This window comes from Eubacterium sp. Marseille-QA0814, from assembly GCF_965119675.1.
Classification (GTDB): domain Bacteria; phylum Bacillota; class Clostridia; order Lachnospirales; family Lachnospiraceae; genus Eubacterium_G.
Genome location: NZ_CBCPMG010000001.1, coordinates 2,471,714 through 2,640,550, shown reverse-complemented (window position 1 = coordinate 2,640,550; position 168,837 = coordinate 2,471,714). Strand labels below are relative to the sequence as shown.

The window sequence follows — 168,837 nt, the reverse complement described above, 5'->3', positions numbered from 1 at the left end:
CAAAAATATTATTATTTTCTATTATTCATTATTACTCTATTTTTAAATTAAATGTAATTCAATAGTTTTATTTCCCTTATTTATTCTCCTGTAATTATAATTAGAAATTATTTAATAAATTTGTTTAGGTTTTTACGGGTATTTTCTTATTTTATTAAGTTCTTTTAGTTATGTTAAAACTTTGTTAAATTTTTAACCAATTCTCTTTATCATTCACTTTTAATATGTTATAATTTAGGTAAATTAGGCTTTGCCTACTATTATCATACAGAATGGAGAAATTTATGAGAGGTATTTATTCAAATAAAACTGAAATTCGTCATAAGGTTTTTACTGAAATAGCCAGAATGGCTTACGAAGATTATCCTTTATCACATATAGAGGATCTTCCTTTTGAAATTATTCCCGGCGAAATTGGAAAATATTATGACAATATTTTTCTTGAACGTGCTATTATTGGGGAACGATTAAGAGCAACTCTTGGTTTGCCTGTAAGAAATATGTCTGAGCATGCACCATTATCTGATGGAATTGATGCCAGTGCCATAGACGAAAAATATTATGATCCTCCCCTTATTAATATAATAAAGTTTGCGTGCCATGCCTGCCCTGAGAAACGTGTTTTAATTACTAACGGCTGTCAGGGTTGTATTGAACATCCTTGTATTGAGGTTTGTCCAAAGAACGCAATTCATATGGAAAATGGTCGTTCTGTTATTGACCAGGAAAAATGTATTAAATGTGGTAAGTGTGTAAATGCATGTCCTTACAACGCAATTATTAAACAGGAACGTCCTTGTGCTGCTGCCTGTGGTATGAATGCCATTAAGTCAGACGAATATGGACGAGCTGATATTGATTATGATCAGTGTGTATCCTGCGGTATGTGTTTGGTAAGCTGTCCATTTAGTGCCATTGTTGATAAAAGTCAGATTTTCCAGACGGTGCTTGCATTAAAAAGCGATACACCTATATACGCTGCCATTGCCCCTTCATTTGTTAAACAGTTTGGTGATAAGGTTACACCTGAACAGGTTAGAGCCGCACTTAAGGCTGTTGGTTTTGAAGATATGGTTGAGGTTGCCATTGGTGCCGATTTATGTGCGGTGCAGGAAGCTGCCGACTTTATGAAGGAAGTTCCTAATGAACATCCTTGGCTTGGTACTTCATGTTGTCCTGCCTGGTCAGTTATGGCTAAGAAAACTTATCCTGAATACGCTGACTGCATTTCAATGGCACTTACACCTATGGTTTTAACAGGTCGTATGACAAAGAAACAACATCCTGACTGCAAGGTTGTATTTATCGGACCTTGTGCTGCTAAGAAATTAGAAGCTAGTAGAAAATCAGTTAGAAGTGATATTGACTTTGTTTTAACTTTTGAAGAAATGATGGGTATTTTTGATGCTAAAAACATTGAATTTGATAAATTAGAAGTTGAAGAGCCATTAAATACATCAAGCTCTCTTGGTAAAGGTTTCGCTGCCAGTGGTGGTGTTGCCGCAGCCGTTGTTAATGCAATTAACTGTCTTGAACCAGAAAGAGAAGTTAAGACTGTTAAAGCTGAAGGTTTAAAAGAATGTAAGACAATGCTTGCTAAGGCAAAAGCCGGTATGTATGATGGCTATCTTTTAGAAGGTATGGCATGTCCCGGTGGATGCATGGGTGGTGCCGGAGTTCTTGCTGATGTTAGAAAAGCCACAATGGGACTTGAGCAACAGAAGAAAACTTCAACTTTTGAAAAGCCTTCACGTTCAGATTACCTTAAATATCTTCACCTGATTACTAAGGAGGATTTCTACAACAATGAAAATGAAAACTAAAACAATAACTGTAACAGCCATAATGATTGCTCTTTGTGTTGTTGTACAGTTATTAAAAACCCCCGGTACTTTACCTATTACCGGAGGCTTAATTAACCTGATTTTAATTATTGATACACTTTATTGTGGATTACTTAGCGGTGTAATAGTTTCAGTTGTAGCACCTGTTACTTCTTTCATTATTACACAGTCTGCAATAATTTCCACTGTACCAATGATATTACCATTTATTATGCTTGGTAATATTGTAATCGTCCTTTTTGCCTGGTTTGTTCGTGGCAAGAAGTTGGAACTTAATTTACTTCCACTTAGCCTTGTTGCCGGTTCTTTTGCAAAATGGGCTGTTATGAACCTTTTAATTGTAAAATGGGTTATTCCTACATTCGGAAGTCACTTGTCACCTAAAATGACAAGAATTGCAGGTGTAACATATTCTACAACTCAACTTTATGCTGCTTTGCTGGGAACAGCAGCAGCCTGCATTATCTGGCCGGTAGTCAGAATTGCAGTAAAGAGATTGCATTAAAAAGCACTAGAGTTGTCACTTTAACGTTTTGTAATCGTCAAAGTGACAGCTCTTTCTTACATTCTAAACGTAGATAACGTTCAAAATATTCCATCTAAAAAAAAGTGCTAAAAAAATCTTTTTAGATTTTTTAAAAGAAAAATCCGGTACTCTTGCTCCATTTTGTATAAACCTTCTTTTTGTTTTTATACTTATAAGCTCTGATTTTTACAAATATTTCGTAATCTGCCTGTTTAAGTTTCTTTCCTAATTTACTAAATCTGCCAATATAGTCTGCTTTCTGGGTGCAAACAATGGTTTTATTTTTCTTTTTGACCTTGTATGTTAATTTAAGTTGATACCCTTTTGCACCGATAACTTTATTCCAACATTTACCATCACCTATATATGGTTTAATTTTCGAAAATGGCACACTATATTTGATTTTAGTTCTTGGATCTAACGATTGTTCAGCAAGTTTAACTCCCGGCTTTAATGTAAACTGTTTAATTCCCGTATACATAAAAGCCTCTTCACCAAACTCTTTAACTTTTGATAAATTAACTTTCTTTAAACTTGTGCACCCATTAAAAGCTTCGCTTTCAATTTTTGTAACTTTGCCTAATTGAATCGTCTTTAACTTTACATTCTGATAAAATGCATCAATGCCTATTTTTTTTATTTTGTTACCTTTTATCGTCTTTAAACTCTTGCACCGAGAAAAGGCAGCCTCCCCAATATTTGTTACATTGTTTAAGTTTACCTTTTGTAAATTTGTACATTCATAGAAAGCATCTTCGCTTACCTTCTTGATTTTAGACGGCATACTCACTTCCTTTAGTTCACTTAATGAAAATGCCCATTCATCAATTTTTTCGATATTGTTATTTAGTTTAATTTCTGTTATTTTTTGCCTGATAAAAAGCTCTACTTGCTATTGTTTTCACACTATTGGGTACTGTATAACTTTTCCCTTCATTCTTTGTTGGAGGATACCATATTAATTTCTTTCCATCTTTTGAAAATAACACTCCATCAATTGATTTATACACCGGATTATCTGGCGACACATTTATGTTTTCTAAATACTCAAACTGTCTCTCATATGAAGACAAGCCACCTAGACCTTCAACATCCACTGTATAATCTTTATCAAAGTATATTTTTGAGTATAATGTTTCGTGCTCCTCACTAGATCTTATTATTCTAATATTTGTTTCTTTTCCCACATAAGGATCAGCCTTTACAATCTGTGGAAATGCAAGTAACACTAATAACATAGTTAATAATATTTTTCTTTTTAAATTTTTTCTCATAATCTTACCTCCCTAGTCTAAATAAATTGTTCTTTTTCTAACATCACTCCATTTTGTATAAACTTTCTTTTTGTTCTTGTATCTGTATGCTCTAATTTTTACGCCTAATGATGACATTTCACCATTTAATTTTTCATTCATTCTTGCAATTTTCTTACGAAATTTCTTTGAAAGTTTTGGTTTCTTTACTGTAGTTTTTAAATAAACTTTATCTTTTACATTATCAAGATTATATACCCTTACTACAACTTCATAGCCCTTGGCTCCTTTAACTTCATTCCATCTTTTGTAGCTTAGAAGATATGGTTTAATATCTTTAAACTTCTTTCCGTAATTAATTTTTATCTTCGTATCAAATGCAGCCACACCTAAATTGTATTTTTTGTTTAGCGTAATGTTTTTTACTCCTATTCCCCAGAAAGCTTCTTCTCCTATGTTTTTAACTTTGCCAAGATTTAACTGAGTCAAGTTAGAACATGAACTAAATGCCAAAATGTCTACAGTTTTTACGTTCTTTAAATCTACGCCTATTAGATTCTTACAGTAATAAAATGCAGATACTCCAATCTTTCTAAGTTTTTCATTAAAACTAATTTTTTTTACTTTGCTTTTGTAAAAAGCATTGTTGCAAATAATTTTCACTGTTTTAGGGAATATATATTCTTCACATTCCTTTTGTGGTGGAAATGCATATACTTTTGAGCCATCTTTAGAAAGTAAGGCGCCATCTACAATTTTGTATTTAGTGTTTTTTTCTGAAACTTCTATATTATTTAGATTTTCAAATTCCCACATATCCGGAACCGGACCTAAATAATTTTCATCCAAATAAATTTGTGTATATTTCTCAGGATCCTTAATTTCCTCTATATTTGTTAATTTTTCAATTAGTGTATTAGTGTTTTCTACTCCACTTACCCAGGTTGTACCACCACACGAACCTGTCACTAATAATACAGATGCCATCAGCATTGTACACATGTTTCTTAATAATTTTCTCATATCCATCGCCTCCTATTTGATTTAATACTGTTATAACAATGTAACGTTAAAAATTTCATTTTTATTGCATGATGTTCACAACACTTGTTACTAATTTGACCTTTTTTAATATTTTGTTTCGTTTAACCATTTTCAATTACCCCTCTTTCCTTTTGTTAATCTATTTCTTTGGTTTATTAGATAATAACATATATGTATCTTTTTTCAATGCAAATGTAACACTTTACAGTGTTATTGTAACTTTTAATGTTTTTTTCTATTGATTTTTTAATTTTTAATATTTTAAAAATAATTTTTCCAATTCTATATTCTAATTTATGGTTTGATGTTTTTTAACATAACTAATAAGAGCCACATTGCCTATGCAATGCAGCTCTTGTTAAACAAAATATTTTTATATAACTTTTTATATTATTTTCTTACTTTCTATAATCCTAATACGTTAATCAATAGTAACCATGCTAAGCCATAATAAGTTACTGCGGCTACCAAGTCGTTTATTGTTGAGATAAGTGGTCCTGACGCTACGGCAGGATCAAATCCAATTTTGTCTAAGATAATAGGAATAATTGTTCCTACAAAACTTGAGATTAACATGGCTAGTGCCAATGCACCACCTATACAACCTGAAATTGCAAATGCACTTCCAATTGCCTGACCTCTTGCAATCCAAATAAACATACCTGTAAATACAACTGCAATAGCGCCTACAATTAATCCGTTACACAAACCAACTCTGATTTCCTTAAACACAAAACCTACCATTTCTTTGAAAGATAGCTCTTCGTCCATTAAAACTCGAATTGTAACGGCTAGTGACTGTGTTCCAACATTACCTGACATACCAAGGATAACTGACTGGAAAGTTACAATAATCGGTAGTCCTACAATTACCGTTTCAAACATATTGATAACTGATGAAACAATCATACCAAGCATTAATAAAATTAAAAGCCATGGAACTCTCTTCTTCAGACTTTGTCCTAAAGGCTCCTCCAGTTCTTCTTCTGCAGACAAACCGGCTAACTTAGCATAATCTTCACCCATCTCTTCATCGACTACTTCTACCAAATCCTGAGAAGTGATTACACCTAAAATATGCATGTCTTTATCTAAAACCGGTATTGAATCTTCTGAGTAATCTTTCAATTCTTCAATACAGTCATCTACTGTTTCGTGGTCATGTACATACGGATACGATGTAGTTACCAAAGACTCTAACTCTACATACTCTCTGGCAACAATTAAGTCTGTTAAATCGATGGCACCATAAAATGTTCCATCCTCTTTTTTTACATAAAGAGTTGTAATATTATCATTTTCAGCAGCCTGTTCAACCAATCTTTTCATTGCCTGCTTAATAGTCAGGTCTAATGTAAGAGTTACATAATTAGTAGTCATTTTGCTACCAATCTCGTCTTCATCATAAGACTGAATCAAGTCAATGTCTTTCTTTGCATCTTCATCGATTAATTCTATAAGTTCATTACTTGTGTCATCTTCCAATTCATCCAAAATATCAACAGCATCATCAGCCTCCATGTTACCAAGGATTCTAGCTGCAACCTTTGGATCTAATTCCTCTATGAATTCTGCTGGATCATCTATATATGAGAATATATCAGATACTCTGTCTACTCCCAAAATAGAATATAATTTCTTTCTTTCTTCGCTGTCTAAATATTCCAGCGCTGAAGCTATATCGTTTTCGTGATAATCGTCTAACTTGTCAAGCTTAACAGGTGTTGGATCGTCACTTCTAATAATTTCAATAAGTTCTTCTTCGTAGTTTGCTTTTTCAGGAATTTCATACTCTTCCTGATCTAATTTTTCATTAGATTCTTCGTTATTTTCTAATTCTTCTTCGAATTTTTCTTCCACCTTCATATACCTCCATTTAATTAAATTCTAGGACTCTCACCTATTTTTAATAAATACAATTGCGTATATGAGGGAAGTTATCTATAAACACTAAGAACGAAACGGATGATATGCATCAGTATCGTCTATATTGTATTTATCAGTAAAACTTCGCCCACTACTGTCACAATTATCCATTCTGTTCTCCTTCCTTAAAAAATATCAAATCTCTAAACACTATATATTGTAAATAATTTCTTTAAAACAATACTATTTTTTGTGTTAAAAATCCCTTAAATTACAAAGTGAAAAAACCTTCACTCGCAAAAGTAAAGGCTTATGGCAGAACCACAAGCCCTCAATAATTACTCTATCATTTGTTGCAACAAAATGTCAACCGATTTTACCCCAATTTAACAATTTCATTGCATATTAATCAACTGTGTGAACCTTAATCATATTAGTTGTACCTGATTTTCCAAGGGGTACACCAGATGTAATTACTACTACATCATCTTTCTTAACTAAGCCTTTTTTCTTTGCAACTTCCACTGCGTAATCAAAAAGCTCAAGAACGTGTTCCTTCTCCTTAATTAAAACAGGAGTAACTCCCCATGACATATTAAGCTGTCTTACAACTTTTTCTTCAGTGCTGCCTGCAACTATCATACAGTCAGGTCTGAATCTTGAAATCATTCTTGCAGAACGTCCTGATTTAGTAACTGTTAGAATACAATTTGATTCCAAATCGTACGCTGTCATACATGTAGCATGACAAACAGCTTCTGTAATATCTGTTCTGCTCTTTCTATGATGATCTAAAAATCTTCTCTTATAGTTAATATCCATTTCTGTTCTCTCAGCAATTCTTGACATTGTCTGAACTGCTTCAATTGGATATTTACCTGCTGCTGTTTCTCCTGATAACATAATGGCACTTGTACCATCATAAATAGCATTGGCAACGTCTGTTGTTTCTGCTCTTGTTGGTCTTGGGTTGTTCATCATTGAATCAAGCATCTGTGTTGCTGTAATAACCTGCTTACCTGCTTCATAAACTTTCTTAATAATCATCTTCTGAATAATTGGAACTTCTTCCTCAGGTAATTCAACACCCATGTCACCACGTGCTACCATAATAGCATCAGCTTCATCTATAATTGAGTCAATATTAATAATTCCTTCACTGTTTTCTATTTTTGCAATGATGTTGACTTTTTCTCCACCGTTGTCGTCAAGAACTTTTCTAACTTCCTTAACATCATCAGCTGTTCTTACAAATGATGCTGCAACAAAGTCAATATCCTGACTAATACCAAAAATAATATCGCTCTTATCCTGCTCACTCATATATTCCATGTTAATGTGTACATCAGGAACATTTACACCTTTGTGGTTAGCAATTTTTCCGTCGTTCTTTACTTCGCAGACAATGTCTGTTCCGTCAATCTTTACAACTTCCATTTTTACTAAACCATCATCAATTAAGATAACTGTTCCTTCTTTAACATCCTTATATAAATCAGGATAAGTAATACCTACTCTTTCGTTATTTCCTAAAATATTTTTATCTGCAACTAATGTAAAAGTCTGTCCTGTTACAACGTTTACAACGTCGTTTTCAAAATTGCCTGTTCTAATTTCAGGACCTTTTGTGTCTAAAAGAATTGCAATTGGTCTGTCGCACTTCTCTCTTAGTCTCTTAATTCTGTCCATTCTTCCTTTGTGCTCTTCATGTGAACCATGTGAAAAATTGCATCTTGCAACATTCATTCCACTTTTGATTAACCCTTCCAAAATTTCATCACTGTCTGTTGATGGTCCCATTGTACATACAATTTTAGTCTTTCTCATGTTCTGTCATGTAAATATATTGAATATATTTACCTCTCCTTTCCCATTACTGTTAGTATAACTTACTTCTCAGTCGTAAATTAAATAGAAATTCCAAATTTCTACACTAAAATATATTTTTCATCTCTCCTAATATAACAATGAAGACAGAATATTACAAGTTAAAATAATGTTAAGTACTATAATTTTATGCAACATGTTATTTATTATTTTTATTACATATAACTTTATATGCAAATCCACCTATGGCACTTATTCCTAAAATTACCAATAATACAATAATCGCCACAATGTACTGTCCCTTACCTAACGCCTGACCACCCATTGCTGATACAATAATTGCCGGAATTCTTGCTATTGTGGAAATAACAAGCCATCTTGAGAGTTTAATATCAGTTAGTCCCATAAAATAAGATATTAAATCCTTTGGCATTCCGGGAATCAGAAAAATGATAAATGATAATATATCTCTTTTCCTTTCGTCATGTAAAAATTTTAAATTCTGAATCTTTTCAATTGGAAAAAATGCTTCTACGAATTTAACACCAAACTTTCTTGCAAGCCAGAATACAATTGCACAACCAATAATTGAACCTATTGTACAAAGTATTGTTGCCTCAACTACGCCAAAGGCGTATCCTGCTCCGATTTCCATTGCACCGCCGGGGATAATTGCAACAATAATCTGAAGTGCCATTGCCCCAATGCACACAAGCCAGCTCCACATACCAAAACTCTTAATCCATTCTCTAAAAAATTCTGCTTCACTAAAGAATTTAATAAATGGTATTGCTATTGCTGCTGACAAAGCAAGGAAAATTAACAAGCCAATAATACTTACTGCTCTTCGTTTTCTTTTTGCTCTTTCGTCATCCTTCTTGGTTCTTGTTTGCTCAAGTTCTTTAACATTTGGGTTGCTAATCTTGTTTTCCATATCTGCTGTTTCTTTCTTTTTGTTACTAGCCATACACGCCTCTTTCCTAATATTGTCTCCTATTTTTCTAAAATAATCTTACGTGACACAATATTATTTTTCTTTTGCAAACTTATTAATTTTATTTTTGTAATTCTTTTCCTTCTTTTATTTTACACTTATTATACTTTTAAGCTTATTTCTACATGGCTACAGTATATCATAATAAAACCCGAATTATTCACTAAGCCATAAATATTAAGAAAATTTTTAACAAATCTTAACATTTTTTCCTGTTTATTAACATAAAGAGACCTTTTAAAGCTGTCTTCTTAATTCTTCCCCTTATTAATTCTTATGTTTGGAGAATTTTTAATTTAACAGACTTTAAAAGGTCTTTAAATTACTTCTTAAATATTTTTTTAATTGTTTCTTAAATGTTTCTTTAAATTATTTTATAATTTTGATTTTACTCCATTTACCGTAAGTCTTTTTACCTTTCACAATTTTAATTGCTCTTGCTTTTATGTAAAGCTTCTTATGCTTCCATATTTTCTTTTTAGAGATAATGAATTTGTATGTCTTACGGCTTACTTTAACCATTTTGGTAGTTGTATTTTTTTTGCTGAAGGCTCTCTTGTAAGAAACTTTTATTTGGCAAGTTGTACCCTTACTTATTTTCTTAAATGTAAGCTTTATCTTCTTCTTAGAGATTTTCTTTGCCTTCTTAATTGATACTTTTCCAACTTTTACTTTCTTTGTAACAACAGGCCTTTTTGATGTCTGTTTATTTTTAGTTGTTGTAGGTTTAGCTGTTGTTACATTCTTTGTTGTCTGTGTAGTTTCAGTTGTTGCTAACGGAGTTGTAGATTCCTGAGAATCTTTCTTGGTTGTTGTCTGTGATGTAGTTGTTGTAGCGTCGGATTTTGTTGTGCTATCATTTTTTGTTGTACTTTCCTTCTCGCCTGTAACTTTTACTGTCATGGATATTCCCTTTGACTCTTTTCCATTAAGTATACCTTTAACCTCTACTGTATGTTTTCCTGCAACTATGGATTCTATTGTATAAGTTCCTGCAACTACAGATGATAACTTCAAATTTCCATCCACATATACGTTGTACAACTGACCTTTTTCATTCTGTTCTTCTGTAGCTCTAAATGTAACCAAAATTGTATTGTCTTTTGGATTGCCGGCTACAAATCCTAAAGCATCTGTTGGTGCATTAGCATCAACTGTTGTTGCTTCCTGACCGCTGTCATAATCTGATAAGTCAGGGGCAGCTGTTGGATTGCCATATTTTACAAGCACGTATACCTGTTTACTTCCGCTAACAAGTTTGATTGTATTATAAGTGTCTGCTGTAAGTGTGTTCTTTACAGAATACTTAAATACGCCTGTTAATGCCTGTGTTGTGTTCTTATTAAGATATGCTGTTGTGTTATCTGATGTATATATGCCTTCATATTCCATGTAGAATGTATCATTGGCATCTAACAATTTAACACTCGCATTAAAATCATTTCTTAAAATACGATAAGAAATATCCACACCATTTGATTTTCCAAGGGATGTGTAATTACTGTTGTCCTCGTATTCATTTGTAGTTACAACTTTTGAAAGATCATAGTACAATCTAAGAACAAGTGAACCGTCATCTTTGATTACGCCGTCTTTCACTGTATCTTTTGCATCTAAATTTACAATATAACCTGTATAATTATTAGGTGTTGCAGAAACTTCATTTCCTATTTTTCCTGATTTTTTCTCAGTATCAACAAGGTTATAGTTTCCATTACCATCTGATAAATAATGCTCTACTTTGTAAGTTGATTTTGTTGAAACTTCTCCGTCACTGGTTTCAGTCATAGCATGGGCTTTTGCAGTTATTTCCGTACCATCAGAGAAAGTTACTGTTTCGTCATTATCTGAAGCATTGTATGCAACGTATGTAATATCCCCATCTTCATTTTTGAAGGCACATGCAAGTGGACTGTCACTTGTAATTGTCAAATCAGGTGTTCCATTTTTTTCCATTGACATAATCCAGTTGTAAGCATGAGCTTTTGATTCACCTGCTTCCGGATCACACTGGTCATCAAAATAATCCATTGCCTTTTCAGGATCAGCCATTGCAAGATATTCACTCCAGATTTCATTCCAGCGCTTCTCCTGCTTTTCATTTACACCTGCATAACTGTTTTCATTTCTTACAGCTGTCTTCCAGTTTGTTAAAATGAAATCTTTATTGGCTGCTGCGTAAAATGAAGCTGCAGTCATTGGTAAAATATTAATACCCTGAATCTGTAATGGTTCGTCAGTCCACCAGGCGGCATAAGTGTATTTTCCGCCCCATACCATTGACGCCTGACTGTATTTTGCATTCTCGCCTTTGCCTTCTGTAAACTGTTCATCTAAAATATCCCCATCAGTATCAAACCAATAACAATTTACAGATGATACTTCTGTAGAATATAAGTACATTCCAAGTGATGTTAAGTCTTCATTGCCTGTAGCCTGTCCATATAAAATAAGTCCTGCCCAGGCATTAACTGCTTCTGAACTTGATTCCTGATTGTTACCGTCACCAAAGTTTGCATGACCTGAAGCCCAGGAATGACCTTCATACGTTGAGAAATATCTTAAGAACGGATATCTTGAGTCTGAACAGTTTTCTTTATAAGTTGCGAAATCTCCGATTATTTCTTCTATAACATTGTCATATTTTTTAATAAATTCAGGATCTCTCATTGCTACCTGAGCTGCTGCATTTACAAAATAACCATAGTGGAAATGATGGTCTGTCATTCCATCAACTGTATAGTATGCCTGTGGAAAACCAAACAATGAACCTACTTCCTTATCATAATAGAAATATTTTTCATCATTTTCTCCGTCTGCTGTAAACCAATCCGCTAATTCGTTTTCAATAGCTTTTAATATTTTGTCTGCATCTGCACTGTCACCACAAGCCTCTGCAGCTTCCATAACCTGAATTGCTCTATTTAATTTCTTACCTGCGTCATAAGTATTAACACCGTAAGATTCTTTTGTAAGCTGACCGTCGTCTGTTGGACCATATTTGTCCATAAAGTCATCTATATAACCCTGCAAAGTATCCTTGTCACCGTTATCAACACTAGGAAGAGTTGGAAGTATACCTGTAAATGTTAATTTTGTTTCATAAGAATCACCTACTAAATATTTCATTGTGCCACGAATTGTTCTGGCTGTATAATCCATATATTTGTAGCCACTCATATTCTTATACTGATGTGGTAAAATTCCCATTATTGTTCCATCTGCTGTACTTTCAGCCTTCTTATCAATTGTGTATTTGAAAGTAGTTGTAATTTCTGAACCATTTCTAACAAATGAAGACTTTGTATCTGTTATGAAATTGTATGCGTATGGAGCAAATGCATCTTTTACTTCCTTGGCATCCGCATCTTTCTTGCCTGTTGACTCCATTAACCATGCCATTGACATATATGGTCTGTCCGCAGGTAATGTAAATGTTAAATCACCCATTTTGTTGTCTGCGTATTTTGCAGTTGCATCTGCCTGGAAAACCTTTGTTCCTTCAGGCAAATATACAGCATAGTAATCATAGTCTCCATATCCTGATATTAAATCAGCATTGTCATACACTCTGATAATCAACTGTGTTGAATCTTCCAAAGATGTACCGTTGTAAGCTACAATTTCACTAGGTAAAGTTCTAGGTCTTTGCAATGTGATTGTATTACCACCTGCCACTTGGAAATAAGCAAATGGGCTACCCTGTACCATTGTAGTTTTTAAGTATTGAGATGAATCTGCTGTATTCTCCATAACTACATCTGTAAGCCATTCATCTGACTTGTCCACTTTTGTACTTGAAAAACTATAACCTGTACCAACTATAAAATCAGACATTGTTCCCTGATTATTCATTGCCATTGTAAATGTCTGTGTGCATGTGTCCTTTATAATTAAAGTTGATGGTTTTGACACATACATACCATTTGCATTTCCACAGTACGCTAAAGGTATTGCATAAGTACAGTCGCCAAAAGCTGTTGTTGAATAATTCCACAACATTGATGATGAGAAACCACCTACATCAATTGCATTTGTGTTCTTATCATAATTGTCCGTTGTAAAACGATATGTACCCTGGTTAGCCTTTGTTGGTAGTTTGTCAAACAACATTTTATTTGTTTGAACCACATCCTGCTTACCGTCCCAATAAGACCATGTTCCTGTTACTTCCTTAGCCAGACTACCTAACTGTTCTGCCTGAACTTTTTTCGAACCTTCAGGCATTGAAATAGGTGTCACAGCCATTGCTGCCGTAAGCAAAACTGCTACGGACTTTTTAAAAATTCCTTTCACTTTTGCCTCCTTTTTGTTACCTTCGTAACAGCTAACAAGCTTGTATTCAGTTTTAAATTTTCTGTACTCTTCTTCTTTCCTAAATCTATCACACTTATACTATGATGTAAACAAATTAAGTTCAATGAAAAATTTTATTCCCAAACAAAGAATCTCGCTTGCGACGTTCTACGCAATCAGCGCGTGTTGCTTTAGCAACATTTTTCCATTCATGCGAGTGCGCATCCATAGTAGAACGTTTTTTATGTAATAAAAAAATCTAAAGGAATTTCTTATTACATAAAAATAATCAGTAGCTTAATACGCTCTTAAAACCATGTAATTACATATTAATCTACCGATTATTTTTATATTATCTATTTGGGGTTATTAAAAACCTAATTATTTATCAAACATATTGCTTTGTTTAGATTAAAAAAAATATAATAAAACTAAAATACCAAGTATAATTCTATACCAGCCAAATACCTGGAAGTCATGTTTCTTAATATAGCCCATTAAGAATTTTATAACAAGAAGTGATACTACAAAAGCTACCACCATACCCAAGATTAAAACAAATGCCTCATAGCCTGACATTGCAAAACCTAATTTTATCATTTTTAAGGCACTCATTCCAAACATTACAGGCACCGCCAGGAAGAATGTAAATTCTGCCGCAGCCACTCTTGATACACCAATTAATAAAGCACCTATGATTGTGGAGCCTGATCTTGATGTACCCGGTATAATTGATAAAATCTGGAATAAACCAATAATGAATGCTGTCTTGTATGTAATATCTGACAAGCTTCTAATCTTCGGTCTTCTTGTTTTGTTCCATCTTTCAATAATAATAAATGCCACACCATAGAAAATTAATGTAATTGCAATTACAATAGGTGTGTGAAGATGTGCTTCAATAAAATCGTCAAAAGCAATTGTCACAACTGCCCCTGGTATACAGGCAACTACTACCTTAAACCACATTGACCAGACATCTTTTCTAAGGATTGAACCTTTTGGGTTAATTCCGTCACTTCTGTTAGCACTCTTAAACGGCCACATTTTGTTCCAAAATAAAACAACTACAGCAAGAATTGCTCCAAGCTGAATTACAAACATAAACATTTCTTTGAAATTATCGCTTACATTTAACTTGATGAATTCATCAACTAATAGCATATGACCTGTGCTACTAATTGGAAGCCATTCCGTAATACCCTCAACAATTCCAAGGAAAATTACCTTTAATATTTCAATAAAATAAAACATGTCTCTATCCTTTCTGTTTTACACTCAAGGTTTATTGTATAACAATATATGCATTTTTTCTACTGTTTATTTGCCACTATGCAATAATGTTTTCTTAAACTTTCAATTTTTCCATGAAAGGATTTTTTGAGCGTGTCTTCATTTACCAAGTTCCTATGCAAATACATTTTGTCTAAAGTATCCTTGATTATGGCTCCTATGATTTCCATTACATATTCAAATTCTTCATCACTTTCAACTAGAAGTTTTGTTTTGTCAATTCTTGAAATCATGTCCCCATGAAGGTCTTCCTGGCCACCTTTGCATTTCTCAAGTGACCTTGTCCAGACCGCCTCGAACACCCAGCTTTCAGAAAAAATCATTTTGATTTCCTTTGCTTTTTTCGTTGTTTCATCAAGAAGCTCACTAATAAAATTATCTACGCATAGAAAAATATCTCCCTCAGAGTGTTCAAGTTTATTTCCAAAATTAGAAATTACACTTTTTATATTTTCTTCAATAACGTACAAATATAAATCTTTCTTGTCTTCGAAATACTGATAAAAACTGCCTCGTGGTATTTCTGCGTCCTTGATAATTCTATTAATTGATGCTTCGCTAAAAGTACAATTATAAAATTCTTTCTTTGCTCCCTTTAATATACGATTCCTCTTATCATCAGGAAGCCTAAAAAATGTATCTTTAGGCATTTACTCTTCCTCCTGTGATTTATCTGCATTATTATTATAGGCTACACCATCTGACTGCTGCGTCATTTTCTCAATTAACTCCGCTGCCTCATCAGGTACATCGTCCAGATTTTCATCTCCTAAATCAACTGTTTTAGGCTGTTTTCTATACAACAAGTCATATAAAATCGGAACAATAAACAATGTCATAATTGTTGCATAAAGCAAACCAAAACTTACAACAATTGCCATACTCTTTTGCATTGCATTACCAGCATCCTGTGAAAATACCATAACACTCATTGAAAGAATTGTTGTAATTGCAGTCATAAGAATTGGGCGCATACGTGTTTTGCCTGTTGCAATTAACGCTGTTCTCTTGTCTACTCCCTGTATTCTTAACTGATTTGCGTAATCAACAAACACAATACCGTTGTTTACAACTGTACCCATTAATATCATAAAGCCCATTAATGCCATTGCGGAAATCTGTTTTCCGAAAATCATTAAACCAATCATACCTCCTGTAAATGCTAATGGCACTGTAAATATAATAATGAATGGTGAAAGCAGGCTTTGGAACTGGGCAACCATTACAAGGTATACTAAAATGAATCCTAATAAAATAGCTAACAATAACTGTTTAACCATTTCCATTACCTGTTCTGACTCACCCTGAATTTCCACTGTATAACCGGTTGGTGCCTTGTAATTATCAAGTTTGCTTTGTATCTTTCTTGAAAGTAATGTGGCATTATAGCCGTCTTTTACATCAGCAGTTACTGAAATATAAGTTCTCTGGTTTTCACGTTTTATTGTGTTTAATGCCTCCTGTTCAACTACTGTTGCGTAACGTGAAAGTTTATATTTGTTAATAACATCATTGCCTTCACTGTCTTTTGTTGTTGACTTAATTATTGTTTTTAAAATATTTTCGTAGTTAGGTTTATTGTTTTCATTTACAACATTTACTTCATAATCTTTTCCCCCCTGGGTAATTGTAATTGAAGTTTTTTCTGTTGTGATTTTTTCTGCCAGCTGCTGATAAATCTGAGCTACTGTCAAGCCGTCATCTGCTGCCTTGTTTTTATTTATTTTCAAATGTAACTGCTTATCCTGAGCTGTTACACCGTTATCAACATTTTCAGTTCCTTTTACAGATGTTATTAACTTCATTATCTGATTACTTGTCTTTAATAACTTCTGCTGGTCATCACCATAAATACGAACTTCAATTCCCTGATTCATCATCTGTGACATACTTCCCATGGCTGATGAAGAAACAGTTAAATTCTCACATTTTATGTTCTTTGTGTTATTTTCTATTTTCTTGATTATTTTTCTAAACTGACTGGTTGATGTTATGTCATCGTCAGTAATAATCTGGAATGTAAAATTACTGTAGTTGTCAGTGCTACCACCTGTTAAGCCTGAAGTTGCAGTGGCATTTCCATCCATTGCCCCAACTTTATTAATTCCCTTAACTTTAAGAATTGCGTTGGTTACTTCATTAGCTGTCTTGTATGCAGTGTTCTTGTCTACATCTTTGTCTAAAGATAAACTTACGGAAATCTGATTGCTTTCCATATCATCCATCATTACAAGCCCTGTGTTAAATACTTGGGCAACACAGATTGCTAATAAAATAATTGCTAATGCTAAAGGTATTAACTTGTGGTTTAAACACTTATCCAAAAGTCTACCATAAGCATCCTGGAATTTATCAAACCACTTGTGGTTTTGTTTTTTGGTTTTCTTTAAAACTGTGGCACTAATTGTTGGAACTACAGTTAAAGCTACAATTAATGAGGCTACTAATGCGTATGTCATTGTAAATGCAAAAGGCATTAATAACTGACCCACAGTTCCTTTTACATAAATCATTGGCAAGAATACACAAATTGTTGTAAGTGTAGAAGATACAATTGGGGCTGCAACCTGCTTTGCTCCCTGAACTGCCGCTCTTGGGGCTGACAGACCTCTGTTTCTTAATCGGTAAACATTTTCCATTACAACAATGGAGTTATCTACCAACATACCAATACCTATGCAAAGTCCTGCCAGTGACATTACGTTCAATGTTATTCCTGTAAAATACATTACAATAATTGCGCAGACAACACTAAACGGAATACTAAAGGCAACTATTACCGTTGGCTTAACATCTTTTAAGAATAAAGCAAGGACTATAATTGCAAGGATTGCTCCTAATAACATACTTTGTAAAACTGTGTTTACGATAACGCTTATATACTCACTTTGGTCCATTAAAGATGTACATGATAAGCCTTTGTATTTGCCTTCCATTGTCTTAAAAGCTGATTTAATATTTCCTGCCACTTCACTTGTGTTAGCTGTACTTGACTTATAAATTGCAAGAAGAACTGCTGCTCTACCGTTGATTTTTGAATAACTCTCGCCTGAATTGTCAACAACAGTTATGTCTGCAACATCAGATAATTTAATTTCTCCAATGCCTGCAACTTTTGTAAGAACCATTGATTTTAACTGTTTTTTGTTCTCATAGTTATCACCAACATCTACAAGCCACTGGTTGTCTGATTTGTCGTCAATGTAACCTGCAGGCATTGAGAAGTTTTGCGCAGTGATTAACTGTGATAATGTGTCAATGCTAAGTAAGGCATCAATGTTTGAATTCTCAATAGCAGCTTCTCTGGAATCATTTAACTTATCTTTTGATTCCTGTAATTTTTCCTTTGCGTTTTTTAATTCAGTTTCTGCTGAGGAAATCTTTGCCTGACCGGCGCCAAATCCTGCTGCTGCAGAATAGCCACCTGAAATAGCTGTGGACTGGTTCTTATCCATGCCCTGCATTTGCTTATCTATTTGCTTAATTGCCATTTTCATGGCTGTTATTTCAGTTTTTAAATTAGCAAGTTCTGTGTCTATTTGAGGAAGTCTGAATTTTACTACATTGTAAACCTGTTTTATCTGCTTATATGAAAGGTCTTTAACCTGATCCTTGTAGCCTAAATTTGTAAGCCATTTTATAAACTTATTAAATTCTGACTTGTTGTTTACAGCATCTTCAAGATTTTTCGGAATAGTGATACCTGCCATTTTTGCCGGCTGTTCTAATTGAGTATTAAAAGTTGCAAACATTGTATCTATCTTAGTGTAGGCATCCTCTAGTTTTGCGTCAGTGTATGCTTTCTTTTCAGCTTCTAAGGCACTTTTACTTGCTTTTAAACTGTTAAGATTTGCCTGATATGCAACTTTGGTAGCCTGTGCCTGTGACAGTTTAACCTGTGCATCAGCCAGCTGTTTGTTTGTACTTTTCTGTGTGCTGTTTAACTTACTCTTCTGAGTAGCTAACTGACTTTCTCCATCTTTGATTTGCTTTTCTGCTTTTTCAATTTCTTTGCTGGCATCAGTTAGTTTGTCATTTGTTTTTCCAAGAATCTTGTGGTTAATCTTGTCAATTTTATCCTGATTTAATTTTACCTCTATGGAATCTGTTGTAAGTCCCATTGGAGTTATACTTGCAACACCCTCCTGTCTTTCAAGGTAAGGTTTTAAAGTATTGGTTGTAAAATCTGACAACTCTTTGATGTCTTTTCCTTTGTAATCAATGCCGGCATACATTGTTGCCATCATGTCCATGCTTACTTCCATTAAGTTAGGTTTGCCACAGCCATCCGGCAAATCGATTGTCTCGATTTTCTGGGAAACTCTTACTAATGTTGAGTCCATGTTGGTTCCATCTGCAAACTGAAGCATAATCATACTGTAGTTGTTTGCTGAGTTGCTGATTACTTTTTCAACGCCACTAACAGTTCCCAATGTACTTTCCATTGGTTCTGTTATGTCCCTTTCTACTTTGTTTGGTGATGCACCGGGTTCTGTGGTAATGACCATTAAATATGGCACCTCCATGTTGGGCATCAAGTCTGTGCTCATGTTGCCGAGGCTTACGCCACCTATGATTAGGATTATGATTACGGCCACTAGAACGAAGTATGGTTTTTTTACAAAAAACTTAGTCATGTGTTTTCCTTTCTGCTCCACATAAAATTGGGTTACTCCCAGTGGGGAAATATGCATTAAAAGTACGCATCCACTTATGAATTAGCCGTTCCCCAGTGAGAAAATATATGTATTACGAAAGCACGCTCCCGCTGCCTTCAGCTCGTAGCGGTTATATAAAGCCGACTTCGCTGCCTTTATTAACCGACGGCTTCAGAGCACTTTCTTTAATACATATATTTTCTCACTGGGATATACAAATTCGTGTGGGGAGTATAATGTCTTAATATGTATATGTTCGCCTTGGAATTGCATATTCGTATGGGGAGTATAATGTTTGTTGTATGACATGTTGTCATATGGTATTGTATATGACAGGGTGTCATAAGTCAACTTGTTTTTCAACTATTTTCTTCTTGCACCATAGTGCATCCATAGTGAAACGTTTCTTATTAAATAAAAGAAAACAAGGCGGGGCAATGTTTTTTGCTCTGTCTTGTTTCCTGATTTTATCTTATTTATTTTTTTGATTATTACTATGTATAATTTGTTTATTTAGCTTCTCTTGTTTATGCATAGTTTGTTCATCTCTTCTGTTACTGTGTTTACTTGCCTGTATTCTGTCTGTTTTATCTTTCTTTTTATTTTAATTTAAAGCTCATAAATACGGGCTGGTGGTCTGAGTATTTGAAGCCGTTGTCTTTGATTGTGTAATCTGTCATTTGAACGTTGTCGGATATGATGAACCCGTCTAATATACATGTGAAAGTCTTTCCTTTGATGTATTCCATATCTGTATTTCTGTTGGATGGTGCAAGGCTATCGTATTTGCCTTTTGACAGTTGGTCCATTGCAAAGCTTAATTCCTTTGGCATTTTACTTCGTGGAAATGGATATGCCCAGCCTTCGTGTTCTGCATTATCGTTTTCGTCCAGTTTTAAGTTGTGATTAAAATCGCCACCGCATATAACGTAATTGCCTTTTTGGCGTTCTTCCTTCATATCGTTAAAAAGCATTGAAGTCTGACCTTCTCGTATTTCGTCGCTATTTCCGTAAGCAGACATATGAACGCTGTACACTACAAGTTCCTTTCCACCGTCTACAGGAATACGGCTTACACTATAGCATCTGTCCAAATCCAATATTTTTGAAAAAGAAGTTGAAATTGGAAAGCTTCTTCTTACTGCTGATGTAATCAAATATTTTGAGTAAAAGGCAATTCCTGAATATGACTTTCCGATAGGTTCATTAAATGGATAAAATAAATATGCTGAATCGTAATTTACGGCAAAGTCTTCGTAATAATTTGCGAATTTTTCTGTTATTAAATTTTCCTGATTAACGTGATAGCTTCTGGTAGATTTTCTGTCTACTTCCTGAAAAATCATAAAATCAGGCTTTTCTTCCATAGCATAATCTGCCGCACCGTTAATGGCGTCAATGCCTGACTGTTTGCTAAAACATCTTGAATATTTTCCGCCATCCATAAAGAAACTGTAAGTTGGAGTATAAGCTCCAAATCCAACATTATATGTTCCTATTTTGTATTCTTTATTTTTTGTCAGTTTGCTTGTATCTAACGTTTTGACATTTTTGCTTTCACCGGTCTCACTACTATTTGCATTCTGAGATGACGCAGGTTTGTTAATTGATAATTTCTGCTTGTCCGGTATTCTGTGGTAAGTTCCGAAAACATATGCCACGTAGCCTAAAACAATTATCAGAAAAAGCGCCACTATGCTTACAAGGGTTGCAACCACTTTCTTTTTGGTAGACCATTTTTTCTTTTCTCTTTTGTTACTCATTTCTTCTCCTTTTGTCACGTCTTTATTTTTTATGATACTAAACTCCATAAACTTTTTCTACTAGTTAATTTTTTAATCTTACATTTAATTTTTGTATTAGCGAATCTTTAATAAATTTTGCATTTAGTTTTTTGTATTTACTTTATTTTGTTTTTTTAAGTAGACTTTCTTCCCTATCTATAAACATAACAAGAAATGCTAAAATTAATAATATGGCACTTACAAGGATTGCCCTCTTGCCAAGAATCTCAATAAAGCCGTTACTAATTATTGCGCCTACTATAAAGCAGCCTATAATTCCAAAATATAAAATTCCATTTAGCAATTTTTGTCTGTCTTTTGACTTGGTGAAGTCGCACATATTCTGGGTAGCGCTTCTTAAATTACCGATACACATTGTTGTGGCGATGCCTTTACCATGAATTTTTCTGAAGCTTTCAACCTGTATTCCGCAGGCAAGGGATGTTAAACTGTTTGCTAAAAGATTTAATGATAATGGTACAAATGATACCCCTATTAAAATTATTGCCTCATACAATACCGACCACTGTCTCCAATGAAGTTTCCTTGTTGTTTTCATTCTTACAACGTCAGCCAACATTATGCCTATTGTAAAAGCTAAAATTGGGCAGAAATAATATATTGCCTTATGAAAATTTCCCACAGAAAGGTTTACACCAAACAGAAGCATATTTCCTGTTTGGGCATTTGCAAAGACTTCTCCTCTTTCAATATATGAGTAAGCATCCATCATACCACCTGAAATTGCGAGCAATGCTCCTAACTCAATGGATTCTGATATTTGTTTTGCCTTTATCATTTTGTAATCACCTCAGTTTTAATATTTTTATACCTTGTTTTTATACTTTATTTTTATGCTTTGTTTTTATTTGTTTTTGTACTTTGTTTTTATGCTTTAAATATCATACTTTCTTTTTTATAAAAGTGTAATTTTATATTTTGCTTTTTTATAATTTATTTATATCTTTTACTTTTTTATAATTTCCTTCATCTATTATATACTTTAAGAAGATAATTTCAAGAAATAGTATGTACTCAGATAATTCTTCAATAACCTTCATTTAGTAATTGAACTTTATAAATTTCTTTTGTGCGAAAGTTCATTGTTGTGGAACATTTTTATATAATAAACAATTTTCCATTACACAAAAAACTCTACAGGAAATTTTTTCAAATCTCCCGTAGAGTTTTTATTTAACTTTTTATCAACTTAAGTTTTTATTCTTTTAAGTTCTTATTTAACTTTTTACTTTAGCTGAATATGAGCCGTACACTTTTGCTCCAGTTACTTTCTTAAACTTAATAGAAATTTTCTTCTTACCAGCTTTGTTTGAAATAATCTTGGACTTGCCTGATTTGTATATTTTTACCAATCAATTTCCGCCATGGCATCATCTACACCTTCAGCATAATCCTCATCATTGTCATATCGGTCGTAATCATAGTCTCCATCATCATAAATATCATCATAGCCATCATCATAGGCATCTTCACTTGAATCATATTGTATACGTTTATGGTATTTGTAAACCTTGTTGTCGCTGGTAGTTTCCTGAGTATAGTCCGAATCATCGTCATAATCATTGTCATCACTAATCAAATGCCATCTGCAATAATTTGTTCCTTCAACTACCTTTTCGGTACATCCTTCTTCAATACATTTTGGTTCAAAATATCCTATAATTTTATCTCTTTGAGCAATAGTGAATAATGCAAGGATAATAACAGTTATTATAGTTGTTTTCATATACTTGTTCATTTTCTTCATAACGGTACCTCCTGAAATTGAGTTTTTCATAAGTAGCTAATTGGCTTCTATGCTGAAATTTTCATTGTTTCAGTTAAATCTATTTTTTCCATTTCTTCTAAATTTTCCTTACAAATATCTGCCATGTTCTGACAATCAATGTACATTGTCATATTGTAAAGTAAATCCAGCTCGTGTTCTTTCTGCTTCTGCAGCTGCTTAAGATTTCTTAAATCCTTGTATACTTTATAGCCCTCTGTCACGTTATATTTACTATCCTCTATGTAATCTGTTTCATCTGCTATCTGGTCTGCAGATTCATGTAAGAGAGTTGGTTCTGCTGTATCTTCCGCTGAATTCATTTGTTCATTGGGAGTTACATCTGTTATCTCTTCTACTGAATTCATTTGTTCATTTGAGGTTGCTTCTTCTGTCTCTTCTACCGGTGAAATTAAATAAAAATGAGATTTCTTTCCTACTGAGGTTCTTGAATTAGCATCTTTCAAAGTAAATATCTCTGCCTCTTCCCGTCCTGATGCAACGACAAGCTGGTCAGATTTATTTGTTCGATAATAATTACCACTGTAGTCCATTATGTAAAAAAACTGTTTGTTCCAATCATAATAAAACCTCCTAACTCAATGTAGTTTAGAATGTAAAAGTTAAGATGTGCCGCTAGAAATGTGTGAATTTACATTCTTGCTGGGGAATTTTCCCTGTTTTGTGTAGTTGTTTTTACCTTGTTATTCAATCTAGGACAAAGTTAATTCTAGTCAAAATCATAATCGTCTGCTTCTAACCCGGCTTCTTCCAATGCCTCTGCTCTTTCATCAGAATCCATAAACTCTAACTCATCAGCATCAAGTCCTGCCAGCATGGCATCAGTCTCAAAATCATCATTTGCGTCTTCTTCAAAGTCTCCAGCATCTCCAAATAATGCCTCATGCTCTTCCCTGCTGGAACAAATCATCTCTTGTGCAAACATCATTTCTGTACCATCTATTTCACCATCACCATTTAAATCCATCCAATTTCTCATCACTATACCTCCTCGTTTCTATTATTCTCTTTAAGATATGTTTATTTATTTTTATCTGTTTTTTCTTCTATCCAATGCTCTTATTGTTCCTTCTAACTTTATAGAATCTTCCACTGTCCATTTCTTTCCCGAGCCAATACATGCTCCCATTGCACTTCCGTATATTGCTGCTCTGTTTGTTTTCTTATTTTTGTTAAAAGCATTGCCTGCTCCTAAAGCTGCTCCAACAATTGCATCTTTGTCTCCGAATAATCCCATAAGTACCACCTTTCCGTTCCTTAAGAACTAAATCTTATTTTTTTACTCTGGTTTATTTACTCTCATTCTAGCAAATAGGTTGTCCTATAAATGGGACTTATGGCAGAAAAGTATTGAAATTTAATTGCAATTTAAACTGCTAGTTTTTCCATGCTACTACTTTTGCAAACTAGCAGTTACCTTTGCAAAAGTGTATATTTTAAGTAGTCTTTGTTTGATCAGAAAGGAGGCTTTTATGCCAAAACAATTATCCTTATCTGAACGAATAATTATTGAACGTATGATTAGTAAAGACTACTCTTTTGCCTCTATTGGTAGAAATCTTGAACGTTCAGCTTCTACCATTTCCAGAGAAGTAATTAAATATCGATGCTTTGTTGATAGAATTCCTCTCCCTGGCGAGAATGATTGTACTCACAAAAACTCTTGCCTAAAGAATTCTATCTGCGATGATGTTGGAGTACATGGATGTTATGGATATCGTTGTAAGCGATGTCCTGAAGATCGTATATGCACAAATATTTGCGCTTCTTATGAATCTTCTCAATGTCCTCTTTTAGATAAACCTCCTTATGTCTGCACTAATTGTTCTATGCTTAAACAATGTAAACGTAACAAGGCTTACTATACAGCTCACAGAGCTGATGCTGCTCATCACAAAAGCATTCGCAATGCTCATTCCGGTGTCAGAAAAACTCCATCTGAATTAAGAGCAATTGCTGATATAATTGAACCTCTTATTGCTAAAGGTCAATCTCTAAATCACATTTGTGCTACGCACTTAGATGAATTAGGTATATCAGAGAGAACTCTCTATAATTACATTGACCAGGGTGTTTTTAAGGTTCGTAATATTGACCTTCCTAAAAAGGTTGTTTACAGGCAACGTAGGCCTAAAAAGGTTCTTACCAAGCTTGAATACCAATATAGACAAGGTCGCACCTATGAAGATTTCAAATCCTTCATGGAAGCAAACCCAGATCTACCTGTTGTAGAAATGGATACTGTAAAGGGTGGTCGTAATAAGGGAAAAGTATTTCTTACTATGATTTTTAGAAGGACAAGTTTTATGCTTATCTTTCTAATGAACGATGGAACTCAGGATAGTGTAATTCAGATTTTTGATTCCTTAACTGAGATTCTTGGAGTCTCTCTATTCAAGAGATTATTTCCTGTTATCTTGACCGATAACGGCGTTGAATTCAAAAATCCTCAAGCACTTGAACACACAAGAACAGGGCTTTCCAGAACTCGTGTATTCTTTTGTGATCCTCAAGCTTCGTGGCAAAAACCACAGGTCGAAAACAACCATCGTTTAATACGAAGAATACTTCCTAAGGGTGTTAGTTTTTCACCCCTCACTGTTGCTGACGTAACGTTAATCTGTTGTCATATAAACAGTGTTCTTCGTGAAAATTTAGATAACAAAACACCTTTTGATTTAATGGACTCCAAAGACGGGAAAAAGTTATTGTCTTTGCTACAACTTTCACCTATTCCACCCGATGAAGTTACTTTGAGTCCAAAGCTACTTAAGCGTTAATTAACATTTTAATTGATCAAACAAAGACTCCCATATCTTTTAAAGAAGCGGGGTTGCAGTTATTTTTTCAAAACTAATGTTATGCCGCTTATTAACTATGCACGAAAATATAGCAAAACAATAACTTTTTTATTATTATACACCATTTAAAGCTCAATTTTCACCCCATTTAAGGTTTAAAAAATTTGGTGTCAATATGTTCGTGCAGTTACTTTTTCATTTAAAGTTGAAAATTTATTTTTTTATTATTTTTTCTCTTCCGTACACAAATATAGGAGTATTCTATCACAAATCATATCATATTAATATATAATGTTTATTTTTTCAACGTTTATATGTTTCTATAGATTTATTTATTTTATATATTATAATTAATATATGATTATTTTCATTTAATAAAGTATTAGGAGGTGTATGATTATGAAGTTTATGAAAAAAACAGCAGTTATTACTCTAGCTATTGCACTTGTTATTAGTATGAACACAAGTGTTTTTGCTAAGGCCGGGTGACAAGATTATATTGGTTTCGACGGTAAGCCCGGACATACCTGGTATGAAACTACCAATGGAAAAGTTGTTGGTGTTACCAAATCCAAATGGACTGCCAAGTTGAAATCTATCGGTTGGGGTGGTGTTTGGGGTGCACAAATATATAGAAACGTAAATATTAAGAAAGGGCAAAAATGCAGAATTAAATTTAAAATTAAATCAACTAAGATTAACAAATGGATTGTTGTGAAAATTTGCAATAAAAACAAAATAGCTTATGTTAAATGGATTCATTTAAAGAAAGGCAAATACACAAAAATAAACGAAACTTTTGTTGCCAAAAAGAACGCATCTAAGATTATCTTTGGCATTGGTGGCGAGTTTGGTAATCGTGATGACGAAAAAGATATCTACGACTACCTAAAGAAAAGACCTAGCGACGGCAAAAGTAATGTTGCGGAGAAATCCACTAAAATACTTCTTCGAAAGTATTCGCTTAAACCTGCAACAAAAGTAAAATAAAGAAAAACCCCGAAAGCATAGGCTTTTCGGGGTATTCTTGCATATTTGATTTTTTCCACAAATTATCTCTTTGAAAACTGTGGTGCTCTTCTGGCTGCTTTGAGACCGTATTTCTTTCTTTCTTTCATTCTTGAATCTCTTGTTAAGAATCCAGCCTTCTTTAATGCAGGTCTGTTTTCAGCATCAGCCTGTACTAATGCTCTAGCGATACCATGTCTGATAGCACCAGCCTGTCCTGTGTATCCACCGCCATGAACACTAACTTTGATATCGAACTTGTCTGTTGCACCGATTGTTTCAAGTGGCTGACGAACGATAACCTTTAAAGTTTCAAGACCAAAATATTCATCAATATCTCTTTTATTAATTGTTATATTTCCATTTCCAGGCATTACATATACTCTAGCAACACTGCTTTTTCTTCTACCTGTTCCATAATACTTTTCTGTAGCCATGTTATTTTCTCCTTTCAGTTAACTAAAATGTTAATTCTTCTGGTTTCTGAGCTGCATGTGGATGCTCTGCTCCAGCATAAACAAAAAGTTTCTTAATCATGCTTCTTCCTAAAGGTCCCTTTGGAAGCATTCCCTTAACTGCAAGTTCAATAACGCTTTCAGGTTTCTTAGCAAGTTTTTCTTTAAGAGTAACTTCTTTCATACCACCAACGTATTCTGAATGATGATAGTAAATCTTCTGTTCTAATTTCTTTCCTGTTACCTTAATCTTGTCTGCGTTTGTAATAATTACGTAGTCACCTGTGTCGATATGAGGTGTGAACTGTGGTTTGTTCTTTCCTCTTAAAATCTTAGCAACTTCTGATGACAAACGTCCTAATGTATATCCTGTAGCATCAACTACATACCATTTTCTCTCAATATCTGCTGGACTAGCCATATATGTTTTCATTGGTTTACCTCCTGAAATTTTGCTTATCTAAATTCTTTAATTCATTTCATGTCCGTACCGGGGCTTTGGCTAAGACACAAAAAACTAACGTGCATAACACGTCACAATACTGATGTATTATACAATAACTAAATTTACGTGTCAACACGATTTTTTCAATTTTTATACAATTTTTTTTGTCCCTGAAGTGAAAAGTTTATTTCCATTTTGAGTATGCTTTATCATTGGCGTAAAAAATATCCTGAATATTACGATGTTCCAAATCAAAAACATTGGAGACAAGCTCCAACTGAATTGAAACATAATGTAATTAAACGTTGCCTTATTAAAGGCGAGCCTGTAAAATTAGTGGCAGAAGAAATCGGATACACACCTTCCTTGGTATATAAATGGATTAGGGAGTATCGGGAGAAGGGATGTTTTCAACCCATGAAAAAAACTACTGCCAACATTAATGTAAGTCCAAACCTGCAGAAGATATCAATGAGCTCAAAGCTCAGATGCTCGATATGCAGATGGAAATAGATATTCTTAAAGAAACAATCAATGTATTAAAAAAAGACCCCGGCATCGATCAGACAGCTCTCACAAATCGGGAGAAGGCAGTGATAATCGATGCCTTGAAAAATAAGTATTCACTGCTGAATCTTCTTAAAAAACTTAAACTTGCAAAAAGCAGCTATTATTATCAAGAAAAAACCATTTATGCAGAAGATAAATACTCTGATCTTCGCAAAAGAATCATACAACTGTTTCATGAAAATCGAGATATATTTGGTTATCGAAGAATTCATATGCTGCTTCATCGTGAAGGTATAAAAGTTTCTGAAAAAGTGGTTCGCCGTATTATGAAGCAGGAAAAACTAATTATCAGACGAAAACGCAGACAGAAATATAACTCCTATAAAGGTGAAATAACACCTGCGGTGGAGAATGTTATAGATAGAGATTTCCATGCTACAAAACCGAATCAGAAATGGCTTACTGATATCACAGAGTTTTCTATCAAAGCAGGGAAAGTATATCTTTCTCCGATAATTGACTGCCTCGATGGTATGCCGGTGAGTTGGACTATAGGCACTTCTCCAAACGCAGAACTTGCCAACACTATGTTAAGGAATGCTATTGCTACTCTTAAAACAAACGAAAAACCTATCGTACATTCTGACAGAGGATGCCATTATCGTTAATGTCCGCATGCCCTATCTTGAAGTGGATTTTAGTCTTTCACTTATTTCCAAATATTTCATTCCACTATTCCTCATACTCAATTCCTATTAATGTTAAACCTCTTGCGGGAGCTTTGGGTCCTGCCATGTATCTGTCTTTCGAATCAAGTATTTCTTTTACATGTTCAGGCGGATAGACTGACAATCCTACCTTTAGCATGGTTCCTACTATTATCCTTACCATATTGTAAAGGAATCCATTTCCACTTATTTTTATACTTATAATATCATTTTCTTTTGACACATCCAAAGTGTACACTGTTCTTACTGTGGTTTTTACCTGACTTCCTGCTGAACAAAAGCTTGCAAAATCATGTTCGCCTACAATGTATTCTGCTGCTTTTTTCATTTTATCCACGTCCAATGGTAGATATACAAAATGAGTGTACAATCTGTTTAACGGATCAGGAAATCTTCTATTTAAAATTTTGTATTCGTATGTTTTAGTGCTATTGCAATATCTTGGATGGAAATCCTGTGGCACTTCCTCGGACTTCTGAATTCTTATGTCATCAGGTAGTCTTTGGTTAAGTGCAAAAGAAATTTTCTCTGCCGGTATTTTTGTGTCGGTATCAAAAACTGCCACATTAGCAACCGCATGAACTCCTGAATCAGTTCTACTTGCTCCAATTACCGCAATATCCTCTTTTAAAAGAGAGGATAATTCTCTATTTATAATTTCTTCAACGGTTATTCCGTTTTTTTGAATTTGCCAACCACAATAGTTGGTTCCATCGTAGGAAATAATTAATCTGACTCTCTTCATTTTTCTATCTTTCTATCATTAACTATACAATTCTCATTGAATATACAAATCTTATTTGTCAGCATACTTGCTATTCAACATCAAAGTTCTATATATCGATATACCTGCTATTCAATATAAAAGTTCTATATATCAACTTACTTGTTGTTCAACACTAAAATTCTATATACTAATTTACTTTCTATTTAATGCCCAAACTATATACCCATCTATTTTTAATACTATTTTATTAAATCACATAAGTAACAACGCATAGACTTGCTACAATTAACACGTAACTGCCATACGCCATGTAATCACGCTTAGCGTATTTTAATGGTTTCATCTTTGTTCTATCGCCACTGTGATAACATCTGGCTTCCATTGCTGTTGCCAGGTCAATGGCTCTTCTAATTGACGAAATAAACAAAGGTATAAGAATTGGAATAAGGCTTTTTGCCTTCTGCAGTATGTTTCCTGTGTCAAACTGTGCACCTCTTGCTTTTTGTGCCTTTGTTATTTTTTCTGTTTCTTCCATTAATGTTGGTATGAATCTTAATGCCAGTGACATAATCATTGCAATTTCATGTACCGGAAATCTTATAACTTTTAGAAAACCAAATGATTTTTCCAAGCCGTCAGCTAAGTCATTTGGTGTTGTTGTAAGTGTCATTACCGAAGTACAAATTACCAGATAAACCAGTCTTATTGCTATAAAACCGGCTTTTATCAAGCCTTCTTTTGTTACTGTTAATGCCCATATTGAAAATAATTCTTCTCCCGGTGTCATAAACACGTTCAATACGGCACTAAAAAGTAGAATAAAAAGAATTGCTCTTACTCCTTTTAATAATTTTCCAAAGGGTACTTTTGATGCCTTGATTATCGCTGCCATAAATACCGTAAATAATATATAGCCTGGAACACTATCAAGTAAAAAAAGCATAACGATAAAAACCATTGTGCCAAATAATTTTACTCGTGGGTCTAATTTGTGTATTATTGAATTTTCCGGATAATATTGTCCTATTGTTATATTTGCCATTTCTTCTTCCTAAATTAATTGTAATATCCTTATATTTACTAACCTATAATTTGTAATATGCTTATACTTACTAACTTATAATTTCAAAAATCTAAAACTTATTATCATTTGCTTTAAGATTATTAACATCTTTATCTGACTGGCTATTCGCCTGATACATTCACGTATACTACTTAATCTATCTGGTCATTTATTGCTTTATTTTCCAAGTGCCTTTAAAATATTTTCTTTAGCTTCTTCTACATTAATTATGTTTTCGTCCACATCCAGCCCGTTTTCTTTTAGCTGATGCATAATATAAGTTATCTGTGGAGCTGCCAAACCGATTTTTTCCAGTTCCTTATAATGTTTAAATACTTTTTTCGGTGTATCATCAAACATTACGCTTCCGTTATTCATTACAATGATTCTTTCAGCGTAATTTGCCACGTCTTCCATGCTATGAGAAACGAGAACAACTGCCATGCCTTTTTTCTTATGAAGATTTTCGATGCAGTTAAGAATCTTATCTCGTCCTGCCGGATCAAGACCTGCTGTTGGCTCATCCAAAATCAAAATATCAGGCTCCATTGCCAAAACACCGGCAATAGCCACTCTTCTTTTCTGCCCGCCTGACAGCTCAAATGGCGATTTATCAAAAAGTTCTTCCTTGACACCTACAAGGCTCAAAGCTTCTTTTGCCTTATTGATTGCCTCTTCTGTTGACAAGCCCTGGTTGTTTGGTCCGAAGCATACATCTTTAATTACTGATTCTTCAAACAACTGATGCTCAGGGTACTGAAATACCAGCCCTACTTTGCATCTTAGCTGTCTTAAATCAAAATCTTTGTCATATATATTTTTCCCGTCAAAGTAAACATTACCTTCAGTTGCTTTTTCCAAGCCATTAAAATGCTGTATTAATGTTGATTTGCCAGAACCGGTGTGCCCGATTATCGCAATAAATTCACCTTTTTCAATTTCTAAATTAACATTCTTTATTGCTGCTGTTTCTGAAGTTGTTCCTTTTTCATAAATATAACTTACATTTTCTAATTTTAAAGACATTCTATTTCTCACTTTGCTTTTTTTATTTCATTAACAAGTTCGTCTATGCTTAATATACCTTCATTTATATTTAAACCGCTTGTTCGTAACAAATGACCTAACTCTGTAACCTGTGGCACTTCCAAACCGATTTTTTTGATTTCATCTACTTTACTGAAAATCTCTCTTGGAGTTCCTTCCATAATTAACTTTCCGTCATCCATTACAAAAACTTTATCTGCTCCAATTACTTCGTTCATGTGGTGGGTAATTAAAATAATTGTTATATTCTTTTCCTTATTCAATGCATGAAGTGTTTCAATAACTTCTTTTCTGCCTACAGGGTCGAGCATGGCTGTGGGTTCATCTAAGACTATACACTGTGGTTCCATGGCAATTATTCCGGCAATTGCTACTCTCTGCTTCTGACCTCCTGAAAGTTTAAGAGGTGACTTGTGTCTGTACTTCGTCATACCTACAGCCCCCAACGCCTTCTCTACTCTTTTCCAAATTTCGGCTGTTGGGACTTTCAGGTTTTCAGGGCCAAATGCCACATCCTCTTCAACCATTGTTGCAACAATCTGATTGTCAGGATTCTGAAACACCATTCCCGCGTTCTGTCTTATGTCCCAAAGAAGTTTTTGATCCTTTGTGTCCATACCATCTAAAAATACTGTTCCCTCAGTTGGAGCAAGTAGTGCATTAATATGTTTTGCCAAAGATGATTTTCCTGAGCCGTTATGACCTAATACTGCAATAAACTGTCCTTTTTCCACATCTAAAGACACATTATCAACAGCTCTCAATGTGGTTCCCTCTTCTTCGTCAACGAAGTCATGTGTTAAGTTTTTTATCTTTAACATTTCCATAAAAGTCATCTGTTCCTTTCATATATAAGTAATGCTTTTTGATGGTCCGAACCTATTTTATTCTATTTATACATATTTTGCAACTTGGATAATTTAAAAGTTTGTGTCAAGTAATCGTTGGCAACTTTCCTTTTCTCTTTTTCTATACGATTATTATCTACTTTTTTGTATGCCAAATAAACCCTGTCGGGTTTCTCTTTATGTTTTTTAACAGAATACTTTCTTAAATATTTTTCTTGATTCAGTCTGCACTGCATCCCTTATCGGTACATTTCCATTCATTAAGTCAATGTATCTGTTTCCCTTTCCGTCTTTTTTCGGAGCCTTTGCTGCACTTATGGTTTCTATTATTTCCTGCATCTGCATCGTGAATACCAGTCCGTCTGTATATCTGTCTATAGTTTCTATCAATTCCCTGTTTTCCCTTCGATACAATGCCTTTGCCAGGTTATTTGCTCCTGATTTTGACCATCTCATTCTACGATGTTTCATTCTTAATGTTATTACCGTACAGTTCTGGTTTTCCTGAACTCCCAACCCCTTATATACCATTCCTTTTGGTGGGGCAGATATTTCTATTCCCCTTTTGTCATAAGGTAACAGTCCTTCTTTGTTATTGGCAAGATATTTATATAACTTCATTGCTTTATTACTTCGGTTGTCTTTTTCATCCGGACTTTCAACACTTGTTGCGTATATCTGGATGTATTTAAGCATTTCTTCCATTTTCTCTTCCTCAAACAGTTGCCTTATGTCTGTCTGTGCCTTCTTATCCGTTATTTTTCTCAGTATTTCCTGATATATGTGATAACGGTCAAGCTGAAAAATTACATCAGGATCGTATTCGTCTTTTATCCAACTCCCTCCATCTCCGTTAAGTATTCGCTGTCCGATTTCATCAGCATTGTATTTCTTTCTGATGCATGCCTCACGTTTTTGGTGAAACTCACTGCTTTCTTCCATTCCCGCAAGCATGTGTTTTCCCACAAGAGTGCTTCGTTTCTGTTTTTCCTTTTCCTCATCCCAACCTTCATACATCGTGAAAACTTTCATTTCCTGCTTCTTTGTCTTTTTATGCTTTTTGTCCTGCATGTTCAGCCACACACCGTCCATTTCCTCAAACAGCACTGGTATCTCCCTTTTCCCTTCCGACTGATCCGCATTCATCTGTTTTACCGCATGTTTTTCTTCCTCACTTATTTTTTCTCCAAGACGCTGTATCACGTTCCACACACCTGCGGCACTTATGCTCTGACCGCACGTACTGCTTATTGTTTCCGCAGTTACACGATATGGTGTCTCCGTTACCGCCATTACAATCTTTTCCGCAAGATTTTTGGAAATCATACCTATCTTATCCATCTGCATTGCCTCATCCAACAGATATACATATGCCTTTTCTCCATCCGGTGTGATTGTTCCGTATATTCTCCGACTGTATTCAACAGTACCGTAAACTGTCTTTATGTTGGTTTTTCTTTTTCCCTTATCCCTGTAAGATTTTCTTTCTCTTTGTTTTGCAAGCTCGTCATCATATGTTTCCAGAATCATCTTTGTAATTTCACAACCAAGTTCACATACATGTTTAAACACTTTTTTCTCTAACTCCTTGAAAGAAATCTCTTTTTCAGCTAAACTATTAAACATCATACAGTCTCCTTTACGTATTTTTCTGAGCAGTTAATATCATAAAGAAAAACTGTATGATTGGGAAGTGGTTTTTTCTACTTCCCATTTTTTTATTTATTTTTTGCCAACTAAAATTTTACACTAACAATTTAAAACTAATTTATTTATACTACTTTTTTTCTTTTTAACACTATTTCTTTTTCTTCTCCACAATGGTTAAAAAAAATTTTATATTTTACAACTTCAATACCTTAAAAACATTTCACTTTTTTTCTTATTTGTGCTATCTTAATATTTGTTCTATTTCACATTTGGGAGGATTATTATGAACGCGAAAATCAAAGATTTATTTTTGAAAATAAGAAGATACATATCTGTTCACAGATATACCTTATATTTAATTATTCCATTTCTTTTAATGGACATTTTTACAAGGGCGTTTGGTTATGCCATAGGGTATTTTCCAACCTTTTATCCTGCACCTAATATTTTTACTTTGGTTTGGATTTTCCTATTTATTGGAATCATAACCTGTCTTAAAGGAAAAGGTTGCAGCATTGCTTACTGGGTGCTTTTTATTTTGGCATACGCATTGTTTTTAACTAACACCGTTTACTACTCATTAACAGGTTTTTACTTTAGTTTCAATCTGATGCTTATGGCAAGTGAAGGTAGCTCTTATATTGTTGATACAATTATTCACGCAAATCCTATAATTTATGCTGTGGCAGTTATTATTCTTATAATAGCAATAATTGTTTTCAGAAAGTTTTCTCCAAAGAGAGATTTCAGACCTAAAAGACTGCTTGTTATTTTTGTTATTTTTATTGTTTTGCATTTGGCCGCACCTTTAGGTTTAGGTTTTGCTAACAGCCATTTAAAATGGAGCAGTTTTAAAAATCCTAGAAATGTTTACAACAGCTACAGTGACAGCAATAAAAGTATGAGAGTTTCAGGTTTGTACGAATATTCTTTTAGGAACTTTTATATTACTTTCGTTAAGCCTAAAGAAAAAATTAATTCTAAGGACAAAGCGTTTTTGGACAGCATTTACAACGCAAAAGATACAAAAACAAGTGATGAATATACAGGTATGTTCAAAGGAAAAAATATTATTTTCCTACAGTTAGAGGGTATGGACACATGGCTTTTGACTAAAAAGACAACGCCTAACTTATATAATTTGAAGAAAAATTCTATTGATTTTAAAAAGCATTATTCAATATACACCGGCGGTGGGTCAACTTTTAACTCTGAATTTGCAGTTAATACAGGGTTCACGACTCCTGCTTCCTATACAGAAAATGTTTATACTTTAAATACCAACACAAACAACCACACAATGGCTAAGCTGTTTAAAAATGAAGGCTATACTGTAAATGCTTTTCATATGAACACTTCAGGTTTTTACTCAAGAGGTATTAATTACAAGAGTTGGGGCTATGACAACTATTTTGGTTTAAAAGATATTGGTCACTACAGCGACTTGGATTACGAACTTGACCGACAGCTTATTTTAAATAAAACTTTTTACAATGAGATGTTTAAGCAAAAGGGGAAATTTGTTGATTATATTATTTCCTATACTCCTCATACTCCTTTTACAACAAGTAAGGAAGTTGGTAAGCTTGTTGCCGAAAACAAGTACGGCAAGGGGAATGTTCCTGATTTAAGCGAGGAAGAATCGGCTAAACTTATGGTTGGCGAAACTGATTATATGGTTGGTCTTCTTATTCAGGCACTTAAGGATAACGGTTTGTACGATAACACAGTTATAGTTGCCTACGCAGACCATTACCTTTACACAATTAACGACAAAACTGTTTTGGACAAATATAAAGATACACAGGGCAACTTAATTAACAACACTCCATTCTTTATTTGGAGCAGCGACATTAAATCCCAGTCAGTTAATAAAGTTACAATGCAGATGAACATCCTGCCTACTGTCCTTAATTTGTTTGGAATTGACTATAATAGCAATTATTATTTGGGAACTAATGCATTGTCACCTAAATACAAAGGACTTGCTTATTTCAGCGATTATTCCTGGTACGACGGTAATGTGTATGTGGAAAACGGCGAAGTTGTTAACGGAAAGAAAATTTCCAAAAAGAAACTTGAAGAAACAAGCGACAAGGTAAACAAATTATTTAGAAAAAATGACTTAACACTGAAATATGATTACTTCAAAACACTTGGAAAATAATTTCCTATAAGAATATATAATAAAAAACAGTTGCGACATTTACGTATCAAGTACGTGCCTGTCGCAACTATTTTTTTATGCACCTTCTTCAATATCCTCAATTGTAACTTTACTGTTATGAGGTATCGGCTTCCATTCAACTTTCTTAAACAAGGCTACATACTGAGTATATCGTTGGATAATATCAAATGTAGGCCATGTGAAACAATAAAGAATTTTACGCCATATACTGAATTTTGGTATTCTCTTGTATTCTATTATAAAAATGTACACTGCAATCCAAATATTAATGAAATATTTGCATATTCTATAGAAAATTCTTGCCCATATAACAAGTAACAGGCTTAGTCCATAGGATTTCCAACCTGGAGCCAATGTAATGTTTATATTTCCAAAAATGTGTTTACACAAAGTTGCTATATAACTGTCCCCATTGAAAACCCAGAAAGTTGCTCCTATTTTCCATACAATAAATGGATAAAGAATAAGTTTGGTCAATATCCATTTTGCTATGTATACAATGTTTTTTGGCACTAACTGTGCAAATGTATCAAAGGACATGAATCTATGTCTTATTGTTCTCCATAAATAGTCATACCAGGCATCATCTTCTTTATGCTCTGTATGCTTATCAACAAAGATGTTTTTAAACAATCCCCAGCCACTTTCTGCAAACGCCTGTAGATGCCCCTTGGACCATCTTAAACGCTGACGAAGTGCCACTTTCAAGCTTGTTGGCTGTTCATCATAGAATATCGCGTCGTTATTATATGATATTTCATAGCCCTCAACTACACAATCTGCAGTTAAAGATCTATCTTCTGTTAAAGATGTATATTTCCAACCATCTTTTACTATTTCATTTGAAAACAAAAATCCTGTTCCCTGAATATTTGTTGCCAAATGTAAAAATGAACGTGCCCTATGTCTCCATCTGATTGAACGTAACCAATGAATTGCATAAGTTGAAGCTATCCAGCTTTCTGTCCAGTTTTTTGTACTTCTATATGAAGTAATGATTTTTTCTCCTGCATCGAAAGAATCATTCATTCTGGAAATATAATCTTTTTTCAGAAGGTTATCTGAGTCAAAAATAAAATATCCTTCAAAAGATTGTATGCCATAATCCTTTTCAATCTGCTCAAATCCATATTTTAACGCAAAACCTTTTGTTCTCTCATCAGGATTAAAATGTTCGTAGCAAATTGCACCATTTTCTCTTGCTACCTTTGCAGTATTGTCTGTACAATTATCGGCTATAACAAATATTGTAACCAGCTCGCTGGGATAATCCTGCTTCTTAATACTGTTAATCAGGTTCTTAATTACAGGCTCTTCATTTCTAGCCGGTATTACAACTGCATACTTGTGATTTTTCTTAGCCGGCTGGAACTTTCTTGTTACCAACAGACTTATTATCATATAAGGTTTCTCATGTATAACTAAAATACTCATAAAAATAGTTATTATCCCACATATAGCCAATGTTGGTGAGTAAATGCTACACATAAAATTTGCTATTTTGTTTATTACTATTATTGTATTTATTTCCATGTATTTTCCTTTCTTAAGTGCAAACTTATTATATTATACTAACAAGTCTAACAAAATACTAGAGGAAAATTATTCTCTCCTTATTTGCTATTGATTTATATATATTGAAATATATTATTTTATTTTCCTAATTTTATAATAAAAAATAAATCTCGTTCTACCTTTTATAACTTAGTAAATGTATTTTTAATTTTGGTGTGTCTTTGTAATTTTGCAGACAATAAATTTTAGTTTTATTGTCTTAATTCAATTAAATTACAAACCAAAAAGAGAAGTATAGGCGCATACAGCACTTATACTTCTCTTTTTATAATATTAAATCGCTTCGCTCAAAGCTTCGCAACTAGATTAATTCAAGTAATACTTCCATAGCTGCATCACCTTTACGCTGGCCAATCTTTACGATTCTTGTGTAACCACCGTTACGATCTGCATACTTAGGAGCAATTTCGTCAAATAACTTATTTGTTAAGTCTACCTTCTTAGCATCTTTCTTCTTTCCAGTTTCATTATTTGTTACTGTGTAAAGAACTTTATTCATCTGACGTCTTGCATGAAGTCTTGAAGGCTGATCTTTCTTAATAGTTTTCTTTACTTCATCGAAAACTGTTACTTTCTTGCCATCAACAACTTCTTTGACTCTCTTACCATCTTTATCTAAACGAGCAACCTTTGCTGTTACTTCAACTTCATCAAAGTTATCTTTTTCCTTAACTGCTAATGCAATAAGACCTTCTGCAACTTTTCTGATTTCCTTAGCTCTTGTTTCAGTAGTAACAATCTTGCCGTTATTTAAAAGACTAGTAACCTGACCTCTAATTAAAGCTTTTCTCTGACTTGAAGTTCTTCCAAGTTTTCTATAACCTGCCATTTTCTTACCTCCATAATGCTAACAAACTCTAGTTTATTAGTTTTCGTCGCTTGGTTTCAATCCAAGGCCGAGTTCTTTTAACTTAGCAAGTACTTCTTCTAATGACTTACGACCAAGGTTTCTAACCTTCATCATATCATCTGAAGTCTTATTTACTAATTCCTCAACTGTATTGATACCTGCTCTCTTCAAACAATTGTATGAACGAACTGATAACTCTAATTCATCAATGTTCATTTCTAACACTTTATCAATTTCATCATCAACTGGTTCAGCGATAACTTCAATGTCCTTTGTAGTTTCTGAAAGGTCAATGAATAATTTTAAGTGTTCACAAAGAACTTTTGATGCTAAACTTACAGCTTCATCAGTATCTAATGTACCATTTGTATATACATCTAATGTAAGCTTGTCAAAATCAGTAACCTGACCTACACGAGTATTTTCAACAGCCATATTAACTCTTTCTACTGGTGTGTAGATTGAATCTACAGCAATAACTCCGATAGGTAAGTTATCGTTTTTATTCTTATCTGAACTTACATAACCTCTTCCCTTAGTAATGATTAACTCCATACTAAGTTTGCTATCAGCACCACCGTTAAGTGTTGCAATAACCAAATCAGGGTTTAAAATTTCAATATCAGAATCTACCTGGATATCAGCAGCTGTAACTACCTGGTCGCCAGTAACATCAATATGAGCAATTTTAGGTTCATCTGTTGCACTGGTATTCTTAATTTCTAACTGCTTTATGTTTAAAACTATTTCTGTAACATCTTCCTTAACTCCTGGAATTGTACTAAATTCATGAAGAACTCCGTCAATCTTAATCTGACTTACAGCAGATCCAGGTAAAGATGAAAGCATAATTCTTCTTAAAGCATTTCCAAGTGTTGTACCGTAACCTCTTTCAAGTGGTTCTACTACAAACTTACCGTATCTTCCATCATCTGATTTTTCTACTAAAATATTTGGTTTCTCAAAATCGAACACTAATAGCCCCTCCTTTTTTGGGAATTGCTTAAACTTATTGGGAACAATAATATAAATAAATATATATTATTTAGAATATAATTCGACAATAAGCATTTCATCTACAGGTACATCAATTTCTTCTCTCTTAGGAAGTTCTTTGATTTCACCCTTAAGATTATCCTGGTCTACTTCAACCCATGCTGGGACTGTTCTTCCACCAGTAACTTCGATAATGTCCTTGTATCTCTGTGAACCTTTGCAGTCCTCTTTGATTTCAATTACATCACCAGCCTTGATAAGGTATGAAGGAATGTTTACCTGCTTACCGTTTACCAAAACATGTTTATGATCTACAATCTGTCTAGCTTCTTTTCTTGTTCTAGCAAATCCCATACGGAATACTACGTTATCAAGACGAGTTTCTAACATAATCATAAGATTTTCACCTGTCTGTCCAGGCTGTCTCTGTGCCTTCTTGTAGTAATTTCTAAAAGGCTTTTCTAGTACGCCGTAAATGAATTTAGCTTTCTGCTTTTCTCTTAACTGAAGACCATATTCACTCATCTTTCTACTAGATCTGTTTAAATTTCTATTTGATTTCTTGTCTATTCCTAAATAAATTGGATCTAAACCAAGTGATCTACATCTTTTAAGAACAGGAACTCTATTTACTGCCATTTCTATTCCCTCCTAAATTAGACTCTTCTACGTTTTGGTGGGCGACATCCATTATGAGGAACTGGAGTTACGTCCTTAATTGATGTAACTTCAAGACCACATGTAGCAAGGGCACGAATAGCTGCCTCTCTACCTGATCCTGGACCCTTAACCATAACATCTACTGATTTTAAACCATGAACTAAAGCTGCTTTTGTTGCAGTTTCTGCTGCCATCTGAGCTGCATAAGGAGTAGATTTCTTTGAACCTCTAAATCCTAGACCGCCAGCACTTGCCCATGATAAAGCATTTCCTTCAGCATCTGTCAATGTGACAATTGTATTATTAAATGATGCCTGGATATGTGCCTGTCCGTGTTCAACGTTTTTCTTAACACGCTTCTTTGTCACTTTCTTTGTAACTTTCTTAGCCATTTCTAAACTAACCTCCCTTATGGGTTTCTAACTATTTTTTCTTGTTTGCTACAGTTCTCTTAGGACCTTTTCTTGTTCTGGCATTATTTTTTGTATTCTGGCCACGAACAGGAAGTCCACGTCTATGACGGATACCTCTATAGCATCCAATTTCCTGTAATCTCTTAATGTTTAAAGCGATTTCTCTTCTTAAATCACCTTCTACTGTCTGACTTGCATCGATAACTTCACTAATCTTCTTAACTTCTTCGTCAGTTAAATCCTTACATCTTGTGTCAGGATTTACACCAGCTTCAGCTAAAATCTTTTTAGAACTTGAAATACCGATACCATAAATATAAGTCAAGCCAATCTCAACTCTCTTTTCTCTTGGTAAATCAACACCTGAAATACGAGCCATGTGTATAACCTCCATTAGTTAATTTGTATGAATCATTAAATAACGTAGCCCGTGTGTAACACGTCTGAAATGTGTACGCATCCAAAAATTCACAGTTTAAAGTTTCTTCGTATTAGTAGTTCAGCAAATTTTCTACTAATCTCCGGGAATAATACCCTCATATTATAATAGTAATTCTCTATCACACTAGATACTATGTAACACTAGAATTACTGCAGCCGCATGCTAAAATGTAGTTATAATACATATAATAACTACAAACACACAAACAAGTGAACAATAAAAATCATTCACTTTATATCAAAAACTTATAAATTAGCCCTGACGCTGTTTGTGCTTTGGATTTTCGCAAATTACTCTTACGATTCCTTTTCTTTTAATGACTTTGCATTTTTCGCAAATTGGTTTAACTGATGATCTAACTTTCACAGTAAAATCCTCCTTCCACAAAAAAGTCCAAGTATGATAATATCATAGTTTTCAAAATATTACAAGAACTTTTTTGAAATTTTATTAATTTATTTTAATTAATAGTTACCTAAGTTAATTTCCAAATAAAAGAGCAAACTCTTGTGGGAGCACAAGTTTGCTCTTTTATTGAGAAATGCGTTGCTTATTTATCACGCCAGATGATTCTTCCTTTTGAAAGATCGTATGGTGACATTTCAATTGTTACTGTATCACCCGGTAAAATCTTAATATAGTTCATTCTTAATTTACCACTAATGTGAGCTAAAACAATATGTCCATTTTCTAATTCTACCTTAAACATTGCGTTTGGTAATTTTTCAACAACTTTTCCTTCAATTTCAATTACGTCTGCCTTTGACATTTTTGTTCCTCCTAAATTTTAGAGTGATAAGATTTCCGGTTCACCCTTTGTAATAAGAATTGTGTTTTCATAATGTGCTGATAATGAACCATCATCTGTTACAACTGTCCAGTCATCATCAGTCCATGCAACATCAGGTCTTCCCATGTTAATCATTGGTTCAATAGCAAGTGTCATGCCTGCCTGAAGCTTCATGCCACGTCTCTTCTGTCTGAAGTTTGGTATCTGTGGATCTTCATGCATTTCTGTACCAATTCCATGACCTACTAATTCTCTTACAACACCGTATCCAAATTTTTCTGCATAATCACCGATTGCTGCAGATATATCATATAGATGGTTTCCTTCTTTTGCAAATTTTATACCTTCAAAGAAACTCTGCTTTGTTACATCAATTAACTGCTGTGCTTCTTTGCTGATTTCTCCGATAGCAATTGTTCTTGCGGCATCTGACTGATAGCCTTTCCAAATAACACCTGTATCTAAACTTACAATATCGCCATCTCTGACAATTTTATCTTTGTTTGGAAGACCATGTACAACTTCATCATTAATTGAAATGCACACACTTCCCGGATATCCTTCGTAACCTAAGAATGAAGGAATACAATCATAACTTCTAATAATTTCTTCACATATCTTATCTATTTCATAAGATGACATGCCTGCCTTTACTTCCTGTGCAAGCTGTTCGTGAACTTTAGCAAGAATCTTTCCTGCCTCTCTCATTAAATTAATTTCTCTTTCTGATTTAATTGTTACTGGCATTTTCTTATGCTCCTAATATCTTTACTATTTCATTAAATACATCTTTCATATCAATTGTTCCATCAACACTCTTTAAGATGCCCTGTTCATTATAGTAATCAATAAGTGGCTGAGTCTGATTATGATAAACTTCCAAACGGCTTAATACTGTTTCAGGCTTATCATCATCTCTTACAATAAGTTCTTCTCCGCACTTATCGCATTTTCCTTCAACCTTTGTTGGGCTGTAAACAATATGATATGTAGCTCCACAGTTTACACATGCACGTCTTCCGCCCATTCTTCTAACGATGTTCTCGTCCGGAACATCAATATCGATTGCAAAATCAACTTTTTCTCCATTTGCCTTCAAAGCTTCATCTAAAGCTTCTGCCTGTGGAATAGTTCTTGGAAAACCGTCTAAAACATATCCGTTTTTGCAATCGTCTTCTTTAAATCTATCCATAATCAAGTCTAATGTTAATTCATCAGGAACTAACTGTCCCTTATCAATAAAAGACTTTGCTTTTTTTCCTAATTCTGTACCATTTTTGATGTTTGCTCTAAAAATATCTCCTGTTGAAATATGAGGAATACTATATTTTTCAGCAATCATCTTTGCCTGTGTTCCTTTTCCGGCACCAGGTGCTCCAAGCATTACAATTTTCATATTTGCCTCCTTCTACATTAATAAACGTTATAAATATTCTCATAACTTCTATTAAAGCATAAATAAACATGGATTTGCAATAGTTACTATTAAAAATTTCAAATTATAGTACATTTAGGGGGCAGTGCAACACCGTCCCCTAAACTTATGTTAAAATATTCCTTTAATTGTGCTGTAATTCTTTTCTGTTACCATTGACTTAATTGTTTCAAGTGTTTCTAAAATAACACCAACAATGATGATAATAGATGTTCCACCGAATCCAACCTGTGCTCCAAAAATACCTGAAGCTAAAATTGGGATAGCGGCTACAATAATAAGACCAATAGCACCAATTAAAATAATGTAATTCAAAATATTTGTTAAATATTCTACTGTTGGCTTACCACTTCTGATACCAGGTATAAATCCACCTCTGTCGTTTAAGTTCTTAGCAACTTCACGAGGGTTGAATGTTATTGAAGTATAGAAGTAAGCAAAGAATATTACTAATAATAAGTATACTACAAAACCAATTGAATATTTAAGATTTGAAGGATTACACCAGTGTGACTGGCTTAAGTAATGTGACCATTCAGGTGACTTACCAAAGAATGATGCAATTACTACAGGGAACTGTAATAATGATGAAGCGAAGATAATTGGAATAACACCAGCTGTATTAACCTTAAGAGGTATATTTGACTGCTGTCCACCTACCTGTCTTCTACCCTGTACCTTCTGAGACATTTGTACTGCAATCTTTCTGATTGCACCCTGAAGAATTACTACCAATACGATGATACCAACTATAACGCCCAAAATAACGCATGCTGATAATAATCTACCACCGATTGACATTCCTTCTTTAAATACAAAGTTCTTGAATAAGTTAGCAATATCACTAGGCATACCTGAAATGATGTTAATTGTAAGAACGATAGAAATACCATTTCCTACACCCTTTTCAGTAATCTGCTCACCAATCCACATTAATACTGCAGAACCGGCTGTCATTGCTAAAATACCTGTTACAATTACACCCCATTTTCTAATGTCGTGCATTGCTGAGTATTTAACAGCATCTGTATCGAAAATTCCCTGATTTCCGAAACCGATAACCATTGCTGTAGATTCGATTAATGCTAATGCTACTGTTAAATAACGTGTAACTTCAGCGATTTTCTTTCTACCTTCTTCTCCATCTTTTTGAAGTTCATCAAGTTTTGGTATAGCAATTGTTAACAATTGCATAATGATTGATGCTGTGATGTATGGTGTGATGTTAAGAGCAAAAATTGACATCTTTTCCATCGAACCACCTGTAATAGCTGAGAAGAAACTAAAGTTCTCATTTGCAAAGTGTCTCATAACCTGAGCGATTGCGTCCCCATTCACAAATGGAATAGGGATCTGACAACCAAGTCTCACAACTATTAACATAAAAAATGTGTATAATAATCTTTTTCTGATTTCTTTAACTTTTAATGCTTTCTTGAAGGTTTCTAACATATTAGATCACCTCGCAAGTTCCGCCTGCCGCTTCGATTTTTGCCTTAGCTACTTCACTAAATGCATTTACTTTTACTGTAAGCTTTTTAGTTAATTCACCATCCCCAAGAATCTTAACGCCATCTCTAGCATTTTTGATTACACCTGCTTCAAGTAATGTTTCAACTGTAACAACTGTATCATTTTCGAATCTTTCTAATGCAGTAACATTGATACCAACGATATCTTTTGTATTAATATTAGTGAATCCTCTCTTAGGAATTCTTCTATATAATGGCATCTGACCACCTTCGAAACCAGGTCTAGGGCTTCCTGAACGAGCTTTCTGTCCTTTATGACCTTTACCAGCTGTCTTACCATTTCCTGAACCATGTCCACGGCCTCTTCTGAAATTATCACTATGTTTTGAACCTTCTGCAGGCTTTAAATTTGATAAATCCATTGTCGCACCTCCTATCTAAATTAAATTTCTTCAACTTTAACTAAATGTCTAACTCTCTGAATCATACCTCTGACTGCAGCGTTGTCAGGCATTTCAACTGTCTTGTTAAGCTTTGTAAGTCCTAAAGCTTCAGCTGTCTTTTTATTCTTTGGAACTGCTCCAATTGTTGATTTTACTAAAGTAATTCTTAATTTATCTGCCATTTCTAATTACCTCCCTTATTAGCCTAAAATCTCTTCTACAGTTTTACCGCGAAGTGTAGCTACTTCTTCTGGAGTCTTTAATGCAGCTAATCCTTCAATTGTAGCAAGAACTACGTTCTGCTTATTCTTTGAACCTAAAGACTTTGTACGAATGTTTGTAATACCAGCTAATTCTGCAACACTACGTGCAGGACCACCGGCGATAACTCCAGTACCTTCTTTAGCTCTCTTAAGAAGTACTTCTGCACTTCCGAATTTTCCAATAATGTCGTATGGAATACTATTGTTTTCATCCATAGGAACAGTAATAAGGTTCTTTATAGCATCCTCTTTACCTTTACGAATTGCTTCAGGAATTTCAGCTGCTTTTCCTAAACCTGCACCAACGTGTCCATGTTTATCACCAACTACTACTAAAGCTGCGAAACGCATATTACGTCCACCCTTTACTACCTTAGTAACACGTTTGATAGATACTACTGTCTCTTCTAACTCTAACTGACTTGCATCAATTATATCACGTCTCATGTGTGTTACCTCCTCAACTAAAATTCCAGACCAGCTTCTCTAGCTGCGTCTGCTAATGCCTGAACTTTTCCCTGGTAAATGAAGCCGCCTCTATCAAATACAACTTCCTTAATACCTTTTTCAACTGCTCTTTCTGCAATAACTTTACCAACATATGCTGCGGCATCAACGTTATTAGTTTTTTCTAACTCTTTCTTAACGTCAGCTTCTACTGTGGATGCTGCTACAAGAGTTTTTCCAACTGTATCGTCAATAATCTGAGCATATATATGATTATTACTTCTAAAAACTGCTAAACGTGGACATTCAGTTGTTCCACTTAAATGATTACGCAGTCTGTTATGTTTCTTAACGCGAATTTCGCTTCTAGATTTCTTACTAACCATTCTCTACACTCCTTTATTATTTACCAGTCTTACCAACTTTACGTCTGATAACCTCAGTATCGTACTTGATACCCTTACCCTTATATGGTTCAGGTTCTCTCTTACTTCTGATTTCTGCAGCGTACTGGCCTACTTTTTCTTTATCAATACCTTTTACAATGATTATGTTCTGTCCATCAAGAACTGTTTCTATTCCTTCTGGATCTTCCATTTCAACTGGATGTGAATAACCAAGTGAAAGTACTAACTTCTTACCCTGTTTCTGTGCTCTGTATCCAACACCGTTTACTTCAAGTTTCTTTTCGTAACCTTCTGTTACACCAATAACCATGTTGTAAATAAGTGTTCTTGTAAGACCATGTAAAGCTTTGTTTTTCTTTAAATCATTTGGTCTTGATACAACGACTTCTTCACCGTCAACTTTAATGTCCATAGCCTCTGGTAAAACTCTTTCAAGAGTTCCCTTTGGTCCTTTGACAGTCACTTTATTATTTTCTGCTACTTCAACAGTTACACCTGATGGAATAGCGATAGGCATTCTTCCTATACGTGACATTTCGCCTTACCTCCTTATATTTCGTCTAAATAGTGATGAACATAGTGTGAATAATGAAGATTTCTCTTCATATTCACTTGTTCATATTGCACTGTTTAAATTAATTACCAAACGAATGCGAGAACTTCTCCACCTACGTTTGCTTTTCTAGCTTCTTTATCTGTAATCACACCTTTGTTTGTTGATATGATTGCTGTTCCAAGTCCACCAAGAACTCTTGGTAATTCATCTTTTCCAGCATAAACACGAAGACCAGGTTTTGAAATCTTCTTGATTCCTGTAATAACTCTGTCGTTCTTGTCTGCACCATATTTTAATGTAATTCTAATTGTCTTGAAGTTTCCTTCTTCTAAAACTTCATACTTTGTGATATATCCTTCATTTACAAGAATTTCAGCAATAGCTAATTTCATCTTTGATGCAGGAACATCTACAGTATCATGTTTTGCAGTATTTGCATTACGAATTCTTGTAAGCATATCTGCGATTGGATCACTCATAGTCATAGTTTACTTCCTCCTTCAAATTTTCTCTTACCAGCTTGCTTTCTTAACGCCTGGTATCTGTCCTTTATATGCTAATTCACGGAAGCAAATTCTGCAGATTCCGTATTTCTTTAAATAAGCATGTGGACGACCACAGATTCTACAACGGTTGTAAGCCTGTGTTGAGAATTTAGCTTTTCTTTGCTGTTTAACTTTCATAGCAGTTCTAGCCATGGGTCTACCTCCTAATTACTTTGCAAATGGCATGTTAAATTGTGCCAATAATTCACGAGCTTCTTCATCAGTGTTAGCTGTAGTAACAAAGATAATGTCCATACCTCTAACCTTATCAACCTTATCGTATTCGATTTCTGGGAAAATAATCTGTTCTTTAATACCAAGAGCGTAGTTTCCTCTTCCATCAAATGCATTTGGATTAACACCTCTAAAGTCTCTTACACGAGGAAGTGCTAGATTTACTAATCTATCTAAGAATTCATACATTCTTTCTCCTCTAAGAGTAACCTTACATCCGATTGGCTGTCCTTCTCTTAACTTGAAGTTAGCTACTGAATTTTTAGCTCTTGTTACAACAGCCTTCTGACCTGTAATTGTTTCAAGATCTTTAACAGCTGTGTCTAAGATTTTAGCGTTTTCCTTTGCTTCGCCAACACCCATGTTTATAACAATCTTATCGAGTTTTGGAATCTGCATAACATTCTTATACTGGAACTTCTTCTGCATTTCATCCTTAATCTCGTTTAAATACTTTTCTTTAAGTCTGCTCAACTTTCTGGACCTCCTCTCTCAATTAATCGATTACGTCGCCTGTCTTCTTGGCAATACGTACTTTCTTTCCATCTTCTACTTTGAATCCAACTCTTGTAACCTGTCCTTTTACAACAAGCATAACGTTAGATACATTAATAGGTCCTTCCTGAGTTACGATTCCACCGTTCTGGTTCTGAGCACTTGGCTTAGTATGTTTTGTATGCATATTAACACCTTCAACTGTTACTGTACCCTTTTTAACATCAACGGCAACAACCTTACCTTCTTTACCTTTATCTTTACCTGCGATAACCTTTACAGTATCGCCCTTTTTAATCTTCATAGCTGACATTATGCGTACCTCCTATAAAACTTCAGGTGCTAAAGATACTATTCTCATAAATTTCTTATCTCTTAATTCTCTAGCAACTGGCCCAAAAATACGAGTTCCTCTTGGGGACATATCATCTTTTATAATTACAGCAGCATTTTCGTCAAATCTGATGTATGAACCATCTTTACGACGAGCGCCTTTAACAGTACGAACTACTACGGCTCTTACAACGTCACCTTTTTTGACAACTCCGCCTGGTGTTGCATCTTTAACAGTAGCAACGATAACATCACCAATGTTAGCATATCTTCTAGTAGATCCGCCCATTACTCTGATTGTAAGTAATTCTTTAGCGCCTGTATTATCAGCAACTTTAAGTCTACTTTCCTGTTGAATCATGCTGTATTCCTCCTATCTCTATATAAGGCCTATTTAGCCTTTTCAATAATTTCAACAAGTCTCCATCTCTTATCCTTTGAAAGTGGTCTTGTTTCCATAACTTTTACTGTATCACCGATACCGCACTGGTTTTCTTCGTCATGAGCTTTTAATTTGTAAGTTCTCTTAACGATTTTGTTATATAAAGGATGCTTTACATGATCCTCTACAGCAACAACGATTGTCTTATCCATCTTGTCGCTGACAACTTTTCCTGTACGTGTTTTTCTTAAATTTCTTTCCACAACAATTCTCCTTTCTTAATTAGGGATTAACCTGTAACTATTCAGCAGCATTTGCCTTTTCAACTATTAAAGTCTGAATTCTGGCAATATTTTTTCTAACTTCTTTAATTCTGCTTGTGTTATCTAACTGGTTTGTTGCGTTCTGGAATCTTAAATTGAAAAGTTCCTTTTTAGCAGCTACTAATTCATCTTCTAATTCTGCAGCTGATTTTGCTCTTAAATCTTCTACATATTCCTTAATTTTCACTGTTATCACCGCCTTCTAAATCTTCACGAGATACAACCTTGCATTTAATTGGAAGTTTGTGTGTTGCAAGACGTAATGCTTCTTTAGCCACTTCATCAGGGACTCCTGAAATTTCGAACATTACTCTTCCTGGCTTAACTACTGCTACCCAATATTCAAGTGCACCTTTACCTTTACCCATTCGAGTTTCAGCTGGTGTAGCTGTTACTGGCTTGTCTGGGAAAATCTTGATCCAAACTTTACCACCACGCTTTACGTAACGTGTCATAGCAATTCTGGCAGCTTCAATCTGATTTGACTTAACCCAACCAGGTTCCATTGCTACGATACCATATTCACCATATGAAATCTTGTTTCCTCTAGTTGCTTTTCCTCTCATAGAACCACGGAACTGTTTTCTATGTTTAACTCTTTTTGGCATTAACATTATTTATCGCTCCCTTCTTTAGTTGGAAGTATTTCGCCGTTGTAAATCCAAACCTTTACACCTACTTTTCCGTAAGTTGTATCAGCTTCCGCGAAACCATAATCGATATCAGCACGTAATGTCTGAAGTGGAATTGTTCCTTCGCTGTAGAACTCTGTACGAGCCATATCAGCACCACCAAGACGTCCTGATGTTGAAGCCTTAATTCCTAAAGCTCCAGCCTTCATTGTTCTAGACATTGCAGACTTCATAGCTCTTCTGAAAGATACACGGTTTTCTAACTGCTGTGCAATGTTTTCTGCAACAAGCTGTGCATCCTTATCAGGTCTCTTAACGTCTTTAACGTCCATGAATAACTTCTTATCTGTCATTTTCTGAACTTCAGCTTTAACTTTTTCTATTTCAGCGCCACCTTTTCCGATTACAAGACCAGGCTTAGCTGTGTAAACATTAACTCTTACTCTGTCAGATGATCTTTCGATTTCAATCTTAGAAACACCTGTACTGTATAATCTCTTCTTTAAGTATGTTCTGATTTTGTAGTCTTCAACTAGGTTGTCAGCAAAATCAGCTTCTGCATACCATCTTGAGTCCCAGTCTTTAATAACTCCGACTCTTAATCCATGTGGATTAACTTTCTGTCCCATACTTTGCCTCCTATCTTATCTCTCATCAAGCACAATAGTAATGTGGCTGTTTCTCTTTAAGATTCTATAAGCTCTACCCTGTGCTCTAGGTTTGATTCTCTTCATTGTAGGTGCTGAATTTGCATAGCATTCTGCAATGTAAAGTTTACTAACATCCATGTTATTGTTGTTTTCAGCATTTGCAATAGCTGAATTTAATAATTTCAAAATTACGCTTGATGCATATCTTGGGTTGTATGTTAAAATACCGATTGCTGTTTCAACATCTTTACCTCTGATGGCATCTAAAACGAAGCATGCCTTCTGTACAGACACTCTAGCGTAAGATAACTTAGCTGATGGTCTTGTATCTTTATTAGCATTTCTCTCTCTCTTTATCTGGGATCTATGTCCTTTTGCCATAGATGAGACCTCCTTTCAAATTCTAACGGTTATTTAACCTCTCTTTTCGTCTTTTCCGTGTCCTCTGTAAGTTCTAGTAGAAACGAATTCACCAAGTTTATGTCCAACCATATCTTCTGTAACATATACTGGAACATGCTTTCTACCATCATGGACAGCGATTGTGTGTCCAACCATCTGTGGGAAAATTGTTGAACGTCTTGACCAAGTCTTAACAACTGTCTTTTCATCAGTCTCGTTCAATGCTTCAATCTTCTTCATTAAGCTCTCATCCGCAAATGGGCCTTTTTTTAATGATCTAGCCATTAGTTTCTACCTCCTATTTCATGTTCTTTCCGTCACGTCTTCTAACGATCATCTTGTTTGACTTCTTATTCTTCTTACGAGTCTTTAAGCCAAGTGCTGGTTTACCCCAAGGTGTACATGGACCTGGACGACCAACTGGTGCACGTCCTTCACCACCACCGTGTGGATGGTCATTAGGGTTCATAACAGAACCACGAACTGTAGGTCTGATACCCATATTACGCTTACGTCCTGCTTTACCAATGTTTACAAGACCGTGTTCAATATTACCAACAGTACCGATTGTTGCTCTGCAAACTAAAGGTACTAATCTCATTTCTCCTGAAGGAAGTCTCAATGTTGCATATTTGCCTTCCTTAGCCATTAACTGAGCTACGTTTCCGGCAGCACGAACTAACTGTCCACCCTTTCCTGGATATAACTCAATGTTGTGGATTTCTGTACCAACTGGGATAGCTGATAATGGTAAGCAGTTACCAACTTTAACTTCAGCGTTTTCACCATTCATAAGTACATCGCCAACTTTTAATCCGTTAGGAGCAAGGATATAAGTCTTTTCACCATCAGCGTAGCAAATTAATGCGATGTTTGCTGTTCTGTTTGGATCATATTCAATACTCTTAACTGTTGCTGGAACATCAACTTTGTTTCTCTTAAAGTCGATAATTCTATATTTTCTTCTAGAACCACCACCATGGTGTCTAACTGTTATTTTACCCTGATTGTTACGACCAGCTGTTTTCTTGAGAGATACTGTTAAAGACTTCTCTGGTGCTGCCTTTGTAATCTCTGCATTGTCAAGCATAGTCATAGCTCTTCTTGAAGGTGTGTATGGGTTAAATGTCTTAATTCCCATTTTAATTCTCCTTTCAAACTAAACATTTATTATCACGCTTGTTTCTGCGTCTAACTATTTCCTGTAAGCGATAAGGTATCCTCCCACTTTGTGGGTCCCTCCTTACCGCAATCTATAAACCAGCGAAGATTTCAATATCTGCACTGTCTTCTGTTAACTGAACGATAGCTTTCTTCTTAGTTGCTGTCTTTCCAGTTACATAACCACGTCTACGGTTCTTGCCGTTTAAGTTCATTGTGCTAACGCTTTCTACTTTTGCTCCTTCGAACATTTTTTCAACTGCATCTGCAACCTGTGACTTAGTAGCTTCTGTGTGAACGTAGAATGTATATTTCTTTTCTGCCATAGCGTTCATACTTTTTTCAGTAATAACTGGTGAAAGTATAACGTCATAATATTTAATATCTGCCATTATGCGTACACCTCCTCAATTGTTGCTACAGCTGCTTTTTCAACTACTAATGTATCGTACTTAAGAATGTCGTATACATTGATTGTGTTTGTTAAAGCAGTTTTCACTGTAGGGATGTTCTTAGCTGATCTTACTGTGTTAACATCATTTTCGTTTAATACTACTAATGCCTTGTCAGCCTTTAAGTTTGCCATAACCTTTGCAAATTCCTTTGTCTTAGGAGCTTCAAACTTAAGTTCGTCAACTACGATTAACTTTCCTTCATTAACTCTTGATGTTAATGCTGATTTAAGAGCTAATCTCTTTTCTTTCTTATTCATCTTAAATGAATAATCTCTTGGTGTTGGAGCGAATACAACTCCACCGCCTGTCCACTGTGGAGATCTTGTTGAACCCTGTCTTGCATGACCAGTTCCTTTCTGTCTCCATGGTTTTCTTCCGCCACCGCTAACTTCTGAACGAGTTTTAGCTTTCTGTGTACCCTGGCGTTTGTTTGCGAGCTGGCTTACAACAGCCTGATGTACTAAGTTTTCATTAACTTCAACACCAAATACTGCATCGCTAAGTTCGATTGTTCCAACTTCGCTTCCTTCCATATTTAAAACAGATACTTTTGCCATCTGTGCGTTCCTCCTTTCAAATACTACTTACCGGCTTTAACAGATTCTTTAATTGTTACTAAAGCTTTCTTAGGTCCCGGTACAGCACCTTTAACTAAGAGTAAGTTCTTTTCTGCGTCAACTCTAACGATTTCAAGGTTCTGAGTTGTAACCTTCTTGCCACCCATGTGACCAGGCATTCTCTTTCCTTTAAATACCTTACTTGGTGATGAACAAGCACCGTTTGAACCAGCATGTCTATGATACTTTGAACCATGAGCCATAGGTCCTCTTGACTGTCCATGTCTCTTAATTGCGCCCTGGAATCCTTTTCCCTTTGCAATTGCAGTTGCATCAACCTTATCTCCAGCTTCAAAAATTTCAGCCTTGATTTCGTCTTTAACTGCGTATTCACCTTCGAGTTTAAATTCTCTTACATATCTCTTGTAAGATACGCCTGCCTTGTCAAACATTCCCTTAACTGGTTTGTTAACAAGTTTTTCTCTGATATCTTCGAAACCAACCTGTACTGCATCGTAACCGTCGTTTTCAACTGTCTTAACCTGTGTTACTACACAAGGTCCAGCCTGAAGAACTGTTACTGGTACTAATTCGCCAGCTTCGTTGAAGATCTGAGTCATTCCAACTTTTTTCGCTAAAATAGCTTTCTTCATTTTAATTACCTCCTGTTAATCTACAGCGGATCGCTTTCCGCGATCATCCTAGAACAGTTTCATAACTAATCCGTCTGATTAATTATCTATATAAACCTTCAAGGATAATTTCTCACTATTTGTTTTTCATTTTGATATCAATATAAACACCTGCTGGCATTTCAAGCTTTGATAAAGCTTCTACTGCCTTCTGGTTTGGAGTAATGATATCGATGAGTCTCTTATGAGTTCTCTGTTCAAACTGTTCTCTTGAATCTTTGTACTTATGAACAGCTCTAAGAATAGTAACTACTTCTTTCTTAGTTGGTAGAGGTACTGGACCACTAACTTCTGTTCCTGTCTTCTTTGCAGTTTCAACAATTTTCTTAGCTGACTGATCTACTAATTTGTGATCGTAAGCCTTAAGTGTAATTCTCATTACTTGTGCCATAAAAAAAGCCGCCTCCTTTTCGTACTATTTAGCACGACAAGCGGTGACCGTACAACCTTTCCGTGCGTGTCGTATTCTCTACAACTTCGCATGGACGTTTCCACTCTATGGTGGACTCAATTATTTGTACAGTGACTTGTCGCCAGTTTCCTAACTTGACATTCGCTCCACGGAAAACCTACATATATGTAATGTAGCAACCTCACGTTTCAACGCTATCATGTCACAGCAAGAGTTATCATAACACAACTCTTTTCTAAATGCAATACCCTTTTTCAAAAAGTTTTAAGTTTTCAAAATGTTTCTTTTTTCTTCAATAAACATTTAGGCAATCCTATATCTTGACTATTTTTCATAAACAAACACCTCCGACAATATACATAACCAGTATATACATTGCCAAAGGTGTTTTCAATACATGACCTATGTTTTCATAACATTTCTGCTATTTAGTAATTCTCAGCATGTACTTCAAAGAAGCTCTGTGGGTGATTACATACAGGGCAAACTTCCGGTGCTTTTGTTCCTACGCAAATGTGACCGCAGTTTCTGCATTCCCATACTTTTACTTCACTCTTTTCAAATACCTGTGCTGTTTCAATATTCTTAAGTAAAGCACGATATCTTTCTTCGTGATGTTTTTCAATTTCTGCAACTAAACGGAATTTCTTTGCTAGTTCAGGGAAACCCTCTTCTTCGGCTGTCTTTGCAAAGCCTTCATACATGTCTGTCCATTCGAAATTTTCACCTTCAGCTGCTGCTGCAAGGTTTTCTGATGTATCTCCCAGACCACTTAATTCTTTGAACCACATTTTTGCATGTTCCTTTTCATTGTCAGCTGTTTTTAAGAATAATGAAGAAATCTGTTCATATCCTTCCTTCTTTGCAACTGATGCAAAATATGTGTATTTATTTCTAGCCTGTGATTCTCCTGCAAATGCAGCCTCTAAGTTTTTCTCTGTCTGTGTTCCCTCATACTTATTTGCCATAACGCTACCTCCAAATTTTGTATATTTTGTAATTAAAATAATTATAACACAACACTTCATCGAAACAACCTTTTATTGTTTCTAATTCTTTTATATTTTTACCGTTTTCAACTTTTAACACTTAATAAACTTTAATTACTTTTAATTGTTTATTGATGCTTTCTATGTTAATATATTAGCGGTTATTAAATAATGGATTTTGCAATACATTATTGATTATTTAAAAATAAATTATTAATTATTTAAATATTATATTTCAGGATGCATTATGAACTAATCATACAAGATATTAAAAATCATATTATAATAGGAAGTAACCTATTAAATACTTAACTTTAAATTTTAACGATAAAGAGGATTAATTTATGTGGATTGCAGATAATTGGAAAGATTATGAAGTTATAGATACTTCAACAGGAGAAAAATTAGAGAGATGGGGTGACTATCTTTTAGTCAGACCTGACCCTCAGGTTATTTGGAACACTCCAAAGAAAAACAAAGGCTGGCACAAGCACAACGGTCACTATCACAGAAGCAACAAAGGCGGTGGAAAATGGGACTTTTTCAATTTGCCTGAACAATGGACAATTAATTATAAGAACCTTACATTTAATCTTAAACCTTTTAGTTTTAAGCATACAGGATTATTTCCAGAGCAAGCTACTAACTGGGACTGGTTTTCAGAGAAGATTCGCAATGCCGGTAGACCTGTTAAGGTATTAAACCTTTTTGCTTATACAGGTGGGGCTACTTTGGCTGCTCTAGAAGCCGGTGCTCATGTTACACACGTTGACGCTTCAAAGGGAATGGTTACATGGGCAAAAGAAAACGCCGTTTCTTCAGGACTTGCTGACAGACCTGTGAGATGGTTAGTTGATGACTGTGTAAAATTTGTTGAAAGAGAAATCCGTCGTGGGAACAAATATGATGGAATCATTATGGATCCACCTTCTTACGGTAGAGGTCCAAAGGGAGAAACTTGGAAAATTGAGGAAAGCATTTTTCCATTTGTGGAATTATGTACAAATATTTTAAGTGATAATCCTTTATTCTTCCTTATTAACTCTTATACAACAGGCTTACAGCCGGCAGTTTTGAATTATATGATTAACACTGCTATTGTGCCAAAGTTTGGTGGAAAAGTTGAAGCAGAAGAAATTGGGCTTCCTGTATCATCAAATGGTCTTGTTTTACCTTGTGGGGCTTCAGGACGTTGGAGTAAATAAATTACATAAGTGAAACATCTAATTCCAAATAATGATTTTATATATGGCATAGAAACTAATGTGAATTTCTAACATATAAAAATAAACAGTTATGATTATAATATTACTCACTGTAATGTAATGGGGCCTTTGTCCCAATCTACTACAGTAAATTATATTATTTCATAACTGTTTTTATTATAAAATTCCTAGTTATTCTTAAATCTAATACAATACTTAAACTTGATATTATTCTTAATCTAAAATTATTGTACTATTCTTAAACTTAATTTTTATATTCTTCTTAAACTTAATTATTTATGTTATCCCTAAACTTAATTAACATTTGATAATTTATATTTCCACTTCTTCCATTGTAAATTCTTTATCTCGAATATCTGAGCAAATTGCCATAACGTAAAGCTTATCTAACTTGATTTGCAAGATGGCGTAGCCGGGATTATCTATAATTCTTGGATTGCCATGGCTTAAATCAATTTCAAAAGAATTTAAGGGTTTTCTTAAACCTATGCCAATGTTTTTAAGATAGGCTTCTTTTATGGTCCAAATTTCGTGGAATCTTTGTCTTTGAATTTCGTAGTTGTCGTTCTCGTTTATATAAGCACACTCATTTGCGCAGAAATTCTTTTCGGCAATTAGATGATTGTGTTTTTCCATTCTTTGAATGTCTATACCGATATTATATTCTGACACAACAATAACAACGTAGTTTCCTGAATGGGAGATATTAAAAGACATTTTTGTTCTTGTAAAATGAGGTTTGCCATTTTTTGCTACCATAATTTCGTCTTTAATATCAAACTTTTCACGTATGTAATTAATAAGCAAGCCTGCGCCGAGACATCTTAACTTATCGTCTGTTTTCTTTAGTCTTTCGATTTTTGCAAGTCTTCTTGGACTTACTTCTTTAACTTTTTGTGCAAATATATTTTTATTTCTTAATGGTGTTATATTAAAATAATAAACCTTCATTTCTTTTCCTCTTTTATTTATATTTTTACTCTGTAATGTCTGCTAACTGGAAGCGGATAACCTTTTCCAAATCTCCAAGTGCCAACTCTACCTGATAACCGATTTTGCCGCCGCTAAACATAATGGTGTCGTAATTCTTTGCTGTTTCGTCAATTGTTGTCTTAAAGAACTTTTTCATTCCTATTGGAGAACAGCCACCATGTATATAACCTGTAAGTGGTAAAAGTTCTTTTGACTTAAGCATTTCAATTTTCTTCTCGCCAACAGCTTTTGCTGCCTTCTTTAAATCAAGTTCTTTACAAACAGGAACCAAAAAAACGTAATAGTTTTTTGATTTTGAAACCGTAACTAAAGTCTTAAAGACCCCATTAGGATCCTGACCTAGTGCTTTTGCTACCTGGTCACCGGCTACTGCCTCTGAGGCTACATAATTGTGGCTTTTGTAATTAATCTTTTTGCTGTCCAAAACTCTCATTACATTTGTCTTTTCTTCTTTTTTCATTTTATATTCCTTCTTTTTGTACTTATTCTTTTCATTTTTCTTTTATAACTTTTTATATTTTTTCTGTAACAACAAAGAATGTCACTTGCGATATTCTACGCACCTGATACGTTTAATTTATTTTTAGGTTACATTATGTTGTATAAAAAACACTGTGGCTCATGGGAATTGATTATTCCTACTGCCTGCAAATATGAATAAATAATTGTGCTTCCCACAAAGCTCATCCCCCTCTTCTTTAAATCTTTTGAAATTGTATCTGACAAATCAGAGGTTGTTTTATCGTATTCATAAATGATTTTATAGTTTGTAAATCCCCAGATGTATTTATCAAAGCTGCCAAACTCTGCAATAATATTTTTGAAAGCTTTTGCATTCTTAACCGTAGCTGAAATTTTCAGCTTGTTTCTGATTATGCCGGGATTATTTCTTAATTCTTCTAATTTGTTTGCATCATAGTTACAAATTTTTTCTAAATCAAAGTTATCGAAAGCCTCTCTAAAAGCTTCCCTTTTGTTTAAAACACATTCCCATGACAAACCAGCCTGAAAACCCTCCAATAGAAGCATTTCAAATAACTTGTGGTCATCATGAACAGGAACGCCCCATTCCTTATCGTGATATTCAACATATTTTTCATTTTTTTCGTTAAGCCAATGGCACTTTTTCACTTCCTGCATGGGATTCAAAACCTTTCATTTCCAACTGTCAATTATATAGCATTTTATAAATGATTACAATTTACTATTTCGCTTTTTAGTAAATAAATCATTTTATTTTCGTCCTATTTTTCAACTTTTTTTACAAACCACTACCATTCTGCTGTTTTCATTTGTATTTTCACAAGTGGACAATGTTATTATTTTGTCCTTTGATGTAATCTGCTCACCTGTATCGTAGAGTTTCAGCTTCGAAAGTTTTTCTATGTATTTTAGAGTTTTTTTCTTGTCTGACCAGTTCTCTGCGTTATAGTATTCAAATGCATTTTTCACATTTACTTCTGAAACAAAAGCATAAACTACCAGATAGGTTCCACTGGCTTTTGTTGTGTCAAACTGTACATATTTATGTTCTTTGTAAAAATCCTTGTTTTTGTATTTAGTTAGGTCCGAAAACATTGTTCCGTTTTTCATGTTTAAAATCCTTTTCAGCCTTTTTGCACTTTTAATTTTACATTTATCTCATATTTTTTCAATAGAAAGAAGGTACATTACATCCTCTGGGAATTGCCACGCCGTTTGTGCTTCTGCTCACCAATAAATTGCCATAGACACTGGTTGGGATAATTGTTGCAACCAGTGCTAAAATCAATATTAGTGATGTCCATTTCCTATTTAATTTAGCCTTACCCATAACAACCTCCTGGTGTGGTTTTCTTTTACACTTTCTCCTTTTCTTTTTTTCCCATATATTATAATAATTTGCATAAATAAAAATAGGGGCTGTCCCACTAGCGGCAGCCTATTTCAATAAAAATTTTTTTTTAAAAACACCTACAGCCAGGCTCCTAAAAGTCTGGCTGTAGGTGTATAATTAAGTTATGTAAAAACCAAAATTAACACATACGAATTATACTTTAAATAGAAGCGGATATCAATTAAACCTTCCACTAAACATCGAAACAATTATTCCGGAGAACGATTCCTTGCGATTACTCAGTCAGTTTGTGGAGGAGATGGATCTGACCGATTTATATTCCACTTATAAAAGAATAGTTTGAATTTCATGCGTATACTTACATATTTTTCGTTATCAAACTTCTCTGCTGCCTCAATAGCACAATAATCGCACTAAGCGTTTTCGGCACGCTTTTTGCTTGTCATTATCTGTCCCACTTGTCGCACAAATTTTGAATCTGATTTGTAAATTTAGCTAAATCTTTGTTCGTACCTCCTTCGCTTCGCTTAATAACTGCAAGCAAACGCTGACCTGCTGCAAGTAAATTTTCGTAAACAGAGGATGCCCTTCTTTCCTTTGCTGATTTTTTCTTAATTGGAATAGGCACTCCCTCTTTGATAATTTCACCTGTCAAAAGGTCAAATTCCGTACCACTATAAGGAGCATATGTATTAAAGCCATGTTCTTTATCCAAAAGATTAGCAAAATAATCGCACACATTGTCTTCACCATGAACTACGAAAACTTTTTCAGGCTTAATTTCCATTGCTTCAAGCCATCTTATCAATTCTTTTTGGTCACCATGACCGCTAATTCCTTTAAGGCTTTCAATTCTTGCTTTTACTGCAATTTCTTCACCAAAAAGTTTTACTGAAGTTGCACCTTCAAGAAGATTTCTTCCTAACGTGCCAATTGCCTGATAACCAACGAAAAGAATTGTTGAGTTTTCTTTCCACAGATTGTGTTTCAAATGATGTCTTATTCTACCTGCCTCGCACATACCCGATGCTGATAGAATAACTTTTGGCTTGGTATCCTCATTAATTGCAATGGAATCATTGCTTGTTACAGAAACTTTCAAGCCCTCAAACTGAAGAGGGTTAATTCCATCATTAATCAGTTTCTTCGTTTCCTCATCAAAGCAGTCAACTACATTGTTATTAAAAATATTCGTTGCCTGCACAGCCAACGGGCTATCAACATAAACCTCAAAATCAGGATATTTTTTTATCAAATTTGCTTTTTTTATTATCCTTAAGAAATATAACATTTCCTGAGTTCGTCCAACTGCAAATGACGGAATAACAACATTACCACCTTTTTCAAAAGTTTCCTCTAAAACTTTCGTTAATGTTTTAATGTAGTCTGGTCGCTCTTCATGTAATCTGTCACCGTATGTTGACTCAATCAAAACATAGTCCGCACCTTTTAAAGTTTCAGGATCCTTGATTATAGGCTTGTTAATGTTTCCAATATCGCCGGAGAAAATAATTGTTTTACTTACACCATTCTCCGTAACTTTCATTTCTATACTTGATGAACCTAGTAAATGCCCTGCATCTACAAATTTTATTTGAAATTCATCACATACTTTTACAACCTGATTGTAATCTACAGGTATCATCAGCTCGCAAGCGGCCGCTGCATCTTCCGTATTATAAATAGGAACATACTCCTCACGTCCTGCTCTTTTTGCCTTCCTGTTCTTCCACTGTGCTTCAAACTCCTGAATATGCGCACTGTCTCGCAACATAATGTTGCAAAGTTCACAGGTTGCTTTGGTTGCAAAAATCTGCCCCTTAAAACCTTTCTTAACCATCAATGGAATTAAACCTGAGTGGTCAATGTGAGCATGTGTCAGGAAAATGTAATCAATATCCCCTGCGGGAACCGGCAATTCCTGGTTTACATAAATATCCTTGCCCTGCTCCATACCACAATCTACAACTGCTTTCTTGTCACCTACCTGTAAATAGTGACAACTTCCTGTTACCTCATGATCTGCGCCTAAAAATGTGAGAATCATAAAATCGCCCCCTTTGTAAGTTTATTTTTCGTTAGTTTGTTTTGTCTTATTATAAGACTTTTAATCCGTTCCTGTTATGGATTAATTATAACACTTACAAAGACTTTTATGGAGAGTTTTTTGAGTTTTTCTTTTTTTCAGAAAATAGTTTCAACTATTTTTTGTATATAACATCAGTCCGGCTTCCTTCCGCTCTTCTTGCTTTATAATATGCATATTTTGCAATTTGTTTAAAGGAAATGATTTTTTATAAAATTTCATAATCTGCATAAAAGATGTTGAACTATTATTTTTTTCATTGCATAATAGTATTTCAACACATATAAATATTTTTAGGACTAAGTGGTTAAACAGATTTGTATATTAGTTAGATATTTTAAGACTAAGTGGTTAAACATATTTGTATATTAGATAGGTTTGGGAACTAAATTATTAAATAGACATTTACAAAAAGAAAGAAGGTTTTTATGAACGAAGAGACAATTTCTTTAAAAAATAAATTTTTCGGCGACAAGGCTTTTTACAAAATGATTCTTGCAATTGCCGTTCCAATTATTATTCAAAATTTACTGACAAATCTTGTTAGTATGGCTGATAATATTATGGTTGGGCAGTTGGGTACTGACCAAATGTCCGGAGTTGCCATTATAAATCAGTTATTTTTTGTTTTTAATTTGCTGGTTTTTGGTGGTATGTCAGGTGCCGGTCTTTTTTCCGCACAGTATTTTGGTCAGAAAAACAATGACGGTGTGAGAAATGTTTTTAGAATGAAGATTCTTATTGGCATAACAATTATCATTGCATCTCTTGGGGTTATGCTATTTTTACACGAACCTTTGATTAACATGTTTCTCCACGAAGGTAGCGACTCGGGAAACATTGCTGACACTTTTAATTATGCACGAAGCTACCTATACGTGATGGTTATCGGCATTGCACCTTTTGTAGTTTCTAACTGCTATAGCACCACTTTAAAAGAATCCGGGCAGACTATTGTGCCAATGAAAGCCGGAGTTCTGGCTGTAGTTTTTGATATTGTACTGAATTATATTTTTATTTTTGGGAAATTCGGTGTGCCTGCCATGGGCGTTACCGGTGCAGCTATCGCCACTGTTATTTCACGTTTTATGGAATGTGGCTATTTGGTTGTTTACACCCACACACATGTAAAAGAATATCCTTTTATTAAAAATTGCTACAGAACTTTGAGACTTCCTATGTCACTTGCGAAGAAAATTCTTATTACCGGAACGCCACTTATGCTTAACGAATTTTTGTGGGCTGGCGGACTTACTTTGCAGACACAGGCTTTTTCTACAAGGGGACTTGCTACAATCGGTGGATTAAATATTTGTAATACTTTAGGTAATATTTCAAATTCAATTTTTGTAACACTTGGTACAACCATCGCCATTGTTGTCGGTCAACTGTTGGGTGCTGGCAAACTAAAAGACGCAAAGGTCACAGCCACACGTATGGCAACTTTTTCGTTTTTAATTTCATTAGGCACTGCCGTAATTTTATTTATACTTGGACCGATATTCCCACATTTTTATAATACAACAGGGGAGATTCGCCAACTGGCAACACGTTTCATTTGGGTGGTAGCTCTGGCAACACCTTTTATATCATTCACTAACTCTGAATATTTTATTTTGCGAAGCGGTGGCAAAACTATCATTACATTCCTTTTTGATAGTTGTTTTGTTTGCCTTGTAAATGTGCCGGTTTCAATGTGCCTTGCAAAATTCACCTCCATGAATATTGTAAGCATATTCCTACTTATAAACATGTTGGAAGGCATTAAGTCATTTATTGGTTTCGTAATGGTAAAAAAAGACATTTGGCTGAATACAATTGTGGAGTAGAATATGGTTTGTTTACTTAATATTTCTTATTTATGGAATTAGTAGGATTGAGTTTTTGATGAATCTTGTGTAGTTTGTCTACATTATAACATTTGATTATATGAAGAATAGGATTGAATTGTAATGTCTCACTCAATCCTATTCTTATGTTTAATCTATTTCCTATTGTTTTAATCTAGTTTCTAAGTTTGTGATTTAATCTAATTTTTAAGTTTAATCTATTCCCTATCACAGCAAATATTGGTGATTATATTTTCACGCCTTATGCAAATGTTAATCATTTATCTTTTTTATCTTATACCAAATATTTTTTTACCAGTTCTTCCAAAATTCTTGTATTAAGCGGACTGTCACTTGTTTCAAATGTCATTAGCAAATTATCACCAGGAAATATGTTATTTTTCTGAAATGTTTCGATTTTTCTTAATGCTTTCCTTGAATACTCGCTGTCGTCCATCATTCCGAAATGTTCCAAATAATATTCTTTTCTGGTTCTAATATTCAAGATTTTGAAATCAGGTACTACATATCCATAGCCTTTCAAATATAACGGTTGCTCGTAAACGTATGGTATCCCCTTCATATATAATTTGTCCGCAATTATTTTTTCTGATTTCGAACGAACCGCCTCTCCCTTTTCAGTAAGTATCTCATTATCTTTATCTGTGAATATGTATTTTTCACTTACTTTACTCATATTCTGTTCTTTTAATTTGTTTTGTTCTGCCTGCCACTTTTCTGCGTACATTTCATTCGGCATTGTATATGGTTCAACAAATATTTTCTTTTTATCTGATATCTTGTCGTAAGCTTTTAATGTTTCATCAAATTCATATTTATCCAACATATCTCTAAGACACTTTTTATTTTTCTTAACTATAATTTGAACTTTTTTCTCATATTCTTTTTGAGCAAGTTTTTTAATAATACTACGATTTTTTTTATTTATGTATGTTTCCGTACCATCATCTTTTCGCCAATAATACTGAATTGAATTTTTATTTCTACTTATATTAACGTATCCCTCAGGAAGTCTTTCTAATATTTTTTTATTAGTCTTTTCTATTTCTTCTAACTCTAATTGTTTTTCATATAAGATTTGTTTTAAATTTTCCATGCGCCGTCCTTGTTCATCCGTTATGTTACATCTATTATGTTACATTTATTATATGTTAAGTTGATTTATTTTTCAAGTATTATTATTAATTAGATATGACGATTTTACTGTTTTTAGAAATTTCCACCCCTTCAGCTTGTTATTTTTCCTAGGGGGTGGAAAGCTGGACTTCTTACTCTTTTTCTCTCTTCAGTATTTCCCATTTTTCCACCCTTATGGCTTGTTATTTTTCCTATGGGGTGGAAATCTGGACTCCTTACACTTTTTCACATTACAATCTTTCTATTTTTTCCACCCTTATGGCTTGTTATTTTTTCTAGGGGGTGGAAATCTGGACTCCTCACTCTTTTTCTCTCTTCAGTATTTCCCATTTTTCCACCCCTTCAGCTTGTTATTTTTCCTATGGGGTGGAAATCTGGACTTCTCACTCTTTTTCGCACTACTGTCTTTCTCATTTTTCCACCCCTTCAGCTTGTTATTTTTCCTGGGGGGTGGAAAGCTGGACTCCCTACACTTTTTCACATTACAATCTTTCTCTTTTTTCCACCCTTATAGCTTGTTATTTTTCCTATGGGGTGGAAAGCTGGACTCCTCACTCTTTTTCTCTCTTCAGTATTTCCCATTTTTCCACCCCTTCAGCTTGTTATTTTTCCTAGGGGGTGGAAAGCTGGACTTCTCACTCTTTTTCTCACTACTGTCTTTCTATTTTTTCCACCCTTAAAAATTGTTATGGCATCTTTAGGGTGTATTATCGCCATAATATTAGTTTTGTTTGCATAACAAGTCAAAAAAATAGGGGCAGCTACGCTGCCCCTAGGTAAATCTCCTACAATTCTACCTTTACTTTCTCTAAGTGCCAGATATCTCTTACGTATTCTTCGATTGTTCTATCTGATGTGAACTTGCCTACGTTTGCTACGTTAAGCATTGCTGATTTTGCCCAACCTGCTTCATCTTTGTAAGCTGCTTCAACACGTCTTTGAGCTTCTGCGTAAGACTGGAAGTCCTTTAAGATGAAGTATCTGTCTGCACAACCTGTTTCTTCCTTTGTAAGAAGTGAGTTGTAAATTGGTCTGAATCTTTCAGGATCATCTGGTGAGTAGAATCCGTTAATTAACTGCATAAGAACTTTTCTAATATCCATGTCTGAATTAAAAATCTGCATTGGATCATAGCCACCATTATTTTCGTAACCAATAACTTCGTCTGAAGACATACCAAAGATAAATGCATTTTCCTTGCCAACTTCTTCGACGATTTCAACGTTTGCGCCATCCATTGTTCCAAGTGTTAATGCACCATTTAACATGAACTTCATGTTACCTGTTCCAGAAGCTTCCTTTGAAGCTGTAGAAATCTGTTCTGAAACATCTGCTGCTGCAAAAATGATTTCTGCATTTGAAACTCTGTAGTTTTCAATGAAGACAACCTTAATCTTACCGTTGATTGACTCATCATTGTTGATTACATCTGCAACACTGTTGATTAACTTAATTGTAAGTTTTGCAATCTTGTATCCTGCTGCTGCCTTTGCTCCGAAAATAAATGTTCTTGGAGTAAATTCCATATCAGGATGTTCTTTAACCTGATTGTATAAATACATAACATGTAAAATGTTAAGTAACTGACGTTTGTATTCATGAAGTCTCTTAACCTGAACATCAAAGATTGAACGTGGATCTACATCAACTCCGTTGTGTTCTTTGATATATTTTGCAAGACGAACTTTGTTCTGATACTTAATGTTCATGAACTCAGCCTGAGCCTTCTTATCATCTACGTATACTTCAATGCCTTTGATTTTTGGAAGGTCTGTAATCCAATCATCGCCAACCTTGTTTGTAACCCATTCAGCAAGAAGAGGGTTTCCATGAAGCAAGAATCTTCTTTGTGTAATACCATTTGTTTTGTTATTAAACTTCTGTGGCATCATTTCATAGAAGTCCTTTAATTCCTGCTTTTCAAGAATTTCTGTATGAAGCTTAGCAACACCGTTTACTGAATAGCCGGCACAAATTGCTAAGTTTGCCATCTTAACCTGACCATCATAAATAATTGCCATCTTAGCAATCTTGTCATAGTTACCAGGATATTTTTCTTCAATTTCAAGACAGAATCTTCTGTTGATTTCTTCAACAATCTGATAACATCTTGGAAGTAATCTTGAGAATAATTCAATAGGCCATTTTTCAAGAGCTTCAGCCATAATTGTATGGTTTGTATAAGCTACACACTTTGTAGTAACTTCCCAAGCTTCATCCCATTCTAAATAATAAACATCCATTAAAAGTCTCATTAATTCTGCAACTGTTAATGTTGGATGAGTATCATTCATCTGGAATACTACTTTTTCATGTAACTTCTTAATGTCATCATGCTTCTTTAAATACTTCTTAATTGCTGTCTGAAGTGAAGCTGAAACAAAGAAATACTGCTGTTTTAATCTAAGTTCCTTACCTGCATAATGGTTATCATTTGGATAAAGAACCTCTGTAATTGTCTTAGCAAGGTTTTCCTGTTCAACTGCTGCCATGTATGAACCCTTGTCAAATTCTTCAAGGTTAAAATGAACAATTGGTTCTGCATCCCAAATACGTAATGTATTAACAACATTGTTGCCATATCCTACGATTGGCATATCATAAGGAACAGCCATAACTGCCTGATAACCTTCCTGACCATAATAATCACGTCCGTCTCTGTGATCAATCTTAACAGTACCACCAAATCTAACTTCACAAGCATACTCTTCACGCTTGATTTCTAATGGATTAATATGTCTTAACCAATCTTCAGGAATTTCTTTCTGATATCCATTTTCAATCTTCTGCTGGAACATACCGTATTTGTATCTGATTCCACATCCATATGCAGGGTAATTTAAAGTTGCAAGACTGTCTAAGAAACAAGCTGCAAGACGTCCTAAACCACCGTTACCTAAAGCTGCATCAGGTTCCTGGTCTTCAATTACATTTAAATCAAGTCCAAGTTCCTCAATTGATTCCTTAATTTCATCTCTTGAAGATAAGTTAATAATCATGTTACCTAAAGCTCTTCCCATTAAGAACTCCATTGATAAATAATAAACTGTTCTGCCATCAGCTTCATCATAAGCCTTCTGTGTAGCAATCCACTGGTCAATAACGATATCTTTTACCGCATAAGCAACACATACAAATTTGTGTCTGTCACTTACTTCATCTAAAGTCTTACGGTAAAGCATCTTTGCCTGATCTTTTACACGCTTTTTGAATTCTTCCTTGAATTCTTCTTTTTGTATTCTGTCCATTGTTTTAGTCATAAACCCCTCTCCTATCCTTATTATTTGGTAACATACAATAAAATTCATCTATCTTTTGCAAAATATATGTGCTGCTGTTTTCCCAATATGATTTCGATATCCAAACACCACAATCCTAATTATGATGACTGTTCCATGCTTAGCACTCCTTCGATTTTCCCCAAAGAATCACATATTACAAAGCTTACACTTCACTTATATGCTAATATTAAATGTGTACCAACATATATAACCTATATGCTAATATTAAATGTACACCAACATATAACACAACTTATATCGATAAATTCTATACATATGCTGTTGCGTATATTCGTATAACACGCATAAAGGAACGATTTACACCGTTCCTTTATAAATTTATATTCTGTTCAAATAACTAGCCTACTATGAGTTTTTTTCAACGCTTAATGTAACCTTTTCGCCATTAATGTTCCATTCCTTCTCATACCCTTTTATTGTATCAAATTCGACATTATCTGCCAACACTTCTGACTTAATTTCATCAATATTACGTTCTACAACGTCCTTAACCTTGTCATTATTAGCAACATTTACAACGATTTTGTCCATTACTTCGAATCCAGCTTCTTTTCTCATTGTCTGAATCTTGCTGATTACTTCACGAACAAAACCTTCTTCTAATAATTCATCACTTAAGTTAGTGTCAAGAACTACTGTAACGTCGCCATCTGCTTCAGAAACATAACCTTCAACCTGAGCCATGTCGATAAGTAAATCTTCTTTTTCAAGAACAACTTCATTACCGTCAAAGTCAAATGTAAGAGGTTCGCCGGCATTAATCTTATCCATAGCACTGTTTCCGTCTAGGCTTGCCAATGCTTCCTTAATCTTGCCTAAGAACTTACCATATTTTGGTCCAACAGTTCTAAGCTGTGGCTTAAATGAGTATGATGTGAATGCTCTAACATCATCAGTAAACTCTACTTCTTTTATATTCAATTCTTCTGTAATAATTTCCTGGAAAAATTCAGGTAAATCAAAATCAGCCTTTACAAACATTTTGCCAATTGGCTGTCTGTTCTTGATGTTTGACTTATTTCTACAAGCACGACCAAGAACTACTACCTTAAGAACTCTTTCCATATTTTCTTCTAATTCTTTATCAATCTGAGCTTCATTAACTTCTGGGAAGTCACAAAGGTGAATTGATTCTTTTGCACTTGAATCCACACTTCTAACTAAATTCTGGTAAATGTCTTCAGTCATAAATGGAATCATAGGTGCTGCTGCCTTTGATACTGTAACAAGTGCTGTATAAAGTGTCATATAAGCATTAATCTTATCCTGTGGCATGTCTTTTGCCCAGAATCTTTCTCTTGAACGTCTTACATACCAGTTTGACATTTCATCAACAAATTCATCTAACGCTCTTGCAGCTTCAGGAATTCTGTAGTTTCCAAGGTTGTCATCTACAGCCTTAACCATAGAATTCATCTTTGATAATAACCACTTATCCATTACTGATAATTTATCATAATCAAGTGTGTACTTAGTTGGATCAAACTGATCGATTTCTGCATAAAGTACATAGAACGCATAAGTGTTCCAAAGTGTACCCATGAACTTACGCTGTCCTTCTTCTACTGCCTTGCCATGGAATCTGTTTGGAAGCCATGGAGCTGAGTTAATGTAGAAGTACCATCTGATTGCATCTGCACCGTATTTATCAAGTGCTTCAAATGGATCAACTGCATTACCCTTTGACTTACTCATCTTCTGTCCATTTTCATCCTGAACGTGACCTAAAACGATTACGTTCTTGTATGGAGCCTTGTTAAACAACAATGTTGATTCTGCAAGTAATGTGTAGAACCAGCCACGAGTCTGGTCAACAGCTTCTGAAATAAAGTCTGCAGGGAACTGCTGTTCAAATAAATCTTTATTTTCAAATGGATAATGGTGCTGTGCAAAAGGCATTGCTCCACTATCAAACCAACAGTCAATAACTTCCGGAACCCTCTTCATTGTGCCACCACATTCAGGACATGGCATTGTAATTTCATCAATGTAAGGTCTGTGGAATTCAACAGTCTTAGCTTTTTCGTCACCTGACTTTTCAAAAAGTTCCTGACGACTGCCAATTGACTGCATGCAACCACAATCACACTGCCAAATGTTAAGTGGTGTTCCCCAATAACGGTTACGGCTTACGCCCCAGTCCTGAACATTTTCAATCCAGTTTCCGAAACGTCCCTTACCGATACTTTCAGGAATCCAGTTAATTGTGTTGTTATTTTTAATTAAATCATCCCTAACTGCTGTCATCTTAATAAACCATGATTCACGTGCATAGTAAATAAGTGGTGTATCACATCTCCAGCAATGTGGATAACTATGTTCAAATTTAGGTGCGTCAAATAATAAACCTCTTGCATCTAAATCTTTTAATACTTCAGGATCTGCCTTCTTTACAAATAAGCCGGCAAATGGTGTTTCTTCTGACATTTCACCTTTTTCAGTAACAAGCTGAACAAATGGAAGGTCATAGTTACGTCCAACATTGGCATCGTCCTCACCGAATGCAGGAGCAATATGAACAACACCTGTACCATCTGTAAGAGTTACATAAGTATCACATGTAATGAAGAAACCTTTCTTGTGCTGCTTTTCAGCTTTTTCATGAGCACATTCATATAATGGCTCGTATTCTTTGCCTTCAAGTTCTTTACCTTTGTATGTTTCAAGAATTTCGTATGGTTTAACACCTTCTTCTTCATTTCCAAGGCTACCTAAAACTGTATCTAATAAAGCAACTGCCATGTAATATACATAGCCGTCTGCTGCTTTCACCTTTGCGTAATCTTCATTTGGGTTTACACAAAGAGCAACGTTTGAAGGTAATGTCCAAGGTGTTGTTGTCCATGCTAAAATATATGCATCCTCGTCTTTTGCCTTGAATCTAACGATTGCTGAACGTTCTTTTACATCCTTGTAACCCTGAGCTACTTCCTGTGATGAAAGAGGTGTTCCACAACGTGGGCAATAAGGAACGATTTTGAAGCCTTTGTATAATAAGCCTTTATCCCAAATAGTTTTTAAAGCCCACCATTCTGATTCAATATAGTTGTTATCGTATGTTACATAAGGATTATCCATGTCAGCCCAGAAACCTACAGTACCTGAGAAATCTTCCCACATACCTTTGTATTTCCAAACACTTTCCTTACATTTGTCAATGAAAGGCACAAGACCGTATTCTTCAATCTGGTCTTTTCCATCTAAACCAAGCATCTTTTCTACTTCTAATTCAACAGGAAGTCCATGAGTATCCCAACCTGCTTTTCTTGGAACCATATGGCCCTTCATTGTCTGGTAACGTGGAATCATATCTTTTATAACACGAGTTAAAACGTGTCCAATATGTGGCTTACCGTTGGCTGTTGGAGGTCCATCATAAAATGTATATGTTTCTCCTTCCTTACGACTGTCCATACTTTTCTTAAAAATGTCATTGTCTTTCCAAAACTTTTCTGTCTGCTTTTCTCTCTCAACAAAATTGAGATTAGTTGAAACTTTCTTGTACATTCTGTACTCCTTTCATTTTTATATAGTATTGCTATCTATTTAAGTGTTTAATCATTTGCTCACTACGTATGGGCATGAGCCTTGTCTACTCATAGACCTTTGGTCTATGAGTCGCATACGTAAAAAAGCTTCCGCCCTGTTAAGGACGAAAGCCTGAATTTTCGTTATACCACCTTTAACAGCATACTCGGGAATTCCCTTTATATGTGTTCTCTGTAACGGGAGAAACCGTCAGCGCCTACATTAATATAAACTACAAAAGTCAAAAAACATTTCGGGCTGCAACTCCAGAGTGATTTTCATATATCTGCTACTAATACCCGACTCCCACCAACGTCAAGCTCTCTGAAACGTTCACTGATAAACTACTGTCTCTATCAAAGTCTTTTTTCATTAAATTTTATACATTTGTTATTTTAGTCAATTAATTTAAGAATGTCAACCACTATAGATGCTAATAATTCAAGAAATCTACATAAATATTAATAATTCAAGAGCTCTCTATAAATATTAACAGTTTAAAAAATTAAATTATTGATAATATTTGTTAACAGCATCTATTGCCTTACACATATTAACCTCCTGTTCTAATTTTCCAACGTTCCGTCTGTAACAGTATATGTTGGGCTTGATGGTGTAAACAAGTTATTGTCCCAGCCATACGGAAGTGTTGTGTTTCTAAAATATGGATTGGTTGTAGCAACCTTGCTTAAAATATTTTCAAACAAATATTTATGTCCTGAGTAATTTTGTGCTTTACTGTTGCGGTATAAATAATCTGCTACTTCTGCAACCGACATAACAGCAGTTTTCTTTCCGTAAATGATTGTATTATTTCCTGTGGTGTCTGTTGCTATTATAAATGATCTTACAAAAATGGAATTTGTAATCTGTGGATTAATTCCATTCATTGTTACAACATAATATGTATTTTCTGTATCAGTAGTATCCCAATTATTAATTACTGCCCCATCACTTGCTAGGAAGCCATAAGTAACATTACTACCGGCATACTGTATTTTTCCTTCGTAAGAATACTGTTGTCCTGTAACTACATCTGGATTTAAAATTGTATATGCTGTGTTTAAAGCATCATTTTTTCTATAGCCACTTTGGTTCGGATCCAGGGCATATATTATTCCAAATTGTTTAACAGTATATGTGTTACCATCACTTGCTGTAATAGCGCTTCCTACGTTTAGTCCCTTACAAACAGTTCTAAAAGCAATATTCGAATCAGCCCCATTTGTTTTAATTTGGAAACCTTCAACTGCTGAATTATCTGTAGTTAAAACTGAAACAACTTCTACCGCGTCAGATACTGAACCTTCTGACTCCACACCGTTCAATGTGGATGTAACTTTCACTGTGTAAGTTCCATTTTCTGTATCGTCTGCTAAAAGGCTTATCCCTTGATTCAATGATTTATTGAATGTAGCTGCTGTGGTTTTGCCCACAGCTTCTACATTTTGTTTATTAGTAAATGTTAAGGAGCCTACAACTAAAGTTACAACACACACTGTAGATATAATCTTTTTATATTCTTTTCTCATAACATCTGCCCCTTTCCTAATCCAAATCTATTATCGGAGTGGTTGGTCCACCATCAGGTTGTGAAATATCAGCCACTGTGGTAATGTCACCATCCCAGCCATCCATAATATTTTGATTTATGTCAAAACGTGTAACTTCAATTATAGGTTTTTCATATTTTTTTGTGCGACTCACTTAAATACCCTCCTATTAATTGTATGTAGTATTACTGTTTATAAAAATCTTTATCAATGCTATTATCCCATGAATAATCTACAAGCCTATAACATCCTTTGTATTTCGTTCCATTTTTCTTTCCATACTTGGATGTTTCATTGTAAATCCAATCATAAACACTAGCATAGTTCTTGTCATTGTTTTTCACTCCGTTAAGTAATTTCAGTAATTCATCTTCTACCTGGGAGCTTCTAAACTTACCTCTTGTGTCATATGATATTCCCCATAAGCATTTGCAATAATTGTGTAAGTCCTGTGTCATTTTTGTCACTGTCTCATATCTGCTGTCAGATGTTGATGTGACTCCCATTGCCTTAAACATTGCATTTGCAATTTGTCCCATATTGTTATACATATCAACAATATTTAGAACATTATCATATAGGTAATCATGAGATTCTTTTGTTCCCATTTTCTGATTTTTATATAAATTCTGTGCAATGTCATACATATTTGTTGTGTAAATATTTTTACCATATACAACTTTTTCTGTACCATCACCCATATCTAATACTGCATATGCTCTAAATGCCCACTTCTGTTCCAATGAAGCATATTTGTAATTATTATATTTAAATGTTAACGCATAGTATGTATAGTAATCATTGTCATTAGCAGAAGTCGTGTAGCCTGCCAATTTGCCTCTATCTGTTGTTTCATATTTTGATACATTTGCATTAGATGAAACTGCATCCAAATTCATATTAGATTTTATGTCCGTATTTCCATCATCAATTGCATAAACTGTACCCATTTTCTTAACTTCATACAGTCTGTTATTGATTGTCATTACATTACTTGTTTTTGAAACAACTCTAAATGATGGATTGTATTCAGCTACTCCACCGGCATTCTTATTTGTGTTCATCTGGAAGCCCAGAACTTCTACATTTCCTATGTTGACTTTTACTTCAAAAGGTATGTATGTGACTTTGTCTCCACTTTGAACTTTCAACAAATAATATGTTGTTGCATAAACAACACTAAACAGTTCTTCTGTTTCAGAGATTATCTGACCTGAATAAGACTGGTCACTTACTTTTTTCTCTGTAAAAGTCAAATCATTTGCATTCTCTGCATATAAAACAGAATCGCTTCCTTCTGAAACATAGACTTTTGTGTTACCTGCTACATAATAATTTGTATCACCGATTATGGATAAGTAGTATCCATTGTAACCAACTGCATTATATGTATTTGTTCCAATAGATGTTGTTCCTCCTTTTTCTGTTATAGAAGAACCTTCATTAAATGCAGGATAATCTAAAAAGCTGATTGTACCTTTAAGTTTCGAGCCTGAGCCCATCTTTACAGACAATTGTGATTCACCACTAATCTCTCTCCATTTTCCTGTATGATTAACACCTGAATCAATTGAATCATCTGTTGGAATTATCTTAAAGTAGAAATCCTTATATGTATTTCCATTATTTCCACAAACACGAACTACATAGTAGTAAGTTGTGCCTTTTGCAAATCCCTTCGGTAATTCAAACATTGTTGAAGAATTCATTAATGTCTGACCTTCATAATAACTATCATATATTGACTTAGAAACTAATGAAGTACTATCACCCCTTTGTACAAAAATCTTAGTTGTTGTTCCTGTAAAATATTTTGAACTACCATTTAATGAAATATAACTGTCATTGTAACCTGTTATTCCATTAATGTCTTCATCAGTATAATAGTAAATTTTTGCATTTGTTTTTCCAAGTGAACCTTCTTCTGAAACAGGTAATATATGCTGGCCTGAAATTAATATCCATCTGTTATCATTGTCATCAGGATATGTAGGTACTTCACCTGGTACTATTTCTTCAGGTTCTTTTTCCGGCTCAACAATAGTGTATTCTACCGAATCTTCTGTTGTCTGTTCACACCATTTTGCCACTACTTTAATGGTATGTGTAGAACCGATTTCATTATATCCTAAGAAGCTATATGAACCTGCCTGTACATCTTGAGCCTTTAATTCACCATCAATGTAAACATCATATAAATATCCATCAGCTTCCTGCTGTGTTGAATTAACCCAGGAAATTGATAACGAACTACCTCTGTTTGTAGCAACTAAACCATTAACCTTTTCAATCTCAGGTATATCTGCTTTAATCTTTATTGGAATAGAAACATATTGTCCCGGATAATTTTGCTCATCCCAATATACTTTCATGTAATAATATTCATTATCTTTTTTTCCACCTAAAGCACTATGAACAGGTATCTGCGCTAACATATTAGGTAGCATAATCTGAATCTTATTGTTTCCATTAATTCCATATCCACTTAAAGAAACATAATTGCTCTCACTCTTATAATAATCTACTGAATTTGTATTTAACAAATCACCTGTACATGCATAATAAGAACCTGTTTCTGTTCCTTCCTCAACATATGTTCCATCTACTGAAGGAATAATCATATCACCGCTACTGTCTAACAAACCTCTTGTAATTAAAACTCTGTTAGCATTTGGATTAATCTTGTTCTGTGTATCCAAATCTACAGAAATATGATTTCCGTTGTAAGCTGCAATATTACTTAATTTAATATCATGCTTATCGTAATAAAGTGAACTCTTTACTTCACGATGAGCTGTGTGGTAACAAACAGGAATTGCTGAATTATCCATATTATTTCCCTGAATTTGTGTCCAGTCTCCAATATCACCATTTTCATCTGTAACTCTGAATGCAACTACTACATAATCACCATTTTTGTTATATAACTTCAATAAGTAGTATGCATTTAAATCAAAGTCATCAACGTTCATGTTGAAGCCGTTTCCGTCTCTGTTAAAGTGTGTTCCTGGTTTTTTAGGTTTTTGAACAGCATTTCCATCTACACCAATACCGTCAATGTCCCAACCTTCAACATCCATTATTGTACAGTTATCCAGGTCGTGAATGTTAGAATCAACTTGGTTCTTAGTTATTGCAGCCCAATATGGAACTGTACTGATAACCTGACCTGTTGAATCATTCTTAACTTCTGTCATTACAGTGTAGTTTGGATTGAAACCAATTGACATATATCTTGTGTTATAACCTGTATACTTTACAATAATATCTTTATAATCAAGTGTCTGATTATTAGTTGAAACTACCTTGTATTCTATTCGGGCATTCTTAGTTCCCTGTGCCACTTTAAATTGATATGGTGTATTACTTCCCACTGTTTCTTTTAAAGTTGTCCAATCCATTGAATTTTGTTCAATTACTGCATTAACAGTATATTCGTAACTGTTATTATTTTCATTAGACTCCTGAATGTATCCAACATCTTTGCCTTCTTCTGTATCCCATCCAGCATCATCTACATTAATAATCAGCTTCTTTGTTCCAGTTTCTTTTGCACACACATTTTTTAATCTGATACTAGCTGTTTTTCCAACATTCAAGCCTAAATAATAACCATCTGACACTACCTGCTCTATCCCTTCCTGTCTACAAAGTGTCACATAAAGTTTTTTGCCATAATTTTCTTGAGTATCTGCTGTAGCTGATAACTTTGCTGTACCGATATTTTTAACTGTTGCCACTAAATCAAAGTTTACATTAACTTTTACTTTTTCGTTGTTTTCATTTGGTCCCTTTACAGTGCTGACTATCAAATCAACCATAGCTGTTGTACTTGCATAATTATAATAGTTTTTATCTCCTGAAAATTTAACTAACACTTTTACTTGGGACTGATTATCAAGACCTTCATTATCTCCAAATGTATAAACATAATTACCATCACTGTCTACTTCCTTTTTGCTAATAGTTTTCTTAATTATGTTTCCATCAACAACGTACTGAATCTGGTATGAGTCAACATTTTCATCTGTTGACTGTTTCCATGTTGCCTTGACTGGTCCGTCACCATTATTACTGTCTAATGTAACTGCTCCTTTTGAAATAATCTTTATAGCAACTTCTGTGCAGTTATTGTTCTCATCACTTTCATCAACTACATACTCTCCGTCAGCGTAGCCACCTATATGAATTGTTCCTTCTTTTAAATCACTTTCCTGAACAGTGTACTTAAATGTAACTGTTGGAGTAAACTCAGCTCCCACATTTAACTTCTGTTCAAGACCATCTTCTGCCATTGTTCTCCATTTAGGTGCAACAATGTCTGACGTAATTATTTTTCCATCCTTAGTTGGCTTTACAGTCATGTTATTGTTTCTGTTAGGTTTTGCAACCCCTAAGCCAACATTCTTCATAGTTACTGTAATCGGAATAACATCCCCTACTCCATAGGCATTACTTGGAGTTGATACTGATGAAATTATCAAATCTGATTTTGGTGTTCCTTTTGCATGAACATGTTCATCATCATCTTTTCCTACAGTTGTTACTGTTACTGTTGTTCCTTCAGTGAACTGTTCCAAATCACCTAAACTACACTTGTTATCAGTAACTGTCATTGTTTTTGTTTCATCACCAACAGTATACTCAACGATGTATTTCTTAACATCATCAGATGCAGGCCATGTTGCTGTAATCTTTCCATTTTCTGTTCCAAATGTTACTTCTTTTAATGGATCGTAGAATTTGTATGACTTAGAATATTCGTTGTTATCCTCATCTTCTCCCTCATCTATAATTCTGTCTGCATCTACAAATGCTCTGTATTTATATATATTTGAGCCATCCTGATTTTCATTAATTTTAACATCAAAAACAACTGTATACTCTTCGCCCGGTTTCAAATATCCAGGACTAGTTCCCTGCTCTGCCTCAGTTGTATTAGCGTAACATATTTTATTACCTAAAACTTCACCGTTATTGCTATCTTCATATAGTCTTACAACAAGATTCTTTCCTGCTACAGGTTTTGCAACTGCATTACCAATATTTTTTATTGTTACACTAAGCTGTAAGTTTTCACCAATATAATGTGTCACTTTTGGAATGCTCATTCCTGTTACAACTAAATCAGGTTTTTTTGTATTTGAAATGATGGCTGTTGTTTCTTTTGAGCTCGTAACTGTGCCATCGTAAATACTTTTTACAACAACCTTATGTTCACCAACTGAATATCCTGATGCTGTTATGTTGTTTACAGTTCCAGGGAACAAGTCCTCAGTCCCTGAATATTTATAAAGTGCCCCATCAATTTCTACCTGATATTTATAGGAACCTGCCATTTTGTCAGGTACATTAGATGACCATGATATAAATAAATCGCCCTTAGCATCATCACTTGCAACATTTGTACCTGTTGCCTTTAAATCTGTAATTCCATATACAGTATTAATGTCAGCATCTGAGAATGTAAGAGTTTTATTAGTTGCATTTTTAAAATCAAGTAAACCTAAGCCAAACAATAAATCGTATGAATCATTTGTTGAGTTAAATGAAAGTGAATAATTAAGCACCGCACTTCCATCTTTTGCCCTTTCAAATGTATATTCTTTTTCTTCATAAATAACATTTGAATATGCTCCATTTACATACTCTTCAGGACAACATTTTATCTTTATAGTCTCGCCTATTAACTCTTTTGGTCCATATATCTTAAAAGATAAATTCTGTAACTCGCCCTTTGTTGCTGCTTCATTATAAATTGCAGCTTTGATAGTCCATGCCTGATCACTTCCTGTATGTTTGCCCATATTGTTAAAAGTCAAATTAGCCTGTCCATCATTTGTGTAATCTACTTTTACATCTGCCCCTGTTGATATGTCTGAATTTACACCTTCGCATATAGTGAAATTCCACTTGCTGTCAACTCCCGTATGATTCCACAAATTTGTCTCACTTCCGAAAATGTAATTTACATACAATTGGAATGAATTTGAACCCATTACTCTTGTTGAATCAACATCTGATAGAGTCTCTTTGATTTCGTCTCCATTTTTGATTGCCACAACTGCTGTTGTATGTTTTCCAACTGTAGTTGCCTGTCCGTTGTTATTTGTTGCCTTTGCAAAAGCATAAGCAGGAACTGATATTGATGTTGTATTCTCGTCATCTGTTGTTATGTACAATTTACCGTCTGCATAAATTGCATATTTTACGGCATCATCTACTTTGTTCCATGTAATACTTTCATTACGATATTTTTCCCATTGATTGTCTGTGAATGTAACTTTTATAGCAGATGCCTTTGCTCTTTTCAAATATATAATAGCCTTATCCGTTTTATTAGCGTCTACAACTTCCAGTTTATGAACATTATAATCATCTACATCTGTTTTTAAGACGTTAACAAAAGCTCCATCAGTGATAGTGTAATCCTTATTATCTAATTTTACTGAAGTAAATTTAGCACCTAAATTGTATTCAATATAAAGTGTTGTATCGAATACTTTTTTGGCTTTTTTGTCATACGCTGTGCTATACTCTGATGGAATATAATACTTGTACTCTCCATCTGAGCCTTCAAAATCAATCCAGTTTGCATCACCCGGCACATCAATTTCACCTGCTTTTGTTGTTTCAGTTGGTGTTTCTGTTGCTGTTTCAGTTGGTGCTACTGTAGATGAATCTGTTTCACCCGGATCTTTACCACCCGTGGACCCAACTGTAGCCGTAACTGCATCTGATTCATAACCATTTAATGTAGCTGTTAATTTTACTGTATGAGTTCCATTAGTTACTTCATAATTATAACTTCCACATGCAACTCCTGATGCCACTAATTCATCATCAATGTATACATTATATTTTTGACCATTATTGATCATTTCATCATTTTGTCCCCAAACTACGTTGATTATTCCTTTTCCGTCCGGTGCTACCTTTAATCCCATTGGAGTAATTGGTTTAGATGTAGCACCCACTACTTTAACTAGGAATGTTCCTAAATTATTTCCCTCTACGGTAATGGTATGGTATGAGATTTCTCCTTTCTTCGCATCCAACAAAGAGTCCTTAATAAATACACAATCATTTTTTACATAAACTAACTTATTAACGGATGCATTTATAATATCCATATATCTAACACCATCAATAATAATTCCTGTTGGTGTACCACCGTCTTTAGCAACAAAGCCGAAAATACCTTGTGCTTTCATATTATCAGAAATATTTCCCCATGCCTGAACTGTATTTGCTCCATAATAACCACACATGGTTTCACGTTCTGCCATTATGACTTTTTTGGCTTTTGTCATATAAATTGTTGCGCCACTGCTTGACTTATTTTCATTTACAATTTCCCAATCATCATTAGCAATGCTATCCGGATTAATTTTTTCCTGGGTTGCATCTTCAACTTCATCAACAAACTCTTCGGCTGTCTTTTCGCTATCACTTCCATAAACGCTAAAATCAAATATTGCCACAGGATAGCCTGTACTTCTCTTTGTTGGCACTATTCTGATATATTTAGCTTCTACTGAATCTCTTAAAATTATTTTATCTGTTCTTGCTCCTGTTAATCCGGAAAACTCAGCAACTTTATTATAGATTTTACCATCTGTTGAAACTTCTATCTCATAATCTGCAGCACTGGCTGTCTGCCACTTAATCAAAAGTTCCTTTACGTTATATGTATTTCCTAATTTAAGTTTAAAGTTATCACTTGTATTATCCAATGGTTCCCATTTTGTATTTGACTGGGTATCAATGGCATTTGATGGAATGTCCCCTGCAATTGGTGAGTAAGCAATTGCTCTTGCTCCTGCATATCTTACATAATTATTAAGACCGTCAACAGTATCTTTTCCTACACCGTTACTGTTTAAATCATCGGCGCCACTAATTCTATAATAATCTGCATCTTCGTCGCCTATATTAAACTGACTCATAAGCCATGTGTTTCTATTTTTAAGCCATGTCTTATATTCAGTAATATACTCTTCATATGTATCGTGCATTACGCCTGAGCCATATGAGCCTACTGCTGCAATTTCATCTTTTGTAAATGTTTTTTCACCTGTCCCGTCAAGTGAACCACTAATTCCGTACAACCACGAGTAACCCCAGCCTACATTTCTTTCGTCATCAGTTGTAGCTCGTTTGTAGTTGTATGCATTCTCATAATTTGTCTTAACCGACTTAGCGATTTCACTTACTAGTGTATCTACTTCTCCATTGTCAGCATACAAAGATTTAATTTTTGGTAATAACTCTTTGTATCTTGCTACAACTTTATTATAAAAGTTCTTATTTTTCATTAAAACTTCAAACCACTTAAATGAATTCTTACTTCTGAAATCTTCTGCATTTTCATGGTCATCAATATTACCACTTGAAAGGTCAAGATCCCACAATGGACCTGCATATAGTTTTCCATCTTTAATATAGAAACGTGTAGAACTAAAGCCTATATCCTTTGTCATAAAATATTCTGAAGTAATGTAAAAATCCACAAAAGAATCTACGTCAATGAATTTTTCCATATCTTCAAACTGAGCATCAGATGTTTTGTATGATGTACTGTTAATTACATTTTCAAATCCTTCTAAGTATGATCTAATATCATTTACAAATTGTGGCTTAACAGCATCTGCACTATTCTCCTTCAAACTAGGATTTAATTTATTTCCCGCAATGTCTGTAGAACATACCGGATCATTTAAGCCAAACTGCTGTCCAAGTACACTTGTTTTAAAATAATATGCATCTGTATCAAGTCTGCTGTCATTAGCTAATTCCAATAAGGCATCATATAACTTGTACTCTGTTCCATTAATTGTAACTGTTGTTGGTGTACTATCTGCCTTTACATCATCAGTAGTTTTGTCATAGTAACTTGTATCAATATTAACTCTGTCTGCTCCTACTTCCACCGACTCTGTTAAAAGGTATGTTCCCAAGTATTTTCCGTCCACGTATAAATCAACATTTTTACAGTTGCTTGTAAACGCCTTGCTTACATTATTTGCAAATGGTGTCTGTGTACTCTCTAAATATCTCTGGAAATCAAGTCCCATATGATTTCTTATTAAAGTTTTATCAAAAATATTTGCAAGCAGACTCCATTTCTTTGCTGAACCCATACCAAATGGATTAATTGAAGAGTTAAACTTTAAGTTATACGCTTTCTTGTCAGCTAAAGATGTTGAATTACCTCTAACATTTACAGTTCCTGAATTTGAAACTTCTGTTGTACTTCCGTCTGCTCCTTTTATCATTAAAGAGGCATTAACTTTTGTCTTTGTAGTATCTGTGTATAAATTAATATATTTTGTTTTTGTATCTCTTGATGAGTTTATAAAAATCTGCGGGATTCCGTTATCGTATGCTGTTGTTTTTCCTCTATATGTAAATGTTGTTTCACTTGAAGCCGGTGATGTTACAGTAGTATCACCTTTCTTATAAACAGCATTCATTGTTACAGTATATACTGTACCTTCTGTTAAATTAAGGCTACTTAAGTCAACACTGCTTCCCGATGATGCAATGTTTTCTATTGTCTGCCCATTGATATTTAATGTGTATGTATATGTTGCCTCATTTTCAACAGTAACAGTATTTGGATCCGTAAAACTTACCTTATATCCTCCATCAATTTCTGAATAGTTGTACACATACGCTTTAGTTAAAGCCTGTAGTGTAATTGAAGGTTTCGGTTCTGTTGTGGTTGTTTCTGTTGTGGTTTCTTCCTTAATATTTTTGTTTCCTGTATAGAAATAATACACAACATCATGTGTGCCATACACAAAGCGTAATGAATAATATGTGTCAGCCTTTAAATTTACGTCAGTCAAACCAAGTCCTATGTTATATCTTGTATTATCATGGTCTTTCATTCCTGCAAACACAGTTTCTCCTGTTGTTGTCTGCCCCTCGTTTAAATAAATTTTTGCATTATCTGCACCTGTAAGTCCTTCCGGATACACATGCAAAAAAAAGTCACCGTAAGCTTCTATGGCACTACTTTCTGCGCCCTTTGCCACCTTATAATTTAAAGTCATAGGAGTATTACTGGATTGATACAACATATTTGAAATTGTAGTCCATCCACTACCATCATCCTCCGCACTAACATTTTTCGGAGTAAAATTAATACTTGTAACCACCATAGCCATAGCAAGTATCATTGAAATTAATTTTTTCATCTGTCTCTTCATTTCCCTTTTCTCCCTTTCTTTTTTATAAACAGTATTTACTCTTAATTAACGTCGTTTTTCACTAAACTACTTATTTTTTCTTTATATTATTAGGTCAATTCTAAAAAAAGGTAGACTAACCCATCATTGTTTTATCATTTTTCAAGTATAACATTGTGCATATTTTGTTTCAACGAAAAAGCTTTTTTTCTATATTCTGCATAACTATCAAAGCTTTTTTTGTGCATTATGCTTATATAACGTTTGTATTTTTATTACTTTTTAGTATATTGTTATTATTTTTTATTATTTTAAGAAAGAGGGCGAAAAATGCATAAAACAATTTTTATACATTTTCTGCCCTCTTTTTGGAATTTTAGTATTATTTATTTTATTAAGAATTATTTAAACTTAACTTTTTTAGCTTTACTCCACTTGCCGTAGACTTTCTTGCCGTTTGCAATCTTAACTGCTCTTGCCTTAACATAATACTTCTTAGATTTCTTAAGTTTCTTAATGTTAATGCTGAAGTTTGCCTTCTTAACAAGTTTAGTAATAGTTACCTTCTTCTTGCCCTTGCAGTTCTTCTTGATTGAAACTTTAACCTGGTAAGCTGTAGCGCCTGCTACCTTGTTAAGTTTAATCTTAACCTTCTTAGATTTCTTACTCTTAGTAGCTTTCTTAATCTTAACCTTCTTAAGAGTAACCTTTGTACCAGATTTTGTTGTAGTACCAGGCTTAGTTGTTGTACCTGGCTTTGTTGTAGTTCCTGGCTTTGTTGTTGTGCCTGATGTTGTTGTTTCACCTGGTTTTGTTGTACCACTTGGCGTTGTTTCTCTTGGCTTTGTTGTCTCGCCAGGTCTTGTAAAGTCATTATCGTCTTCGTCATCATCATTCACACTCTTTGTGGTTGGTGCTGACTTAACAACGATTGTCTCTGAGATACCTTTTGATTCAATACTATTCTTAATAGCTGTAACAACAACTTCGTGTGAACCACCTTTTACTCTTTCAATTGTATATGTACCAGGTTTAACATTAATCTGTTTTGCCTTTCCATCTACCTTTACATTGTATAGCTGTTCTGTATCACCTGTAAACGAAACAGTAATCTTGTTAAATTCATCTGATGTTACTACAAGACCTTCTGCTTCAGTTGGCATAAACACGCTAGTACCCATTAATGCAATTTCAGAAATCTGATATCCCCAAGTTGCATTGCCGTCTGTAAGTTCAATCTTAACAAACTTAACAGTGTCCTTTGTATACTTGTCCATATCAAGTTTAACTTCTGTTGCACTCTTATAGGCTACACCTGACTTGTCAGCCATCAACTGATAATTCTGTCCATCATCTGATAAGTAAATCTTAAATGCTGTCGCATTTGTATTGTTAGCCTTAAATGCAATTAATAATTCCTCAACTAAACTCTTATCAACAGGAGCTGTAAGTTCAAGTGTTACTGTTGCCTCTTTCTTTCTGTATGTTGTCTGTACTGTTTTGTCGTTTTCAGTTGAAATAGTACCATCAACTAATATCTTAGTATCCTTGCTGCCTTCAGTACCATCATTAATATCCTCAACTGTTACTGTTGCATTGTCCTTAGTTAAGTTTCTAACAGTACTAATATAATCAACTAATGAACCATCATCAACTACAACTGTCTTAGTAATACCCTTAGACATAAGACCGTTGCCATAAGCTACAACCTTAACTGTATGAGTTCCTTTTTCAACTTCACTAATTTCACCCTCACCGGCATCAATTAAATCAGTTACGCTCTTGCCATCAAGGAATACTCTATACTTAAAGTCTTTCTTATTATCACCTGCTACAATATTGTATTCAATTTCACTGAACTTGTTTGATGTTACTGTAAAATCATCAGCCTCATCGCAGTTGTCAACCTCAATAGGCTCTGCATTCTGCTCTGTACTAAGTACAGCAATTTCTCTTACCTGATATCCCCAATTATTTGCATCTGGGTAGAATATTCTGACAAATCTAACATTGCCTTCAACACCAGTCATGCTCTGTTCATCAATAAGATCATTCTCCTTTGCCTTTGCTAAATCCGAACCTGGAACTGACTTAACTGTTCTAAAGTCAACACCGTTAATTGAATACTGAATCTTATATCCTTTAGTAGGAAGTGTTCCATCATTATTTGTATGATACTTAATAACTATTCTGTCTAATTTAGCTGCATCATATGTATCGCCTAAATCAATTTCAAAATATGTATTAGTTGTTTCAAATTTAGGTGAAATATAATTTCCTTCAAATGAACCGTCTGTTATATCTTTTTCAGTACCACCTTCATTCTGTCTGCTTGGGTAAACATTTACTGTTTTGCCTAATGCCTTGTTGTACTTCTTATTAACTGCCATTTCTGCATTACTTGCTGCAGGTCCTACTGTTAATTTACATTCTGCTGTAAATGTTCCAACCTTAACAGTAATAGTTGCCTCACCTTCACCTTTGGCTGTTACTGTACCATTTTCATTAACTACGGCTACCTTGTCATTTGATGAGCTCCATTCAGGAGTTATTTCATCAGTTGTATTTTCAGGATTAATTGTTAATTCCAATGTTTCTGAAGACTTGTTCTTCATTTCAAAGGTTTCAGGAATGCTAATAGACTTAACATGTATAGGTTTTGTTACAATTACCTTACATTCTGCCTTGCTTCCTCCAGGCAATGTTGCATAAATAGTAGTTTCACCAACACCTTTACCTGATACAAGTCCTGTCTGATCTACTGTTGCAACTTTTGTATTGCTACTTGACCATGTTACTTTTTCATTTGATATTGCTGAAAGCTGAACTGATCTGTCACTTGCAATTCTTGCTTCTTTTCTATTAATTGTAACTGTTCCACTAATAATAATATCTGATTCTGTTGTATCTGATAAAATCATTCCTTTTCTATATGTAACAGCTTTAACAATTGTAGTTCCATCAACTTCAAATGGAGCTGTGTATGTTGGAGAATCTTCTGTAGGTGTAGTACCATCTGTTGTGTACTTGATTTCTGCACCCTTAACTACAGTTGATAATGTTACCTTCTGTTTTCCATCATATACACCACTAACCGGTGAAATTACAGGTGATGTTGCTTTCACGGCACCGTATACTTCAAATTCAAAAATTGAATATCCGTAAGCTGTACCTCTTGCAAGACCCTTCATCCTTACATACTTAGCTTTTGTTGCTGGGAAGTTAGTTGTAACTGTGCCGACTTTACCGCTTTGTGTTGCAACTGTTGTCCATTCTTTTCCATCAAGAGAAACCTGAATTTCATATTTTTCAGCGTATGCTGCTTCCCATGTAATAACAGCCTGGTTAATAACTTTTGTAGAACCTAAATTAAGCTGAAGATATTCATCATCATTATCTTTTGATTTCCATCTTGTGCTACCATTTCCATCAATTGCATTTGCGGCAACATTTGCACCATCTTCTGAAGAAGCTGTTGCTGTTGCTTCAATTGACAAGTTATCGCTACCCTGAACTGTATCTCCATCAATCTTCAATACTGCTGCTGCATAAGATGAATCAATACATCCATCTTCAACTGCAACTGCCTTAATTGTTGTATCACTTGATACTAAAATCTTACCTGTATATTTCTTTGAGTCTTTTGTTGGAGCTGAACCATCTGTTGTATAGTAGATTGTTGCGCCTTCTTCTGCTGAAAGTTCTACTAACTGTGTATCAGAAAATTCTGTTGTTCCGTTTACATCATCTGTTACAACACCATCTTTAAGAGCTGTTGCTGTAATTGTAGGTTTCTTAACCTGTTTGTATGCGAAGTAATTTTCTGTATCAATCTTAAAGCTTACAGTTGAGTTTGCTTCAATTCTTGCTTTACCAACTAATGTTCCATCTGCCTTCTTAATCTGTACTACTTTTCTTCCTGATGTTGGGTTCCAAACTTCTGCTGTGTATTTTCCATCTTTTACATAAACAGAACCCTGAATATTACCAACTACCATATAGTCATTTGTTCTATGACCAATTTCGTCCATTGCTGAAACAAACCAAAGTGTATTTGCTCTATCTTCTACCTGAACCTTACTTACATTCTTTTCAAACAAGTTATATGCACTTGTTGCATCTGTCTGTGATAAGAATGGCCATGTAATATGCTGCCAACCTGTATCAGGTGTTGCATAAGTATCAGGGTTATGCCATGCGGCATCCTCTGTCTTACCTTCTGCTACATATTTTTCATGTAACTTTCTTTCGATTTCAATGGCATAATTTGTATCATCCCATAATCCCTGGTATACTTTTTTACATTTTTCCTGATTCATACCATAGTTTGTAAGGTACTCAGAAATTGGCAACCACTGAATTCCGTATACATATAATGGTTCTCCACCAAAATACGTACCATAACCCATTGATGCACCGTAAATCTGTCCTGTTCCCTGGAATGGATAATCATATACTTTATCAGCATCTCTGTCAGGATGATCTCCTAACCAGTTTGTTTCATCATAATCGAACCAATACTGTTCTACCGCATCCATTTCTGTTGTGAATCCGTATGCACCTGCATCAATCCACTTCTGTTGCTGAGTTGCTTCCCCCCAAAGGTACATACCAACCCAACTGAATAATGCTTCTGAAGCCGATTCCTGGTTATTACCTGAATCGCTGTCAGCATATCCACCAGCCCAAGAATGTCCTGAATACTGGTCAAATGATCTGAACTTACAGAACATATTTCCATCATCTTCAGGTTCTTCAGAATCTGCATAGTCCCTAACCATAAGTTCAATCATATCTTTATAATCATTGTAAAATTCTTTGTCGTATGTTGCTAATACTGTTGCACCAAACATAAAATACCCATATGTAAAGTGGTGGTCACAGATAGCTGCGTTAGCACCGAAAGAACTGTCTGGATAATATAATGTTCCCCAATCCTTATTGTAGATAAAGTAACATCTATCATCCCCACCATCATAGTTGAACCAGTCTTCCATGATGCTCTTTAATTTTGATAACAATTTTTCTTTAATTTCTGTTTCACCTAACTGATCAGCCATAAGAACACTGATTGCAAGTGGGTGAACGTTTTTACCTTCCCAGTAAGCATCTGATACAGGAGCTGTATCCATCTTTGATGCTACTACCTGATTTAAGTAATCTTTCATTTCATTGCTATCAAACATCTTGCTGTTTGATTTTGCGAATGTAGGTAATAAACCTGAGAACTGCTGTGTTGTTGAATATTCATTAGCCCAGATTGACTTCATATCACCTCTGATTGAAGGATATGTTGTGAAAGTCTTATCGCCCTCAACATCTGCGCTATGTTTCCACTGATGTGGGAATAAGCAATGCATCGTTACATTTGAGAAACCTTCTCTCATTAACTTTGTAGTTGCTTTGTAATTTGTAATAATCTTTGAATTATCTTTGTTATATGAATAAGTTACTAATGTATCTGTTACAAAAGCATATCCATGCTGATAGTAAGTTTCGATATCATCTTTACTGTTCATACCTGCTAATGATAAATAATTCTGGTCTGCTGATGGGAATGTAATCTTAATCTTATAATTTCCACCTGCAATCATAACCTTGAATTCTGTTCCTTCAGGAACATTTAATTCGTAGTATGTACCCTCATTAACTGCCTTTGTGTTTTCATCATCAAATGTTTTGAATCCAATATGGTCTGTTACAACAGTATCACCTTTTTTAGCTAATATCTGTTCGCCTTTTCCATTAAAGAATTCTGTAATAGATTCACCGCTTAAGTATACAACAGTATCCTTATTGAATTCATTGAAGATATATGGTGAACCTTTAACAACTGTTGATTTCATCTTAAGACCATCTTCATCCATAAGACCTAATTCAACAGAATAATCACCGTAATTTTCAACTCTGTCGTATGCAGATGTTGTTTCAAGTGTTTCAGGTACCAAATAAAAATCTCTTGATGTTTCTGTACTCTGGTCAGTACCTAATGTTGTTTCAGTTCTTTCTGGAACCCAACCTGCTGTTGCAAGTAAAACTCCAAGCCCTTTCTTAGAGAATGATGCTTTAAGTGGTGTCGCGCAAAGTAAGTTACTAAATGTCTGTACCATTGCTGATGACCACCAGCTGTTTGAATCGATAGGTGTCTTAATGTTCTTTTCATTTACGAAAGTTGGAAGTTTGTTCTTTTCGTTGTACATTTCTCCTGAAACGTATGAACCACTTCCTGCTCTTAAAATCTGTCTTGTTGGAAGATCTGGAATAGTTTCATTTTCTTTGCTATCCCCTTCCTTATATTGATATACTGATAGTTCTTTAATACCAATACCACTACCACTTTCTACTTTTGTGTAACCTAATACTTTTACATATCTTACACCTGTCTGATATAAAGTGAAATTATCTGTAGCGTTAGCATATCCCTTAAGTACACGATGAACAGTTGTCCATGTTTTGTTATCACTTGAAACTAATACATCATAAATCTTACCGGCGTCAGAAGTCCAATCTACAGCAATTCTTCCTACTGTATATGCCTGTCCCAAGTCAACTGTCAACCACTGGTTATCTCCCTGATATGATGTAAATGAAGTTGAAGTATTTCCGTCGACTGCGTTTTCAGGCTTAACATTATTGTAAGCATCAGGCTTAATATTTCCCTGATCATCCTTCATCCACCATTCATCTCTTGTACCTGAACATGTTACTGTTTTATTTAATGCAAGATTTTCGCCATAGTTTACAGGTCTCTTTGCTGAACCACCTGTACCCCATACCTGGAATTCGTATAATGAACTACCATAAGCTGTAGCTCTTTCTGTTGTACGAACTCTAACATATCTTGCCTTTGTACTACTTAATTCTTCTTTTGAAATTGTCTGTTTAAGTTTTGCAGTTTCGTCAATTTCTACACCATTATTACCTTTGCCGTCTGCCTTAACTTCTACTGTACATTTTGCACTACCTACAAGTTGTTCTGGGTTATCTTTATTGTAAGCTCTAACCTCAAGTTCATGTGTGCCTTCTGTCAAACCAAGATTTCCGCCATCCTGACCAATTTTATCAAATTTAAAATTGTCAGGTGCCTGTACTATCTTGTCACCTTCGTAAACACTGTATACAGCATTTTCAACAGGTGTCCATTTTGCACTTACTTCATATAGATTTTTTTCTGTATTAAACTTGTTTACTTCATATGAGAAAGCCATATTTACAAAAGCTCCCGGCTTGTTTCCTTTCTCATAAATTGTTGTCCAGTCATCTTCATTATTTGAAATCTGGATCTGATAATGCTTTGCATACGCTGCTTCCCAACGTAAATAAATGTGGTCTATATCTGCCTCTTTTCCAAGGTCAACATATAACCATTCATTTGTGTCGTCCTGCTTAGCCTGCCAACGTGTGCTTTCATCGTTGTCGACTGCAAGTTCTGCCGCAGAACCACTTCCGGTTTGTGAACTAGCATAAGCCGGTCTACCATTTGAAAGATTGTATGGTGTATTATCTTCTGCGTCTGCAGCCTTGATACTGATTAACTTGCCCTGTGGACAAATTGTTACAACCATAGCTAAAGTGAGCATTATAGCTGTGATTTTTTTCAATACTTTTGACATCTTAATTCCTCCCTTAAATAATCTTGCACCCTTAAATTATATCTTTTAAATCACCCTTAAAACAAGCAAAAAAACGTTTTTTCGAGTTTTTAGTTGTTTTTACTTTTTTCTATTCCACAAACCCTTTATTTAATAGATTTTCATACAATTTCTTTATGTATTTTTTACAGTCAACGATTTTTCAATAAAAATATTTTTATTCGTTTTTATGTTTTTTTCATAATAAAACAGAAAATGCGCTACGTGACACTTATCTTCACGTAACGCATTCCCCGCTTAAATTAATAAGAAAAAGTATGTTTTTTTACTACGACTCATAATAATTATTTCAATTTAATTCTCTTCGCTTTCGTCCAAGCTCCATAAATCTTCTTTCCGTTGGAACCTTTAACAAAAGCTCTTGCCTTGATGTAATATTTTTTCCCTGCTTTCATTTTTTTTAATTTTATCTTTGTTGTTTTGTAAGTTTTTGTTTTACATTTTTTCATAGATTTCTTTATTGAATATCTGATTTGATATTCAACATTTTTTCTTATACTCTTTTTTACTTTGCTATTTGAAAGAACAATCTTCGCTGTCTTAGATTTTTTCTTCTTTGTCGCAGACTTAATGGAAATTTTTAAATCTTTCTTTTTTATTGTTATTGCAGCAACGCCCGGATCATCAATGGTTATATCTCCTGGTTTATTGTTGTCATCAGGCTGTTTCCATGGATTCTCTATAACGTCTCCGTCAAAATTGTCTGCTGCTCTTACACTACCTGTAATAACACATGTGAATGTGCCCACCAACAATGTAAGCGTCAATATGTATATAAAAAATTTCTTTGAAAATTCTTTCATGTTCTCTCCTTTACTTTCTCACTATCTTTATTTTCTTAGGCTTGCTCCACTTGCTATAATATTTTCTATTTTTTACTACCTTAATAGCTCTAATTCTAACATAGAGTTTTTTCGAGTTCTTGAGCTTCTTATTTTTTAATACAAATTTTACTGTTTTTGAGTTTTTGCTTATTTTCTTACTGTTTACTTTTTTGTTAATTATTTTCTTTTTGAACTTTTTGTTTACTGAAATCTGAATCTGGTACTTTTGTGCACTGCTAACTTTCTTAAACTTCAAATAAACCTTTTTTGAGTTTTTCTTTTTAGTTGCTTTTTTTACTTTGGTAGACTTCACACTTACCTTTTTAGTTGTTTTTGTGATTTTGTCTGTCGTACTTGCTGTTATTATTGTATGTAACGGTTCTGTTGTAACACTCTCGTCAGTAACCATTGTCTTAGTTTCTGTTGCGTTATTATTTGTCGTATTAGTTTGACTTGTGTTGTCATCACTTCCCGTGGCATTGTCACCTGTATTTTTTTCTTCTGTAGTGATACCTGCTGAATCCGATGTATTATCTGATGTTGTTGCTTCCGTTGTTGTTCCTGTTCCCGTTCCTTTTTCAGTTGTTGTTCCTGATTCTGTTACTGTTTCTGTTGTTGTTTCTTTTCTAGTTGTTTTACTTTCTTTCGCCGTTGTTGTACTAAACAATGCACCCCATGGATTATCCATAACGTCGCCGTCAAAATTGTCTGTTGCTCTTACACCACCTGTAGTAACATATGTGAATGTGCCCACCAACAATGTAAGCGTCAATATGTATATTAAAAATTTCTTTGAAAATTCTTTCATGTTCTCTCCTTTACTTTCTCACTATCTTTATTTTCTTAGGCTTGCTCCACTTGCTATAATATTTTCTATTTTTTACTACCTTAATAGCTCTAATTCTAACATAGAGTTTTTTCGAGTTCTTGAGCTTCTTATTTTTTAATACAAATTTTACTGTTTTTGAGTTTTTGCTTATTTTCTTACTGTTTACTTTTTTGTTAATTATTTTCTTTTTGAACTTTTTGTTTACTGAAATCTGAATCTGGTACTTTTGTGCACTGCTAACTTTCTTAAACTTCAAATAAACCTTTTTTGAGTTTTTCTTTTTAGTTGCTTTTTTTACTTTGGTAGACTTCACACTTACCTTTTTAGTTGTTTTTGTGATTTTGTCTGTCGTACTTGCTGTTATTATTGTATGTAACGGTTCTGTTGTAACACTCTCGTCAGTAACCATTGTCTTAGTTTCTGTTGCGTTATTATTTGTCGTATTAGTTTGACTTGTGTTGTCATCACTTCCCGTGGCATTGTCACCTGTATTTTTTTCTTCTGTAGTGATACCTGCTGAATCCGATGTATTATCTGATGTTGTTGCTTCCGTTGTTGTTCCTGTTCCCGTTCCTTTTTCAGTTGTTGTTCCTGATTCTGTTACTGTTTCTGTTGTTGTTTCTTTTCTAGTTGTTTTACTTTCTTTCGCCGTTGTTGTACTAAACAATGCACCCCATGGATTATCCATAACGTCGCCGTCAAAATTGTCTGTTGCTCTTACACCACCTGTAGTAACATATGTGAATGTGCCCACCAACAATGTAAGCGTCAATATGTATATTAAAAATTTCTTTGAAAATTCTTTCATGTTCTCTCCTTTACTTTCTCACTATCTTTATTTTCTTAGGCTTGCTCCACTTGCTATAATATTTTCTATTTTTTACTACCTTAATAGCTCTAATTCTAACATAGAGTTTTTTCGAGTTCTTGAGCTTCTTATTTTTTAATACAAATTTTACTGTTTTTGAGTTTTTGCTATTTGCTATTTTACTAATTATTTTTTTGCTATTTGTTGTTTTACTATTTACCTTGCCATTTATTTTTTTGCTTATTTTCTTACTGTTTACTTTTTTGTTAATTATTTTCTTTTTGAACTTTTTGTTTACTGAAATCTGAATCTGGTACTTTTGTGCACTGCTAACTTTCTTAAACTTCAAATAAACCTTTTTTGAGTTTTTCTTCTTAGTTGCTTTTTTTACTTTGGTAGACTTCACACTTACCTTTTTAGTTGTTTTTGTGATTTTGTCTGTCGTACTTGCTGTTATTATTGTATGTAACGGTTCTGTTGTAACACTCTCGTCAGTAACCATTGTCTTAGTTTCTGTTACATGGTCATCTAATGAACTTACATTTGTTATATTCTCACTTATACTGCCACCATTATTCTGACCTGAAGATGTTATACCTTCATCTGTTGCGTTATTATTTGTCATATTAGTCTGACTTGTGTTGTCATCACTTCCCGTGGCATTGTCACCTGTATTTTTTTCTTCTGTAGTGATACCTGCTGAATCCGATGTATTATCTGATGTTGTTGCTTCCGTTGTTGTTCCTGTTCCCGTTCCTTTTTCAGTTGTTATTCCTGATTCTGTCACTGTTTCTGTTGTTGTTTCTTTTCTAGTTGTTTTACTTTCTTTCGCCGTTGTTGTACTAAACAATGTACCCCATGGATTAGTAAATGTATTCCCGTCATCATAGCCATTTCCCGGAGTTTGTGCTGCCGCAACTGATAAGGTTAGCCCCAACATACAAACTGTACAAAAACCTGCTATTGTCTTTCTCATAATATTCTCCTACAAACGCTCTCTTTTTATAAAAACAATTCTACCATTCTACAATAGAAACCACAAGTCACAATTGACTCTAAAAGGAAAGGAGAGCAGTTTATTCCACTGCCCTCCTCTATTAAATTTTCATATTATTTTTTTAGTTATAATATCAAATTATTTCTTTACTTTAATTTTAACAACCTTTGACCACTTCTTAGCACCAACTGCTTTTACTCTAACGTATAATTTCTTCTTGCCTTTAAGTTTCTTGCTTGAAAGAGTAACTTTTGTCTTCTTAACTGTCTTCTTGTAAAGAACTTTCTTAAACTTCTTGCTTGTTGATACCTGTACTGTGTACTTCTTAGCACCCTTAACTTTCTTGAATGTTAATTTAACTTTCTTTGAGCTAAGTTTCTTTGTTATTTTCTTAGTAATCTTTGTTTTCTTAAGTGAAGCCTTCTTTGTTGTTGGCTTTGCTGTTGTTGGTTTTGCTGTTGTTGGTTTTGCTGTTGTAGCCTTTGGTGTTGTAGCCTTTGGAGTTGTAGTTACATCTGCTGATGTTGCATCCGGTGATGTTACGTCTGCTGATGTTGCATCCGGCTGTGTTACGTCTGCTGATGTTGCATCCGGTGATGTTACGTCTGCTGATGTTGCGTCTGGCTGTGTTACGTCTGCTGATGTTGCATCTGGCTGTGTTACATCTGCTGATGTCACATTGTTTGATGTTGGATCAACTGTTGGCTGTATATCTTCAACCTTCACTAATGTCAACTTAATATTTAATTCTTCATCTGCTGGAGCGTATCCTAAATTTAAATAAATATCAGGTCTTTCTGTTTCAGCCTTATATGATATTTCAAGTGAATTTGTACCTTCCGCGAATTTTACATTTTCTACTTTTTCTCCAATTTTTACTAAACCGTCAAAAGCTTTTGAAGCTGTGTAATCTACTTTTACCTTGTAATCTTTTCCTGCTTCTAAAGAACCAACTACATTTGTTGAGCCAAGAACACGAAGCTGTGTCTGCCAATCTCCACCACCATATTCAGCGAATTTAATATCTACTGTTGCTGAATTGTTGTCTGCTGTTCCTTTATATTTAATGCTCCCTGATGAAAAAGCACTCCAAGGTGATGTTAATGTCCACTGACCTTTGATAGAAGCATAATAGCCATCTTCTTCCGGCTGCTGTTCTGTTGTTGTAACAATCTCAGTTGCTTCTGTTGTTGTAATACCCTTAAAATCAATTACACAACCTGTTGGCATACCACTAAGTTCAAATACTAAAGTTTCTGTTTCTCCTGTTGCCTTAAACTGAAGTGTAGTTTCGTTCTCACCTGCTTTAATTTCAATGTTTGAATTTACTACGTTTGTAACATCAGTTTTTTCATATAAAATTCCTGCCATAGATGAATTTAATTTTGTTTTAATATCATATGTCTTTCCTGCTGTAAGTCCTGTCAATTTTGTCTTAGCCTGTAAATGCCAAGTACCAGGCTTACCACATGACTCATCAATCTTTAAGCTTAAGTCATCTAACTTGCTTCCTGCATAACTCATTTTACCTGCAAGATTATCCCATGTTCCCGCAAACAATTCTGACCAGTCGCCAACTGCAGCGCCCTTACCATCTGTTAAAGCTGTGTACTCAGAATCTTCATATGCTGAAACTGACTTGTTATTGTACACTGTTACACTTGTAACAATTAATGCTATGGCACAAAAGTATGCCATAATTTTTTTGAATCCTTTCTTCATTTGTAACTCCTTTCAAAATTTCCTAATTTTAGTTTTACAAAAACTATGTAGATTTTATCAAACTTTTTGTTGTGTTTAAAGGTATCATTTTTTAGTAAAGGTGTGTTTTTTTTAAAAAGTGTTTTCATGTGAGTATACATCAACAATGAAATATCTTATGTGCGATAGAAATTCTAAAATAATTTCTTATTACACCAAAATAAGGACTATATACTTTATTATACTGTACATAGCCCTTATCATTATTATTTTAATAATCTGAAAAACTTATTTATTTAACTTTAATTTTTACAGCCTTTGACCACTTCTTAGCACCAACTGCTTTTACTCTAACGTACAATTTCTTCTTACCTTTAAGTTTCTTGCTTGAAAGAGTAACTTTTGTTTTCTTAACTGTCTTCTTGTAAAGAACTTTCTTAAACTTCTTGTTTGTTGATACCTGTACTGTGTACTTCTTAGCACCCTTAACTTTCTTGAATGTTAATTTAACTTTCTTTGAGCTGAGTTTCTTTGTTACTTTCTTAGTAATCTTTGTTCGCTTAAGTGAAGCTTTCTTTGTTGTTGGCTTAACTGTTGGCTTAGCTGTTGTAGCCTTTGGTGTTGTAGGCTCAACTGTTGGCTTAGCTGTTGATTCATCTTTTCCGCTATCTGGTGTTGTTTCAACATCTTCTTTAGTTGATGTTTCTGTTACCTTTTCTGTTGATGTTGTAGTTACATCTGGTTTTGTCAAATCCGGTGTTGTTACATCTGCTGATGATGCATCTGGTGAAGTTACATCTGCTGATGTTACGTCTGCTGATGATACGTCTGGTTCAGTTACACTTGGACTCGTTGGAATTTCTCCTTCTCCATTTACGTTAAATACGTTAAGAACTACTTCTTTTCCATCTTTGTCTAAAATAATAACTTCATTTACTTTCTTTGTTAATAAAGATTTTGGAATTCTAATTCCTGTTCCCTTTGAAACATCTACGCTTGTGCCGTTTACTTTTACTTCTGTATAATCAGGTAAGAAACCTTCTGTTGCTTCAAATGCAATATATAACTTATCTCCCTGATCTGTACTTGTGATTGCCTTTGCGCCTGCTGGTGCTTTTGCAAATTTGAAACCAAAGTCTGCATTGTTTTCAATTGCATCATAATCACTTGGCATTGTAACTTTTGTGTTATCGTCTTTTGATTCATCTGTTGATTCACTTGAAGCTGGTTCTTTTACAACATATTCAATTGATGTCTTATCACTCTTACCTGCTTTATTTACAGCTTCAACTGAAATTGTGTATGTGCCTGCTTTTTTAAATAATGCACTGTCAAAGCTATATTCAGGTGCTATAGTTGATTCAACAAATGTATCATTTAAGTATACATTATATGATTCAGCTCCTTCTGATGCATCCCATGAGAATTTGAATGATGCTTCTTCTGTTCCTGTATATGCTAATCCTGCAACTGCAACAGGTACTTTTACATCTTCTTCTGTTGAGGATGATGAATTTGACTCTTCATTTTTTGTTGAATCTGTCTCTTCGTTCTTTGTTGAAGTTGTCTTTGATTCATCTGTTCCACTTGTCTTTGATTCCTCAGGTTTAGTTACCGGATTTTTTTCTTCGCCTTTTACATTGAATATATTAATTACAATTTCTTTTCCATCTTTGTCTAAGATTACTACTTCATTTACTTTCTTTGTTAATAAAGATTTTGGAAGTGTAATTCCTGTTCCCTTAGAAACATCCCTGTCTGTTCCATTAACTTTTAATCCTGTGTAATCAGGTAAAAATCCTTCTACTGCGTTAAAGGCAATAAATAAGTTTTCTCCCTGGTCTGTTTTAACCTCTGCTTTTGCAGCTTCAGGTGCACTTACAAACTTATATCCGAAATCTGCGTTATTCTCAAATGCTGTATAATCACTTGGCATTGTAACTTCTGTATTATCGTCTTTTGATTCATCTGTTGAACTCTGTTGTGGATCTTTTGATTCATCTGTTGAGCTTGGCTGTGGATCCTTTGATTCATCTGTTGATTCACTTGAAGCTGGTTCTTTTACAACATATTCAATTGATTTCTTATCACTCTTACCTGCTTTATTTACAGCTTCAACTGAAATTGTGTATGTGCCTGCTTTTTCAAATAATGCACTGTTAAAGCTATATTCAGGTGCTATAGTTGATTCAACAAATATATCATTTAAGTATACATTATATGATTCAGCACCTTCTGATGCCTCCCATGAGAATTTGAATGATGCTTCTTCTGTTCCTGTATATGCTAATCCTGCAACTGCAACAGGTACTTTTACATCTTCTTCTGTTGATGATGATGAATTTGACTCTTCATTTTTTGTTGAATCTGTCTCTTCATTCTTTGTTGAAGTTGTCTCTTCATTCTTTGTTGAATCAGGTTCTTTAGATTTTACAGTATATTTATATTCAGTTTTGGTGCCTTCTCCCGCTTCATTTACAGCAGCTACTGCAATTGTATATTCACGAGCTTCTGCAAATAAGTCTTTACTAAATTCGTATGTTACACCGTCTACTTTAGTGATAAGTTGTCCATCTAAATATACATTGTAACCATTAGCTCCTGCTACACTTTGCCATGCAAAATAAAATGGTAAATTTTCATTTCCTGCATATGTTAAACCAAGTACCTTTGCAGGTGTTGTAACTTCAGGTGCTTCTGTAGTAGTAGTTGTAGTTGTTGTAGTTGTTGTTGTGTCAGAACTTGCTGGTTCTGTTGTTGTAGTTGTTGTTGTGTCAGAACTTGTTGGTTCTGTTGTTGTAGTTGTTGTTGTACCAGAACTTGCTGGAGTACCTTTCCTAAACACAATTTCAAGCTTACCTGTTGTGCTTGTAATAACAACATGTGTATAAGCATTATCTTCCATTGCTTTCGGATTCAACTTTGTTAAGCCCTGAGTATACATTGATACAACCCCAGCACCTGGTTCAGTTTCAACGCCATTTACTGTAATCTTTGTATCCTCCTGCTTATTGTCTGCTGAATAAGCAAACTGGAATGTTGCTCCTGCATCAAGATAACCTACATTTGCATGAAGTTCATTTGTTATAACTGAATAATAAAGTTCTGGGAACTCTCCACCACCAATTGGTTCTGCCTTTGTGTATGTAAGGCTTGAATAATCCACTCCTTCTTCGCTATCCTGAACTGCTATCGCCGGCGCGTCAGCTTTTACATTCTGTGGTACATATGATATACCTGCTGCCACCATAGAAACTGCACTTAAAATAGCAACACCTTTCTTAAATTGTTTTCTCATATTCTACTCCTTTCAAAAAATAAAATTGTATTAGATTCGATGCGTCTTTCATCACAGTCTGCTTTTATTCTAGCAGATTCATTTTTTCAAAATTAGTAGCCTATTTTTTATTAAGGTGTCTTTTTATATAAAAATCATTTTTATTAGTTCTGAAATTAACGAACTCATATACTTTGCAAAGGGTTACTATTTTTCATATTTACCAAACACTCACACACAACAAATTAATCTTTTGGCACACAAAAAGCCCCTTACGAACCATCACAGTTCATAAGGGACTCTGTTAGATTAAAATATGTAATTTTAATTATTTCTTTACTTTAATTTTAACAACCTTTGACCATTTCTTAGCGCCTACAGCTTTTACTCTTACATATAATTTCTTCTTGTTCTTTAATTTCTTGCTTGAAAGAGTAACTTTTGTCTTCTTAACTGTCTTCTTGTAAAGAACTTTCTTAAACTTCTTGCTTGTTGATACCTGTACTGTGTACTTCTTAGCACCCTTAACTTTCTTGAATGTTAATTTAACTTTCTTTGAGCTAAGTTTCTTTGTTACTTTCTTAGTAACCTTTGTCTGCTTAAGTGAAGCTTTCTTTGTTGTTGCCTTTGGCTTAGCTGTTGTTGGCTTAGCTGTTGTTGGCTTAGCTGTTGTAGCCTTTGGTGTTGTAGTTACATCTGTTGATGTTGAGTCTGCTGATGTTACATCTGCTGATGTTACGTCTGCTGAAGTTACGTCTGCTGAAGTTACGTCTGCTGATGTTACATCTGCTGATGTTACGTCTGCTGATGTTACGTCTGCTGAAGTTACGTCTGCTGATGTTACGTCTGCTGATGATGCATCTGGTGAAGTTACATCTGCTGATGATGCATCTGGCTGTGAAACGTCTGCTGATGATGCATCTGGCTGTGTTACGTCTGTTGTATCTTTTGTTCCATTAACATTCTTAATTACAACTGTTCCTTCTCCATTAGCGTATGTAATTACAACTGTGTTGTATTCTTTTGTTAATGATGTTAAATATACTACAACTCCAGCTCCCTGGATTGCTGTTAAAGCTGCATCATCATTACCATTTACAGTAACCTTTGAAATTCCTGCTGGTACTGTTACATAAACACCGCTTTCTTTAGCGAAACCTGGTTTCTGAATATTTACAACTTCTTTAATTCCTGTTGTCTTTGCTTCATCATAGAACCAAGTTGCTGCTGCATCTCCACCAATTTCTTTTAACTGTTCTGCTGGTGCTTCTACTCCTGTTGTGTCAGCTTTTACACTGTTTGGAACTACTGTAATTCCTGCTACTACCATTGCAACTGCACAAACAACGGCGAGCGCTTTTTTAAGCTGTTTTTTCATCTCTATTTCTCCTTTCATTGTAAAAAAACATACCCGATTGAATCTTCCTATAATATTTTCATTCAATCTTATGTTGCCAATTTTTGGCTCCGTTTAAGTATACCATTTTTTTTTAAAGTGTCAATTTTATATAAAACAATTTTTCCCCTTGTAACGGTTCGAGACGAATTTTTGTGTATTATGTATATTTTTTATTATTATTTTTACGCAAATTGCACTATTCACTGTATATTTTTTATATTCTTGGTATAAAAAACATTTTTTTTATTAATTTTTATTACATAACAAAGCTAAAAGTCACTCACTATATTGCAAATAGCACAAAAAAATCAAACTGACAATACATCTAGTTTTCTTCCTCGGACAAATATATTGCAGTTTGATTTTTTATTTTAGTAAAATAAGTATTTATTTTTTAATTCTAACTTTCTTTGGCTTGGACCATTTAGCTGCGCCTACAGCTTTTACTCTTACATACAATACCTTTTTCTTTTTAACTTTTGAGCTTGTTATTGAAACTTTTGTTTTCTTCACTGTTTTCTTAACAAGAACTTTTTTAAAATTCTTTGTTGCAGAAATCTGTACTGTATATTTCTTTGCTCCCTTAACCTTTTTGAAACTTATACTAATCTTTTTAGAATTATTCTTTTTACTTGTAGTTATAAGCTTTGTCCTAGCAAGTTTGCTTGTGTTCTTTGATGTTGTAGGCTTTTTACATGTTGTTGATGGTTTAGTTGTTGTTGTAGGCTTTTTACATGTTGTTGATGGTTCAGTTGTTGTTTCCTGAGTATTCTTAACTTCAATTTCAACCTTCTTACCTACATAAGTTTTGTCGTCTTTTACAGTGTAGCCTTCAATTGCATAACTATATGTTTTGCCTTCTTTTACATCTGAATCTACATAAGATGTATCTTTCACATTAGCGATTTTTGTCCATTCTTCTGTAGAAGTTGTTCTTCTGTAAACATTGTAGCCATTTACTTCTTCTGACTTATTCCATGACAATGTTACATTTTTGCCGTTTGCTTTGCCTGCAAAAGCTTTTACCTTTGCCGGGATTATAGTCATTTTTACATTCTTTGTATTATTAAAGTTACCAAATCCTGTAAGGATAGCTGTTCCTTCACCTACTTCAACATTATTTTGATATGTTACTGTGTAGTCTACTCCTTCAGTTAATAGGCAATTATAGTTTAGTTCATTGTTAATTAATCTTACAGAATAATTCTTAGCCTCTATTGGCTTTCCTGTATATTCATAAGTCCCTAAAATATTATAAGAAACACACGCATAAATGGCTCTTGGTATTATTCTGTATGACATTTCCGCTGTTCCTTTGAAGCCATTTTTCTTAATACCCTTGATTGTGTATGTAGCGTAACCTACATTGACGTCATTTCTAAATGAGATTGTATAATCAACATCTTTTGTTAATTTCTTATTATCATAGTATACATCAATTGTTGGTATTGTTTCTCCACCTGTATAACTATTAGAGTATCTTAAGCTTAAATTACAGTAAATCTTTGTTATGTCCTTGTATGTGTTTTTGTCTAATTTAGTTTTTCCACATGTACTACATTCAAAGTCATCACCTTCAGGTACTTCTTCTTTCCATGTATGTTCCAAACCTCCATCTACACACTGTTCCCAGGCAGGTGCTAGTTCAATGTCTTCTTTTACAACTACGCGTGATTCTTTGTCATAAGTTGTTGTTCCATCAGTCCAGCCTACAAAAATTCTATTAGCTGAATCTGATTTTGGATAGTCCATGTAAACAGTGTCGCCATCTAAAACTTCTGTTGTTTCAATTCCTTTTTCATCCTCGAATGTTACTGTATGACTTTGCTTATCTGTAAAGTTTACAGTAGCATAGTTCATTCTTGTAAGGTTACCATTTGCATCCTTTGCCCATACTGTAACGACGTTCTTTGAATCTTTATTAGTTAATAATTCTGCAGGAATTGTTATTACTACTTCATTGTTCTCAGATTTTACATTATCAATGTATTTTCCGTTAATGTAGTAGTTAAATGAAGTATCAGCCTTGTTATCTGACTTAAAATTCAATGTAACCTTATCTGTATCGGTGCTTACATGAAATGCGTTGTCGCTGTTTTTTACAACTTTGCTTGTTTCATTAATATCACTTCCAGAGTCATTTGCTCCTGAAGTGTTAGCAACTCCGCTTCCATAGTTGCTATTTGTGCCATTATTTTCTGTCATTGAAACAGTTATATCCTTGCTTACAGGTGCACCAAATGATTTCATTGCTGAGGCGTCTGTTCCAAACTGTTCATTAATCCATGTAAGTCTCTTCTTCATCCACTGTTTTAAAGTTGCAAAATCTCCTTCAAAACCTTTTGAATAGAACCACATACTTTCATTATGTGTCGCTGATGTTTTTAATGTGTCATGCCAGCCGTCAAGTAAGCCTCCATCAGCATAAATATTATTTAAGAAATCTCTATTTTTCATGTAAAGTTCTCTTGCTTTTATAACAAAGTAAGGATCTTTTACATACTGTGAGAACCATGTTCTGTCCTTTGCAGTCCAACGTTCAATTCCCTGTGCTCCGAAAGGTGCAACAGAGCCTGAACTGAAATCATAATCCCAAATAGGACCAAAAGTTAAACCGCCATCTATTTCCTTTGTAACGTATGTACTTCTTCCGCCAAATTCATTTACCTGAATTTCAGAAGCAAACCAAAAAGCTACAAGAGAATCGAAATTACATAACTGTGTATAAGATGTTTTTACACCGTCTATGTCAATACAACCGTCTGTGCTATATGTGGCATTTTCAAAATTCTGCATATATGTCTTAATACTATTAAAGACAGTTTCGTTTGTTTTAATAAATTCCGGATTTTTAAACATAACACACTGTTTCTTGTCTGTATAAAACAAGGATGCCTCATCAGCATTGTTGTCAATTTCCATTAAGAATCCACCGTTAGCGTTTGGAATTTCATAGTAGTCATCGATATTGTATGTAACGTCATTGTATGTAACTGTTTTAGTTGTCATCCAGTTAAGGTCTTCTTCCATTTGTGTTGAAAGCGCCTTTTCTTCCTTACTAGACAAATTATTTTTCTTGGCGATTTTTTCTGCAATTGTTCCTGCAGTGTCTTCCCAGTCATAAGTATCTGCTCTGTCTTTTGATATTCTTACCTGTTCACATAATTGGTAAGTTCCAAGTTTTTTTCCATTAATAACCACCTCAACCCAAACAGTATCCATGGCTGTTACACCAAATGTTTTACCTATCTTTGATGAAAGCGCATTTCTCATCTGAGTTTCATCTATATAATTGGCAAGTAATAACCAATGTTTATTTTTGCCCATTCCAAATAGGCTTGTTTTCTTATCTAATTTTAATTTATATGCTTTTTTGGGAAACCATCTCCATGTAGAATTTCCATGACCTTTTACTTTTGTAACCCCATCATATTCTACTTTTCCTTCTGTTCCATCTGTTCCTGCATCCTGAATTTTTAAATTAGCATCAATGTAGTCTTCCTTAGATGCAATTTCTCCATTGTCTTCTGTGTTAATGTATACAACAGGCAAACCACTTTTTGTCACATCGTAATCGTCTGTTGATGTGTTTCCTGCCAAATTTTCTTTTGTGTCTTCAGTATTTTTTTCAGCTACTGTACTAACATCGGATCCACTCCCATTTTCAGCATAAGCAGTGTCGAAATTGACACTGCTCATACCTAAAATCAAAGTGCAAACTGTTGTACAAGAAATAATTTTCTTAACTATTTTTCTGTACATTATCTGCTCCTATTCTTATTTGTTTTTAATCTTAACAGGTTTTGACCATTTTCCATAAGATGTATTCTTACCAACTTTTCTAAATGCTCTTACTCTTGCATATAAAGTTTTCTTATTCTTAAACTTCTTAGAAGTTACTTTAATTGTTACCGCGTTCTTATTAGCTTTTACAACTTTCTTTGTACAAGTTACTAACGCTTTCTTGTTGTTATTAGCATTTTTCTTTGTTGTGTAAACTCTTACCTGATATCCATTAGCCTTATTAACCTTCTTAACCATTAATGAGATTTTCTTCTTAGAAACTCTCTTAGCTGATTTCTTAGCAACACTTGCCTTACCAAGTTTCTGTGTTGTAACTACAGTTGTTGGTTTCTTAGTTGTTGGTTTCTGTGTTGTAGTTGCCGGTGTAGTCGGCTTTTCTGTTGTTGTAGTAGGTTCTGTTGTTGCTGGTTCTGTTGTTGTATCAGTTGTAGTTTCAGGCTCTTTAACCATGTAGCCGTTTTCATCAAACTTGTACATCTTGCCCTTAATTTCTACTTCACCTGTTACATAATTTTCACCCCAGTAATATCTTGTACCCTTAACATTTCCATCTGAATCAAGTTCATCTTCAAAAGCACCTACTGTAAGTTTACCGTCTTTTGCAAATGTGTAAGTTCTCTTTGTATTCTTTCCTCTTGTTGTGATAATCCACTGACCGCCTGATAACATACGACCCATTTCTTTACCGCTGTTCTGGAAGTAATAGAGATTTCCGTCAATTTCCTGCCACATTAATGCATAGCTACCGCCTGCTGTGTAGTATCTTGTAATAGTAACATCTTTGCCTTTCTTATCCTTAACAACTTCTTCAACAAATGAGCCTCTTACAAACTTACCATTTTCATCAAAAGTATATTCTTTTCCGTCAATTGTATTCTTGCCTGTAACTGCTACTCCGTCTTCTCCTACATAGTAGTTGTCATTGTCATTTGTTTCCCATCTGTTCTTATCAAGATTTCCATTTGCAAAGAACATTGGAAGACCATTGTCCTTATTAGTTGCAATACCTGTGTAACCGTCAACTTTTCTTGAGCCATCACACTTCTTACATATTAAATGTCCATCTCCCTGATATACATAATCATGGATTCCATTTGCACATTCACCTTTTGACTTTGTATATGTGTCTAATAAATTTCCATCCTGATCATATACATCAACTTTAAATTCTGATGCATTTGCATCAACTGAGAAATAAATTCCGTCGTAGTCTGTGTTTCCAAATTTAGCGAAATCATAACCTCTTACATTTGTTGCAGGGTATGATTTTTCACCTGTTGAACCACATACATAATATACTGTTCCGTTTTCTGTGTCTCTTGTGCCTGCCTTTAATGGATTTGTTCTTGCATAAGCATGATCATGCCCTGAGAACATAAAATCAATACCTGCTTGGTCACATGCTTCTGAAATATACTTATGTACGTTTTCGCAGTCATGTGTTGTTTCATTTGTTCCATAAGGTGGCTGATGTGACACAACAACTTTCCATTTTGCATTGCTCTTTGCTGCATCTTCTACTAACCATTTTGCATCTTCAATTGTCTGATTCTTTGAAGCTGTGTATCCAATAACTGCAACGTATACATTTCCATAAGTTACTGAGTAGTGATGTTCACTTTCAATATTGAACATATTCTTTGCAATTGTTGAATCAGGATCACCTGCTAATTCATGGTTTCCTGTTACATGAATCATATCAACACCCTTAAATACATCACCGTCAAAGGCTGTTAAAATATTATCCCAGTAATTGTACTTTGTAGGATCATCTACAAAGTCACCTGTCTGAACACCAAAATCATAATGTTCTTTTGAAATCATATCTGTAATCTTAGAAATAATTGTTGTATCTTCTGCCTGTGTATCACCAACTAAGAAGAACTTAGTATCTTCATTCTTGTAAGCAGTTGTAAATTCATATTCCTTAGACCATAAATCTCCGTCTCCAACTTTGTATATGTAAGTTGTATCAGCATCTAAATTGCTAATTTCTGCTGAGTTAGCATAGATAATTCTATTTTCTTTTACATCTGAATATCCAGAAAGAGATGTAAGTTTGCACTTGCCTTCAACCTTCTTGAATGCAGCGTCTCCATCTTTTTCATAATCACTCTTCTTTGCGTATAAAACAACAGGTGTGTCTTCACTTACGCCCGGTTTTGAAACCCAAGTGATATTCTTCATAGATGTTGAATCTTTGACAGCATTAACCTTAACAAATGTTGGTGTACCATCTTCATTACCGGCTGTAGCGTATGTCTGTGCCTTGGTAATAAATGAACGATGTCCATTGTCATCCTGAGCATAAACTGAAATTGCCTGTGCTTCCTGAAACTTAGATGTTGTAATATTTCCTCTTAAATCTGTCTTACCAAGAAGTTCACCATCCTCCTTATAAACAGATACACCTTTCACTCTCTTGCCTGTCTTGCTGTCTTTAACTGACATTGTAATGTCCATTCCTTCAATTAAGTCACTGAAAGAAATTGTGTAGTAATCACCGATATCTGTATATTCTGTATCCTGAACAAATGTATATGTTTCTTCACCGTCACCTGCTGCAATCTTATATGTTGCGCTAGGAATTGAATATGAGAATTTGCTTCCAGCGCTTACATCTAATGGAATCTTTACAGATAATGTTGCAATCTTATTTGAGTCTTCGTTTGCTGTATCTGCATAAGTTGCAATCTGATTACTTGTTTCACTTGCTTTTTTCTTAGCATAGATTGTTACCTGATTGTTTGCTTTGTTATATTCAGGTTCTTTTGCCTGTTCAAAGCCTTCAGCATAACTTACTGAATAATCAGAATAACCTTTTGCTAATTTAACTGTTGCTGTTAATTCATTAACTTTACTTACATCACTTGCTGTAAAGTCGATGTTCGCCTCGTCACCAATATTTACTTCTCCCTGTGAAGTAGCATTAATTGTAACTGTATTGTCATCTTTATTTTTCACTTCAAAAGTCTTTGTCTTTGACGCTTCGTTACCGAACTTATCTCTGACAGAGAATTTGATAGTATGCTTTCCGTTTGCAAGTTTCTGGTTATTTAATGAGATTTCATCCTTACTTTCGTCAGTATGCATACTACCGCCATTTGTAAGATTAACACCATCTAACCATACGTTTGCTGTTGTAAAATCTACACCTGATGTGTATTTGTTTTGTAAGTCTGATGCTCTTGCTGTGAATGTTACATTGTTTGTGTCAAGCACTGCATCATCATTTAATTCAGTTCCGTTGGCTGAAATTGTATCAATACTTGGGTTGTCTGTATCATCAGTATTTGCTCCATATACGAACTGAATGTTGTCAATATAGATTGCTCCCTTACGGTCACTTGGCTGAACTTCGTTTCCATCCTTGTCATATTTACCCATACCTGTTCCGTTTACGAACATAAGTCTAATCATGTTGTTTCCAAGGAATTTGTATGGTGCCTGATAATCCTTTAAACTGGCTTCTACATATTTCCAACCTGTCCAATCGAAACCACCAAGTTTATGTTCATCCAAATTTGCTTCTTCTGTAAAGTTCAAGTTAAGAACTGTTCCGTTAGCATCATATAGTTGAATTCTCAACCAAAAGTTTGGTATTCCTTCCGGTGCATATACATACATACCAATTCCTGTTGGTGTTCCAGGTATGTCTCCTGATGGATTTTCAAGACCTACGCATGCACCTTCTGTAACAGCTCCACACTGTGAGAAGTCATAGTTTAATTTAAGCGAATGATTACCAAATCTTACAGGCTCACCACTTGCAATATCAACAACTTCTGTAGACTCGTTACCACCTCTGCCATAATTCATTGTCTTAAATCCGGCATTTGGTTCTTTCTTGTCTGCTGCTGTTGAATACCAGTCTGCTGCAGGAATTACTGTTCCATCTTCCATTGTATGGTCTTCAAAGTCATATACAACTGTTGGCTGTAATCCTACAACAACATTAATTGTTGCCTGGATGTCGCTATCTTTGTACTTACATCTGATAGTTCCATATAAAGTATTTCCGTCTGATGATGTAAATTTATTATCCTTAAATGTACCAATTGATAAATCACTAGGCTGTTTGTTAGCATCTGTTACATTTTCAGTTGTCCAAATAAAATCACCATCTACATAATTAACCTGTCTGTTATTCCACTTAACAGTTAAACCTAAATCTGTTTCTTCTTCAAAACCAAGGTTTACTTCATCATTTACGAATGTAATGCTGTCAGGTTTTCTTACTTCAATTGTTGTGCTACCAACAACTTTATCTCCTGACTTTAACTGTACTTCTACAGTTCCTTCTGTTCCATTAGAAACAAATTGACCTGTTGTTCCATCAATTGTGCCAAAGCTATCATCTTTTAATACAAAAGTTGCATCTTTAGGCAAATCTGCCTTGCCACCTGCACTGTCAACACCTGTTGCTTCAAACTGTACAGTTGAACCTGGTGTATATACTTCCTCTAAAGGTGAGATTGTTGCATGATCAAATTCACCATCTGCCTTTGCATCTGAATAAATGAATAACGATGAAGAAACTTTTCTTTCTGTTCCATCAGATGGGCTATTCTTTACTTCTAATGAATCTGTTCCTTCTGTTCTTGATGCAAATGTTGCTGAACCACCACCATCTAAGTATAATGCTTCAACGCATCCCATAGCTGCCATTTGTTTTGCAGTTTCATAAAGTGACTGACCACATGACTTTGGTGCCTGTCTACCATCTGCTTCATATATAATAACTGAACCGTCTGCCTTTATACCTACTGCACATCTTGGGCTTGTGTATGGATCGTATGCTAATTCTTCTAATGCCTTTCCATCTTTTACTAAAAAGAATGGTGAACCAATAGCTTCAACTACATTATCTAAAGGTTCATATGCTTCTCTACAATCAGCTGTTCCATCTTTCATTATTGCAAAGTATGGATACTCGTTCTGAGACTGAACAATGTCTCCTCCCATAACTAATGCACCCCATGGCTGACCTGTTCCCATGTCAAAATAATCACCATTAATTGCTGCTACGATTGTTTTTCCTGTTGCTTTTTCTGCTACTTTTACCTGATCTCGAACTGTCTGCATGCCCCATTTACCGGTCTTATCATAGTCCTTATAACCAGCCATCATTCCAACACTAGATGTTTTCAAATCTACTTCTGCCATATAGGCCTGAACCTGATTATTTCCATCCTTATCTACTGTTGTAATGTGTTTCTCCTTAATACCAGGTGCTATACTGTATTCTTTTACAGATGTTAGCACTCTGTCTTCCGGTACTTTAACACTTGCACCGTAAACAGTTATACTGCTCACTACCATTGCTGTTGCAAGTACCACAGATAAAAATTTCTTACCTGCTTTTTTTAACATGTGTTTTCCCTCCTCTTTGTTAAATGTTTTCATTTGTCATTTTCGTATTTTTAGCCCATTTTATACATTTTTTGGCAAATGATACTTTACGATTATAGCATTGATTCCTATTAATTAATAGGGGCAATTTGTAAAAAAAGAGGATAGCATTACTACTATCCTCTTAAAAATGTTTTTATTAATTTAACTACTTTTTAACTTTAATCTTAACTGGCTTAGACCACTTCTTAGCTCCAACTGCCTTTACTCTAATGTATAATTTCTTCTTGCCTTTAAGTTTCTTACTTGAAAGAGTAACTTTTGTCTTCTTAACTGTCTTCTTGTAAAGAACCTTCTTGAACTTCTTGCTTGTTGAAACCTGAATTGTATATTTCTTAGCGCCTTTAACCTTCTTGAATGTTAATTTAACCTTCTTTGAGCTAAGCTTCTTTGTTACTTTCTTTGTAACCTTTGTCTGCTTAAGTGAAACCTTCTTTGTAGTTGGTTTAGCTGTTGTTGGTTTAACTGTTGGCTTAGCTGTTGGCTTAGCTGTTGGCTTAGCTGTTGTTACCTTAGGTGTTGTTGTTTCATCTGAAGTTGATGCATCTGGTGTTGATACATCTGGTGTTGATACATCTGGTGTTGTTACATCTGGTGTTGATACATCTGGTGTTGATACATCTGGTGTTGTTACATCAGCAGATGATGCATCCGGTGATGTAACATCTGCTGATGATGCATCCGGTGATGTAACATCTGCTGATGATGCATCTGGTGTTGTTACACTTGAATTTGTTGTTGCACTTGGTGTTGTTGTTGATGTTGTTGTATCTGAAGATTCAACCTGCTTCTTAACCTCAACTTCCATTGTAACACCTTCTGTTTCACGACCACTTACAACTGCTGTAATCTTAATAGTATGCTTACCTTCTGTTGTAAATGTGTATTCTAATTCCTGTGCCTTTACACCTTCTTTATAAAATGCACCGTCAATGTATACATTATATAACTGTCCTAAAGCTACCTGTTCGTCTGTTTCTGTCCATGAGAACTTAACTGTCATATTTTTCTGAGATACAATCTTCTGACCTGTAACTTCAATTGGAGTTTTTGGAATATCTTCTGCTGGAACATCACCAAATACTGCAATTTCTGTTACCTGAGCACCATATATTACTGCTGCTGGATAGAAAATTCTTACATATCTTACTTTTTCGATTTCAGTTGTTATATCTGCTGAAATTACGAAAGGTGCTTTATTCTGTTTAACTCTTTGAGCATCAAACTCATCCTGACTAACTGTTGCTACAGTTGACCACTCATTCTTATCAGTTGAGAACTGAACCTGCTGTCCTTCTTTTTCAGGCCAGCATCCACCTGTTAATATTCTGTACCATACACTTACGTTTTTAATAAGTGATGTATTATATTCTTTACCTAAATCAATGATAAAGTATCCTTCTGCTGTATTCTTTGTTGTTGTTGCATAATCTGTGCCTGAAATAATACCGTTTGTAACGCTACCGTCTCCTTCAGCACTCTTATCACCTGCAAGCTCATAAGCCTTATCTAAAGCAAAGTTCTTTGAATAATCTGCTGCATCATCAACTACTGTCTTAACCTTAACAGCTTCGCTGACAATACCTTCTGAGAAACCACCTGCATAATATGATACAACCTTAATTGTATGCATTCCTGATTCTAAGTCTGTTAATGTATAATCTTTTCCTGCTTCACAATCAGATACTGTAGCATCTTTTGCATCATCTAAATATACAAAATACTTATATCCTTCCTGATTTTCTCCTGCTGTAATGTTAAATGTAAGTTCACCCTTAGCTGTTGATGAAACAGAAACTGCTGCTGCATTAGCTGCTGGTTCAACTTCAACTGGATTACCAGGTTTTTCTGAAAATACAGCTATTTCAGCAATCTGTGCTCCCCATTCAACATCCTCATCAATGTAAACTCTTACGTTTGATACATTTCCTTTCATTGCAGATTTATCAATGACTGTAGGAACCATCATCTGATCCCCATCAGCATATCCATTTGCTCTTTCTTCCGGATAATCATCACTTGTTGTTTTTGCTACTGTATCATAAACACCATTAACTCCAAATTGAATACTATATCCATTCTTTGGATAAAAATGAGAATCTCCTGATCTCCACCAAATAACTACTGCATCAATGCTTTCTGCACTATATGTCTGTCCTAAATCTACATCAAAATATCCTGTCTTACCATTTTCAACAGTAATAGCTCCGTAATTTTTATTTCCCTTATCAGCTATACCATCTGTAAGATATTCTGCCTGTCCTTCTCTCCATGTAGGACCACCTACAGCTGTCTTATTATATGCAAGGTTTTCTTCTGTAGTAAGTTTTGCTGCATAATCAATTGTTGGTTCAACTGGATCTGGTTCACTTTCCTCAACCTTAAATTCTGATGCTATAATAGTATAAGCTTCCTCAAGTGTTTCACCCTCGCCCTGACCTAATGGCATATAAACACTTATAGTGTCTGCTTTAGCTGTAAACTTATATGAGAATGTTGTACCTTCTGCTGTTACATTAACATCTTCATTTTTCTTTGCTGATCCATTTGTCACCTCAACAGGAATGACTTTGTTAACTGTTGATGTAAGTTTCAATGAAACTGTGTAAGTCTGTCCTTCTGTTACCGGAACTCCTTCTAAGAATGCTCCGTAAGACCACTTATCAGCATCAGCAGGAATATCTTTAACTTCAAATCCTTCCTGAGTATAGTCTGACTTTACAAGTTCATCTGTTTCCGGTGTCTGTAACTTCCATTTAAGTGAAGTATCTTCATCTTCACCTGTACTTGCTTTTGTTACTGTTAAAGGAACAGTTGCTACCTGACTTGTTAAATCTCCTGTTCCAGTAAAAGTAATCACATATTCACCTGCATCTAAAGAAGCTAACTCACTAACATAGATTGAATCTCCATTATTCTTCTCCTTTAAATCAAGTATTGTTTCATCTGCTTTCTTTACAACTACTGTTGCTGTTCTTGAAGTTGTCTCACTGCCTTCCCATGCAAAACCAAAGCGCATTGTATCTTCAAATGCTCCTTGACATGTGAATCCAGGATAATTACCTGTAGGTGTTCCAACTTCATAAGTAACACCTTCAGCCGCAAGTGTGGCTGCCTGGATAGTCTGTGGTGTATATGTAATACCTGCAACAACCATAGCTATTGCTGATAAAATAGCCACAAACTTCTTCATTTTTTTACTAAAGTTCATAATACCTCTCCTTTCGATTAGTAAATTTTCATCTTAGAGTTCATTCTCCTTGATTTTTTAAATTTTTCATCCCAGAGTTTCTCTCTTTGACTGCTTTCTATTCTACTATATTTCCATATTTAAAACAACAAAATGCACTAAAGAAAACCATTTTATTTTATTTTTTTATGCAACTTTAACAATGGTGATTTTTAAGCAATTATGTTCAAAAAAGAAGTGACCATCAGGATAATAGTCACTTCTTTTTGGTAGTTTTTCACAATAAAAACACTTTTATTCATTTTTTCATTCCAATTAATTTATGTATGTAATCCCTTTTTATAAATTAATTAAACATAAGTTTTGGAGTTCTGTCTACTCTGTATATCCCCCAGTTCTTTTCAGCTTCATTTGGTCTGTTGCCACCCTTCCATGGTTCGTCAAAAGCTTCAAACATATAGGCAATTATCTGTTCCCTATCTGTCCAGTTCCAAAACGCATCATAATATTTCTTCTGGTTCTCCTCGTTTGCCTGACCTTCTTTCATCTGCTTAAAATCAGCGCAATCTGTAGCCCAGCCTACTTCTGAAAATAACACAAATTTGTCAGGATACATTTCCTTGATTTTATTGTACCAGGTTTTATTTACTTCCAAAGCTTCCTCCACAGTGTTTCCATACCATAATGGGTATGAATGAACGCTAATAATATCAAGATGTTTAGCAAGTTCTTCAAGTTCCACCCACTCGAAAGCACCTTCGTTAAAAGTTACAGGCTTGCCTGTTCCTTCTCTTAATCTGTCTGCAAATTCAATTAAACGTTCTACAGGCACATTGTTAGCACCCCATTTTGGTGTATTTTCGTTTCCAACTGAAACAGCGTTAATAACATCAGAGTAGTTATTAGCAATTTCAATTAATTTTTCAATGTTATTATCATTTCTTTTTGCTCTATTAACAAGTTCCTCATCTGTGTAAGTTTCTTTTAACCATGGACAACCTGGATTATTTACCTCTGATATTAAATCTGGTCCTAACATTACCTTCATATCAAGACCTAAGTCGCGGATTACCTGGCATGTCATTTCTGCATAGCTAATTGGATCGTACATTCTAATATACTTAAATCCCATTTCATCTAAAATTTTTAAATCCTCAACAATCTGGTCGTATGTTGGATATGTACAGGTTTTTGGACTTTGTCCTTCTCTATATCCTGAATAGCAAATTGCTCTGCCCCAATCAAACATTTATTTTCTCCTTCTGTATCAATATATTTCTAATATCCTTGCAATTCTTAGGTAATTGTATATTTCCGGCTGTGAAAAACATTATTATAAGAAAGTGCTGTGGAGCCGTTGGTTCACAAAGGCAGCGTAGTCGGCTTTGTAGAACCACTACGAGCGGAACGCAGCGGGAGCGTGCTTTCGTTAATATGTTTTTCACAGCCGAAAGTATTAAATTCATTAGCCTAAAATTGCTGTGATTTGGCTCTTGTGGCCAAGTTTATCTACATCTTCTTTTGCAATTGTGTCTGTGTTTCCGTATAAATCACCGTCAATGTAGATTTCTTTTACTGTGTATTCTCCTGCTTCTAAACCAAATGGGTTCTGGTATGTTACTGTAATGTTTGCACCTCTGAACATACATGTGGCACTTGCCATTCCCTTTGAGAACTGTTCAGCTAAAAGCTTTGGAGCAAGTTTCAAGGCACCAAGTTCACCTTTAATTCCGTACATTTCATTTAATACTGTAAGAAGTAACCAACTTGCTGCACCTGTTAAGTAATGGTACATTCCCTGTCCTCTCTGATTTACATATTCAGGCACACCAGGATAAATGTTACTCTTGTGGTAATCTGCGCAATGCTTGTACAATGTGTTGATTACTTTGTAACCTTCTTTTGCAAAACCTCTGCTATATAATGCATTTGCATACATAACAGCCATGTGTGAGAATACTGCACCGTTTTCTTTGTGACCAAAAGCAAATCCAAATAATCTACCCATATCTGTTTTTACTTCCTTGAAATCAGTGTTAAGTCTGTAACCTCCAATTGCTTCATCGTAAAGATATTTGTCAGCAGCTTTTGCGATTTCTGCTACCTGTTCGTCTGTGGCAACACCTGACATTACTGTAAATACCTGACCTGTAAGCATCATTCTTACTCCACTTTCAAAGTCACCTTCTACAGCTTTTCCGCTGTTGTCATAGTAACCGTTAAACCATGAATTTCCTTCCTTGTCAGAAGTCCATTCCGTGTTTCTAATGTGGTCTGTAATCCAGTTTGACATTTCTGTTAATTTATCGGCTAACCAGTCGCACTTAACTTCTGTTTTTTCTCCTGAAATAATGTGACCAACTTCATCACAGTATTTTTCAAGTAAAGCATTCTTTTCGCCAATGCTGTCATAAATGCTGCTATCTGCTTCTAAAAGCATCAAAATTTCTTTTGCTATGCTTACTGTATCTTTTCCTGTTTTATCACTGTAATCCTTAATATCCTGAGCAAGATTCTTCAAGTTACCGCCGTAAAGAGCTGTAAAAGCAACGCTTTCTCCACGTTCTTCTGCCATGTCAAGACCGTCGTTCCAGTCTGCTCCGCGAAGTCTTATATGATTATGCTCGCCAACATCGTAGAATGATGTTAAATGCTGAATAAGTAAATGTTCTAAAACAGTTCCTTCGTATGGAAGTGCGTCTTCTGTCATCTGCTTATTTCCTCTTGTGTCATTCCAACGGTCATCACGTTTTTCACCACGACAAATCTGTGCGTCTTTGAAATATGTATTGGCTTCTGTAAGGAATTCAATATCTCCTGTCTGCTGCATATATAATCTTGTTGTAAGATATGGCCAGGCACCATGGTCCATCCAAACTCTTACAATGTTGTTTCTGTCTGCTATGAACTCACCCTGTTTTGAACCGATGATAGTTGCATTTGTACCGTCAAATCTTACACCGCCAAAGTTGTCTATTAACATTTCTCTAACTTTTTCTGGTTCCATAATAAGAAGTGCAAGGCAATCCTGCCATAAATCTCTCCAACCTCTACCACCTTTTCCGTAATCATGGTGTGGTAAAAATGAGCAACCGTAAATTCTTCTAAGCATTGGCTGGAAATTAACCCAGTGCATCCAGTTATCGAAATCTGAATCAGCAGAATTATAACTTACGTTGATTTTTTCCTGCCAGAATTCTTTTGTTTCTTCTAAATATTTGTCAAAATGCTTCTTTATTAAGTATTTCTTGCTTAATTCTGTGATTTCTGCTTCTGATTCACCATAGCCTAAAGCTACAATATAAGTTCTTGTTTCGCCCGGCTCTAATGTACAGTCAGCAAATCTTATTGCAGCCACTGTTTCGTATCCATCTACTTCTTCGCCTGCCTTATATGGTAATGGCTGATTTTTTACAACGTAATATGGATTTTCGAAGTTTCCTCCACGCCCGATAAACTCTTCTGTTACAGGGCAAAAACTTACAGGTGAAACCATTTCTCCGTTAACTTCTTCTTTTGCTAATGCGCCATAGAAAATCTTGTTTTTGTTGTGTCCTCTTTCATCAAATGTAAGAGTTGGATAAATCATTATTCCGTTTTTTACTGTAAAAGTTCTATGAAGCAATGATGTTACGTGTCTGTGATCTCTGATGTTTGACGCCGAACGGGCATACATTGGTATTGCAACTGTTGATGTAATTGTCTGTGCCTTATCAGATGTGTTTGTAATTTCAAACTTTGTAAGTTCTACTTTTTCTTCTGTTTCAGGTACAAAACTTGTCATTACAGCTTTTAAGCCCATTTCCTGTGACTGTCTTTCTACCTGATGCCACATAATACCTGCTGTAAGTTTTACGTCTTCCTTGTCATCCTCAAAAAGTTTTGCCTGCTGTTTGCTTGAACGGCCTGTTACAGACCAAGCTCCCTTTCCTTCAACATAAACCCAGAAGTTTCTTGAAGACTTGTTGTTGTGTAAGTTTTCGCTACTTACCGGTTCAAGTAAAAATGTGTTTTGGTCAAGCTTAATGTCGCCTCCTAAATCCGGTGTGATTGCACTCATCATACCTGCTTCGTTAGCAAGTGGGAAGTACATGTAACTTGTTAAATCAGGATCATCTAATGTAAATGTTCCTTTTTTGTCCAAATACTTTAAATCGCTCATAAAATCTAATCCTTTCTCCTTTTTATTTTAAATTGATTTTGTTCAATAGTTTTCAAATAGTTGTTTGAAACTGCATTTTTGCATGTTGTTGTCTTTACTCTGTATTTTGCAGATAGTTGTTTTAGTGTGCATCTTTGCAGATTGTCTTTTTTGCTTATTATTTTTAGAAAATTTTCTTTTTATATTTTATATTATATTTTTAGTTTTTGGAAAAACTACAATTGTTACATATTTATTTTATATACCTTTATTTGCTCTTAAATATAATTAGCAGGAACTTGTATTAGGTCATCTAAAAGATATAATTTCAATTCTTTTATTTACTTTCTTTTATAATCTTTCCAAAAATTAAAACGTTTCAAGCTTTTATAAAGAAAAAATGCTGTGAACCTTATAGAGTTTATATCTTTTTCAAATGTGTGTTGGATGAGAACCCTAAAGATTCTCATCCCCACCATTTGCTCTATAAAAATTTATAGCATTTTAAATGATTTATTCAAAGTAAACATTTATAGCATTAATCTTGCCATCACGAACAGCTTCTGCCATTTCGCCAACAATCTTACCTTCTGTTGCTACTGTTTCACCGTTGATTTCAACCTTTGAAACCTTAGCAGCATCAGCGCCATAAGTGTTCTTTCCTGTATTATTAATGTATGTTACGTCACATGTTGAAAGAAGTCTGAATGTAACTTTTCCTTCATCAAATAACCAGTTTGCAAGCTTTGGATCAAAGTTAAGTGCAAGCTTACCATCTTCATAAGTAAATACCTTGCCACCCATCATCATCTGAATCCACATAGAAATCATTTCTGTTGTTGAACCTGAAAGTCTTGCAACAAATCCTCTACCATGAACATCTTCATTTGGATTTACGCTTGATGCAATAAATGATGAATTTTCAAGTGTACTTCTACCATACATATTTGGATCTAAGAATGGAATAAGTGCTCCCTTAATTGTTTCATAATATTCATCATATAGACCTGCTTTAATCATAGCTAAGAGATATTTGTATTCCATGTGTAAGAATACGTTTTCTCTTTCCTGCCATCCTGGAGTAAATGCACGACAACGTCCATTTTCCATTGAACATTCTTCAATTGATGCTGAAGTCTTGTACATAGCAAGTTTCTCATCATAAAGACCTGTGTTCTTAACTTTGTTGTACATGTCTCTTGCTGTATCTACATCTTCGTAACCCATCATACGGGCAGGTCCTTCAAGGAAGTATGGTAAAGCAACTGCCTTAAATTTCTTAACCTTTGCCTTCTGAAGTCCGTAATGACTAATTACAGGTTCTCCATTTTCGTCTACAACAGGTTCAAAGTCAACTGCTTCATGTGTAATGTATGTTGGCACAAGTCCGTTACCCATTTCAACAGCCTTTGCAATACCTTTTTCAATCTTAGCTTCGAATGCCTTGAATACTTCAACAATGTGAGCTTTTGATACAACTGTTTCTTCACCGCTTAAGTAAAGTTTAATTGTTTCTCTGTAAGCTTCTCTGATTGTTGCAACCTTATCCCAATACTGGAAGTCATTAATTGTTCCGTTGTTGTATTCGTCAAGTGCTGCCTTAACATCATCTAAGTATTTTGCAATCTCAGCAGGCATTGTAACTTCGCCTTCTCCATCAAAGTTGTTAATGATGAAGTTTACTAATCTCTTTAATTCAAATGTTTCAGGTGTACCTGAACCGAATAATCCAGGAAGACCGTTCATGGCATCATTCCAGCCCGGCTTTCCACCTTCCATTTCAACACCGATTCCGTCAACGTCAAGCTGAGCGAATTTGCTAAGTGCTAAAATAACCATCTTAACAGCTAAAGATGTTTCATAAATCTTTTCGTCTTTTGTCTTTAACCAGTTAGTTGCCCACTTGTTAAATCCAGGACGTGCAAGTTTTTCTTCATCTTCAACTTCCATACCGTACTGACGTACGTCACCTTTTTTATTAATAACATACTTTTCATCTCTTGGTACAACGTATGCAACGCTGTCATAGAACTTGTATGTTTTGTCTTCGAATAATAATTCGTTAATCTTATCAGGGAATACGCTTAAGTAGTTATCTACTAAATCCATGTTGTAATCCCAGTGATCGCTCCAGTAACCTTCACCAAATCCGGCTTCAATGTTCTGGTCACAATCATTTAAGATTTCTGCAATGAAATCACCATCATCAATTTTTACTTTTAAACCAAGTTTTGCAATTGTGTTTGAAATCTGTCCCGGTGTAAACTTACCTGCAACAATTTTTTCAATGGCTGTTGCATCTCCGTCAATGTTTTCTTTTACATAAGCATTAACTTCGTCTTCTTTTCCTTCAATTACGTTAAATAAACTTGGACGTACTTCTAATGGGTTGTAACCATCAGCCTGTACTAAACTGAAGAAAGTTTTAACATTGAATTCTCCAACATCTTTATTGAAGAATACATCATTTCTTCTATTCTGAGAAACATCTCTGAAGTTTCCGTTACCCTGTGAATAATATTCAGCAGCAATAGAGAAGAAGTTGTAATCTCTTTCCGGATCTCCATGTTTTCTACTAAATAAATGTATTATAGACTTATTACCATCTTTGTTAAGAACATATGGATAACCACCTCTTAAGAAGTTATCTAAGTAACACTGTTCAATGTACTGATCAAATTTTCCGGCAGATGTATGTGTCTTAATGTCAGATGTGAAGCTATCTGCTAATTCTTCTGCTTCTACAAACTTGTCTGCAATATAGCCAGGCTTTGTAAATGTAGAAACCTTTGAATTAATCTGTTCTTCTGAACCTGCAAATCCCATCATTGTATCAAATGTGATTGCTTGGTTTGCAGCTACTGTTTCATGGAATGCTGTAAATCCGCAAGGAACTTTGTTTGCGAAACACTGTTCTTTTGCTTTTACGTTATCAATTCCACCTTCGATAAATCTTACAGGTGTCATTAATGAAAGATCATATCCGAATACTGTATCCACATCGTAGATTACATCCTGTAATTCTCCATCTTTAATTGTAAGATAGTAGTAACCACCTTCAACATCTGAAACTTCTGCTGAATCCTTTGTTGATGCTCTAAGTGTGTAGTATGGAACCTTGTTATCAATGTTCTTAATGTATGCCCAACTCTTAAATAAGTTTGACATTTCCTTGAATTCACCATTTGAGATTCCGTATGTAATAATCTTTGGAAGTCCGTCAATAACTTCAATATCTTTTGCAGAATCAGAAATGTTCTTCACTGAAACCTGTCTAACTAATGCTCCAATACTTTCGTTTGGAAGAATGAAGTAATTAACTGTTACTTCAATACCGTATTTTTCATTTGTTTCAATAATCTTGAAACTATTTTTATTCATTCTAATCTGACGTTTTGCTTCTTTTTCATATTTGAAAAATGGTTCATAATATTCGCCGTCAATTTTTAAGAATGTTCTAAAACCCTTTACTGTTGTGTTTTCAAAAGCTGTATTAGCTGAATTAAATTCCATAATGGCATTGCCCTTGTTATCAATACCAAAACTGTTCATTCCCTGTCCTCTGTTTGTGTAGAACGTCCACATTGGAATACCCTTTACACCTGCAAGACCAGGTAAAAAGCTTGAAAAAGCTGGCAATCTGTCATAATCATCTATAACAAATGTCTTACCTTCAAGTCTATAATTCTCCATAATAATCTCCTTTTTATTTGCGTTTTCCGCATGAACTTCTGTAAACCATCTTTGGTGAAAGTTTTGTAACTGTACCGCTCTTGTCACCATCATCGTTTAATAATCTGAATAATTCATTTGCGCTTGCACTACCCATTTCTGTAATTGGGCTGTGTACTGTTGTAAGTGGAACGCCATAATATCCACTAATTGTGCTGTCATCGTATCCTATTACGCTTACCTGTTCAGGAACCTTAATTCCCACATCCTGTAGCGCTTTTATGCAACCCCAAGCCATTTCGTCATTGGCACAAAACATTGCATCAGGAATCTTTATTCCACTTGATAGCATAGAGCGCATCTCGCTGTATGCCAGGCTCTCTTCGTAGTAACCTCTTAAAACAATGTCTTCATCAATTGGGAGATTATGCTTCTGCATAATTTCAACATATCCCTGATAACGATGCCTGTCATCTCCCGTATCATTTCCGTGCATGTAACCGACTCTCTTATGTCCTAATTTTAATAAGTAATCAATTGCCATTGATGCGCCTAATTTGTCATCAACTAAAACACCTGAAATGTTCTTACCTTTGCTATCTCTGTCAATAAATACCATAGGGATATTTACTGTTGCAATTCTTTTTACATAATCACCTGTTAAGTCTTCATGGTAAATAATTGCGCCTGCAACACCTGATGCAATAATCATTCTGTATATTTCATCTGGTGAGTTGTCATTACTTATATAAATATTTAACATGTAATTATTTAATTTACACTGTAAATGAATTGCCTGTGTTAATACCTTATAGAAATCACCTTGTAAACTTGTTAAAAAGAGGCCTATTGTATTTTTTCTATTAGACTTTAATAACTTTGCATTCATATTTGGTATGTAATGAAGTTTTTCTACTGCATCTAATACTTTTTGTTTTGTCTCTTCACTAACGATATCTGCGTTATTAAACACATTTGAAACTGTTGATATTGCCACTCCCGCTTCTCTGGCAACGTCTTTTATTGTAACCATACAATAATCCTCCTAATCTACTTGGAAAGTTTCGCAACAAGGGAGGCTTAAAGCCTCCTTGTTACTTTATTTTTACTGATATACTCTTACATAATCAACGTACATCTTATCCTGATATACATCATTAACTCCGCCGTCCGGGTAAGTCTTTGTGCCTACTTTTGTCCAGTAATCTGTTCCTACTGTTCCACCAAGAACACCACCAATAGCACAGTTAATAATTAAGTGGAATGGCTTGTTAAATGGCCAAATACTACTGTTAGCCCAAGCATTTCCTGTAGCCACATATCTTGATGGGTTATATGACCATGTTACCTTACCATCAATTGTAAATGTAACTTCCTTTGCATTCCAGATAATTCCGTATGTGTGATATGCACTTGTAGCTGTTGCAACTGTTGTATGTTTATACTTATTTCCAGAACTTGTTGGCATACCATTGAACTTTGTATTATGGATTGACTGTGGAATAACTGTCTTTGATGCTTCACTCATTGTTTCTAAAACATCAATTTCACCACAGTTTGGCCATGTACCATAATTACTATCATTACCTAACATCCAACATGCAGCCCATGTTCCCTGTCCTTTCGGTAACTTAGCTCTGAATTCTACCTTACCATATGTAAATGAATATAATCCTTTAGTCCAAAGTTTTGTTGAATAATAGCTACTTTTTATAATATTCTTAGTTCCTTTTTTTGTTTCGAACTGTGGCTTAATAACAAGATTTCCATCTTTTACTTCTGCATATTCCGGCTGATAGTTCTGTAGTTCCCTATTACCATAGCCACCTGCACCAGTTGCGCCTTCTGTAGTCCATTTTGTTGAATCAATTGTTGTTCCACTAAATTCATCATTCCAAACCATCTTACGAACTTTGTCTGATACTACGTTTGAGAACTTTGAACATACATAAGTCTTACCACTTACTTTTGCAATAGGTTTAATCTTGAAGTAGTAAGTTGAACCTGCTGTTAAACCATTAACTGTTGTTCTTGTAACTTTTCCAACTGTTGTTACTTTAAAGCCACTGTTTGCATTTGTTGAATAGTAAATCTGGTAGCCTGTTGCACCGCTTACACCAGTCCACTCTAATGAAATACCATTATTTGCTGTGTTCTTTGCGTACTCAATTGATGTTGCGCCAGGTGTAACCTTAACAGTTACTTTCTTCTTGCTTTTCTTTACTTTTACTGTAATTTTGCAAGTACCAGGCTTTTTAGCCTTGATTTTTCCTTTTTTTGAAACTGTAGCAATTTTCTTATTGCTTGATGTAAACTTAGCACCTTTTTGTTTAACTTTAATTTTGCTGCTGTTTCCTGCGATTAAAGTAACTGTCTTCTTAGACTTGATTGTTACTTTTGCCTGTGCTGTTGTTGGATTTCCTACATAAACTGTAGTAACAACCATAGCCATTGCTAATGCAACAGATATGATTTTCTTTAACATCTTATTCATATTTTGCCCTCTCACTTTCATCTGTTAGAACAGATGCTTTACGCACCTGTTCTAAAATGTTTTATTCACCTGTGATACCTGTATTTTCGATACCTTCAATGAACTGTCTCTGTACGCATGCGTACAATACTAACAATGGTGCAATTGCTATAAGTGTAGCTGCCATCTTGATGGCTTCGTTTAACTCACTTACGGCATTTGAAGTTGAACCGTTATCAAATAATGATAATCTTCCCGGTAATAACTCTAAAGCATCACCTGTCAGTATGTTAGTTGTATATGTTTCATTCCAGTTAAATACGAATGAGAATAAGAATACAACTAAGATTGTTGAAATTGATAATCTAATTGCTACATGATAGAAAACTTTTAATGAACCGGCACCATCGATCATTGCCGCTTCATCAAGTGACTTTGGTATCATGTTAAAGAAATTGTAGAATATCAATACCAACATTGTTGAGTATGTTCCCTGTCCTAATAATGCTAATAAGAACTGTGGAACAACTGTGTTAATTAATTTAAATCCTAAAATGCTTTCAGCAGTGCTGAACATCATAATTCTTGGTACTGTTAAAAGTGGTACAGGAAGAATGAATGCAATAATTAACATTACAAACCAGAAGTTTCTTCCTCTAAATGTGTATCTTGATAATGCGAAACCTGTTGTTGCTGATACAAATGTCTGAGCAATAGCAAGTAATGCTGAGTACCAAATTGAGTTTAAAATTGATGTTGGAATATCAAGTGTTCCAATAGCATTTTTAAAGTTATCTAATGTTGCATGTTTTGCAATCCATGTAATTGATGGATCAATTAAGTCCTTTGTTGTCATAATTGATTTGGAAATCATTTCAAAGATTGGCTCTAAGAAAATGAATCCAATACAAATTAATACAAAGTAAATTGCAAATTTTGAAATAATGTTTACAGCTTTTAATCTCTTTAATTTGGCAAAGTTGATTTTCTTAACTGATGACAAATCAATCTTCTTTGCACTGTTATTTTTATTTGCCATATAACTTTGCCTCCTTTGCCTGATGTCTCTTCTGAGAATTTAATCTTCTCTTCTGCTGTTTTTCCAGCTTCTTTAATTTCTTTTCCTGCTTCTGTCTTGCCTTGATATCTTTTGGTTTCTTATCTCTAAATAGTAAGAACACAAATCCAACAAGTAAGAGTACCACTAACGCGTATATCCATGCGTAAGTTGCGGCATATCCAAGACCTGAACCTGTTTCACCTGTCTTTTCCTGAATTAACTCATATAATGGGTTAATTGAGCTGAACATACCAAGCTGTATTACTGTGAAGACTGTAATAATAAGTCCAATCTGTTTTAACATTGGAATTGTTATCTTCCACATAATCTGCCAAGCATTGGCTGAGTCAATCTTTGCTGCTTCGTAAACACTTGGGTTGATTTTCTGTAAACCATTGATAAATAATACAATTGGAATACCTGTAAACCAAAGTATAATTGATAACTGATCAAATACACCTGCTAGGGCATTTCCAAGTGCCGGTGAATAGCTGTCTATAATCTGCATAATAAATATATTTAAATATGCATTGGTTGTTTCTGGCGCCGTGGCTGATGCAGTAGCCTGAGCTGCTGCCTGTCCTGCGGCCCCCTGCACTTCCATAATCTGTGTCATAACCGGACCAGACATGATAATAACAGGTAAGAAATAAATTGTTCTTAAAACACCCTTACCTACTTTAATCTTATTTAAAAGGTAAGCGATAATAAATGATAATACTACTACAATAAATGTGTAAGGTATAATCATCTGTAAATACTTAATTAACGCAGGTGTAAATTCACTGTTTCCAATGAACGCCTTAACGTAGTTTCCTACACCTGTCCATTCAATTTCGTATCCTCTGATTGTTCTCTTTACATTTGTAAAACTTAAATAAATAGTAAATACAAATGGGAACAATGTAAATAATGCAAAACCTACAATCCAAGGAGCCATAAACATATAACCTGTTCTGTCCTGTCTCTGCTGGTATGTACGCATTTTCTTAGCCTTTTTTGGCTTGTCTTTTTTAGGAGTTGTTTTTACTTCTGTTGTCTTCTTTTCTTCAGCCATTATTTAACACCTCCTTCAATTACTTCTGCACTCTGTGCAGCTACTTCTGTATTTCCTACAGTAACTTTATCCTTTGTATAGTTAATTACTACACTCTTTGTATCTCCGTCTTTCTTGTATGTATTAACGATAACACCGTCACTTACTACCTTACGGCCTGACCACTTATATCCAATAACCTTAGATAATGGTGTGTTGACTTTGTTGTAAATATCTTTTACAAGTTGCTCATACTGTTCAAACTCTGTTGAATAGTAGTCTGATGAAGTTGTTGATGCTAAAAGATATGATGGTTCCTGTGTTAATACAAATGAAGGACAAATATTGTAGTCAATCATTCTTAACTGGTCTGTTGTTGAGTAGAATGAGAAGTTTGCATATGGTGCATATACTTCCATTGTACCGTTAAGTACCATCTGTAAAAATGGAACTGTATCTGTTTCGTATACATACTGTGATGTTCCTACAGGTGACTGTAAGTATCTGTCTGTGTATTTCCATAAGTATTTGTTTGGTGCTACTAAGTTAAGTGTTGTACCATTCTTCTTCATTTTCTGTAATGAATTCTGATATAACTTAATTGCATCACTTACTGTTGTTTCTACACCATCACTACTGTATGTACTAACTAATACATTTGATGCTCCGTCAATTGTAAATGACTTGCTGTATTCTCCTAAGTCTTCATATAAGTCATCCATCCACTGTGCTGTCTTCTTAGGAAGTGCATAACCAAATTCTGTTACAGGAGCATTCTTTGGTAAAATATCTGTTTTATCAACCTGAAGGTATTTTGTATTTAAGTGCTTAGCAGAGTTGCTGTAGTAACTTACCATATCTTCATTAATTGTTGTAAACTCTCTTGAGAATGAAATATCAATATTCTTCTTAGCAAAATCAGATATTAATGAAGTGAACTTACTTTCACTTCCTACGGCACTTGAAAAACTTGTGCTGTTTGGCTTTGATAATGTTTCTCCACCGCTTTGCCATCCGATTAAACCTGTATTAATATTTTCAACTCCATCTTTTGTTAACTTGTTTAAGATGTTTCTTACATCATCAGCAGTTGTTACTGTTACCTGCTGTGTTAAGAATACACCTTTCTTTGAATCTGACATTAAGAAGTCAACTCTAATTGGAAGGTTTGAACCTTCTGTTGTTCTTTCTTTCAATGTTCCATTATCAATTAAGTGCTGTCTGTATGCCTGAGCCATACCTGCGTAATCTGCTGATGGTGTTCCATCACTTCCATCGCCACTTAAGAACTGATATGTCATTGAAATATCAACCTTGTTTGGTGTATCCTGTGTCTTTCTGTAAGAATCACCCTTCTGGTTTGTTACCTGATAATATTCTGAATTGAACTTAAATGTTGGGTAAGCGTATGTATATCTTACTTCACCTTCTGCTGTTGTTGAAGGGACTGCATTTATGCTCATGTATTCATCACCCTTATCAGCGTAAGCAACAAATGCTGCCTGTGTTCCATCACCATGTGAAATACCGAATACCGGCATTGTTGGTTCCTGTACAGGAACAACGTCATCGCTTGTTGCATAATATGTTAAGTTTGTTGATGGATCTGTTCCATAAATCTTACCCTGATATTCACTGAACTTTGTATTGTTTGTTGCGAATCTTACTAAAGCTCCACTTCCGTCAGGTATTAATGCATAACCAGGTGTTAATTCTTTTCCCTGTAACTTAACCCAGTCAGCTTCTTCTTCATCATATGCTAATGTAGCACCACCACTTGTTCCTAAGAACGGTGTAATGATTACGTTAGCAATTTTCTTGATGCCTGAACCTGTAAGTTCTTTATATGGTATATCGTATTTGATATTTCCATCATCACCGAATGTAATATATACATTCATACCTAAATCATCATCACCAAGTTTGAATACACATTCTAATTTGTATTCTCCCTTTTCTTTATCAACTTCACTAAGTCCTGATTTTCCATCATTCTCACTAGCTGCTGCTGATGAAACTCTTGTAGTCTTCATACTCTTACCTGAACCTGTATAATACTCAACTGTAACAATTGAGTTTGCAAATGCTGCATACTGGTCATTAGTAAATGATGAATCCTTTGGTGTGTTGGCAAGTTCTTTAACCTGCGCAACTGTCATTCCTTTTTCCTCAGCGTAATCTTTGATTTCTGAAGGATCTTTATCTTCTTTTGCACTTGTTACAACATCTAAAGCTTCTTCAATTTCTTTAGGAAGTGCAACATCTACACCTGTTTTCCAAACATATTTTGTCTTTGTGTTTCTAACTAAGATAATATCGCGGTCATCTCTGAAATAATATTCATAATTACCTTTCTTACAAAGTAACTGATATGCGTTTGTTACTTTCATATTTGATGTTACCTTGTTAGGTGCAGGTCTTGTATCTCTATTTGTATTCAAGAACGCAGCTGCTACTGCAGCGCTAAGTGAAAGGACGCATAAGAGACATACCACAAGTGCTGTAATTTTAATCTTTTTATGTTTAGCTGCCTGTAACATTTCTTATAATCTCCTTTCCTACTGTTACTAAGAAATCTTTTAACTGTTCCCACATAATAATAACTACTAAAACAACGATTGCTGCAATAAGCATGAATACTACTGTGATTATCAAACTTACTACTGTATGTTTAAAGTCATAATCATGAACTGTTGAAAGACCTTCAAATATAAGAGCAATACTCCAACATACACCAATTATCATAATAACTGTTAAGATAAATGATTCGTTGTATGTTAATACGTATGACATAATAACTGTTGCTACCATTGATATCATTGCAGGTATTAATCCGTATGCAGGTATTAAGTAAACCTGTCTAAATGTACCATCACCATCTGTAATTGATGTTACAAGATAGTTACAAATAATAAATAAAATTAATATTGCAAAGAAACCTACGATAACCGCTCCCATATCCATGTCTTCTACTTTTGAATACTGGTAAATAAATCCTTTACCTGTCTGGTATAACATGTATACTCCGAAGAAAACAATGTATAAGATTGTTGCAGCTATCACTGAACCGTTCTTGTTTACTCTAATATCATAGTATCTGTCAATTGGATGTTTTGTTATCTTGAACGCATAACCTAATTCACCAATAACAGGTGTATTCTTAAGTTTTTGTCCAAGAGCTCTTTTCTTTTTCTTAAGTACATGATTCTTATCAATGAATCCGATAGCAATCTTAATTGCAATAAGAATAACTAAAACAATTAAAACTGTTCCTAACCACTTCTGGATTGATTTGTTTCTTACTTCCCAGAATGCGTTTGAATAACCGTCTCTGTTTCCGGCAATTTCAAAATGTTCCATTGCTTTGTCATAAACTTCATCATTGTAGTAAGCTTTTGCTACACCGTTATGAGCAAGAACTGACATCTGGTTAAGTCTTAATACATAATTCCAATCTCTAAGGGCTTCTTTATAATCACCATTTTCATATTCTTTTAAAGCCTTGAAAATAGTTGTTGCATATTCTGTCGGTGTAAATGACTGTAAGTATCCTTTTTCACCATCAGCTGTCCAGATGTTTCCACTGTTATCTACAGCAATTGTTGTAAGTGATGTAAATAAACCTGAAATATCTTTGTCTGCTGCTTCTGCACCTAACTGGAAGATTACTTCACCCTGACTTGTATATACCCAAATCATACCATGTGAATCACTTGCGTAAATAATACCGTCTTTGTTTGCAGTAACATCTGTTAATGCTGAAGAAGTCTTAACATTCCCAAGCATGTTAGTACCATCTGTACTATGCTTCTTAAGTAAGTCATTTCCTGTACCCATACATGTTGAATATGCTGTACCATTTGTATCTACAAAAACATTAGAGAATGTAGATGGAAGAGTATTTAATAACTCTGATTTTTTCTGCTGTTCTTTTGTATAAATTAATTTTAAGAACATCTGCTGTGGTGTTAATTTTGACTTATTTGATGTGAAGTATCCTAAGAACTCACCTGTGTTTGCCAACTGAATTACACCTGCGTAAACACCTTCTGAAACGATGTAGATGTTGTTACCGCTATCTACTGTAACCTTACTTGGTTCGTAGTTTGTATCAGCAAAAATAGCTGCTGATGGTTTTAAATAACTTCTTACGAATTTAAAATCCTTTGTAAATTTGAATACCGCTTTCTGTCCTACGTCAGCAACATATAATTCACCGGCATTTGTTCTAAATACACCCTTAGGACTTTTGAATCCAGGGAATCTTTTATCGTTAACTGTTTTACCATTTAGGATTCTTACGATTTTCTCAGTGTTTAAATCGTAAATAACAATTCTCTGATTTCCTGTATCTGCTATGTAAGCAATGTTGTTATCATCAATTACCATATCTTCAGGATCTGATAATTCTAAGTTTGTTATAGTTCTGTCAGGCAAATATGCATCCTGTGTTCTAACCAATTCTCCCTGATCATCTTCTGTATATGAGTAACTGGTTGCCTGTGATGCTGCCACTGGTAACACTGACATTACCACAAATACCAAGGCTAGAAACAGAACTAAACTTTTTTTCATAATTTTTTTCATTTCTGCCTCCTTACTTGATACCTGAACTTGCCATTGTGTTCATAACCTTAGACTGCATACAAATGAATATAATCAAGTTTGGCAAGAATAAAATCAAACTTGATGCAGCTACCATACCGGCTGCCGCTACAGCATTGTTTACACCAATGGAGTTACAATAGTATGTTAATGTTCTTAATGCTTCGTTTGTAATATAGTTGTTTGATGTTTCCACGTTGTTCCATACCTGCTGGAATGTAAGAACCACAGATGTTGCAAGAGCCGGTTTTGTTAAAGGAATAATTACCTTTCTTAATATAGTAATATCTCCTGCACCGTCTACTACCGCTGCTTCAATTAACGCATCTGGAATACCATCAACGAACTGTTTTACTAAGAATAAACTTACAGGCATTGCAATCAATGGTAAGATATGTGCAAACCATGTATTGTATACGCCTAAGTTTACGATAATTAAGTATCTTGGAATAGCTACGGCTGTTGCTACGAACATAAGAGCCATCTGGTTTACTTCCCATAAAGCACCTTTGATTTTGAACTTCTTCTTTGAAAGTACATAAGCTGCCATAATCGTAATGAGAATTCCAAGCACTACTGTTAATACTGCTACGATTAATGAATTTAAGAAATATCTGGACATTGGAATTCCTGTTGCTCCTGATAAGTTCAATAAATTCTTAAAGTTATCCAATGTTGGATTTTGTACAAATAATGTTGGTGGAAATTTAAACAATTCTCCCAAAGGTTTAAATGCATTATTTATCATAAATATTACCGGAAGGATCATAAATATTGATAATGGTAATGCAATTATATGAAACTTAATCTGACCACGCGAAAAACGTGTTGGATTAATTCTGTTCCCCTGAAAACCTGCCATTTATGTATCCTCCTTTCTAATATTCTTCTTTCTCTGTAAATAATGTGTTTGCTACTTTACTACATACCCATACCAATGCAAGAAGTGCAACTGATACTGCAGCTGCGTAACCCATCTCGTATCGAACGAACGCGTAATCATCAATATGGTTGGCTATTAACTGACCCGAATAATCAGGTGTTGGGTTTGCACCTGCCAACGCTACACCAATCCAGCCCATGTTAAATGCGTTTACAATTGACATAACCGCACCGAATAACATCTGTGGTTTCATTGATGGGACTGTAATATAAATAATTTCCTGGGCTCTGTTTTTGATACCATCCACATAAGCTGCCTCGTATAATTCCTGGTCTATGTTCATAATACCTGATAACATGGATAAGAAACCGATACCCATTGATGACCATAATGATATGAATATCATAATCTGCATAAAGTAGTCAGATGATATTAACCACTGAATAGGCTGATTTATAAAGCCTAATTTCTGTAACCATGCGTTAGCAAGACCACTTTGGTCACCTGAGAAGATTGTTTTCCAGATAACCTGAATCATAATCTGACCTGACAATGAAGGTGTGTACATTGCTAAAGCATATAGTGTTCTTGCTCTTGGAGTAACCTGAGCAAGAATCCATGCCATAATAAACGATAATACATAACCACCAATACCAACTACAATAGCGTAAAGTACAGTGTTAGGTAAAACGTATTTCATGAAAACTTCATCACCTGTAAAAAGAGTAATGTAGTTTGTTAACCCTGCAAACTTTGGCATATTAATAACGTCAAAGTATGTAAATGATAAACCAATAGCTATAAGTATTGGCAATAATATAAATGTAAAGAATAGCAATCCGTAAGGAAGTAAAAGTAAAAATGATCTAAATCCTTCAGTCTGGTAGAATTTTTTACCGCCTTTTGACTTTGTGGCTGTTTTCTCTACTGCTGCAGCTGCACTACTCATTATTTGCTTACCTCCTCTTCCGGATTAGCTTTCGCTTTATCCTGATTTTCTTTTATCCAATCATATCCACGAAGTTTGAATTTCTTAACCATTTTTCCGTTCTCGTCATAATATCCAAGTTCCTGCATCTTACGTACGATTTCCTTGTTAACATCATTCTTAGCTTCATCAACAGCTACCTGACCGGCTGTTCCGTCGAATACCATTGTTGTCCAAATATTAGAAATTGTTCTTTCTAATAGGTACTGACCAGGTGTTCTTGTAACGTCTGTTACATAGTCAAGCTGTTCAGTAATAATCTTCTTATCAGCTTCATCCATTGGGTTATTCTGTAATGCCGCCTTGTTAGCTGATAACCAGAAGAATGTCTTACCATAAGATGAACGTAATGTATAAGTATATTCTGTCTGAACTTTTTTGCTTGTCCACCATTTTAAGAATTCCCAAGATTCATCTTTCTTATTTGAAGTCTTGAAAATTGCTCCACCTGTACCATTTGCAACGAATGTTCTGTCAATGCTACCATCTTCCTGTTCTGTTCCAAGATATGGAGCGATAGCCCATTTACCTTCTAATTCCTTAGCACCATTATTAATCAATGTATAATCTTCCATTCCAATAATACCAATTGGATTAGTTGAATATCTAAATGAGTTAAAGAAGTTCTGTACTGATGTTTCAAGTGAATACTTTGTAAATAAGTTACCTAACAATGACAATCCCTTTACAGATTTCTTAGAATCAATACCTGTTGTAACAAGACCATTCTCGTCCTGAGTATATAATTCTCCACCATTCTGTAAAATCATTGGGGATGTCTGGTAGAACCACTTGTAACCTGTTGTACCTAATGCAATGTTATGATAGAAGTTCATACCATATCTCTGCAATGTTGGTAAAATATCTATTAATTCATTCCATGTACTTGGGACTTTAAGTCCTAAGTTGTTAAAAATGTCGGTTCTGTAAACTATAGCGTTAAAGTCTGTTGTTTCAGGAATTGCATACATACCTTCATTGTATACATATGATACAAAAGATCCTGTTGGAAATCTTCTTGCCACTGTCCAGAAATCATCGAACTTTGTTAAATCATATAAAGCTCCACGGCTTGATAAATCAAAAGGTACATAAGACATAAGTCCTAATGCTACGTCAGGTGTTTCTTTCGCTGCAATAGCCAATGTTAATTTTGCAACATCAGGCATTGTAGAAACTTTAACCTTAATGTCTTTTCCTGTTTTTTCCTTATAATAAGGAACAAACTCTGTATCTACCATCTTCTGTAACAAGTCTACATGAGTGATAGCTCTATTTACCCAAATTGTTAAAGTCTTGCTGTCCTGACTTGCACCTGTAGCATATTTAGAAGATGTAAATGTATTTACCAATGTTCTAATTGATGTCCACATTGAGCTACCTGCTGATGGGTTTGGTTTTTCAATCTGACCTTTATCAGCAGTTACATAAATTCTATCTAATGTAAAATCATTTGATGTAACTTCTGTTGTAAAATTACTTAATGAAACTAAGATAGAGTTATCTGCTCCAGTTAAGTCAGCTGTGTGCAAAGCAATTTCATCAGGATATTTCTGCATATCTTTAATAAACTGTTCTGCTTCATCTAAATATGTAAGCACTGCACTTGAATTTCCATTAGGTGAATAATCCTGAAGAATATATCTAATGTGCTGAATTACTGTCTTATATGCTTTTAAATATTCTGGAATTTCCGGAATATATTTTGTCATTTTCCAGTTACGTTCTGTATCAACATCACTACCTGTAATCTTTGTAATTTCCAATTCAAAATCAGTAATGTGCTGTTGAAGTAATAATGCATATCTGTAAGCTTCCATTACAGGCTGGTTTTCCTGCTTAATAGAAATTGTATGCTTACCTTCTGTTAAATAAATGCTATATGCATTACCATCTTTGTCTGATAATGTTTCATTAGCGTAACCTGATGAAACCGGTGCGAATGCGTAGTTATAAAGTTCGCTAAAAGGTACTTCTCCATCAATCTTAATTGTTTCGAAAGAATCAAATTCTTTCTTTCCATTATCATAATGGAAAGTAAGATTGTAGTTACCTGCTTTCTTTACATTAATTGTATATGTAACTTCAATACCTGCTGCATTCCACTGTAATGTATTCAATTTTTCTTTATCTATGTTGAATCTTGTAAGCGAAGATTTTGTTTCAGATCCATATACTGCATCAGATGAATTTTTCTTAGTATAGTATACTGCATCAACCTGTAATGCATCATCACTATTTTTTACTAATTCTGCGTTACTATGTTCTGATGCGTATTCCTTATATGACTTAGTGTTGTTTTTTCCTGCTTCTACCTGAAGCTTACCAACTGCTAAACCACCTGATGATACGTTTTCAATTTTAATCTTATTAACACCCTTCTTTAAATAGAATGAAAGCGGGGAGCTTGAAACGTATGTATTATTGTATAAATATGTATTTGTCCATTCCTGAACTCTATTCTGACTTGGTGCTATTTCATCGCCATAACTATCTAATGGAAAACTCTTTTTCTTATCACTACCTACATATGTTTTTGTGTCTTCATCTGCCCATATGATTGGTAATGCAATAGTGTTCATTTCTGAATACTGTTGCTTTCCATTTACTGTAAGTTTTACAGTATAATCAGACAATGATTCGCCAATAGAAATGTAATCAAGGTTCAAGTAATATAAACCTTCTTTATCTACTTTGACTGTATATTCAGCCTTATCATTATAATTCAATTCAGTCATTGTTGAATTATAGTTTGTAACAGCCTTTGGTGTTGTGTCATCAGTGCTGTCTTTCTTCTTATTGTTATAGAACTTATTAGCATCAATTCCGTCTTTCAAACTAGCAACATGAGTTCCTTCACCAATTGTTGTGTTCTTCTTTATGAAATCGGTGTAGTATACTTCTGCTTCTTCTCCATCGCTTAGATAAGATGTAGAAAGTAAATTATATGCTTTTTCAAAAGTATTACTATCTACATCTTTGATATGTGATGTTTCTGTTTTGAAAACAAATTGTGTTAAAACAAGTGCAGCAACAACGATACAAACTATAGCTATTATAATAGTAGTAATCTTCTTTTTCATTGTTGTCCTTTCCCTTTTTCACAAAAGCGGAACTACTTTAACGGCAGTTCCGCTCTTATGTTTATAATAATTAATTAGTAATTACTATTTAGCCTCAATATTATAGTATTTCTTTAAAGCATCTTTAAGCTGTGTCTGAGCTTTATCAATACGTTTGTTGATTGTTGAATTCCAATCTGAAAGTTTAGCCTTAACATTATCAGCCCAATCCTTATCTCCAGGCCATGCTCCAACTACCTGCTCGTCACCATTATGATTCCATTCATATAATGTATCTTTCTTTTCTCCACTTTCAGTAACTGACTTAGTCCAACACTTTTCACATGCATCGCTATAGTCAACAACTGTGTTCTTGCCTTCTTTCCAGATCTTAAGAACTTCCTGGAATCCTGCTTTGTCTTTGTAAAGTTTATGAGCATCGATGCTGTTCCATAAATCCATCTGTTCATCATAAGCCTTACCTGTTACAACTGGGAATGAATCTCCAGCTGCAAGTTTCATTTCTCCGTTTTCAGAGAACTTCTGAGCATAAACTGCTTTCTTTGCTACTGTTGAAGCTGTCCAGAATGATGCGAATGTGTAAGCTACATCTCTCTTCTGTGTTTCTGCCTTGCTCCATTCTGTGTTTCCATCATCCTGTGCGTAGTTATGTATACACATTGGATCCATAACGATCTTAACGCTGTTTTCTGTATACTTAGTTGATGGGAATGGATAATAATCCCAATCAGCAGCCTTGATGTATGCATCGCTGTCCTTTGCTGATTCATCAGCGCCTGCTGTTAAGAACCAAGGATCTGTTGTGTTAACTAATGTTCTGTTGTTTGTGAAGTAGTACCATGTATAAGCCTTGCTTTCCTGAACGATTTCCTTAGTTAAGGCACCTGAACCTTCTGCAGAATCGATTGTGTGGTCTGACCACTTAGGAATGTAACTTAATAATGATTTAACTTCTTCATTATTTAAATCAACTTTGTTTTCCTTAGTAATGTTTCTTGCAATTGCTTCTGTTCCGATGTTGATGATTGTTCCAGGAATTGCTTTAATTCCCCAGAATGTCTTATCATCAGCCTTTGTGACAAATCTTGTAAATTCATCAATTGTCCAATCTGGATCTGGAACGCTAATGTTGTTATCTTCTGCTAAAGACTTGTTAACCCAAACACCCCAAGGGATTGTGTATGATGGAATACCAGCCTGGAATCCATAATAGTTTAACTTATCCATAAGAGATTTATTGTATGACTTATATGTTTCATCATCTTTGTAAACTGATAAGTCAGCAACTAAACCTTTCTTAACATCTGATGTAACATCTGTTGAAGCCCAAACATCAGGATACTTACCATACTTAGCCTTGAAGTTTTCCATTTCTTCTTCCCAAGTTGCTGTATTGTACTGATCTGGGTCACCGCTCTTTGACCAAAGATTAATCTTAATGTTAGGATATGCTTCATGGAACTTCTGAGCTACTGCATATACCTGTGCAACGTTACTTGCTGTAATGTTCTTTGCATCTGATAATTGCTTACCAGCTTTGCTGTCAGGGTTTCCGATATCTTCGTAATACTTTCCATCACCTGACCATACCATAATTGAAATGTCGCCCTTTGTATCAGCATTCAATCCTGTTGTAACTCCTAAATCTTTTGGACTATCAACACTTCCGTCCTTTCCATCTGAGCTACCTGAGCCACATCCTGTTAATAACATTGATGTTCCCATAACAACTGTTAGTGATAAAGCTAATGCTTTACGGCCTAATTTTTTCATTTTATTCTCCTCCTTATTGAAAAAATTCTTTCACCTACACTAGAATTCACATAGTGACTTCCTTAATAACGATTTTATCACAACAATATGTACAAATCAACAATAAAAAACGATTTTAGGTTCTTTTTTATTGTACTATTTTAACAACAGTTCTTTTCTGTTTACATAAAATGTTCACATTTTTGAAACTATAGTTGGTTCATTTTTATTGTTAATTTATTAACAATTACCATATAATGGGCAGTTCAGGGAGTTTTGATACTTTTTGCTCATCTTTTTCTGCTTTACATAAAAGCTTAATTGCCTATATTTACTAGGATTGAAATGTTTTTTAATTTATTTTATTTTTTGTTATTTTGACAATCTTTAAAGTGAATTTTTATGCAATATAAATACCTATTGCTCAAAAAAAGAAGATTTGCCATCCAAAAAAGGATTAAGCAAATCTTCTTTTTATATATTGTATTAAGTTAAGTTCTTAATTAGTTGTTTTCTCTTTTTCTAGCGAATACAACGATAACTGAAGCTGCTACTACGGCTGCTGCTGCGCAAGCGATTGGTGTGAAGTCACCAGTTGCTACTGTGCTAGGAGCTGTGCTAACTGTACCAGTCTGACCTGACTGTGTACCCTGTCCGGCTGCTGCTGTTGTTGCCTGTGCAGCTGCTGCTGTTGATTCAAGTGAGTATCCTGTACATGTAATTGTTGTACCCTTACCAGCTGCATCACTATTACCATCACTGATTGATTTAGCGCCACCTTCAGCGTATGTATATAAATCTTTTTCATCATCTCTATCACCAAAGTCTCCACCTAAACCAAAATAGATAGATGTTGCATCACACTTAGCTGTGAATGTTTCGTTAATTGTAGTGTTCTGACCTTTCTTTAACTTAACCCACTTTGCAAATGCAATGTTTTCTTTTGTTGCAACCTTAACTACAACCCACTTATCCATGTCGCTTGACTTTAATGTACACTGTAATTTGTATTCCTGACCTTTCTTAATGTCAACCTTGCCGTTGCCCTTTTTTGTATCCTGGAATACCTGGCATCCCCAGACACCACCCCAACCGATTGTCTTCATCTTACATGTCCATGATGTATCTGAGTTCTGTGTAAACTTACCATCTGCTGCTTCGTACCATGTGTGTCCTGGCTTGCCATCGAATCCAATGTAATCTCCCCATGTAGATCCTGCAAATACACTAACACACATACCAACTGTAAGTGCAAGTGAAGCTACTACAGCTGTAAATCTCTTTAATGCTTTCATTTTATTTCCTCCTCTTAATAAAAAACGCGAACTACTCGCTATTTAATGTTACTATAGCACGAACATGTACCCAATTCAATAAATAAAAATGTTTTTATTAGTGTTTCTATCACTTTTTACAATTTCTTTGGTAAAATACTGTATAATTTCACCAAACATCTCATTATAATTACCGTATCAAAAATCCTTCCCGTATTTATGTTAGAATAAAGGCGGAGGGCAAACATAGTAATCTGCCGGTATATACATAATATAAGTATACAAGTGAAGTAATACTGACCTTTTAATCTTCTAATCTTTTTATTTATTAAATATTGTGGTAACATTATTTAATATGTAGAATCTACTACAATGCCGTTACTTTATGCATGAAACATATTTGTATACGGGAGTACCAGGTTGTACATATTTATAATAATATTTCTACAAAGGAGTTTTTATGATAAGACTAATTATTTTACTTGTTTTTTTAATTGTATATTTTATTGTCTCTTTACCTATTCAATTATTGGAATTAATTTTAGAGAGATTTAATATGAATGCCCGCAATAAAAGCAGCCTTGCTTTTGTCAACTTTGGCTTAAGAATAGTTCAGCTTATTTCAGGAGTTAAACTGGAGGTACATGGCTATGAAAATATTCCAAAAGACCAGGCAGTATTGTTCGTAGGTAATCATACAAGTTTCTACGATATTATTGTCACATACCCTTTAATGAAACAGCCTACAGGTTATATAGCAAAGAAGGAAATTAAGAAGGTTCCATTTTTAAGTTGGTGGATGTATTTTGTAAACTGCATCTTTTTAGACAGAAAAGACCCACGTGCCGGTTTAAAATCGGTACTTAATGCTGCTGACATGATTAGAAATGGTATATCAATTTTTCTTTTTCCTGAAGGCACACGTTCAAAAGACTGCAAACTTGGAGAATTTAAGGAAGGTAGTTTTAAGATTGCCACTAAGGCAAAATGCCCTGTTGTTCCTGTAGGTATTCAGGGAACATATAATATTTTCGAAAAACAACAGCCACGAATCAAGTCCTCGAAGGTTATTGTTACTTTTGGCAAACCTATCTATACTGACCAGTTAGACAGAGCAGGACAAAAGCAGCTTCCTTCTATTGTTAAGGAACAGGTTCGAATTTTATCAAATCAGTAATCAATTTACAAAACAGACTATTTTTTCATCATTCTTGTTTGATTCAGAGATAGTTTTAGAACAAAGAATATTGCTTGTGACATTCTACGCACCCAATGCGTGCCCTCCCGCAACTATTTTTTTTTGCATCAGTGTGCATCCCTAGTGGAACGTTTATTTATGTTTATTCTTCGTTAATGTTGTCAATTAAGCGATAAAATGATAGAATATCACAAGATTAGTTTATATGGAGGTACAAAATGAATAACATTTCACCATTGTTAGCTCTAAGCGGACTATCAATTGCACTTATTGTAATCATAGTAATTCTTTTGATTGCCGTTATAGCGCTATATTTTATTGGAAGAAAAGCAGAAAAGAAGCAGGCAGAGCAGCAGAAAACTATGCAGGAGAACTCACAGTTAATTAGTTTATACGTTCTAGATAAAAAGAAACTGAAGTTAAAAGATGCAGGACTTCCTAGTATTGTTTTAGAGCAGACACCTAAGTATGCAAGACGTGCTAAATTACCTATTGTAAAGGTTAAAGCAGGTCCTAGAGTTATGAATCTTATTGCTGATGCAAAGGTTTACGAAACAATTCTTCCTAAGCAGGAAGTTAAAGCAAGAGTTAGCGGAATTTACATCACATCATTTAAAAGAATCCGCGGACCTGTTTATGAAGCTCCAAAGAAGAAGAAACGTTTTGGAAGAAAGAATAAATAGAATAGTTTTAATGTAATAAGAAATTTTGAAGGTATTTCTCATTACATTAATAAAAATAAGCTACATCGAATTAATCTTTCAATGTAGCTTATTTTTTGTTTTAGGGAAGCTTTACGCTTCCCTATTATTTTAATCATATATTCTTTGCTTAATACATTATTACAATCGTATGCAAATTGCTTTTGGCATTTTACAATGGATATATTTTCTTTACACAACTTATTATGTTTTTATACAATTATATTTTAGCTAATTATCGATTATATCTTTACCAAAGATATCTGATTATTTTTGGCTATTTCTTAATAACTACTTTCTTAACAGCACTCCATGGTCCCTTTACCTTACCGTTTATTCCACATACTCTTACATAGTACTTCTTCTTAGCCTTAAGTTTTTTAAACTTGTAAGATAATTTTGAAGTAGTAACTGTTTTTACAGATTTAGTGAACTTCTTGTTTAATGCACACTGAATCTTGTATTTCTTTGCACTAGATATTCTCTTAAGTTTTAATAATAACGCTTTCTTCTTAACATTCTTAGCTGACTTAATTGAAGCCTTTGCTACCTTTACTTTTTCAGTAGGTTTAACCTTTGTTGTTGGTTCCTGTGTTGCCGGAACAATAACCTTAATTGTCGCTTTCTTTGTATTGTCAAATGCTGAAGTGGCTGTAATTACTGCTGTACCTGCTGCTACTGCTGTAACAACACCATTATCTGTAACTGTTACAATGTTTTTGTTAGATGTTGACCATATAACATTCTTATTTGCTGCAGTACCATCTACTCTTGCTTTTAATGTATCACTGTCGCCAATTTTAGCAAGTCTTAATTCTAATCCGTTTTCAATGGCAACTCTTGTTACATGTTCTGCTTCACCCTTTACAACAAGTGTATATGTAGTGTCGCTGAAATCAGTAGTTGATGAGTTGTATCTTGCTGTAATTGTTGTAGTTCCTTCTTTTAATGTTCTAACTAAACCTGTATTTGCATCAATTGTTGCAACTGAACTGTCAGATGATGACCAAGTGATTTTTCCAGGTGCTGATGATGCATTACTTGGAACATAGTCCTTTGCTTCTAAAGTAAAGTTCTCAAAAGCCTTACATATACCTGTATTGTTTCCAGGTTCTGAAACAACTGGTGCTCTGCCTTCTTTTACAGCTTCAGCAATAGTTTTGATTCCTGTTGCCGGTATATCTTTTACATATAATTTTAATGGTTCAGATTTCACATCGCTGTTTCCTCTTGCAACTGCCTGAATTGTAACAAAGCCTGTTCCTGTTGATTTGTATGTATATAACTTACCGTCAATAACCTTAGCCACACTTTCGTCTGAACTAATCCAATCAACTAATGGAACACCTGCACCAATTCCCTGTGCCGTAACTTTTAAGTTTGCTCCATCTACTCTACCCTGAACATTTCCATCGTTGTCCATGTAACCATCATTAATAGCTTCATTGCAATCAATAAATAACATGTCCGGCTTAAAATATTCATCATTTACATACAATATGTATTCTGCGGTTTTGCTCTTATCAACTGCACTTGATACTCTTACAGTCACTTTACCGGTTGAAATACCATTTACTGTCAATTTGCTGTCATCAACAGTTGCTGTTGCAATGTTTGACTGTGAACCATCTGCCTTTAAAAATTCAATGTCAAGATATGGATCTTTGTCAGTCACGTTCTTTGTTACACCACCTATCTGTAATGTTGGTGTATCAGCTTCACCCTGACGAATGTGAATAACCTCTTTTTCCTGTTTAGAATGGGAAATTGTAAGTTTTTCAACTGCAGTTACAAGTCTGATATAATAAGTTTTTGCAGTATAATTAACTTCACCTTTTGTTGTAACCGTAATTGTGAAGTAACCTGTACCCTTTTTAGTTAAAGTTCTGTCTTCTGTGTTTACTTCTTTAATTGAACTTAATTCAGTATTTGAATTAGTCATAGTATTGTTCTTGTAAGAATCGTTTAAAGATTTAACTTCTCCAATCTTATATGAAACTTCATAAGCTGGATCACTTCCATCTTTATTGTAGAAACATGATTCTCTTGCGTCTTCAAAATTTCTAACTGCCGGCACATTGCTCTGTGTAATCTGTGGAAGATCAATTGTTGTACCATCAGATTCTAAATAGTAAACATCTCTTTCTTCACCTTCAATTACTTCTTTCTTCACACTGAAATCTTTGTTTTCTTCATAATATGATGAGAAATCTAAATCTACACTTGAGAAAGAATTAACGTCTTCTGAGAAAGATAGCGTATAATCTCTTGGAATTATTTTATTGCCGTTTTCATCGCTAGTATAATACTGGTCAAAATGTACCTTTATTGTATTATTCTCTTTTAATAGTTTCTTATAATCATCACTACTTGCAATTGGTGTTTGTACCAATATTTTGCTTGTATCCCCTTTATCTTTTCCCATTGTAGCTAACTTAAAATCCTTAATTTGCGCTGTAGGTGCCGGATTGATAGTTAGTTCCTCATCTCCATACTTAATATCCCACATACAATAAGTTTGTGAAGCGTTGAACACATGAGAAATTGTACTTGATACTTCGAAAATTAAAGTTTGATTAAGTTTTATATTAAATCTGTTTGAATTAGACTTTAAAGTTGGAACGTTTACGCATTTCAATTCTACAGTTGCATCATTGATTGTATAATCTTTAACAACTAACTTTATATCCTGAACGAAATTACCTACTTTAGCTTTTAACGTAATACCTGAAGAAGGAGAAAGAGTTGTTAAACTTTTTCCGCTTTCACCTACTGTAGCAACTTTTGAATTGTCTACAGAATAAGTAACCTTCTTATCCAAAATATATGAAGGTTCAACTTCTTCGTAAAGTCCAAGTTTAGATATTTTACCTGTTACTGTCAATGTGTTTAAGTCACTTGAAACATTAACAAAATCTTCATTACCGGCTTCTATCAGTTTCTTATTTAATTTAACTGATGTTGCTTCGGCGGCATCCTCATCTCCTCTAACCTGAATCTTACATGACACTTCCGTATTGTAATCATTTGCTATGTTTTTACCTTTTGCAGTTACAGTATATGTAGCTTTTGATGCACCTCTTTTTACAGATACAACACCATAACTGTCAATAGTAACTTTGTCATCAGGTCCACTGATTGACCAGTCTGAGTCCACATTTGTATCCAATGTAAACTGAACATTGGTCTTTGTTGTAATGTCTGGATTTTTGCCGTCTTCGTTCTTAACTGAGATATTAGAATCCTGGGGCACTAATGATGTGTCAATAACCAAACCTTTGGTTGTGTACTTTTGATGAGCACTTACTTTATCGGTACCAACAAATGAAATACTGGTAACGATTAAAGCTATTGCCATCAAATAGCTTAATACTTTTTTCATAGCATTGTCCTCCTTAAATTTTTTCATATTACTATATAATATCATAATAAACGATTTTATGTCAAATTTTAACAGATAATGTGGCAATATTAGATTTTTGATTTAACATAAAATATATAGCAATAAAAACGTAAATGATTATACAAAATCAGGCTAAAAGGAAATAGAGTTAAATAGAGATAGGATCACGAAATAGAAAACGTAGATAGAGTGGGAAATAGAAATGAAAGTATACGTAAAAACAAATCAAAAAAGTTGAAATCTTCAAATAATACATAACTACATTCCCTGCTATCTATCCTCAAGATTTCAACTTTTCTTAACTGTGCATGGCACTAATATCAATTTCATTATCAGAAACTTTGTTTCCATCCACATGAATCTGATACTTGATTTTTAAATTCACATCATCGTCATCATCGCTAACCTCTATTTCCTTAGTAAGGACCTCAATTAACAAATCTCCCATAGGAGTGCTGTACAATGACTGCTTCTTCTGGTTCTCCTGAAAAATCAGTTTTCCATCTACCTGACCTTTTCTTGTAATTTCAACAATATCATTGTTAAACTTAATCATATTGCTTGTCTTTGTGTTTTCGTCATTTTCATATTCTTCATATAGTAGGTAATGTTTGTCTTTTTTTAAGTAATGCTTGCCTTTCGCAATTACTTCAACATTATCACCTGTATTTTCAACTATCTGTAATCCTGAAATTTTAATTACTACATTCTCACCCATATTACATTTCCTTAAACTTTAATCTCATTGCATGGAATTAATATTCTTCAATATTAATTCTGTTTGTTTCGTCAATTTCAAACGGCATAATTGAATTAGCAAATGTTCTGAACTTTTCAGCCGCATCACTTACATAAAATTCATAATGTGGCTTTGCATTATTTTCAGCACTTATACCATTTTCTTTTAACATTTTCTTTAAACTAATGGCTGTTTCATAGGCAGGGTTTACTAAATTAACCCCCTCACCCATTATTTTCCTGATTGTGCTTCTTAATAGTGGATAATGAGTACAGCCTAAAATCAAACTGTCTATATCTTTTTCCTTCATTTCATCAAGATACCGTCTTGTAATCTCATCAGTAACCGGATCATGTAACATTCCCTCTTCAACTAATGGTACAAAAAGGGGACATGCTTTTCCAAAAACTGTAACTTCCGGATCAATGCTATGAATGTACTGTGTATATAACTCACTATTAATTGTTCCTTCTGTTCCAATAATTCCGATTCGTTTATTAGTTGTATTCTCAACGGCACTCTTTGCTCCCGGCTTTACAACGCCTATTGCGGGAATATCCAATTCTTTCTCAATTGTATCTAATGCAAAAGCACTGGCTGTATTACAGGCAACAACAATTGCCTTAACCTTCTTTGTCTGTAAAAATCTAACAATTTGGCGGGAATATCTAATTATTGTTTCCTTTGACTTGCTTCCATAAGGAACTCTTGCTGTATCCCCAAAATAAACAAAACTTTCATTTGGAATCTGTCTTGCTATTTCTCTCGCAACAGTTAATCCTCCAACTCCGGAATCAAATATACCAACTGGTGCGTTATCAAATCTATCCATAAAAATACTTTCACCCTTCTTTTTTTCACGTCTTTTTATTTTACCTTTATTCAATAAATTATTCAATACTCTTATATAAATTGAGTTGATTTTTGAATATAAAAAAAATAATCGGCAACACTCTTTATGTAACATAATTATTAATTGGAAAGGAATTCTAAAAGTGAAAAATAAATTTTTAAGTTCAAGTGACAATATGTCTAAACATTTAAAACATGATTACTTAAATTCAATAAAATCAAAATTTAAACACAATAAACTACTGCTTCCTTACATACTTTTATTTCTAGGGTTTATGTCATTTATTCTTTTTTACAAAATGGAATATTCAGCTGCAAGTACAGCTCTTGCTAAAAACACAATCAGGTTTCATGTTAGGGCAAACAGTGATACCGTTATTGACCAGACTCTCAAATTAAAGGTAAAAGATGCAGTTGTTGACTATATTTACAGAGAAACCAAGGAACTTAATTCTCTTAAAGAATACAGCTTGTTCATTACTACTCATAACGAAAAGATTTTGAACATTGCTCAAAAAACAATTGACGAGAACGGGTTTGATTATAACGTGACTTCTAAATTCGGCAAAGATGACTTTCCAAAGAAAACTTACGGGGACGTAGTTTACCCTAAAGGTGAGTACACTTCATACACCATATATATTGGCAAAGGAAAAGGACACAACTGGTGGTGCGTCCTTTATCCTCAATTATGTTTTGTAGATGCAAGTTCCGGCACTGTCCCGGATTCTTCAAAAGAGCGTTTGAAGGATTCTTTGGGCGAGCGGGAATACAAAACAATTATTAAATTTAAGTATTTAAAGTTTTTAAATAACTTTTTGGATTAAATAAACTTTGTTAGATACAGCTGCTCTGTTAGTTCTTTAGAATCCAGAGCTTTCATTGCAGCCTGTGCTTTTTCCCTGTCATCGAAAAGTCCGAAAACTGTTGGGCCGCTACCACTCATAATTGAATTTAACGCGCCCTTTTCAAGCATAATGCTTTTTAGTTTTTCAATAACGGGATACTCTGACACAGTTACTTCTTCCATAACATTATATAAAAGATCTGAAAGTTTGTTCAAATCCTGTTCTTTTATTGCTAAAGTCATCTGTTCAATGTCAGGTCTTTTGGTTATTTCGTCAGGTCTGATATGCCCGTAAACATAGGCTGTTGAAACTGATATAGGTGGTTTTGCAATGATTACATGGCACTGTGGTGGTGTAGGTAGCGGTGTTAAAACTTCTCCTATCCCTCTTGCTATTGCAGTTCCACCAAGCACGCAGTAAGGAACATCTGCTCCAAGCTTAACTCCACGTTCCATAAGCTGTTGTTTTGACAAACCTAAATTAAACATTTCGTTAATGCCAATTAAAGTTGTTGCGCAGTCAGAGCTACCGCCTGCCATTCCACCTGCAATTGGTATTCTTTTGTGAATTGTTATTTCAACTCCTGACTTAATTCCAAATTCATCAAAAAGCATTTTGGCTGCCATATATGCCAAATTATCCTTACCGTTGGAAAGCACTGCTGCATCAGCTTTTACAACAATTTCTTCTCCTGCTTTTTTTTCAATAATAATGTCATCATAAACATCTACCATTTGCATAATCATATCCAAATCATGGTAGCCATCAGGTCGTTTTCTAATAACATCAAGACCTAGATTTATTTTTCCATAGGCTTTTAGCTGTAACTTATCCATACATTTCTCCTATTTTCGTTAATCTCTATTTTTCATATTTGCTTTTTTAATTACTGTTTAAGTATACTTTTTTTATAATTTATTTACAAGTTTGTTCACATTTTAACTCTTTGTCATCTATTGTTTTGTGAAATTAGGCTTTCTTTAAAGTATTATCTTTATATGTTTATTTTGTAAATGTTTTTAAGTTCTACTGACAATTTTTAACCAAAAGTAGTTTATCCCCTTCTCTTATTTTTTCATTTTCCAACTGATTAATTTTCATAATATTGTCAACGGTGGTGTAATTGGCCTTTGCAAGTTTCCACAGGGTATCGCCTTTTCTTACAATATATCCTTTAAGGATAGGGGCGTCATTAAACTTTGCCCAGTTAACAGGCTTTTCTTCAATGTCCCAAACGAAATTGCATTTTTCTTCTTTAAAAACCATAGCCTGTAAAGCTATCACTGATTTTACTTCCACCTGGTTTGTGCTAATCATGTTAGAACTTACCTGCTCGACTTTCCAGTTAATATAGTATTTGTCGTCTTTGGAAATTCCCTCAGTATCAATTCTATGCTCAAAATCAGTTTCCTTTGTCTGACAGCAAATTGAATAAATATCATCTGAGGAAATATAAATTATTGTTGCCCGAATCTTACCTGTTACCCTAAGGTTGTTTTCCCCTACTGAAATATTATCAATTTGAAGTCTTGTATCGCTATTGCAAATTTGTAAAATATGTCCCTTACTTTGGTCTACATCAATTTTTATAATATTCTTTGTTCTTGACTCATTTTTTACTAACAGCTTTTCATATTTCTGTTCTTTTTCCATTGGGCACAAATCCACATCCGGTGCGTATATATCTTCCAAAACATCCATCTTGTTTTCTTCGTATATCTTTATAGATAATTTTAGTAATGCACTAATATCCAAATCTTTCATCTCGTTGTCCTGATTCATTGTGGCTTCAAGTTCTACATTATGAATATCCCCGCAAATATAAGATATTAAATCTTCTCTTGCCTCAGGCGCCTCTAATGTGCCACTAAAATCTATAACAGTATCAAACCACTGGACGGGAATCGACTGTTCTTCCGGAGTGTACATAATAAAAACCTTCAGCTGACCTGATAAATGAATCATGCCCTCCAACATTTTGGTTGTAAGCTTTCTGATTTTTACATCGCTCCAAATTATTTTTTCTATTGTGGGATTACCTGATGGCAACGAAATCCTTTCATTAATTCTAAAGGTTTCATTTCTGTCTGCTAATATCATGAGATTTTCAATCGTTTTATATTTAGTCATTGTATTTTCTCTTGAGATAGCACATACCGCCTCAATATCTTCTATTTTTTCAATATTAACATTCGCCATAACCTGAATCTTATATATGTAATTTCGGTTGTCAATCATTTTAATTGAACCCGATAAAATAGTTAAATCCACGCTTGCCTTAATATTTTCTTCTGTAGTATTAATTTTAATATTTTCTTCAAAAGGAATCTCCCCTGTAACTCCTGACGGTGCATTGTCTTCTCCGTAAAACATTATTCCGTAGGAAACATTGCCATTAATTATAACCTGATTTCCTCTAATGATACCACTGTCTAATGTAATCTTTTCCTGATGATTTATTATGCTTTCCATTGATTGCTCTGGTAAATTACACTCCTTTGTTACATAAAAAGTTGCCCTTTGACTTTCTACTATTTTATTCATATGAATATTACTTTTCTCTAATTCCATATTTCCCCCTTACCTTTAAATCTTCTATAATCTATGCATTATTTCATTTTCTTATTCATTAAATATTACACTTTTATCGCTATACTCTGTTTTAACAACAATTACGGGATAAGTTACATTCTCCTCGTTGGTGTATTCTTTTGGACCGTTAAACTGAGTTTTTATATATATGGCATTGTCACTTTCATACATTTCCTTAACTTTTATGGAATAGCCCTCGTACTGTTGTCTACCGTACCCAATAATAATATATGTATATTCATTGTTGCTGTATGTAACCTGAAACTCCTTGTCTTTTCTTTTTTCAATTATCTCCTTCACTTCTTTTGGCATTTCATTTTCTGCCACAACAGTATAGTCCATGTCTTTTACTTTTGTTTTTTTGATTTTTTCATAGCCGCAGGCAGATGTAACAACAATGGCTAACGTTAGTACCAGCAGAATTTTTATTTTATTTTTTTTCATAAAAAAATCACCATAATATACCTTTATTAAAATATATTATAGTGATTTATTTTTATTCTTATTATGTTTTTGTTTTAATAATATTACTTGAGCATTTCATTTACTATGTTAATCATGTATGAACCAAGGTCAGCTAATTTTGCCTTTGAATCATCAAAGTTTTCGCCCTTAACTCCATAGTAGAATTTAAGTTTTGGTTCTGTTCCTGATGGTCTGATACAAACCCACGCATGTTCACTTAAATCAAGGTATAAAACATTTGACTTTGGAAGACCTGTTGTTGTAACATCACCTGTTTCCATGTTTGTTACTGTATCAGCTAAGTAATCTCTTACTGAAAGAACCTTGTAATTATCAACTGTAGTTGGTACATTTTCTCTTAATTTTTCAAGAGTATTCTGAATCTTTTCGATTCCCTCTTTACCCTTTAATTCAATTGACTGAACGCCATCACTCCAGTAGCCGTATCTCTCATACATTTCTTTCATCTTATCCCAAAGAGACATGCCCTTTGTCTTGTAATAAGCTGCTGCTTCACATAAAGCCATTGAGGCAACGATAGCATCCTTGTCTCTTGCGTGTGTTCCAATTAGGCAACCATAACTCTCTTCAAAACCAAATACATATGTACCTGTGTGATTAACTTCGAAATCAAGCATCTTTTCACCAATGTATTTGAAACCTGTAAGAACTTCAAATAAATTAATGTTGTAATACTTAGCAATATCATTTGCAAGATTTGTACTAACAATACTCTTAATGAAAGCTCCATCACTTGGAAGCTGTCCTTTTTCCTTTAACTGGCTGATTTCATATTCAGCAAGTAAACAGCCTGACATGTTACCTGTAAGGATGTGGTATGTTCCAGGCTTGCTACCTTTTACATAAACGCCAAGTCTGTCTGCATCAGGATCTGTAGCAAGAAGTAAATCTGCTCCTACTTCATTACCTAATTTAACTGCTAATTCAAATGCTTTTGCTGATTCAGGGTTTGGATAACCAACTGTTGGGAAATCACCGTCAGGTAATTCCTGTTCTTTTACTACATAAACATTTTCAAATCCAAGTTCCTTTAACACTCTTCTTACAGGAATGTTGCCTGTACCATGAAGTGGTGTGTAAACAATCTTGATATCTTTCTGTACTTCCTTAATTGCATCAGGGTTCTTAACCTGAGTCTTAAGAATTTCAATATATTTATCATCAACTTCCTTGCCAATCTGAATGTATAATCCATCAGCAACTGCCTGATCTTTGTCCATAGTTTTTACTTTGTTGTAATCCTTTAATGCAGCAACTGCATCCATGATTCCAACATCGTGTGGGGGTGTAATCTGTGCACCATCTTCCCAATATACTTTGTAGCCGTTGTATTCTGCCGGGTTATGACTTGCTGTTACATTAATACCTGCAATACACTTTAACTCTCTAACTGCAAAAGATAATTCAGGTGTAGGTCTTAATGAATCAAAAACATAAGCCTTAATTCCATTTGCATTTAAACATAATGCTGCTTCATCAGCAAATTCAGGTGACATGTGTCTTGAATCGTATGCTATTGCAACACCTTTGTCTTCTCCATGCATCTTAATAATATAGTTAGCTAATCCCTGTGTTGCCTTTCTAACTGTGTAAATGTTCATTCTGTTAGTTCCGGCACCAATAACTCCACGAAGACCTGCTGTACCAAATTCAAGTTCCTTGTAAAAACGATCTTCAATTTCCTTATCATCGTTTTCTATTGCTTCTAATTCTTTCTTAGTGTTATCGTCAAAATAAGGGTTTGTAAGCCATTCATTATACAACTCTCTGTAGTCCATAATTACCTCCTATGTTTCAATCAGAAATGTCTGTAACTGTTTTCATCCTACAGGCATAAGGTTCAAACTAATTCAAACTTTGACCTTTTTATATATTTTTACAATCATTACACATAATATCACAAACCCTAAATAATTAAAACTATAAAATCATTTTTATGTTTCACTTTTGCTATTTATCCCATATTTTCTATAAATTTACGTTTCACTTTTGCTATTTATCCCATATTTTCTATAAATTTTCGTCTTAATTTTTCCATTTTTCTGAACTGTTTCAATTTATCTTCATTTTTTTCAGAATACCAGGCTTTGTTAGAATTATAGTAATAATTTATTATTTTCCAGAATTTTTCCGGATAACTAAGAAGACTTTTCAATACTGCCCTCTCCATATTTGATAATTTTCTTACTGAATCATATGCCTTAATAAGTTCATTTCCTAAAGCAATGTTCCAGTTATTTTTTTCAAGCACTTTTCTGATGAAGTCATACAAATCCTGAACTGACGGGCTGTAGGAAATTTTCATCATGTTAATCATGATTATTTTATTTTCCTTAATTAGTACATTGTGATAATTGTAACTTCCATGATAAATTGTCTCGTTGGCAATGCTTTCCTTATACAGCTGTTCATACCGGGAATTCTTAATTGCACCTAAAGCCTCCACGCTTTGTATGTAATATTCCTCTATAATGTTTTGAAGGTACATTTCAAAAGCATTTTTGTTTTTTCTCTTTTTTATGTAATTTTTTATACGCAATATTTCACCGCTATGTTTATTCATAACTTCAAGCAGATTTCTTCCCTTATGAAATTTCTGCTCTTTAAAAATATCCGTTGTATTTTCTGTTGCGTTATGAAATTTTGCCAGATTTTCCACTGTAAGTAGCAGATGTTTTCTATTTGTGTTATTGCAGTCTTCTCCATCAAACCATTTTTTCAGAATATATGCATAGCCGTCCTCACTTATTGAAACATATACTCCTTCTTTGTTTGCTATAACACTATCCGTTACAAACCCTGCTTTTTCCAAATAATCATAAAAGGTACTCATTAGAACCATTTTTTCGTTGCTATTGTTGTATTCCATTAGGAGATATTTTCCTTCATCTGTTGTACAACCATAGTTTCCTTTTGTTCTGTAAGTACCTTTTATGTTTAAATCGTATTGTTCTAACACTGTTAATGCTTTTTCGTTCATACCTTCCCTCCATATTTTTAATACATTATCTAAAAATATGAAAAAAGAAGCCTGTTTAGAACATTGTTTTTGCTATTTCCATTAACGATTCTTTGTTATTCAATTGTGGTTTCTGTATTACACGTTTAAGAAGTTCATCAAGTATGTTTCCTATTATCTCACCTGTTGGACAGCCTGCTGCTATTAAGTCTCTTCCTGATACAGCCATGTCACCTTTGCAGGTGCATATATTATTTTCCACAATGTATTCGTACTGCTCTTTTGAGTAAATATATGCCCCCATGCCTTTTTCTCTGCCGTATTGACTTTTCCCCTGAATGTCAGCATACGCAAGTTGCAAATACATATCGTAAATATCTTTGCCAATTATATTTACACTTTTTCGAATCTGAACAGGTTCTTTTTTGTCCGCCACCGGTCTGTCATCGTGATGTTCCACCAGTCTTGTTACAAGCTTAATTGTTTTGTTATCCATTTTCAGTCGCCTTAAAATGGTCGAAACCATCTTAGCTCCCACATGAGCATGACCGTAAAAGTGCATTCTTGTTGGCTCCTTCTTGTCATAAGTTACTGAATCAGGTTTTCCCACATCGTGTAACAATGCAGCCCATCTCATTTCTTTTGTTGGTGGCACATTCTCCATTACCTTAATTGTATGTTCCCCTACATTATACATATGATAAGGGCTTACCTGCGGACATTCCATCATGGCGTCAAATTCAGGAAGCACCACCTTAGTTATGCCTGCCTCATAAGCTGTTATAAGTTTGTCAGGATGATTTGACATTATCAGTTTCTCTAATTCCACATGAATACGCTCTGCACTAATATTTTCAAGAGTGCCTGCCAGTTCTTTTATGGCTTCCATTGTACCCTCTTCAATATGAAATCCCAGCTGCGCCGAAAATCTTACTGCTCTAAGTATTCTAAGGGCATCCTCCCCGAATCTTTCTCTTGGATTCCCTACGCATCTTATTTCTTTCTTTTCTATATCACCAATTCCGTCAAAAGCATCTACCAAACCAATTCCCGGATTGTATGCCATGGCATTAATAGTAAAATCTCTTCTTTTTAAATCCTCTATTAAATCTGCTGTAAACTCTACACTTTCAGGATGTCTGCTGTCATTGTACTCACCATCAATTCGGTAAGTAGTTACCTCGTAACCTACTCCCTTAATTAAAACTGTAACCGTTCCATGTTGAATTCCTGTATCAATTGTTCTGTAAAACAACTCCTTTACCTGATTAGGCAATGCTGAAGTTGTAATATCCCAATCCTGAGGTTTTCTGTCTAAAATAGTATCTCTTACACATCCACCAACAGCAAACGCCTCGTAGCCGTTTTTTTCCAAAATATCTATTATTAATTTTACAGACTTTGGAATGTCTATTTTAAATTCTTTGTTTCCGTTATATTTATTCACTATAATAATCTCACTCTTTCTTTTTTTATTCCAACGCGTTGTTCATAATAGTCAGTGCTTTTTTCAGCTTGTCTTCAGGCACCGCAGAATAATTAATAATGAACTTATGGTCAAACTCTTTTAAATCATTATAACAGTAATCAGATACACATGAAATATTTATATTGTTTTCCCTTAGTATCTTTTTGAACCGGTTATCGTCGATTTCTTTTTTTATTCCTAAAATAAAATGAAGTCCTGCGTTTTCCTCTTCTATTGTAACCTTAGGATATAATGCTGACTGTTTAATGGCATTTATTATTTTGTTTCTGTAATCCCTGTAATAATTTCTCATTCGGTTAATATGTCTTTCGTAATAACCTCCTGCAATAAAATTTGCCAAGGTATACTGTTCAAAACTTGAAACAGTACCTGAATAAAAATTAAGTTTGGTATGGAATTTTTCCATTAAGCTGTCCGGCAAAACCATATAGGCAATTCTTATTGATGGTGCAAGAGTTTTCGAAAAAGTATTCATATATATTACTCTCTCCTTGTCCATTCCAACCATTGTAGGAATTGGTCTGCCTGAAAATCTAAACTCACTGTCGTAATCATCTTCAATAATAAACCCATTGTTTTCTCTTGCCCAATGGATTAAATGCTGTCTTCTTGATACAGGCATAACTCTACCTGTTGGAAAATGATGAGATGGAGAAATATGTACTGCATCAATCTTTTTTCCTAACAGCGCCTTTGTTTGAATTCCTGAATTATCTATTGGTAAGTGTAAACATTCCACTCCATTACTTTCATAAACTTTTCCAATTTTCCTATAGCCTGGGTCCTCTACGGCAATAACACTATCTCTTCCAAGTAACTGAACAATAATGCTATATAAATATTCTGTTCCTGCACCAATTATTATGTTCTCTGCATCTACTTCCATACCACGAAATTCCATTAAATGGTTTGCTATGGCTTCCCTAAGTTCCACTACGCCGTTTGGTAATGGGCTTGAAAGAAATGAATTCTCTCTGTCTAGTAAAGTCTGTCTCATTATCCTTGACCATATAGAAAAAGGAAAACTGTCGTACATTATGTGATTGGAATTGAAATCTACTAGCCACTGCTTTTTTGTATCCTGGATTTTCTTTTTGATTTGCCCACTTTTCAAGGATACTTTTGTTTCTACTATTTTTTCCTTGTTTCCGTTAATTCCACCATTGTTTAAATATTGTCCACTTATTTCACTGGCAAAATATCCACGCTTTTCTTTCGAAAAAATATATCCCTCTACAAGCAACTGTGCATAAGCATTTTCTACAGTGATAACGCTTATATTATGATTTTTCGCCATGGTCCTTTTTGATGGCAGTTTCTCCCCCGCTTTGATTTTGCCTGACAAAATGTCATTTTTTATGCAATTATATAAATACTCATACAGAGACATTTTTCCTCTTTTTTCAAAATCATATGTTAGCATATAGTTTTTACCTCTGTTACTTTTTAATTATTTACTTCATCTATAAATTCTTAATAACATATTTTAGCTACTAATATATTACCTTATATCATCTACTGGTATTATTGTTTTTTTGTGTTATTATATTATCAGTAATGCCATATGGATTATACTTTATATTTTTTCAAATGTAAAATAAGTGAAACCTCACAGTATATAGAGGTATTTATCTTTAACAGATAAAAATCCCCAAATCAACCGGAGGTTTCACTATGTTCCATTATATTTATATTAAACTATATTAATTCCGTCTCCTTTAGTTCTCTATTCCATTAAAATCTTTTAAGCAAATGAATTCGTCATCTTTAACTTTATCGGGAAGCTGTACATTTATTGCATCTCCTTTATTTACATACACCGTATAACTTCCATCTAAATCTCTTTCCACAATATTGTTATTTTTATCAGTTACCCTTACAGGAACATCTGTTGAAAATATAATAATTCCATCTATGTCAGATATAATTTGTATTGTCTTACCATAATAATGTTTACAATATTCAAATGTACAAAAAGTATTATATTTATACCCCACACCATGCGAAGACGGAACAGAATGATAATAATTACTTAATAAAATTTTATCCTGATTATACCATTCTGAATAGTAAGAATGTCCTCTCCATATTTTTGATTTTTTATCTTTAAAACCTTTTGGTAATTTAACAGCTCTAATTATGCTATAAGAAGATTCTTTCATTACACTAAGAGAATTTTTCATAGCATACTTTATTCCTTTTGGAATAGTTACAACCAGCTGACATCCATCATATCCAACTAAAATATTGTTATTATAAATATAAAAATCTCCCTGTTTTTTTATTTGCTTTTTAAAAATCTTAAAAATTCTATCTTCCAATACTTCATACAAAGCTTCCATGCCCTCGCATGATATATTTTTATTTTTTATTACATATTTTGCCCTATAAGCAACATCATTAATTGCCTCTCGCATATAATCTTTAAAATTGCTGTCACTTGTATAATAACTTTTTACAGTTGATGGAATAATAACTTTTTTTAGTTTCTTACAACAAGTAAATATATAATAATCCGGATCATCACTACAACTTTCTTCATTATAAGATTCATACGAAAATCCAACAACATTAACTATTTTACACCCTTTTCGAATTTTCAATATTTTGCATTCGCTTGGCATTGCCACAAATTTTTTCCCGTTTTTTGTATAAATGCTTCCTTTGTAACTTCTGTATTTTTTGTCCTTTTTGCTTACAATGAACTTATGTGTTAAATAAAACTTATACATTGGTTTATCTGATAACTGTGTTGTAAATTTAACTGTTTTTACAGTTATCGGAAAGTTCTCATAATTATCATTATCATATACTTCCCCCAAAAAATCATCTACAAATATCAATTTTCCCGGAACTTCCAAAGTTTTTACATTTATACAACCCTTAAAAGGTTTTGTAGGTAAAATTTTTATATTGTCTTTCACTACAATCTTTTTAATCTTTTTCGCATTTTTTATATGTGTACCATTCCTTAACTGACCCGTTACTACTAACGTTTTTCCTTTTGTGTAATAATTCTGTGTTTTTGCCTGAACACTTCCATTAGTTAAAAGAATCCCTCCACAAAGAATAACCAGCATTAAGCATACTCTTAAAATTTTCTTTTTCATTTTGCTCCTCCTATTTATCCATCTTGAAATGTTGTTATATATGTATAACGAGATTCTTTAGTATTTTATTGCATTAACTTTTTATTAGTTGAATGCAAGTTGAATGCAAAACTAACAAAAACGGATTCTCTCTGTCAAGTAGCGTTTGTCTCATTATCCTTTACCAAATTGAAAAAGGAAAACTGTCGTACATTATGTGGTTAGAATTAAAACCTACCAATCACTGTTTTTTGTGTTATTATATTAGCAGTAATACCATATGGATTATACTTTCCAATATAAAATCCGGGTATTTTTATTTTATGAAAGCATTGTAATTAGTAACGACTTTACTTTGAGAAACTAATTTACAAATAATAATTAGGAGTTTTACATGAAAAGAGTTTTAAGTATTCAGGATATTTCCTGTTTAGGAAAATGTTCACTAACTGTTGCCCTTCCTATTATTTCTGCAATGGGAATTGAAACAAGCATTGTTCCTACAGCAGTTTTATCTACCCATACCAAATTTAACAATTTTACTTTTAGGGATTTAACAGGCGATATGGAAGGAATCAAGAGCCACTGGCTTAATGAAGGTTTCAGGTTTGATGCCATATACACAGGCTATCTTGGAAGCAGGGAACAGGTTGATATTGTTTCTGACTTTTTTACTGCCTTTGGTAATAGTGATAATTATATTATTGTAGATCCTGCAATGGCTGATAACGGAAAAATGTACACAGGGTTTACAACTGACTTTGCAATTACAATGTCAAAACTTTGTTCAAAGGCAGATATTATTTTACCTAATATTTCAGAAGCATGCTTTATGCTCAATAGAGAATATGTTGGAGAGAATGCTTCTTTAGAAACTATTAAAGAACTGCTTTTGGAGTTAATTAAACTAGGTTCCAAATATGCTGTAATTACAGGTGTCACTCTTCCAAAGGGCGAACTTGGTTTCATTGGATACGATAGTAACAGTAAAGACTTTTTCATGTACGGCACCAAGGAAGTTCCTATTAAATCTCATGGGACAGGGGACGTTTTTGCAAGCACTTTTACCGGTGCTTTAATGAATGACTATAGCGTTTTTGACGCTTTAAAAATTGCAGCTGATTTCACTTACCTATGTATAGAAGACACTTATAAGGATCCTAATGCAGTTGATTACGCAGTAAATTTCGAAACACAGATTCCTAATTTATTGAAATTACTAAACAGATAAAATTATGTTCTATATTTTCCATGCAAATCAATATTTTCCAGTAAAAATTTAGGGAAAAATGAAACCTACATAAGTTCCATTTTTCCCTTTTGTTACTACATATTTTACAACAGATTATTTTCTAATTATTTTGCATATTTTGCTAAAACATCAACCTTGTCTGTTTTCTCCCATGGTACATTAATATCATTTCTTCCGAAATGACCATAAGCTGCTGTCTGCTTGTAAATAGGTCTTCTAAGGTCTAACATCTTGATAATGCCTGCTGGTCTTAAGTCAAAGTTCTCACGAATAATTTCTACAAACTTCTCGTTACTTAACTTTCCTGTTCCAAATGTGTCTACCATGATTGATGTTGGATGTGCCACACCAATTGCATAAGATAACTGGATTTCACATTTATCTGCAAGTCCTGCTGCTACAATATTTTTTGCAACATATCTTGCTGCATACGCTGCAGAACGATCAACCTTTGTACAATCCTTTCCTGAGAAAGCACCACCGCCATGTCTTGCATATCCACCGTAAGTATCAACAATAATCTTTCTTCCTGTTAAACCACTGTCTCCATTTGGTCCACCAATTACGAAACGTCCTGTTGGGTTAATGAAGAACTTTGTATTTTCATCTACCATATCTTTTGGTAATACAGGATCAAATACATATTTCTTAATATCCTTATGAATCTGTTCCTGTGAAACTTCAGCATCATGCTGAGTTGATAATACAACTGCATCAAGTCTTACAGGTTTTCCATCTTCATCATATTCTACTGTAACCTGTGTTTTTCCATCAGGTCTTAAATAATCTAAAGTACCATTCTTTCTTACTTCTGTTAACTTAAGTGCCAACTTATGTGCTAAAGCTATAGGGTATGGCATAAATTCTTCTGTTTCGTTTGTTGCATAACCAAACATCATACCCTGATCTCCGGCACCAATTGCATCTAACTCTTCGTCAGACATTTTATTTTCTTTTGCTTCTAACGCTTTGTCTACACCCATTGCAATATCTGTTGACTGTTCATCTAAAGCTGTTATAACTCCACATGTGTCACAATCAAATCCATATTTTGCTCTGTCATATCCGATTTCTCTAATTGTCTCTCTTACAATTTTCTGGATATCTACATATCCCTTTGTTGTAATTTCACCCATTACCAAAACAAGTCCTGTTGTGATGCTTGTTTCACAGGCAACACGGCTCATGGGATCCTGTTTCATTAATTCATCTAAAATGGCATCTGAAATCTGGTCACAGATTTTATCAGGATGACCTTCTGTTACTGACTCTGATGTAAATAATCTTTTTTCCATTTACGTCTCCTTTACTTTCTACTGTGCATTTCTGCTTTAACTATAGTATCCTACAAATATTTATTTTCTTCTTTTGAGAATTTATTATTATAGTATACCTTTTTATATTTTATTAAAAAGAAAAGTCCACTGACAATCAGTGGACTTGAAATCAAGGTATCAAATCCTCTTATTGATCAAACTTCTGTCTGCTCAGGTTGGCACCTTCCTGACTAATGTCGGGGTTGCCGTAGCTTCTTAGGTCCTTGTACCTCCACTACTCTGAATAAGAGAAAATATTTATTTGCAATGGCTATACTACTATTATAGTTGCCATATGTCAAGTAGTAAATTTTGACATCATAGTATTTATGTGCTCACTATCCCAATTTAGCCATTATTTTTTCAACATTATAATCAGGTGCAAACTCCTTTGCTATGTCATAAATTTTTCTAATCTTAGAAACATCTTCTTCCAACTCATCAGCAATCTGTTCTATAGATTTATTTTTAATCATTTTTTTACAAATATTAGAAACAAGAAGCTGCAATTCGCCTTTCACAATACCATCCTCATATGCACGCTGTTTAAAATATTCCATTGCCTCTTCTTCATCATATTCCGTTAAAAGTGTATGCATAGCTTCAGCCTTCCTTTCCAGCAGAAAATCTTTTAAAACATTACAATTAATACACTCTTCAATAGCTTTTTCGATAGCAACATTTTTATCATCATATTTCTGCCTGTACTCTTTTATTGTTTCTATTAATATAGCATATTCCTTTAAAGGTTTACAAGCAGATAGAAGTTTTTCGTTATAACCCGGATTGATGTTTAAGACAGTGGCAGTCCATTCGAATATCCCATCTTTAGGCGGTGCGATAAATGCGTCAGAAAGTTTCAAGATTTGTTTGTCAGGGACTTTCCTGGAACCATTATATAACACATAATATTGCGGCGTTGGAATTTTTATGAACTTATCATCATAAAGTCTAAAGTGATATTTTGATACATATTTGTTAAACAAATCACTGAAATACATAAATCCACGTAGTGGCATGTTAGGATTCCATGTGCTCTGCTGTTCAAACAAAGCCATGTTGTTGGCAATGATACAGGACACATCATTTTTCATACTCATATACACTGCGTTTTCCATTGTGGTAATTTCTAAATCGTCTAAGTTTGTATAATTTGTTTCATTTAATGCATTATACAAATCCAATAAATTGCCCTTGTACTTTTCATACCCAAAAATCATGCAGAATATTCTATCCTTGTGTTGTCTGTTAAAATTCATACTTTCTTTTCCTCCTTAGCAGTTAATTGTCCCTTATAGTTTATATTAATTCACATAAACTGTAAGGTTGCTTTTTATTATACATACTATTTGTGTACTTTTCAAGTGTAAAATAAATATAAAATGGTTATTTTTTGCAATAAAAAAAGGTGTCACCCTAAAGGTTCCACCTTTTTTATTGCAATACACATCCTATATTAATTTTAACTATTTCTAAACTGTACCGGTGTCATTCCGTATTTCTTTTTGAATAAGCGGTTAAAATGTTCTACATTTTGGTAGCCGACATTTTCAGCAATTGCTTCAACTGTCATATTACCGCCTTTCAATAAAGTTCTGGCTTTTTTCATTCTTACCGCCTTAACCAGTTCTCCAAATGTTTTTCCTGATTTATCTTTTATGTACTTTGATAAATATGGTTTTGATAAATGGAACTGGTCTGCTAATTCATCAAGTGTTACTGTTAAATAATTTGTATTAATATAATTAATGATTTCTGTTAATCTTTCATCTTGAAGTGCTGTATCACCTGTTGCCTTTACTAAATGGTTAACTGCTACAGTTAATGCATGAATTGATGACTTAATAATATCTTCATCAATTCCAACACCCCAATACATTGTTCCATGATAATTAATTCCTACATATGAAACAGCCTTTGATGATGAACCTCTTGATAATGAATGTTCTTCATATACAGCAAGTTCATAGCTAATATTGAAGTATTGTTTAAAAGCATTACTTACAGCGTCTAAACGTCCATTACCTGTGCTTTTTACGATACGAACTGTATCATTCTGTGCAATAGTAACTTCTGCAACGATTCCGTTTGTCTGTTTAAAATGTGCTTCTGGAACTGTAAATACACTGCTTTCATTAATATATTTATCTTCAAATATTTGGTATACCCATTCAGGTGATAATTCCTTATGTTCTTCATCTGATACATGTTTTACACTATATCCGATTTCTTCTCTCATTTTTTCAGGTATGGCTAATCCGAAGTTCTGTTTTAAAATATAGCTTACGCCACCCTTACCTGACTGGCTATTAATTCTAATAACATCAGAATCATATGTTCTTCCCACATCAACAGGATCAATTGGAAGATATGGTACATTCCACTTTCCTTCAGGATCCTTTGCCTTACAAGCCATTCCTTTTGAAATAGCATCCTGATGTGAACCTGAGAAAGCTGTAAATACTAAATCACCTGCATAAGGCTGACGTGGACCAACATTCATTCTTGTTACTCGTTCATATAATTTTACGATTTCAGGCATGTTACCAAATTCAAGCTTTGGATCTACACCATGTGATAACATATTCATTGCTAATGTAATAATGTCAACATTACCTGTTCTTTCACCGTTTCCAAATAATGTACCTTCAATACGGTCAGCTCCTGCTAATATTGAAAGCTCTGCTGTAGCTACGCCACATCCTCTGTCGTTATGTGGGTGAACTGAAATTGTAACTGCATTTCTGTATTTTAAATTCTTGTGCATATATTCAATCTGTGTTGCAAAAACATGTGGCATTGCATTTTCAACTGTTGCCGGAAGGTTGATGATAACTTTGTTGTCTTCCTTTGGTTCCCATACATCAAGAACTGCATTACATACATCTAATGCATAATCCATTTCTGTGCCTGAGAAACTTTCAGGACTATATTCAAATGAAAAGTTTCCATCTACTTCGTCTGCTAATTGTTTTAAAAGTACAGCTCCGTCAACAGCAATCTTTTTGATTTCTTCTTTACTCTTCTTAAATACCTGCTCACGCTGTGCAACAGATGTTGAATTGTAGAGATGAATTACTGCATGTTTTGCTCCCTTTACAGCTTCAAATGTTTTCTTAATAATATGTTCTCTTGCCTGTGTTAAAACCTGAACAGTTACATCATCAGGAATCATATCTCTTTCAATAAGAGCTCTCATAAAATTGTATTCTGTTTCTGATGCTGCAGGAAAACCTACTTCTATTTCTTTGAATCCAATGTCTACAAGTAACTGGAAAAACTCTAATTTTTCATCTAAGCTCATTGGCTCAATTAAAGCCTGGTTTCCATCTCTTAAATCTACGCTACACCAAATTGGAGCCTTATCAATGTACTCTTTTTTTACCCAGTCATATGTGACTTCCGGTGGCATAAAATACTGTCTTGTATACTTTTTGTAATTCATAGTAAAACCTCTTCTTTCTTTATATCTAAAAACCAATATATATCCTATACTTTATGGTACTTTTTTTCAAGTAAAACCTGTTTAAATAAACTGAATAAGATAGAATGTCGCTTGCGACCTTCTATGCACTGAACGCGGTTGCTCCAGCAACTATTTTCCTTTCGCAGGAATGTGCATCCCTAGCGGAACGTTTTTTATGTATTAGAACTTCCTAAAGAATTTCCTAATACATAAAAACGTCCCTGTGCTTTTCCAGCACAGAGACGTAAGCTTTACATACGCGGTACCACTCTGTTTCATGTGTTACATGCTCTCAAGATGCTAATGCATCCAATTCCTATAACGGGGAAAACCGTCCCAACCTACTTGACGTTTTCAGCGGGAAGCTCTAAGGCGAGTTCATTGTTTCGTGCCTGGCATTTTTCACCAACCAATGCTTCTCTAAAGGTCACTCTACAATTACTACTCCTCTTCACTGCTTTTATAATTCTTAGGATGAACATATATTAACATAAGCCATTTTCTTTGTGTAGTGACAAATTTAATCAGTTTTATTGATTTTTTTTAATACATTATCCTACTTTTAATTTAAATTTCTGTTCTTCTTTATCCGTGTCCACTTCAGTAATAATTGCACCAAGTCCTGCTAATTTCTGATCAAATTTCTCATAGCCTCTCTTAATATATACAATATCTGTTACTGTTGTAAATCCTTCTGCAGCTAATCCTGCAATAACCAATGCTGCTCCTGCTCTTAAATCAGGTGCTGCCACACTGGTTCCTTCTAAACTGCCTACCCCTGTTATAATTGCTGTATTTCCTTCAACCTTATTTACAGCACCCATTCTTCCAAGTTCTGACATATATTTAAATCTGTTTTCGAAAATACTTTCTGTAACTGTACTTACACCGTTTGCCATTGATAAAACTGCCGCCATCTGTGGCTGCATATCTGTTGGAAAGCCCGGATATGGTAATGTCTTAATATTTGCACATCTAATGAATTCACCTGATTTTACCTTAACGGCATCATCATATTCTTCTACTGAACAACCCATTTCTATAAGCTTTGATGTAATACATTCCAAATGTCTTGGAATTACATTTTTTACAAGAACTTCTCCCCCTGTAGCTGCTGCTGCACACATAAATGTACCTGCTTCAATCTGATCAGGAATAGTTGAATAAACTGTTCCATGTAATTTTGGAACACCTGTAATTCTAATCTTATCAGTTCCTGCACCTCTAATATCAGCTCCCATGCTGTTAAGCATATTGGCAACGTCTACTACATGTGGTTCTTTTGCAGCATTTTCAATAACAGTTCTACCTTCTGCTTTTACTGCTGCTAACATTACGTTAATAGTAGCTCCAACTGATGACACATCAAAGAAAATGTGATTTCCTTTAAGCTGTTCTGAAAATGCATTAAGCATTCCATGGTCCTGAATTACTTCAGCGCCTAAAGCTCTAAAACCTTTTAAATGCTGGTCAATTGGACGTGCTCCAATTACACAGCCACCCGGTAAAGCCACTTCTGCCTTGTGGAACTTACCAAGTAAAGCTCCAAGCAAATAATATGAAGCTCTAATTTTTCTCATTTGTTCCTCTTCAACAATGTGAGAAGTAATTGTTGCTCCGTTAATAATAACTGTATGTCTGTCTACTCTGTTAATAGTAGCTCCTATTGTTTCTATTGCATCTATTAATTGATTAATATCACTTACATCAGGTAAGTTTTCTATTGTTACGTTCTCGTCCGCCATAATTGCTGCAGCAATAAGGGCCAATGCTGCATTCTTTGCACCACTAATTTCTACTTCACCTTTTAAGGCAACTCCGCCTTTAATAACATACTTTTCCATTTATGCACCTCTGGTTATATGTAAAATCTATATCTAAAAAATGTTAATTATCGTTTTTTATTTTTACGCGCACTAATACAAATATATTTTTACGCACTTTCATTTATTATAACATAAAGTGCAACTTTGTAAACTGTATAAGTAACACAATTTCAAGGCAAATTCTTCCAATTATTATCAATTTTCACTATTAAATAATATATATTGTTATATATATGTTTTTTTTGCAAATTATGTTACCTATACAGCATGCTTAAATTAAGTTTAAACTATGCGCTATGTTTCATTTTTGTTTTACTCTACATATTTCAAAGGATTGACCTTTATTCCTTCTTTGATTACTTCAAAATGTAAATGTGGTCCTGTGCTGTCACCTGTATTTCCTGAAAAGCCTATTAACTCTCCTTTGTTTACAATGTCACCTTTTTTGACACACAAAGAACTCATGTGTGCATACCTGGTTTCCATATTATCTTTATGCTTTATTAACACGTTATAACCATAGCTTTCACTATAATATGCAAGTTCTACAATGCCAGCCTCTGCTCCATACACCTTTGTTCCAACGGGAACTGCCCAGTCGTGTCCTTTGTGGCAGGCATTTCTGTCAACAACGTCTCCGAAATACGAAGATGTAATTCCACCCTTAACCGGTTTTATAAAAAATAGCACAGATGATTTCTTTAATTTGTCATTTGTGCTATCTTTTAAATTCTTTTTTGATGTTTTGTTGGACTTGTTTTTTATTTTCTTTTTATAAATTTTCTGGTTAATCTTTTTTTCATTTAAATCTTTTTCTCTTGTGTTTCTATTAATAACGTAACCGTATGCATATATTTCCATTGTAGTTTGTTCAAAAATTATGATTCCTATCATAAGTAAAACACATAAAATCGGCAGAAACAATATTTTCATCTGCCTGTTAAAAAGTTTAAATCTGTTAATTTCTATACCCCCAATTTTGCTTCAATTAGTTTTACTGTCTGTTGTATTGTATATCCATGCTCATTTATTATTATATCCGCATATTTTTCATATAACGGTGTTCTTTCATTAAATAAATCTTCTAATGTTTGTCCGTCCTTTAGAACTACCCCTCTTTTTTCCAAGCTTCCTAGTCTTTTTGAAAGTGAATCAAGATCAAGTTTTAAATAAATAACTGTTCCTATTTCTGACAAATGCTCCATTGCTTCTTTTCCATAAACCACACTGCCGCCTGTTGCAATAATTGATTTTTCTGTGTTAATTGAAGCATTAACCTTGTTTTCTATATTGATAAATTCATCAATTCCCTCTTCTGCAATAATATCCTTTAACAAACGGCCTGTCTGTTCTTGAATAACTAAATCTGCATCTATGAATTTGTAACCTAAAACCTTTGCAAGCACTACTCCTATTGTACTTTTTCCAACTCCAGGCATTCCTATTAATACAATGTTTTCTTTATTCATAATTATGTCCCTTTCCATTAAGTATACTATTTATTTTTTGTCCTATTTTCATTAAGCAGGCTTGCCCTTTTGACAGCACCGCTTCCATACTTTGCATTAATTAAATCTAATGCCTTGTCCAATTTTTTCATTTTCTCTCTGGATATATTGTTTTCTTCTTTGTTCCATGAATCAATATCCATAAAAGTCAGTTGTTCCGGCTCGTCTTCTTCTATTAAATTAGCTGTTCTCACACCTAAAAGCCTAACCGGTCTGCCACTCCACAAACCTTTAAACAGATTTTTTGAAATGTTATATATTTCTGTTCCGGAGTCAGTAGCAATATCTACTGTAATTTGTTTTGAACATTTTGTAAAGTCATTATATTTAATTTCAACAGCAACTGTTTTTGCCTTTTGTTTTCCCTCTCGTAACCTTCCTGAAACTTTTTCTGAAAGTCTTAGAAGAATTCTGTTTATTTCAACAATATTGTCTAAATCCTTTGGAAGGGTTGTGGAATTTCCTACGCCTTTTAAATCTTCCCTTTTGGTATTTACTACGCTTTCGTCAATTCCGTTAGCATATTCCCACAGTACCCTGCCATGACTTTTTAAATGAGCATCTAATATGGTAACAGGGCTTTTTGCCAACTGACCAATTGTAAAAATTCCCAGTTTATGTAACACATTCACGCTGGATTTTCCTGCCATAAATAAGTCTTCCACAGGAAGCTTCCACATTTTCTCTTCGATTTCTTCTTTGTAAAGAGTGTGTACCTTATCCGGCTTTTCAAAATCTGATGCCATTTTTGCCAAAACTTTTACATCTGAAATTCCTACATTTACAGTAAAGCCAAATTGTTCTTTTACTTTGTTTTTTATTGTATATGCAGCTTCTATTTCGTTAGAAAATTTGTTTCTTATTCCTGTATAATCCATATAGCACTCATCAACGCTTACCTGCTCTATATCCGGTGTAAATGATTTCAAAAGTTCCATTAACTTATGACTTTGTTCAGAATAATAATCATGCTCCGGTGGAACAATTTCCAAACTGGGGCATTTTTTCAAAGCATTTACTACAGGTTCTCCTGTAACTATACCGTATTTTTTTGCTGAAATTGATTTTGCAAGAACAATTCCATGACGGTTCTTCTTATCTCCACCTATAATACAGGGAATGTTTCGGATGTCTTTTGGATAACCGTTCTTTAACATCTTAACTGCTGTCCAACTTAAATACGCTGAATTTACATCTATATGAAAAATTATCTTATCATGCTTCAACACTATTCTCCTATTAATAATTTTTCATTAAACTGTCTATATTTCCTTGTTGTCTATTTCTTTTCTGTCTACTTATTTGCTGTCTACTTATTTTTCTTTCTTTTTGGTTTTTGAGTTTTTCTAACTGCAAATCCAAATTTACCAAGTTTCTTGCCTGTGCTGTAATATTGACCATGAGAATAAACTATAGGCTTTGCTTTTGCCAAATCAAACTTGCCTTTTTCATCCATATATTCTTTATCCGCATGAACGCAAAGAACTTTTGCAATAAATATATCATGAGTTCCTAAATGCTTAATTTCTGTCACTTCACATTCAATATTTACAGGGCTGTCTGTTAAAAGTGGTGCCTTAACATACTCAGCCTTTTCAGTCTGCAAATTCATTTTTTCAAATTTGTTTTCATCACGACCTGATTTCACGCCACAATAATCTGTAGCCTTAGCCAGTTTTTCTGTTGTAAGATTAATTACAAACTGACCTGATTCCTTAATCATATCGTAAGAATATCTTGATTGTCTTACTGAAATATAAACCATTGCCGGATCAGTACATATAGTTCCTGTCCATGCTACTGTAAATACATTTTCGTTGCCACTATTGTCAGCCACTGTTACCAAAACAGCAGGAAGTGGGTATAACATATTGCCCGGTTTCCAAGTTTCCTTTGCCATATTTTTCTCCCTAAAAATTTATTATTTTTCTTAAACTTTATTGACTCTTTTTAGTCTTAGATTGTTTTATTTTTCCTTATTCTTTAATAAATTTATTAATTGTTTTCTTTATTCATTAATAAAATTTATTGTGTTGTGCCTTCATTTTTTTAATCTTATTAAATCTTATTGACTCTTTTTATCCTTATTTTTTAACTTAATATTCTTTATTTTTACCTGATTTTTATCAGCTGTGTAAACAACAGTTAATTGGCTGTCACATTTACCTGATATGCTGTATATGTAACTGCTTGTAAGGGATGTGTCTGTTGATGATACATAGCTGTAAGAATATTTGTAAGTTAAAGTATACTCTTTGTTTTTCTTATTATAAACGATCTTGCTGTCCTTTTTATTAATTTTCATATCAATTACTTTTAGCTTTGATACGTTTCTGTCATCAGATGGATATGTGATTTCCATTGATTGGTCAACAAGTGATGAAACTTTATTTTTTGTTTTCTTTGTGCTAAATAACTTCAACAGTTCTTTTCTTTTACTATCTTTTGTTCTAACAGCTTTGTAGAACTGGTCTACAAAACTATCACAATTTTTGTTAATTATCTTAGTGTAATTATCATTAGCTACAGGTTGAATCTTTGACAAATCAAGTTTTGTATCGTCTTTATTTACATTCAAAGTTTTTACCATAGCGTAAATTGCATTTGTAGCTACAGCTTTGTAGTTTCCTTTTAAAGTTTTATTAAAAAGATATACTTCCTGGCCACTTGAATTTTTTGAAACTTTTGCATTGCTGTTTGTAATTGTAATGCCATTTAACTGTAATTCATTACCTGCCGGTAAAGTAACCTGAAAATTGTTGGTTAAAATATCATCTATGTTTACATAAAAGTCAGGTACAATATTTAAACCTTTTCTTTTGGATGTTATTTTTACTACAAAATCTTTTGTTTTTCCTGTTTCGTCGTTTTT

General features: G+C 34.3%; 126 protein-coding genes, 1 pseudogene, 1 riboswitch and 2 other annotated features (1 of these 130 running past the window's edge). Of the genes and pseudogenes, 13 read left to right on the top strand and 114 right to left on the bottom strand.

The window, feature by feature from the left end:
* The first annotated feature begins 284 nt into the window (after positions 1 to 284).
* Together ACQY63_RS11975 and ACQY63_RS11970 are read left to right on the top strand one after the other, a co-directional pair.
* Positions 285 to 1,823, top strand: a complete 1,539-nt coding sequence (locus tag ACQY63_RS11975) for a 4Fe-4S dicluster domain-containing protein (protein WP_022165222.1) — start codon at positions 285 to 287, stop codon at positions 1,821 to 1,823.
* Positions 1,807 to 2,349 carry an ECF transporter S component gene (locus tag ACQY63_RS11970; RefSeq protein ID WP_022165223.1) on the top strand — a complete coding sequence of 181 codons (543 nt, stop codon included), beginning with the start codon at positions 1,807 to 1,809 and terminating at the stop codon, positions 2,347 to 2,349. The genes ACQY63_RS11975 and ACQY63_RS11970 overlap by 17 nt, the downstream gene beginning before the upstream one ends.
* Before the next feature lie 130 nt (positions 2,350 to 2,479).
* Here ACQY63_RS11970 and ACQY63_RS11965 read toward each other — a convergent pair whose 3' ends face one another.
* From ACQY63_RS11965 to ACQY63_RS11885, 17 genes are all read right to left on the bottom strand, one after another.
* Positions 2,480 to 3,199, bottom strand: coding sequence for a leucine-rich repeat domain-containing protein (locus ACQY63_RS11965; RefSeq protein ID WP_428245286.1), 720 nt, complete (start codon positions 3,197 to 3,199; stop codon positions 2,480 to 2,482).
* A gap of 22 nt (positions 3,200 to 3,221) precedes the next feature.
* Entirely contained in the window at positions 3,222 to 3,644 is a 423-nt protein-coding gene (locus ACQY63_RS11960) for a hypothetical protein (RefSeq protein ID WP_022165225.1), read from the bottom strand.
* Between the two features lie 12 nt (positions 3,645 to 3,656).
* Positions 3,657 to 4,646, bottom strand: coding sequence for a leucine-rich repeat domain-containing protein (locus ACQY63_RS11955; protein WP_022165226.1), 990 nt, complete (start codon positions 4,644 to 4,646; stop codon positions 3,657 to 3,659).
* A gap of 426 nt (positions 4,647 to 5,072) precedes the next feature.
* Positions 5,073 to 6,533, bottom strand: coding sequence for a magnesium transporter (gene mgtE, locus ACQY63_RS11950; RefSeq protein WP_302689859.1), 1,461 nt, complete (start codon positions 6,531 to 6,533; stop codon positions 5,073 to 5,075).
* Between the two features lie 405 nt (positions 6,534 to 6,938).
* Positions 6,939 to 8,360 carry a pyruvate kinase gene (gene pyk, locus ACQY63_RS11945; protein WP_022165228.1) on the bottom strand — a complete coding sequence of 474 codons (1,422 nt, stop codon included), beginning with the start codon at positions 8,358 to 8,360 and terminating at the stop codon, positions 6,939 to 6,941.
* Between the two features lie 199 nt (positions 8,361 to 8,559).
* Complete coding sequence (locus ACQY63_RS11940) at positions 8,560 to 9,327, bottom strand: TVP38/TMEM64 family protein (protein ID WP_412622960.1); 768 nt, start codon at positions 9,325 to 9,327, stop codon at positions 8,560 to 8,562.
* A 396-nt stretch (positions 9,328 to 9,723) separates the two neighbouring features.
* Complete coding sequence (locus ACQY63_RS11935; RefSeq protein WP_428245266.1) at positions 9,724 to 13,650, bottom strand: glycosyl hydrolase; 3,927 nt, start codon at positions 13,648 to 13,650, stop codon at positions 9,724 to 9,726.
* 411 nt (positions 13,651 to 14,061) lie between these two features.
* Positions 14,062 to 14,904: an undecaprenyl-diphosphate phosphatase gene (locus ACQY63_RS11930; protein WP_302689861.1), complete on the bottom strand. Its 843-nt coding sequence runs from the start codon at positions 14,902 to 14,904 to the stop codon at positions 14,062 to 14,064.
* A gap of 59 nt (positions 14,905 to 14,963) precedes the next feature.
* Positions 14,964 to 15,593, bottom strand: a complete 630-nt coding sequence (locus tag ACQY63_RS11925) for a TetR family transcriptional regulator (protein ID WP_428245265.1) — start codon at positions 15,591 to 15,593, stop codon at positions 14,964 to 14,966.
* Positions 15,594 to 19,580 (bottom strand): efflux RND transporter permease subunit, encoded by a 3,987-nt coding sequence (locus ACQY63_RS11920; RefSeq protein WP_428245264.1) that lies wholly within the window; start codon positions 19,578 to 19,580, stop codon positions 15,594 to 15,596. It lies immediately after the preceding gene.
* Positions 19,581 to 20,200: 620 nt separating this feature from the next.
* A complete protein-coding gene (locus ACQY63_RS11915) occupies positions 20,201 to 21,364 on the bottom strand; it encodes an endonuclease/exonuclease/phosphatase family protein (protein ID WP_428245263.1) in 1,164 nt (387 codons plus the stop codon).
* A 142-nt stretch (positions 21,365 to 21,506) separates the two neighbouring features.
* On the bottom strand, positions 21,507 to 22,184 hold the full coding sequence (locus ACQY63_RS11910) for a YoaK family protein (protein ID WP_022165235.1): 678 nt from the start codon (positions 22,182 to 22,184) through the stop codon (positions 21,507 to 21,509).
* Between the two features lie 439 nt (positions 22,185 to 22,623).
* On the bottom strand, positions 22,624 to 22,758 hold the full coding sequence (locus ACQY63_RS11905; RefSeq protein ID WP_428245262.1) for a hypothetical protein: 135 nt from the start codon (positions 22,756 to 22,758) through the stop codon (positions 22,624 to 22,626).
* Positions 22,752 to 23,153 (bottom strand): hypothetical protein, encoded by a 402-nt coding sequence (locus ACQY63_RS11900; RefSeq protein ID WP_022165236.1) that lies wholly within the window; start codon positions 23,151 to 23,153, stop codon positions 22,752 to 22,754. The genes ACQY63_RS11905 and ACQY63_RS11900 overlap by 7 nt, the downstream gene beginning before the upstream one ends.
* A gap of 47 nt (positions 23,154 to 23,200) precedes the next feature.
* Positions 23,201 to 23,725 (bottom strand): hypothetical protein, encoded by a 525-nt coding sequence (locus ACQY63_RS11895; protein WP_022165237.1) that lies wholly within the window; start codon positions 23,723 to 23,725, stop codon positions 23,201 to 23,203.
* A 176-nt stretch (positions 23,726 to 23,901) separates the two neighbouring features.
* Positions 23,902 to 24,171 (bottom strand): hypothetical protein, encoded by a 270-nt coding sequence (locus tag ACQY63_RS11890; RefSeq protein WP_022165238.1) that lies wholly within the window; start codon positions 24,169 to 24,171, stop codon positions 23,902 to 23,904.
* 51 nt (positions 24,172 to 24,222) lie between these two features.
* Positions 24,223 to 24,429 carry a hypothetical protein gene (locus ACQY63_RS11885; RefSeq protein WP_022165239.1) on the bottom strand — a complete coding sequence of 69 codons (207 nt, stop codon included), beginning with the start codon at positions 24,427 to 24,429 and terminating at the stop codon, positions 24,223 to 24,225.
* A 235-nt stretch (positions 24,430 to 24,664) separates the two neighbouring features.
* On the opposite strand from ACQY63_RS11885, the gene ACQY63_RS11880 reads away from it, so the two are divergent.
* Together ACQY63_RS11880 and ACQY63_RS11875 are read left to right on the top strand one after the other, a co-directional pair.
* Positions 24,665 to 25,972, top strand: a complete 1,308-nt coding sequence (locus tag ACQY63_RS11880) for an IS30 family transposase (RefSeq protein ID WP_040446367.1) — start codon at positions 24,665 to 24,667, stop codon at positions 25,970 to 25,972.
* Positions 25,973 to 26,581: 609 nt separating this feature from the next.
* The gene (locus tag ACQY63_RS11875; protein WP_022165408.1) at positions 26,582 to 26,983 is read left to right on the top strand and encodes a hypothetical protein; all 402 of its coding nucleotides are present in this window, start codon (positions 26,582 to 26,584) and stop codon (positions 26,981 to 26,983) included.
* Between the two features lie 62 nt (positions 26,984 to 27,045).
* Here the strand turns inward: ACQY63_RS11875 and rpsI are convergent, their stop codons facing one another.
* Complete coding sequence (rpsI, locus tag ACQY63_RS11870; protein WP_022164638.1) at positions 27,046 to 27,438, bottom strand: 30S ribosomal protein S9; 393 nt, start codon at positions 27,436 to 27,438, stop codon at positions 27,046 to 27,048.
* Between the two features lie 22 nt (positions 27,439 to 27,460).
* Positions 27,461 to 27,889 carry a 50S ribosomal protein L13 gene (gene rplM / locus ACQY63_RS11865; protein ID WP_022164637.1) on the bottom strand — a complete coding sequence of 143 codons (429 nt, stop codon included), beginning with the start codon at positions 27,887 to 27,889 and terminating at the stop codon, positions 27,461 to 27,463.
* Positions 27,890 to 28,102: 213 nt separating this feature from the next.
* On the opposite strand from rplM, the gene ACQY63_RS11860 reads away from it, so the two are divergent.
* On the top strand, positions 28,103 to 28,414 hold the full coding sequence (locus ACQY63_RS11860) for a transposase (protein ID WP_428245261.1): 312 nt from the start codon (positions 28,103 to 28,105) through the stop codon (positions 28,412 to 28,414).
* A pseudogene (locus ACQY63_RS11855) lies at positions 28,390 to 29,076 on the top strand (IS3 family transposase); the annotation flags it as partial. The gene ACQY63_RS11860 and the pseudogene ACQY63_RS11855, both read left to right, overlap by 25 nt.
* 67 nt (positions 29,077 to 29,143) lie before the next feature.
* Here ACQY63_RS11855 and truA read toward each other — a convergent pair.
* The 5 genes from truA to ACQY63_RS11830 form a co-directional block, all read right to left on the bottom strand.
* Complete coding sequence (truA, locus tag ACQY63_RS11850) at positions 29,144 to 29,884, bottom strand: tRNA pseudouridine(38-40) synthase TruA (protein ID WP_022164636.1); 741 nt, start codon at positions 29,882 to 29,884, stop codon at positions 29,144 to 29,146.
* 229 nt (positions 29,885 to 30,113) lie between these two features.
* Positions 30,114 to 30,908 (bottom strand): energy-coupling factor transporter transmembrane component T family protein, encoded by a 795-nt coding sequence (locus tag ACQY63_RS11845; RefSeq protein ID WP_022164635.1) that lies wholly within the window; start codon positions 30,906 to 30,908, stop codon positions 30,114 to 30,116.
* 198 nt (positions 30,909 to 31,106) lie between these two features.
* Entirely contained in the window at positions 31,107 to 31,955 is an 849-nt protein-coding gene (locus ACQY63_RS11840; RefSeq protein WP_412335708.1) for an energy-coupling factor transporter ATPase, read from the bottom strand.
* 8 nt (positions 31,956 to 31,963) lie between these two features.
* On the bottom strand, positions 31,964 to 32,803 hold the full coding sequence (locus ACQY63_RS11835; protein ID WP_412623132.1) for an energy-coupling factor transporter ATPase: 840 nt from the start codon (positions 32,801 to 32,803) through the stop codon (positions 31,964 to 31,966).
* A 207-nt stretch (positions 32,804 to 33,010) separates the two neighbouring features.
* Complete coding sequence (locus tag ACQY63_RS11830) at positions 33,011 to 34,453, bottom strand: ISLre2 family transposase (protein WP_117998699.1); 1,443 nt, start codon at positions 34,451 to 34,453, stop codon at positions 33,011 to 33,013.
* Between the two features lie 304 nt (positions 34,454 to 34,757).
* Here ACQY63_RS11830 and ACQY63_RS11825 point away from each other — a divergent pair, with 304 nt between their 5' ends.
* On the top strand, positions 34,758 to 36,641 hold the full coding sequence (locus ACQY63_RS11825) for an LTA synthase family protein (protein ID WP_428245260.1): 1,884 nt from the start codon (positions 34,758 to 34,760) through the stop codon (positions 36,639 to 36,641).
* A gap of 75 nt (positions 36,642 to 36,716) precedes the next feature.
* Here the strand turns inward: ACQY63_RS11825 and ACQY63_RS11820 are convergent, their stop codons facing one another.
* The 33 genes from ACQY63_RS11820 to rbr all read right to left on the bottom strand — a co-directional run bounded on the left by ACQY63_RS11820 (position 36,717) and on the right by rbr (position 55,652).
* Positions 36,717 to 38,195: a glycosyltransferase family 2 protein gene (locus tag ACQY63_RS11820; RefSeq protein WP_022164906.1), complete on the bottom strand. Its 1,479-nt coding sequence runs from the start codon at positions 38,193 to 38,195 to the stop codon at positions 36,717 to 36,719.
* A 343-nt stretch (positions 38,196 to 38,538) separates the two neighbouring features.
* Positions 38,539 to 39,066 carry a bL17 family ribosomal protein gene (locus tag ACQY63_RS11815; protein ID WP_022164907.1) on the bottom strand — a complete coding sequence of 176 codons (528 nt, stop codon included), beginning with the start codon at positions 39,064 to 39,066 and terminating at the stop codon, positions 38,539 to 38,541.
* 36 nt (positions 39,067 to 39,102) lie between these two features.
* The gene (locus ACQY63_RS11810) at positions 39,103 to 40,062 is read right to left on the bottom strand and encodes a DNA-directed RNA polymerase subunit alpha (protein WP_022164908.1); all 960 of its coding nucleotides are present in this window, start codon (positions 40,060 to 40,062) and stop codon (positions 39,103 to 39,105) included.
* A 66-nt stretch (positions 40,063 to 40,128) separates the two neighbouring features.
* Entirely contained in the window at positions 40,129 to 40,722 is a 594-nt protein-coding gene (gene rpsD / locus ACQY63_RS11805; protein WP_118000555.1) for a 30S ribosomal protein S4, read from the bottom strand.
* 17 nt (positions 40,723 to 40,739) lie between these two features.
* The gene (rpsK, locus tag ACQY63_RS11800; RefSeq protein WP_118000553.1) at positions 40,740 to 41,135 is read right to left on the bottom strand and encodes a 30S ribosomal protein S11; all 396 of its coding nucleotides are present in this window, start codon (positions 41,133 to 41,135) and stop codon (positions 40,740 to 40,742) included.
* 31 nt (positions 41,136 to 41,166) lie between these two features.
* The gene (gene rpsM, locus ACQY63_RS11795) at positions 41,167 to 41,535 is read right to left on the bottom strand and encodes a 30S ribosomal protein S13 (protein WP_118000551.1); all 369 of its coding nucleotides are present in this window, start codon (positions 41,533 to 41,535) and stop codon (positions 41,167 to 41,169) included.
* Positions 41,536 to 41,850: 315 nt separating this feature from the next.
* Positions 41,851 to 41,964, bottom strand: coding sequence for a 50S ribosomal protein L36 (gene rpmJ / locus ACQY63_RS11790; protein WP_040446913.1), 114 nt, complete (start codon positions 41,962 to 41,964; stop codon positions 41,851 to 41,853).
* A gap of 184 nt (positions 41,965 to 42,148) precedes the next feature.
* Positions 42,149 to 42,367 (bottom strand): translation initiation factor IF-1, encoded by a 219-nt coding sequence (gene infA / locus ACQY63_RS11785; protein WP_022165095.1) that lies wholly within the window; start codon positions 42,365 to 42,367, stop codon positions 42,149 to 42,151.
* Positions 42,368 to 42,385: 18 nt separating this feature from the next.
* Positions 42,386 to 43,135 (bottom strand): type I methionyl aminopeptidase, encoded by a 750-nt coding sequence (gene map, locus ACQY63_RS11780; RefSeq protein ID WP_022165094.1) that lies wholly within the window; start codon positions 43,133 to 43,135, stop codon positions 42,386 to 42,388.
* 4 nt (positions 43,136 to 43,139) lie between these two features.
* Positions 43,140 to 43,784: an adenylate kinase gene (locus tag ACQY63_RS11775; protein ID WP_022165093.1), complete on the bottom strand. Its 645-nt coding sequence runs from the start codon at positions 43,782 to 43,784 to the stop codon at positions 43,140 to 43,142.
* 150 nt (positions 43,785 to 43,934) lie between these two features.
* Positions 43,935 to 45,275 carry a preprotein translocase subunit SecY gene (gene secY / locus ACQY63_RS11770; protein ID WP_302690187.1) on the bottom strand — a complete coding sequence of 447 codons (1,341 nt, stop codon included), beginning with the start codon at positions 45,273 to 45,275 and terminating at the stop codon, positions 43,935 to 43,937.
* 1 nt (position 45,276) lies between these two features.
* Positions 45,277 to 45,717 (bottom strand): 50S ribosomal protein L15, encoded by a 441-nt coding sequence (rplO, locus tag ACQY63_RS11765; protein ID WP_022165090.1) that lies wholly within the window; start codon positions 45,715 to 45,717, stop codon positions 45,277 to 45,279.
* Between the two features lie 20 nt (positions 45,718 to 45,737).
* On the bottom strand, positions 45,738 to 45,920 hold the full coding sequence (gene rpmD / locus ACQY63_RS11760; RefSeq protein ID WP_022165089.1) for a 50S ribosomal protein L30: 183 nt from the start codon (positions 45,918 to 45,920) through the stop codon (positions 45,738 to 45,740).
* Between the two features lie 18 nt (positions 45,921 to 45,938).
* Positions 45,939 to 46,448 carry a 30S ribosomal protein S5 gene (rpsE, locus tag ACQY63_RS11755; RefSeq protein ID WP_118000545.1) on the bottom strand — a complete coding sequence of 170 codons (510 nt, stop codon included), beginning with the start codon at positions 46,446 to 46,448 and terminating at the stop codon, positions 45,939 to 45,941.
* Between the two features lie 17 nt (positions 46,449 to 46,465).
* Positions 46,466 to 46,834 (bottom strand): 50S ribosomal protein L18, encoded by a 369-nt coding sequence (gene rplR / locus ACQY63_RS11750; protein WP_022165550.1) that lies wholly within the window; start codon positions 46,832 to 46,834, stop codon positions 46,466 to 46,468.
* Between the two features lie 16 nt (positions 46,835 to 46,850).
* Positions 46,851 to 47,390, bottom strand: coding sequence for a 50S ribosomal protein L6 (gene rplF / locus ACQY63_RS11745; protein WP_022165551.1), 540 nt, complete (start codon positions 47,388 to 47,390; stop codon positions 46,851 to 46,853).
* A gap of 104 nt (positions 47,391 to 47,494) precedes the next feature.
* Positions 47,495 to 47,896: a 30S ribosomal protein S8 gene (rpsH, locus tag ACQY63_RS11740; protein WP_022165552.1), complete on the bottom strand. Its 402-nt coding sequence runs from the start codon at positions 47,894 to 47,896 to the stop codon at positions 47,495 to 47,497.
* Positions 47,897 to 47,923: 27 nt separating this feature from the next.
* A complete protein-coding gene (locus ACQY63_RS11735; RefSeq protein ID WP_021952764.1) occupies positions 47,924 to 48,109 on the bottom strand; it encodes a type Z 30S ribosomal protein S14 in 186 nt (61 codons plus the stop codon).
* Positions 48,110 to 48,124: 15 nt separating this feature from the next.
* Positions 48,125 to 48,664, bottom strand: a complete 540-nt coding sequence (gene rplE / locus ACQY63_RS11730; protein WP_022165553.1) for a 50S ribosomal protein L5 — start codon at positions 48,662 to 48,664, stop codon at positions 48,125 to 48,127.
* A 22-nt stretch (positions 48,665 to 48,686) separates the two neighbouring features.
* Positions 48,687 to 48,998, bottom strand: a complete 312-nt coding sequence (gene rplX / locus ACQY63_RS11725) for a 50S ribosomal protein L24 (protein ID WP_022165554.1) — start codon at positions 48,996 to 48,998, stop codon at positions 48,687 to 48,689.
* A 12-nt stretch (positions 48,999 to 49,010) separates the two neighbouring features.
* Positions 49,011 to 49,379 carry a 50S ribosomal protein L14 gene (rplN, locus tag ACQY63_RS11720; protein WP_022165555.1) on the bottom strand — a complete coding sequence of 123 codons (369 nt, stop codon included), beginning with the start codon at positions 49,377 to 49,379 and terminating at the stop codon, positions 49,011 to 49,013.
* Between the two features lie 29 nt (positions 49,380 to 49,408).
* Positions 49,409 to 49,663, bottom strand: coding sequence for a 30S ribosomal protein S17 (rpsQ, locus tag ACQY63_RS11715; RefSeq protein WP_021952768.1), 255 nt, complete (start codon positions 49,661 to 49,663; stop codon positions 49,409 to 49,411).
* 37 nt (positions 49,664 to 49,700) lie between these two features.
* Positions 49,701 to 49,910, bottom strand: a complete 210-nt coding sequence (rpmC, locus tag ACQY63_RS11710; RefSeq protein WP_022165556.1) for a 50S ribosomal protein L29 — start codon at positions 49,908 to 49,910, stop codon at positions 49,701 to 49,703.
* The gene (rplP, locus tag ACQY63_RS11705; protein WP_022165557.1) at positions 49,900 to 50,337 is read right to left on the bottom strand and encodes a 50S ribosomal protein L16; all 438 of its coding nucleotides are present in this window, start codon (positions 50,335 to 50,337) and stop codon (positions 49,900 to 49,902) included. The genes rpmC and rplP overlap by 11 nt, the downstream gene beginning before the upstream one ends.
* Positions 50,337 to 50,984: a 30S ribosomal protein S3 gene (rpsC, locus tag ACQY63_RS11700; RefSeq protein WP_022165558.1), complete on the bottom strand. Its 648-nt coding sequence runs from the start codon at positions 50,982 to 50,984 to the stop codon at positions 50,337 to 50,339. Before rpsC ends, rplP begins: the two co-directional genes overlap by 1 nt.
* Before the next feature lie 15 nt (positions 50,985 to 50,999).
* Positions 51,000 to 51,386 carry a 50S ribosomal protein L22 gene (gene rplV / locus ACQY63_RS11695; protein ID WP_022165559.1) on the bottom strand — a complete coding sequence of 129 codons (387 nt, stop codon included), beginning with the start codon at positions 51,384 to 51,386 and terminating at the stop codon, positions 51,000 to 51,002.
* A gap of 33 nt (positions 51,387 to 51,419) precedes the next feature.
* Positions 51,420 to 51,692, bottom strand: coding sequence for a 30S ribosomal protein S19 (gene rpsS, locus ACQY63_RS11690; RefSeq protein ID WP_022165560.1), 273 nt, complete (start codon positions 51,690 to 51,692; stop codon positions 51,420 to 51,422).
* Positions 51,693 to 51,705: 13 nt separating this feature from the next.
* Positions 51,706 to 52,548 carry a 50S ribosomal protein L2 gene (gene rplB, locus ACQY63_RS11685; protein WP_022165561.1) on the bottom strand — a complete coding sequence of 281 codons (843 nt, stop codon included), beginning with the start codon at positions 52,546 to 52,548 and terminating at the stop codon, positions 51,706 to 51,708.
* Between the two features lie 112 nt (positions 52,549 to 52,660).
* Complete coding sequence (gene rplW / locus ACQY63_RS11680) at positions 52,661 to 52,960, bottom strand: 50S ribosomal protein L23 (protein ID WP_022165562.1); 300 nt, start codon at positions 52,958 to 52,960, stop codon at positions 52,661 to 52,663.
* Positions 52,960 to 53,580, bottom strand: a complete 621-nt coding sequence (rplD, locus tag ACQY63_RS11675; RefSeq protein WP_022165563.1) for a 50S ribosomal protein L4 — start codon at positions 53,578 to 53,580, stop codon at positions 52,960 to 52,962. The genes rplW and rplD overlap by 1 nt, the downstream gene beginning before the upstream one ends.
* A gap of 23 nt (positions 53,581 to 53,603) precedes the next feature.
* Positions 53,604 to 54,233 carry a 50S ribosomal protein L3 gene (gene rplC / locus ACQY63_RS11670; protein ID WP_022165564.1) on the bottom strand — a complete coding sequence of 210 codons (630 nt, stop codon included), beginning with the start codon at positions 54,231 to 54,233 and terminating at the stop codon, positions 53,604 to 53,606.
* A 115-nt stretch (positions 54,234 to 54,348) separates the two neighbouring features.
* Complete coding sequence (rpsJ, locus tag ACQY63_RS11665; RefSeq protein ID WP_022165565.1) at positions 54,349 to 54,663, bottom strand: 30S ribosomal protein S10; 315 nt, start codon at positions 54,661 to 54,663, stop codon at positions 54,349 to 54,351.
* A 449-nt stretch (positions 54,664 to 55,112) separates the two neighbouring features.
* Positions 55,113 to 55,652, bottom strand: a complete 540-nt coding sequence (rbr, locus tag ACQY63_RS11660) for a rubrerythrin (protein WP_022165566.1) — start codon at positions 55,650 to 55,652, stop codon at positions 55,113 to 55,115.
* Between the two features lie 365 nt (positions 55,653 to 56,017).
* Here rbr and ACQY63_RS11655 point away from each other — a divergent pair, with 365 nt between their 5' ends.
* On the top strand, positions 56,018 to 56,878 hold the full coding sequence (locus tag ACQY63_RS11655) for a class I SAM-dependent methyltransferase (protein ID WP_022165567.1): 861 nt from the start codon (positions 56,018 to 56,020) through the stop codon (positions 56,876 to 56,878).
* Between the two features lie 333 nt (positions 56,879 to 57,211).
* Here the strand turns inward: ACQY63_RS11655 and ACQY63_RS11650 are convergent, their stop codons facing one another.
* The 6 genes from ACQY63_RS11650 to ACQY63_RS11625 form a co-directional block, all read right to left on the bottom strand.
* Entirely contained in the window at positions 57,212 to 57,850 is a 639-nt protein-coding gene (locus ACQY63_RS11650) for a 4'-phosphopantetheinyl transferase family protein (protein WP_022165568.1), read from the bottom strand.
* 25 nt (positions 57,851 to 57,875) lie between these two features.
* A complete protein-coding gene (gene ybaK / locus ACQY63_RS11645) occupies positions 57,876 to 58,352 on the bottom strand; it encodes a Cys-tRNA(Pro) deacylase (RefSeq protein WP_022165569.1) in 477 nt (158 codons plus the stop codon).
* Positions 58,353 to 58,480: 128 nt separating this feature from the next.
* A complete protein-coding gene (locus tag ACQY63_RS11640) occupies positions 58,481 to 59,032 on the bottom strand; it encodes a DNA-3-methyladenine glycosylase I (protein WP_428245259.1) in 552 nt (183 codons plus the stop codon).
* Positions 59,033 to 59,143: 111 nt separating this feature from the next.
* Positions 59,144 to 59,485 (bottom strand): class B sortase, encoded by a 342-nt coding sequence (locus ACQY63_RS11635; protein WP_022165571.1) that lies wholly within the window; start codon positions 59,483 to 59,485, stop codon positions 59,144 to 59,146.
* A 58-nt stretch (positions 59,486 to 59,543) separates the two neighbouring features.
* Positions 59,544 to 59,705 carry a hypothetical protein gene (locus ACQY63_RS11630; protein WP_022165572.1) on the bottom strand — a complete coding sequence of 54 codons (162 nt, stop codon included), beginning with the start codon at positions 59,703 to 59,705 and terminating at the stop codon, positions 59,544 to 59,546.
* A gap of 469 nt (positions 59,706 to 60,174) precedes the next feature.
* Positions 60,175 to 61,776: an MBL fold/beta-CASP domain-containing RNA metallo-hydrolase gene (locus ACQY63_RS11625; RefSeq protein WP_022164726.1), complete on the bottom strand. Its 1,602-nt coding sequence runs from the start codon at positions 61,774 to 61,776 to the stop codon at positions 60,175 to 60,177.
* A 467-nt stretch (positions 61,777 to 62,243) separates the two neighbouring features.
* Between ACQY63_RS11625 and ACQY63_RS11620 the strand changes: the two genes are divergently transcribed.
* Positions 62,244 to 63,644, top strand: a complete 1,401-nt coding sequence (locus tag ACQY63_RS11620) for an MATE family efflux transporter (protein ID WP_428245257.1) — start codon at positions 62,244 to 62,246, stop codon at positions 63,642 to 63,644.
* Positions 63,645 to 63,939: 295 nt separating this feature from the next.
* Here the strand turns inward: ACQY63_RS11620 and ACQY63_RS11615 are convergent, their stop codons facing one another.
* The 31 genes from ACQY63_RS11615 to ACQY63_RS11465 all read right to left on the bottom strand — a co-directional run bounded on the left by ACQY63_RS11615 (position 63,940) and on the right by ACQY63_RS11465 (position 138,262).
* Positions 63,940 to 64,761 (bottom strand): hypothetical protein, encoded by an 822-nt coding sequence (locus tag ACQY63_RS11615; protein ID WP_022165407.1) that lies wholly within the window; start codon positions 64,759 to 64,761, stop codon positions 63,940 to 63,942.
* Between the two features lie 826 nt (positions 64,762 to 65,587).
* Positions 65,588 to 68,062, bottom strand: a complete 2,475-nt coding sequence (locus tag ACQY63_RS11610; RefSeq protein WP_302690102.1) for a glycogen/starch/alpha-glucan phosphorylase — start codon at positions 68,060 to 68,062, stop codon at positions 65,588 to 65,590.
* A 387-nt stretch (positions 68,063 to 68,449) separates the two neighbouring features.
* Positions 68,450 to 71,611 (bottom strand): isoleucine--tRNA ligase, encoded by a 3,162-nt coding sequence (ileS, locus tag ACQY63_RS11605; RefSeq protein WP_302690103.1) that lies wholly within the window; start codon positions 71,609 to 71,611, stop codon positions 68,450 to 68,452.
* Positions 71,612 to 71,749: 138 nt separating this feature from the next.
* Positions 71,750 to 72,001 (bottom strand) — a binding site (T-box leader).
* Positions 72,002 to 72,198: 197 nt separating this feature from the next.
* Positions 72,199 to 73,164, bottom strand: coding sequence for a hypothetical protein (locus ACQY63_RS11600; protein WP_428245256.1), 966 nt, complete (start codon positions 73,162 to 73,164; stop codon positions 72,199 to 72,201).
* A gap of 16 nt (positions 73,165 to 73,180) precedes the next feature.
* Entirely contained in the window at positions 73,181 to 73,339 is a 159-nt protein-coding gene (locus tag ACQY63_RS11595) for a hypothetical protein (protein ID WP_022165714.1), read from the bottom strand.
* A 31-nt stretch (positions 73,340 to 73,370) separates the two neighbouring features.
* Positions 73,371 to 83,402, bottom strand: a complete 10,032-nt coding sequence (locus ACQY63_RS11590; protein WP_428245255.1) for a CotH kinase family protein — start codon at positions 83,400 to 83,402, stop codon at positions 73,371 to 73,373.
* Between the two features lie 380 nt (positions 83,403 to 83,782).
* Positions 83,783 to 90,994: a discoidin domain-containing protein gene (locus ACQY63_RS11585; RefSeq protein WP_022165716.1), complete on the bottom strand. Its 7,212-nt coding sequence runs from the start codon at positions 90,992 to 90,994 to the stop codon at positions 83,783 to 83,785.
* Positions 90,995 to 91,317: 323 nt separating this feature from the next.
* Positions 91,318 to 91,836, bottom strand: a complete 519-nt coding sequence (locus ACQY63_RS11580; RefSeq protein WP_428245254.1) for a hypothetical protein — start codon at positions 91,834 to 91,836, stop codon at positions 91,318 to 91,320.
* Between the two features lie 10 nt (positions 91,837 to 91,846).
* Positions 91,847 to 92,665, bottom strand: coding sequence for a hypothetical protein (locus ACQY63_RS11575; protein WP_428245253.1), 819 nt, complete (start codon positions 92,663 to 92,665; stop codon positions 91,847 to 91,849).
* Between the two features lie 10 nt (positions 92,666 to 92,675).
* Complete coding sequence (locus ACQY63_RS11570) at positions 92,676 to 93,494, bottom strand: hypothetical protein (protein ID WP_428245253.1); 819 nt, start codon at positions 93,492 to 93,494, stop codon at positions 92,676 to 92,678.
* Positions 93,495 to 93,504: 10 nt separating this feature from the next.
* The gene (locus ACQY63_RS11565) at positions 93,505 to 94,470 is read right to left on the bottom strand and encodes a hypothetical protein (protein ID WP_428245252.1); all 966 of its coding nucleotides are present in this window, start codon (positions 94,468 to 94,470) and stop codon (positions 93,505 to 93,507) included.
* Positions 94,471 to 94,629: 159 nt separating this feature from the next.
* On the bottom strand, positions 94,630 to 96,213 hold the full coding sequence (locus ACQY63_RS11560) for a hypothetical protein (protein ID WP_428245251.1): 1,584 nt from the start codon (positions 96,211 to 96,213) through the stop codon (positions 94,630 to 94,632).
* A gap of 271 nt (positions 96,214 to 96,484) precedes the next feature.
* Positions 96,485 to 99,490, bottom strand: a complete 3,006-nt coding sequence (locus tag ACQY63_RS11555; RefSeq protein WP_428245250.1) for a hypothetical protein — start codon at positions 99,488 to 99,490, stop codon at positions 96,485 to 96,487.
* A gap of 307 nt (positions 99,491 to 99,797) precedes the next feature.
* A complete protein-coding gene (locus ACQY63_RS11550) occupies positions 99,798 to 100,847 on the bottom strand; it encodes a hypothetical protein (protein WP_428245249.1) in 1,050 nt (349 codons plus the stop codon).
* A 408-nt stretch (positions 100,848 to 101,255) separates the two neighbouring features.
* The gene (locus tag ACQY63_RS11545; protein WP_428245248.1) at positions 101,256 to 104,630 is read right to left on the bottom strand and encodes a CotH kinase family protein; all 3,375 of its coding nucleotides are present in this window, start codon (positions 104,628 to 104,630) and stop codon (positions 101,256 to 101,258) included.
* Positions 104,631 to 104,645: 15 nt separating this feature from the next.
* Positions 104,646 to 110,045 carry a phosphodiester glycosidase family protein gene (locus ACQY63_RS11540; RefSeq protein ID WP_428245247.1) on the bottom strand — a complete coding sequence of 1,800 codons (5,400 nt, stop codon included), beginning with the start codon at positions 110,043 to 110,045 and terminating at the stop codon, positions 104,646 to 104,648.
* Between the two features lie 187 nt (positions 110,046 to 110,232).
* A complete protein-coding gene (locus ACQY63_RS11535; RefSeq protein ID WP_428245246.1) occupies positions 110,233 to 113,295 on the bottom strand; it encodes a hypothetical protein in 3,063 nt (1,020 codons plus the stop codon).
* A gap of 325 nt (positions 113,296 to 113,620) precedes the next feature.
* The gene (locus ACQY63_RS11530; RefSeq protein WP_022164600.1) at positions 113,621 to 114,523 is read right to left on the bottom strand and encodes a glycosyl hydrolase family 17; all 903 of its coding nucleotides are present in this window, start codon (positions 114,521 to 114,523) and stop codon (positions 113,621 to 113,623) included.
* A gap of 216 nt (positions 114,524 to 114,739) precedes the next feature.
* Positions 114,740 to 117,436, bottom strand: coding sequence for a GH36-type glycosyl hydrolase domain-containing protein (locus ACQY63_RS11525; protein WP_022164599.1), 2,697 nt, complete (start codon positions 117,434 to 117,436; stop codon positions 114,740 to 114,742).
* 492 nt (positions 117,437 to 117,928) lie between these two features.
* On the bottom strand, positions 117,929 to 121,108 hold the full coding sequence (locus ACQY63_RS11520; protein ID WP_428245245.1) for a cellobiose phosphorylase: 3,180 nt from the start codon (positions 121,106 to 121,108) through the stop codon (positions 117,929 to 117,931).
* Between the two features lie 13 nt (positions 121,109 to 121,121).
* Entirely contained in the window at positions 121,122 to 122,120 is a 999-nt protein-coding gene (locus tag ACQY63_RS11515; protein ID WP_022164723.1) for a LacI family DNA-binding transcriptional regulator, read from the bottom strand.
* Positions 122,121 to 122,192: 72 nt separating this feature from the next.
* Positions 122,193 to 123,581 carry a family 16 glycosylhydrolase gene (locus tag ACQY63_RS11510; protein WP_022164722.1) on the bottom strand — a complete coding sequence of 463 codons (1,389 nt, stop codon included), beginning with the start codon at positions 123,579 to 123,581 and terminating at the stop codon, positions 122,193 to 122,195.
* A 61-nt stretch (positions 123,582 to 123,642) separates the two neighbouring features.
* Entirely contained in the window at positions 123,643 to 124,599 is a 957-nt protein-coding gene (locus ACQY63_RS11505; RefSeq protein ID WP_302689968.1) for a carbohydrate ABC transporter permease, read from the bottom strand.
* A complete protein-coding gene (locus ACQY63_RS11500) occupies positions 124,589 to 125,677 on the bottom strand; it encodes a carbohydrate ABC transporter permease (RefSeq protein WP_022164719.1) in 1,089 nt (362 codons plus the stop codon). The genes ACQY63_RS11505 and ACQY63_RS11500 overlap by 11 nt, the downstream gene beginning before the upstream one ends.
* Entirely contained in the window at positions 125,677 to 128,196 is a 2,520-nt protein-coding gene (locus ACQY63_RS11495) for a DUF5696 domain-containing protein (protein WP_428245244.1), read from the bottom strand. Before ACQY63_RS11495 ends, ACQY63_RS11500 begins: the two co-directional genes overlap by 1 nt.
* A complete protein-coding gene (locus ACQY63_RS11490) occupies positions 128,180 to 130,243 on the bottom strand; it encodes an L-dopachrome tautomerase-related protein (RefSeq protein ID WP_022164717.1) in 2,064 nt (687 codons plus the stop codon). The genes ACQY63_RS11495 and ACQY63_RS11490 overlap by 17 nt, the downstream gene beginning before the upstream one ends.
* Positions 130,244 to 130,253: 10 nt before the next feature.
* On the bottom strand, positions 130,254 to 131,123 hold the full coding sequence (locus tag ACQY63_RS11485) for a carbohydrate ABC transporter permease (RefSeq protein ID WP_302689965.1): 870 nt from the start codon (positions 131,121 to 131,123) through the stop codon (positions 130,254 to 130,256).
* A gap of 16 nt (positions 131,124 to 131,139) precedes the next feature.
* Positions 131,140 to 132,093 (bottom strand): carbohydrate ABC transporter permease, encoded by a 954-nt coding sequence (locus tag ACQY63_RS11480; RefSeq protein WP_022164715.1) that lies wholly within the window; start codon positions 132,091 to 132,093, stop codon positions 131,140 to 131,142.
* Positions 132,093 to 135,215, bottom strand: coding sequence for an extracellular solute-binding protein (locus tag ACQY63_RS11475; protein WP_022164714.1), 3,123 nt, complete (start codon positions 135,213 to 135,215; stop codon positions 132,093 to 132,095). Before ACQY63_RS11475 ends, ACQY63_RS11480 begins: the two co-directional genes overlap by 1 nt.
* Before the next feature lie 84 nt (positions 135,216 to 135,299).
* Positions 135,300 to 136,988: an ABC transporter substrate-binding protein gene (locus ACQY63_RS11470; protein ID WP_022164713.1), complete on the bottom strand. Its 1,689-nt coding sequence runs from the start codon at positions 136,986 to 136,988 to the stop codon at positions 135,300 to 135,302.
* Positions 136,989 to 137,470: 482 nt separating this feature from the next.
* Positions 137,471 to 138,262, bottom strand: coding sequence for a hypothetical protein (locus tag ACQY63_RS11465; protein ID WP_412335775.1), 792 nt, complete (start codon positions 138,260 to 138,262; stop codon positions 137,471 to 137,473).
* A 439-nt stretch (positions 138,263 to 138,701) separates the two neighbouring features.
* On the opposite strand from ACQY63_RS11465, the gene ACQY63_RS11460 reads away from it, so the two are divergent.
* Both ACQY63_RS11460 and ACQY63_RS11455 read left to right on the top strand, forming a co-directional pair.
* Positions 138,702 to 139,418 (top strand): lysophospholipid acyltransferase family protein, encoded by a 717-nt coding sequence (locus ACQY63_RS11460; RefSeq protein WP_022164814.1) that lies wholly within the window; start codon positions 138,702 to 138,704, stop codon positions 139,416 to 139,418.
* A 239-nt stretch (positions 139,419 to 139,657) separates the two neighbouring features.
* Positions 139,658 to 140,122 (top strand): hypothetical protein, encoded by a 465-nt coding sequence (locus ACQY63_RS11455; RefSeq protein ID WP_022164815.1) that lies wholly within the window; start codon positions 139,658 to 139,660, stop codon positions 140,120 to 140,122.
* A 295-nt stretch (positions 140,123 to 140,417) separates the two neighbouring features.
* Here the strand turns inward: ACQY63_RS11455 and ACQY63_RS11450 are convergent, their stop codons facing one another.
* The 3 genes from ACQY63_RS11450 to murI form a co-directional block, all read right to left on the bottom strand.
* Entirely contained in the window at positions 140,418 to 143,522 is a 3,105-nt protein-coding gene (locus ACQY63_RS11450) for an Ig-like domain-containing protein (protein ID WP_022164816.1), read from the bottom strand.
* A 319-nt stretch (positions 143,523 to 143,841) separates the two neighbouring features.
* Complete coding sequence (locus ACQY63_RS11445; RefSeq protein WP_022164817.1) at positions 143,842 to 144,261, bottom strand: DUF1934 domain-containing protein; 420 nt, start codon at positions 144,259 to 144,261, stop codon at positions 143,842 to 143,844.
* Between the two features lie 37 nt (positions 144,262 to 144,298).
* Positions 144,299 to 145,114, bottom strand: coding sequence for a glutamate racemase (gene murI, locus ACQY63_RS11440; protein ID WP_117999837.1), 816 nt, complete (start codon positions 145,112 to 145,114; stop codon positions 144,299 to 144,301).
* A 163-nt stretch (positions 145,115 to 145,277) separates the two neighbouring features.
* On the opposite strand from murI, the gene spoIIR reads away from it, so the two are divergent.
* Complete coding sequence (gene spoIIR / locus ACQY63_RS11435; RefSeq protein WP_022164819.1) at positions 145,278 to 145,961, top strand: stage II sporulation protein R; 684 nt, start codon at positions 145,278 to 145,280, stop codon at positions 145,959 to 145,961.
* On the opposite strand, the gene ispE is transcribed toward spoIIR, so the two are convergent.
* The 8 genes from ispE to ACQY63_RS11395 form a co-directional block, all read right to left on the bottom strand.
* Entirely contained in the window at positions 145,958 to 146,818 is an 861-nt protein-coding gene (gene ispE, locus ACQY63_RS11430) for a 4-(cytidine 5'-diphospho)-2-C-methyl-D-erythritol kinase (protein WP_022164820.1), read from the bottom strand. The genes spoIIR and ispE overlap by 4 nt on opposite strands.
* A gap of 190 nt (positions 146,819 to 147,008) precedes the next feature.
* A complete protein-coding gene (locus tag ACQY63_RS11425; RefSeq protein ID WP_022164821.1) occupies positions 147,009 to 148,553 on the bottom strand; it encodes a DUF3794 and LysM peptidoglycan-binding domain-containing protein in 1,545 nt (514 codons plus the stop codon).
* 51 nt (positions 148,554 to 148,604) lie between these two features.
* Positions 148,605 to 149,018, bottom strand: coding sequence for a protease complex subunit PrcB family protein (locus tag ACQY63_RS11420; protein WP_022164822.1), 414 nt, complete (start codon positions 149,016 to 149,018; stop codon positions 148,605 to 148,607).
* Positions 149,019 to 149,101: 83 nt separating this feature from the next.
* Positions 149,102 to 150,838 (bottom strand): phospho-sugar mutase, encoded by a 1,737-nt coding sequence (locus ACQY63_RS11415; protein WP_412622003.1) that lies wholly within the window; start codon positions 150,836 to 150,838, stop codon positions 149,102 to 149,104.
* A gap of 218 nt (positions 150,839 to 151,056) precedes the next feature.
* Positions 151,057 to 152,040, bottom strand: a complete 984-nt coding sequence (locus tag ACQY63_RS11410) for a CotS family spore coat protein (RefSeq protein ID WP_022164824.1) — start codon at positions 152,038 to 152,040, stop codon at positions 151,057 to 151,059.
* Between the two features lie 55 nt (positions 152,041 to 152,095).
* Positions 152,096 to 153,466, bottom strand: a complete 1,371-nt coding sequence (locus ACQY63_RS11405; RefSeq protein ID WP_022164825.1) for a CCA tRNA nucleotidyltransferase — start codon at positions 153,464 to 153,466, stop codon at positions 152,096 to 152,098.
* A gap of 25 nt (positions 153,467 to 153,491) precedes the next feature.
* The gene (locus ACQY63_RS11400; protein ID WP_302689996.1) at positions 153,492 to 154,931 is read right to left on the bottom strand and encodes a PLP-dependent aminotransferase family protein; all 1,440 of its coding nucleotides are present in this window, start codon (positions 154,929 to 154,931) and stop codon (positions 153,492 to 153,494) included.
* Positions 154,932 to 155,226: 295 nt separating this feature from the next.
* Positions 155,227 to 156,618 (bottom strand): hypothetical protein, encoded by a 1,392-nt coding sequence (locus tag ACQY63_RS11395; protein ID WP_022164826.1) that lies wholly within the window; start codon positions 156,616 to 156,618, stop codon positions 155,227 to 155,229.
* A 373-nt stretch (positions 156,619 to 156,991) separates the two neighbouring features.
* On the opposite strand from ACQY63_RS11395, the gene ACQY63_RS11390 reads away from it, so the two are divergent.
* Positions 156,992 to 157,828, top strand: a complete 837-nt coding sequence (locus ACQY63_RS11390; RefSeq protein WP_022164827.1) for a pyridoxamine kinase — start codon at positions 156,992 to 156,994, stop codon at positions 157,826 to 157,828.
* 125 nt (positions 157,829 to 157,953) lie between these two features.
* Here ACQY63_RS11390 and metK read toward each other — a convergent pair whose 3' ends face one another.
* The 9 genes from metK to ACQY63_RS11345 form a co-directional block, all read right to left on the bottom strand.
* Positions 157,954 to 159,144 (bottom strand): methionine adenosyltransferase, encoded by a 1,191-nt coding sequence (metK, locus tag ACQY63_RS11385; RefSeq protein ID WP_022164828.1) that lies wholly within the window; start codon positions 159,142 to 159,144, stop codon positions 157,954 to 157,956.
* Between the two features lie 166 nt (positions 159,145 to 159,310).
* A riboswitch (SAM riboswitch) is annotated at positions 159,311 to 159,416 on the bottom strand.
* 87 nt (positions 159,417 to 159,503) lie between these two features.
* Positions 159,504 to 160,424 (bottom strand): transposase, encoded by a 921-nt coding sequence (locus ACQY63_RS11380; protein ID WP_412335793.1) that lies wholly within the window; start codon positions 160,422 to 160,424, stop codon positions 159,504 to 159,506.
* A 203-nt stretch (positions 160,425 to 160,627) separates the two neighbouring features.
* Entirely contained in the window at positions 160,628 to 162,610 is a 1,983-nt protein-coding gene (locus tag ACQY63_RS11375; protein ID WP_428245243.1) for a 2-isopropylmalate synthase, read from the bottom strand.
* 256 nt (positions 162,611 to 162,866) lie between these two features.
* Positions 162,867 to 163,095 (bottom strand) — a binding site (T-box leader).
* A gap of 87 nt (positions 163,096 to 163,182) precedes the next feature.
* On the bottom strand, positions 163,183 to 164,475 hold the full coding sequence (locus ACQY63_RS11370; protein WP_022164831.1) for a UDP-N-acetylglucosamine 1-carboxyvinyltransferase: 1,293 nt from the start codon (positions 164,473 to 164,475) through the stop codon (positions 163,183 to 163,185).
* Positions 164,476 to 164,769: 294 nt separating this feature from the next.
* Positions 164,770 to 165,351: a M23 family metallopeptidase gene (locus tag ACQY63_RS11365; RefSeq protein ID WP_428245242.1), complete on the bottom strand. Its 582-nt coding sequence runs from the start codon at positions 165,349 to 165,351 to the stop codon at positions 164,770 to 164,772.
* 71 nt (positions 165,352 to 165,422) lie between these two features.
* The gene (locus ACQY63_RS11360; protein ID WP_022164833.1) at positions 165,423 to 165,926 is read right to left on the bottom strand and encodes a shikimate kinase; all 504 of its coding nucleotides are present in this window, start codon (positions 165,924 to 165,926) and stop codon (positions 165,423 to 165,425) included.
* A gap of 26 nt (positions 165,927 to 165,952) precedes the next feature.
* A complete protein-coding gene (locus ACQY63_RS11355; RefSeq protein ID WP_412622012.1) occupies positions 165,953 to 167,194 on the bottom strand; it encodes a Y-family DNA polymerase in 1,242 nt (413 codons plus the stop codon).
* An 80-nt stretch (positions 167,195 to 167,274) separates the two neighbouring features.
* Positions 167,275 to 167,865 (bottom strand): flavin reductase family protein, encoded by a 591-nt coding sequence (locus ACQY63_RS11350; RefSeq protein WP_022164835.1) that lies wholly within the window; start codon positions 167,863 to 167,865, stop codon positions 167,275 to 167,277.
* Positions 167,866 to 168,030: 165 nt separating this feature from the next.
* Positions 168,031 to 168,837: the 3' portion of a hypothetical protein gene (locus ACQY63_RS11345; RefSeq protein WP_022164836.1), read on the bottom strand. 333 nt of this gene lie beyond the right edge of the window; only the last 807 of its 1,140 coding nucleotides appear in the window; its start codon lies beyond the right edge, outside the window; the stop codon is at positions 168,031 to 168,033.

Bases quoted from the DNA above. Each gene is read 5' to 3' on its own strand.
- ACQY63_RS11975 (WP_022165222.1), top strand. From the start codon at position 285: ATGAGAGGTATTTATTCAAATAAAACTGAAATTCGTCATAAGGTTTTT.
- ACQY63_RS11970 (WP_022165223.1), top strand. From the start codon at position 1,807: ATGAAAATGAAAACTAAAACAATAACTGTAACAGCCATAATGATTGCT.
- ACQY63_RS11960 (WP_022165225.1), bottom strand. From the start codon at position 3,644: ATGAGAAAAAATTTAAAAAGAAAAATATTATTAACTATGTTATTAGTG.
- ACQY63_RS11955 (WP_022165226.1), bottom strand. From the start codon at position 4,646: ATGAGAAAATTATTAAGAAACATGTGTACAATGCTGATGGCATCTGTA.
- mgtE (WP_302689859.1), bottom strand. From the start codon at position 6,533: ATGAAGGTGGAAGAAAAATTCGAAGAAGAATTAGAAAATAACGAAGAA.
- pyk (WP_022165228.1), bottom strand. From the start codon at position 8,360: ATGAGAAAGACTAAAATTGTATGTACAATGGGACCATCAACAGACAGT.
- ACQY63_RS11940 (WP_412622960.1), bottom strand. From the start codon at position 9,327: ATGGCTAGTAACAAAAAGAAAGAAACAGCAGATATGGAAAACAAGATT.
- ACQY63_RS11930 (WP_302689861.1), bottom strand. From the start codon at position 14,904: ATGTTTTATTTTATTGAAATATTAAAGGTAATTTTCCTTGGAATTGTT.
- ACQY63_RS11925 (WP_428245265.1), bottom strand. From the start codon at position 15,593: ATGCCTAAAGATACATTTTTTAGGCTTCCTGATGATAAGAGGAATCGT.
- ACQY63_RS11920 (WP_428245264.1), bottom strand. From the start codon at position 19,580: ATGACTAAGTTTTTTGTAAAAAAACCATACTTCGTTCTAGTGGCCGTA.
- ACQY63_RS11915 (WP_428245263.1), bottom strand. From the start codon at position 21,364: ATGAGTAACAAAAGAGAAAAGAAAAAATGGTCTACCAAAAAGAAAGTG.
- ACQY63_RS11910 (WP_022165235.1), bottom strand. From the start codon at position 22,184: ATGATAAAGGCAAAACAAATATCAGAATCCATTGAGTTAGGAGCATTG.
- ACQY63_RS11900 (WP_022165236.1), bottom strand. From the start codon at position 23,153: ATGAAGAAAATGAACAAGTATATGAAAACAACTATAATAACTGTTATT.
- ACQY63_RS11895 (WP_022165237.1), bottom strand. From the start codon at position 23,725: ATGGACTACAGTGGTAATTATTATCGAACAAATAAATCTGACCAGCTT.
- ACQY63_RS11890 (WP_022165238.1), bottom strand. From the start codon at position 24,171: ATGAGAAATTGGATGGATTTAAATGGTGATGGTGAAATAGATGGTACA.
- ACQY63_RS11885 (WP_022165239.1), bottom strand. From the start codon at position 24,429: ATGGGATTATTCGGAGACAAAGATGCAATTGTTGGAGCAGCTTTAGGA.
- ACQY63_RS11880 (WP_040446367.1), top strand. From the start codon at position 24,665: ATGCCAAAACAATTATCCTTATCTGAACGAATAATTATTGAACGTATG.
- rpsI (WP_022164638.1), bottom strand. From the start codon at position 27,438: ATGGCTACAGAAAAGTATTATGGAACAGGTAGAAGAAAAAGCAGTGTT.
- rplM (WP_022164637.1), bottom strand. From the start codon at position 27,889: ATGAAAACATATATGGCTAGTCCAGCAGATATTGAGAGAAAATGGTAT.
- ACQY63_RS11860 (WP_428245261.1), top strand. From the start codon at position 28,103: ATGCTTTATCATTGGCGTAAAAAATATCCTGAATATTACGATGTTCCA.
- truA (WP_022164636.1), bottom strand. From the start codon at position 29,884: ATGAAGAGAGTCAGATTAATTATTTCCTACGATGGAACCAACTATTGT.
- ACQY63_RS11845 (WP_022164635.1), bottom strand. From the start codon at position 30,908: ATGGCAAATATAACAATAGGACAATATTATCCGGAAAATTCAATAATA.
- ACQY63_RS11840 (WP_412335708.1), bottom strand. From the start codon at position 31,955: ATGTCTTTAAAATTAGAAAATGTAAGTTATATTTATGAAAAAGGAACA.
- ACQY63_RS11835 (WP_412623132.1), bottom strand. From the start codon at position 32,803: ATGGAAATGTTAAAGATAAAAAACTTAACACATGACTTCGTTGACGAA.
- ACQY63_RS11830 (WP_117998699.1), bottom strand. From the start codon at position 34,453: ATGATGTTTAATAGTTTAGCTGAAAAAGAGATTTCTTTCAAGGAGTTA.
- ACQY63_RS11825 (WP_428245260.1), top strand. From the start codon at position 34,758: ATGAACGCGAAAATCAAAGATTTATTTTTGAAAATAAGAAGATACATA.
- ACQY63_RS11820 (WP_022164906.1), bottom strand. From the start codon at position 38,195: ATGGAAATAAATACAATAATAGTAATAAACAAAATAGCAAATTTTATG.
- ACQY63_RS11815 (WP_022164907.1), bottom strand. From the start codon at position 39,066: ATGGCAGGTTATAGAAAACTTGGAAGAACTTCAAGTCAGAGAAAAGCT.
- rpsD (WP_118000555.1), bottom strand. From the start codon at position 40,722: ATGGCAGTAAATAGAGTTCCTGTTCTTAAAAGATGTAGATCACTTGGT.
- rpsK (WP_118000553.1), bottom strand. From the start codon at position 41,135: ATGGCTAAGAAAGTTACAAAGAAAGTGACAAAGAAGCGTGTTAAGAAA.
- rpsM (WP_118000551.1), bottom strand. From the start codon at position 41,535: ATGGCTCGTATTTCAGGTGTTGATTTACCAAGAGAAAAGAGAGTTGAG.
- infA (WP_022165095.1), bottom strand. From the start codon at position 42,367: ATGTCAAAGGCAGACGTAATTGAAATTGAAGGAAAAGTTGTTGAAAAA.
- map (WP_022165094.1), bottom strand. From the start codon at position 43,135: ATGCCAGTAACAATTAAATCAGAAAGAGAAATTAATTTAATGAGAGAG.
- ACQY63_RS11775 (WP_022165093.1), bottom strand. From the start codon at position 43,784: ATGAAAATTGTAATGCTTGGAGCACCTGGTGCCGGAAAAGGAACACAG.
- secY (WP_302690187.1), bottom strand. From the start codon at position 45,275: ATGTTAGAAACCTTCAAGAAAGCATTAAAAGTTAAAGAAATCAGAAAA.
- rplO (WP_022165090.1), bottom strand. From the start codon at position 45,717: ATGGATTTATCAAATTTAAAGCCTGCAGAAGGTTCAAAACATAGTGAT.
- rpmD (WP_022165089.1), bottom strand. From the start codon at position 45,920: ATGGCAGATAAATTAAGAATTACTTTAGTAAAATCAACAATTGGAGCA.
- rpsE (WP_118000545.1), bottom strand. From the start codon at position 46,448: ATGAGACGTGATATAATTGATGCAAGTCAGTTAGAGTTAGAAGAGACA.
- rplR (WP_022165550.1), bottom strand. From the start codon at position 46,834: ATGGTTAGTAAGAAATCTAGAAGCGAAATTCGCGTTAAGAAACATAAC.
- rplF (WP_022165551.1), bottom strand. From the start codon at position 47,390: ATGTCACGTATAGGAAGAATGCCTATCGCTATTCCATCAGGTGTAACT.
- rpsH (WP_022165552.1), bottom strand. From the start codon at position 47,896: ATGACTATGAGTGATCCAATCGCAGATATGCTTACAAGAATTCGTAAT.
- ACQY63_RS11735 (WP_021952764.1), bottom strand. From the start codon at position 48,109: ATGGCTAGAACTGCTATGAAAGTTAAACAGCAAAGAAAAGCTAAATTC.
- rplX (WP_022165554.1), bottom strand. From the start codon at position 48,998: ATGTCAGCTATGAAGATTAAAAAGGGCGATACTGTAAAGGTTATCGCA.
- rplN (WP_022165555.1), bottom strand. From the start codon at position 49,379: ATGATTCAACAGGAAAGTAGACTTAAAGTTGCTGATAATACAGGCGCT.
- rplP (WP_022165557.1), bottom strand. From the start codon at position 50,337: ATGTTAATGCCAAAAAGAGTTAAACATAGAAAACAGTTCCGTGGTTCT.
- rpsC (WP_022165558.1), bottom strand. From the start codon at position 50,984: ATGGGACAGAAAGTTAATCCACATGGATTAAGAGTCGGAGTTATTAAA.
- rplV (WP_022165559.1), bottom strand. From the start codon at position 51,386: ATGGCAAAAGGACATAGATCCCAGATAAAGAGAGAGAGAAATGCTAAT.
- rpsS (WP_022165560.1), bottom strand. From the start codon at position 51,692: ATGGCTAGATCATTAAAAAAAGGCCCATTTGCGGATGAGAGCTTAATG.
- rplB (WP_022165561.1), bottom strand. From the start codon at position 52,548: ATGGGAATTAAGACATTTAACCCATACACACCTTCAAGAAGAGCTATG.
- rplW (WP_022165562.1), bottom strand. From the start codon at position 52,960: ATGGCAGATATTAAATATTATGACGTTATACTTTCACCAGTTATTACT.
- rplD (WP_022165563.1), bottom strand. From the start codon at position 53,580: ATGGCAAAAGTATCTGTTTTAAATATGGAAGGAAGCGAAGTTGGAACA.
- rplC (WP_022165564.1), bottom strand. From the start codon at position 54,233: ATGAAGAAAGCTATTTTAGCGAAAAAAGTTGGAATGACTCAGATCTTC.
- rpsJ (WP_022165565.1), bottom strand. From the start codon at position 54,663: ATGGCACAAGTAATGAGAATTACACTTAAGGCTTACGATCACAAATTA.
- rbr (WP_022165566.1), bottom strand. From the start codon at position 55,652: ATGGCAAATAAGTATGAGGGAACACAGACAGAGAAAAACTTAGAGGCT.
- ACQY63_RS11655 (WP_022165567.1), top strand. From the start codon at position 56,018: ATGTGGATTGCAGATAATTGGAAAGATTATGAAGTTATAGATACTTCA.
- ACQY63_RS11650 (WP_022165568.1), bottom strand. From the start codon at position 57,850: ATGAAGGTTTATTATTTTAATATAACACCATTAAGAAATAAAAATATA.
- ybaK (WP_022165569.1), bottom strand. From the start codon at position 58,352: ATGAAAAAAGAAGAAAAGACAAATGTAATGAGAGTTTTGGACAGCAAA.
- ACQY63_RS11640 (WP_428245259.1), bottom strand. From the start codon at position 59,032: ATGCAGGAAGTGAAAAAGTGCCATTGGCTTAACGAAAAAAATGAAAAA.
- ACQY63_RS11635 (WP_022165571.1), bottom strand. From the start codon at position 59,485: ATGAAAAACGGAACAATGTTTTCGGACCTAACTAAATACAAAAACAAG.
- ACQY63_RS11630 (WP_022165572.1), bottom strand. From the start codon at position 59,705: ATGGGTAAGGCTAAATTAAATAGGAAATGGACATCACTAATATTGATT.
- ACQY63_RS11625 (WP_022164726.1), bottom strand. From the start codon at position 61,776: ATGATTCTCACATTTTTAGGCGCAGATCATGAGGTAACAGGAAGTTGT.
- ACQY63_RS11620 (WP_428245257.1), top strand. From the start codon at position 62,244: ATGAACGAAGAGACAATTTCTTTAAAAAATAAATTTTTCGGCGACAAG.
- ACQY63_RS11615 (WP_022165407.1), bottom strand. From the start codon at position 64,761: ATGGAAAATTTAAAACAAATCTTATATGAAAAACAATTAGAGTTAGAA.
- ACQY63_RS11610 (WP_302690102.1), bottom strand. From the start codon at position 68,062: ATGACTAAAACAATGGACAGAATACAAAAAGAAGAATTCAAGGAAGAA.
- ileS (WP_302690103.1), bottom strand. From the start codon at position 71,611: ATGTACAAGAAAGTTTCAACTAATCTCAATTTTGTTGAGAGAGAAAAG.
- ACQY63_RS11600 (WP_428245256.1), bottom strand. From the start codon at position 73,164: ATGAGAAAAGAATATAAAAAGATTATATCTACAGTGTGTGTTGTAACT.
- ACQY63_RS11590 (WP_428245255.1), bottom strand. From the start codon at position 83,402: ATGAAGAGACAGATGAAAAAATTAATTTCAATGATACTTGCTATGGCT.
- ACQY63_RS11585 (WP_022165716.1), bottom strand. From the start codon at position 90,994: ATGTCAAAAGTATTGAAAAAAATCACAGCTATAATGCTCACTTTAGCT.
- ACQY63_RS11580 (WP_428245254.1), bottom strand. From the start codon at position 91,836: ATGAAAGAATTTTCAAAGAAATTTTTTATATACATATTGACGCTTACA.
- ACQY63_RS11575 (WP_428245253.1), bottom strand. From the start codon at position 92,665: ATGAAAGAATTTTCAAAGAAATTTTTAATATACATATTGACGCTTACA.
- ACQY63_RS11570 (WP_428245253.1), bottom strand. From the start codon at position 93,494: ATGAAAGAATTTTCAAAGAAATTTTTAATATACATATTGACGCTTACA.
- ACQY63_RS11565 (WP_428245252.1), bottom strand. From the start codon at position 94,470: ATGAGAAAGACAATAGCAGGTTTTTGTACAGTTTGTATGTTGGGGCTA.
- ACQY63_RS11560 (WP_428245251.1), bottom strand. From the start codon at position 96,213: ATGAAGAAAGGATTCAAAAAAATTATGGCATACTTTTGTGCCATAGCA.
- ACQY63_RS11555 (WP_428245250.1), bottom strand. From the start codon at position 99,490: ATGAGAAAACAATTTAAGAAAGGTGTTGCTATTTTAAGTGCAGTTTCT.
- ACQY63_RS11550 (WP_428245249.1), bottom strand. From the start codon at position 100,847: ATGAAAAAACAGCTTAAAAAAGCGCTCGCCGTTGTTTGTGCAGTTGCA.
- ACQY63_RS11545 (WP_428245248.1), bottom strand. From the start codon at position 104,630: ATGTACAGAAAAATAGTTAAGAAAATTATTTCTTGTACAACAGTTTGC.
- ACQY63_RS11540 (WP_428245247.1), bottom strand. From the start codon at position 110,045: ATGTTAAAAAAAGCAGGTAAGAAATTTTTATCTGTGGTACTTGCAACA.
- ACQY63_RS11535 (WP_428245246.1), bottom strand. From the start codon at position 113,295: ATGAACTTTAGTAAAAAAATGAAGAAGTTTGTGGCTATTTTATCAGCA.
- ACQY63_RS11530 (WP_022164600.1), bottom strand. From the start codon at position 114,523: ATGTTTGATTGGGGCAGAGCAATTTGCTATTCAGGATATAGAGAAGGA.
- ACQY63_RS11525 (WP_022164599.1), bottom strand. From the start codon at position 117,436: ATGAGCGATTTAAAGTATTTGGACAAAAAAGGAACATTTACATTAGAT.
- ACQY63_RS11520 (WP_428245245.1), bottom strand. From the start codon at position 121,108: ATGGAGAATTATAGACTTGAAGGTAAGACATTTGTTATAGATGATTAT.
- ACQY63_RS11515 (WP_022164723.1), bottom strand. From the start codon at position 122,120: ATGGTTACAATAAAAGACGTTGCCAGAGAAGCGGGAGTGGCAATATCA.
- ACQY63_RS11510 (WP_022164722.1), bottom strand. From the start codon at position 123,581: ATGAATAAGATGTTAAAGAAAATCATATCTGTTGCATTAGCAATGGCT.
- ACQY63_RS11505 (WP_302689968.1), bottom strand. From the start codon at position 124,599: ATGGCAAATAAAAATAACAGTGCAAAGAAGATTGATTTGTCATCAGTT.
- ACQY63_RS11500 (WP_022164719.1), bottom strand. From the start codon at position 125,677: ATGGCTGAAGAAAAGAAGACAACAGAAGTAAAAACAACTCCTAAAAAA.
- ACQY63_RS11495 (WP_428245244.1), bottom strand. From the start codon at position 128,196: ATGTTACAGGCAGCTAAACATAAAAAGATTAAAATTACAGCACTTGTG.
- ACQY63_RS11490 (WP_022164717.1), bottom strand. From the start codon at position 130,243: ATGAAAAAAATTATGAAAAAAAGTTTAGTTCTGTTTCTAGCCTTGGTA.
- ACQY63_RS11485 (WP_302689965.1), bottom strand. From the start codon at position 131,123: ATGGCAGGTTTTCAGGGGAACAGAATTAATCCAACACGTTTTTCGCGT.
- ACQY63_RS11480 (WP_022164715.1), bottom strand. From the start codon at position 132,093: ATGAGTAGTGCAGCTGCAGCAGTAGAGAAAACAGCCACAAAGTCAAAA.
- ACQY63_RS11475 (WP_022164714.1), bottom strand. From the start codon at position 135,215: ATGAAAAAGAAGATTACTACTATTATAATAGCTATAGTTTGTATCGTT.
- ACQY63_RS11470 (WP_022164713.1), bottom strand. From the start codon at position 136,988: ATGAAAAAATTAGGCCGTAAAGCATTAGCTTTATCACTAACAGTTGTT.
- ACQY63_RS11465 (WP_412335775.1), bottom strand. From the start codon at position 138,262: ATGAAAGCATTAAAGAGATTTACAGCTGTAGTAGCTTCACTTGCACTT.
- ACQY63_RS11460 (WP_022164814.1), top strand. From the start codon at position 138,702: ATGATAAGACTAATTATTTTACTTGTTTTTTTAATTGTATATTTTATT.
- ACQY63_RS11455 (WP_022164815.1), top strand. From the start codon at position 139,658: ATGAATAACATTTCACCATTGTTAGCTCTAAGCGGACTATCAATTGCA.
- ACQY63_RS11450 (WP_022164816.1), bottom strand. From the start codon at position 143,522: ATGAAAAAAGTATTAAGCTATTTGATGGCAATAGCTTTAATCGTTACC.
- ACQY63_RS11445 (WP_022164817.1), bottom strand. From the start codon at position 144,261: ATGGGTGAGAATGTAGTAATTAAAATTTCAGGATTACAGATAGTTGAA.
- murI (WP_117999837.1), bottom strand. From the start codon at position 145,114: ATGGATAGATTTGATAACGCACCAGTTGGTATATTTGATTCCGGAGTT.
- ispE (WP_022164820.1), bottom strand. From the start codon at position 146,818: ATGGATAAGTTACAGCTAAAAGCCTATGGAAAAATAAATCTAGGTCTT.
- ACQY63_RS11425 (WP_022164821.1), bottom strand. From the start codon at position 148,553: ATGGAATTAGAGAAAAGTAATATTCATATGAATAAAATAGTAGAAAGT.
- ACQY63_RS11420 (WP_022164822.1), bottom strand. From the start codon at position 149,018: ATGAAAAAAAATAAAATAAAAATTCTGCTGGTACTAACGTTAGCCATT.
- ACQY63_RS11415 (WP_412622003.1), bottom strand. From the start codon at position 150,838: ATGGACTACAGAGAGTTGTATAATGAATGGCTTACAAACCCTTATTTT.
- ACQY63_RS11410 (WP_022164824.1), bottom strand. From the start codon at position 152,040: ATGAACGAAAAAGCATTAACAGTGTTAGAACAATACGATTTAAACATA.
- ACQY63_RS11400 (WP_302689996.1), bottom strand. From the start codon at position 154,931: ATGCTAACATATGATTTTGAAAAAAGAGGAAAAATGTCTCTGTATGAG.
- ACQY63_RS11395 (WP_022164826.1), bottom strand. From the start codon at position 156,618: ATGAAAAAGAAAATTTTAAGAGTATGCTTAATGCTGGTTATTCTTTGT.
- ACQY63_RS11390 (WP_022164827.1), top strand. From the start codon at position 156,992: ATGAAAAGAGTTTTAAGTATTCAGGATATTTCCTGTTTAGGAAAATGT.
- metK (WP_022164828.1), bottom strand. From the start codon at position 159,144: ATGGAAAAAAGATTATTTACATCAGAGTCAGTAACAGAAGGTCATCCT.
- ACQY63_RS11380 (WP_412335793.1), bottom strand. From the start codon at position 160,424: ATGAATTTTAACAGACAACACAAGGATAGAATATTCTGCATGATTTTT.
- ACQY63_RS11375 (WP_428245243.1), bottom strand. From the start codon at position 162,610: ATGAATTACAAAAAGTATACAAGACAGTATTTTATGCCACCGGAAGTC.
- ACQY63_RS11370 (WP_022164831.1), bottom strand. From the start codon at position 164,475: ATGGAAAAGTATGTTATTAAAGGCGGAGTTGCCTTAAAAGGTGAAGTA.
- ACQY63_RS11365 (WP_428245242.1), bottom strand. From the start codon at position 165,351: ATGATAGGAATCATAATTTTTGAACAAACTACAATGGAAATATATGCA.
- ACQY63_RS11360 (WP_022164833.1), bottom strand. From the start codon at position 165,926: ATGAATAAAGAAAACATTGTATTAATAGGAATGCCTGGAGTTGGAAAA.
- ACQY63_RS11350 (WP_022164835.1), bottom strand. From the start codon at position 167,865: ATGGCAAAGGAAACTTGGAAACCGGGCAATATGTTATACCCACTTCCT.